The sequence below is a fragment of the Halobellus clavatus genome (genome assembly GCF_900107195.1).
In the GTDB taxonomy this organism is placed as follows: Archaea; Halobacteriota; Halobacteria; order Halobacteriales; family Haloferacaceae; genus Haloquadratum; species Haloquadratum clavatum.
Window position 1 is genome coordinate 279,349 of sequence record NZ_FNPB01000001.1, and the last position, 226,557, is coordinate 505,905.

Annotated in this window: 213 protein-coding genes and 8 tRNA genes (2 of these 221 cut by a window edge); 96 read left to right on the top strand and 125 right to left on the bottom strand. The window is 65.6% G+C overall.

What is annotated here, in order from left to right:
• From BLU74_RS01435 to aspS, 3 genes are all read right to left on the bottom strand, one after another.
• On the bottom strand, nt 1–197 hold the 5' end (the start) of the coding sequence (locus BLU74_RS01435; RefSeq protein WP_089764345.1) for a 4-phosphopantoate--beta-alanine ligase. It extends 565 nt beyond the left edge of the window; the window shows 197 of its 762 coding nt (coding positions 1–197); its start codon is at nt 195–197; its stop codon lies beyond the left edge, outside the window.
• Between the two features lie 75 nt (nt 198–272).
• A complete protein-coding gene (locus tag BLU74_RS01440; RefSeq protein ID WP_089764347.1) occupies nt 273–1,112 on the bottom strand; it encodes a pantoate kinase in 840 nt (279 codons plus the stop codon).
• A 97-nt stretch (nt 1,113–1,209) separates the two neighbouring features.
• Nucleotides 1,210–2,514: an aspartate--tRNA(Asn) ligase gene (aspS, locus tag BLU74_RS01445; protein WP_089764349.1), complete on the bottom strand. Its 1,305-nt coding sequence runs from the start codon at nt 2,512–2,514 to the stop codon at nt 1,210–1,212.
• Nucleotides 2,515–2,779: 265 nt separating this feature from the next.
• On the opposite strand from aspS, the gene BLU74_RS01450 reads away from it, so the two are divergent.
• Both BLU74_RS01450 and BLU74_RS01455 read left to right on the top strand, forming a co-directional pair.
• Entirely contained in the window at nt 2,780–3,235 is a 456-nt protein-coding gene (locus BLU74_RS01450) for an arsenate reductase/protein-tyrosine-phosphatase family protein (protein WP_089764351.1), read from the top strand.
• A complete protein-coding gene (locus BLU74_RS01455) occupies nt 3,216–4,547 on the top strand; it encodes an MFS transporter (protein WP_089764353.1) in 1,332 nt (443 codons plus the stop codon). The genes BLU74_RS01450 and BLU74_RS01455 overlap by 20 nt, the downstream gene beginning before the upstream one ends.
• Nucleotides 4,548–4,891: 344 nt before the next feature.
• Here BLU74_RS01455 and BLU74_RS01460 read toward each other — a convergent pair whose 3' ends face one another.
• The 5 genes from BLU74_RS01460 to BLU74_RS01480 all read right to left on the bottom strand — a co-directional run bounded on the left by BLU74_RS01460 (nt 4,892) and on the right by BLU74_RS01480 (nt 9,104).
• The gene (locus BLU74_RS01460) at nt 4,892–5,614 is read right to left on the bottom strand and encodes a phosphoglycerol geranylgeranyltransferase (RefSeq protein ID WP_089764355.1); all 723 of its coding nucleotides are present in this window, start codon (nt 5,612–5,614) and stop codon (nt 4,892–4,894) included.
• A gap of 81 nt (nt 5,615–5,695) precedes the next feature.
• Nucleotides 5,696–6,367 (bottom strand): winged helix-turn-helix domain-containing protein, encoded by a 672-nt coding sequence (locus tag BLU74_RS01465; protein WP_089764357.1) that lies wholly within the window; start codon nt 6,365–6,367, stop codon nt 5,696–5,698.
• A 61-nt stretch (nt 6,368–6,428) separates the two neighbouring features.
• Nucleotides 6,429–7,505 (bottom strand): glutamate--cysteine ligase, encoded by a 1,077-nt coding sequence (locus tag BLU74_RS01470; protein WP_089764359.1) that lies wholly within the window; start codon nt 7,503–7,505, stop codon nt 6,429–6,431.
• A gap of 112 nt (nt 7,506–7,617) precedes the next feature.
• Nucleotides 7,618–8,256: a fibrillarin-like rRNA/tRNA 2'-O-methyltransferase gene (locus BLU74_RS01475; RefSeq protein ID WP_089764361.1), complete on the bottom strand. Its 639-nt coding sequence runs from the start codon at nt 8,254–8,256 to the stop codon at nt 7,618–7,620.
• Nucleotides 8,253–9,104: an NOP5/NOP56 family protein gene (locus tag BLU74_RS01480; RefSeq protein ID WP_089764363.1), complete on the bottom strand. Its 852-nt coding sequence runs from the start codon at nt 9,102–9,104 to the stop codon at nt 8,253–8,255. Before BLU74_RS01480 ends, BLU74_RS01475 begins: the two co-directional genes overlap by 4 nt.
• Nucleotides 9,105–9,354: 250 nt before the next feature.
• On the opposite strand from BLU74_RS01480, the gene BLU74_RS01485 reads away from it, so the two are divergent.
• Nucleotides 9,355–9,993: a PH domain-containing protein gene (locus BLU74_RS01485; RefSeq protein WP_089764365.1), complete on the top strand. Its 639-nt coding sequence runs from the start codon at nt 9,355–9,357 to the stop codon at nt 9,991–9,993.
• The gene (locus tag BLU74_RS01490; RefSeq protein ID WP_089764367.1) at nt 9,990–10,520 is read left to right on the top strand and encodes a PH domain-containing protein; all 531 of its coding nucleotides are present in this window, start codon (nt 9,990–9,992) and stop codon (nt 10,518–10,520) included. Before BLU74_RS01485 ends, BLU74_RS01490 begins: the two co-directional genes overlap by 4 nt.
• Before the next feature lie 106 nt (nt 10,521–10,626).
• On the opposite strand, the gene BLU74_RS01495 is transcribed toward BLU74_RS01490, so the two are convergent.
• Complete coding sequence (locus BLU74_RS01495) at nt 10,627–11,313, bottom strand: hypothetical protein (RefSeq protein ID WP_089764369.1); 687 nt, start codon at nt 11,311–11,313, stop codon at nt 10,627–10,629.
• 446 nt (nt 11,314–11,759) lie between these two features.
• Here BLU74_RS01495 and BLU74_RS01500 point away from each other — a divergent pair, with 446 nt between their 5' ends.
• Nucleotides 11,760–12,509, top strand: coding sequence for a CPBP family intramembrane glutamic endopeptidase (locus BLU74_RS01500; protein WP_089764371.1), 750 nt, complete (start codon nt 11,760–11,762; stop codon nt 12,507–12,509).
• 182 nt (nt 12,510–12,691) lie between these two features.
• Here the strand turns inward: BLU74_RS01500 and BLU74_RS01505 are convergent, their stop codons facing one another.
• From BLU74_RS01505 to BLU74_RS01520, 4 genes are all read right to left on the bottom strand, one after another.
• Nucleotides 12,692–13,477 carry a sulfite exporter TauE/SafE family protein gene (locus tag BLU74_RS01505; RefSeq protein WP_089764374.1) on the bottom strand — a complete coding sequence of 262 codons (786 nt, stop codon included), beginning with the start codon at nt 13,475–13,477 and terminating at the stop codon, nt 12,692–12,694.
• Nucleotides 13,474–13,713, bottom strand: a complete 240-nt coding sequence (locus tag BLU74_RS01510) for a hypothetical protein (RefSeq protein ID WP_394327855.1) — start codon at nt 13,711–13,713, stop codon at nt 13,474–13,476. Before BLU74_RS01510 ends, BLU74_RS01505 begins: the two co-directional genes overlap by 4 nt.
• Before the next feature lie 100 nt (nt 13,714–13,813).
• Nucleotides 13,814–14,086, bottom strand: coding sequence for a hypothetical protein (locus tag BLU74_RS01515; protein WP_089764377.1), 273 nt, complete (start codon nt 14,084–14,086; stop codon nt 13,814–13,816).
• A 71-nt stretch (nt 14,087–14,157) separates the two neighbouring features.
• On the bottom strand, nt 14,158–15,864 hold the full coding sequence (locus BLU74_RS01520; protein WP_089764379.1) for a glutamate synthase-related protein: 1,707 nt from the start codon (nt 15,862–15,864) through the stop codon (nt 14,158–14,160).
• A gap of 308 nt (nt 15,865–16,172) precedes the next feature.
• Here BLU74_RS01520 and BLU74_RS01525 point away from each other — a divergent pair, with 308 nt between their 5' ends.
• Both BLU74_RS01525 and BLU74_RS01530 read left to right on the top strand, forming a co-directional pair.
• Nucleotides 16,173–16,577 (top strand): hypothetical protein, encoded by a 405-nt coding sequence (locus BLU74_RS01525; protein ID WP_089764382.1) that lies wholly within the window; start codon nt 16,173–16,175, stop codon nt 16,575–16,577.
• Between the two features lie 46 nt (nt 16,578–16,623).
• Complete coding sequence (locus BLU74_RS01530) at nt 16,624–17,049, top strand: hypothetical protein (RefSeq protein ID WP_089764384.1); 426 nt, start codon at nt 16,624–16,626, stop codon at nt 17,047–17,049.
• 319 nt (nt 17,050–17,368) lie between these two features.
• On the opposite strand, the gene BLU74_RS01535 is transcribed toward BLU74_RS01530, so the two are convergent.
• A complete protein-coding gene (locus tag BLU74_RS01535; protein WP_089764386.1) occupies nt 17,369–18,388 on the bottom strand; it encodes an NAD(P)/FAD-dependent oxidoreductase in 1,020 nt (339 codons plus the stop codon).
• 108 nt (nt 18,389–18,496) lie between these two features.
• Here BLU74_RS01535 and BLU74_RS01540 point away from each other — a divergent pair, with 108 nt between their 5' ends.
• Nucleotides 18,497–18,922 carry a hypothetical protein gene (locus BLU74_RS01540; RefSeq protein WP_175454528.1) on the top strand — a complete coding sequence of 142 codons (426 nt, stop codon included), beginning with the start codon at nt 18,497–18,499 and terminating at the stop codon, nt 18,920–18,922.
• Between the two features lie 368 nt (nt 18,923–19,290).
• On the opposite strand, the gene BLU74_RS01545 is transcribed toward BLU74_RS01540, so the two are convergent.
• Both BLU74_RS01545 and BLU74_RS01550 read right to left on the bottom strand, forming a co-directional pair.
• Nucleotides 19,291–19,887 (bottom strand): helix-turn-helix domain-containing protein, encoded by a 597-nt coding sequence (locus BLU74_RS01545; protein WP_089764388.1) that lies wholly within the window; start codon nt 19,885–19,887, stop codon nt 19,291–19,293.
• 57 nt (nt 19,888–19,944) lie between these two features.
• Nucleotides 19,945–20,217, bottom strand: coding sequence for a hypothetical protein (locus tag BLU74_RS01550; protein ID WP_139175575.1), 273 nt, complete (start codon nt 20,215–20,217; stop codon nt 19,945–19,947).
• Between the two features lie 1,053 nt (nt 20,218–21,270).
• On the opposite strand from BLU74_RS01550, the gene BLU74_RS01555 reads away from it, so the two are divergent.
• Nucleotides 21,271–22,641 carry a sulfatase gene (locus BLU74_RS01555; protein ID WP_089764393.1) on the top strand — a complete coding sequence of 457 codons (1,371 nt, stop codon included), beginning with the start codon at nt 21,271–21,273 and terminating at the stop codon, nt 22,639–22,641.
• Between the two features lie 36 nt (nt 22,642–22,677).
• Here the strand turns inward: BLU74_RS01555 and BLU74_RS01560 are convergent, their stop codons facing one another.
• Nucleotides 22,678–23,178, bottom strand: coding sequence for a dihydrofolate reductase (locus tag BLU74_RS01560; protein WP_089764396.1), 501 nt, complete (start codon nt 23,176–23,178; stop codon nt 22,678–22,680).
• A 156-nt stretch (nt 23,179–23,334) separates the two neighbouring features.
• Here BLU74_RS01560 and BLU74_RS01565 point away from each other — a divergent pair, with 156 nt between their 5' ends.
• The gene (locus BLU74_RS01565; RefSeq protein WP_089764398.1) at nt 23,335–24,351 is read left to right on the top strand and encodes a Gfo/Idh/MocA family protein; all 1,017 of its coding nucleotides are present in this window, start codon (nt 23,335–23,337) and stop codon (nt 24,349–24,351) included.
• An 86-nt stretch (nt 24,352–24,437) separates the two neighbouring features.
• Here BLU74_RS01565 and BLU74_RS01570 read toward each other — a convergent pair whose 3' ends face one another.
• The 5 genes from BLU74_RS01570 to BLU74_RS01590 form a co-directional block, all read right to left on the bottom strand.
• Nucleotides 24,438–26,771: a glycoside hydrolase family 31 protein gene (locus BLU74_RS01570; RefSeq protein WP_089764400.1), complete on the bottom strand. Its 2,334-nt coding sequence runs from the start codon at nt 26,769–26,771 to the stop codon at nt 24,438–24,440.
• Between the two features lie 66 nt (nt 26,772–26,837).
• A complete protein-coding gene (locus BLU74_RS18730) occupies nt 26,838–28,895 on the bottom strand; it encodes a pentapeptide repeat-containing protein (RefSeq protein ID WP_175454529.1) in 2,058 nt (685 codons plus the stop codon).
• Between the two features lie 406 nt (nt 28,896–29,301).
• Nucleotides 29,302–29,376, bottom strand: a tRNA-Met gene (locus tag BLU74_RS01580).
• An 80-nt stretch (nt 29,377–29,456) separates the two neighbouring features.
• Nucleotides 29,457–29,906 (bottom strand): GtrA family protein, encoded by a 450-nt coding sequence (locus tag BLU74_RS01585; protein ID WP_089764405.1) that lies wholly within the window; start codon nt 29,904–29,906, stop codon nt 29,457–29,459.
• A complete protein-coding gene (locus BLU74_RS01590; protein ID WP_089764407.1) occupies nt 29,907–30,713 on the bottom strand; it encodes a glycosyltransferase in 807 nt (268 codons plus the stop codon).
• A 116-nt stretch (nt 30,714–30,829) separates the two neighbouring features.
• On the opposite strand from BLU74_RS01590, the gene BLU74_RS01595 reads away from it, so the two are divergent.
• Nucleotides 30,830–33,235, top strand: coding sequence for a DUF2298 domain-containing protein (locus BLU74_RS01595; protein ID WP_089764409.1), 2,406 nt, complete (start codon nt 30,830–30,832; stop codon nt 33,233–33,235).
• A 39-nt stretch (nt 33,236–33,274) separates the two neighbouring features.
• Here the strand turns inward: BLU74_RS01595 and BLU74_RS01600 are convergent, their stop codons facing one another.
• Entirely contained in the window at nt 33,275–33,532 is a 258-nt protein-coding gene (locus BLU74_RS01600) for an HAH_0734 family protein (protein WP_089764411.1), read from the bottom strand.
• A 138-nt stretch (nt 33,533–33,670) separates the two neighbouring features.
• Between BLU74_RS01600 and BLU74_RS01605 the strand changes: the two genes are divergently transcribed.
• Nucleotides 33,671–34,732 carry a zinc-dependent alcohol dehydrogenase gene (locus BLU74_RS01605; RefSeq protein WP_217635322.1) on the top strand — a complete coding sequence of 354 codons (1,062 nt, stop codon included), beginning with the start codon at nt 33,671–33,673 and terminating at the stop codon, nt 34,730–34,732.
• 14 nt (nt 34,733–34,746) lie between these two features.
• Here BLU74_RS01605 and BLU74_RS01610 read toward each other — a convergent pair whose 3' ends face one another.
• Nucleotides 34,747–35,454 (bottom strand): DUF8071 domain-containing protein, encoded by a 708-nt coding sequence (locus BLU74_RS01610; RefSeq protein ID WP_089764414.1) that lies wholly within the window; start codon nt 35,452–35,454, stop codon nt 34,747–34,749.
• A 161-nt stretch (nt 35,455–35,615) separates the two neighbouring features.
• Between BLU74_RS01610 and BLU74_RS01615 the strand changes: the two genes are divergently transcribed.
• The 5 genes from BLU74_RS01615 to BLU74_RS01635 are packed head-to-tail and all read left to right on the top strand — an operon-like array spanning nt 35,616 to nt 37,873.
• On the top strand, nt 35,616–35,897 hold the full coding sequence (locus BLU74_RS01615) for a 50S ribosomal protein L44e (RefSeq protein WP_089764417.1): 282 nt from the start codon (nt 35,616–35,618) through the stop codon (nt 35,895–35,897).
• A gap of 2 nt (nt 35,898–35,899) precedes the next feature.
• Complete coding sequence (locus tag BLU74_RS01620; protein ID WP_089764419.1) at nt 35,900–36,085, top strand: 30S ribosomal protein S27e; 186 nt, start codon at nt 35,900–35,902, stop codon at nt 36,083–36,085.
• Nucleotides 36,086–36,109: 24 nt separating this feature from the next.
• Complete coding sequence (locus BLU74_RS01625; protein WP_089764421.1) at nt 36,110–36,907, top strand: translation initiation factor IF-2 subunit alpha; 798 nt, start codon at nt 36,110–36,112, stop codon at nt 36,905–36,907.
• 20 nt (nt 36,908–36,927) lie between these two features.
• The gene (locus tag BLU74_RS01630; RefSeq protein ID WP_089764424.1) at nt 36,928–37,110 is read left to right on the top strand and encodes an RNA-protein complex protein Nop10; all 183 of its coding nucleotides are present in this window, start codon (nt 36,928–36,930) and stop codon (nt 37,108–37,110) included.
• A 4-nt stretch (nt 37,111–37,114) separates the two neighbouring features.
• Complete coding sequence (locus tag BLU74_RS01635) at nt 37,115–37,873, top strand: proteasome assembly chaperone family protein (RefSeq protein WP_089764426.1); 759 nt, start codon at nt 37,115–37,117, stop codon at nt 37,871–37,873.
• 9 nt (nt 37,874–37,882) lie between these two features.
• On the opposite strand, the gene BLU74_RS01640 is transcribed toward BLU74_RS01635, so the two are convergent.
• Complete coding sequence (locus tag BLU74_RS01640) at nt 37,883–38,782, bottom strand: PhzF family phenazine biosynthesis protein (RefSeq protein WP_089764428.1); 900 nt, start codon at nt 38,780–38,782, stop codon at nt 37,883–37,885.
• A gap of 113 nt (nt 38,783–38,895) precedes the next feature.
• Here BLU74_RS01640 and BLU74_RS01645 point away from each other — a divergent pair, with 113 nt between their 5' ends.
• The 3 genes from BLU74_RS01645 (at nt 38,896) to mtnP (ending at nt 41,752) form a co-directional block, all read left to right on the top strand.
• Nucleotides 38,896–39,600, top strand: coding sequence for a phosphoribosyltransferase (locus BLU74_RS01645; protein ID WP_089764430.1), 705 nt, complete (start codon nt 38,896–38,898; stop codon nt 39,598–39,600).
• Nucleotides 39,601–39,683: 83 nt separating this feature from the next.
• Nucleotides 39,684–40,640, top strand: coding sequence for an AEC family transporter (locus tag BLU74_RS01650; RefSeq protein WP_089764433.1), 957 nt, complete (start codon nt 39,684–39,686; stop codon nt 40,638–40,640).
• A gap of 251 nt (nt 40,641–40,891) precedes the next feature.
• The gene (gene mtnP, locus BLU74_RS01655) at nt 40,892–41,752 is read left to right on the top strand and encodes an S-methyl-5'-thioadenosine phosphorylase (RefSeq protein WP_089764435.1); all 861 of its coding nucleotides are present in this window, start codon (nt 40,892–40,894) and stop codon (nt 41,750–41,752) included.
• An 87-nt stretch (nt 41,753–41,839) separates the two neighbouring features.
• On the opposite strand, the gene BLU74_RS01660 is transcribed toward mtnP, so the two are convergent.
• The 4 genes from BLU74_RS01660 to BLU74_RS01675 all read right to left on the bottom strand — a co-directional run bounded on the left by BLU74_RS01660 (nt 41,840) and on the right by BLU74_RS01675 (nt 48,006).
• On the bottom strand, nt 41,840–42,835 hold the full coding sequence (locus BLU74_RS01660; RefSeq protein WP_089764437.1) for a segregation/condensation protein A: 996 nt from the start codon (nt 42,833–42,835) through the stop codon (nt 41,840–41,842).
• Entirely contained in the window at nt 42,828–46,427 is a 3,600-nt protein-coding gene (smc, locus tag BLU74_RS01665) for a chromosome segregation protein SMC (RefSeq protein ID WP_089764440.1), read from the bottom strand. Before smc ends, BLU74_RS01660 begins: the two co-directional genes overlap by 8 nt.
• Nucleotides 46,428–46,456: 29 nt before the next feature.
• On the bottom strand, nt 46,457–46,930 hold the full coding sequence (locus BLU74_RS01670) for a DUF7518 family protein (RefSeq protein WP_089764443.1): 474 nt from the start codon (nt 46,928–46,930) through the stop codon (nt 46,457–46,459).
• A gap of 116 nt (nt 46,931–47,046) precedes the next feature.
• A complete protein-coding gene (locus BLU74_RS01675; protein ID WP_089764445.1) occupies nt 47,047–48,006 on the bottom strand; it encodes an alpha/beta hydrolase in 960 nt (319 codons plus the stop codon).
• Nucleotides 48,007–48,138: 132 nt separating this feature from the next.
• Between BLU74_RS01675 and BLU74_RS01680 the strand changes: the two genes are divergently transcribed.
• From BLU74_RS01680 to BLU74_RS01705, 6 genes are all read left to right on the top strand, one after another.
• A complete protein-coding gene (locus BLU74_RS01680) occupies nt 48,139–48,909 on the top strand; it encodes a DUF7847 domain-containing protein (protein ID WP_089764448.1) in 771 nt (256 codons plus the stop codon).
• Between the two features lie 54 nt (nt 48,910–48,963).
• Nucleotides 48,964–50,454, top strand: coding sequence for an Asp-tRNA(Asn)/Glu-tRNA(Gln) amidotransferase subunit GatB (gene gatB, locus BLU74_RS01685; RefSeq protein WP_089764451.1), 1,491 nt, complete (start codon nt 48,964–48,966; stop codon nt 50,452–50,454).
• 126 nt (nt 50,455–50,580) lie between these two features.
• A complete protein-coding gene (locus BLU74_RS01690; RefSeq protein ID WP_089764453.1) occupies nt 50,581–50,823 on the top strand; it encodes a sulfurtransferase TusA family protein in 243 nt (80 codons plus the stop codon).
• 6 nt (nt 50,824–50,829) lie between these two features.
• Entirely contained in the window at nt 50,830–51,972 is a 1,143-nt protein-coding gene (locus BLU74_RS01695) for an NAD(P)/FAD-dependent oxidoreductase (protein WP_089764455.1), read from the top strand.
• Nucleotides 51,973–52,632: a helical membrane plugin domain-containing protein gene (locus BLU74_RS01700; protein ID WP_089764457.1), complete on the top strand. Its 660-nt coding sequence runs from the start codon at nt 51,973–51,975 to the stop codon at nt 52,630–52,632.
• A 108-nt stretch (nt 52,633–52,740) separates the two neighbouring features.
• Nucleotides 52,741–55,263, top strand: coding sequence for a DNA topoisomerase I (locus tag BLU74_RS01705; RefSeq protein WP_089764460.1), 2,523 nt, complete (start codon nt 52,741–52,743; stop codon nt 55,261–55,263).
• 43 nt (nt 55,264–55,306) lie between these two features.
• On the opposite strand, the gene BLU74_RS01710 is transcribed toward BLU74_RS01705, so the two are convergent.
• Nucleotides 55,307–56,350 (bottom strand): PAS domain-containing sensor histidine kinase, encoded by a 1,044-nt coding sequence (locus BLU74_RS01710; RefSeq protein ID WP_089764463.1) that lies wholly within the window; start codon nt 56,348–56,350, stop codon nt 55,307–55,309.
• Nucleotides 56,351–56,571: 221 nt separating this feature from the next.
• Here BLU74_RS01710 and BLU74_RS01715 point away from each other — a divergent pair, with 221 nt between their 5' ends.
• The gene (locus tag BLU74_RS01715; protein WP_089765227.1) at nt 56,572–57,867 is read left to right on the top strand and encodes an MFS transporter; all 1,296 of its coding nucleotides are present in this window, start codon (nt 56,572–56,574) and stop codon (nt 57,865–57,867) included.
• A gap of 6 nt (nt 57,868–57,873) precedes the next feature.
• Here BLU74_RS01715 and BLU74_RS01720 read toward each other — a convergent pair whose 3' ends face one another.
• The gene (locus tag BLU74_RS01720; protein WP_089764465.1) at nt 57,874–58,782 is read right to left on the bottom strand and encodes a phosphoribosyltransferase HisG-related protein; all 909 of its coding nucleotides are present in this window, start codon (nt 58,780–58,782) and stop codon (nt 57,874–57,876) included.
• A gap of 79 nt (nt 58,783–58,861) precedes the next feature.
• On the bottom strand, nt 58,862–60,925 hold the full coding sequence (locus BLU74_RS01725; protein WP_089764467.1) for a hypothetical protein: 2,064 nt from the start codon (nt 60,923–60,925) through the stop codon (nt 58,862–58,864).
• A gap of 102 nt (nt 60,926–61,027) precedes the next feature.
• Here BLU74_RS01725 and BLU74_RS19180 point away from each other — a divergent pair, with 102 nt between their 5' ends.
• The 7 genes from BLU74_RS19180 to BLU74_RS01760 are packed head-to-tail and all read left to right on the top strand — an operon-like array spanning nt 61,028 to nt 71,029.
• Nucleotides 61,028–64,888, top strand: a complete 3,861-nt coding sequence (locus tag BLU74_RS19180) for an ATPase, T2SS/T4P/T4SS family (protein ID WP_245705699.1) — start codon at nt 61,028–61,030, stop codon at nt 64,886–64,888.
• Complete coding sequence (locus tag BLU74_RS01735; RefSeq protein WP_089764469.1) at nt 64,888–66,933, top strand: type II secretion system F family protein; 2,046 nt, start codon at nt 64,888–64,890, stop codon at nt 66,931–66,933. The genes BLU74_RS19180 and BLU74_RS01735 overlap by 1 nt, the downstream gene beginning before the upstream one ends.
• A 5-nt stretch (nt 66,934–66,938) precedes the next feature.
• Nucleotides 66,939–67,457 carry a DUF7287 family protein gene (locus tag BLU74_RS01740; protein ID WP_089765230.1) on the top strand — a complete coding sequence of 173 codons (519 nt, stop codon included), beginning with the start codon at nt 66,939–66,941 and terminating at the stop codon, nt 67,455–67,457.
• Nucleotides 67,457–68,041 (top strand): DUF7288 family protein, encoded by a 585-nt coding sequence (locus BLU74_RS01745; RefSeq protein WP_089764471.1) that lies wholly within the window; start codon nt 67,457–67,459, stop codon nt 68,039–68,041. The genes BLU74_RS01740 and BLU74_RS01745 overlap by 1 nt, the downstream gene beginning before the upstream one ends.
• Nucleotides 68,029–68,979, top strand: a complete 951-nt coding sequence (locus tag BLU74_RS01750; protein ID WP_089764474.1) for a DUF7261 family protein — start codon at nt 68,029–68,031, stop codon at nt 68,977–68,979. Before BLU74_RS01745 ends, BLU74_RS01750 begins: the two co-directional genes overlap by 13 nt.
• A complete protein-coding gene (locus BLU74_RS01755; protein WP_089764477.1) occupies nt 68,976–69,509 on the top strand; it encodes a DUF7266 family protein in 534 nt (177 codons plus the stop codon). The genes BLU74_RS01750 and BLU74_RS01755 overlap by 4 nt, the downstream gene beginning before the upstream one ends.
• Complete coding sequence (locus BLU74_RS01760) at nt 69,506–71,029, top strand: DUF7289 family protein (protein WP_089764479.1); 1,524 nt, start codon at nt 69,506–69,508, stop codon at nt 71,027–71,029. The genes BLU74_RS01755 and BLU74_RS01760 overlap by 4 nt, the downstream gene beginning before the upstream one ends.
• A 34-nt stretch (nt 71,030–71,063) precedes the next feature.
• On the opposite strand, the gene BLU74_RS01765 is transcribed toward BLU74_RS01760, so the two are convergent.
• From BLU74_RS01765 to BLU74_RS18735, 14 genes are all read right to left on the bottom strand, one after another.
• Nucleotides 71,064–71,456 (bottom strand): Ig-like domain-containing protein, encoded by a 393-nt coding sequence (locus BLU74_RS01765; RefSeq protein WP_089764481.1) that lies wholly within the window; start codon nt 71,454–71,456, stop codon nt 71,064–71,066.
• A gap of 83 nt (nt 71,457–71,539) precedes the next feature.
• Complete coding sequence (locus tag BLU74_RS01770; RefSeq protein ID WP_089764484.1) at nt 71,540–72,307, bottom strand: DUF7289 family protein; 768 nt, start codon at nt 72,305–72,307, stop codon at nt 71,540–71,542.
• A 410-nt stretch (nt 72,308–72,717) separates the two neighbouring features.
• Nucleotides 72,718–77,262: a glutamate synthase large subunit gene (gltB, locus tag BLU74_RS01775; protein WP_089764487.1), complete on the bottom strand. Its 4,545-nt coding sequence runs from the start codon at nt 77,260–77,262 to the stop codon at nt 72,718–72,720.
• Between the two features lie 168 nt (nt 77,263–77,430).
• The gene (locus tag BLU74_RS01780; protein ID WP_139175578.1) at nt 77,431–79,197 is read right to left on the bottom strand and encodes a hybrid sensor histidine kinase/response regulator; all 1,767 of its coding nucleotides are present in this window, start codon (nt 79,195–79,197) and stop codon (nt 77,431–77,433) included.
• Between the two features lie 182 nt (nt 79,198–79,379).
• Nucleotides 79,380–79,450 (bottom strand) — tRNA-Gly (locus BLU74_RS01785).
• Nucleotides 79,451–79,544: 94 nt separating this feature from the next.
• Complete coding sequence (locus BLU74_RS01790; protein WP_089764492.1) at nt 79,545–80,627, bottom strand: NAD(P)/FAD-dependent oxidoreductase; 1,083 nt, start codon at nt 80,625–80,627, stop codon at nt 79,545–79,547.
• Between the two features lie 87 nt (nt 80,628–80,714).
• Nucleotides 80,715–81,491 carry a class I SAM-dependent methyltransferase gene (locus BLU74_RS01795; protein ID WP_089764494.1) on the bottom strand — a complete coding sequence of 259 codons (777 nt, stop codon included), beginning with the start codon at nt 81,489–81,491 and terminating at the stop codon, nt 80,715–80,717.
• Between the two features lie 68 nt (nt 81,492–81,559).
• Nucleotides 81,560–83,776, bottom strand: coding sequence for a type II secretion system F family protein (locus BLU74_RS01800; RefSeq protein WP_089764498.1), 2,217 nt, complete (start codon nt 83,774–83,776; stop codon nt 81,560–81,562).
• Nucleotides 83,763–85,736 carry a type II/IV secretion system ATPase subunit gene (locus tag BLU74_RS01805; RefSeq protein WP_089764500.1) on the bottom strand — a complete coding sequence of 658 codons (1,974 nt, stop codon included), beginning with the start codon at nt 85,734–85,736 and terminating at the stop codon, nt 83,763–83,765. Before BLU74_RS01805 ends, BLU74_RS01800 begins: the two co-directional genes overlap by 14 nt.
• Before the next feature lie 57 nt (nt 85,737–85,793).
• Nucleotides 85,794–86,297, bottom strand: a complete 504-nt coding sequence (locus BLU74_RS01810; protein ID WP_089764503.1) for a DUF7549 family protein — start codon at nt 86,295–86,297, stop codon at nt 85,794–85,796.
• 87 nt (nt 86,298–86,384) lie between these two features.
• Nucleotides 86,385–87,428: an ornithine cyclodeaminase family protein gene (locus BLU74_RS01815; protein ID WP_089764505.1), complete on the bottom strand. Its 1,044-nt coding sequence runs from the start codon at nt 87,426–87,428 to the stop codon at nt 86,385–86,387.
• Nucleotides 87,429–87,942: 514 nt separating this feature from the next.
• Nucleotides 87,943–89,589 (bottom strand): thermosome subunit beta, encoded by a 1,647-nt coding sequence (gene thsB / locus BLU74_RS01820; RefSeq protein ID WP_089765232.1) that lies wholly within the window; start codon nt 89,587–89,589, stop codon nt 87,943–87,945.
• 238 nt (nt 89,590–89,827) lie between these two features.
• On the bottom strand, nt 89,828–90,427 hold the full coding sequence (locus BLU74_RS01825) for a class I SAM-dependent methyltransferase (RefSeq protein WP_175454530.1): 600 nt from the start codon (nt 90,425–90,427) through the stop codon (nt 89,828–89,830).
• Nucleotides 90,428–90,539: 112 nt separating this feature from the next.
• Complete coding sequence (locus BLU74_RS18735) at nt 90,540–90,713, bottom strand: hypothetical protein (protein ID WP_175454531.1); 174 nt, start codon at nt 90,711–90,713, stop codon at nt 90,540–90,542.
• A 245-nt stretch (nt 90,714–90,958) separates the two neighbouring features.
• Between BLU74_RS18735 and BLU74_RS01830 the strand changes: the two genes are divergently transcribed.
• Complete coding sequence (locus tag BLU74_RS01830; RefSeq protein ID WP_089764508.1) at nt 90,959–91,414, top strand: pyridoxamine 5'-phosphate oxidase family protein; 456 nt, start codon at nt 90,959–90,961, stop codon at nt 91,412–91,414.
• 92 nt (nt 91,415–91,506) lie between these two features.
• On the opposite strand, the gene BLU74_RS01835 is transcribed toward BLU74_RS01830, so the two are convergent.
• From BLU74_RS01835 to citZ, 4 genes are all read right to left on the bottom strand, one after another.
• Nucleotides 91,507–91,587, bottom strand: a tRNA-Ser gene (locus tag BLU74_RS01835).
• Nucleotides 91,588–91,614: 27 nt separating this feature from the next.
• Complete coding sequence (locus BLU74_RS01840; protein ID WP_089764510.1) at nt 91,615–91,818, bottom strand: DUF7981 family protein; 204 nt, start codon at nt 91,816–91,818, stop codon at nt 91,615–91,617.
• Complete coding sequence (ilvA, locus tag BLU74_RS01845; RefSeq protein WP_089764512.1) at nt 91,815–93,026, bottom strand: threonine ammonia-lyase; 1,212 nt, start codon at nt 93,024–93,026, stop codon at nt 91,815–91,817. The genes BLU74_RS01840 and ilvA overlap by 4 nt, the downstream gene beginning before the upstream one ends.
• 515 nt (nt 93,027–93,541) lie before the next feature.
• Nucleotides 93,542–94,681 (bottom strand): citrate synthase, encoded by a 1,140-nt coding sequence (gene citZ, locus BLU74_RS01850; protein WP_089764515.1) that lies wholly within the window; start codon nt 94,679–94,681, stop codon nt 93,542–93,544.
• 114 nt (nt 94,682–94,795) lie between these two features.
• Between citZ and BLU74_RS01855 the strand changes: the two genes are divergently transcribed.
• Entirely contained in the window at nt 94,796–96,028 is a 1,233-nt protein-coding gene (locus tag BLU74_RS01855) for a potassium channel family protein (protein WP_089764517.1), read from the top strand.
• A 1-nt stretch (nt 96,029) separates the two neighbouring features.
• Here BLU74_RS01855 and BLU74_RS01860 read toward each other — a convergent pair whose 3' ends face one another.
• The gene (locus BLU74_RS01860) at nt 96,030–96,320 is read right to left on the bottom strand and encodes a DUF7536 family protein (protein WP_089764519.1); all 291 of its coding nucleotides are present in this window, start codon (nt 96,318–96,320) and stop codon (nt 96,030–96,032) included.
• Nucleotides 96,321–96,568: 248 nt separating this feature from the next.
• Here BLU74_RS01860 and BLU74_RS01865 point away from each other — a divergent pair, with 248 nt between their 5' ends.
• Both BLU74_RS01865 and BLU74_RS01870 read left to right on the top strand, forming a co-directional pair.
• A complete protein-coding gene (locus BLU74_RS01865) occupies nt 96,569–97,525 on the top strand; it encodes a succinylglutamate desuccinylase/aspartoacylase family protein (protein WP_089764521.1) in 957 nt (318 codons plus the stop codon).
• A 1-nt stretch (nt 97,526) separates the two neighbouring features.
• Complete coding sequence (locus tag BLU74_RS01870; protein WP_089764523.1) at nt 97,527–98,669, top strand: pyridoxal-phosphate dependent enzyme; 1,143 nt, start codon at nt 97,527–97,529, stop codon at nt 98,667–98,669.
• Nucleotides 98,670–98,676: 7 nt separating this feature from the next.
• Here BLU74_RS01870 and BLU74_RS01875 read toward each other — a convergent pair whose 3' ends face one another.
• The 3 genes from BLU74_RS01875 to BLU74_RS01885 all read right to left on the bottom strand — a co-directional run bounded on the left by BLU74_RS01875 (nt 98,677) and on the right by BLU74_RS01885 (nt 100,912).
• On the bottom strand, nt 98,677–99,480 hold the full coding sequence (locus BLU74_RS01875) for a protein-L-isoaspartate O-methyltransferase family protein (RefSeq protein WP_089764525.1): 804 nt from the start codon (nt 99,478–99,480) through the stop codon (nt 98,677–98,679).
• Nucleotides 99,481–99,531: 51 nt separating this feature from the next.
• Entirely contained in the window at nt 99,532–100,170 is a 639-nt protein-coding gene (gene pcm / locus BLU74_RS01880) for a protein-L-isoaspartate O-methyltransferase (RefSeq protein WP_281241800.1), read from the bottom strand.
• Nucleotides 100,171–100,252: 82 nt separating this feature from the next.
• Nucleotides 100,253–100,912 (bottom strand): HVO_0476 family zinc finger protein, encoded by a 660-nt coding sequence (locus BLU74_RS01885; RefSeq protein ID WP_089764530.1) that lies wholly within the window; start codon nt 100,910–100,912, stop codon nt 100,253–100,255.
• A 141-nt stretch (nt 100,913–101,053) separates the two neighbouring features.
• Here BLU74_RS01885 and BLU74_RS01890 point away from each other — a divergent pair, with 141 nt between their 5' ends.
• A complete protein-coding gene (locus BLU74_RS01890; RefSeq protein WP_089764532.1) occupies nt 101,054–101,995 on the top strand; it encodes an oxidoreductase in 942 nt (313 codons plus the stop codon).
• 46 nt (nt 101,996–102,041) lie between these two features.
• Here the strand turns inward: BLU74_RS01890 and BLU74_RS01895 are convergent, their stop codons facing one another.
• Nucleotides 102,042–102,992 carry an aminopeptidase gene (locus BLU74_RS01895; RefSeq protein ID WP_089764534.1) on the bottom strand — a complete coding sequence of 317 codons (951 nt, stop codon included), beginning with the start codon at nt 102,990–102,992 and terminating at the stop codon, nt 102,042–102,044.
• 193 nt (nt 102,993–103,185) lie between these two features.
• Here BLU74_RS01895 and BLU74_RS01900 point away from each other — a divergent pair, with 193 nt between their 5' ends.
• Entirely contained in the window at nt 103,186–104,256 is a 1,071-nt protein-coding gene (locus BLU74_RS01900; protein ID WP_089764536.1) for a type II glyceraldehyde-3-phosphate dehydrogenase, read from the top strand.
• Nucleotides 104,257–104,348: 92 nt separating this feature from the next.
• The gene (locus BLU74_RS01905) at nt 104,349–104,963 is read left to right on the top strand and encodes a DUF2391 family protein (protein ID WP_217635323.1); all 615 of its coding nucleotides are present in this window, start codon (nt 104,349–104,351) and stop codon (nt 104,961–104,963) included.
• Between the two features lie 12 nt (nt 104,964–104,975).
• Here the strand turns inward: BLU74_RS01905 and BLU74_RS01910 are convergent, their stop codons facing one another.
• The 3 genes from BLU74_RS01910 to gap form a co-directional block, all read right to left on the bottom strand.
• Entirely contained in the window at nt 104,976–105,470 is a 495-nt protein-coding gene (locus BLU74_RS01910) for a metallophosphoesterase (RefSeq protein ID WP_089764538.1), read from the bottom strand.
• A 67-nt stretch (nt 105,471–105,537) separates the two neighbouring features.
• Nucleotides 105,538–106,761: a phosphoglycerate kinase gene (locus BLU74_RS01915; RefSeq protein WP_089764540.1), complete on the bottom strand. Its 1,224-nt coding sequence runs from the start codon at nt 106,759–106,761 to the stop codon at nt 105,538–105,540.
• Between the two features lie 175 nt (nt 106,762–106,936).
• Nucleotides 106,937–107,983: a type I glyceraldehyde-3-phosphate dehydrogenase gene (gene gap / locus BLU74_RS01920; RefSeq protein WP_089764543.1), complete on the bottom strand. Its 1,047-nt coding sequence runs from the start codon at nt 107,981–107,983 to the stop codon at nt 106,937–106,939.
• A gap of 431 nt (nt 107,984–108,414) precedes the next feature.
• On the opposite strand from gap, the gene BLU74_RS01925 reads away from it, so the two are divergent.
• Nucleotides 108,415–108,780 carry an Hsp20/alpha crystallin family protein gene (locus tag BLU74_RS01925; protein ID WP_089764545.1) on the top strand — a complete coding sequence of 122 codons (366 nt, stop codon included), beginning with the start codon at nt 108,415–108,417 and terminating at the stop codon, nt 108,778–108,780.
• Nucleotides 108,781–108,870: 90 nt separating this feature from the next.
• On the opposite strand, the gene BLU74_RS01930 is transcribed toward BLU74_RS01925, so the two are convergent.
• From BLU74_RS01930 to BLU74_RS01955, 6 genes are all read right to left on the bottom strand, one after another.
• Nucleotides 108,871–109,737 (bottom strand): ATP-grasp domain-containing protein, encoded by an 867-nt coding sequence (locus BLU74_RS01930; RefSeq protein ID WP_089764547.1) that lies wholly within the window; start codon nt 109,735–109,737, stop codon nt 108,871–108,873.
• Nucleotides 109,738–109,802: 65 nt separating this feature from the next.
• Nucleotides 109,803–110,333 (bottom strand): 50S ribosomal protein L16, encoded by a 531-nt coding sequence (locus BLU74_RS01935; RefSeq protein ID WP_089764549.1) that lies wholly within the window; start codon nt 110,331–110,333, stop codon nt 109,803–109,805.
• A gap of 59 nt (nt 110,334–110,392) precedes the next feature.
• A complete protein-coding gene (gene nucS / locus BLU74_RS01940; RefSeq protein ID WP_089764551.1) occupies nt 110,393–111,166 on the bottom strand; it encodes an endonuclease NucS in 774 nt (257 codons plus the stop codon).
• Between the two features lie 55 nt (nt 111,167–111,221).
• Nucleotides 111,222–111,644, bottom strand: a complete 423-nt coding sequence (locus tag BLU74_RS01945) for a VanZ family protein (RefSeq protein WP_089764553.1) — start codon at nt 111,642–111,644, stop codon at nt 111,222–111,224.
• A 10-nt stretch (nt 111,645–111,654) separates the two neighbouring features.
• Nucleotides 111,655–112,482 carry an aldo/keto reductase gene (locus tag BLU74_RS01950; RefSeq protein WP_089765238.1) on the bottom strand — a complete coding sequence of 276 codons (828 nt, stop codon included), beginning with the start codon at nt 112,480–112,482 and terminating at the stop codon, nt 111,655–111,657.
• Between the two features lie 93 nt (nt 112,483–112,575).
• A complete protein-coding gene (locus BLU74_RS01955; protein ID WP_089764556.1) occupies nt 112,576–114,063 on the bottom strand; it encodes a carboxypeptidase M32 in 1,488 nt (495 codons plus the stop codon).
• A 281-nt stretch (nt 114,064–114,344) separates the two neighbouring features.
• Here BLU74_RS01955 and BLU74_RS01960 point away from each other — a divergent pair, with 281 nt between their 5' ends.
• Nucleotides 114,345–115,271 (top strand): hypothetical protein, encoded by a 927-nt coding sequence (locus BLU74_RS01960; protein ID WP_089764558.1) that lies wholly within the window; start codon nt 114,345–114,347, stop codon nt 115,269–115,271.
• Nucleotides 115,272–115,307: 36 nt separating this feature from the next.
• Here the strand turns inward: BLU74_RS01960 and BLU74_RS01965 are convergent, their stop codons facing one another.
• Nucleotides 115,308–116,096 carry a class I SAM-dependent methyltransferase gene (locus BLU74_RS01965; protein WP_089764560.1) on the bottom strand — a complete coding sequence of 263 codons (789 nt, stop codon included), beginning with the start codon at nt 116,094–116,096 and terminating at the stop codon, nt 115,308–115,310.
• Between the two features lie 28 nt (nt 116,097–116,124).
• Nucleotides 116,125–116,949, bottom strand: a complete 825-nt coding sequence (locus tag BLU74_RS01970) for an SAM-dependent methyltransferase (RefSeq protein WP_175454532.1) — start codon at nt 116,947–116,949, stop codon at nt 116,125–116,127.
• A gap of 241 nt (nt 116,950–117,190) precedes the next feature.
• Between BLU74_RS01970 and BLU74_RS18740 the strand changes: the two genes are divergently transcribed.
• Both BLU74_RS18740 and BLU74_RS01980 read left to right on the top strand, forming a co-directional pair.
• On the top strand, nt 117,191–117,544 hold the full coding sequence (locus BLU74_RS18740) for a hypothetical protein (protein ID WP_175454533.1): 354 nt from the start codon (nt 117,191–117,193) through the stop codon (nt 117,542–117,544).
• A 129-nt stretch (nt 117,545–117,673) separates the two neighbouring features.
• Nucleotides 117,674–118,834 (top strand): M24 family metallopeptidase, encoded by a 1,161-nt coding sequence (locus tag BLU74_RS01980; protein ID WP_089764566.1) that lies wholly within the window; start codon nt 117,674–117,676, stop codon nt 118,832–118,834.
• A gap of 184 nt (nt 118,835–119,018) precedes the next feature.
• Here BLU74_RS01980 and BLU74_RS01985 read toward each other — a convergent pair whose 3' ends face one another.
• The 4 genes from BLU74_RS01985 to BLU74_RS19560 form a co-directional block, all read right to left on the bottom strand.
• Nucleotides 119,019–120,389 (bottom strand): cryptochrome/photolyase family protein, encoded by a 1,371-nt coding sequence (locus BLU74_RS01985; protein WP_089764568.1) that lies wholly within the window; start codon nt 120,387–120,389, stop codon nt 119,019–119,021.
• Nucleotides 120,390–120,736: 347 nt separating this feature from the next.
• Entirely contained in the window at nt 120,737–121,255 is a 519-nt protein-coding gene (locus tag BLU74_RS01990) for a hypothetical protein (protein WP_139175581.1), read from the bottom strand.
• A gap of 325 nt (nt 121,256–121,580) precedes the next feature.
• A tRNA-Phe gene (locus tag BLU74_RS01995) sits at nt 121,581–121,654 on the bottom strand.
• Between the two features lie 85 nt (nt 121,655–121,739).
• On the bottom strand, nt 121,740–122,036 hold the full coding sequence (locus BLU74_RS19560) for a glycine zipper domain-containing protein (RefSeq protein WP_394327856.1): 297 nt from the start codon (nt 122,034–122,036) through the stop codon (nt 121,740–121,742).
• Between the two features lie 31 nt (nt 122,037–122,067).
• On the opposite strand from BLU74_RS19560, the gene BLU74_RS02000 reads away from it, so the two are divergent.
• On the top strand, nt 122,068–123,888 hold the full coding sequence (locus BLU74_RS02000; RefSeq protein ID WP_089765240.1) for a formate/nitrite transporter family protein: 1,821 nt from the start codon (nt 122,068–122,070) through the stop codon (nt 123,886–123,888).
• Between the two features lie 87 nt (nt 123,889–123,975).
• Here the strand turns inward: BLU74_RS02000 and BLU74_RS18750 are convergent, their stop codons facing one another.
• The gene (locus BLU74_RS18750) at nt 123,976–124,152 is read right to left on the bottom strand and encodes a hypothetical protein (RefSeq protein ID WP_175454535.1); all 177 of its coding nucleotides are present in this window, start codon (nt 124,150–124,152) and stop codon (nt 123,976–123,978) included.
• A gap of 227 nt (nt 124,153–124,379) precedes the next feature.
• A tRNA-Val gene (locus BLU74_RS02005) sits at nt 124,380–124,452 on the bottom strand.
• 87 nt (nt 124,453–124,539) lie between these two features.
• Here BLU74_RS02005 and BLU74_RS02010 point away from each other — a divergent pair.
• From BLU74_RS02010 to BLU74_RS02025, 4 genes are all read left to right on the top strand, one after another.
• Nucleotides 124,540–125,061: a DUF192 domain-containing protein gene (locus tag BLU74_RS02010; RefSeq protein WP_089764572.1), complete on the top strand. Its 522-nt coding sequence runs from the start codon at nt 124,540–124,542 to the stop codon at nt 125,059–125,061.
• Between the two features lie 69 nt (nt 125,062–125,130).
• Complete coding sequence (locus BLU74_RS02015; protein ID WP_089764574.1) at nt 125,131–125,406, top strand: DUF7538 family protein; 276 nt, start codon at nt 125,131–125,133, stop codon at nt 125,404–125,406.
• Nucleotides 125,407–125,506: 100 nt separating this feature from the next.
• Nucleotides 125,507–127,447, top strand: coding sequence for an ABC transporter ATP-binding protein (locus BLU74_RS02020; protein WP_089764577.1), 1,941 nt, complete (start codon nt 125,507–125,509; stop codon nt 127,445–127,447).
• Nucleotides 127,448–127,532: 85 nt separating this feature from the next.
• On the top strand, nt 127,533–128,021 hold the full coding sequence (locus BLU74_RS02025; protein ID WP_089764579.1) for a type IV pilin domain-containing protein: 489 nt from the start codon (nt 127,533–127,535) through the stop codon (nt 128,019–128,021).
• 10 nt (nt 128,022–128,031) lie between these two features.
• Here BLU74_RS02025 and BLU74_RS02030 read toward each other — a convergent pair whose 3' ends face one another.
• Complete coding sequence (locus tag BLU74_RS02030; protein WP_089764582.1) at nt 128,032–128,838, bottom strand: shikimate dehydrogenase; 807 nt, start codon at nt 128,836–128,838, stop codon at nt 128,032–128,034.
• 210 nt (nt 128,839–129,048) lie between these two features.
• Here BLU74_RS02030 and BLU74_RS02035 point away from each other — a divergent pair, with 210 nt between their 5' ends.
• From BLU74_RS02035 to BLU74_RS02055, 5 genes are all read left to right on the top strand, one after another.
• Nucleotides 129,049–130,371 (top strand): sodium:calcium antiporter, encoded by a 1,323-nt coding sequence (locus BLU74_RS02035; protein ID WP_089764584.1) that lies wholly within the window; start codon nt 129,049–129,051, stop codon nt 130,369–130,371.
• A 75-nt stretch (nt 130,372–130,446) separates the two neighbouring features.
• The gene (locus BLU74_RS02040; protein ID WP_089764587.1) at nt 130,447–131,877 is read left to right on the top strand and encodes a D-aminoacyl-tRNA deacylase; all 1,431 of its coding nucleotides are present in this window, start codon (nt 130,447–130,449) and stop codon (nt 131,875–131,877) included.
• Between the two features lie 99 nt (nt 131,878–131,976).
• Nucleotides 131,977–133,152, top strand: coding sequence for a cell division protein FtsZ (gene ftsZ, locus BLU74_RS02045; protein WP_089764589.1), 1,176 nt, complete (start codon nt 131,977–131,979; stop codon nt 133,150–133,152).
• A gap of 77 nt (nt 133,153–133,229) precedes the next feature.
• Nucleotides 133,230–133,403 (top strand): protein translocase SEC61 complex subunit gamma, encoded by a 174-nt coding sequence (locus tag BLU74_RS02050; protein WP_089764591.1) that lies wholly within the window; start codon nt 133,230–133,232, stop codon nt 133,401–133,403.
• Nucleotide 133,404: 1 nt separating this feature from the next.
• Complete coding sequence (locus BLU74_RS02055; protein WP_089764594.1) at nt 133,405–133,857, top strand: transcription elongation factor Spt5; 453 nt, start codon at nt 133,405–133,407, stop codon at nt 133,855–133,857.
• 124 nt (nt 133,858–133,981) lie between these two features.
• Here the strand turns inward: BLU74_RS02055 and BLU74_RS02060 are convergent, their stop codons facing one another.
• Nucleotides 133,982–134,284, bottom strand: a complete 303-nt coding sequence (locus BLU74_RS02060; protein WP_089764597.1) for a DUF7565 family protein — start codon at nt 134,282–134,284, stop codon at nt 133,982–133,984.
• A 200-nt stretch (nt 134,285–134,484) separates the two neighbouring features.
• On the opposite strand from BLU74_RS02060, the gene BLU74_RS02065 reads away from it, so the two are divergent.
• Nucleotides 134,485–135,213 carry a PHP-associated domain-containing protein gene (locus BLU74_RS02065; RefSeq protein ID WP_245705716.1) on the top strand — a complete coding sequence of 243 codons (729 nt, stop codon included), beginning with the start codon at nt 134,485–134,487 and terminating at the stop codon, nt 135,211–135,213.
• A 132-nt stretch (nt 135,214–135,345) separates the two neighbouring features.
• On the opposite strand, the gene BLU74_RS02070 is transcribed toward BLU74_RS02065, so the two are convergent.
• A complete protein-coding gene (locus BLU74_RS02070; protein WP_089764601.1) occupies nt 135,346–135,909 on the bottom strand; it encodes a metal-dependent hydrolase in 564 nt (187 codons plus the stop codon).
• A gap of 61 nt (nt 135,910–135,970) precedes the next feature.
• Nucleotides 135,971–136,534, bottom strand: a complete 564-nt coding sequence (locus tag BLU74_RS02075; protein ID WP_089764603.1) for a CinA family protein — start codon at nt 136,532–136,534, stop codon at nt 135,971–135,973.
• Nucleotides 136,535–136,670: 136 nt separating this feature from the next.
• Between BLU74_RS02075 and BLU74_RS02080 the strand changes: the two genes are divergently transcribed.
• Both BLU74_RS02080 and BLU74_RS02085 read left to right on the top strand, forming a co-directional pair.
• A complete protein-coding gene (locus BLU74_RS02080) occupies nt 136,671–137,792 on the top strand; it encodes a pyridoxal phosphate-dependent aminotransferase (RefSeq protein ID WP_089764606.1) in 1,122 nt (373 codons plus the stop codon).
• A 287-nt stretch (nt 137,793–138,079) separates the two neighbouring features.
• Nucleotides 138,080–139,324 (top strand): ArsA family ATPase, encoded by a 1,245-nt coding sequence (locus BLU74_RS02085; protein ID WP_089764609.1) that lies wholly within the window; start codon nt 138,080–138,082, stop codon nt 139,322–139,324.
• A 33-nt stretch (nt 139,325–139,357) separates the two neighbouring features.
• Here BLU74_RS02085 and BLU74_RS02090 read toward each other — a convergent pair whose 3' ends face one another.
• Nucleotides 139,358–140,221, bottom strand: coding sequence for an SDR family oxidoreductase (locus BLU74_RS02090; protein WP_089764611.1), 864 nt, complete (start codon nt 140,219–140,221; stop codon nt 139,358–139,360).
• 109 nt (nt 140,222–140,330) lie between these two features.
• Here BLU74_RS02090 and malQ point away from each other — a divergent pair, with 109 nt between their 5' ends.
• The 4 genes from malQ to BLU74_RS02110 all read left to right on the top strand — a co-directional run bounded on the left by malQ (nt 140,331) and on the right by BLU74_RS02110 (nt 144,050).
• Complete coding sequence (gene malQ, locus BLU74_RS02095) at nt 140,331–141,821, top strand: 4-alpha-glucanotransferase (RefSeq protein ID WP_089764613.1); 1,491 nt, start codon at nt 140,331–140,333, stop codon at nt 141,819–141,821.
• 245 nt (nt 141,822–142,066) lie between these two features.
• A complete protein-coding gene (locus tag BLU74_RS02100) occupies nt 142,067–143,002 on the top strand; it encodes a DNA-3-methyladenine glycosylase family protein (protein ID WP_089764615.1) in 936 nt (311 codons plus the stop codon).
• Nucleotides 143,003–143,061: 59 nt separating this feature from the next.
• Nucleotides 143,062–143,529 (top strand): DUF555 domain-containing protein, encoded by a 468-nt coding sequence (locus BLU74_RS02105; protein ID WP_089764617.1) that lies wholly within the window; start codon nt 143,062–143,064, stop codon nt 143,527–143,529.
• A gap of 146 nt (nt 143,530–143,675) precedes the next feature.
• The gene (locus BLU74_RS02110) at nt 143,676–144,050 is read left to right on the top strand and encodes a group I truncated hemoglobin (RefSeq protein ID WP_089764619.1); all 375 of its coding nucleotides are present in this window, start codon (nt 143,676–143,678) and stop codon (nt 144,048–144,050) included.
• A 122-nt stretch (nt 144,051–144,172) separates the two neighbouring features.
• Here the strand turns inward: BLU74_RS02110 and BLU74_RS02115 are convergent, their stop codons facing one another.
• The gene (locus tag BLU74_RS02115; protein ID WP_089764622.1) at nt 144,173–144,409 is read right to left on the bottom strand and encodes a UPF0058 family protein; all 237 of its coding nucleotides are present in this window, start codon (nt 144,407–144,409) and stop codon (nt 144,173–144,175) included.
• 204 nt (nt 144,410–144,613) lie between these two features.
• Between BLU74_RS02115 and BLU74_RS02120 the strand changes: the two genes are divergently transcribed.
• Nucleotides 144,614–145,021: a translation initiation factor IF-2 subunit beta gene (locus BLU74_RS02120; protein WP_089764624.1), complete on the top strand. Its 408-nt coding sequence runs from the start codon at nt 144,614–144,616 to the stop codon at nt 145,019–145,021.
• Nucleotides 145,022–145,096: 75 nt separating this feature from the next.
• Here BLU74_RS02120 and BLU74_RS02125 read toward each other — a convergent pair whose 3' ends face one another.
• The 16 genes from BLU74_RS02125 to BLU74_RS02195 all read right to left on the bottom strand — a co-directional run bounded on the left by BLU74_RS02125 (nt 145,097) and on the right by BLU74_RS02195 (nt 158,093).
• Complete coding sequence (locus BLU74_RS02125) at nt 145,097–145,276, bottom strand: DUF7836 family putative zinc-binding protein (RefSeq protein WP_089764627.1); 180 nt, start codon at nt 145,274–145,276, stop codon at nt 145,097–145,099.
• An 81-nt stretch (nt 145,277–145,357) separates the two neighbouring features.
• Nucleotides 145,358–146,368: a transcription initiation factor IIB gene (locus tag BLU74_RS02130; RefSeq protein WP_089764630.1), complete on the bottom strand. Its 1,011-nt coding sequence runs from the start codon at nt 146,366–146,368 to the stop codon at nt 145,358–145,360.
• A 263-nt stretch (nt 146,369–146,631) separates the two neighbouring features.
• Nucleotides 146,632–147,366, bottom strand: a complete 735-nt coding sequence (locus BLU74_RS02135; protein ID WP_089764632.1) for a glycerophosphodiester phosphodiesterase — start codon at nt 147,364–147,366, stop codon at nt 146,632–146,634.
• Nucleotides 147,367–147,370: 4 nt separating this feature from the next.
• Nucleotides 147,371–148,570, bottom strand: a complete 1,200-nt coding sequence (locus tag BLU74_RS02140) for an ABC transporter ATP-binding protein (protein WP_089764634.1) — start codon at nt 148,568–148,570, stop codon at nt 147,371–147,373.
• Nucleotides 148,571–148,574: 4 nt separating this feature from the next.
• Nucleotides 148,575–149,450 carry a carbohydrate ABC transporter permease gene (locus tag BLU74_RS02145; protein ID WP_089764637.1) on the bottom strand — a complete coding sequence of 292 codons (876 nt, stop codon included), beginning with the start codon at nt 149,448–149,450 and terminating at the stop codon, nt 148,575–148,577.
• 1 nt (nt 149,451) lies between these two features.
• The gene (locus tag BLU74_RS02150; protein ID WP_089764640.1) at nt 149,452–150,345 is read right to left on the bottom strand and encodes a carbohydrate ABC transporter permease; all 894 of its coding nucleotides are present in this window, start codon (nt 150,343–150,345) and stop codon (nt 149,452–149,454) included.
• Between the two features lie 23 nt (nt 150,346–150,368).
• The gene (locus BLU74_RS02155) at nt 150,369–151,808 is read right to left on the bottom strand and encodes an ABC transporter substrate-binding protein (RefSeq protein WP_175454536.1); all 1,440 of its coding nucleotides are present in this window, start codon (nt 151,806–151,808) and stop codon (nt 150,369–150,371) included.
• 186 nt (nt 151,809–151,994) lie between these two features.
• The gene (gene corA / locus BLU74_RS02160) at nt 151,995–152,993 is read right to left on the bottom strand and encodes a magnesium/cobalt transporter CorA (RefSeq protein ID WP_089764643.1); all 999 of its coding nucleotides are present in this window, start codon (nt 152,991–152,993) and stop codon (nt 151,995–151,997) included.
• Nucleotides 152,990–153,154 carry a hypothetical protein gene (locus BLU74_RS18755; protein WP_175454537.1) on the bottom strand — a complete coding sequence of 55 codons (165 nt, stop codon included), beginning with the start codon at nt 153,152–153,154 and terminating at the stop codon, nt 152,990–152,992. The genes corA and BLU74_RS18755 overlap by 4 nt, the downstream gene beginning before the upstream one ends.
• A gap of 84 nt (nt 153,155–153,238) precedes the next feature.
• Nucleotides 153,239–153,901: a DUF6517 family protein gene (locus BLU74_RS02165; protein WP_089764645.1), complete on the bottom strand. Its 663-nt coding sequence runs from the start codon at nt 153,899–153,901 to the stop codon at nt 153,239–153,241.
• Nucleotides 153,902–153,955: 54 nt separating this feature from the next.
• Nucleotides 153,956–154,474, bottom strand: a complete 519-nt coding sequence (locus BLU74_RS02170; protein WP_245705700.1) for a DUF8009 family protein — start codon at nt 154,472–154,474, stop codon at nt 153,956–153,958.
• A gap of 394 nt (nt 154,475–154,868) precedes the next feature.
• The gene (locus BLU74_RS02175; RefSeq protein ID WP_089764647.1) at nt 154,869–155,279 is read right to left on the bottom strand and encodes a Rieske (2Fe-2S) protein; all 411 of its coding nucleotides are present in this window, start codon (nt 155,277–155,279) and stop codon (nt 154,869–154,871) included.
• An 82-nt stretch (nt 155,280–155,361) separates the two neighbouring features.
• The gene (locus BLU74_RS02180) at nt 155,362–156,294 is read right to left on the bottom strand and encodes an aminotransferase class IV (RefSeq protein WP_089764650.1); all 933 of its coding nucleotides are present in this window, start codon (nt 156,292–156,294) and stop codon (nt 155,362–155,364) included.
• Nucleotides 156,295–156,312: 18 nt separating this feature from the next.
• Nucleotides 156,313–157,077, bottom strand: coding sequence for a helix-hairpin-helix domain-containing protein (locus BLU74_RS02185; RefSeq protein ID WP_089764652.1), 765 nt, complete (start codon nt 157,075–157,077; stop codon nt 156,313–156,315).
• A 137-nt stretch (nt 157,078–157,214) separates the two neighbouring features.
• Complete coding sequence (locus BLU74_RS02190; protein ID WP_089764654.1) at nt 157,215–157,667, bottom strand: DUF5790 family protein; 453 nt, start codon at nt 157,665–157,667, stop codon at nt 157,215–157,217.
• Between the two features lie 81 nt (nt 157,668–157,748).
• On the bottom strand, nt 157,749–158,093 hold the full coding sequence (locus tag BLU74_RS02195; RefSeq protein WP_089764657.1) for a dihydroneopterin aldolase family protein: 345 nt from the start codon (nt 158,091–158,093) through the stop codon (nt 157,749–157,751).
• A 134-nt stretch (nt 158,094–158,227) separates the two neighbouring features.
• On the opposite strand from BLU74_RS02195, the gene azf reads away from it, so the two are divergent.
• Nucleotides 158,228–159,016: an NAD-dependent glucose-6-phosphate dehydrogenase Azf gene (gene azf, locus BLU74_RS02200; RefSeq protein ID WP_089764659.1), complete on the top strand. Its 789-nt coding sequence runs from the start codon at nt 158,228–158,230 to the stop codon at nt 159,014–159,016.
• 54 nt (nt 159,017–159,070) lie between these two features.
• On the opposite strand, the gene BLU74_RS02205 is transcribed toward azf, so the two are convergent.
• From BLU74_RS02205 to BLU74_RS02215, 3 genes are read right to left on the bottom strand one after another with little or no spacing between them, the layout of a single operon-like run.
• On the bottom strand, nt 159,071–159,367 hold the full coding sequence (locus tag BLU74_RS02205; protein WP_089764662.1) for a hypothetical protein: 297 nt from the start codon (nt 159,365–159,367) through the stop codon (nt 159,071–159,073).
• Entirely contained in the window at nt 159,364–159,648 is a 285-nt protein-coding gene (locus BLU74_RS02210; protein ID WP_089764664.1) for a hypothetical protein, read from the bottom strand. Before BLU74_RS02210 ends, BLU74_RS02205 begins: the two co-directional genes overlap by 4 nt.
• Before the next feature lie 52 nt (nt 159,649–159,700).
• Nucleotides 159,701–160,345, bottom strand: coding sequence for a DUF309 domain-containing protein (locus tag BLU74_RS02215; RefSeq protein ID WP_089764666.1), 645 nt, complete (start codon nt 160,343–160,345; stop codon nt 159,701–159,703).
• Nucleotides 160,346–160,481: 136 nt separating this feature from the next.
• Between BLU74_RS02215 and BLU74_RS02220 the strand changes: the two genes are divergently transcribed.
• Entirely contained in the window at nt 160,482–160,709 is a 228-nt protein-coding gene (locus BLU74_RS02220; protein ID WP_089764668.1) for a DUF7564 family protein, read from the top strand.
• A gap of 144 nt (nt 160,710–160,853) precedes the next feature.
• On the opposite strand, the gene BLU74_RS02225 is transcribed toward BLU74_RS02220, so the two are convergent.
• Together BLU74_RS02225 and BLU74_RS02230 are read right to left on the bottom strand one after the other, a co-directional pair.
• Nucleotides 160,854–161,300 carry a pentapeptide repeat-containing protein gene (locus BLU74_RS02225; protein ID WP_217635325.1) on the bottom strand — a complete coding sequence of 149 codons (447 nt, stop codon included), beginning with the start codon at nt 161,298–161,300 and terminating at the stop codon, nt 160,854–160,856.
• Between the two features lie 325 nt (nt 161,301–161,625).
• Nucleotides 161,626–161,698, bottom strand: a tRNA-Arg gene (locus BLU74_RS02230).
• Nucleotides 161,699–161,837: 139 nt separating this feature from the next.
• Here BLU74_RS02230 and BLU74_RS02235 point away from each other — a divergent pair.
• The 4 genes from BLU74_RS02235 (at nt 161,838) to BLU74_RS02250 (ending at nt 165,624) form a co-directional block, all read left to right on the top strand.
• On the top strand, nt 161,838–162,326 hold the full coding sequence (locus BLU74_RS02235) for a hypothetical protein (RefSeq protein WP_089764672.1): 489 nt from the start codon (nt 161,838–161,840) through the stop codon (nt 162,324–162,326).
• A gap of 239 nt (nt 162,327–162,565) precedes the next feature.
• The gene (locus BLU74_RS02240; RefSeq protein WP_089764674.1) at nt 162,566–164,062 is read left to right on the top strand and encodes a single-stranded DNA binding protein; all 1,497 of its coding nucleotides are present in this window, start codon (nt 162,566–162,568) and stop codon (nt 164,060–164,062) included.
• Nucleotides 164,063–164,173: 111 nt separating this feature from the next.
• Nucleotides 164,174–164,605 carry a histone family protein gene (locus BLU74_RS19440; RefSeq protein ID WP_089764677.1) on the top strand — a complete coding sequence of 144 codons (432 nt, stop codon included), beginning with the start codon at nt 164,174–164,176 and terminating at the stop codon, nt 164,603–164,605.
• Nucleotides 164,606–164,607: 2 nt separating this feature from the next.
• Complete coding sequence (locus tag BLU74_RS02250; protein ID WP_089764679.1) at nt 164,608–165,624, top strand: histone deacetylase family protein; 1,017 nt, start codon at nt 164,608–164,610, stop codon at nt 165,622–165,624.
• A 75-nt stretch (nt 165,625–165,699) separates the two neighbouring features.
• Here the strand turns inward: BLU74_RS02250 and BLU74_RS02255 are convergent, their stop codons facing one another.
• From BLU74_RS02255 to cca, 4 genes are all read right to left on the bottom strand, one after another.
• Entirely contained in the window at nt 165,700–166,431 is a 732-nt protein-coding gene (locus BLU74_RS02255) for a universal stress protein (RefSeq protein WP_089764682.1), read from the bottom strand.
• Nucleotides 166,428–167,147, bottom strand: coding sequence for a universal stress protein UspA (locus BLU74_RS02260; protein ID WP_089764684.1), 720 nt, complete (start codon nt 167,145–167,147; stop codon nt 166,428–166,430). Before BLU74_RS02260 ends, BLU74_RS02255 begins: the two co-directional genes overlap by 4 nt.
• 66 nt (nt 167,148–167,213) lie before the next feature.
• Complete coding sequence (locus BLU74_RS02265) at nt 167,214–168,710, bottom strand: APC family permease (protein WP_089764686.1); 1,497 nt, start codon at nt 168,708–168,710, stop codon at nt 167,214–167,216.
• Between the two features lie 47 nt (nt 168,711–168,757).
• A complete protein-coding gene (gene cca, locus BLU74_RS02270) occupies nt 168,758–170,134 on the bottom strand; it encodes a CCA tRNA nucleotidyltransferase (RefSeq protein WP_089764688.1) in 1,377 nt (458 codons plus the stop codon).
• Nucleotides 170,135–170,278: 144 nt separating this feature from the next.
• Between cca and BLU74_RS02275 the strand changes: the two genes are divergently transcribed.
• The 3 genes from BLU74_RS02275 (at nt 170,279) to BLU74_RS02285 (ending at nt 172,392) form a co-directional block, all read left to right on the top strand.
• Nucleotides 170,279–170,351 (top strand) — tRNA-Asn (locus tag BLU74_RS02275).
• Nucleotides 170,352–170,440: 89 nt separating this feature from the next.
• A complete protein-coding gene (locus BLU74_RS02280; protein WP_139175584.1) occupies nt 170,441–171,508 on the top strand; it encodes an ABC transporter ATP-binding protein in 1,068 nt (355 codons plus the stop codon).
• Nucleotides 171,505–172,392 (top strand): ABC transporter permease, encoded by an 888-nt coding sequence (locus BLU74_RS02285; RefSeq protein ID WP_089764693.1) that lies wholly within the window; start codon nt 171,505–171,507, stop codon nt 172,390–172,392. The genes BLU74_RS02280 and BLU74_RS02285 overlap by 4 nt, the downstream gene beginning before the upstream one ends.
• A 189-nt stretch (nt 172,393–172,581) precedes the next feature.
• On the opposite strand, the gene BLU74_RS02290 is transcribed toward BLU74_RS02285, so the two are convergent.
• The gene (locus tag BLU74_RS02290; protein WP_089764695.1) at nt 172,582–173,913 is read right to left on the bottom strand and encodes a nickel pincer cofactor-dependent isomerase, group 22; all 1,332 of its coding nucleotides are present in this window, start codon (nt 173,911–173,913) and stop codon (nt 172,582–172,584) included.
• A gap of 154 nt (nt 173,914–174,067) precedes the next feature.
• On the opposite strand from BLU74_RS02290, the gene BLU74_RS02295 reads away from it, so the two are divergent.
• Complete coding sequence (locus BLU74_RS02295) at nt 174,068–175,453, top strand: glycerate kinase type-2 family protein (protein WP_089764698.1); 1,386 nt, start codon at nt 174,068–174,070, stop codon at nt 175,451–175,453.
• Nucleotides 175,454–175,465: 12 nt separating this feature from the next.
• On the opposite strand, the gene BLU74_RS02300 is transcribed toward BLU74_RS02295, so the two are convergent.
• From BLU74_RS02300 to BLU74_RS02315, 4 genes are all read right to left on the bottom strand, one after another.
• A complete protein-coding gene (locus tag BLU74_RS02300) occupies nt 175,466–177,016 on the bottom strand; it encodes a class I adenylate-forming enzyme family protein (protein ID WP_175454538.1) in 1,551 nt (516 codons plus the stop codon).
• 1 nt (nt 177,017) lies between these two features.
• Complete coding sequence (locus tag BLU74_RS02305) at nt 177,018–178,112, bottom strand: amidohydrolase family protein (protein ID WP_089764702.1); 1,095 nt, start codon at nt 178,110–178,112, stop codon at nt 177,018–177,020.
• Nucleotides 178,113–178,252: 140 nt separating this feature from the next.
• Complete coding sequence (locus BLU74_RS02310) at nt 178,253–179,062, bottom strand: winged helix-turn-helix domain-containing protein (RefSeq protein ID WP_089764703.1); 810 nt, start codon at nt 179,060–179,062, stop codon at nt 178,253–178,255.
• Nucleotides 179,063–179,160: 98 nt separating this feature from the next.
• A complete protein-coding gene (locus tag BLU74_RS02315; protein ID WP_089764705.1) occupies nt 179,161–179,805 on the bottom strand; it encodes a helix-turn-helix domain-containing protein in 645 nt (214 codons plus the stop codon).
• Nucleotides 179,806–180,334: 529 nt separating this feature from the next.
• On the opposite strand from BLU74_RS02315, the gene BLU74_RS02320 reads away from it, so the two are divergent.
• The 4 genes from BLU74_RS02320 to BLU74_RS02335 all read left to right on the top strand — a co-directional run bounded on the left by BLU74_RS02320 (nt 180,335) and on the right by BLU74_RS02335 (nt 184,708).
• Nucleotides 180,335–181,858, top strand: a complete 1,524-nt coding sequence (locus BLU74_RS02320; RefSeq protein WP_089764706.1) for a GMC family oxidoreductase — start codon at nt 180,335–180,337, stop codon at nt 181,856–181,858.
• Between the two features lie 82 nt (nt 181,859–181,940).
• On the top strand, nt 181,941–182,126 hold the full coding sequence (locus tag BLU74_RS02325) for a hypothetical protein (RefSeq protein WP_175454539.1): 186 nt from the start codon (nt 181,941–181,943) through the stop codon (nt 182,124–182,126).
• 105 nt (nt 182,127–182,231) lie between these two features.
• Nucleotides 182,232–182,999 carry an SDR family NAD(P)-dependent oxidoreductase gene (locus BLU74_RS02330; RefSeq protein ID WP_089764710.1) on the top strand — a complete coding sequence of 256 codons (768 nt, stop codon included), beginning with the start codon at nt 182,232–182,234 and terminating at the stop codon, nt 182,997–182,999.
• A gap of 566 nt (nt 183,000–183,565) precedes the next feature.
• A complete protein-coding gene (locus BLU74_RS02335; RefSeq protein WP_089764712.1) occupies nt 183,566–184,708 on the top strand; it encodes a pyridoxal-phosphate-dependent aminotransferase family protein in 1,143 nt (380 codons plus the stop codon).
• A gap of 81 nt (nt 184,709–184,789) precedes the next feature.
• Here the strand turns inward: BLU74_RS02335 and BLU74_RS02340 are convergent, their stop codons facing one another.
• Nucleotides 184,790–187,816, bottom strand: coding sequence for an FAD-binding and (Fe-S)-binding domain-containing protein (locus BLU74_RS02340; RefSeq protein ID WP_089764714.1), 3,027 nt, complete (start codon nt 187,814–187,816; stop codon nt 184,790–184,792).
• A 116-nt stretch (nt 187,817–187,932) separates the two neighbouring features.
• On the opposite strand from BLU74_RS02340, the gene BLU74_RS02345 reads away from it, so the two are divergent.
• The 3 genes from BLU74_RS02345 to BLU74_RS02350 all read left to right on the top strand — a co-directional run bounded on the left by BLU74_RS02345 (nt 187,933) and on the right by BLU74_RS02350 (nt 191,582).
• Nucleotides 187,933–189,525 (top strand): GMC family oxidoreductase, encoded by a 1,593-nt coding sequence (locus tag BLU74_RS02345; protein ID WP_089764716.1) that lies wholly within the window; start codon nt 187,933–187,935, stop codon nt 189,523–189,525.
• 321 nt (nt 189,526–189,846) lie between these two features.
• Nucleotides 189,847–190,017, top strand: coding sequence for a hypothetical protein (locus tag BLU74_RS18760; protein ID WP_175454540.1), 171 nt, complete (start codon nt 189,847–189,849; stop codon nt 190,015–190,017).
• On the top strand, nt 190,017–191,582 hold the full coding sequence (locus BLU74_RS02350; protein ID WP_089764718.1) for a class I adenylate-forming enzyme family protein: 1,566 nt from the start codon (nt 190,017–190,019) through the stop codon (nt 191,580–191,582). The genes BLU74_RS18760 and BLU74_RS02350 overlap by 1 nt, the downstream gene beginning before the upstream one ends.
• Before the next feature lie 360 nt (nt 191,583–191,942).
• Here BLU74_RS02350 and BLU74_RS02355 read toward each other — a convergent pair whose 3' ends face one another.
• Nucleotides 191,943–192,707, bottom strand: coding sequence for an IclR family transcriptional regulator (locus BLU74_RS02355; RefSeq protein ID WP_089765248.1), 765 nt, complete (start codon nt 192,705–192,707; stop codon nt 191,943–191,945).
• A 264-nt stretch (nt 192,708–192,971) separates the two neighbouring features.
• Between BLU74_RS02355 and aceB the strand changes: the two genes are divergently transcribed.
• Complete coding sequence (gene aceB / locus BLU74_RS02360) at nt 192,972–194,288, top strand: malate synthase AceB (protein WP_089764720.1); 1,317 nt, start codon at nt 192,972–192,974, stop codon at nt 194,286–194,288.
• A 98-nt stretch (nt 194,289–194,386) separates the two neighbouring features.
• Here aceB and BLU74_RS02365 read toward each other — a convergent pair whose 3' ends face one another.
• Nucleotides 194,387–195,109 (bottom strand): fumarylacetoacetate hydrolase family protein, encoded by a 723-nt coding sequence (locus tag BLU74_RS02365; RefSeq protein ID WP_089764722.1) that lies wholly within the window; start codon nt 195,107–195,109, stop codon nt 194,387–194,389.
• 171 nt (nt 195,110–195,280) lie between these two features.
• Here BLU74_RS02365 and BLU74_RS02370 point away from each other — a divergent pair, with 171 nt between their 5' ends.
• The gene (locus tag BLU74_RS02370; protein WP_089764724.1) at nt 195,281–196,744 is read left to right on the top strand and encodes an ABC transporter substrate-binding protein; all 1,464 of its coding nucleotides are present in this window, start codon (nt 195,281–195,283) and stop codon (nt 196,742–196,744) included.
• A 159-nt stretch (nt 196,745–196,903) separates the two neighbouring features.
• Here BLU74_RS02370 and BLU74_RS02375 read toward each other — a convergent pair whose 3' ends face one another.
• The 3 genes from BLU74_RS02375 to BLU74_RS02385 all read right to left on the bottom strand — a co-directional run bounded on the left by BLU74_RS02375 (nt 196,904) and on the right by BLU74_RS02385 (nt 200,046).
• Nucleotides 196,904–197,776: a carbohydrate ABC transporter permease gene (locus tag BLU74_RS02375; RefSeq protein WP_089764727.1), complete on the bottom strand. Its 873-nt coding sequence runs from the start codon at nt 197,774–197,776 to the stop codon at nt 196,904–196,906.
• Nucleotides 197,773–198,720, bottom strand: coding sequence for a carbohydrate ABC transporter permease (locus tag BLU74_RS02380; protein ID WP_245705701.1), 948 nt, complete (start codon nt 198,718–198,720; stop codon nt 197,773–197,775). The genes BLU74_RS02375 and BLU74_RS02380 overlap by 4 nt, the downstream gene beginning before the upstream one ends.
• A 192-nt stretch (nt 198,721–198,912) precedes the next feature.
• The gene (locus BLU74_RS02385) at nt 198,913–200,046 is read right to left on the bottom strand and encodes an ABC transporter ATP-binding protein (RefSeq protein WP_089764730.1); all 1,134 of its coding nucleotides are present in this window, start codon (nt 200,044–200,046) and stop codon (nt 198,913–198,915) included.
• Nucleotides 200,047–200,181: 135 nt separating this feature from the next.
• Here BLU74_RS02385 and BLU74_RS02390 point away from each other — a divergent pair, with 135 nt between their 5' ends.
• The 3 genes from BLU74_RS02390 (at nt 200,182) to BLU74_RS02400 (ending at nt 204,042) form a co-directional block, all read left to right on the top strand.
• Nucleotides 200,182–201,258: an amidohydrolase family protein gene (locus BLU74_RS02390; protein ID WP_089764733.1), complete on the top strand. Its 1,077-nt coding sequence runs from the start codon at nt 200,182–200,184 to the stop codon at nt 201,256–201,258.
• 109 nt (nt 201,259–201,367) lie between these two features.
• Entirely contained in the window at nt 201,368–202,471 is a 1,104-nt protein-coding gene (locus BLU74_RS02395) for an amidohydrolase family protein (RefSeq protein ID WP_089764739.1), read from the top strand.
• A gap of 2 nt (nt 202,472–202,473) precedes the next feature.
• Complete coding sequence (locus tag BLU74_RS02400) at nt 202,474–204,042, top strand: class I adenylate-forming enzyme family protein (RefSeq protein WP_089764742.1); 1,569 nt, start codon at nt 202,474–202,476, stop codon at nt 204,040–204,042.
• Nucleotides 204,043–204,099: 57 nt separating this feature from the next.
• Here BLU74_RS02400 and BLU74_RS02405 read toward each other — a convergent pair whose 3' ends face one another.
• Nucleotides 204,100–205,008 carry an EamA family transporter gene (locus BLU74_RS02405; RefSeq protein WP_175454541.1) on the bottom strand — a complete coding sequence of 303 codons (909 nt, stop codon included), beginning with the start codon at nt 205,006–205,008 and terminating at the stop codon, nt 204,100–204,102.
• Between the two features lie 108 nt (nt 205,009–205,116).
• Between BLU74_RS02405 and BLU74_RS02410 the strand changes: the two genes are divergently transcribed.
• The 5 genes from BLU74_RS02410 (at nt 205,117) to BLU74_RS02425 (ending at nt 211,267) form a co-directional block, all read left to right on the top strand.
• On the top strand, nt 205,117–206,199 hold the full coding sequence (locus BLU74_RS02410) for an amidohydrolase family protein (RefSeq protein WP_089764747.1): 1,083 nt from the start codon (nt 205,117–205,119) through the stop codon (nt 206,197–206,199).
• A gap of 18 nt (nt 206,200–206,217) precedes the next feature.
• Nucleotides 206,218–207,777: a class I adenylate-forming enzyme family protein gene (locus BLU74_RS02415; protein ID WP_089764750.1), complete on the top strand. Its 1,560-nt coding sequence runs from the start codon at nt 206,218–206,220 to the stop codon at nt 207,775–207,777.
• Nucleotides 207,778–208,038: 261 nt separating this feature from the next.
• Nucleotides 208,039–208,113, top strand: a tRNA-Ile gene (locus BLU74_RS02420).
• Nucleotides 208,114–208,313: 200 nt separating this feature from the next.
• Nucleotides 208,314–208,649, top strand: a complete 336-nt coding sequence (locus BLU74_RS18355) for a hypothetical protein (protein ID WP_139175587.1) — start codon at nt 208,314–208,316, stop codon at nt 208,647–208,649.
• Between the two features lie 578 nt (nt 208,650–209,227).
• Complete coding sequence (locus BLU74_RS02425; protein ID WP_089764752.1) at nt 209,228–211,267, top strand: DUF8148 domain-containing protein; 2,040 nt, start codon at nt 209,228–209,230, stop codon at nt 211,265–211,267.
• A 35-nt stretch (nt 211,268–211,302) separates the two neighbouring features.
• Here BLU74_RS02425 and BLU74_RS02430 read toward each other — a convergent pair whose 3' ends face one another.
• Together BLU74_RS02430 and BLU74_RS02435 are read right to left on the bottom strand one after the other, a co-directional pair.
• Nucleotides 211,303–213,816: an AAA family ATPase gene (locus tag BLU74_RS02430; protein WP_089764754.1), complete on the bottom strand. Its 2,514-nt coding sequence runs from the start codon at nt 213,814–213,816 to the stop codon at nt 211,303–211,305.
• Between the two features lie 65 nt (nt 213,817–213,881).
• Nucleotides 213,882–214,115, bottom strand: a complete 234-nt coding sequence (locus BLU74_RS02435) for a winged helix-turn-helix domain-containing protein (RefSeq protein WP_089764756.1) — start codon at nt 214,113–214,115, stop codon at nt 213,882–213,884.
• A 681-nt stretch (nt 214,116–214,796) separates the two neighbouring features.
• Between BLU74_RS02435 and BLU74_RS02440 the strand changes: the two genes are divergently transcribed.
• Nucleotides 214,797–215,834: a tyrosine-type recombinase/integrase gene (locus tag BLU74_RS02440; RefSeq protein ID WP_217635326.1), complete on the top strand. Its 1,038-nt coding sequence runs from the start codon at nt 214,797–214,799 to the stop codon at nt 215,832–215,834.
• 135 nt (nt 215,835–215,969) lie between these two features.
• On the opposite strand, the gene BLU74_RS02445 is transcribed toward BLU74_RS02440, so the two are convergent.
• The gene (locus tag BLU74_RS02445) at nt 215,970–216,500 is read right to left on the bottom strand and encodes a hypothetical protein (protein ID WP_089764759.1); all 531 of its coding nucleotides are present in this window, start codon (nt 216,498–216,500) and stop codon (nt 215,970–215,972) included.
• Between the two features lie 131 nt (nt 216,501–216,631).
• On the opposite strand from BLU74_RS02445, the gene BLU74_RS02450 reads away from it, so the two are divergent.
• From BLU74_RS02450 to BLU74_RS02460, 3 genes are all read left to right on the top strand, one after another.
• Entirely contained in the window at nt 216,632–216,931 is a 300-nt protein-coding gene (locus BLU74_RS02450; RefSeq protein WP_089764761.1) for a hypothetical protein, read from the top strand.
• A gap of 268 nt (nt 216,932–217,199) precedes the next feature.
• Nucleotides 217,200–217,859: a hypothetical protein gene (locus BLU74_RS02455; RefSeq protein ID WP_139175589.1), complete on the top strand. Its 660-nt coding sequence runs from the start codon at nt 217,200–217,202 to the stop codon at nt 217,857–217,859.
• Between the two features lie 253 nt (nt 217,860–218,112).
• A complete protein-coding gene (locus BLU74_RS02460) occupies nt 218,113–218,436 on the top strand; it encodes an ASCH domain-containing protein (protein ID WP_089764765.1) in 324 nt (107 codons plus the stop codon).
• A 56-nt stretch (nt 218,437–218,492) separates the two neighbouring features.
• Here BLU74_RS02460 and BLU74_RS18765 read toward each other — a convergent pair whose 3' ends face one another.
• Together BLU74_RS18765 and BLU74_RS02465 are read right to left on the bottom strand one after the other, a co-directional pair.
• Complete coding sequence (locus BLU74_RS18765; protein ID WP_175454542.1) at nt 218,493–218,651, bottom strand: hypothetical protein; 159 nt, start codon at nt 218,649–218,651, stop codon at nt 218,493–218,495.
• 82 nt (nt 218,652–218,733) lie between these two features.
• Entirely contained in the window at nt 218,734–219,558 is an 825-nt protein-coding gene (locus BLU74_RS02465; protein WP_089764768.1) for a ZIP family metal transporter, read from the bottom strand.
• A 221-nt stretch (nt 219,559–219,779) separates the two neighbouring features.
• Here BLU74_RS02465 and BLU74_RS02470 point away from each other — a divergent pair, with 221 nt between their 5' ends.
• Entirely contained in the window at nt 219,780–220,274 is a 495-nt protein-coding gene (locus BLU74_RS02470) for a DUF7575 domain-containing protein (RefSeq protein ID WP_089764770.1), read from the top strand.
• Between the two features lie 85 nt (nt 220,275–220,359).
• Here the strand turns inward: BLU74_RS02470 and BLU74_RS02475 are convergent, their stop codons facing one another.
• The 5 genes from BLU74_RS02475 to BLU74_RS02495 form a co-directional block, all read right to left on the bottom strand.
• Nucleotides 220,360–220,788, bottom strand: coding sequence for a CopG family ribbon-helix-helix protein (locus tag BLU74_RS02475; protein ID WP_089764772.1), 429 nt, complete (start codon nt 220,786–220,788; stop codon nt 220,360–220,362).
• Nucleotides 220,789–220,848: 60 nt separating this feature from the next.
• A complete protein-coding gene (locus BLU74_RS02480; RefSeq protein ID WP_089764774.1) occupies nt 220,849–221,760 on the bottom strand; it encodes a hypothetical protein in 912 nt (303 codons plus the stop codon).
• A 288-nt stretch (nt 221,761–222,048) separates the two neighbouring features.
• Nucleotides 222,049–222,702, bottom strand: a complete 654-nt coding sequence (locus BLU74_RS02485) for a DUF6663 family protein (RefSeq protein ID WP_089764777.1) — start codon at nt 222,700–222,702, stop codon at nt 222,049–222,051.
• 6 nt (nt 222,703–222,708) lie between these two features.
• Nucleotides 222,709–223,674, bottom strand: a complete 966-nt coding sequence (gene kdgK1 / locus BLU74_RS02490; RefSeq protein WP_089765255.1) for a bifunctional 2-dehydro-3-deoxygluconokinase/2-dehydro-3-deoxygalactonokinase — start codon at nt 223,672–223,674, stop codon at nt 222,709–222,711.
• Between the two features lie 63 nt (nt 223,675–223,737).
• Nucleotides 223,738–226,074 (bottom strand): tubulin-like doman-containing protein, encoded by a 2,337-nt coding sequence (locus BLU74_RS02495; RefSeq protein ID WP_089764779.1) that lies wholly within the window; start codon nt 226,072–226,074, stop codon nt 223,738–223,740.
• Nucleotides 226,075–226,238: 164 nt separating this feature from the next.
• Here BLU74_RS02495 and BLU74_RS02500 point away from each other — a divergent pair, with 164 nt between their 5' ends.
• On the top strand, nt 226,239–226,557 hold the start of the coding sequence (locus BLU74_RS02500) for a haloacid dehalogenase-like hydrolase (protein ID WP_089764781.1). 359 nt of this gene lie beyond the right edge of the window; 319 of the gene's 678 nt are visible here — the first part of the coding sequence; it begins with the start codon at nt 226,239–226,241; its stop codon lies beyond the right edge, outside the window.

The following is a 226,557-nucleotide window of genomic DNA, read 5'->3' on the forward strand; positions in this document are numbered from 1 at the left end:
GCGGCGGCGGCGCGAGCGGCCTCGTCGGCGGACGGGAGCGTCTCCTCGCCGAGGAGGTAATCGAACGCCTCGCCGCGACCCTCGGCGATGAGGCCCTGACGGCTGGTGATTCCCTTGTCGACTCCTTCCTCGATCCGGTGTCGCGTGAGCAGCGACTGGTACCGCGGGTGGCTCTCCGGCACGTCGATCTCGCTCATACGACAGGGATCGGGCGGCCGAGAGAAAAGCGGGCCGATTCCGGGAGCGTCAGTCGACGGGAGCGCCTCGGGAACTCACTCCGCCGATCGGAGCGTCGCGCCCGCGGCGTGGACCGAGCAGACCGCGGGATCGTAGCCGGCCGCGGAGAGACTGTCACCGAACGCGAAGACGGTATCGCCGAGCATCGCCATCGCGGCATCGCCGCCGGCGTCTCGGACGTCGGTGATGGCGTCGCCGACGCGCTCGGTGAGGAGATCGGCCTCGCGAGCGAATCGCCGCGAGAGGGCGAGGAATCGCGACGGCGTCGGCTCCGCCCGGAGGTCCGAGAGCGCTCGCTCGCCAGCGGCGGTCAGCGCGCGCGTGTCGCCCGAGAGAATCTGCTCCGTCGAAACCGAGCCGAACGTAACGTACTCGACGCGGGGGCTGGCGGGGATACCATCGAGGCGGCCGTGAGCCGGGCCGCCGGGGTCCAGGCGGATCGGAAGGCCGCCACGGGCCTGCGCCACGACGTCGCCGAGGCCCGTTCCCGCGTCGACTTCCGCGCGGTGTGCGATCCCGACGAGGTCGTTCTCGGTCCGCCGGGTGTCGGCGATCGCGTTGATGGCGTAGGCCGTCCCGAGCGCGAGCGCCCCGGAGACGCCGAAGCCGGCCCCGAGCGGGAGTGGCGTCTCCGCGGTCACGACGACGTCGCCCGCGTCCAGGGCCTCGAGCACGGCGTCGACGGCATCGACGTCGATCGGATCGCCGTTGAGTCTGAGCGAGGGGCCGCTCTCGCGGTGGACGCGGACGTCGACGCCGTGCGACAGCGTGATCCCGGCACCCCGAGAACCCGCCGCCGACGGGTCGTCGTCGGGGTGGGCGCTGAAGAAGCCCGTGATGTGGCCGGGGACGAACGCCGTCGCCTCGTCTGTCATCGCGTGTCGGTTGCAGGGGCCGCGTTAAATCGGACGCGGTTTGGTGAGGCGCTGCGCTTGGTCCGGCGGGCTCAGGTGCTCGCAGTCGCGTCGTCGCCTACGGCGACAGACGCTGGCGGTCGCGCGGGAACAACACGGCCTCCCGAATGTTCTCCAGTCCGAGCATCGTCATCACGAGGCGCTCGCCGCCGAGTCCCCAGCCGGCGTGTGGCGGCATCCCGTATTTGAACATCTTCGTGTAGTACTCGAACTGGTCGGGGTCGAGTCCCTGCTGCTCGAAGCCGGCCACGAGGTGCTCATAGCGGTGTTCACGCTGGCCGCCGGAGACGAGTTCCATCCGCGGGTGCATCATATCGAAGCCCGTCGAGAGTTGCTCGTCGTCGTCGTGGTCCTTGATGTAGAACGGCTTGATCTCCGAGGGCCAGTCGGTGATGAAGTAGTGCGAGCCGACGTCGTCGCCGAGCGCGCGCTCGCCCTCGGTGGGGAGGTCGTCGCCCCAGACGAGTTGCTCGTCGAGTTCGCCCGTCGCGTTGATCCGCTCGATGGCCTCCTCGTAGGTGAGACGCGGGAGCTCGCCGTCGGGAACCTCGAACTCCTCGGTGAGACCCAGCGTCTCCAGTGCGGACTCGCAGTTCGCCGCGACGCCCTCGTAGGCGCTCTTGACGACGTGCTCGCAGGCGTCCATCGCCTCGGTGTGGTCGACGAAGGCCGACTCGAAGTCGATCGACGTCGCCTCGTTGAGGTGCCGCGGCGTGTTGTGCTCCTCAGCGCGGAAGATCGGACCGATCTCGAAGACGCGTTCGAGGCCGGAGCCGACCATCAGCTGCTTGAACAGCTGCGGCGATTGGTTCATAAACGCCTCCTCGCCGAAGTACGTGATCGGGAACAGCTCGGTGCCGCCCTCGGTCCCGGTGGCGACGATCTTCGGGGTGTTGATCTCCGTGCAGCCGAGGTCGCGGAAGGCCGCGCGGACGGAGCGGAGGATCTCCGAGCGGATCTCGAAGACCGCCTTCACCTCCCCCTTTCGGAGGTCGAGCGTCCGGTTGTCGAGCCGCGTCGACAGTTCGGCGTCGACTTTCCCGGAGGGATCGAGCGGGAGTTCGGTGTCGGACTCGGCCAGCACCTCGATCGATTCGGGGAGGATCTCGACGTCGGTCGGCGCACGCGGCTCCTCTTTCACCGAGCCGCTGACGCTGATGACGCTCTCGCGGGCCACGTCGAGGCCGGTCTCGACGAGTTCGTCGTCCATCGAATCCTCCTCGAGTTTGATCTGAATCTTCCCCGATTTGTCCCGAACAATGAGGAAAGCGATCCCGCCGAGGTCACGGACCTCGTGGACCCAGCCGGCGACGGTAACCTCGTCGCCGGGCGCGGCGTCAGCCGTGAAAGTTCTGTTCTGCATAGTCGGATGTACCGGCCCGCCGGTCTTAAAAACGGGCGATTCACATCCACCTTTTTCCACGGAGGGGTCCTGTAGACCGTGGACCCCTCCGCGCAAAAACCTGGAGGGAAAAATGCCGCCGGACTCGCGGCCTGCGCCCGCTCGTCGGCGTGAACCGCTCGCTTCGCTCGCGGATGCTCAGTACGGGATATATATCTCTCGGTAGGGGTCATAGTAATCACTTTCTGCGCACGAATGAGATCATCGGCCAGAGCGTGAAACTCGGATTCGTTTTTGTCCAAACGCGGGGAGAAGCCAAACGTCCGCCGAGTTCGCCCGGCAAGAGCGGAAGCGGCGGGGACTTGGAAACTGGGGGTGGAATTCTCACAGGAGGACCAATCCCGCAGACGAAATCTACCCTGAGGTTGTCGAGGTAATGCGGGAGATCGGTGTTGAGCGTTCTGAACAAGAGTTCCAAGAAGTCTCGACGGCGGAGTTGGACGAATGCGGTGTTGTGGCCACAGTGGGCTGCTCAACGTTTGAATCAGAGGCCGACGTAGAAATCCGTGGTTGGGTCTTGAAAGACCCCCATACACAGGAGAGCAAGAAGGTCTGTGAGATCCGTGACGAACGTGAGCAACTCGTTACAAATCCCTTCGACGAGTATATCGGCAAGAGGCGAGCGGAAGATTCGCAGGCAATGCGACCGGCTGGTTCAGAGGATGGAACGTCAACAGGCTGAGGCGGCAGGACCGCTTGACGCATTCCGGCAGTTCTTCGCTTTGCAGCGGGACGTACTGGTGCTCTCGCTGGCGATGTTCGCATTCAGCCTTGGCTTCCAGATGACTAGCCGGTACCTGCCCGAGTATATTGTCGCACTCGGTGCATCCGGCTTCGTTGTCGGACTATTCGGGACAGTTGGAAACATCATTTCAGCGGTCTACCCGTACCCTGGCGGCGCGGTGTCCGACCGTCTCGGCTCGCGCTACGCGCTCACTGTCTTCGGCTTGCTCTCGACTGTGGGCTTCGGGGTCTGGCTGGTCGCACCCGCTATCGGGACAGTAGAACTCGCAAGTGTTGCTATTCAGCCCTGGATCTGGATCTTCGTTGGATTGTTTCTGGCACAGGCGTGGAAGTCATTCGGCCTGGGTGCGACGTTCGCGGTCGTCAAACAAGCGACCGACCCCTCGCGGCTGGCGGCGGGCTTCGCCAGCACTGAAACGTTCCGCCGGACCGCGTTCCTGATCGGTCCGGTGCTGGCGGCTGTTCTCATCGGCTTTCACCCTGAGTTCACCGTCAGTTTCCAGTACGTTCTTGCGACCGCGGTCGTCTTTGGGGCCGTCGGCACCATCGTCCAGCACTTCCGCTACGACGCCAGTTCGGATACCATTGGGGACTCCTTCGAGGGGCTTGAGCAAGTCCGACGGGATTTCCGGGATATGCCCGAAGAACTCCGGCCGTTGCTGGTCGGCGACACGCTCGTCCGCTTCGCCAACGGTATGGTCTACGTGTTCTTTGTCCTCGTTGTCACGCGTTTCCTCAGCGTTGGTCTAGAAACGACGATCGCTGCTGGCGGGTTTTCGTATGCCCTTGACCTGTCGCCGGAGGCCTTCTTCGGATATCTGCTCGGGGTCGAGATGCTGATCGCACTGCTCGTAATGGCCCCCGCTGCCAAGGCCGCCGAGCACGTCGGACTCAAACCTGTCGTTGCACTCGGGTTCGCCGTCTATGCCACGTTTCCGATCGTGCTCATCAACACTCCAGAGAGTACACTTGCGTTGATCCTCGTGTTCGCGTTCTCGGGGCTGCGTTTCGCGGGCCTGCCTTCCCATAAGGCACTGATTGTCGGGCCTGCCGAGCAGGACACTGGTGGCCGCGTCACGGGCACGTACTACCTGCTCCGGAACACGGTGGTCATCCCGAGCGCGGCGGTCGGCGGCTACCTATGGGACTCCGTCAGTCCCGAGATCGCCTTCACAGTCGCCTCTGTCGTCGGTCTCGTCGGTACTGGTTACTTCCTGCTCTTTGGCAGGGAATTCGACGCGTACCGCTGACCCATTCTGAACCGGGGTGCAAGATACGCAGTCAGGACCTGAGCGCTGATTCGTCCGAATCGACCTGAATTATAGTAGCGTTTGCAAGTCTTCACTCACACGATCGCACGATGGCGTGCGATCGGCTGAGCAATCAGTTGCAAACGCTACTATAGATACCGCACACGCTGTCCGATTTCGATCGGAGAGGGAACCGGACTGGACCGAACGCGACTGGACTGGATCGAACGCGACTGGACTGAACCGAACGCGACTGGACTGAACCGAACGTGACTGGACCGAACGCGACTGGACTGAACCGAACGCGACTGGACTGGACCGAACGCGACCGATCGGATCGTGTGCTACTCGAGGACCGCTTCGGCGTGGGCGTCGGTCACGCCTTCAACAGTCTCGCGGATGGCGTCGACACCCTCGTCGTGCAGCAGGTCACCGACGACGATCGTGTCGGCGTGCTGTCCCATCTCGTAGGCGCTGTCGTAATCGCCGATCCCGCCGCCGTAGAACAGCGTCGACTCCTCGAGAGCGTCGCGAGCGGCGGCGACCTTCTCGGGGTCGCCGAACGTGCCCGAGTACTCGATGTAGACGATCTCCTGTCCGAACATCTTCTCTGCGACGGCCGCGAAGGACGCGACGTCGGCGGCGGTCTGGTCGGTGTCGGCGTCGGTAAGTTCGGCGACCGAGGCGTCGGGGTTGAGAACGATGTACGCCTCCGTCGTCGTACGGTCCCAATCGAGCGGGCCGTCGATGCGGACCCACTCTTTGTGCGCGCCGGTCACCCAGAACGAGGAGTCGGCGTTGAATACGGTCGGGACGAGATACCCGTCGAGAGCGTCGGATTCGATGACGACGCCCGGATTCGAGGGCTCCTGATAGAGCGGCACGTCGTAGCGCGCGCAGGCGTCGACAACGTTCTGCATCTTCTCGGTCGTGATGTCGAGTGTCCCCCCGATCTCGATGGCGTCGGTGCCGGTCCGGCAGACGTCCTCGAACGTCTCTCCGTCCACGAGGTCTTTATCCGGGTCCACTTTCAGCACGTGGTCCCAGTCGGTCCAAGGCCCGGTCATTGGCGGTACGTCGCCGTGAGGCGTTAAAAATGACGCGAAAACACCGGTCGGACGAAACGGTCTGGGCGCTCGGCGGCCGCGTCAGGCCGACTCGTCGGAGTCGGTCGGGTCGGTGTCCGTCGACGTGTGGTCGTCGTCCTCGTCGCTCGGGTCCTCGTCGACGGTGATGCTGACGGGACCGCCGTCGCTCTCTTCGGTCGCTCCCCCGAGCCGGCTGTCGAGGTTGAAGACGGTGTTCAGTTCGGATTGGACCTGTTCGGCGACCCCCCGGACCAGATCGCTCGGGGCGATCGCGGTGTACTCGTAGGGATTGTTCCCCGCCCCCGCGTTCTCGCGCTTGCGGCGCGAGACGGTCTCTTCCTCGTGGAGGTCCGCGAGCGCCTCCCGGACGGTACTGGGGTAGAGGCCGGTTCCGTCCGCGACTTCCTCGCTGGTGGAGTGGGGGTTCTTTCGGAGGTAGACGTAGATGCGAGCGCGCGTCTCCGTGTCGAGGAGCCACGCGAGCAGGTCGACGATCCCCTCGTCGAACTCCGAGACCGCGCGATCGGCTTCGGCTTCGAGGCGAGCGCGGGCACTCGCGCCTCCTTCGTCCTCCTCGTAGGTGTCGTCCGCGGCCGCTTCGACCGTGCCGTCTGCGTCCGCGACGTCGATTTCGATCCCGTCCTGCTCGTGGGTGTCGTCTCCACCCGCTGGTGATTCATCGCTCCCCGCTTCGTGCTCGTCGTGCTCGTCGTGTGGATCCTCGGAGGACATCGTGTTCTATCAAGAAGGTCAGATCTCGCCGGCTAAAAGCTTTTCTCGCCGCGGGCGTCCCTCAATCGAGGCAGATCGCCTCGCACAGCGCGTCCATTCCCGCCTCGTCGCGGAGGCGACGCTGCCACGCCGCCCCGCTCTCGGTGTCGAAGCGCCGGCGGAGCGCGTCCGTCGGCAGTCGGTCGGATTCGGCGGCGACGAACTCCGCGAGCGTCACAGTGTCTTCGGCATCGCGAGTGATGAACTCGGCGTCGTAGCCGTACCGCATCGCGTGCCACTTGTTCGCGTCGAGGAGTTCGCGGCGGATCTCGTGCCCTGACTCGCCGGCCTCATAGCGGTCCGCGAGGTCGCGGACCAGCGCGTAGACGTACTCCACGAAGTCGACCGTCGCGGCCGGGTTGCTCTGGGCGTCCGGCGTGCGTACTTCGACGGTGCCGTGACCGGTGTGCGGGCGGACGTCGTACCAGAGTTCGCCGCGGTCCTCGATCGAGCCGAGTTCGACCATCCGCCGCTCGAACTCGAGATACGACTCGAAGTCCTCGAACCGGGTCGGCATCCCCGTGTTCGGCAGCGCCTCGAAGATCTTCGCGCGGGCCGACGAGAGTCCCGTATCCAGTCCGCACCAGAACGGTGAGTTGACCGACAGCGCGAGTACCGGCGGCAGATACCACCGGAGTTCGTTCGCGATCCAGGTAGCCTTCTCGGCGTCGTCGACGCCGACGTGGATGTGCAGTCCCGCAGTGGTGTTGCGATGCTGTGGATACTGGATGCGGTCGAGTTGGGACTGATACCGCGGCTTCGTCGCGTGATCGAGTTCGCGCCAGTCCGCGGCCGGGTGGAGCCCCGCGGCCGCGATGCGGTAGCCGTGATCCGCCGCGTGCTCGATGAGCGCCTCGCGGACTTCGCGGACGACCGAGCCGACCGAGTCGATGTCCTCGATCAGCGGCGTCTGCGTTTCGATCGTGAACTGGAACAACTCGTGATCGATGCGGTCTTCGAGAATCCCCGTCGGGGGGTGGTCGTAGACGAGATCAGAGATACCTGACGTCGGACGGCCGCGCTCGTCGACGATGTAGAACTCCTCTTCGACGCCGAGCGTGCCCATCCGGTCGAAGGCGTCAGCCGACCCTAGGTCCATCAGCACGTGGTTTGCGGGGCCTGATTAAATAGGTCGCGGGCCGCGGCGAAGCCTTCGCCAAACCGTGCTCCCCGGGGCGGTCCCCGTACGTCTCGCGCAGCGGGCGGGTCGCTCACTTCGGCGTGGCGACCACCGCGAGGTGGTCGTCGTGATACCGATCGAGCCGCTGCGTGTCGAGGATCTCGTACTCGGTTCGAAGATCCGCGAGGACGTCCGGGAAGACGTCCGCTGGATCCGAGAGCACGTCTTCGCTCCGCGCTTTGATCGCCGCCAACAGCCGGCCGTCGGGGGCCAGGAATCGGTTGTTCCGCAGCGCGACGGTCCCCTGCCCGCGCGTCGCGACGTCCTGCACGATGCAGTCGAGGCCGGATTCGACGACGTGCGCGTACGTTTCGGGCTTGCGGGCGTCCTTCAGGAGCGGGAAGAGGTTCTCGCGGGACGCGGCGACGTCGAGGAGGTCCCGGGCGGGGCGCGGGGCGAACTCGACGGCGTAGGTCGGGCCGGCGAAGTCGGCGACGTGGGAGACGGTCGTCCCCGCGGCCGCACCGAGATAGAGGACGCGCTCGCCGCCGTCGAGACCGAGGTCCAGACCGAGTTCGAGCATCGCGCCGAGTTTCGAGCGGCCGGCGTCCCACGGCCGCCAGCCGTCGTCGTCCTGCGGTTCGCCGTACACCGGCTCCCCTCGCGTCGCGAGTCGCTCGCGGCCGTCGAACGACCGTCGCTCGACGCCGTCCGGCAGCGAGGGGCTCACTCGCCCGCCTCCCGCGACCGAATGGTCGCCATCCGGTCGTCGAGGTCGTCGTGGACCGACTGCTTGTACGCGCCAGAGTAGTGATCGATCCGGGCCGCGATCGCGAGTTTCCCTGCGAAGGCTCGTGCGGCCGACCCGCGGTTTTCGGTGGGCGTCCCGCGGACGTACTCGTGCGTGAAGATGACGCCGTGTTTCGGCGACGAGGCGTGCCCACGGAGGTGTGCGAAGAGCGCGTCCTCCGCGCCCAACACCTGTACCGTCCCCGCGGGTTTCTTCGCCAGCGACTCCAGCCCGCCGGCGAGGGCGATCAGCCGCGCCGCGAGCACGGGGCCAGCCATCGCCGCGAGGTTCGGCGCCACTTCGGGGGCGTGTGACTCCACGAACGAGCGGAGGTCGGCCCGTTCGGCATCGAGGTCGACGACACGTTCTGCCAGCGAGACGACGCGCTCCTGCACGGGCGTCTCCGGCGACCACGACGCCACCGCGCGGGCCCCCTCGATCCCCGTCGGAACGTCGCGTTCGAGCGAACCCGCCCACTCCGCGAGGCGTTCTGCGAGTTCGTTCGCGGTGCGCTCGGCGTCGTCCATCGCGCTAACTGCGTGTGTCAACTGCTGGTCGTCGGCGCGCTCGCGCTCGGTGACGGCCTCGCGGGTCGCACGGCGCGTTGCCTCGTGAAGCACGCTGTAGTACTCGTCCTCGTCGCCGGCGAACCCCGACTGGACGGCTTGCTCCGGCCAGTTTTGCGGCTCGCCGGTTTCCCCTTCGGAGATTGCAGTCGCTGCTGCTTCGACATCCCCCGGATCGAGGCCTGTGAACCATCCCGCGTGCTCGGGATTTGAACCGCTCATAGGCTACGTTGAATGTGGACTCGTATATGTATTCGCGAAGTCGGGCTGTGAGGTCCAGAACCCATCTCCGGTTCGCTCGGCGCAGACGAGTATGGTCCGAGCGGAGTTGCATCTCGCCGTCGGTCCATCTGGCGGAGTGCCGAACTGTCGTTTCCATCGGTGACGTGGACGGCAACTTCGATACAGATGTCGCGTCGATCGTCACTTACCAGTCGCTACGGTTTTGTGACTCGGTCGTGTTGGCGAACGTATGTCCGATACGGCCCTCCAGGACACGCCGTCGAGTGGTTCGGCTGATTCGACCGACCTCGACCTCGGGTGGCTCACACTCGAGGACGACGAGTCGGTGCTGTGGGCGAGTACGCCCCACAAGTACAGCATCGTCCCCGCGTTCGTCGTTGGGATCCCGCTCTCGTTGGTCCTCGTCGGGATTCCCATCGTCGTCGGTTCGTACCTCCAGTACACGAACACGAACTACGTCGTCACGGACCGCGGACTCTACAGCAAGCGCGGGATCCTCTCGCGGGACGTCCAGCAGATCGGATTCGACAAGGTGCAGAACATCTCCTACTCGCAGTCGGCCCTCGGTTCGTCGTTCGGATATGGCTCCGTCGAGGTCAGTACGGCCGGCGGATCCGGCGTCGAACTCGAGTTCCGGAGCATCCCGGATCCGGCGTCGGTGCAGGAACTGATTGCGAAGGAGGTCGACGACCGGCAACAGAACACGTCGGAGGCGGGAGCCGACGCCGACGACGTGCTGGAGGAAATCCTCACCGAACTGCGGGAAATCCGCCACGCAGTGACTGATGACGAGGCCGACGACCACGCTGGCGGGGCGCACCACACCGACAACACGGCAGCCGAGCAGCCCTCGGTCGACGAGCGATGAGCGACGGCTGGTGGTTCCAACAGGGCGACGAGCGCGTCGTCTGGCAGGGGCGACCGCGGCTTTCGGCGGCCCTGGGGAGCGTCAGTATCGGGGTCGTGATCTGTGGTCTTGCGGTCGCCGCGGCGGCGATCGTCGACCCGAGACTGGTCGCGGGGAGCGTCCTCGGCGTCGGGATCGCAGCCTGGGCCGTCCTCCGGGTTCGACGGACTGAGTACCTGCTCACGACGCGGGCGCTCTGGCTCAAACGCGGCGTGGCCGGACGGACGGTCCGACGGGTCGGCCTCCAGAAGGTACAGAACACGGCTTACAATCAGTCGATCACCGGTTCGGCGTTCGGGTACGGAACGGTCACCATCGAAGTCGCGGGCGGTCGCGACCTGCGGTTTCGGCGGATCGACGACCCCGAAACCGTCCAGACGGCGATCGTCGACCGTGTCGGCAGCGGCGACGAGGAGATCCCGGGATCGACGGCCCAGTGGCGGTCAGTGCTCCGGCTGGTCCGTGAGATCCGGACCGCAGTCGAGTAGCGGTCTCGGGCAAGAGCAGCAAGAGTATCTGGAGCGTCTCAGGTGTGGAATGGACTCCCCGTCCGCGTGTACATCGCCGCTCGACGGGTGACACGGTCCGCCGGGTTCAAACCCGGTTCCACAGTCGACGGATCGTTCCGACGGGGTCGGTCCCGAATGCACGCATCCCGGGGACGATGTCGTCTCTGATGCTCCTGAGCAGGAGAATGCCTAACCCAAAGGCCAGCAGCGGTCCCGCGAAAAACAGCGCGACGAACGTGAGCGCTCCATCGATGCCGAGGGGGATGGCTCCGTACGGGATCGGAATCAGCGACACCCCGGGGAGAGCCAACAGGGCCCCGGCTTTGAGCGCCAGTTCCGACCGACGCTTCCAGTCGTCCGGCTCGTACTCGGCTTCGAGTTCGGCGGTGACCGCTCGCCGGATTTCGTCCTCCGTCCGAAACGCGAGTTCGGAGACGGAGCGATCGCGACACTCCGCCGTCTGCGCACGGGTTCGGGCCCGGCGCAGTACCTCGTCGTGCTCGACGCCGTGCAACAGGCGGATTCGCTCGGAAGCGACTCGCATATCGGCGAGCGCTCGCACGAGGTGTTCGTCGTCGGAGGACTCGAACGCGGCTTCGAGCTGTTCGTCCGGGTACTCGACCAAGTGGGCGAAATCGTCGACGCCAGCGGCGACTCGTCTGCGGATCCGCTGCTGGTCGCGACGGCGCTTGGCACCGTCGACCGACTGGAAATCGTTGTCCACCCGGTCCCGCTGCGTCTTCGTGAGCAGCGCTGCCGGCTTGTCGGACATATGTGGAATACGTGACAACACGCAATTAAACGTATCACACAGTCGATCGTCGTGCGGAGCCGTGACTCCCCCGTGACTGGCGGTCCGCAGCAGCGTGGGCCTTCTCAACTGTTTGTCCGCAGCAGCGTGGGCCTCCGCAACTGTTTGTCCGCAGCAGCGTGGGACCGGTGGGTGGCCTCGGGGTCGTGCCACGTGTACGGGCGTACACAACTCTCGAATCGTTCGTGTACGGGCGTATCAGGCCCTAAAACCGATCAAAACGTCACAGCGATTCAAGATGACACGGGCCGATCGATCGGGTGAATGGTTTCGAACACGCCCCGCTACGCGCCCTCGCTTTCGGCGAGTCGCGCGAGCCCTGATCGGTGTATCGAGACACGACAACAGCTCCCGCGTGATACCGTTCGTGCGGACGCTCGTTCCGGAGAGGGCGGTGTTGGATCCGTATGAGCGTCTTCGCCGAGCGCAGCCCGGTCGTTCCGGGGATGGCGACGTCGAGAGCGGTGGCAACGGCGCTCGCACTGGCGGTCGGCGGTGGGCTGGTATCGTTCGCAGGCGTCATACTCTTTCGACTAGCCGGCGGCGCACTGGGGATTGCAGACACCGACGCATACGCGGTGGCTGACATCGGCGTCCAGCTCGGGTTCGCCGTGGTCGCCGTGGGCTATCTGCTCACCGCAGACGACCGGTCGCGGTACGTGAAATTCAGCCGGCCGACCGTCGAGGACGTCGCCTGGATCGTCGCGCTGCCGGGGGTTGCTGTTGCGATGACGCCCGTTCTCACGACGATCCTCCCGGTACTCGGGGTCGCGGTCCCGAGCCACAGCCACAGCAGCGTCGGAACCGCCGAGTTACTGCTCCAGCAGCCAGTGCTCTGGGCGGTCGCCGTCCCCGCGCTGTACGTGTTTGCGGCACCGGCCGAGGAACTGCTGTACCGTGGCATCGTCCAGGGGCGGCTCCGGCCCCATCTCGGGACCGCGGGAATCGTCCTCGTGAGTGGCGTCGCGTTCGGGCTGATGCACGCCCTGACGTACCTGTTCGCGTCCGGTCCCCTCGTCTACACGGCGATTTCGACAGGGGCGTTCGGCCTCGTCTGGGCGTTCGTCTACGAGCGGACCGAGAACCTGGCGGTGACCGCGGTCAGTCACGCGTTGTTCTGGACCGTGCCGTTCTCGACGCTCCTTCCGATTCACTGATCCGCTCACGGCCGCCCGACAGCACCCGCGGCGACTCGGCCGAGCGAGCCGAGGAATCCGGCATCGATCGCCACTCGACTCCAAGAGACGGGGACCGGTACTTCCCGAATTCCGTCAATCGAGGCGAAACAGCGGTGTGTTCACGTGAATTGGCCGGTGGGAACCGTCCTGCAGCTCCCTCGTCAAACGATGCCGAGTCCGCCACCCACCAGACGAAATCCGACGGCAGTGAGGAGCGAGAGGACGACAAGTCTGCGGGAACGCTCGCTGGCGGCGGCCCGAAGGCGCTTCCCGACGGCGACCCCGACGATTGCCGGAAGCGCAGCACCGACGGACGCCAGCAGGAGTATGCGGGTCGGATACAGTCCGAGTAGCCCCGCCACGGCGACGCGGATGCCGTTGAGCCCCAGGAACACGAGAGCGACGACGCCGACGAACAATCCGTGAGAGAGGTCGAAGCTCCGGAGATACGCGATGAGCTGTACCCCGACGTTCGTCCCGCCGAACAACAGTCCCGAGATGCCGCCGACACCGAGCATCCCGATTCGCGTCTGACTGGCCGCCCCGGCCCGACCCGCAGACCAGTCCGGGAGAGGAATCCGTTCCTGAGCGGTCGCGACGAAGCCGAGAGTCAACAGTCCGAGTCCGACACGCAGGGGCGCAGTCGGGAGACTGCTGAGGACGGCCATCCCGACGACCGTTCCGATCAGGGCTGCACCGATGAGCGGTCCGAACCGCCGACTGCAGGTCCGAAGCTCGTCGAGCGAAAGGTCGCGTACCAGCGAGAGGTTCACCGCGAGAATCGGGACGATCATAAAGACGACCGCCGTTGCCGGATCGATCACCGTGGCGAGCGCCATCGTTCCGACGAGCGCGAACCCGAAGCCGGCAAGTCCGTTCGTCGTTCCAGCGAGCAGGATGACGAGCGTCAGCAGTGCGACTGTCGTCCACCCAATTGCCGAGATCATCCCGCAGCGCTCGTGGGTTGTGCGTAGAGGCCCGGGAGCGCTCCGTAGCTGATGGCGTTCCGAATCAGGGCCTCGGTCGTGGTGTACTCGTCAGTGCCGCGTGCCGTCTGGGTGCCGAAGCCGAACTCGACTGGGGGGATTCCGTCGTGTCGAAGGACCTTGGCGTCGCCGCCACCGGCCGCACTCCGCCGGTAGACCGGGTCGTCGACGACGTGGGGAAGGGTGTCGGTGTTCATACTCGGCCCGGGTTCACTGCCTCCACAGCCACGCTTCGAGCGTGAACCGGCCGTCCGCCGCGGCGCTTACCAGTTCGACCATCGCCCGTCCACGTGGTCGCTACTCACAGTCCAGTTCACAGTTGTACGTCCGGCTGTAGATCCAGTAGCCATCCGCGGTGGGTGGCATCGGTGCGGCGTGATCAAGCGACAGTTTGGGGTCGTTGTCGCGGTCCAGCGTCTCGACGAAGTACCAGGCTCCCTCGGGTTCGGAGACGTTGACACGGTACTGCCACACGTGGACCCGCGCGTCGGTCACGTACACCGCGTACGACTCCGGGATGACGCCGGTCCGGTCGGGAGTCTGCTCGGGGTGACTGGTGTCGGTCGCCATATGAGGAGATTGCCACCCACGACATAGATCCTATCGCTGATCGCGGGTGGCTACGCACGCCGGCGGAAGTTTTATGTCCGACTTCCGTCGCCGACACCCGCGTACGCGACGCCGGTCAGTTCGGCGACGTCCTTCTTCCAGGTCGTCAGATCGCGACGCTCGAATTCCGAGAGGCTGTCGTGGCCGCACGCCCGGGCCATCACTTTCATCAGTTTCACCGTCGCCGCGAAGTAGTTCTGCAGCCCGTCGGCGGCGGCGTCGACGACGATCCGGCTCCGGAGATCCTCGCGCTGCGTCGCGATCCCCACGGGGCAGTTGTTGGAATCGCAGGCCCGCATTCCCAGACACCCGATGGCCTGCATCGCGGCGTTCGCGACCGCGACGCCGTCGGCCCCGAGCGCCAGCGCCTTGATGAAATCCGACTCCGTCCGGAGCCCGCCGGTCGCGATGAGGGTCACGTCCGACCGCCCACGGGCGTCGAGGTGGCGGCGGGCACGGGCGAGCGCCGCCATCGTGGGCACGGAAATGTTGTCCTTGAATACGTCGGGCGCGGCGCCCGTCCCGCCGCCGCGACCGTCGAGGATGACGTAGTCCGCGCCGGCTTCGAGCGCGAAGTCGATGTCGTCCTCAACGTGCTGGGCTGAGAGTTTGAATCCGACGGGGATGCCGCCGCCGACCTCACGGACCCGGTCGGCGAGAGCGGCGAAGTCCTCGGGACGCTCCAGGTCCTCGAACCGGGCGGGACTTACCGCGTCGGTTCCGGGTTCGAGGTCGCGGACCTCCGCGATCCGGCCCTGGACCTTCTCGCCGGGGAGGTGGCCACCGGTCCCGGTTTTCGCACCCTGACCGGCCTTGAAGTGAAACGCCTGGACTTGTCGGACCTTCTCGATGTCCCATCCGAACTTCCCGGTGGCGTACTCGTAGAAGTACCGGGAGTTCGCTTCCTGCTCTTCGGGGAGCATCCCACCCTCGCCGGAGCAGATCCCCGTGCCGGCCAGCTCTGCCCCCTTCGAGATCGCGACCTTCGCCTCCTCGCTCAGAGCGCCGAAGCTCATATCGCTCACGAAGATCGGGATGTCGAGGGTGAGCGGGTTCTCGGCACTGGGGCCGATCACGAGTTCGGTGTCCACCGGCGCCTCGTCGTCGAGTGGGCGACGGGCGAGCTGTGCGGTCAGGATCTGGAGGTCGTCCCAGCTCGGAAGTTCGGAGCGTGGGACGCCCATCGCCGACACGCTCCCGTGCTCGCCGATCCCCGCTGGTCCCTGCTGGGCGAGGTGCTGGATGTAGTCGGAGTGTGGCTCCGCTTCGTCGTCGTACTCGCCGTAGAACTCGGGGGAGACCGCGCCGCCCTCGACGCCATCGGTGGCGGCCTGCATCGCCCCGTCGGTTGCCCCGGCGTCGTCGGGGTCCGCGTAGAGCTGGGGGTTGTCCGCGGCCCACGCTTTCACCTCCGCGGCGTCGACGTAGACGGCGTCGTCGGCCTCCTCGACCCACGCGGTGAACGTCTCGAGGACTTCGGAGTTGTCGTACTCGCTGATCCCGGTGTCGACCTGGTAGTCCCACCCGTGGACGCCGCAGATGAGGTTGTGGCCGTCGACGTGGCCGTCACCCAGAAGCACGCCGCGGTGGAGACACCGCCCGTACAGCACTGACACCTCGCCGTCGTATCTGACGACCACCAGGTCGACGCCCTCGATCCGGGTGTGCTGCGGCTCGCGGTCCGGGAGGTCGCTCCAGGTCGCGACCCGTTCGGGAGCCTCGGCGTCAGTCCGACTCATCGATACCTCCACGCGTGTGTGCGATCTGAGCCCGGATGCTGCGCTCGGTTCGTCAGTCGCGTCCGATACCGCCGTCCGCAGATCGTGTCGTCGTGCATAGATACTCGTCGCATTGTTTGGGTCGGGGCGTAGCCGGTCTGTTCACCGGACTGAGGTGTCGCCAGGAGTCGAACGAGGGTCCCCGCGTGCCCCTCGACGCCCGTCTGTACGGACATCCAGCACCTGGGGATATAGAACGACCACGCGACCGTGTAATCCGCTCCCACGCCCGGTGTGGTACCTTATATCAGCCTCCCGTCAGTAGAGGTATGGCAACGGAATACCCGAGTCGTCTGCCCCTCGAGGAGATCGAGTCGACCGTCGGATCGATCAAGAAGATGCTGATGGTGGGTGCGATCTTCGCCGCCGTCGGCTACCTGTTGATCGGTGCGGCGCTCGTTTTCGAACTCACCCAGTTCCACCCGCTGTTGGAGAACTACTTCACGCAGTTCCCCGACACCAGTCTGGCCGGCGGAAGCGGCGGGACGCGTGGTGCGGCGGTCAACGGCGCCCTGGCAGCGATCCACCAGTGGCCCTCGACGCTGCTGTGGCTCAAGCTCGGTGGCGTCGGCCACATCTTGGTGGGGATCTTCTTCGCGCTGGCGGGGATCGTCCGTGCGCTGAGCATTATGCCCCACCGGCTGGGCTACGAGATGGAGCGAGCACAGGAGTAATCAGGCACCGACGGACCGAGCGAGAGCGATCCGCGATACTTCCCAGGTGTTGTTCGAACACACGACGGAAATCGATCGTCGTGACGCCAGCGGCGCCGCGCTCGTCGGCGGCTTCCCGGTCGTGATCGGCGCGCTATACGCGCCGAACCCAACAGTGGCGGTCGACGCCGCCACTGCAGGGCCCAGAGCGGCAGCCTCCCTCGTCGTCCTTCCGGTACTGGGCGTGGCTACCGGGATCTACGCGGCCGCCAGCGGCCCCTACAGCGGCGTGCCCGTGTTCTGCCTCGGGAGCTACCTCGGGGTGTTCGGGATCAGCCTGGCGTTCGGGGCGCTGGCGGCCGGGGCGGTGCCGCCCGCGCTGCTGGCCGCCGGGGTCGTGCTCGTCGGCCTCGCAGTGGTCGCAATCACGTCGAGCCTCCTCCGGCTCGTCGAGTCGGCGACGGTCTACCTCCCCGAGCGCCCCCGGGGGTGACACCGCCAGCGGCGACCCGCCGACCCTCACGGAGACTCAGACTATGGGTGGTCCGCCCGTAATCGCTCCCGGTAAACGGCGCGGCGGACGCGGCGAGGCGGCTGACGGTGGTGACCGGGGACGCGCCGCTGCGAGGCGGCGGGCGACGGGTGGAGGTATCTCCGGCCCGATGTCGGCGATCACGAGAAGGGCGTTTCCCACCGCCGCCGCGACGTCGACCCCCCGAACTCTTACCAGCGTGCTGCTCTGATCACCGGCCGTTACGGCTCGCCCCGCGGGGAGCCGACGTGGGTGCCCACGAGGAGAGTCTCGTGGCGAGTCACTCCCCGTAAGTGTGGAAGTCGACCGCCTGTTCGAGGAGCGCGTCGGGGATGCCGGGAACCGCCGCCGAACGCACCGGGCCCTGCTCCTCGATCGCGTCGAGGTCTCGCGGGAAGTCCCGGAGCTGGAAGTGGACGTCGATGCCGGCCTTCGCTCCCTGGCCGAGCGCAACCGGAACCTGGTTGTGACCGGGCGTACAGTCGCCGACTGCGTAGACGTCGTCGACTGAAGTCCGGCCGTGATCGTCGACGTCGATCGACCCGTCCTCGTTGATGTCGCAGCCGAGTTCGCGGGCGAGCCCGTTGTTGTACGCCGCACCGTACATCGCGAAGCCGCCTTTGTACTCTCTGACTGTGTCGTCCTCGAACTCCAAGGCCTTGAGCCACCCGTCCTCGCCGTTCTGGACGCCAGTGACGTCCTCGCTGATCACGTCGATAGGATGATTCTCGAGCATCCGGTCGGTTTCCTCGCTCCACTCGGGGTCGGCCCCACGGGTGAGCAGGTCGACCTCGTCGGTGAAGTTCAGCATCAGCGCCGCGACGTGCGCGGCGCTCTCGGCGTGACCCATCACGTACACCGACTCGTCGACGAACATATACGCGTCACAGTGGAGGCAGTAGTGAAGTCCCCGACCCGTGCGGGGCAGCGGCGGGTCTGGGCGGATGTCGTTGAACCCCGTCGCCAGCACGGCCCGCTCGGCGGCGTACCTCCCGGAGTTGCCCGAGAGGTGGATCCGATCGTCAGCCCGCGAGCAGGTGGTGACCATATCACGGTGGATGTCACACCCGTACGCTTCGAGCTGTTCCTTGCCGAATTTGAGAAACTCTCCGCCGCTGGTCTCCTCACTCACCCCCAGGAGGTTGTGTACCTCCTGCATCATCGCTGCCCGGCCGCCGCCGCGGTTGACGACCGCGGTGTCGTGGCCGAGTCGGGTGCTGTACAGCGCCGCAGTCATCCCGGCGGGACCCCCGCCGACGACGACAACTTCGTACTCGTGACGCTCCGCGTCGTCGCTCATACTCCCAGCCGACGGCGCGCGATGATAAATCCGTTTGCCGGCTGTGCAGTTCGATTCACCGGCCGCGCCGTCGCTTACTACTGCTCTCCCGTCGCTTCGAACGGAACAATGGCAGCAGTTACCGCCGGTCTGGCAGGAGGGCTCGTGGCGACGATCGTGATGACGGCTGTGATGATGGTGATGGGCGACGGCGGCCCGCCCCCGACGGCGGGGCTCGTCGCGAAATTCGCCGGCGGCGACCCCGCGAACCACGCGATCCCCGGAATGGTGCTCCACCTCCTCTATGGCGTGGGGGCGGGTGCGGTCTTCGCGGTCGGCGTCCCGCTCCTGGGCCTCTCACTCGGCTCTTTCGGGGTCGCGATCGGGCTCGGCTTCGTGTACGGGATCGTGCTGATGATCGGCGGGATGGCCTTCTGGATGCGGGTCGTCATCGGGATGGAGCCCGACAGAGAGATGATGGTGACGTTCGGGACGGTCCACCTCGTCTACGGCGTCGTGTTAGGAGCGTTCCTCGGCGCGGGGCTGCTTGCCTGAGCACGCGTGAACGGAGTCGGTCTCGCCGTCTCAATAGCGGCGGTCCCGGGGACGATCGCCGCCGTATCCGGCGTGTTGCAGTCGCTCCCGCTGTCCGCGGGGGTGCCTGTCCGGAGTTCCTCGCCCACTGGTGGGTGTTCCCCGCGTCGGTCCTCTGCTCGCTGGTGGCATTGGCTGCCCGAACAGGTTCTCCAGAGAACGTAGCGAGGGGCGCGCGACGACGGCCGCGGCGTCGACCGCTCGCGTCCGTCCGACATCACAGCCCCGTGGCAGTAGTCGCTATTGGGAGGGAGAGACGAGCGGATGGTATCGGTCCGGCCGCAGTCGCAGAGACCGGGTGGAAGGCGAGAGCGGAAGCCGACGCGCGATCAGTCGTCGTCCGGGAACGAGTCCCAGAATATCTCCGGGAGTTCCCGGTCGGGATTCTCGTCGAGATACTCCTGTTTGGTGATGTTGGCCTCCTCGATGAGCGAGGCGGCTTCGCCGGCCCAGACGTAGAAACCGACCAGCGTCTCCCGGCGCATCCGTTCGAGGTCGACCGAGTGATAGACGTTGACGACGCCGCCGCCCTCCCGGTTGAGTTCCGACTGGCGGAGGAGGCCGAGATCGACCAGGGTGTTGAGGTACCGAGTGACCGTACTCCGGTCGTATCCGAGGGCGTCCGCCACCTCGTTTGCCGACAGCGGACCCTCGCCGATGACACACAGACAGATGTCCAATCCCGCCTTCGGGAGTCCAAACGCTTCGAGGAGTACCTGCTTGACGTCCGGCGGATTGACCGACATCTCGACGTCTCGGACCCGCTGCATCGGCTGATCGTGACAGGACATCGGGGGGTCATCACTGCCGACCGCGAGCACGACGTTGTTACAGTCCGGACACTCGAAGACGGCATACCGGCCCGAGTCGGGATCGTACTGTACCTCATCGGGCGCTTCGGACGTCGCATTACTTGCGTCGACCACCAGCGTTCCCTCCCATATGACACGCACTCACGCTGACAGGATATAAATCCGATCCGGTCAAGCGTCCGCATCGCCATCACGGCCCGTGAGATCGACGATTACCACCTCGCCGGCTTCAAGCGCGAGGAGTTCCTCCGCAGTGATGGTGGCTCTAACGCTGCCGTCAGCTTCGACGTGCGCGAGTTCACACGCCACCAGTGCGTCGATGTGATCCTCCAGCGACCGCTCGTCAACCCCGAGCGTCGATGCGAGCGCGTCGACGGTCGTCGTCTCCCGGCGCTCGGCGTCGGTTGCTTCGGCGAGCTGCCGCAGGACGGTTCGTCTCGTCACGCACATCGTCGGTGTGTTGGTGGGTATCGACGGGATGGAGGCCCGTGTTCAGAATTTCGGTGCGACGGTGGCGACAGACGTGTCTCTGCGTCGATCGCTGGTGGTCCGATGGCCCTCGGTGCCGTGGGGTCTGTGGCAGGGGCCGCCGGTGTCCGGGACCGCTCCGTGTCAATCCGGCCGATGTCGAGCGTGTTCGGTTCGGTCACTCCCCGTCCCGCATCACAGCGCAGAACTGGGTGTGGTGCCCCCGACCGATCGGGCCTGCTGTCGGTGCCGGCGCACGGAGTTACCCGCTCCGCCGTGTTATTGTGTCGGCGCGAGAGAGCGACGTGGCGGAGCGGCTCCGCTTGGCCCGGATCGACAGCCGGGGATCCGTCCCGTCTGGCAGCGTCGGTACGGGGACGCGGGGGGACGGTGGAAATCATTGCGCTACCCGTACTCGACACCATCAGGTATTACCAGTTCGGCGGCCGTGCAAGACGGTTACACCTTTCTGGAGCGGTTTGGTGCGATCCCGAACGGAGAGGCGGAGAAGCCGATGAGAGTGAAGCATACACCTTCGACGGTGTCGCTCTTCGAGGTGGGTTGATTCTGTACGGGACGACATATGATGCAAACTGAACGAGACTGAGCGGTAGTTGGCAGAGTCTTAGTGGACTCGTTGGTAATCAGCAGATACGAATGGCCAATCAGCAGGATACCTCTCTTCGCATTATGATTCTCGGGACGAATATCGCTCTACTGGGCCTTGGGCTCGCGCAGTTCGGTACGTTTGAATTTGGAGCTGCGACGCTGTTGCTTGGGTTTCTCATTACGGTGGCTGGATTCGTTCGGTGAAGTGACGAGACTACACGATCCCCGTAGCCTGCGATGTCTCCGCCGACATCCACTCCGACAGAATGCGAACTTCGTAGACATGCTTTCTCGTACATCGCTCTGACCGTCAGTTCCAGTCGCTGCGTCTGGACGCCAGCGGCCGGACAGTACCACCGACTCGACCGCGAGAGGCGGACAATCAGAGGCGTTTTGGTACTCCGAGCAGTACAGACTGGCGTGTCAGACGCCAACGTTCTACTCGTGGTGTTGGACTGTGTTCGGGCCCGCAACACCTCACTCCACGGGTATCGTCGCAAGACGACGCCGGTGCTCGAGGAGTTCGCCGAGAGCGCGACGACGTACACCCAGGCACGCTCGCCGGCCGGTTGGTCGCTGCCGTCCCACGCGAGTATCCTGACCGGCGTCTCGCCGGCGGAGCACCAGATGCAGATCACCGACCGGCTGGAGGCCGGGCACACCGTCTTCGAGGACCTGTCCGAGCAGGGGTACGAGACGGCGGTCTTCTCGGAGAACCCCTACCTGACCGTCCACGAGAGCAACCTCAGGACGGCGTTCGACGAGGTCGTGACCGAGACCGACAACGAGACACGGGGGGCGGACGGGGACGACGAATCCGTCACCGTGGACGGGTTCTGGTACGCCGACCGGTTCGCGGAGTGGCTCGGCGACCGGGAGGACTCCTGGGCGGCCTGTATCAACCTGATGGACGCCCACACGCCCTACGAGACGCGTGCGGAGTACGACGACTGGCGCGACGAGTTCGCCACGGCCATCCACGAACAGCTTCCGTTCAAGTGGCGCTGGGGCGTGTACGGTGGCTCGGTGCCTCCGACGGTGGTGTACCCGCTGCGCCGACTCTACGACGGCGCCGTCAAGCAGGCGGACGCGGCGTTCGGCCGCGTTCTGGAGGCGCTGGAGGCGGACGGCGCGCTCGACGAGACGCTCGTCGTGGTGACGGCGGACCACGGCGACGGCTTCGCCGAACCGACAGCAGTCGAGGGGGATCCGATCCCGCTGATGCACGGGATGGGGACGCACGAGGTGGTGTACCACGTGCCGCTCCTCGTCAAGGCACCGGGACAGACTGAGTCGATCAGGATCACGTCGCTCTCCGATCTGTCGAGGTTCCCGGCCGTCGTGGAGACCGCACAGTCGAGCGACGAGTCGGCCGATCCGGGCTGGTTCACCGCGGAGGACGGGCGCGTCGTCACCTACCAGGCCCCGCCGAACGCACAGGAGGCCGAGAAGGCACGGCGGTTCACCGACGACCCCGACCGGTTCTTACAGGAGATGAGCATCGTCTACACCGACGGCCCAGGCAACAGCGTCTACAAGCACGCGTCGTGGGGCGGCGCATCGTACGCCGCACAGGTGTCCGGGACCACAGCCGAGGCGGTCAGTCCCGACGCCGACGGCGTCTGCAGCACGCCGCCCCTCGAGGTGGCGCGGGGGGTCGCTGCGGCGGGAACCGCACAGATATCTGTCCCGCTGGAAGAAGGCGAAGACGAACTGGACAAATACGACAACGACGACGAGCTCGAAGACATCGACGTCACCCAGCGGCTCGAGGACCTCGGGTACCTGTGACGCCCTCGGTAGCCGGTCACTGAGAGGGCCGGGCGATCAGTGCGAGTCCGCAGACTCCCAGAAGTCGATCCTGAACCCGTCGTAGGAGTCGTCCACTGACACCTTGCGCCACGCAGCATCGTCCCACTCCGGGAAGCGGACGAGCCGGCGACACGATTCGTGGTCGATCGGATATTCGACGACGCTGATCACCATCCGGTCGTACTCGGGCAGGAAGGCCTCGTAGATCTCCCCGCCACCGAGCACGTACACCGTCTCGGCATCCATCTCCGCGGCCGTCGCCAGCGCGTCAGCAGGTGACCTGGCGATCGTCGCGGTCTCCGAATCGACGCTCTCGAACGAGCGGCTCAGAACGATGTGTCTGCGGCCCGGTGGCTCGGGCAGCATCGACTCGTAGGTCGTCCGTCCGAGAATGACGGGGTGCTCGGCGACTCGATTCTTGTACTGCGCGACATCGGCCGGATAGTCCCACGGAACGTCATCTTCGGTCGCGATGATCCGATCTTCTGTCATAGCGACAACCGCTACCAGTTCCATCGAACCACGATACGTCCCGGAGACAGATAGCCTCGTCTGTGTGTCAACGCGGCACGAACGGGGTCGACGCGTCGGGGACGGTCGAGCCCGCTGTGCGAGCGGTGCGCCGACCGACCGCGGCAGACCTAAAGCCGCGGGGACACCCAGTATGGACGAATGAACGAGCCGATCGAACCGCGGCCGTGGGAACGGCCGGTGACTGGGGGGCCGCTCAGGCTAGCGATCGTCGGCGTGGGAGCGTTCGCCAGAGAATACGTGCTCCCGGCGATCGACGCGTCGAATCACTGTGAGACGACGGTCCTCGTCTCCCCGGAGGTCGAATCGATCGAGACCGCGACGGGCGTCGAGCGACTCACCCCCGAGTCGTTTCACGATGGGGCCGCCGCAGCGGCGTACGACGCCGTCTACGTCGCCACCCCGAACCACCTCCACAGGCGGGTCGTCCAGACCGCGGCGTCGATGGGAAAGCCCATCCTCTGTGAGAAGCCGATCGCTCCGACGGCGGCCGGCGCGCGAGCGATTCGTGACATAGTCGAGGAAGCCGGAGTGCCGTGTCTGGTCGGCTACCGGGTGCAGTTCAAGCCCGTGATGCGATCACTCCGGACGGCGATTCGATCGGGGCTGATCGGAATCCCCGTGTCCGCACACTCCGACGTGGCATTCCGCGTCGACACGCAGGAGACCGGCGGGTGGCGACTCAATCCCGACCGGGGCGGTGGCGCGCTCCGGGACATCGGCATCTATCCGATAAACACGCTTCAGTTCCTGCTCGACCGGCCGCTCGAGGTGTCGTGGGGCGACCTCCGCCGGGAGCCCACCCTGGGAGACGTCGACGCACACGCTGCGTTCGCGCTCGCTGGTGAGGACGACTTCCGCGCGCTGTGTTCGGCGAGTTTCGCCGCGGAACCGACGAGTCACCTCCGCATCAACGGAACCGAGGGGCTGGTGCGGGTCGACGAGCCGTATCACCCGTCCGCACAGCCGACGGTGACGGTCGTCGAGCACGGAACCCAGCGGACGATCGCTCCCGACCCGTTCGACGAGTACGCCGCCCAGGTCGATTACTTCGCGCAGTGCGTGCTCCGTGACGAACCGCCGACGCCCGGGGCGGCGGAAGGGGTGAGAGACCTCGAACGCATCGAAGCGATCGAGGAAGCGAGCGCGGACCAGTAACGGGACGAGTCGGACAGAAGCGGTGGCTGGACGCGTGGTAGCGAGGGCTGGCTCCTCGGCTGATCAGACGGACACCGGTGCGAGACTCAGCGCTCGATCTCGAACCGGAGGGTCCCCGCGTCAGCGCCGTACTCTACGCCGGAGTCCTCGAGGACTGTCCCGTCGACGGTGACACGATCCGGCGGTGCGGGGACGTGCTCGACGATGACCGTACCGTCCGGGAGGGGGCCGGCCGTCGTGACCGCCACCGTGTCCCACGAGTCGTCGATCGTCACCTCGATTCGACCAGCGTCCGGGACCTGGGGGTGTCGAACGGTGAACTGCGCGTCGGTCGCCGTCTCGTGGGTCGGATACACCCGGTACCGGAGTTCCGATGGGACCTCCTCCGGCGGGGACGGCGACGGGCGCTCGGGGATGACGCTTCCCGCCCGGACGAACAGAGGGAGTTCGTCGATGTCGGCGGTGATCGTGCGGCGCGCCGGTCCGGTGTGATACTCGCCGCTCCAGTAGTCGATCCACTCGCCGGGCGGGAGGGTGACGGTCACCGTCCCGTCGTCGGACAGGACCGGGGCGACGAGGAACTCCTCGCCCACCATATGCTGGGTCGCAGCCGTCGACGTCGGGTGCGCTTCGAATTCGAGCAGCATCGGACGCGTCACTGGCACGCCGGTGGCGGCCGCCTCGCAGCCGTAACTGAGGTAGTACGGGAGCAAGCGGTAGCGGAGGCGAGCGAACGCACCGACGACCGCTGCGGCCCTGTCGCCGAACGCCCACGGCTCGCGGGGCGATTTGCCGTGGAACCGCGGGTGCGACAGCGCGAGCAGTCCCCACTGGGCCCACCGGATGTAGAGCGTCTCCGAGGGGGTGGGCTTGTACCCACCGAGGTCGCAGCTCCAGAACTGGAAGCCCGAGGCGAGCAGGCTCAGACCGCCGCGGACGCTCGCCCGGAATCCGTCGAACGTCGACTTCGTGTCGCCGCCCCAGTGGACCGGGTACTGCTGCGCGCCGGCCCACGCCGAGCGTGACCAGAGTACGGGCGGTTTGTCGGTGCCCGCGAACGCGCCCGCGACGGCGCGCTGGTACTCGAGCGGGTACGCGTTCTTCGCGGCCCGCCCGGTCCGCCGGTCGGCAGTCGTGGTCTGCGGGGGCAGGTACTCGCCGAAGTCGGTTTTGAACACGTCGGCACCGACGTCGATGAGGTCCCGGTGGATCTCCTGCCACCACTCGACCGCCTCGGGGTTCGAGAAGTCGACGATGCCGGCGCGGGCGGTGGGGTAACTGGGCCGTCTGAAGATGTACGTCCGGCCCTCGTGGTCGTGCACCAGATAGCCGTTTGCTGCGGCCGTTCGGAACAGGTCCGTCCCCGTTTGGACGTAGGGGTACTCCCACAGCGAGAGTTTGAATCCGTCTTCGTCGAGACGCGAAGCCATCGCTTCGGGGTCCGGGAACGAATCGGCGTCGAAGACCATCTCGGGGGCCTCCATCTCCATCCACTGCGGGTCGACGTGGATGACGTCACACGGCATCGAGCGGTCCCGGATCTCGTCGGCGACGTCGAGCACTTCCTCCTGGGATTCGTACGAGTTTCGGGACATCCAGACGCCGTAGGTCCACGCGGGAAGTTCGGGTGCGCGGCCCGTCAGGCCGGTGTACGCGGAGATGACCTCCTTCAGTGAGTCGCCGGCGAAGACGACGACCGAGAGGACCGGCGCGTCCACGTCGATCGCAGTCACGTCCGGCGTCTCGTGGCCGAAGTCGAACGTGACGTCCGCCGTCGTTTCGACGAGGACGCCGTATCCCCGGTCGGACAGGAAGAACGGCACCGGGGCGTAGGTGTCACTGGTGTTCGTGCCGTGGGCCTGGGCGACCGAGGTTTCCACGCGCTGGCCGCTCTTCTCGAACGTGGTGAACTGTTCACCCAGGCCGAAGATGGACTCGGACGGGTCCGACCGAGTCGAGAATCCCGTCCGGGTCACCTCAAGCGGATAGTTGTCGACGACGGTCTCCTCGTATCCCATCGGGGGGACGCCCACCTCGCCCCGGTTGTTCGCGACGTCGACGCCGGTGTCGAGCAGTCGGTCGCCGTCGTGGGAGACGGTGAACGCGGCCGTGTCGCGGTCGATCTCGAAGGAGAGGCTGTCAGTCGCGAGTGCGACAGTGTCGGGGCCCGAATCGACGTCGACGGACGGGTCCGCTGCGTACTCGTCGTATGGGAGATCGAGCGGAGAGCAGTCCGTCGAAGATGCTTCCGGGTTCGGACGGAAGAGCAGTCTGACCGCCCCGTCGGTGAGAAACTGGACAGTGAGCGGGAATCCGCGGTCGGGAGCCGGATGCGCCGCAGAGACGGGCGAGACGCCACAGTCGAAGGTGAACGTCTCGTCGAAATCCGTCGCCAGGACCTCCGAGAGTGCCAGCCACATTACCAGCACACACTCGCATAGCGAGTAAATATGTACTGGTGTCCACGAACGCCCTCGTGGGAGGCGTCACCGGTGGACCTGGCGGGTCAGGACGAACACGAACAACCCGACGATGAACGCCCCGACGAACCCCTCGAACGCGCTCAGCAGCCGGATGATCAGGGCGTCTGTCCCGGACGGTGAGCCCACGACGAAGGCGATGAAACTCTGGAAACTGAACAGGAAGTACGCGAGAATCGAGGGGTTCTCGACGCCCGCTAACGACTCGCCGCTACCGGCGTACGCGAGCGTGAAGAGGAGCACCATTCCGATCGAGAAGCCGAACACCCGGAGCGGTCGTTCACCGTATCCGGCACTCACCGCGAACAGCCAGTTTCTGACCCACTGAGTCCCTCGATAGAACTTCGCCGTCAGCGACTCGGCCCGGATCATATTGTCCCAGTGGCGTTTCCGGCGAAACGTCCGCTCCTTCTCGAAGAACCGTCCTGCGGTCACGCTGTCGCCGACGTTCGAGGCCCCGTTCTTGGCCCTGAGGTACGTGGTTTCCAGCGCGCTCAGGTTCGTCGGCAGTGCCGTCTCGTCTCCACCTGCGGAATCGACTTGCGCTTCAGCACGCTCCAGCGCCCGCTGTCGAGTGTGCCGTTCGATCCCGCGTTCCTCGATAAACGCGAAATCGACGGTGTTGTACTTGCCGCTCGAACCGAGCGGGTCGGCGTCGCCGAATACCGGATGCAGGTCCAGGGCGATGTCGTTCAACCGGGTGGCGAGTTGAATGTCCCGCGTGTATTCGTCCATCACCGTGTGGATGGTGTACTTCAGATCGTCGAAACTGACCTCGGCCAGTTTGCCGAATTTGAACCCGTCGAACTCCGTCCGGTAGAATCTGATGTAGGTGAGGAGGCTCTCCTCGAAGTCGCCGTGCAGGTCGACGTCGCCGACGACAGCGTCGGTGAAGTCGTAGATCACGTCTCCCTCCTGCGGCTGGATGTACTCGCCCGACGCGATCGTCGCGTCCCGATGCGACAGGTATCCGACACCGACGTCGTCGGCGGGTTCGACGACCGCCTCCTCCCGAACGACCGTGTCGGCCAGATCGACGATGTAGTGGAACGAGACGTCGCGCAACACGAACGAGCCGAATTCCGCACCCACGAAGGAGGCGATGCCGAGATCCGACTCCGAGACGTGCAGCGTGTCGATCTCGGCCTCGTCGAAGACGCTCCAGTCGAACGCCGCGCCCTCGGAGTCACGCTTGATCGTGAGTTTGTCGACGGTCACTCCCTCGAACGTCGCCGCGTCGGCGGAGACGCCCGCGAAGTGTGCGACCCGACCGTCGACGCCCCTGAATGCCAGATACGAGAAGGAGGCGTCGTTGAAGTAGCCGCCTTCGATGTCCGCGTTGATGAACGTGGCGACGTGGAACTCGGAGTTGAAGAATCCGGACTCGCCCAACTGCGCGTACAGGAAATTCGCCCACTTGATATCACATCGATGGTAGTTGACGTAGTCGATGTCGGTCCAATAGAATCGAATGCGTCTGATCTCGGTGTCCTGGAAGTACGCACGCTGAAGGTTCGCCTGGTCGAATTCGACCAGGTCCGCGGTGAGTTCTTGGGCGTAGAGTTGGTGCCAGTCCGATTCAGTCGCATTGAGACGGGTGATGTTGCTCCCTCTGATGTCGACGGGGTTCGTGAACTCGACTGATTCGAGGTGCAGCGCCGCCGCATCACAGCACCGGAGGTCGAGTATCAGATTGTCCGACGTGTTCAGATGCTCGAAGTTCAGGTCCATCTCGCCGAACTCCGCGCCGATGAACTGCTTTAGTTTCCGCCGCCGGTCGCGATCGGCCCCGGAGAGGTCCATCGTGACCAGCGAGGCGAAGTACTCACCGAGGTCGAGATCCGCAGGCCGCTCGTCGGGGTCGGTGTGGAAGACGCAGGTGTCGTGGTCGGCGTACTGGGCGTGTGGGCAGTGCCAGTATTCCTCCTCGTCGGGGACGATCCCGCCGACCTGTTCGGACATCGTCTCTTCACGCTGGCCGGTCGGAATCTCCGCCACGTGCTTGGTGTACGTACACCCGGGCCCTCGTTCGAAGTACGCCGCGACGTCCTCCGGGGGTCGCATACAGACCTCATACGACGAGACCACTATAGTAATTGTCCAACAGACAGGTTTCGCGAGGTCGACCACGACGCGCCGGACGGCGGCCTCACTCCCGAGGAACCGCAGCGGTACCCGCGCGATACGGAACGGTCGGGAGGACAGTGACGAAGCGGAGTGTGAGCGCTGCGGCCTTCGCTGTCGCTCTCTGGCTCAAATCGTCCTCATCACTACGGTGCCGAACTCACGGAGTACTCGGCGATAGAACGCCTCGAAGTGTGAGTTCGGCAAAACAGTAGCGGGAGATAGATTTGAACTACACGAACCGCGCTCCCGCTCGGTTCTCTCGTTCAAATCTACTGTGGCTATGAAACCGAACTCACGGAGTACTCGGCGATAGAACGCCTCGAAGTGTGAGTTCGGAAAATCATAGCGGGAGGTAGATTTGAACTACCGATCTCCGGGTTATGAGCCCGGCGGAATCTCCTGGCTATCCCATCCCGCTACTGGAACGAAGCCGTGGGCTACGGTTAAGGGTTGTGTTTCGCCCGCAGTGTGGCAATTTCCCTCGCAGTCACACGCCCCTCACGCACTGGTCACACGCCACGTGAGCAGGCTTTCGGCGACGTAGTTCAGGAGCACCGAAGCCCCGATCGCGATGGGGATCGGGATCAACTGCCAGAGGTCGACGCCGAACAGCGGCAGGGCGAGGTCGATCTGTCTGAACGCCCGGACGATCAGGAACTGCACGGCGAGGCCACCGCTCCGGACGACGTTCGAGCGGACGAACCGGCCCAGGGTCGGCACCGCGCCCGAATCGCCGAGTTCCGAGAAGGTCCAGCGCTCGTTGATCGCGAACATCACGATGATGGCGACTTCCGCACCGACGAGTTTGGCGTACTCGCCGAGGATACCGAAGCCGACGATGAGCGCCGTCGTCGTGGTGACGTCGAAGACCGCGCCGACCGCGCCGACGGAGACGAACTTCCCGAAGCGAACGCCCGACAGGAGGGCGTCGACGGACTCCCGGAGCATTCAGTCGGCCTCGACGGCCTCTGTGTCGGCCGCCGCGAGCCGATCGAGCAGCGACCGTTCGTTGCGGCCGGCGGCGAGCAGTTCGTGGAGACGGTCCTCGCGCAACAGTCGCGCCCGGTGTCGGGCGGTCACGAGCGCCCGACCCAGGCGGAGCGTCGTGCCGACCGTCTCGACGGTCGAGCCGGGCTGGTCCTCCCAGCGGACGGGAACCTCGACGATCCGGTGATCCAGTGCGCCCGTGACAGCGACGAGTTCGATGTCCCAGGCGAACCCCGGTTCGTAGAGGTGTTCGCGGACGTCGCGCCACGCCTCGGCAGTGAGGGCTTTTGCGCCGCACTGGTAGTCGTAGAGGCTCTCGTCGAGCATCCGCCGCGCGAGCCACGCGAATCCGTCGCCGAGCCGCCGCCGGGCCAGGGTCTGATGCGTTGCCACGTCGGCGTCGGGATGGCGCCGAGAGCCGACCGCGAGGTCGGCATCGCCGTCGGTGACCGTCGTGACGACGGTGGCGAAGGAGTCCGACGGTGTACTGCCGTCGGCGTCAGCGAACGCCACCACGTCGACGTCGTCGACGAGCGCTTCGAATCCCGCGGTGATCGCTGTGCCCTTTCCACGCCGACGGTCGGCGGTCGCGAGCTGGACGCAGTCGGGGAGAGACCCGAGTCGGTCACGGATGTCGGGACGGGGGGCGTCGAGTTCGACCCGGAGGACCGTCGGGTCGAGCCGAGCCGCGAGCGCGTCGAGATACGCGCTGAGACGCTCGGGATCCGGGCAGTAGGCGGGGACCACGATCCCGACGGAGCGAGTCATTACTCGCCGATACCGGCTTCTGCGTGAAAAGCGAACCGCTACGCGTCGCAGGGTGGTATTCACGAGCGCCATCACAAAGCGTATGTTCCGCCGTCTCGCTCCCTGAGACACGAAGAATGGAGTACGCGCTCGTCCTCCTGTGGGTCGCCCTCTACGCGGTGCTCTTCGCACTCGGCCTGCCGCTCGCTGCCAGGTTGCTCCCGGGCGCACAGGGCCGCGGCGCGGGGTTCGCCGTTCCCATCGCGCTCGTCGTCCTCAGCGTCCCCGCCTACTGGCTCGGCCACGTGTCGTGGGGCCCGCTCGCGCTCGCTGGCGGCGTCCTCGCCCTCCTCGTCGCGAGCGCGCTCGCAGGCCTCGATATCGACGGCCTCCGGAGCGGGACGCTCAGGCTCGCGGTCGACATCGATCGCGACGCCGCGACCGACGCGGCCGCCGTCTTCCTCCTCGGGTTCGCGCTCGTCGTCGCGATCCGGGCCCTCGATCCGGCGGTTCACCCCGGCGGAGGCGAGAAGTTCCTCGACTTCGGGCTCCTGAAGACGCTCGCCCAGTCGCCGACGCTCCCTCCCGAGGACTTCTGGTTCGCCAACGAGCCGGTCCAGTACTACTACGGCGGCCACCTGACGGCGACGCTGCTGTCGTGGCTCACCGGCACCCCGCCGCGGTTCGCGTACAACCTCGCCCTCGCGGGGTTCTACGCGGCGCTCGCGAGCGCCGCCTTCGAACTGGCGGGGGCGATCGGCGCCGACCGACTGCCCGGCGTCCCGGACTCGCTGTCGCCCCGGCGCGCGCGACGGCTGGCGGGAGGCATTGCCGTCTTCTTCGTCGGCATCGCGAGCAATCTCGTCACTGCCGGCCGGTTCGCGCTCCTCGCGCTCCCGGAACCGGTGCAGCGGCCCGTGGTGGCAGCCGTCGCGGCACAGAGCCGATACGCCGTCGAGGACATCCTCGCGGGCGCGGACTCGTTCAGTTACTGGAGCGCCTCTCGGGTCATTCCGGGCACGATCAACGAGTTCCCGCTGTTCGCGTGGGTGAACGGCGACCTCCACGCGCATATGATCGGAACACCGACGCTGCTGCTCGCCGCGGCCGTCGGGTACGCCTCTTACCGGACCCCCCAGTCGAACCGTCGCCGGAGGCGGGCGCTCGTCTTCGGCGTCCTGCCGGTCCTCGCGGCCTGGCAGGCGGTGCAGAACACCTGGAGCTTCCCCAGCGTGCTCGCGCTCGGGTGGTTGGCGGCGACGTTCGCGCCGGCCGACCCGGCGACGCTGCTCCCGGGCCCCATCGCAGTGCGGCTCCGCTCGGCCGTCAGGGGAGACGGCGCAGCGGCGTCGACGCCGTCACGGCTTCTCGACGAGTGCCGACGCCTCGGTGGAGCGACGCTCGCGGTGTCGATGGCCGCGGCGGTCGCCGTCCTCCTGGCGCTCCCGTTTCTGCTCGGGGCGGCGACGGGGGGCGGGGGCCGGTCGGTCGAGTTCGTAGAGCGGTCGATGCGGAGCGGCGTCGGCGGCCTGCTCTTGGTCCACGGAGCGTTCGTCGTCGGGTTCGCGGCGTATCTCCTCTCGCGAGTCCACCTCGAACGCCGCTGGGCGCTCGTCCTCGCAGTGCTGTGGGCCGGATACGTCGGCCAGCAGATCGGGTTCGCGGCGCTCGGCGTGTCGGTGCCGCTGCTCGTGCTCGCGTGGGTCGGGCTCCGGACCTCGCGATCGCTCGGCTACGAGACGGTCCTGATCGTCGCAGGCGCGGGCCTCGTCACGCTCGTCGAACTCCTCTACGTGAACGAGCAGGCGGGCCCCGGGCGGATGAACACCGTGTTCAAGACGTATATGCAGGTGTGGGTGTTCTGGGGGACCGCGATGGGCGTCGCAGTGCCCGGATTCGTCCTCGCGGTCGTAGAGCGTGACGCGACCGGGGCGGCGCGGCGCTCCATCGGCGGTCTCCCGTGGCGACGCGTCGGGGCCGTCGCGCTCGCCGTCGTCCTCGTCGTCTCGACGGGCGTCTACGGGGTGCTCGCGCTCGGGTCGCACGCGCAGTCGTCGCCGGCCGGTGGGCCGACGCTGGACGCGACGCAGTTCGTCGAGACGCAGCACCCGGGCTACGACCGGGCGATCGCGTGGGTCGACGAGCTGGGGGGGCAGCCGACAGTGCTGGAAGCGCCCGGGACGGGGTGGTACTCCGGCGGCACCGATGACCGTGGACGGGTGATGTACACGTGGCAGGCGAACCCGGTCTCGAGTCTGACCGGAGTGCCGACCGTCGCCGGGTGGCAACACGAGGTGGGCTATCGCGGCCAGGACTCGTATCGCGAGCGCGTCCGCGACGTGGACGCAATCTACACCGGGAGCGCGTCGGTCAGGGCAGACCAACTCGACGCGTACGGCGTCGAGTACGTCGTCGTGGGGCCGAACGAGCGGGCGCGCTACGGGTCGATTGCGTTCGAAGACGAGGCGTTCAGCGTCGTCCACCGATCGGGCGACGTTCGGATCTACGCCGTCGATCACGACGCGCTGCCGACGCGGTCCTGAGACGGCGACGCGCTGGTGAGAAGGGAGCCGGCGCCGGCGTTACGCGCCGCGCTCGACGATCACGTCGATCGCCTCGGCGTCGACGGCGACGACGTCGAGGAAGTGCGGGACGAACTCTCGTTTCTCGAAGGTCTCGCGTTCGTCTTCGCTGCCGACCGTGCACCACAGTTGCGGTCGGTCCGCGCCGTGGTAGTCGCTCTGTCGATCGATCGAGAAGCAGACGACCTCCTCGCCGTCGAGTTCGATGGTCGCGCCGCGACCGATGCCGGGATCCCCGCGGATGATGACCTTCTTCATACGACGACGTTGGCTCAGTCGGGGCTTAATCGCTTCGGAGACGGCTCGCCGGTGACACCCGGTCGAAACGGCGGTGGAGACAGCGAGCGCTGACGCACCCGAAACGGTAAGCCCAACTCGGGTGAATCGGGGGCCACGATGACAGCCGAGAACCGGATGACCGTGCTGGAGAAGCGCGACGCGGCCGAAGGAATGACGCTCTCGGACCGGCCGGTACCGACGCCGGGCGAGAAGGAGGTCCGAATCGCCGTCAAATCCGTCGGTATCGACGGCGGCGTCGAAGGGCCGCTGTACCGCTGGGAGGAGTCCTATCACCGCTACGAACCGCATCTCCCGCAGGTGTTCGGCCACGAGTTCGCGGGCGTGGTCGATGCCGTCGGGTCGCGCGTCGACGGGTGGAGGGGCGGCGAGCGCGTCGCCGTCGAGCCCCGGATCTCCTGCGGTCGGTGTCGGAACTGCCGCGACGGGCGATCGAACCTCTGCACCGAAGAGACCGGCTTCTCGCCCCACGGGCGAAAGTCGATCGGGATCGACACCGAGGTGCCAGGTGCGCTCGCGGAGTACGTCACCGTCCCCGCGCGGAACCTCTATGCGCTCCCCGAGGACGTCACGTTCGACGAGGGCGTGTTCCTCGAACTGCTCGCTATCGGCGTCCACGGCGTCGACGTCTCGTCCTTCGGAATCGGCGACCGCGTCGCGATCACGGGCCCGGGCTCGGCGGGGATGAGCGCGCTCCTCGCGGCGCGGGAGGCCAGCGCGAGCGAAATCGTGATGATCGGCGCCGACGCCGACGAGGCGACGCGGCTCCCGACCGCCCGCGAGATGGGGGCGACGTCGACGCGGACCGTCGGCGAGGGGCCGCTCGACGACCCGGTCGACGTCTTCCTCGAAGCGTCCGGTCACCAGTCCGCGCTCGAACTCGCGGAGGCGAGCATCCGTCCGGGCGGCGAACTCGTCCAGATCGGCGTCTACCACGGTGCGAATCGCGTGCCGGTCGATCTCAACGAGTTCGTGAACGAGGAGATCTCGGTCCGACCGATCAACGCCCGCCGTGAGTCCGACTGGCGGCGAACGCTGGCGATCGCGTCCTCGATCGACCTCTCGCCGGTCGTTGGGCCGGCCTTCGAGATGAGCGACTACGAGTCGGCGTTTGCCGCCGAGGCCGACCGAGCGGGGGTGAAGGTAGTGTTACGTCCCTGAGTGACGCCGCCGCCTCACGCGTTCTCCACGGTCGAAGACGGCCCAGTGCGCCCGCCGAGGGTGCGCGCAACGCGGCGGAGCCCGCATCCGAGGACGAACCCGGCGACGGCGATCGGCACGCCGAACGCGAACGCGAAGAGAACCGCCGTCCCGACCGCGTCGGGGAGCGAGACGACCCGCTGTCCCCAAGAGTACGTGACGGTCGTGGCGTACCGCGTCACCGCAGCGCCGAAGACCGGCGCACTCACGAGCAGTCCGGTGGGGAGTAGCCCCGAGTTGATGCCGGCGCTGATCGCACCGAGCGCGAGCAACCCGGCGACGGCGAGAAAGAGGGCTACTGCGGGATCGGTGCCGTACCAGGTCCCGCGGACCCAGGCGGTCAGCGTCTGGTATCCGACCTGTGAACCGACCCACGAGGCGGTGCCGAGCGCCAGCACCGGCGACACGAGGACCACGAGCACCGACACGTCCCGGCGCATACCGAAGAGGCCGACGCGAAGCGGCCCGTAGACGAACGCCGTCACGGGTCCGGAGAACACGTCGCCTGCCCGTCGGACGGCGGCTGCTCCCAGTGACCGGAGGGGGCTGAGAAGTCGGCGGAGTGCGTGCCACGCGAGCCGAGTCAGCGAGCGCGTCGCGCCGGCTGTTCGTCGGACGAGACGCGCCACGAACGCGACGGCGACGCTGGCCGCTGAGTGGAGGGAGGACCAATTCGGGCGCATACTTCATCGTACCGACGGATCGGACTTAATGATTCGGTGTGTGCCGCCGGCGGCCGTCCGTCAGGGAGAGTTAACGGCCGGAGCGTCCCCCGAACAGACCGTCGCTCCGAACCAAACGGGTTTTAACCGACGGTGTCGAAACGACGGCAAGGTCGATATCTATGGAGATGCCACGCCGATTCAATACGTACTGCCCGAACTGTGACGGGCACCACGAGCACGAGGTCGAGAAGGTCCGAACGGGCCGCTCGACCGGGATGAAGTGGAATGCACGACAGACTCGCCGCGGCAAGGCGGTCATCGGGAACGCCGGGAAGTTCTCGAAGGTGCCCGGTGGGGACAAGCCGACGAAGAAGACCCACCTGAAGTACATCTGCGCGGACTGCGGCAAGGCCCATATGCGTGAGGGCTGGCGCGCCGGGCGACTCACCTTCCAGGAGTAACGATGGCCGGGAACTTCTACCGCGTCCGGTGCCCGGACTGCGACAACGAACAGGTCACCTTCGGCAAAGCGTCGACCGCCGTCAACTGCGCCGTCTGCGGAACGACGCTCGCGACGCCGACCGGCGGCGACGCGGCGCTTCACGGCGAAGTCGTCGAGACAGTCGAACGCCGCGCCACCGAGGCGTAACGCTCCCTTCAGAGGTTTCAATATATGCAGTACAGCGGCTGGCCCGACGCAGGTGAACTCGTCGTCGGTGACGTCGACGAGATCACGGACTTCGGGGTCTTCGTCGACCTCGACGAGTACGAGAACAAGCGCGGCCTCTGCCACATCAGCGAGGTCGCGAGCGGCTGGATCAAGAACGTTCGCGACCACGTCGGTGAGGGACAGACGGTCGTCGCGAAAGTGCTGGAGGTCGACGAGGGGTCCCAACAGATCGATCTCTCGATCAAGGACGTCAACGAACACCAGCGCAAAGAGAAGATCCAGGAGTGGAAGAACCAGCAGAAGGCCGACAACTGGATGGAGATCGCCTTCGGCGACGACATCGACGACGAGCGCTACAGCGCCGTCGCGAACGCGATCCTCGCGGAGTTCGAGTCACTCTACGACGGCTTCGAGTCCGCGGCAATCCACGGCACCGACGCCCTCGAGGACGTCGAGCTCGACGACGAGGAGATCGAGGCGATCGTCGACACCGCCCGAAAGAACGTCTCCGTTCCCTACGTGAACGTCACGGGCTACGTCGACCTTCGGTGCCCCGTCGGCGACGGCGTCGACCGGATCAAAGAGGCGCTGCAGGCCGCCGAGGGCGACGACGTCCCCGAGGAGATCGACCTCGAAGTCACCTACGTGGGCGCCCCCGAATACCGGATCCGGGTCCAGGCACCCGATTACAAGACCGCCGAAAACGCGCTCGAGTCCGCTGCCGACCGCGCCAGCGAGTCGATCGTCGCCGACGGCGGCACGGCCGAGTACCACCGCGAGCGGAACGAGGACGAAGAGTAGCGATCCGCCGTTTTCGATAGATGAAATCCGACATTCGGGTCTGTTCGGTCTGGCGCGACGCCCACGACCGCCCGGTGTACACGCTTTCAGATACCTGTCCCGAGTGCGGAGCCGACGCCGAGAACTCCACGCCTGCCCCGTTCGATCCCGAAGACGCCTACGGGGAGTACCGACGCGCTCTTAAACGCCGCGGCCGCGAATGAGGGTATGGACGATATCGAGGTCGAGACGCTCGAAGAGCCCACGCTCCGGGATCCGGTCCTGATCGAGGGACTGCCGGGAGTCGGGCACGTCGGGAAGTTGGCCGCAGAGCATCTGCTGGAGGAGTTCGAATCCGAGACCGTCGCCCGGGTCTACTCGGACGAGTTCCCGCCACAGGTGGGCGTCGACGACGACGGCGTCACGTCGCTCGCCTGCGCGGAGTTCCACGCCGTCGAAACCGACGAGCGCGACCTTCTCGTTCTCACGGGCGACCACCAGGCGCAGTCGCACTCGGGTCACTACCACCTCACTGACGCGTTCCTCGATCTCGCGGCGTCGTTCGACGTCGGCGGCATCTACGCGCTCGGCGGCGTCCCGACGGGCGAACTCGTCGAGGAGCCCGACGTGCTGGGCGCGGTCAACGACGCCGACACGGTCGAGGAACTGACCGACGCCGGCGTGGAGTTCCGCGAGGGCGAACCGGCCGGCGGGATCGTCGGCGTCAGCGGTCTCCTCTTGGGACTCGGCGAACGGCGAGACCTCTCGGGCGCGTGTCTGATGGGCGAGACCAGCGGCTACCTCGTCGACCCCACGAGTGCACAGGCGGTGCTCGAAGTCCTGGAGACGGTGCTCGGCTTCGAGGTCGGCTACGACTCCCTCGAAGAGCGCGCCGAGGAGATGAAAGAGGTCGCCGAGAAGATCCAGGAGATGCAGAATCAACAGCAGGGGATGCCGACCGACGACGATCTGCGGTACATCGGCTGACTGCGTTCTTCAGGCCTCCAGAATGTCGTCGTCCTCGTCGTCAGGGACGGTGAGCGTGCCGTCGAAGGAGGTCACGCCGTGGCCCCCGACGCGGACCTCGGTCGTCGCTTCGACGCGGATCCGGCCCGGTCGATCCAGGAAGTGTCCCTGTTCGAAGCGCATCTCCGCCGGGAAGTCGTCGAACGCGCCGACCTCACGGAGGTACGCGCCGCAGGCGCCCGCGGCGGTCCCCGTGACCGGATCCTCAGTGATCCCGAGCGCCGGCGCGAACGCGCGGGCGTGGAGCGTGGCGTCGCCGCCGAGCGTGTCGAAGGTGAACGCGTAGACGCCCGCAGCGCCGTGCTCGTCGGCGAGGTCCTCGATCGCGCCGGCGTCCGGTGACGCCTGACTCAGGTTTTCGAGGAAGTTCACGGGGACGAGCACGAAGGGGAGTCCGGTCGAGGCGACCGCGATGGGGGCGTCGGCGCCGACGTCCCGGAGCGCCGCCGGGTCGATCCCCAACGCCGCGCCGAGGCGGTCGTAGTCGGGAGCGATGCGCTCGACGGTCGGGCGGTCCTGGTTCATCCAGACGGTGCCGTCGGCCTCGATTTCGACGTCGAGAACACCCACGTTCGTCTCGACGGTCCCCTCACCGGCGTCGATCGCCCCCGACTCGTGGAGAAACGCGTGCGCTGCGATCGTCGCGTGACCGCAGAGGTCCACCTCCTGAGTCGGCGAAAAGTATCGCAATCGCCGGTCGGCGGTCGCCGACGAGCGGACGAACGCAGTCTCGCTGACGGCCAGTTCGCGGGCGATCGCCTGCATCTGTGCGTCCGAGAGATCGTCCGCGTCGGGCACGACGCCCGCGGCGTTCCCGGCCAGCGGTTCGGCGGCGAAGGCGTCGACGAGCAGCGCACGGCGGGTGTCCATATCCGTTCGAGGCGGTGTCGGGTGAAAAATCCTGCCGGGTCACCCGGTGGGACCCCCGAGACGAACAGATTAAGTCGTCGGCCGGCCCGTTACCCGAACGGTGACAGAACGCTATGGGCGACCTGCCCGATCAGTTCAATTGCACGATCACTAACTGGGAGTACATCTACGGGCTCTGCCGCGACGTCAGCGACCAGGTCAAGACGGCCGACTTCGAACCGGACGTCGTCGTCGCTCTGGCCCGTGGTGGCTGGTTCGCGGGGCGGTGCATCTGTGACTTCCTCGGCCTCGACGACCTCACGAGTCTGAAGATGGAGCACTACGTCGGCACCGCCGAGAAGGCCGACGAACCGGAGGTTCGCTACCCGATGCCCGAAGGCAGCGTCAAAGACAAAGACGTCCTCATCATCGACGACATCGCCGACACCGGCGGGTCGATCGAGCGGGCCTACGAGTACGTGACCGACCGCGACGCGGGCGAGGTCCGAACGGCGACGCTCCAGTTGCTCCAGACGAGTGCGTTCGAGCCGGATTTCGTCGGTGAACGGCTGAGTGAGTGGACCTGGGTCGTCTACCCTTGGAACTTCATCGAGGATATGATCGACCTGATCTCCGGCGTGATGATGAAGGCCGACGAGGAGACCTTCACGATCGAGGGCATCCGGAACCTCCTCTCGGCGTTCCACTCGGTGGACCGGATGGAAATGGAGATCGCACAACCCGGCCGGATGGACGAGGTGATGGCCGAGATGGAGCGCCGCGGCGTCGCCGAGGCGGTCGGCGAGGAGCAGTGGCGACTCGCTGACGGCGAGGCGTAGCGGGGACCACCGCGACGCATCGCTGGACGGATCGGCCACGAGTGGATCGAAGCGTTTGAGTAGCGACTGGCGGTTGCTCCGCTGTGGTCTCTCTCGTCTCCGTCTTCGCGACAGCCATTCTCCCGATCGTCGTCGTCGGCGGTGTCGGCTACCTACTCGGCCGATTTCGAACCGTAGACACGGATGCGATCAACACGCTCTTGATCTACGTGCTCGTCCCGGCACTGATCTTCCACAGCCTCACGACCACGACGCTCGCGCAGTCGACACTCGCGCGGATCACGGTCGCGATTCTGCTCTTTCACGTGCTCGCGATCGCCGTCGCGGAGGCCGCCGGACGCCTCTTCGGCGCGTCGAAGACGGCGCTCGCGGCCGTCGTCCTGGTCACGGCGTTCCCGAACACGGGCAACTACGGCGTCCCCGTCTCGAACTTCGCGTTCGGGGCGACGGGGCGAGCGACGGCCGTCGTCTACCTCTCGGTACAGGCCGTTCTCATCTGGACCGTCGGCGTCTACATCGCCTCCCGCGGGAGCGCCGAGAGCCGCCTGGACGGACTCAAGCGCGTCTTCAGCGTCCCGCTCGTGTACGCCGTTGTGGCGGCACTCCTCGCTCGCGGCCTCGGCGTGGTGCCGCCGACCGGGTCGACCGCGATGTCGACGGTGCAACTCGTCGGTGACGCGTCGATCCCGGTGATGTTGCTCCTGCTGGGGATTCAACTCGCTCGGACGGACGTCGGGTCGACGCTCTCAGCCGTCGGCGGCGTCGTGGCCCTGAAGATGCTCATCGCGCCGCTGCTCGGGATCGGCGTCGCGCTCGTCGTCGGATTCACCGAGCCGGCGGTCGCGCGGACGTTCGTACTCGAATCCGCGATGCCCTCGGCGGTGACGACCGTGATTCTCGCTGCGGAGTTCTCGGAGGGAGAGGTGGCCGGCGTCCCCGTCACGGAGTTCGTCTCGACGGCTATCTTCGCGACCACGCTCGTCTCCGTGGTCACGCTGACGGCGCTCATCGCGCTCTTGCAGAGCGGCGTCGTCGTGTGAGAGCGTCACCGATCCCTCCCTGACCGGCAGTCGGCTGCGCGACGACAGCGGGCGCTGGAACTGGCGGACAGTCGGCACGATCAGATCGCGATCCGCACACCCGCGTCGCTGTGCCGAACAACCGCGTTCGACGCGGGGCCGTTGTCAACGCATAGCGCCTCTGGCCGCGTGATCGCTGATAAACGTTCGTCCGGACGTTCGTCACGGGCCAGGACCCACGGATTTTAGCGCCCGCGGCCGAACCGTCGCCTATGGCCATCGGATTCATCGGCGGGAGCGGGATCTACGACGCGCTCCCCCTGCAGGACACGCGCGAAGTCGACGTCGACACCCCGTTCGGGAACCCCTCGGCCCCGCTCACAGTCGGAGAGTTCGGCGATACCGGCCGCGAAGTCGCGTTCGTCCCCCGGCACGGCACCGACCACGAGTACTCGCCCACGACGCTGCCCTACCGGGCGAACGTATTCGCGCTGAAGGAACTCGGCGTCACGCACATCATCGCCTCGAACGCCGTCGGGAGCCTCCGAGAGGACCTCCCGCCCCAGACCCTCGTACTCCCCGATCAGATCTACGATCGGACCAAGCACCGGGACCTGACGTTCTTCGACAGGGACGTCGTCGTCCACCAGCAGTTCGCCGAACCGTACTGCGCCGAACTCAACGGGATCCTCGCCGACGCCGCCGAAGCAGCGAGCGACGCCGACGTCGTCCGCGGCGGCACCTACGTCTGCATCGAGGGGCCGCAGTTCTCGACGCGCGCCGAGAGCGAGTTCTACCGCTCACAGGGCTGGGACGTCATCGGGATGACGACGATTCCGGAAGCGAAACTCGCCCGTGAGGCCGAGATGGCCTACGCGACGATCACGGGCGTCACCGACTACGACGTCTGGAAGGAAGACAGCGAAGTCTCCTTAGAAGAGGTGCTCGAGAACGCCGCCGCGAACGAGACCGCGATCAAAGAGACCGTCGAGGCCGCCATCGAGTCGATCCCCGAAGACCACGAGTGCGACTGTCACACGGCGCTCGCGGGGACGATCAACACGCCCGACGAGGCGATCCCCGAGTCGACGAAAGCCGACCTGGAGCCGCTGCTCGGCACGTACGTCGAGTAGATCGACCGGTGACAGCGATCTGACACGCAGGCCGCGGTCATCGAGTCAGACGGTGACGATCGAGGGTGGGGGCTGCAACCGCCGGAGTCAGTCGTCGTCGGCGGCCGGAACGGGGGCCTCTGTGTTCGCCGCCGCGTCATCGTCTGCCACGGCTGCTTCGACGGTGTCGGGATCACGGATCCAGAGGTCGCCGAAGAGGTCGTCCTGCTGCAGGTGGAGTTCGCCGCGGTGCGAGAGAAAGAGCAGGGCGAGATACGTCGTCACCGGCGTCGCCGCGGCATCATCGATCTCCGCGAAGAGGACTTCCTCGCGGCCGTTGTCGTAGTGAACGGTGACTGCCGCACGGACCGATTCGATCGACGTTTCGATGTCTTCGCTGTGGGCCGTCTCGGTCACGTCGGCGGCCGTCGGTTCGTCCGCGCCCCGGAACTCGTCGGCCGAGCGGTAGTCCAGCGTCTGCGTTCCGCCGCGGTCGCTGCGCGACGTACTGGAGGTGTCGTACTCGCGGCGGCGCTTCCACCACGACTCCCGCTCGGCCTCGCGGAGTTCGCGGACCAGTTCGTCCAGCGTCTCCGGCGAACCGCGCGCCTGCTTCCGTTCGAGGCGACGGTCCATCTCGGCTTCGAGCGCGTCGACGGGGTCGAATCCCGGCCCGGCAGCCCCGTCGTCGCCGCCGGCGATGGGGGCGCTCCCGCCGCGTTCGAGCGCCTCTTCCCACGGTTCGAGTTCGTCGTCCTCCTCGTCGTCGGATTCGAGCAGGGCGTCGCTCTTCATCCGCAGGAGGACCGCGGCGTAGAACAGCGCCCGCCCCGACGTGCGGAGATCGGTCTCGTCGAGTCGGTCGAGGAACGCGTCGGTCGCCTCGACGAGGTCGACGTCCCAGGGGTCGATCTCGCCCTCTTCGGCCAACTGGACGAGCAGTTCGACGGGCTCGACCTCGTCGTCGTCGACGTCGCCGTTCCCGCCGGGGGGATCGCCCGGTCCGCCCGAGAAGCCGTCGGGGTCGGAGTCGCCACTGAGTCCGCGAGCCAGTCCGTTCGTTCCGGGCGGCGCGGAGCCGGTCGAGCCGGCGGAGTCAGTCATCGGCGGGCACCTCCGGCTCCTCGCGTTCGCCCAGTTGGATCCCGGTGACGGCGCTGACGTTGTCGCCCTGCATCGTCACGCCGATGGCGCGCTCGGAGCGCTCTAAGAGCGCCGACCGGTGCGAGACGACGACGAACTGCGCGTCGGCCGAGAGATCGTCGACCATCTGGCCGACGCGCTCGGCGTTGGCGGCGTCGAGGAAGGCGTCGACCTCGTCGAGCGCGTAGAACGGCGCGGGGTTGTGCCGCTGGATGGCGAAGATGAACGCCAGAGCAGTGAGGGACTTCTCGCCGCCCGACATCGCGTTCAGCCGCTGAATCGGCTTGTCGCCGGGCTGGGCCTTCATCGTCAGTCCGCCCTCGAAGGGGTCCTCCGGGTCTTCGAGGTGCAGTTCGCCCGTCCCATCCGAGAGGCGCTCGAAGATGTCCGTGAAGTTCTCGTTGATCGCGTCGAAGGCGGTCATAAACGTCTGCTTCTTCTGCGCCTCGAAGCGGTCGATCCGGTCCTCGATCGCCTCCCGCTCTTCGACGAGGACGTCGCGGCGCTCCTGGAGGTCGTCTAAGTCCGCTTTCACGTCGTCGTACTCGTCGATCGCGAGCATATTCACCGGTTCGAGCGCCTCCATCTCCTCGGTCAGCCGCTCGATCTCGGCTTCGACCTCGTCGTGGTCGGGGATCTTCGCGGGGTCGTACTCGCCGACCTCGGCTTCGAGTTCGTCGATCTCCCAGGCGAGGCGCTCGGCGGTGTCCTCGAGCGAATCGAGTGTCGACTCGATGCGGTCGACCGTGTCGCGCTTCTCGTCGCGGTCGGTCTTGGCTTCACGCAGCGTCGCCTGCAGGTCCGAGCGCTCGGCTTTGAGATCTTCGAGCTCGGCCTCGAGTTCTTCGACGGCCTCGCGTTTGGCCTCGAGGTCCGCCTCGTGGTCTTCGATCTCGGCTTCCTTCTCCCGGATGGCGTCGCGGGCGTCGGCCTTCCGCTCCTGTGCGGTCTCGATCGTCTCCTCGAGGTCCTCGATCGCGTCCTCGGCGTACTCCTTCTCTAGGCCGAGTTCGTTGAGTCGCCCGTCGAGGTCATCCATCCGATCCTCCTTCGCCTCGATCTCCGCGCGGATCTCGTCGGCGCGGCTCGTGAGTTCGGGGATCTTCGAATCGGCGAGTTCGCCCTCCAGGTCGTCGATGTCGGCCTCGACCGAAGCGATTTCGGCTTCGTAGTCGTCGATTTCGGCGTCGACCTCGCGCATCTCCGCGTCGACGTCGGCGCGCTCCTCGCGGAGGTCTTCGATCTCCGTGCCCAGTTCGTCGATCCGCCGCTCCGCGTCCGCGACGGCCGCCTCGGCGTCTTCGATTTGGGCTTCGACCTCGCGGACGCGTTCGCGGGCGTCGGCGGCGCGCCCCCGGGCGTCCTCGATGTCCTCGTCGAGTTCTCGGATCTCCGCCTGGAGCCCCCGTCGCTCGTCTTCGAGGTCTTCGATCTCCTCGGCGAGGCGTTCGAGTCGACCGTTGCCGGACTTCGAGAACGAGTAGCGCGACCCGCCGCCGGAGCCGCCCGTCATCGCGCCCGAGCGCTCGACGAGGTCGCCGTCGAGCGTCACCATTCGGTAGTCGCCCATCAGGTCCCGCGCGGTCTGCATATCCTCGACGACGAGCGTCGAGCCGAGGACGTACGAGAAGACCGAGTCGTACTCGCTGTCGTAGTCGACGAGGTTTCGCGCGAAGTCGACGACGCCGGGGTGTGACGGCAGCGAGGGGAGCCCGCGATCGTCCATCTTCGTGATCGGCAGGAACGTGGCTCGACCGGCGTTCCGTGATTTGAGATAGTCGATGCAGTCCGATCCGACGCCGTCGTCGTCGACGACGACGTGTGCGAGTCGCCCGCCGGCGGCCGTCTCACAGGCGGTCGCGTACTCGCCGTCGACCGCGCCCAACTGGCCGACCGTGCCGTGGACGCCGCCTTTGCCGGCGTTGAGGGTCGTCGTCACCGCCCGCGGCCAGGAGTTGTCGCCGTCGTCGCTCGCACGGGCCTCCAGCGTCGCGTACTCGGACTGCTTGGATTGGATCTCCTCGACGACCGCGTCGAGGTCGGACTTCAGTTCAGCCTTCTCGTCTTGAAGCTCGTCGACGACCCCCTCGATCTTCGATTCGTTCTTCTCGGCTTTGTCCAGTTCGGAGTGGAGGTCCGACACCTCAGCCTGCAGGTCCGGAAGCCGCTCGCGGAGGTCGTCGATCTCCGATTCGAGGTCGTCGATCTCGCTGGCGCGGCGGCGCGTCTCGTCGAGGAGCCGATCTTTCTTCCGCTGGCTCTCGTTTCGCTCGGTCTTCAACTCCTCGAGCCGTTCTTTCTTCGACTCCAGTTCGGACTTCAGTTCGTCGTACTCGGTGTCGACGTTCTCGATCTCGGCTTTCACCTCCGCGAGGTCGGTCTCCAGCGATCCGATGTCGGATTTGACCGACGCCTTTTCGACTTTGACCGAGCGGATCTCCTCGTCGAGTTCCTCGATCGTCTCTTGCTTGCGGTCGAGTTGGACGAACGCCTCCCGGCGGTCGCTCTCGACGTCGTCGATCCGCTCCTCGGCGGCCTCGATCTCGTTTTCGACCCGGTTGATCTCGCCTTTGATCTCCTCGATCTCGGCTTTGATCCGGAGTTGCTCGTCTTCGCCCTTCCGTTCGATCTCTTTGGTCAGTTCGTCGAGTTCGTCTTCCAGGCGGGTGACGCGGCCCTCGCGGCGGTCCAGTTCCGCGCGCTCCTCGGCGAGGTCCGCCTCCGTCGACTCGATCTTCGATTCGGTCTCCGCGAGGTCGTCGCGTTTGTCTTCGAGTTCGGCCGCTTTCTTGTAGCTCTCGTACGCCTCACGGTCCTGACGGAGCGACTGGTATTCGAGGGCGGTCTCGCGCTCGTCCGCCAACTGATCGAGTCGCGTCTCCTTCTCTTCGATCCGAAGGTCCGCCTCCTCGATCCGGTCTTCGACCGCCTCCAGTTCCTCGAAGGCGTCCTCCTTCTTGGCGTCGAACTCCGCGACGCCGGCGATCTCGTCGATGATCCCCCGGCGCTGGTACGGCGTCATATTGATGATCTCGGTCACGTCGCCCTGCATCACGACGTTGTAGCCCTCGGGGGTGATGCCGGCCTGCGCGAGAAGGTCCTGGATGTCGGAGAGGTTGCAGGCGCGGCCGTTGAGGTAGTAATAGGAGTAGTAGTTGTCTTCGGTCTCCTTGACGCGTCGCCTGACGCTGATCTCGGAGACGTCGCCGACGTCTTCGCTGCCGGCCGCGTTGACGACCTGCGATCGGTCCAACGTGCGGTCCTCGTTGTCGAGGACGACGGTGACAGTGGCCTCTCTGGGGCCGGACTGCGGGCCGGCACCGCCGCCGTCGCTGCCGTCGGCGTGGCCGGGGTTGTAGATCAGATCAGTGAGTTTCTCCGCGCGGATGCCGCGCGTCCGCGCGAGGCCCAGCGCGAAGAGCACCCCGTCGATGATGTTCGACTTCCCGGAGCCATTCGGCCCGGTGACGACCGTGAAGTCCTCGTAGAACGGAATCTCGGTGGTCCGCCCGAAGCTCTTGAAACCGTCGAGGACGAGCTTTTTGATGTGCATAGATTGCTCGTAGCGGGCGGAGGGCCCGATTACGCGACGATGATGTCGTCGTCTTCGGTCGCCGCCTCGTCTTCCTCGTCGGCGTCGTCCGCCTTATCACCGTCGCCGCTGGGTTCGGCGGTTCCCTCCGCTTCGCTCGGGATCGGGTCGGCGGCGTCGGCGTCGATGAAGTCGGCGTCGTCGGCCGTCTGCGCAGAGGTCTCGCGGCGGGACTTCTTCTGGGCCTCCGATTCGCTGAGCGGCCCAGTCGCCGTCGACTCCGGTTCGCTCGCTTCTGTGGGCTGGCTGGACGAGGTGGATTCCTCACTCGTCGCGGCCGACGCGGTGGCGTCGTCCGCCGGCTCGTGGCCGACCGGACGGTTCCCAGTGGCGAGGTCGACCTCGACTTCCTCTTCGAGGAGGCGGACTCGCTCCTTCGTCTCGACGAGCTCTTCTGTCAGACCGTTGACTGCAGCCTGCAACTCGGCGACTTTGGACTCGAGTTCCTCCACGCGGTTGCTCATAGGGTAGATAGCCTGTCTCCGCCCACATAAACGTACGTCAGACACCTACCCGAAAAATGATATCTCTCGTGAATGTGTGAATCCGCCTCACGGATAGAGGACGCTCCCGGCGGGGGCTACCGGAGGTGTCGGTCGAGGAACCCGCTCGTCCACTGAAGCACGAACGCCCGCTGCGTCACGTGCACGTCGTGGCCGGCGTCCGCGGCGACGACACACTCCGCCGGAACGTCGTGAGCCTCCAGCAGATCGTAGAAGAGTTCCGAGGCCATCGGCGGGACGACGGCGTCGTCTCCGCCGTGAAGCAGGAGGATCGGGGGACGGTCGTCGCCCGGGTCAGCGCTCTGGCCCCCGTCGGCGTCTGTATCGCCGGTCGTGTCGCCGGACTGGGCGCGGTCGCCGTCGTCACCCGGGGCGGTCGGCGGTCCACCAGAACCGAGATACGTCGACGGCGACGCTCGGGTCCACGCGTCGGGTTCGGCCTCGCGGTCGCCGCCGAGCAGGCTGACGAGCGCGTCGGTCTCGGGCTGCTGTTCCAGCGCGTAGGTGCCCGCGACGCCCACGACGGCGGTGAGTGCGTCGCTCGCGGTCGCGGGGTCCGACGGTGTGTCAACCCCCCCAAAGGCGGTCGGGGCGGGCGCGAGCGACGCGTCGTCGGGTGTCAGCGCCGCCAAGACGGCCAGGTGTGCCCCCGCAGCGTGGCCGAACACGCCGATCCGTGCGGGATCGACGCCGAGCTCGGCCGCGGACGCCCGCAGCCACCGGATCGACGCCTTCAGATCGCGGATCTGCGCGGGAAACGCGGCCGTGTCGCTGCCGCGGTACTCGGGAACGACGCAGACGTACCCTCGTTCCGCCAGGTCGAGCGCGTACCGAGCCAGGTCGTCGCGGTCTGGAGCCTGCCAGTCGCGGCCCGAGGCGAGCACGACCGCAGCGCGGCGGGCGGTCGACGGGGTCGCCTGCGTCGGCTCCCGGGTTCCCGGCCGGTAGAGATCCAGGCGGAGCGATCGTTCGCCCGGCGTGGCGAAAGGGACTCCGCGGTCGACGTCGATCGCGGTGGCATCGCCGAACCCGATCATCGCTCGCTTCGTTGCTGCGGGCCGCAGAATAGGTTTCGCTTCGGCCGTGCGAGGCCGCGTCGGCACGGGAATCGACCGAGAGATCGGGACATACGTAGGAAATTTTATATGATCTGTCTTAGTTTTCGCACTATGTCGATCGACATCGGCGCGATCGTTCGGACCGGTTACGAGCGCACCGTGACGCGAAACGGACTGCTGTTCGCCGCGATGCTGTTCGGGATCTCGGTACTCGACGCGATGTTCTCGGTGGGCGTGGCAGAGCGCACGATGTCGTTCGGCGAGATGGGGCCGGGGGGGACAGCGCCCGTGTCGGACCTCGCCGGGGGCGCACCACCGATCTCGCTGGGGCTGTCGGCGGTCATCGCGACCCCGGTATCGCTGCTCCTCGGACTGGTCTCGATCGTGATCACGATCGCCGCGATTCGGACGTTCGTGACCGACGAGACCGAGGCGCTTCCGCGGGAGTATTTCACTGAAGACCTCCTGTGGCCGGTGATAAACCTGATCGTCGGGGGCATCGTGTTCGGGATCGCTGTCGCCATCGGATTCTCGCTACTGGTCATCCCGGGGCTGTTCCTCCTCGTGAGCCTCTTTTTGTGGGGGGTGTTCGTCGCCGTCGAGGGCGACAGTTTCATCGAGGGGTTCAGACGCAGTTGGGGCCTGACCGGGGGCCGACGACTGCGGTTGTTCGCGCTCGGGATCGTCGTCATCTTCGTCGCCCTGGTGGTGAGCGTCGCGTTCGCGGTCCCCGCCGCCGTGCTGCCGGGTATCGTCGGATTCCTACTCGAACAGGTCGGTTCGGCGCTCATCGGCGTCTTCACCTTGGCCGCCGTCGCGGAGACGTACACCCGGCTCCGGGCGGCGAGCGCGCCGGGAGAACCGGACACAGTCGTCGAGTAGTCCGTCCCGGTCGTCCCGTTAGCCTTTAGCCGCGCTACGTCGAACCACGCGGTAATGACCGCGAAGGCGCTCTCGAAGGGCGATCTCGCCACCGTCATCGGGCTGGAGGTCCACGTCCAACTCGAGACGGACACGAAGATCTTCTGTGGGTGTTCGACCGAACCGGCCGACGACGAGGACCCGAACAGCCGGACCTGTCCGGTCTGTCTGGGATTACCGGGCGCGTTGCCGGTCCTGAACGAGGGGGCCGTCGAGGCCGCCGTGAAGGTGGGCAAAGCGCTCGACGCCGACGTGGCCGAGCACACCCGGTTCCACCGGAAGAACTACTACTACCCCGACCTCCCCAAGAACTTCCAGATCACGCAGTACGACGCCCCGATCTGTGCGGACGGCAGTCTCGAAGTCGCCGTCGAGGGCGAGCGCCGCGAGATCGGCATCGAGCGCGCACACCTCGAGGAGGACCCCGGCAGCCTCCAGCACAAGGGGGGGAGCATCGACACCGCCGACTACACGCTCGTCGACTACAACCGCGCTGGGACGCCGCTGATGGAGATCGTCACGAAACCGGACTTCCGCAGCCCGCAAGAGACCCGCGCCTTCCTGGCGAAACTGGAGGAAGTGCTGGAGTACCTGGGCGTCTTCGATTCGACGCGCGACGGCTCGCTCCGCGTCGACGCCAACATCTCGCTCGTTCCCGAAGAAGCGGTCGAAGACGACGGTTCGATCGCCGTCGAGTCGCTCGAAGCGGCCAACCGGACCGAAGTGAAGAATATCTCCAGTCACAAGGGCGCAGAGCAGGCGCTCGCCTACGAGGTGACGCGACAGAAGAACGCGGTCCAGCGCGGCCGCGCCGTCGAACAGGAGACGCGCCACTGGGACGAGGCGCGAGGGATCACGGTCTCGATGCGCTCTAAAGAGGAAGAGAAGGATTACCGCTACTTCAGCGAGGCCGACCTGCCGCCGCTGGAAGTGTCCGACTGGAAAGCGAAGATCGACATCCCGGAACTTCCCGACGCCCGTCGAGAGCGCTTCCGCGAGGAGTACGGTCTCGACGCCGAGTCGGCGGCGAAACTCACCTCGACGAAGGAGGTCGCGGACTTCTTCGAGGACGTCGCCGAGGCGTTCGACCCCGACCTGGCAGCGACGTGGGTCGCCGACAATCTGCTGGGCGAACTGAACTACCGCGATATGGCGATCACCGACGTCGATCACCGCCTCGACGAGTTCACCCGCCTGGTCGAACTCGTCGACGCCGGCGAGATCACGACGAAGAACGCCGAGGAAGTCGTGCTCAGGCGGATGCTCGACGACAACACCGACCCCGACGCGGTCATCGAGGCCGAGGGACTCGGAACGGCCGACGACGACGAGGTCGCCGTCGCCGTCACGGAAGCGATCGAGGAGAACCCCGACGCCGTCGAGGACTACCACGCCGGCGAGGGTGGCGCGATCAACTTCCTCGTCGGCCAGGTGATGCAGAAGACCGGCGGGAGCGCCGACCCGGGCGACGTGAATCAGTTGCTCCGCGACGAACTCGACGGGTAGGCGTTCGGCCCGCCGTTTTTTTTTATCCGCGCACTGCCACGACGTGGCCCCCTCGCGTTCAGCCTGTTCCTACTATATTGGAATCACTACACAATACTAATAGGTGGCGCGCGAATAGTCACGTGTATGAGCGACACTGCACTCGAAGCTGACGAGACAGTCGACGCACGAGGCGCGACCTGTCCCGGTCCGCTGATGGACCTCATCGGCGCCGTCCGCGGAGCGGAGACAGGGACCGTGATCCGGCTGTTGAGCGACAACGACCAGTCGCTCACCGACGTCCCGGCCTGGGCGGACGAGTCCGGAAACGACGTGCTCACGACCGAAGAGACCGACGACTACTACGAGATCTACGTGGAGACGGCGTGATGCACGATGACTGAACACATCGCCATCGTCGGGGGCGGGACCGGCGGGACCGTACTCGCCAACGACCTCGCCGACCGCCTCGGCACCGAGCTCGACGCGGGTGACGTGCGCGTCACCCTCATCAACGACGATCCGGATCACGTCTACAAACCGGTGTGGCTGTACGTCCCGTTTGGACAGCGCGAGCTCGCCGACGGACGGCGGCCCCTCGCGGAGTTGGTCGACGACGCCGTCGACCTCCGGATCGACCGCGTGACCGATATCGACACCGACGCACAGGAACTCCAGTACCGCGAGGGCGAGAGCGAGGCCTACGACCACCTCGTCCTCGCGACGGGATCGACGCTCGCGCCCGATGAGATCCCCGGGCTCAACGACGCTGGTCACGACTACTACAGCGAGTCGGGCGCGACGGCGCTCCGGGAGGAACTGCTCTCGTTCACCGAGGGGCGGATCGTCCTGAGCGTCATCGGGACGCCGCATATGTGCCCGGCCGCGCCGCTGGAGTTCGTGTTTATGCTCGACGACTGGTTCCGCGAGCGGGGCCTCCGCGAGGACGTCGACATCACGTACACCTACCCGATCCAGCGGGTCCACGGCAACCCGCACATCGCGGAGTGGGCGCGGCCGCTGATGGACGAGCGCGGCATCGAGGTGGAGACGTTCTTCAACGCCGACGCGGTCGATCCCGACGCACAGACCCTCTCGTCGATGGAGGGGACCGACCTCGAGTACGACCTCCTCGTGTCGATCCCGCCGCACCGCGGCGTCGATCTGATCGCGGAGGCCGGCCTCGGCGACAAGGGATGGGTCGACGTCGACAGGCACACGCTCGAAGCCACGGGCGCACAGAACGTCTACGCGCTCGGCGACACCGCCGACACGGGCGTCCCCAACGCGGGGAGCGTCGCGCACTACCAGGCCGGCGTCGTCGGCCAGCGACTCGCCAGCGAGGTCCACGGTCGCCCCGCGACGGCGACGTACGACGGCAAGACGCTCTGCTTCATCGAGACGGGGATGGACAGCGCCTCGTTCGTGGAGTTCGACTACGAGAACCCGCCGTCGCCGGCCCCGCCGTCCCAGAAACTCCACTGGTCGAAACTCGGCTACAACGAAGCCTACTGGCTCACCGCACGGGGGTTGTTGTAGATGGCGGACGCCGAATCCGACGACACCGGCGGGGCCGCCCTCGGACTCGACCACGACGACCTCGAAGCCGCAATCGAGGAGAATCCCGAGGCGGTCGCCGCGTTCGTCCGCCGACTCGACGCGGTCAACGAACTGCTGGACGTCCTCGCGCTCGGCGAGAGCGCGCTCTCCGACGAGATGGCGCGCGAACTCGCCTCGACGGGGGCGACGCTGGCGGAGTCGGCCGACGGCCTCGCGACCGACGAGACCGTCGCCCTGGCCGAGACCGTGGGGAAGAACGGCGAGGAACTCGGCGACGCGCTGGAGACGGTGCTCGAACTGCAACGGGGCGGGACGCTCGACGACCTGGCCGAACTCGCGTCCGTCCTCTCGCTGCTGTCGAGCGCCCTCGACGACGAGATGGTCCGCTCGCTGGCCGGGACGGGATCGGCCCTCGGTGAGGTCGCGCAGACGGCGAGCGACGACGACGTGCGGAACGGACTCGAAACCGTGCTGGGCAGCGTCGCGGCGGCCGAGCGACAGCCGACAGACCAGGTCGGCGCGGTCGGCCTCCTGAAGGCGACGCGCGATCCCGACGTGCAGCACGGGCTGGGCTACGTCCTCGCGCTGGCCGGAGCCATCGGCCGGGCGCAGTCCGACGACGCGTCCGGATCGCGGTGAGCGGTTCGCGCACGTGACGGCCGTTTCGTGCGCACGAGCACGCTGTCCTGCGGTTTTCTCGTTCGCGCCGCGAAAGGTTTAGGCCTACCCCTCGCATATCGCTGCCCAATGAGCCAGGGGCCGGAACTGATCATCACCGAGAAGGACAACGCCGCTCGGCGGATCGCCGACATCTTGAGCGGCGGGTCCGCCGAGGCCGACCGTCAGAACGGCGTGAACGTCTACAAGTGGGGCGGCAAGCGCTGTATCGGCCTCTCGGGCCACGTCGTCGGTGTCGACTTCCCGCCGGAGTACAACGACTGGCGCGACGTCGAGCCAGTCGAACTGATCGAGGCACCGATCGACAAGCACCCGACCCAGGAGAACATCGTCTCGACGCTCCGACTGCTCGCCCGGAAGGCGGGGCGCGTCGTCATCGCGACGGACTACGACCGCGAGGGCGAACTCATCGGCAAAGAGGCCTACGAACTGGTCAGAGAAGTCAACGAGGCGGTTCCCGTCGATCGGGTCCGCTTCTCGTCGATCACCGAGAACGAGGTCACAGACGCGTTCGCCAACCCCGACGAACTCGATTTCGACCTCGCGGCCGCCGGTGAAGCGCGCCAGATCGTCGACCTCGTGTGGGGGGCGGCGCTGACGCGGTTTCTCTCCCTGTCGGCCCGCCAACTGGGCGACGACTTCATCTCGGTCGGGCGGGTCCAGGGCCCGACGCTGAAGCTCATCGTCGACCGAGAGCGCGAGATCGAAGCGTTCGATCCCGAGGCGTACTGGGAACTGTTCGCCGACCTCGAAAAGCACGACGGCGACGCCGAGGGCTCGTTCGAGGCGCAGTACTTCTACCTCGACGACGACGGCAACGAAGCCGAGCGCGTCTGGGACGAAGACGCCGCCGAGACCGCCTTCGAGGCGCTGGCGGCGTCGTCGTCGGCGACCGTCGATGCCGTCCGCCGTCGGACCCGGACCGACGACCCACCCGCGCCGTTCAATACGACCCAGTTCATCCGTGCGGCGGGTTCGCTCGGCTACTCCGCGCAGCGGGCGATGAGCATCGCCGAGGACCTCTACACCGCCGGCTACCTCACGTATCCCCGAACCGACAACACCGTCTACCCGGACGACCTCGACCCCCGGGAACTGCTGGACTCGTTCACCGGGACCCGCACGTTCGGCGACGACGCACAGTCACTCCTCGATCAGGAGTCGATCGAACCCACGGCGGGCGACGAGGAGACCACCGACCACCCGCCGATTCACCCCACTGGGGAACTGCCGAGCCGCGCTGACCTCACCGAAGACGAGTGGGAGGTCTACGAACTCGTCGTGCGGCGCTTCTTCGCGACGGTGGCCGAACCGGCAACGTGGGAGCACCTGCGCGTGGTCGCGATCGTCGCGGACGACCGCTCGCTGAAGGCGAACGGCAAGCGCCTGCTGGAACCGGGCTATCACGCGGTCTACCCGTACTCAAACGCCAGCGAGTCGTTCGTGCCGGACGTCGTCGAGGGCGAAGAACTCGCCGTCACCGACACCAGTTTCGAGGCGAAGGAGACCCAGCCGCCGCGGCGCTACGGCCAGTCGCGGCTCATCGAGACGATGGAGGAGATGGGCATCGGCACCAAGGCAACCCGCCACGACGTCATTCAGAAGCTCTACGACCGCGGGTACATCGAGAGCGATCCGCCGCGGCCGACCCGACTGGCCCGCGCCGTCGTCGAGGCGTCCGAGGAGTTCGCCGATCGGATCGTGAGCGAGGAGATGACCGCGCAACTGGAAGCAGATATGCAGGCCATCTCCCGCGGCGAGTCCTCTCTGGCGGAAGTCACCGAAGAGTCCCGCGAGATCCTGGAGTCGGTCTTCGAGGGGCTGATGGAGTCCGGCGACGAGGTCGGCGAACACCTCCAGAAGTCGCTGAAGGCCGACAAGACGGTCGGAGAGTGCCCCGACTGCGGCGGCGACCTGGTGATCAGAAAGAGCCGGCAGGGGTCGTACTTCATCGGCTGTGACTCCTACCCCGACTGCGAGCACACGCTCCCGCTGCCGTCGACCGGCAAGCCCCTGCTCTTAGAGGAGACCTGCGAGGAGCACGGCCTCCACCACATCAAGATGCTGGCAGGGCGCAAGACCTTCGTGCACGGCTGTCCGCTCTGCAAGGCCGAGGCGGCCGACGAGCAGGAGGACGAGGTGATCGGCCCGTGTCCGGACTGCCACGAGGAGCACGGGGGCGAACTCGCGATCAAGCGCCTCCGGTCGGGATCCCGGCTGGTCGGCTGTACGCGGTATCCCGACTGCGACTACTCGCTGCCGCTGCCCCGCCGCGGCGACATCGAGGTGACAGACGAGACCTGTGAGGATCACGACCTCCCGGAGGTCCGGATCACCTACGAGGACGGCGACGAGCCCTGGGACCTCGGCTGTCCCATCTGCAACTACCGCGAGTACCAGGCTGAGCAGAGCGAGAGCGGTACCGACCTCGAGAGCGTCAGCGGCATCGGTGCGAAGACGGCGGAGAAACTGAAAGACGCCGGCGTCGAAGACGTCGACTCACTGAAATCCGCCGAACCCGACTCGCTGGCCGAGCAGGTCGACGGTGTTGGCCCCGACACCGTGCGGAAGTGGCAGACCGAGGCCGACTGACGCGCGTCGAATCGACGAGCGCACGTGGAAAGGGGGACCGGCCTCAGTCGGCGCGGGGAATCCTGACGACGAATACGCTTCCCCTGGGCTCGTTGTCTTCGATGGCGACCGTGCCGTCGTACTGATCGACGAGTCGCTGCACGAGGTGCAACCCGAGTCCCTCGCCCCCGCTCTTGATCCCCTTTTTGCCACGCTGGAAGATCAGTTCCTGTTCGTCTTCGGGGATTCCGGGACCGTTGTCCGCGATTCGAACAACCGCGTCGTCGCCGTCGAGTTCACAACTGACCGTCACGACCGGGTCGTCTGTGTCGTTGTGCTGGACGCCGTTGTTCAGGATGTTTTTGAACACCGACCCCAGCATCTCGTTCGCCCGGACGTCGGCGTCGGGGATCGATCCCTCCACGACGAACCTCGCCTCCGGGAAGGCGTCTCGCCGGGTCTCGAGCTCGGTTTCGAGCAGTTCTCGGAGGGAGACGGGGACGACGTCCACCGCTCTTCCTCCCGCAATCGCTTCGGCGTAGTCCCGGGCGATCTCGGTGAGTTCGACGATGTGCTCGCCGGAGCGGGAGATCTTCTGGAGTTGTTCGCGACCGTCGTCGTCGACGTGAGATTCGAGCAGTTCGGCCCAGCCGAGGACGATGCTGATGTCGTTGCGGATGTCGTGTCGGATGATCCGGTTCAGGACTTCGAGTTCCTGCTCGCGGGTCTTGAGTTCGGTGACGTCAACCGAGATGCCGACGACGTCGTACCCGCCGTCCTCGCGCTGGATCGGAAACTGTCGATTCTGTGTCCACCGGACAGTCCCGTCGGGGCGGACGACCCGACTCTCGTACGTCGTCTCGATGGGCCCCTCGTCGGTCTGTTCGACGAGCGACCGGACGCGCTCGCGGTCCTCCGGGTGGATCGTCTCGTAGAGTCGCGAGACGTCGGATTTGACTTCTTCTGCGGGGATCCCCCAGATGTCTTCGAACCCGTCGCTGATGTACTCGAACGTCTCGGGCCCGGAAGCGATCCAGATCGCGACGCCGTCAAGATTATCTATCAGGGTCCGAAAGTCGGAGCGCTCGCTGAGCGAGGGTTCTGGCACGTTTCCCCTTGCAGTAGTCGATCGATAAAACTTCGGTGGCAGTGCCCCAGAGGACACACGAATCAGGGTGCCGGTACGCCGTCCGTACGAAGCCCCCGGGTCGCGGCTGCCGCTTTTGAAACGCACTTCCGTCCGGAAGGCGATGCAACGCGTATGTGGATACCGTGGCGATCGACGGAAACTGTCGCCAGTGACACACGGTGCGGGAGTGGGTCGAGCGAATGATCCGTGACACCGACAGCCGTGTTATCGCGCTCGGGCTCGCCCGGATGGCTGATGCGCTCGGCAACTCCTTTCTCATCATCGTCCTCCCGCTGTACATCGCCAGCGGACAGGTGTCGATCGACGCCCTCGTCGGCGGGGAGGTCCTCGGATTCGTCGTCGGCCAGGAGTTCCTGATCGGCCTCGTCCTCTCGCTGTTCGGGTTTCTCAACAGTTTCGGACAACCGTTCACCGGCCGGCTCTCGGACCGACTGGGTCGGCGCAAGGCGTTCGTCCTCTTCGGCCTAGTGCTGTTCGCGATCGGAAGCGTCGCGTACCCCTTCCTGAGCGACTACTGGTCGATCGTCGTCGCCCGGGGGTTCCAGGGCATTGGGGCCGCGTTCAGCGTCCCGGCGACGGTGGCGCTCGTCAACGACTACGCGCGCTCGGACAGCGAGCGCGGCGGCAACTTCGGCGTGTTCAACACCTTCCGGCTGATCGGCTTCGGCTTCGGGCCGATCGTCGCCGGGATCGTCATCCGATTCGGGCCGTATGCCACCCCGCTCGGCACGCTCTCGGGCTTCAACGCCGCGTTCGGCATCGCCGTACTCGGCGCGCTCGTGAGCTTCGCGCTCGTCTACGCGCTGGTGAACGATCCCCCGGCGATCGACGCCGAAGCGGGCGACGATCTCTCGGTCCGGATCCTCGGAGGCGCAGGCCCGGGCGCACTCGATTCAGTGTTCGTCCTCGGGCTCGGGACGTTCTTTATGGCGACGACGATCGCGCTGTTCGCGCCGCTGGAGGCCCCCATCCGCGCCCGCCTGGGCGAGGGGACGTTCCTGTTCAGCGTCCAGTTCGCTGCGGTCGTCATCGCGAACGTCCTGTTGCAGATCCCGATCGGAAACGCCAGCGACACCTACGGCCGCCGCCCGTTCCTCCTGGCGGGGTTCGTCATCCTGATCCCGTCGGTGCTCGCACAGGGGTACGTCTCGACGCCGTTCACGATGCTGGCGGCGCGGTTGCTCCAGGGCGTCGCGGTCGCGCTCGTGTTCGCTCCCTCGCTGGCGCTCGCGGGCGATCTCGCGCGCAAGGGGCGATCGGGGACCACACTCTCTATCTTGACGATGGCGTTCGGCCTCGGCGTCGCGGTCGGGCCGCTCGCGGCCGGCTTCCTGTACAACGTCGGCAGTCTGGCGACGCCGTTCACCGTCGGAGCGGCCGCGGCAGTCGTCGCGCTGTTGCTCGTGTACACGCAGGTCCGCGAGTCACTGTCGGACGAGCCGGGCGGTCCCGCGATGCCGACGGCCGAAGACTGACCGCGATCAGACGGCGATCTCAGTCTCGTGGCCGTCGGCTGCCAGGGCCTCGCGAACGCGATCGGCGGCGTCGAGCAGACGCGCCTCGGTGACGTTCTCCATCAGCACGGTCTCGGAGGGAAAGAGGTGTTCGCCCAGAATCAGGCCGTGGTCCCGCGCAGTCGACCCGGTCATCGTCAGGTAGACGCCGAGTCCGACGTCGGCGATGGCGGCTTCCTCCTCGCGGTCGTCGTCGGGGTACGCGAAGGTGATGTTCTCGAGGGGTCGCGTCCCGAGCACGGCCTCGACGAGCCGTTCGTATCGGGGCGAGATACAGAGCCGTCCCTCGTAATCGGCGACGAACTCCCGGTCGAGCGCCGCCCCCGGCGGCAGGATTTCCGGACGAGCCATCAGCGTGTGATACACCGTGTCACCGAGTCCCGAGACGACGCGGACGTCGGTGTTCATCGGATCGATCCGGGCGTTGACGTCGCTGATCGACTCCACGCCCTCGGGTTCGAGTTCGACGACCTCCTCTAAGACGAGATCGGCGCTGTCGAATCCGAGTGCGAACTCGTGCGTCCGGAGCGCGCGGAACGGCTCCTCGCGGCCGACGAACTGCACCGGGATCCCGGCGATGTCGACGGTGAGGCTGTCGAAGACGATCCGTCGGGGCATCCCTTCGCGCTGATCGCGGAGGAGCGTGTACTCCGGGGCGTAGTCGTCGTCAAGATCGGAGTACGTCGCGAGCCGCTGATAGACGTCCGCCGCGGGCGCTGTCTGCCCCTTCGTGATCGCCTTCTCGTGGCGCAGCGTCGAGATGATCTCGTCGGCTTGCGCCGAGCGGTCGCTGACGTCTGCGACGCGCTCGAGGACGGCTTCGAGGGGGCGGCCCTTGCGGGGGACGGCGACGCGAATCGCCTCCGTCTGGCTCATTATCGGAGCCACGCGACGGCGCGCTAAACCGATTGCGCTTCGGCGGAGCGGGCGCGCGGTGCGCCGACCGCCGACGAGATCACTCGCCGTCGCCCGGACCGGGACCGAAGGCGCTGTTGAGGCGTTCGCGGAACTCCATCAGCACCTCGATGTCGGATTCGATGGACTCGATGCGGTCGAGTTCCGCCGAGAGCGAATCGATCTCCGCGCGGAGATCCGCGACGTCGGCGTCGATCGACTCCCGGGTGTCGACGATGTCAGCGTCGAGGGCGGCGATGTCTTCGCGCACGTCGCCGATCTCCTCGTCGAGTGTGGCGACCCGGTCGTCCGTCCCCGCGAGGTCGCCGGCAACCTGGTCGACGTCGTCCGCGACGACATCGACGTCGGCAGACACGTCGTCGACGTCGTTCGCGAGCGCGTCGACTTCCGCGGCGACGTCGTCAACGTCCCGGTCCACGTCGTCGAGGCGGTCGACGGTCTCGTCGAGGCGATCCTCGATCGCGTCGGCCTGCTCCTGGAGGTTGGCGACGCCGGCGGCGGCCGCAGCGGCGGTCTCGTCGACGTCGGCGAGTTCCGATTCGGTCTCGTCGACGCGGTGCCCGACGTCGTCGACAGCGCCGCGGACCCCCTCGACGTCGTCGCGGATCGACGCCCGGTCCGCCTGGGCCGCGCGGATCTCTGCGCGGAGTTCGTCGAGTTCGTCCGCCACTTCTGAGAGTTCGGTGTCGACGCGTTCGACGAGCTCCGCGCCGGTGCCCTCCTCGTCGATGAACTCCGCGATCGCGTCGGCGTAGGCGTTGAGGTCCTCCATCTGCGCCTGGACGCGGCGGATGCGCACGTCCGCACTCCGCGGGAGCCCCACGTCGAGTTCGCCGCGGAGGGTCTCGAGGTCGTCCTCGTCGACGTCGCCGGCTCTGATCTCCGCGGCGAGGGTCGCCGCGAGTCCGGCCTCGGACGTCGCGGCGTCGGCTCCGGTTCCGGACGCCACAGCGGTTCCGGAGGGGCCCTTGTCAGCGGTCGCTGCGGCCGCGTCCGCCTGAACGTCGGTTTCGGCTTCGATGTCGACGTACTCGTCTTCGGCCGGCCCCTCGTCAGTGTCGGCCGCAGCCGCCGCGTCGTCGTCCGCTGGCTCGGCCGCCTCTACGTCGTCCGCTGGCTCGGCCGCCTCCACGCCGTCCGCTGGCTCGGCCGCCTCCACGCCGTCCGCTGGCTCGGCCGCTTCCGTGTCGTCCACCGACTCGGATTCGGCGTCTCCCGGAGCGTCGGTCTCGGCTACTGTGTCGGCGGCGGTGACCGGTCGGACCGTCGGTTCGTCCGTCGGATGAACCGCAGGCGTCACATCGGAGGTGACAGACCGGGGCGCTGCGGCCGGTTCGTCGCCGGGGTCGGCGTCGGGGGCCGGTTCGACCTCGTCGGTCCCGGTGTCGGGGTCGACGCTCGGCGCGTCGTCCGCCGCGTCTTCGGGGTCGGCGGCCGGCGCGTCGTCCACAGTGTCGACGGCGGACGCGTCGTCATCGGTGGCGACACTCGCCTCGGGTGTGTGGTCGTCGAGTTCGACGTCGGGTGCCGGTGCGTCTTCGACGACCGGGTCGGCGGCGGCGTCCACGTCGACAGCGGGATCGTCCGCTGCCGCGGGCTGGCCGGGCTCCTCACCTGCCGGGTCCGCGTCGCCGGCGAGACGGCCGCGACCCTGGAGGGCGTCGCGGACGAGTTGGCTCCGGTCCGAGCCGAGGATGTCCTCGACGTTCGACCCGCGATCTTCGGGCGTCTCGTCCCGACGCGGGGGCCGTTCGAGGATCGGCTCTCCGAGGAACCGCTCGACGTCGCTCGAATCCTCGAGGCGGATCCCGTACACCGTGGTCACGCTCTCGGTGGGTTCGAGCGTCCGCTCGTACTCGACGCGGTGATCCTTGTAGGCAGTCCAGTTCTCGCTCTCGTAGTCGGGGTGGAAACCGACCCCCTCCATCGGGAAGTCTTCGGGGATGGCGTCGACGATGCGGATGTGGACGGGGTCCTCGCTCTCGGACACCAGTTGGAACTTGATCGCCGGGACGGGAAATTCCTCGCCGGCGAACGTCTTCTCGACGCGCACCTCCTCGTCGGAGACGGAGACCGTCTGGTCGGCGTCGGGGTCGTGGCTCATACGGCTTCGTACCCGAACAGTTCACATAAAACAACCGGGGAAAATACCGTGTTTGAGAACTCGGAGCAAGTCTTTTTCCGTAGGCGACTCCTCCGACGAACGATGGCAACCGACGACGACGCGTCGGGCGCCGACCCCGAGGGGGACGGCACAGACGCGTCGGGGGGGGACGGCGAGGATTCGCCGTCGACCCTTCAGGGGGACGCCGTCGATCGGGGCACCGACGACGAGGGGGCAGGGGACCTCCCGGCAACCGACGACGAGCGCCGCACGGCCAACTCGGCCGAGCAGCCGCCGGCTCGTCCCGACGAGACGGCCGACACCGAGGACGACGCCCACGCGGCTGGCGGAGACACGGACGCCGCGGAAGCGACCGACGAGTCGAGTTCCGGCCCGGGAGTCGTCCGCGACGAGTACACCTGGGCTGACTTCCTCGACGAGTACGGCGTCGACGGCGACGTTAAAACGCTCTACCGCGGGATCGACCCGCGAGAGATCGACGACGAGGAGGACGAAGGGAGCGAGCGTTGGGACGACGGCGAGCCGGTAGAGGTGCCGACGCCGACGCGCGAGGACTGGGATGCGGTGAGCCTCGATCCCGAGTCGTATCTCGGCTTTCACCCCGTCGAGGTCGACGACGAGGTCGACTCGGCCCTCGAGGAAGCGGTTCGGATCCAGCGCGAGTTCGAGTCGTTCTGCGATCCGGCGACCACGCCAGTCGTCAAGGATGTCTGGCTCTGGGAACACTACAAGCGCGAGTACTACTACGAGGAGGACGGCTCCCGGCCGCGCGACGAGGACGGCGAGATCGAACGGTTCGACTCGACCGCGGCGCTCGGATTCGATCCCGACGACATCGAGAGCGTCCTCGATCACGGCAATCAGCGAGCGAGCGAACTGCAGGAGATCGTCGACAAGCGGACCGTGGACGTCGATCCCGAGTTCGACGAGGACGCGTTCTTCACCGACGAGCGGGGCGCGACGACGGTCGTCAACCGCTACGACCTCGAGAAGGCCGTCCCGATGGAGAAGAAGGGACACTTCCGCGAGGTCGAGCGCTACTGGGTCAACGAACCCCACTCGTTCGTGATCATCTTCCACTCCCGAAAGGAGAACGAGAAGAAGTACTACGTGATCGAACCCCACCAGAACCGGATCGAGGCGGATCTCACGGAGTTCCTCACCGGCAAACTGCGCACGGCGATCAAGTACGACGACGGGAGTGTGGCCGACGACACGCCGAGCAGTCGGCGGCGGGTGATCGAGCAGCAGGCGCTCGAACTCCTCGAACGGTACAATCTGTACAAGACGCCGGATCGACCGCGTCAGGCGGGGCTGTCGATCCTCGCAACGGGGCCGACCGGCGACACCGACGAGGACGACGGCCTGCTGTCGGGCCTCGACGTGGACCTCGGTCTAGGTGCCGAAGACGCGGCTGAGGACGCGAGCGGCAGGACCCAGCGGGAGCGACGGCTCGCGTCGTTCGCGCGAACGCTCGGCCTCCGCGAAGGATCGCTCGGCGGACGATTCGACGACCTGTTCGAGTCGTCGCCGTCGACCGGCGAGAGCGACTCCTCGCTCGAAGGGATCGCGGCCCGACCCGAACCGGCCGTGCTGGCGGAGGATTCGACCGACCTGACGGACTACCAGGTCGAGAAGTTGCTGTACGCGCTCCGCCGGGACTTCATCGGCTACGAGCGGATCGACGGCATCAAACACGACGTGAACGTCGAGGACATCTCCTGCGACGGCTACAACTCGCCGGTGTTCGTCTATCACTCCGACTACGAGCAGATCATCACCAACGTCTATCACGGCGAGGAGGAACTCGACGACTTCGTGGTCAAACTCGCCCAGCGTTCGGGGAAGGGGATCTCGAAGCGCCGCCCGCAGGTCGACGCGACGCTCCCGGACGGGTCGCGGGCGCAACTGACGCTCGGGCGTGAGGTCTCCGACCACGGGACGAACTACACGATCCGGCAGTTCAAGGACGTCCCGTACACGCCGATCGACCTGGTGAACTGGAAGACGTTCTCCCTAGAGGAGATGGCGTTCCTCTGGCTCTGCATCGAGAACGACAAGAGCCTGATCTTCGCCGGCGGGACCGCGTCGGGGAAGACGACGTCGCTGAACGCGGTCTCGCTCTTCATCCCCTCGAACTCGAAGATCGTCTCCATCGAGGACACCCGCGAGGTCGAACTGCCCCAGCGGAACTGGGTCGCCTCCGTCACCCGGCCGTCGTTCAGCGACGACGACCGCGGCGACGTCGACGAGTTCGACCTCCTCGAAGCGGCACTGCGGCAGCGCCCAGACTACATCGTGATGGGCGAGATCCGCGGCGAGGAGGGGCGGACCCTCTTTCAGGTGATGTCGACGGGGCACACCACCTACACCACGTTCCACGCCGACAGCGTCGGCGAGGTGCTCAAGCGGTTCACCACGGACCCGATCAACGTCTCGAAGACGATGTTCACCGCGCTGGATCTCGTGTCGGTACAGACCTCGACCCGGGTGCAGGGCGACAAGGTCCGGCGGAACAAGGCGCTGACCGAGATCAACCACTACGACGCCGAGAACGACGAGATCAACGTTCAGGACGTCTACCAGTGGCAGGCCGAGGGCGACGAGTTCCTGAAGATGGGTTCTTCGAACACCTTAGAGGACATCCGGTTCGACCGCGGGTGGACCCGTGAAACCCTCGACGACGAACTGTTCAAACGCCACGTCGTCATCGCGTACCTGATCGATCGCGGTCTCAACACCTACACCGAGGTCGCGGCGACGCTGCAGGCGTTCATCAACGACCAGGAGACGATCCTCGCGCTGATGGCGCGGGACGAACTCGAGCGGAGCCTCGAAGACCTCCGCGAGATGGAGTCGGTGCAGATCGACGTCGATCCCGAGAAGGAGGAGATGGTTCCCCGACCGAGTCCCAGCGACGACGTCCGAGAGCGCTGTCAGGAGATCCTCGAACGCGCTGAATCGGAGGTGTGGCCCGAGTATCGCGACCTCGAGGACGTCGACGTCGCAGACGCACTGCTCGACATCGATACCGCACCCGACGTCACGGCCGCGATGGGGGACCATCCGGAACTCGACGCACTCGAAGAGCGGACCGAAACGCCGGAACTCGACGCGGACCCGGACGGCGAGGGGGAGCCCGACGCCCTCGAGTCCGACAACGAGGGACCGCCGGCACTCGACGCGGCGGGGCCCGACGACGGGTCGGTTGGTGACGACGGTGGAGCGCAAGATGATGGACCGACCGGGGACGGTGAGGCAGACCGGGACGGCGACGTCGCGGCCGGCGACGACGTCGCAGCCGCATCCGGCGGCGTTGCAGCGGCCGACCCCAACGACGACGCGTCGGGTGACCCGACCGACGAGGTGACAGAAGCGTCCGGTGAGCAACTCGGCGAGGCGATCGACGCGTCCGGTGAGGAACCGGCCGATGCGGCCGACGATGCGTCCGGCGACGACCCCGGCGACGACCCCGACGACGCGGCGGGAAGTGACGGCCCGTTGGACGGCGCGCTCGCCGACGAACCGGCACCGGACGACGAGAGCCCGGCACGGCCGACCAGCGGTGGGTCCGACGAGGAGCTCTCCTTCGAAGAGCTGTTGTCTGAGGGCGATTCAGCAGACGAGTCAGACAGCGTATCGAGCGGCGGTGCCGACGACGAGGGGGCCTGGGACTTCGGCGACGTGGAGCGTCCCGACTCGGAGACGGACGCCCGCGACGACGAGACGAGCGCGGACGGCGGCCGCCTCGATCGGCGCGACGACGGTATCGGAAGCGAATCCGACGGACACATCGAGGGTGATGCGCTCGACGGGAGCGGGACCGGCCGCGACGACGGGGATGAGTCGGTCGAGAGCGAATCCGCCGAAGACGAGTCGACCGAAGACGAACCGACCGAACCGGGATCCGTCGACATCGACGATACGGAGGACGAGCCGTAATGAGTCTCGACGTCGACGACGGCGAGGAGTACGACCGGAGCACCGATCCGCTCGGAGACGCCTTTTACCCGGTCTTTCAGTTCCTCTTCGACGAGGACGGCGACTTCGTCGCGGACGTGGGAACGAAACTCGAACAGGCCCGGATGGCCGCGACCGTCGAACTGTATCTGTCGCGCGCACTCGCAGTCGGAATTCTGGTCGGCGGGGCGCTCTGGGTGGTCGGGTCGCTCGTGAGTTGGGGGCTCTTCGAGTTCGGACTGGTCGACCCCGACGTGTTCAGCATCGGTCTCCCGACTGGAGACGCGGCGACCGCCGAGGCGCTCAACGCGCTCACGGCCCCGGCGGTCACGATCGTCTCGGGGATCGTCTTCGGCGCGATCGGATTCGGAATCGGGTTCGGGACGCTCGTCGCGATCCCGTACTCGAACGCCTCGACCCGACAGCGGGAGATCAATATGCTGCTTCCGGACGCGATTTCGTTTATGTACGCGCTGTCGGTCGGCGGCCTGAACCAACTCGAGATTCTGGAGGCGATGGCGCGCGCCGACGACACCTACGGCGAGGTCGCGAAGGAGTTCCAGAGCATCGTCCGCGAGACGGAGTACTTCGGGACCGACTACCGGAACGCCATCCGCGATCAGGCGATGACGACCCCCTCCGAGGAGCTCTCACAGTTCCTGACTGATATGCTGTCGATCGTCAACTCGGGCGGCAATATGGAGCAGTTCCTCGACGACAAGAAGGAAAAGCACCTCCGCACAGCAAAGCAGGAACAGGAGACGATCCTCGAGACGCTGGAACTCTTCGGCGAGATGTATATGACGCTGTCGCTGTTTCCGCTGCTGCTCATCATCATCCTCGTGATTATGAGTATGCTCGGGAACGCTCAAGAGCGGCTGCTGTACGCGACGGTCTACGCGCTGATCCCGCTCACGGGCGTGGGGTTTCTCGTACTCGTCTCGACGGTGAAGCAGGACGAGCCCGGCGACGGCTACCTCCAGCCCGCGAACAGTTCAGACCGGCTCGAACAGGTGAACCGCGAGGGACTCATCCATATGGGGCTGATCGAGAGCTTCGTCGGCGAGTTCCGGCTGTTCGATCGGATCCGGAGCCGGGAGGGAACGTACAAGACCCGCGAGCTGTTGCGTCGTCCGCACATCTTCTTCCGGGATCACCCGATGTACACGCTCGTGGTGACCGTGCCCGCAGCGCTGTCGCTGCTCGCGGTGGCGGTCCGCAACGGGGCGGCACCGCTCACCTGGCAGCAGATGCTGAACAGCCCCATCTGGGGGACCTTCATCTGGTGGTACGTCCCGACGTACATCATCGGAATACCGCTGGCGATCTTTCACACCTGGAACGTCCGCTCGCGGAAGGCGATCACCGGAAAGCTCTCCGACGATCTCAGAAAACTGTCGAGTGCGAACGATACCGGGCAGACGCTCCTGGAGTCGGTCGAGACTGTCGCCGACACCTCGTCGGGGAAACTCGCCGACGAGTTCGAGGTGATGCACGCGAAGGTGAACTACGGGATGAGCCTCCGCAGCGCACTGGTGGAGTTCAATAACAAGTACCACATCCCGCGGCTGGCCCGGACAGTCAAGCTCATCTCGAAGGCGCAGGAGGCCTCCAGTCAGATCACCGAGGTCCTGACGACCGCGGCGCAGGCCTCAGAGACCCAAGACGACATCGAGCGCGAGCGGAAGTCGCGGACCAGGATGCAGGTCGCGATCATCCTGATGACGTATCTCACGCTGCTCGGCGTGATGGCGATCCTCAAGACGCAGTTCCTCGACGTGATGACCGGCTTGACGTCGCAGGCGTCCTCAGCGGGTGGAAGCGAGCTCTCTGGGCAGGGCCTGAGTTTCGGCGACGGGGTCGACACCGCCGTCCTGTCGGTGCTCTTCTTCCACGCCGTCACGCTCCAAGCAGGACTGTCGGGGTTCATCAGCGGGTACATCCGCGACGCCGACATCGTGAGCGGTGTGAAGTTCCTCGTCGTCCTCCAGACGATTGCGCTCGCCGTGTGGATGGTGGTGGGGTGAGTGCGATGCGTCGGCGTGCAGACCGCGAGCAGCGCACGGAGTCCGAGCGCGCACAGACGACGATCGACTTCGCGATCGGCATCGGGCTGTTTCTGGTCGTCGTCGCCGCCGTCCTCGCGTTCGTCCCGACCATCTTCGCCCCGTTCGAGAGCACCGACGGCCCGCAGACTGCCGATCGGATCGCCACGTCGCTGTCGACGGACCGGCTCGGTGATCCGGCGAAACCGTACACGGTGAACGAGACCTGCACGAACGCGTTCTTCGTCCAGTTGGACAACGGGACGAACGCGCCGGCGACGTGTCAGTTCGACGTAACGGCGGAGACGACGTCCGAACTGTTCGCGCTCTCGGGGACGCGTGCGGTGAACGTCTCGATCCGGACACTCGACGGCGCGGCCGCCACCCGCCCGGGCGGCGAGTACGTCGCCGGGCCGCCAGTCTCGGACGTGGGCTCCGTGAACGCCGCACAACGAATCATCAGTCTCGACGGCGAGACCTATCGGCTGCTCGTGAGGGTGTGGTGATGGACCGCGGCCAGGCCCACACGCTGGAGGCGATCACCGCCGCGATGATTCTCGTCTCGAGTCTCGTCTTCGCGCTGCAGGTGACCGCAGTGACACCCCTCACCGGGAGTACGTCGAGCCAACACATCGAGAACCAGCAGGCCGCCGTCGCCGAGGGGCTACTCGCGACTGCGGAGGAGAACGGCACGTTGACGCCGACGCTCCTGCACTGGAACGACTCGGCCGGGACGTGGCACAACGCGACACAGGACGGATACGTCCAAGGGGCGCCACCGACAGCGTTCGGTGCGACGCTCGCGGACGCTCTGAGCGACCGTGGCGTAGCCTTCGATCTGACGATGCACTACGTCGACGCGGCCGGCAACCGCAGGAGTCGGGCGATCGTCGATCTGGGCGAACCGAGTGACCACGCCACTTCGGCGACGCGGCTGGTCACGCTCGAAGACGACGATCGACTCCGAACACAGGGCGGATCGGTCTCGGGCACGACGCTCAAAAACGCCTCGTACGTCGTCGACGACACCGTCGCAGAACAGAATCTGTACGCGGTCGTGGAGGTGGAGTTAGTCGTATGGCGGATCTGAACGGCGTCCGTCGGGGCGGTTCCGATGCCGACCGCGGCCAACTGCTGCTCGTGGGCGCACTCTCGCTCGCGGTGCTCTTCGTCGCGCTCGCACTGCTCTTGAACACCGCCATCTACACGGGGAACCTGGCGACGCGCGAGGCCGGTGTCGAGGGGACCGAAGCCATCGAGTACACGTCGGCGTCCCGGGAAGGCGCGGTCGCCGCGATCGAGTCAGTGAACCGCCGCAACGACAGTTCGCACGCGACGCTGTCCAGCGCACTCCGGGAGACGATGGCGGCCTGGGACGACACCGCCGCACACCACCGGGCGGTGAACGGCGACGCGGCCAACGCCGCGGTCGTCGGCACCACGAACGGGACGCGAATCCGACAGCGCGAGGCGAACCGGAACTTCTCCAGCGTCGGCGGCGCGCCGGACTGGACGGTCGTCGACGGCGCGACGGGGATCCGGTCGATCCGGTTCGAGGTCAACGCCACACGGCTCAAAAACGGGCCGACCGACAGTTTCCGGATGAACGTCTCCTCGGCCGAGGGGACGCGGAGCCTCTCGCTGTACAACAACTCCACGGACGATCCGCGGGCCCTGATCGACGGACCCGAGGGGACGTCGGTCTGCCCGGCCGGATCGGTGACGGGCGGGACGTTCGCCGTGGACGTCGCGAACGGATCCATCGGCGGCGCGTCTTGCTCAGCGCTGACCCGACTGGACGACACCAGCGGGACCGTCACCGTCGAATACGACGATGGTGACGTCGGGGGCGGAGCGTACTCGATGGTCGTCAACGGGACGAGTTCGTCGCTCTCGCTGCCGGGACTCGCGTCGCCCGGAACGGACGACCCCGACTGGACGGACGCGCTCTACGGCGCGTCGATCCGGATCTCCTACCGGACTCCGCAGTTGGAGTACACGACGACGGTGGCGGTGGTGCCCGCGTGACGCGAGATCGCGCGGTCTCGATCACCGTCAACTACGTGATCGCGCTGGCGATCACCGCGGTGCTCATTTCGGGACTTCTCATCGGCGCTGGCGGCTACGTCGAGGACCAGCGTGAGGCAGTCGTCCGGGAGGAACTGCGCGTCGTCGGCGAGCAACTCGTCGCCGGAATCGACGACGCAGATCGGCTGTCTCGAGTCGGTGACCCCGGCGCGGTCCGCGTCGGCATCGATCTCCCAGAACGGGTCGCCGGCGAGACGTACCTGATCGAGGTGACCGAGGTGCGACCATCCGGGTCGAATCCGTCGCGTCACGACCTGACGCTCCGCTCCTCGCGGACAGACGTGAGCATCACCCTTACCATCTCGACTCTCGTAGATCTCGAAGAGACCTCGGTCACCGGGGGATGGACCGCGGTCAGACTCGATACCGGGGGGGCAGCTCACGCGCTCGTGCTCGCAGAGGGCAACGCGTCGTCGACGCTGGCGCTGACAGCGCCCGAGGCGGACCTGGGGAGGGAGACACTGGGATGACATCGCGCGCGCAGTCGTCGAACATCGGACTCGTGCTGCTGTTGGCACTGACGATCACGAGCGCCGGCGTCGTCGTCGCCATCGGCGGCACGGCACTCACAGACGTCCAGCAGGAGGCCTCGAACGATCGTGCCACCCACGCGATGACACTGTTCGACGCCCGGGCGGCCGTCGTCGGACTGGGAGAGGGGTCAGTCCAGACAGTGCGACTGGGCCGGTCGAACGACGGTCAGTACACGGCCGAGTCCGAGAGCGGGTGGCTCAGGATCAGACACACGAACTACACGGGGACGTCGACTGAGGAGGTCTACAACGCCTCGCTGGGGTCCGTATCGTACCGGAGCGGCGACACGACGATCGCCTACCAGGGCGGTGGCGTCTGGCGACACCGCAACGGGGGGACGACGATGGTGTCGCCGCCGGAGTTCCACTACCGGGGGACTACCCTGACGCTCCCGGTGCTCCGCATCCGCTCGGACGATGCCGCGAGCGGCGGGACCACAGCGACGATCCGGCGCACCGAGGAGACGGTCCGGGTCTTCCCGAACGAGACCGCAGCGACCGACACCGGCGAGGGTGCGCCCTACGACGTCGATAACCCGGACGGGTCCACGCGGCAGTATCGGAACCCCGTCCGCAACGGGACCGTCTCGGTGACGGTCCACAGCCAGTTCTACCAGGGATGGGCCGACTACTTCCGAACGCGGACGACCGGCAACGTCTCCGTCGACGACGACAATCGGACCGCGACGGTGGTGCTCAAAACGACTCGCGGCGTCGGGCAGTTCGATCTCCCGGCGAAGGGCGAGAGCGTCTCGGTCCGTGGAATCGCAGCGGGCCACGCCGTCACCGACTTCCAGATCGGCGTGAAGAAGGACAGCGGGACGTTCAACAACCTCGACTTCTCGCTGTACATTCAGGACGGCACGAAGTCCTGGGAGACGATGGTCAGCGTCCCGAACGGGATCGGGAACAGCTACTGTCCGAGCGAGTCGCCCGCCGTCCAGTTCCCGGTGCGGATCTATTACTACGATTCGTCGACGCCGGAAGGCGTGCACCTGTGGGAAAACGAGACGGTCAATTCGAGTACTGGGCCGGTGCAACTCGGCTGCGACGGCAACGATATGATCATCGAGGTCGATCTCACCGGAGCGGGGCAGACGTTCACGTACAAGGACGGAGATTTCAACGAGGACACCGCACTCGACTGGGAGGCGTACAACGACTCCGCATCACAGGCACCGAGTCCGACCTCGTTCAACCACACTGGCGACGACGGCGAGAACACGACGTACCGGTTCGGCGATACGCAGAACCTCCGGATCCTCACCCGGCACTACTTCGCCTTGTTCGATTCCGACTTCGAACTCACCGTCTCTCACGGGCCCGGGAACCGCGGAACCACGCAGATCGACACCAGCGCGTCGAGCGGGACGCTCCGCTACAACGCCACCAGCGGGGGCTCGTACATCACGTACCTGCACGTGACCGAGAACAACGTGAGCGTCGCGCTCGACTAACACAGCGCGGGCGGCAGTGGCGGTGCGTCGCTCGTTACCGTGGGAACCCCTCGGTGAGGCTGACGACGCCGTTGCCGACCTCGATCACGGCCGTCTCGTCGGGCGCGTCGCCGATACGACACCGGGTGCGGGCGGTGCGCGCTTCGCCGAGCGTCGCTCGGATCTCATAGACGCCCGGCAGGAGCGTGTTGATCTCGCTCTTCACCGAACCCGGTTCGAGCCGGTATCGCGTCTCGAAGACTGCCTCGCCGTCAGGCGCGTACACGCCCACCTCGAGATCGCGTGCCGCCTGGTGTTCGTAGCTCCGGACGTGGAGGTCCTCGCTGTTCAGCGTCAGTGGGTCGACCGCGGCGCCGTCGTCCGGGGTGGTGGTCGCGTTCGCGTCGGTCCGCTTGGAGGAGGATCGCACCGTCTGTTGGGGGGCCATATTCGATACTTGGGGGGCTACCCACAAATACTCACCTGAGGCTCAAACCGTCTTTTGAGTATCAACTCGGGGGTCCTGCCCCGCTACTCGAACGACGTCGTAATCCGGGTCCACACGATCGTGACGCGCTGGATCCCAGCGATCGTACACGAGGTCGTCCCGGGCGTCCCGGCGGTCGGAGCGCTCACCTCGGTGCACGAGAAGCCCAGTGACTCGTAGTGGCGGGCCCACGCGTCCGTGTAGGGGCTCGTTACGTTCACTCGCACGGAGTGGTTGTCCGGATTCGCCTCGTCGTAGAACACCCGCGGCCCGCTGGTCGCCATCCGGATCCGGACCGTCCCGGAGCCGCCGACGGCGCCCGAGCCGACGTGTTCCTGTTTGACGAGGCGCAACAGGAGTTGGTCGTCGTCGACGACGATGGGCGTCCCGCGGACGACCGACGCGCTGCCACGTGCGCTGTCGCGGAGCACCGCACCGTTACTGAGCCGGATCTGGCCGCCGGCCTCAACGTCGTATACGATCGGCGAGAGTCGGTATTCCCACGACTGCGGGGTCCCGCCGCCACCGGGATCAACAGTCACGTTCATCTCGGCGTCGTCCGCGGACCTGACCGTCGCGCCGGCGATCTTGACCTCGGTCCCGCGGCTCGGGGCCCCCTCGAACAGGTCTAAGACGTTGTCCGCCAGGACGTCGAAGGCTCGCTGAGCGTTCTCGACCCGCTCGGCGTCACGGGTCGATTCGAGTTCGGAGACGCCGATGGCGTAGACCGTCCCGACGCTGGCGATGACGAGCGAGAAGATGAGGACGAAACTGACTGTCTCGCTCACCCCACGGTCGCCATCGCTGCGCATACCTGCAGTTTCGCGCTGACGAGGATAAGTGTGCTGTCGTCCCGGCCTGTACCGGTCTCTTATATGCGATGACGCGACCACACCCGCAGTGACGTAGCGTTCGCCTCACGACGTGTCGCGGGTGTTCGGCACAGCGTCGTGAGGGCGTCGGCAGCGGGGCGGCCGGCGAGCGGGTGCCGACTGTTCGCCAACGCGGTCCGACAGCGACTGGACTCTCGAAGCGCGCTGGTCGATAGGGGTGCCAGCCGCCGACAGCGATGCCAAGCGAACTCCGGCGGCTCAGTCGACTCGTCGGACGATAGCAGGGGTTCAATCAGGGATCTGCGGTCGGCCGGGAACGTCGATCAGGGGTTCGTCGATCAGGGGTTCGAAACCGGTGAGAGGACGAGGGGAGGGCGCTCGATCGGTCGTCAGTCGTCGCTGGTCTGTGCGGCGGTCGGACTGTCGTCACCGGCGACGGCGGTCGCCGCGGGCGGGAGTTCCTTCCGGACGTCGTCGCGAGCGCGCTCTTCGATGACTTCGGCGTAGGCGTCGGGCATCACCTTCACGAAGTCGTCGACGACCTCGCTCCAGTCGTCGAGCATCCACTGCGCACGGGTGCTGTCGGTGTAGCCCGCGTGGTTCTCGATCAGCCGACGGAGCATCTGGAGGTCCGAGTCGTCCAGTTCCGTCGAGAGCGAGACCATTCCGGTGTTGGTCTTCGATTCGAACTCGTCGTCGGGGTCGTAGACGTACGCGATGCCGCCTGACATCCCGGCCGCGAAGTTGCGGCCGGTGTCACCGAGCACCGCGACGACGCCACCGGTCATATACTCGCACCCGTGGTCGCCGACGCCCTCGACGACTGCCTTCACGCCGGAGTTGCGGACGGCGAAGCGTTCGCCAGCGACGCCGTTGACGTAGAGTTCGCCCTGGGTCGCACCGTAGAGGGCGACGTTGCCGATGAGGACGTTCTCGTCGGCCTCGTAGGCCGCGTTCTCCGGGGTTTCGACGACGATTCGGCCGCCGGAGAGCCCCTTCCCGAGGTAGTCGTTGGCCGCGCCCGTGAGATCCATCGTCACGCCGCTCGCGAGAAACGCACCGAACGACTGTCCGGCGATGCCGTCGAAGGTACAGTGGATCGTATCGTCCGGGAGCCCCTCGTTGCCGTGGGCCTTGGAGATCCGGTTCGAGAGCATCGCCCCGACCGCGCGGTCGACGTTCGAGATGTCCGAGTCGATCGCGACGGGCTCGCCCGACTCCAGCGCGGATTCGGCGCGCTCGATGAGTTCGTGATCGAGTTGCGCCTCGACACCGGCGTGAATCTGCTCTTCGGTCTTCCGCCGCGAGTCGCCGGCGGGTTCGGCGATGACGTCCGAGAGATCGAGGTGTCGCGCCTTTTCGTGGTCGGTCTCGCGCTGCGTGAGCAGCGACGGTCGGCCGATCATCTCATCGAGCGACGTGAAGCCGAGATCGGCCATAATCTCGCGCAGTTCCTGCGCGATGAACGTCATATAGTTGATGACGTGATCCGGCTGTCCGGGGAAGCGGTTCCGGAGGTTCTCACGCTGCGTGGCGACGCCGACGGGGCAGGTGTTCTCGTGGCACTGTCGAGCCATAACACAGCCCGAGGTGACGAGTGAGGCCGTCCCGAAGACGTACTCCTCGGCCCCGAGCAGTGCGCCGACGGCGACGTCGCGGCCGGTCTTCATCCCGCCGTCGACGGTGACGCGGATCCGAGACCTGAGGTCCGTCGCGCGCAGCATCTGGTTGGCCTCCGCGAGTCCGAGTTCCCACGGCAGGCCCGCGTTCTTGATCGACGTCTTCGGCGACGCCCCGGTCCCGCCGTCGTGGCCCGAGATGTGGACGACGTCGGCGTTAGCCTTCGCGACGCCGGCAGCGATCGTGCCGATGCCGGCCTCGGAGACCAGTTTCACGTTGATGTCGGCGTCGGGGTTCGCCGCCTTGAGATCGTGGATGAGCTGCTTGAGATCCTCGATCGAGTAAATGTCGTGCAGCGGCGGCGGCGAAATCAGGCCCACACCCGGCGTCGCGAAGCGGACGTGCGCGATCATCTCGTTGACCTTCTTGCCGGGGAGATGGCCGCCCTCGCCGGGCTTCGATCCCTGGGCCATCTTGATCTGGATCTCCTCGGCGTTGGTGAGGTACTCGGAGGTGACGCCGAAGCGGCCGGAGGCGACCTGCTTGACGTTGCACTCTTTCTCCGTGCCGAACCGCTCTGGCGGTTCGCCACCCTCGCCGGTGTTTGACTTCCCGCCGAGCCGGTTCATCGCGATGGAGTTGTTCTCGTGGGCCTCCGGTGAGAGGCTCCCGAGCGACATCGCCGCCGTGGAGAACCGTTCGACGATGTCCGCGACCGGTTCGACCTCCTCGACAGGGACGGACTCCCGATCGGAGTCGAACTCGAGCAGACCGCGGAGAGTCTGCAGCTCCTCGCTCTGGTCGTTGATGAGTTCGGCGAACTCCTGGTACTTCTCGTAGTCGCCCGACCGAACCGCCTGCTGGAGCGTACCGACCGTCTGGGGGTTCCACTGGTGGTGTATCCCGTCGGAGCGGTGCTCGTACTCTCCCTGTCGGTCGAGTTGGGGGTCGTCGCCGTAGGCGACGGTGTGACGGGTCAGGACGTCCTCCTCGATCACGTCGATGCCGATCCCTTCGGTCCGGATCTCCGTGCCCTCGAAGTACTCGGCGACGAAATCAGAGTCGAGGCCGACGGCCTCGAAGATCTGCGCACCCTGGTAGGACTCGACCGTCGAGATGCCCATCTTGGCCATCGTCTTCAGCAGGCCGTCCTCCAGCGCTTTCTTGTAGGCCGCGATGGCCTCACTCTCGTCTGCGCCGTCGGGGCCGGCGACGACGTCTGCGATCGTCTGGTAGGCCAGGTAGGGATTCACCGCGTCCGCGCCGTATCCGACGAGTGTGGCGAGGTGGTGTACCTCGCGGGGGTCACCCGATTCGAGTACGAGTCCGGCGTGGTTGCGGTAGCCGTTCCGGACGAGGCTGTGGTGGACCGCGCCCGTCACCAGAAGGCTCGGAATGGCGACCCGGTCGGGACCGGCGTTGCGGTCCGACAGCACGATGACGTTCGCGCCGTCTTCGATGGCGGCCGCGGCGTCGTCACGGACCCGTTCGACCGCGGCTTCGAGATCGGTCCCGCGCTCGTAGGAGATGTCGACGATCGTCGACTTCATCTGATCGCTGTCTCGGTCGCCCAGCGATTTGATGCCAGCCGTCTGTGCGTCCGTCAGAACGGGTGAGTCGAGGACGAGCTGTCGAGCGTGTTCGGGTGACTCATCGAGGAGGTTCTGCTGCGCCCCGAGCCGTGATTCGAGCGACGTGACCAACTCCTCGCGGATGTAGTCCAGCGGCGGGTTGGTGACCTGCGCGAACAGTTGCTTGAAGTACGTGAACAGGGGTCGGTTGAAGTCCGACAGTACCGACAGCGGCGTGTCGTCACCCATCGAGCCGACGGGGTCTTTCCCGTCTTCGGCCATCGGTTCGATCAGGTGGCTCAGTTGGTCGTGAGTGTACCCGAACGCGGCCTGCGCCGCGCGGAGGTGTTCGATCTCGTCGCGGGGCGCGTACTCGTCGCTATCGGCCAGTTCGTCGAGTTGGCGCTGTTCCGTCTCGACCCACTCGCCGTACTTCTCGTCGGTCAGCGACTCGAAGACTTCCTCGTCGGGAATGACCCGGCCCTCGTCGGGGTCGGCGACGAATAGTTGGCCGGGCTGGAGTCGTCCGCGGGTCTCGATCTCACTCGGGTCCGTGTCCAGCGCGCCTACCTCGCTGGCCATCACGAGCGTGTTGTCCGTGGTCACGTCGTAGCGGCAGGGCCGCAGCCCGTTTCGGTCCAGGACGGCCGCGACGCGGTCACCGTCGGTGGCGGCGACGAGTGCGGGGCCGTCCCACGGTTCGAGCAGCGAGGCGTGGTAGTCGTACCAGTCGCGGCGGTCCTCGTCCATCCGGTCGTCGCCGCGGTAGGCCTCGGGGATCAGCATCCGGAGGACGTGCGGCAGGTCGCGACCGCCCTGCAGGAGCAGTTCGACGGCGTTGTCGACGGAGGCGGTGTCGGACTGGTCGGGGTCGTTGATCACCGGCTTCAGCGTCTCGAGGTCCTCGCCGAAGTCGGGGTGTTCGAGATCCGTCTCCCGGCTCCGCATCCAGTTGATGTTGCCCTGGATAGTGTTGATCTCGCCGTTGTGGATGATGTGTCGGTACGGGTGGGCGAGGTGCCACGCGCCGAGGGTGTTCGTCGAGAATCGCGCGTGGACGAGCGTGAGGGTCGTCTCGAGCCGTTCGTCGGCGAGATCGAGGTAGTACTCGGCGAGCTGATCGCCTTTCAGGAGACCCTTGTAGACGAGCGTCTTCCGCGAGAGCGAGCAGATGTAGAACCGTGCCGCCCCCGCCGAGTCGAGTTCCTCGACTTCGTTCTCGACCGCGCGGCGCGCGACGTACAGCGCTCTGTCGAACTCGTCGTCGGAGAGATCGCCGTTCGGGACGACAAACGCCTGCCAGACGTCGGGTTCGGATTCGAGCGCGGTGGCGCCCAGATCGGAGTTGTCGGTCGGGACGTCGCGCCAGTGGCGGACGTTCAGCCCGTGCTCCGAGAGGATGCGCTCGAAGATAGCGATGAGTCCCTCGCGGGCGGCGTCGTCCTGCGGCATAAAGATCGAGCCGACGGCGTACTGGTCGGGAAGCTCGGTATCGACGACAGCATCGAAGAACTCGTCGGGGCGTTGTACCATAATTCCGGCCCCGTCGCCGGTGTTCTGTTCGGCACCGGTGGTACCGCGGTGTTCGAGGTTCTCTAAGAGTTCTAGGCCGTCCGCGACGGTCTCGTGCGATCGGCCACCGTCGAGATCGATGACGGCGCCAACGCCGCAGTTCGACCGCTCGTCCGTCGGGTCCGCGAGCCCGACGGACTCGCCAGTCGTGTGTTTGTGTGGCTTGGTCATAGGCTCTCTAGTGACTGCCCCGTAAAGCATCTTCTCCTGTAAGCATAAGGGTTCACTAACCACATATAAGGTTATATGGGCCATATATATTCTGCTGGCGTCGGAACGACAGTTGACGAATCGTCGGTGGCGCTCGGGGGCCGTCCAGGACAGCCGTGTGCGGCCCCGCTACGGTGAGGACGCCGCCGACGGGGCCTCGACGACGCCAGTGAACTCGAAGCGCGCACCGCCGTCCGTGCTGTCGGTGATACAGACGTCCCACCCGTGCGCGTCAGCGATCTCCCGCACGACCGCGAGCCCGATCCCGGTCCCGTCCTCGCTCGTCGAGTATCCGCGATCGAACACCCGGTCTCGGTTCGTCTCGGCCACGCCCGGTCCGTCGTCGGCGATGGCGAAGCCGTCCGACAGCGCGACGACCCGAACGGTCGTCCCGCCGTGTTCGATCGCGTTCGAGAGGAGGTTCTCGAGGAGCTGACGGAACCGATCGGCGTCGGCCTCGATCGACCCCAGACCGTCGTCGATTTCGAGCACCATCGATCGTTCCGCGCCGCCGACGATCTCCCACGCGTCGTCGATAGCCGCTTCGAGTTCGATCTGTTCGAGGCTGCCGATTTCGCGCCCCTCGCGAGCCAGCCAGAGGACGTCGCCGACGATCCGCTCCATCCGTTCGAGACTCCGCTCGATCCGATCGAGGTGCTCGGGGGTGTCGCTTTCGCGCGCGAGTTCGACGTAGCCCTGCGCCGTCGCGAGGGGAGTCTTGAGATCGTGACTGACGGTGCTCGCGAACGCTTCGAGGCGTTCGTTCTGTCGCTTGATCTCACGCTTCTGCGCCTTGTGTTCGCTGACGTCCCGGGTGATCACGAGGAACCGATCGCGGCCCTGGAGGTCGAGCCGGCGGACGTGGACCTCGGCGGGGAACGTCGAACCGTCGAGTCTCCGAAAGGTGGTGTCGACGTGGAACATCTCAGTGATATCGGTCCCGGAGAGGAGGTCCATCAGTCCGTCCCGATCGAGGTTCACGTCGATCTCCCAGACGTTCTTGCCGACGAGTTCGTCCTCGGTCGCGCCCATCGATTCGCAGAACCGCTGGTTCACCTCGAGAATCGTCCCCTCGGCGTCGTGGATGTTGATCATATCCGGGGACTGCTCGAAGAGTACCTCCAGCCGAGCGGTTTTACGTTCGAGTTGCCGCTCGCGCTCTTTGCGATCGGTGACGTCGCGGATGGTGCACACGATGTCTCCCTGCTCGGTCTTCGACAGCGTGTGTGCCTCGGTAAAGGTGCTTCCGTCGGCTCGGAGTCCGATGGTCTCACCCTGCCAGGATCCCTCCTCGTACACCGTCGGGAGCACCTCTGATTCGATCCAGTCGATGTCCCCGTTGCGGTAGAGCAGCGACCAGTGTTCGCCCTCCAGCTCGGCCGGGTCGTAACCGTAGATGTCGGCGTACGCCTCGTTCACGTAGACGAACCGTTCGTCCTCGCTGAGGATACTGATGCCCTCCCTGGCGGTCTCGATGGCGTTGAGGTGCCGTTGCTGCTCTCGCTTGGCGCGGGTCCGTTCGACGTTGTTCCGGATCCGGTTCGCCAGCAGTTCGTACTGCTCGGTCCCCGGATTCTTCTGGAGGTAATCAGAGACCCCGGCGGAGATCGCTTCGCTCGCGACCTCCTCGGACCCTTTTCCGGTGAACAGGATGAACGGCAGTTCCGCGTCGCGTTCGCGGACCTGCTTGAGAAATTCGATCCCGTCTATGACCGGCATATCGTAGTCGCTGACGACGCAATCGATGTCGATCTCCGAGAGGCGGTCGAGTCCCTCCTCGGCCGACGTCGCGGTCTCGACCTGAAACCGCGAGTCGATCCGTTCGAGGAAATCCGCGGTCAGGTCGCCGATGCTCGGGTCGTCATCGACGTGGAGCACGCGGATGGGATGGCTCATCGAGTACCCCGACTGATCGAGCAATTATAACAGTTGGGTCTCGAAAGATGTGAACTGAGCTATATATCGACGATGGTCAGGCTGGCTGGGTCGGCCGCTCGGCAGAAAGTGCGCCGGCCGGGAGTCCCGCGAGCGAACACCGTGGGCGAGGGGGACGTCGGCCGGGAGCCGATCGGAGGGAGTGCGCCGGCCGGGATTTGAACCCGGGCCATGAGCTTGGAAGGCTCAGGTCCTACCACTAGACCACCGGCGCTCACGTGTGGGCAGGCCTCACGGCGCGACCCGACACGCGTTCATTTCCGGTCCCCGGATAAGGGTGTTACTCTTTGGGACCGACGTCGGGCGGACTAGTCGTCGTCAGCCAGTTCGGGTTCGGGCGACTCGATCGGTGGCGCGCGCGCCTCCGGGAACGCCTCGGCGGCCCCACGGATCTGGCTGCTGATGTCCGGCGTCGCTGCCGGATCGACCGGTCCGTTCTCGCGGATGTCCTCAAGGTCACGGGGGAACTCCCGCAGGCCGTAGTGGATGTCGATGCCGGCCTGGGCCCCCTTGCCCATCGCGACCGGGATCTGGTTGTGACCGGCCGTGATGTCACCGACGGCGTAGACCCCGTCGACCGTCGTCTCCATACTCTCGTCGACGGCGACCGTGCCGTCGTCGGTCAGTTCACAGCCCAGCTGTTCTGGGAGCGCGGTGTTGTAGTTCGACCCGTACATCGGGAAGCCGCCGCGGTACTCCCGGACGGAGCCGTCGTCGAACTCGTACGCTTCGAGCCACCCGTCGTCGCTCTTGCGCATCCCGGTGATCTCCGCCTCGACGATGTCGATGGGGTGAGCGCGCAGTTGCTCGTCGGTCTCCGCGCTCCACTCGGGCGTCTCCCCGCGGAGCAGAACGTCCACGTCGTCGGTGAAGTTGAGCATAATCATCGCGACGTGGGCGGCCGCCTCCCCGGTCCCCATCACGTAGACCGGGCGGTCGATGAACATATACGCGTCACAGTGGAGGCAGTAGTGGAGGCCTTTGCCGGTCCGCGGGACCGGCGGATCCGGTCGTTCGTCGTTGAAGCCGACGCCGAGGACCACCCGGTCGGCGAGGAACTCGGCGTCGTTCCCGTGCAGGCGGAAGCGCCCGTCCTCGGTCCGCTCAGCCTCGACGATGAAGTCACGGACTACGTCGCCGCCGTAGGACTGCACCTGTTCTTGAGCGGTCTGCAGGAATTCGTTCCCCGACGTCTCCTCGGGCACGCCGATGACGTTGTGCGTATCGAGCATCATCGCCGCTCGGCCGCCACCGCGGTCGACGACCGCCGTGTCGTGGCCCAGTCGCGTCGTGTACAGCGCCGCCTGCAGTCCCGCAGGACCGCCGCCGACGACGACGACTTCGTAGTCGCGCACCGCCTGCGTCTCGCTGTCGGCCTCGTTGTCGTTCATTCACTCCCAGATAGGGGTTGCGGCGACTTAAACGCAGAGTTCGCGTGCGTCCCGATCGACCAGCCGTGGCCCGGCCGGTCCGATCGGCTACGCGGCGTCGGTCCCAGCGTCGGCCTCGACGACTGCGTAGCAGTTCCCGCTCGACACGGTGCGTTCGACCGTCCGGAGGTCGCTCGCGTCGAGATCGGCGGCGAACTCCGGGGGGTCGTAGATGTGGTAGTACCGCGGCACCGATTCCCCACCGGGGAGCGTCCAGGCGACGGTCGTATCGAAGCCGGCGTCGGCCTCGAAGCGGTCGTGAGCGGTCGACCAGACGCCCACGAGCGCCCGGCCACCGGGTGCCAGCACCCGCGCGAGTTCCGACAGGCTCGCGATCCGGCGGTCTCGCGAGCGAAGGTGGTGCAGCGTCGCCACGTAGACCGCGACGTCGACTCGGTCGTCGGCCAGTGGCACCGACCCGGCGTCCCCTCGGAGGAGCGCCAGTGAATCGGCGAAGCCCCGGTCGAGCGCACGCTCGCTCGCGGTCGCTAGGAGCCCCGCGCTGACGTCGATGCCGACGACACGCCCCGTGACGTCGGCCAACACTTCCGCGTGCCGACCGTTCCCACAGCCGAGATCGAGCCCGAGGGCCGCCCGGTCGGTGCGTTCGTCGGTCTCCGCGGCCGCGTCGAGCGCCGGGATGGCGCTGCCGTCGAGCGCGTGCAGGGCGTCGTCGTCGAGTCGGTCCGCTGCGTCGCGGCCGAGGAACGCCGCCACCTCCGGCCAGGGGTACTCCCGCGTCGACGCGAAGTGCTCAGCGATCCGGTCGTACGTCGCAGCGATCGGCGCGGGTCCGGGGACGTCCCCGTCGCCGTCGTCGTTCATACGCGAGGGTGTCGCCGGCGGTACAAAGCCGCGACGGTCACCGGTCGCGCCGCCGTGTCGGGCCCCGCTTACAACAGCGCGAAGACGAGATACGTGATCGTCAGCAGCACGGTCGCGTGTTTGACCCCGTCGATCACGTTCCCCTCGCCCAGTTGTCCAGCGACGAGCCCCGAACAGACGCCCTGGATCGAGGAGACGTGGAAGAACAGCAGTTTGTACGCGTCGGTTTGGACGGTCTGGAGGCCGCCCAGGACGCCCGTGTTGACGCCGCCGACTTCGCCGGCCGTGCCGCTGGCCGACTGACCCGCCGCCTCGACTGCCGGGATGAACGAGATCGTCAGCGCACCGACGATCCCCAGGAAGACGAAGAAGGAGACGTAGATGACGATGAGGTACGTCAGCATCTCCTGTCGGCGCTCTCTACGGAGCCGTCGGATCTCCTGGGCTTCGTCCGCCGCGATGTGGAGCACCGGGCTGATGTCGCCGCTGGCGGACATCGCGTTTCGAATGAGCGTGACCGCCCGTGAGACTGCCGGTGCGCGGGCCCGCCGCTCCAGCCCCACGAGCGCGTCACCGACACGAGAGCCCCAGCGGATGTCGCGCCACACGCGGGAGATCTCGTCGCCCAGCCGACCGAGTTCGGCGTCCGCGAGCCGGCCGAAACAACCCACGATCGTGACGCCCGCCTCGTTGATGCTCGCCATCCGATCGAGGAAGTCGGGAGTGTCGGCCTCGATGGCGCGGACGCGCCGCTTGTTCACTTCGTGCGCCACCGCGATTCCCGCCAACAGTACGATCGTCGCCTGCACGATCGGCCCGTCGATCGCCTCGACGAGCAGTAACAGCGCTGTCGTCGCCGGCACCGACCCCGAAGTCAGCGCGGCGATCGCCTCGCGGGTCGGTCCGCCGATCGACAGCACGATGATGAGCAGTCCGATCGGGAACGTCACGACGAGCGAGTACGCCGGCTGTCTTAGCACTGTCCCGATGGGATCCGAGAGACGCTGTCTGACCGTTCCGACCCGGTCGTAGACTGCGAGCCGTTCCCAGTTCGTCGCAGCCGTCACCGAGGCGGACGATCGGACCGTGGCCGATCCCTCTTGGGCGGTGTCGACGCCGCCGTCGCTGCGTTGTGGCGGTTCGTCACCGGCCGTCGTCGTGGGGTCGCCTTGGCGACCAACGTCTAACTTCGGTGCGGATCGGCCGTCAGTGCTGCCGCGGGTATCGATCGTGATGCTCTCGGTGATGCTGTCGACGTAGACGACGAACCCGAACGTCAACAGTGGAATCGCGAGGTAGCTCACGATCCGGAGGAGCGTGAGCGTATCCTGAATGACCAGTCCGATCACCACGAGGACTGTGATGAAAAACAGGGGGCCGGCGACGAGGACGGTGACGTACACCTCTGCAAACGTCGAGAGCAGTTCGAGGTACTGTCGCTGTTGGGCCTCGGCCTCCTCTTGGAACCGCTCGTACTGGTCGTGGAGGAAGTCGGAGATGCTCTGTCCCGAGGAGAGCACGCTCGCGAGGTTGCCGGCGAATTCCTCTAAGTTCTCGCTCGGCGTTCGCTCGGCAGTGTCCTGCAGCGCCGTCAAGATGTCCGTGCCGAACGCGTCGATGTCGCGGACCGTGACGCTGAGTTCTCGCGCGGCCTCGCCGTAGACGTCTTGGTTCCGCGCGAGGGTCCGAAGCACACCCTGAAAGGGCATTCCCGAACGCGAGAGCGCGTAGACGAACGCGACCGTCCCCGGCAGCGACGCGTCGATCTCGATCCTACGGGCCCGAGCGCGCTGATCGAGGTACTGCCACCGCCCCCAGTACGCCCCGAGCGAGAGCGCCGAACCGACGGTTGCCCCCGCGACGAGGAGCAGCGCGAACAGTTGCAACAGCGAGAGGTTCGGCACTTGAACGATGGCCGCGAGGAAGCCCAGGGTATCCGGTAATGCCGTCCGGATGGCCTCCTGTTCGATCGAGAGTGAGCGGAGGATGACCGCCCCGAGATAGACGCCGTAGACGCTGCCCGCGATGCCCGCCACCGCAGCGATGAAGAGCGTCTGTGAGGCGAAGACGCGGTGACTCTCGCCGACGAACGCGGCCCGCATTCGCTCGATCTGGTGGCGGCGGCGCGGGTTCGACTGCGTCACGTATCGGCCGAAGATCGGGAGCGATAGCCGCGTGACGAGCAGCCGCGCGCTTCGGTTTACGGGGACGAGCGCGACCGGCAGCGCCAGGAGTGTCACCACCACCAACGGCGCGTATCCGACGAGGAACTCAGTCGTCACCATCGGCCTCGAGCCCCCCGATTCCGACGTCCCCGTCGGGGTCGACCGTGGCGTCGTCGACGCCCGTCGCGTTCTCCTCAGCACGTTCGAGTCGCTCCATCACCCGCTCGGGGTCGACGTAGTACTCGTTGACGAGCGCGGTGAACTCCCGGTAGCCGGTCGTGCCGAGATCGACGAGCAATCTGAGGAAGCGCTTCCGACGGTTCATCTCCCGCTTCCGCTCCGTCCGGTTCCATCCCCGGTCCGACTGGATCTCCTCGATGAGGTTCGAGTCCGACTCCACGAACGAGTCGTTGTCGGCATCCCAGGTAAACGCGCGCGAGTAGTCGAGTTCGCCGGTCCGCTGGTCGATCTCGCCGATCTCGCCGATCGCTTTCGACCGCCGGACCCGCTCGCCGTCGACCCGCGTGAGCGTCTGGACGCAGAGCAGATCCAGCGACTGCACCATCGCCCGCGGGACGTTGATCGGCTCGTTCTCCAGGCGGTTGATGACCGTCTCGATGCTGTCGGCGTGCATCGTCGAGAACGTGGTGTGACCGGTGTTCATCGCCTGGAACAGCGTCACGGCCTCGTCACCGCGAACCTCGCCCACGATGATGAACTCCGGGCGGTGCCGCAGGGCCGAGCGCAGCAAGTCGTACATATCGATGTCCGAGCCCTCGTGGAGGCGCTCTCTGGTGACCGAGGCGAGCCAGTTGTCGTGATACAGCGACAGTTCTCGAGTGTCCTCGATTGTCAGTACCTTCGCGCGCGGCGGGATGAACATCGAGACGGCGTTCATCGACGTCGTCTTCCCCGAGGCCGTGCCGCCGGCGAAGATCAGACTCTTGTTGTGTTCGATACAGAGCCAGAGGTACGCCATCTGTTCGACCGAGAACGTCCCCGTGTCGATCAGGTCGATCGGCGTGAACGGTTCGTCGGCGTACTTCCGGATGGTGAAGGCGGACCCCCGGGGCGTGACTTCCTCGCCGAGGGCGAGTTCGACGCGCGAGCCGTCCGGGAGCGTCGTGCCCACGACGGGGTCGCCGACGCTGATGTGTCGCCCCGACTCCTGTGCGAGTCGGATCACGAAGTCGTCGAGCGCCTCGGCATCGAAGGCGACGTTCGTCTCGATGTCGGTGTAGTCGTCGTGATAGACGAAGATCGGGAGGTCATAGCCGTCGCAGGAGATGTCCTCGATGTGCGGATCGTTCATCAGCGGGTCGATCCGGCCGAACCCCCGGAAGTCCCGCGAGAGGTAGTACAGCAGCGTGTGGAAGGTCCGCATCGAGACGTCGACGCCGTACTGTTCGAGGAGGGTCTGCAGTTCGGTTCGGAGCGTCTCCTCGGCGGTCGGTTCCTCGTCCGTCCGATAGAGCAGCGGATCGCGGATGTCGACGCGGGCCCGCGACAGCAACTCGGCTTCGATGTCGTCGAGGTCGGGTTCGACGGCGTAGTAGTAGTGCTCGCTCGCCTCGTCGTCGTAGGTGATGACGACGTACGCGTACGGCGCGTTCACCCAGTATCGGTCGATGATGGTCTCGCCGTCGGGCAGGTCGAACGACGCGAAGCGTCCGTCGTCGGGGCGGTAGGGCCGGACCTCGATCGACGAGCCGCGAAGGACCTCGAAGAGTCGGTCGATCCGCCGCTGGAGGTCGTCGGTCGTCGCTTCGAGTCGGCCGAGGAGCGATCCGTCCGCAGGGTTCTCAGCCGCCGTCGACGGTGGCGAACGGCCGTCGGAGGGCTGATCCGCCGATGACGCCGTCGTGTCGTCTGATGGCGACGTCGTTTCGTTTGATGGCGATGTCGTCTCGTCTGATGACGGCGTCGCCTCGTCCCCTGCTGGCGGTGTTGCCGCCCCCGCTGCTAGCGATGAGCCGTCAGTGGGACCGGATTCCGGTGACGGTGCCGATGACTCTCCGGTAGCATCGTCTTCCCCGTCCGTAGCCGGCCCCCCTCCGGCGTCTGACTCGCGTTCGTCCATAGTGGACGCGTTGCGTACGCTTTCACTCGCAGTGACTTATACTGTCGGCTACCACTATCACTCCTGATCGACAGTCAGCAGCAGGCCGCCGAAGATCAAGAGGAAGACGACGCCGACCGGCACCGGCACGCCGGGGAACCCCCGGGTGAACAGGAGGGACGTCGCCACGGCGAGCACGACGCCCGAAAGCCCAAGGATGCCGCCGAGCACCCGAACCGGGTCTGCCGGACCGGCCTCCAGTCGCTCCTCGTCCCGGTAGTACAGCGTCGCGACGACGACACCGACCGCCAGGACTGCGGCCCCGACTGCCCAGGCCTGATACGCCACCTGGATCGTCTGTCCCTGCTGGAATGCGATGGCCGAGAGGGGATCGGTGAGCGCGATCCGACGCGCCGGCGTCGCTCCGAACGCGTAGCGGACCTGAAAGAAGGGAAAGCGCACGAACAGCACCGAACCGCCGGAGATCCCGCTGGAGTACGTGACGTTCCACGGAATGAGCGCGGCCAACCACGTCACCACGACGGCCAGTTCGCCCGCGTACTCCGACCGGACCCACACCATATCCCGAACCCCGTCGCCGGGTCGGTAAAAGCTACCGGAGCAGGCGGTCCCCGGCCGAGTGAAAATCGGCCCGTCGTCCGACGGATATCAGTCTGCGAGCCCCAGCAGGTCGAAGGCGTAGCCGTTGCCGTTCGCCGTCGCGTGTTCGTAGGCGACGTGAGCGGCGGCGACGTCCTGAATCGCTAACCCGGTCGAGTCGAAGACAGTGATGCCGTCCCCGTCGGTCCGTCCCGATTTCTCCCCCGTGACGATCTCCCCGAGCGCGCCGTAGAGATCGCCGTCGTCGAGGACGCCCTCGCTCCAGGGGACGTTGATCTCGCCGGAGTGCGTCGTCTGTTCGTAGTCGTCGATCACAAGTGTCGCGTCGAGTAGGATCTCGTCGGCGAGTTCGTGCTTCCCGGCGGCGTCGGCTCCCATCGCGTTGATGTGTGTGCGGTCGCCGACGGCGTCGCGCGGGACGATCGGCGACTCGACGGGGGTGACCGTCGAGAGCACGTCGCAGTGAGCGGCCTCGGCGATCGTGCCCCCGCGGACGTCGAAGTCGTCTTCGAACGCCGCGATGAAGGCTGCGACGCGCTCCTCGTCGAGATCGGAGACGACGACGGTCTCGATGTCACGGACCTCGCTGATGGCGCGGAGTTGCATATACGACTGCGCTCCCGCGCCGACGATGCCGAGCGATGAGGCGTCCGGAACCGAGAGGTGCTTGGTCGCGACGGCCGCGGCCGCGCCGGTCCGGAGCATCGTCAGCGTCCGGCCGTCGAGGATCGCCAGCGGAACCGCCGTCTCGGGGTCGGTGTAGATCATCGTCCCCATCACCGTCGGGAGGTCGTACTGGTCGGGGTTGTCGGGGTGTGCGTTCACCCACTTCACACCAGCGGCGTCCCACCCGCCATCAGCGCCAGCGCGCTCTGCGCCCCCCTGGCTCGCGGCGTCGTCACCGCGAACGTCGAGGTACGCCGGCATCGACCGGAAATCGCCGTTGTACTGGGGGAGATCGATGTAGGACTTCGGCGGCATCTGCGCGTCGCCGCGTTCGTACGCCACGAACGCGTCCGCGACAGCAGGCACGAGCTCTGCCATCGTCACGTTCTCGCGGACGTCCTCGTCGTTCAGTAGGAGCGTCTCCATACCGAGTAGTCACACATCATCCACCTAATAAGCACCGTTGTCGGATAACAATCCATATTTTTGCTCAAATCGGTAGATTTGTTTAACTCTTACCCGCACCCACCGGACTGTTCTGTGATGTCGGCGGATCGGTCGAGCGGCAACGGCTCGGTCGAGCGGCGACGGGGCCCGAGCAGTGATGCAGGGTCGGAACCGGTCGGTGGCCGAGACGAGCGGAACACATATCGCGCGACGGACGCGGGGAGGGCTGGTCGGTGTCGGAGCGGGGGACAGCGGTGGCTCGCGAGGGAAAAACGGGAATAAGAGAGTGCGTGACGAGGCCGATCAGCCGGCCGGGGGAGCGTATCCGGGGCCGGTCAGGCCGGGTGTCGGATCAGTCTGTGCCAGATAGAGAAGCACAGGGCCGAACGCTCACCCGAGACGCCTCGTCGAAGGCGGCGATTCGTTCGGAGCGATTCGTCGGGGTGGTCGGTCAGGCAGAGCCCGACGGGCTATGTGAGGCAGTTTCCGGCGTTCACATCGCGCCGCCCATACCGCCCATGCCGCCCATACCGCCCATACCGCCGCCACCGGGCGCGCCACCCTCGTCGCCGTCGCCGCTGGTGCTCAGTTCGTCGGCGGCGATGATGTCGTCAATCTTGAGGACCAGGTTCGCGGCCTCGGTGGCCGAGGAGAGCGCCTGCTCCTTGGCGTGTGCGGGCTCGACGACGCCGGCGTCGAAGGTGTTCTCTACCTTGCTCGTGAAGACGTTGAGCCCAGCGTGGGTCTCGTCGTCTTCGTGGGCTTCGCGGATCTCGACCAGCGTGTCGATGGAGTCGAGTCCAGCGTTCTCGGCGAGGACGCGCGGAACGAGTTCCAGCGCGTCGGCGAACGCTTCGACTGCGAGCTGCTCGCGGCCGCCGACGGAGCCGGCGTAGCTGCGGAGGCGACGCGCGACTTCGACTTCGATCGCTCCGCCGCCCGAAACGACGCGGCCGTCGGAGACGGTCGTCGAGACGACATCGAGCGCGTCCTGGACGCCGCGCTCGATCTCGTCGACGACGTGGTCGGTGGAGCCGCGCAGCAGCAGCGTCACGCCGTGCGATTCGTCGTCGAGGCCTTCGACGTAGAACAGTTCGTCGTCATCGTCGCGGCCAATCGAGGCGGTGCCGAGGTCCGCGGCAGTGACGGTGTCGAGGTCGGAGACGACGCCAGCGCCGACGACGTCGCGCAGGAAGGCCAGGTCGGACTTCTTCGTCCGTCGGACGGCCAGGATGCCCTCTTTGGCGAGGTAGTGCTGGGCCATATCGTCGATGCCCTTCTGACAGAAGACCACGTCGGCGCCACTGTCGACGATCTTCTGAACCTTCTCGCGGAGCTGTTTCTCCTCTTGATCGAGGAACTGCTGGAGCTGGTCCGGGGACTCGACGTTGACCTGCGTGTCGACGTCGGTCTCCTCGATCTCGATGGGTTCGTCGAGCAGCAGCACGTCGGCCGCGTCGAACGCGGTCGGCATATCGTCCTGCACGGGGTCCTTGTCGATGACCGCGCCCTCGAGGAGTTCGGACTCGCTGGTCGAGCGGCCCGTCTGCGTCTCGATGTTGACGTTTGCTAAGTCGACGACGTAGGAGCCGTCGTCGGCTTCGACCGTGACGGCCTCGACGGTGTCGACGACCAGTCGGGCCAGCAGCTCCTTGTTGAGCTCGGAGCTCTTGCCGGTCATCGAGGTTTCGGCGACCTTCTGGAGCACTTCGCTGTCACTGGGCTCGACGCTCTCGGCGACCTCGTTAACGGCCGAGCGGGCCTCCTGGCTCGCGAGGTGGAAGCCCTTGATGATCGCCGTCGGGTGGATGTCCTGCTCGAGGAGATCCTCGGCGTTCTTGAGCAGTTCACCCGCGATGGCGACAGCCGTCGTCGTGCCGTCGCCGGCCTCGTCTTCCTGCGTCTCGGCAACCTCGACGATCATCTCGGCCGTCGGGTTGTCGATGTCCATCTCCTGAAGGATGGTGACGCCGTCGTTCGTGATGGTGACGTCTCCCATCGAGTCGACGAGCATCTTGTCCATCCCTTTCGGGCCGAGTGTCGACCGTACGGCTTCGGAGACGGCTCGGGCCGCCTGAATGTTGTACTCTTGCGCGTCCTTGTCCTTGACACGCTGGGCGTCCTCGCCCATAATGATCATCGGCTGACCCTGTTGCATTCGCTGACTCATAGACATTGTTCGATTGTTTGTGATTCTATATAAATTCTTTGCTACGGGGCGGCCACCGTCTGTGAATTACGGGATCCGAGGAACGGGGGAATTGGTACGTACACCGCTCGATTCGCTTGTATCCGCGGCCTACACTATGACAATTTGTACCACGACATCGAGTCACAATCGGCGTCGCGATGTGGGATTTATATACGGTTCGGGTAGCTCATCGGCGTGCAGGATACGCCTGGGTGCCGCCGTGGCTGTTGCGTCCGACGAGTTCGACGGTCGCCGAGCGTTTTCCATCCACGAGTTCGCTCGATTCCTCGTAGTACAGCACAGTGAGATCCAGGCACGCGTGGAGGAGTTCGTTCGAGCAGAACCGGTATCGGTCGGTACTCGGACCGACCGCTGCCGGCGGATCCGAACGGAGGTGGTGCTGGTAGAACAACAGGCCGTCCGGCCGGAGTGCCCGTTTGATGTCGCTCAAGCGATCGAGCGTTCGGAAGAAACTGATCGTCACGACGTCGTATCGGTTCGCAGGATACCCGAACTGGGTCGCGTCCGCCTGTATCAGATTGAGTCGGTCTTCGACGTCCCGCGCTGTGGCGTTGGCCCTCGTGAGACGGAGGCCCTCGATCGACCGGTCCAGCGCGTCGACCTCGTAGCCCCGTTCGGCGAGGAAGACCGCGTTGCGTCCCGTGCCACAGGCGACGTCGAGCGCTCGGCCGGGAGACGTCTCCTCGAGGTAATCGCGCAGGACCGGCGAGGGGTCCGGATCGGACGGATACTCCCCGGAGCGGAACCGCTCGTCCCAGGTGCCCATACCGTCACGACAGCCCCCACCCTTGTCACTGTATCTTTCGGGGCCAACCGAACGGGACGATCGCGACCGGCGGCCTGCGGGGTCGCGGTCGTCGAAGAAGACGGATCCGAATTCACTCCTCGTCCGGGAGTTCCTCTGCGACGAACGGCTTGTCACCGGAGGGCTCGAACGGCGGCAGTTCCTCGTCGGCCTCGACCGCTTCGATCTCTTCCTCGTAAAGTTCCTCCTGAAGCTGGCTGCGCTTGTTGCGGCCTTTCCGCTCCCGACCGTTTTTCGTGTCAGGCATTGTCATCCGTGTGGATGCTTGCCACAGTTATGAACCTTGTGCCGACTGGGCGCTGAATCGGACCGAGCACAGTATCCGGCCGCCTGTGGCCGACCGCCGAGTCGTCTGCTGCGTCGCATCACTGACACTCGTGTTTTGTCGGGTGGTTCGGTCATTTTTATCGCTCTCGTGGACTTATCGTGTTACTTTCTCTGTGATTGGGAATCGAATCAAGGAATATACGGATACTCATTTGATTCGATTGTATGTCCACACCGCACGAAACGCTGCAGGGCAAGCAGCTGACGGAGACCGAGATCGACCAGTTCCTCGAGAGTCAAGGGTTCGGCGTGCTCTCGCTCGCAGCCGAAGGCGTCCCCTACGCCCTCCCGATGTCGTTCGGGTACGACGGCAGCGACCGGCTGTACTTCGTGTTCGTGGGATACTCCGAAGAGTGGAAGAAGGTGACGTACGCCGACTCGACGACCGTTGCGGGCTTTCTGACGTTCGACGTCGAATCTGCGGAGACCTGGCGGAGCGTGATCGCAGCGGGCCCATTCGAGCGTATCGACTACGAAGAGTGGGACGCCGCGCGGGAAGCGATGGCCGACAACGCGTTTCGCCCTGACCTCCTGGTCGGCGACGTCGACATCCAGGAGAACCCGCAGGTCTGGGTCCTCGACGCCGAGGAGAAATCGGGGCGGGCGATCGGGACGGAGTAGCGAGCGCTGCTGCGGGCGAGCGTCACGCCGGCCGCTACTCGGGGAACCGCCGCTCGGCGATGAAAGGCCTCGCAGGATGATGTGCAGAGAAACGCCGGGACAGGGATTTGAACCCTGGATCCCAGAGGGAACACGCTTTCCAGGCGTGCGCCTTACCACTCGGCCATCCCGGCTCGGTCGAAACTACCCTACTGATTCGTTTAAGTCCTTCCTTTCGACGCGAGACGGGGCTCGGCGAGGTACGACGCGACGGCGACGACCGCGCCGATCAGGACGGCGAGTCCGAAACTGGTGAACACGTCTACTCCGAGCGTCCCGACAGCCAGGCGATACCCCTGGACGAGGACCAGAAACGCCAGGGCACCGACGAGGCCCCACAGGATCGCCGATCGGCTTCGGCTCACGCCAGCACCTCCACGTCGTAGCCCGCGGCGCGCAGTGCCGCGAGCAGTTCGTCGATGTGGTCGTGCCCGCGGGTCTCGATGTCGATCTCGACGTCGGCCTCGTTCATCGCGACGTCCCGGGAGGTGCGGTCGTGCTGGATCGCGTAGATGTTGGCTCTCTGATCCGAGATGATCTCGACGAGGTCCTCGAGCGCCCCGGGTCGGTCACGGAGGACCGTCCGGATCTTGAGATACCGGCCGGTCTCGACGAGGCCGCGGACCAGGACCGTCGTGAGCTGATTCGTGTCGATGTTACCGCCGCAGAGCGCCGGGACGATCGTCTCGTCCTCGTCGTAGTCGAACCGCTCGAACAACAGCGCCGCCATCGGTACCGCGCCCGCCCCCTCGACGAGCGTCTTCGAGCGCTCCAGGAGGTACGTCAGCGCCACCGCGATCTCCTCGTCGGGAACGGTCACAACCTCGTCGACGCGCTCGCGGATCACCGCGAACGGCGTCTCACCGACCTTCCGGGTGGCGATCCCGTCGGCGATCGTATTCACCGAGTCGAGTTCCTGTATCTCGCCGGCGGTGAGCGACTGCGGCAGCGACGCCGCGCCCTCGGCCTGGACGCCGATCACACGGACGTCCGGGTTCCGCGCTTTCACCGCCGTCGCGATCCCGCTGATGAGCCCACCGCCCCCGACGGGGACCACGACCGTCTCGACGTCCGGGCAGTCCTCGACGATCTCGAGTCCGATGGTCCCTTGGCCGGCCATCACCCGCTCGTCGTCGAACGCGTGAACGTAGGTCCGTCCCTCCGCCCGTTCGATCTCGTGCGCCTTCGCCTGCGCGTCGTCGTAATCCGCCCCGTGCAGCACCGTCTGGCCGCCGTACCGCGCCGTGGCCTCGACCTTCGAGATCGGCGCGTGTTCGGGCATAACGATCTTCGAGTCCACGCCCGCCCGGGTGGCCGCGAGCGCGACGCCTTGAGCGTGGTTGCCCGCACTCGCCGTGACGACGCCCGCGTCGCGCTCCGCATCGGAGAGCGTTGCGATCCGGTTCGTCGCCCCGCGAAGTTTGAACGCGCCGGTCCGCTGGAACGTCTCGAGTTTCAGATGGACGTCCGCGTCGGTCATCTCCGAGAACGCATACGAGTACTCCAGCGGCGTGTGACGGACGACGTCGGCGATCCGATCGCGCGCCGCCTCGACGTCGGCGAGAGAGAGCATCTCACCTATCGATTCCCGCCACCGGATCTAATACTGTCGGATAGTCGTCGGCGGGAGCGGAGACGACCGCTCGATCGGGTCCCGTCGGCCCGTTCGCTGCGGCGATCGAAGCAACGGTTCAGGAAGTGACGTCACTCAGGGATGGAAAGGGAAAGGGGGGGAATGCACGCGTGTGACGTGCACTTGGGTATGTGCCCGGCAGGTACATAAACATCCCCCACGCGAGGTGAAAGTAAAATCGCTCGACAGCGCCGGGGGAGTCGACGCCGTCTGACGGTTGTCGGGCAGACGTCTGCCGTCTGTCAGCGCGAGCGCGATCGCTGTGGGTCTCAGTTCGGTCGTTCGCCCACGATCGCGGTCCCGGCTGGCAGACCAAACGCGAGCGAGACGGCTACGGGTCTGTCCGTGCCGAGCGCATCGTCGTTACAGGGCGAAAAAGACCGAAAACACGCGAGACGCGCGATCGGACTACCACCGGGGGCGGACCGACCCGCCGAACGCGGAGATCCCGACGGTTACCGCTGTTCGAGCGGCGGGAACTCCAGATCTTTGGGGCCGACGTAGCGGGCCCGAGGCCGGATCAGGCGGTTGTCCTCGTACTGTTCGAGGACGTGCGCGATCCACCCCGCAGCGCGGGACATCGCGAAGATCGGAGTGTAGATGTCGACGGGAATGCCCATCTGGTAGTAGGTCGACGCGGAGTAGAAGTCGACGTTCGGGGCCAGGCCCTTCTCCTCGGCGATGTACTCCTCGATCGCGACCGAGTAGTCGTACCACTTCGTTTCCCCTGCGGTCTCTGCGAGGGCCTTCGACTTCTCGCCGAGGATCTTCGCACGGGGGTCTTTGACGTTGTAGACGCGGTGACCGAAGCCGGGGACGCGTCGGCCCTCATCGAGGGCGGTCTCGACCCATGCCGTCGGGTCGAGGTCGCTCTCGTCGACCTCCTTCAGCATCCGCATCACGTTGGCGTTTGCACCGCCGTGGAGCGATCCCGCGAGTGTCCCGATCGCGGCGGTGACGGCGCTGTGGAGGTCCGAGAGGGTCGAGGCGGTCACCATCGCTGAGAACGTCGAGGCGTTGAGCCCGTGGTCGGCGTGGAGGACGAGTGCCATATCGAACGTTTCCGCCAGGACGTCGTCGGGTTCCTCGTCGTTCAGCATATAGAGGAAGTTGGCGGCGTGACTCAGATCCTCTCGGGGTTCGACCGGCTCTTTGCCCTGACGGAGGCGCTCGAACGCCGCGAGCGCCGTCGGCATCTTGGCAGTGATCCGGCAGGCCATCCGGAGGTTCGACTCGAGGTCGTCGACGTCCTCGTGGTCGGCGTCCTCGTCGTACGCCGACAGCGAGGAGACGATGGTCCGGAGGGCTGCCATCGGCACCTCGTCGGCGTCGGCGAGCTTCCGGACCTGAGCGAGGACCTCGTCGTCGATGTCCCGGCGCTCGGCCATCCAGGATTCGAAGTCCGCAAGCTCCGCAGCGTCGGGGAGCTCGTCGTGCCACAGGAGGTAGACGACTTCCTCGTAAGACGCCTCGCGGGCCAGGTCCTCGATCGGGTAGCCGCGGTAGACCAGTTTCCCGGCGTCGCCGTCGATGTGGCTCAGCTCCGACTCGGCGACGAGGACGCCTTCCAACCCGCGTTTCAGGTCGTCTGACATACCTACCCGATTCCCGTCCACGTGAAAAAAGCGTTACCGTTTACGGGTGTTGGATGTCACCCGGCCAGACGGTGACCACCAAGCGTTTTTGTCACCCGCCGCGAACGGCGAGGTATGGACCCACAGGACGTCGAGTACGAACCGGTCAGCGTCAAGGAGGTGCTCGCGGAGATGAAAGACACCGCCGAGCTCCTCATCGACCTCTCGTACTCGGCCGTCCTCAACGGCAGCGACGACATCGCCCGAGAGGTGCTCGAACTCGAGGGGCGAATGGACATCCTCCAGCTCCAGGGCCGGATGAGCCTCCTGATGGCGTCCCGCAGTCCCGAGGACGCCGAACAGCTCGCGCCGGTGCTCGGCGTGATGGGTGCGGCCGAGAAGATCTCCAACGCTGCGGGCGACATTGCGAAGATCGTGATCGAGGACATCGGGATGCCCGACGCGATCCGGACCGCGCTCCCGGAGGCCGTAGAGGCACTGGTCCGCGCGACGGTCGACGAGGGATCTGCGTACGCCAATCGGACGCTGCTGGACATCAACATGGAAACCGAGACCGGGGTCCGCGTGATCGCCATCCGCCGTGAGTCTGCGACCGGGAAGCGTCGCTGGCTGACGAACCCGGGTCCGGACAACGAACTCCAGGCGGGCGACTCGCTGCTCCTCCGCGGCCCCCGAGACGGGGTTGCGACGGTCTACGAGGCGGCGACCGGCGACGCGTACGAGCCGACGGTGGCCGTCGATCCGCCGATCGAGGACCTAGAGCGCGCCGTCGACTCCATCACGCTGATGAAGGATATGAGCGAACTCGCCGTCGACCTCGCCTACGGCGCCGTCCTGTTCGACAGCGAGGGCGTCGCCGAGGAGGTGAAACAACTCGAAGCCGAGGTCGACGCGCTGAAGTCGCGCTTCGAGGCGTGGACGCTCCGCGCCGCGAGTCGCGTCGAGGATCCCGTGCAGCTCCGCGGGCTCGTCCACCTCGCGTCGGCGACGGAGGTCATCTCCGATGCGGCCTTGGAGATCAGCGAGGGCGTCTATCGCGGAATCGACGCTCACCCCGTCGTCGCCGCCGCCGTCGAGGAGTCCGACGAGGTGATCGTCCGGCTCTCGGTCGCAGCAAACGCACCGCTGGCGGGCACGACGCTGGGTGAGGAGATGGTCAAGACACAGACCGGGATGCGGGTGATCGCGGTCCGTCGCGGGCGCGACGAAGACGGCGACGAGTGGGTCGTCCAGCCCGGCCCGGAGACGGAACTCCGCGGCGGCGACGTCATCATCGCGAAGGGGACGCGGGCCGGGTCCGAGCGGCTCAGCGAACTCGTCGGCGACACGCGGGAGTTCGAGGCGTAACTCACAGTTCGCGTGCTCGCCTGACCGTCTCGACGACCGTCAGAATCGACGTGACCAACAGCGCCGTCGACGTCGCGAGCACGAACGCCAGGACGAGGAACCACGCCTCTGGACCCAAGACCGGATACTCGCGCGTTCCCGCGAACGGCCCCAGGAGTTCGAGGACCCGCGCGAGATACGCCACGGCCGCGAGGGCGACCCCGACGCCGATGCCGATTGCGGCGTTTCGCGGCACTCGCAACGCCTGCACCAGCCCCGATTGCGGCGGCCGGTCCGGTACCTCGTCGCTCACAGGGGGAGATAGCCACTCTGTGGGCAAAGCGTCGTCGGTTTCCACGCCGACGCTATGGCCCGTACGGGGCGAACAGTCGGCACAGAGCCCGCACAGCCGAATCCCACGCCGACGTGCCGAACGACCGCGACCCGGCGTGGGGCGTCACACAGCGCACGGGAGTGCTGGCCGCGCGATCCGATAAAAACGCTCGTCCGTGGAGCGGCCATACCGAACCCCTAAAGTCCGGTGCCTCCGACTGTCGGGTAATGACGACACTCGGTACGGCGAGTGCAGGCCCGGGCGAGATGGACACGGGCCGGCTCGAGGTAGGCGAGACCCGCGACGGGACGACCGTGGGCCTCCCCTGTGCAGTCATCGAAGGGGCATCTGACGGCGAAACCCTCTATCTGCAGGCGGCGTCAGACGGCGACGAACTGAACGGCGTCGGCGTCGTCAGTCGGGTCGTTCCCCGGCTCGACCCCGCGGAGCTCTCCGGGACAGTCCTCGTCGTCGGCATCGTCAACTACCACGCCTTCCAGGTCGCAGAGCACCGCAATCCGATCGACGACACGAAGATGAACCGCGCGTACCCCGGCGACGACGGCGGGACCTCTTCGGAACGGATTGCCGCTACCACGTTCGACGCCGCCACCCGCGCGGATCTGATCTTGGACCTCCACCAGGGGTCGACCTCCCAGATGATCGACGAGGTGCGCGTCCGCTGCGGTCGCCGACACCGACTGCACGACGAGTGTCTCGAACTGGCCAAGACATTTGGCTGCGGGTACGTCCTCGACCAGAAGGGGCCCGAGGGGCAACTCGCCCGCGCCGGCCCCGACGAGGGCATCCCGACGATCGACCCCGAACTCGGCGGCTGTGTCGGCTGGGACGACGACAGCATCGAGGCCGGCGTGACGGGCGTGTTCAACGTCCTCCGCGGTTACGGCTTTCTGCCCGGATCCCCCGGTCAGGAACCACAGACCCGCGCGAAGGGCTTCGATCAGTACGGCTCACCCGCGGGTGGCCTCGTCCGGTTCGAGGCCGACCTCGGCGACCGGGTGAGCGCCGGCGACCGCCTCTTCGAGGTGACGACGCCCTTCGGCGAACGCAAGGCTCGCGTCACCGCGAACAACGACGGCGTCTTCTGGCGCACTCGCCGACTCCCGCAGGTCGCGACCGGCGAGTACGTCTGTTCGGTCGGCACCAACGTCGACGCATACTGAGATGACCGCAGACCCCACGTCGCTGCCGCCGTCGCTCGCGCTCGCCTGCAGTGCGTGCGATCGCACCTACGAGCAGTGGACGTGGCGCTGTGACTGCGGTGCGCCGCTGGATTTCGCGGCCGGGCCGACCGAGCGGCCCGAGGAGTCGCTCCCGGCGGAGCCGCCGACTTCGTGGGGGGACGCCCGTGGCGGCCTGTGGGCGTTCGAACGGCTCCTCCCCGTCGACCGCCGCGTCTCGCTCGGTGAGGGCCGCACGCCGCTCGTCGACGCCGACGACTGGGACGCCGAGTTCAAACTCGAGTACGTCTTTCCGACGGGGTCGTTCAAGGACCGCGGCGCGACGGTGACGCTCTCGGTCGCCGACGCGCTCGGCGTCGACCGGGTCGTCGAGGACTCCTCGGGGAACGCGGGCGCGGCCATCGCCACCTACGCCGCCCGCGGCGGCATCGACGCCGAGATCTATGTTCCGGCCTCGGTCAAGCCAGCCAAACGGGACGCCATCGAGCGCGTCGGGGCGACGCCGGTGCCGGTCGAGGGGAGTCGTGAGGCCGTCACGGACGCCTGTCTCGAGGCCGTCGAAACAGCATCGGAAGATGGGGCGGCCGACACGTGGTACGCCTCCCACGCCTGGAACCCGGCGTTCTTCGCCGGGACGGCGACGTTCGCCTACGAGGTGTGCGCCCAGCGCGAGTGGGTCGCTCCCGACGCCGTCGTGACCCCACTGGGCCACGGCACGCTCTTTCTGGGGGCGTACCGCGGCTTCCGGGCGCTCGCGGACGCGGGGTGGATCGACGACGTCCCGCGGATGCTGGGTGCACAGGCCGCCGGATATGCGCCCGTCGCCGACGCTCTCCACGGCGAGTCAGACGCTCACAACGACGTCGCCGACGGGATCCAGATCCGGGACCCGGTCCGCGAGACACAGATCCACGACGCCATCGACGACACCGACGGCGACGCTATCGCGATGTCGGCGGCGGCCGTCGAGCGCGAACTCGACGCGCTCCGGTCGCGGGGGTTCGACACCGAGCCGACCTGCGCGGTCGCGCCCGCCGCACTCGGCCGGTATCGCGAGCGTGGTGTCGTCGCGCCCGATGACGACGTCGTCGTCCCGCTCACCGGGAGCGGGCTGAAAATTCAGTGACGGAGGGCTACCGCCGTCGCAACTGCTCGTCCCAGTCGATCCACTCCTGTTCCCAGCCGGTTTTCGCGAAGTAACCCGGTTCTTCCTGCCGTTCGGTGTCCTCTCTGACCGTCCGGTTCCGCGCCGGCCGGCCGCGCTGCTCGCCGTCGACGAGCAGCGGCTTGAACGCCACCGGTCCGTGCCGATCGATCACGTCGCCGTCGTCGTCGACGGCCGTGAGCGTCTGCTCGGGGCCGCCGAGGGGGAGCACCAGACGGCCGCCGGGGGACAGTTGCTCGATCAGCGCGCGGGGGGGACTGATCGCTGCGGCCTCGACGAGGATTCGGTCGAACGGTGCGTATTCGGGGAGTCCACTCGCGCCGTCGCGGGCATCGACGAGAACGCCTCCGTAGCCCGCCGAATCGAGGTTCGATCGCGCCGCGTAGACGAGTCGTCGGTCGATGTCGACGGCGTGCACGTGCCGTTCGCCGAGGAGTTCCGCGAGCAGCGCGGCGGTGTAGCCGACGCCCGCGCCGACGACGAGGATGTCGCCGGTATCGTCGGCGGTCGTGGCATCGTCCCGTGGGTCGCCGTCGCGGTCCGTCGGCCCGCCGTCCGGGGAGTCGACGTCGAGGGCCGTCAGGAGGCGAGCGACCGTCTCGGGCGCGAGGACCGTCGTTCCCGCGGCCTCCTCGGCGCGGTTGCTGTACGGGGCATCGTCGACAAACTCCTGGCGGGGTACCGACCGCATCGCGAGCGCGACCGCTTCGTCGATCGACAGCTGTTCCTCGAGGCTGTCGACCATCTCGCCGCGCAGATCCCCAGGGTCCATACTACGCTCTCGGACGTGGGGCGTAATCAACTGCACGCTCTGTGGGGCGGCTCACCCGCGGATCCGGACGAACCGCACGCCCCCGTGCTCCGAGCGCTCGACCGTCTCCGCGTCGTGCTTCTCCAGCCGGACCAGTTCCTGGTGGGTCTCGCCGACGGGAGCGACGATCCGCCCCCCGACGGCGACCTGGTTCAGGACGGCATCCGGGACAGAGGGCACGGCGCACGTCAGGTACGCGCCGTCGAAGGGCGCGTGCGCGTCCCAGCCCTCCCGCCCGTCGCCGACGCGGACGGAGACGCGGTCGCCGTACCCGAGCCGAGCCAGTCGCGCTTGCGCCTCGGCCGCGAGGTCGTCGTCGTACTCGACGGAGTAGACGTGCCCCTCGGGGACAGTCTCGGCTGTCACGGCCGCGTGGTAGCCGCACCCGGTCCCGACCTCCAGCACGCGGTCGTCGAGCGCGGGGTCGAGGAGTTCGGTCATCATACCGACCATATGCGGTGCGCTCACGGTCTGGTCGCTGCCGATCGACAGCGGTCGGTCGGCGTACGCGTTCGAGCGCTGGCCCTCGGGAACGAACTCGTGGCGTGGGACGGATCGGAGGGCCTCGGCCACCCGATCGTCGTCGACGTACCCGCGGCGGCGGAGGCGTTCGACCATCGCCTCGCGGGCTTCGATGTGGGTAGTGTTCACATACGTCTCTTCACACTCCGAGGAATCGAATCTTTCCCCGCCGACAGCGGACGTCGATCCGAGAATCAGTGCTCGCGCGTCCTCACCACGCCGACCAGGCAGAGGTCGTCTGGTCGGTGCCGTAGAGCCGCTTGACGTCTTTCGCGTAGACCATATCGCCCTCGTGGTCGAGTTTGCCGTGCCGGTACTCCGGGGCGTCCTCGCGCACCTGGATCGCTTTGATCTCGAACTCCTCGTCGCCGAAGGCGGCGACGTCGCCGACGACGAACTCGTGGTCGCCGGGGAGTTTGAGGTCGAAGCTCCGGGTCGCTTCGCGGTCACCCGTCCCTTCCTTGGGGTTGACGGTCACTTTCACCGTCACGTTGTCCACCGCGCGGGTCCAGATGGTGTCGATGTCCTCGACTCGGGCTTCCTCGGTGCGCTGTTCGGGACCGATCTCGATCCCCGTAACCCTGACCAGCATGATGGCCGCCTCGCTGTCGACGATGAACTCGTCGCCGGTGGCGATCGTCTCTGTCGGCGGCGCGTCGACGGTAGTCGCGAACGACTCGTCGTCCTGAGAGACGACGACGTCGCGTTCGATCTCCGTCTCGGATTCGACCTGGACCTTGTGAACGTGGCTACACTCCGTACAGCGGACGGTGCGGTGACCGCCGCCGTCTTTCAGTACCTCGTGGACCGTCGATTCAGCGGGCGAACAGGAGGGACATTCGGCCGCGACGCGGTCCTGTGGCGTGCTCATACGGCGTCGTAGCCCGTCGGGCCGTAAAAGTCCGCCCTTCCGGCCGTCGCGTGCGGGACGCTGGCTCACGTCGCGGCGCGGATCGATCGCCGAGGGGGCCCCAACGGAAGGTTCCTATGTGCTGTCGGCGTACAGTTACCGATGGCATCATCGTGGACTGTCGATCGAATGCCGGACTGTACGGACACAACTGTTCTCGTTACGGGGGCCAACAGCGGTCTGGGGTTCGAGGCGACGAACGCCTTCGCAGCCAACGGGGCGACGGTGATTATGGCCTGCCGGAGCACCGATCGGGGGCAACAGGCGGCCGCGGAAATCCGTGACAGCGTCGGCGACACCGGAGCCACCCTGAACGTTCGGCAGTGTGACCTCGCGTCGCTCGACTCGATCGAGTCCTTCGCGAGCGGGGTCGAACAGGACTACGACACCGTCGACGTGCTCTGTAACAACGCCGGTGTGATGGCGATCCCCCGACAGGAGACAGAAGACGGGTTCGAGAAACAACTCGGGGTGAACCACCTCGGTCACTTCGCGCTCACCGGTCACGTGCTGGATCTGCTCCTCGCGAGCAATGGAGAGAGCCGAATCGTCACGCACTCCAGTGGCGCACACGAGTCCGGCGAGATCGACTTCGACGACCTGCACCACGAGCAGTCCTACGGGAAGTGGGAGGCCTACGGTCAGAGTAAACTGGCAAACCTCCTGTTCGCCTACGAACTGCAGCGTCGGCTGACGAAAGCCGAGGTCACCGACACGATCAGCGTCGCCTGCCACCCGGGGTACGCCGCGACGAATCTCCAGTACCGCGGGCCGAAGCAAGCGGGGTCGAAACTGCGGCTGGGACTGATGAAAGCCGCCAACGCGGTCGTGGGCCAGTCGGCGCAGAAGGGCGCGTTACCGCTGCTGTACGCGTCAGTCGCGCCCGACGTGGAGGGCGGGGACTACTACGGTCCGGGCGGGTTGCTGAATATGCGTGGCGCACCCGAGAGGCAATCGTCCAGTGAGGCGTCCTACGACGAAGACGACGCGGCGCGCCTCTGGGCGAAGAGCGAGGAGTTGACCGGAGTCTCATACGAGTGGTGAAGCCGGCGGGCTATGGTGTCCCGGGCAGCCGTTCACCGTTCACCGTTCACTGCGGCAGGTCCACTTCATCCCCGTCGGCGAAGACGGTGGGTTCCCGGACGATTCCGTCGAGGTGCAGCGGTGCGTCGGTCTCGCCACCGATGCCGGCGTCGTCGCCGATCGCGATGTGGACGGTCCCGGCGGCCTTCTCGTCGAGGAGGACGGAGCCGACGAGTTCGGTCACACCGACGTTGGTTCCGATTCCCAGTTCCGCGAGGTTGTAGGCGTCGCGCCCCACTTCCTCGGCACCGGTCTCGATCTGTTCGCGGATCTCGTCGTCGGAAATCTCGGTCACGTAGCCGTCTTCCACCTCGAAGCGGAGCTGTTGCCCCTCCTCGAGCAGTCCGTGCGGGCGCATCGTCCCGTCGACGACGTAGGTCCCGTTCGCGTCCGTCGGCGAGACGAACACCTCACCCGCGGGGAGGTTCGAGAAGTCGCCCGGTTCGTGGACGATGCCGGTGTCGGCGTGCCACTCGCGGCCGCCGGGTTCGAAGGTGATGTCGGTTCCGGCCGGGGCCGTCACCCGTATCTCGTCGGCGTCTTCGACCTGCGCGAGGACGTCGCGACAGTGCGCGGCGATGGCGTCGTAGTCGGCGTCGAGCCCCGTGGTGAACACGTCCTCGGTGATTCCGGGCAGCGTCGCGCCGCGCGTGCCGGCGTCACAGGCGTCCCCTCGGGCGCGGGTGTGACTCACGCTCTTTGTCGTCGGTGCGAGGAACACGTCCGCATCGGCCATCGCGGCCGGGACGGGCCTGGGCGGCTCCTCGCCGTGTTGGGTCCCTGGCGGGTACTGAAGCAGCACCGCGTCGTCGGTGATGCGGCTCGCCACGTCGTAGAGCGCCTCGCCGATCGGGCGTCGTTCGTCGTCGGTGACCACGACGCAGGACTCCGTCTCGTCGAGAGCCATACACTGCTCGACCGCCGTCGTCGCAGCGGCTGCGAGTCCGTCGTTCGACATACGCCAGTGTCGGGACTCCGCGGAGTTAGGGGTTCGCATCCCGACGACCGCCGTGTGTGCTGGGGCTTTCCGCAAGTATTCCGTGGTGAGGTACTCGTCTCTGCGAAAATGCCCCGCGTTACTCGTGTAGGAGTTAATTGTTGCTGCTCCGGCTCCGAAATAACTATGCGTGTGGTCGTCCGACTCTCCGGTAATGATACGAGTGGGTGTCAACGGCTACGGGACGATCGGCAAACGCGTAGCCGACGCCGTCGAGGCCCAGCCCGATATGGAAGTCGCCGGCGTCGCCAAGACGCAGCCGAACTTCGAGGCCCACACCGCTGTCGAGCGCGGTTACCCGGTGTACGCGGCGATCCCGGAGCGCGCTCCGCTCTTCTCGGAGGCCGGGATCGAGACCGCCGGTGTCGTCGACGAACTGGTCGCCGACGCCGACGTGATGGTCGACGCCACGCCGTCAGGTATCGGCGCGGAGAACAAGTCGCTGTACGCCTCGTATAATACGCCCGCGATCTTCCAGGGCGGCGAGGACGCCAGTGTCGCCGAGACGAGCTTCAACGCCCGCTCGAACTACGACGACGCCTGCGGTGCCGACTCCGTTCGAGTCGTCTCCTGTAACACGACCGGACTGTCGCGCGTCGTGGCTCCCCTAGAGGAGGAGTACGGCGTCGAGAAGGTCCGAGCGACGCTGGTACGCCGCGGCGGCGACCCGAGTCAGAATACGCGCGGTCCGATCAACGATATCCTCCCGAATCCGATCGAGATCCCGTCTCATCACGGCCCCGACGTCCAGACGATTTTCCCCGACCTGTCGATCGATACGATGGGGCTGAAAGTACCGGCGACGCTGATGCACGTCCACGCACTCAACGTCACACTGGAGACCGACGTGACGGCCGCGCACGTCCGGCAACTCCTCGACGACCAGTCTCGAATCTACGTGATTCCGGAGGGGATCGGTCTCGACGGGGCCGGCAAGCTCAAAGACTTCGCGCTGGACGCCGGGCGGCCGCGCGGCGACCTCTGGGAGAACTGCCTGTGGGGTGAGTCGGTCGCCACCGAGGGCCGCGACCTCTATCTCTTTCAGGCGATCCACCAGGAGTCCGACGTGGTCCCCGAGAACGTCGACGCGATCCGCGCAGTGACCGAGAGCGCTGACGCCGCCGAGAGCATCCGGCGCACGAACGAGACGCTGGGCGTCGGCCTCTCCGGCGACCCCTCCGGCTTCGGCGCCGATCAGGTCGAGGCCGGCACGGCCGACGACTGACCCGTCGACGACGCAGCCGACACCGGTCGCCGGACGCGCTCGACGGCCGCGGCCGACCGACGTTTATCACTACCCCAGTCGTGGTCGGGAGTATGACCGACGATCGCTCGGCCGCCGCGGACGATTCTGAGGTGCGCATCGGGCCGGACGGGAGTGAGGGATCGACCGACGAGATGGAGCGACTGCTCGCGGAGTTCGACGCGCTCGCCGAAACCGTCGACTCCCCCGACGAACGCGAGCGCGTTCGCTCCGCCCGTCGCGCGGCCGTCGCAGCCGCCAACGAGACCGCCGTGTTCGGCCGCATCATCCACGGGTACGACCGCGGCGACCTCGCGGAGGCGTTCCTCGGGTCGGTGCTGTTCGGGGTTCCGATGTTCGTCGAGGGCGGCACGAACGAAGTCGGGCACTTTCTCGCCGCACATCCGGTCTCGCTCGTGGGGACGGTCATCGCCGCGATCGGCCTCGTGGTCGGCATCCTCTACGTCGCCGACATTCAGGACGTCCGCGTCCACGAACCGCTCTTCGGCGTCCTCCCGCGACGGCTCGTGGGCGTCCTCGGCGTCGCGTTTCTCACCGCGGCCGTGGTGATGACCGCGTGGGGCCGTGTCGACTGGGCGACGCCCGTCTTGGCGTTCGCGGACGTCGTCGTCGCGTTCGTGCCGATGAGCGTCGGCGGCGCGCTCGGCGACATCCTCCCGGGGTCGTGAATCGCCGCGCCGTTAGCCCGAGAGATCGACGAATTCGACGGTCTCGGCGTCCGTATCGAGGATCGCGACGTGGTACGCGTCGTCCGCCCCGGGGAAGGGGAGGCCACCGGGGTTGAGGTGGACGGTCCCGTCGCGCTCCTCGTGGGTCCGCTCGTGAGTGTGGCCGCGGACGACGTAGTCGTACGCGCCCGACGCGAGGAGGGCGTCGACGAGCTGTTCGCTCGTCCCGTGGTAGACCCCGACGTCGACGCCGTCGAACGTCAGGTGTGCACTCTCGCCGTGATGCGTACCGAACGCCTCGATGGTCTCCGCTAGCGCCCACTCACCGTCGTTGTTCCCGCGGACGGCGTGGAATGCGAAGTCGGCGTCGAAGACCGAGGCGGTGAACGGCGCGACCACGTCGCCGCAGTGGATCACCGCGTCGACGCCCCGGTCTTCGAAGGTCTCGACCGCGGATCGTGCCAGATCGAGGTTGTCGTGGGTGTCAGAACAGCAACCGACGAGCATAGCGTCGAATTCGGCGGGCGGCCGCTTCAGGTCTTCGACAGAGCAGCCGACGTGACTGATCGGCGACTCAGGAGCGCTTCAACGCCTCGACGCCGGCGAGCGGCTGACCGGTCAGCGCCCTGATGTACGCGCCGCCGGCGATCGAGACGTGATCGAAGTCGGCTTCGTCCATCCCGTACATCTCGATGGCGCGCGAGGTGTCGCCGCCGCCGACGACCGAGAAGCAGTCCGTCTCGGCGATGGCTTCCAGCACGCGGACGGTCCCGACCGAGAACGGTTCCTCCTCGAAGACACCGAGTGCGCCCTTCACGAAGACGGCCTCGGAGTCGCGAACGACCTCGGCGTAGGACTCGGCGGTATCGGTGCCGACGTCGAGGTAGGAGACGGTCTTCTCGTCGATGTCGGCGACAGATTCCTCGGCGCGCTCGCCGTCGTCGTCGGACGCCAGGTCGGTCGCCAGCGTGATCTGCTCGCGACGCTCGTCGAGCATCTCCTCGATGAGTTCGTGGTTGGCCTCCCACTGAGAGTCATAGAGATCCTGTTCGGGGTCGAGATCGAAGCCGACCGGCGCGCCGTCAGCCCGGAGGAACAGTTCGCCGGCGATGCCGCCGAGGAGGAAGTCGTCGACCGTCTCTCCGAGGGTGTTCATCACGTCGATCACGTCGGTCGCCTTGGTGCCGCCGACGACCATCGTCACCCGGCCGTCGAACGACTTGTTCGCGATGGCGGTGTTGGCCTCGTACTCGGTCTCCATCACGCGGCCGGCGTACGCGGGGACGACGAGCGGGAACCCGACGAGCGAGGCGTGCGAGCGGTGTGCGGCCGAGTACGCGTCGTTCACGTAGGCGTCGAAGTGCGGCGCGAGCGACTGGACGAACTCGGTTTCGGCCTTGGTTTCGGGCGCTTCCTCGGGCAGTTCGTCGTCGCACATCCGCGTGTTCTCTAAGAGGAGCACCTCGCCCGCGTCGAGCGCTTCGATGGCGTCGGTGGCCGTCTCGCCATAGATATCCTCGACGAAGACGACGTCGTGATCCAGGTAAGAAGCGAGGATTTCCGCGTGGCCGGCGAGTGAGGTGAAGTCCTCCCGTCCGGGGCGTCCCTGGTGTGCGAGGAGGGCGATTCGGTGGCCGGCGTCGGCGAGTTCGCGAACGGTCTGGGCGTGTCGCTCGAAGCGGCGGTTGTCCTGCGGTTCGCCGTCCTCGATCGGAGAGTTCAGATCGAGGCGGACGAGGACGCGCTGGCCGTCGTCGAGGTCGTCGAGCGTGTCGAACGTGGCTGTTGACGTGGACATTGGGGTTCGTGTGGAGAGTCGTGTGGGCGTCACTTAGTGGTGGTCGAGTCGGGTCGGAGCGGGTAAAGTCGAACTGGGGCGGGGCGGATCGGATCGAACGGGGCAAACCGGCTCGGGCCGCGGTCAGACCGGACCGGGTCGGGGCCCCATGGGATCCGGTCGAATCCCACGTGGCTCAGCCGTACGTGAGGAAGTGGGCGACGTCGAGCATCCGATTCGAGAAGCCGTACTCGTTGTCGTACCACGTCAGGATCTTGTAGAGACCGCCGTCGTTGACCTGGTTCGTGGAGTTGAGATCGACCATCGAGGAGAACGGCAGCCCAAGGATGTCAGAGGAGACGACTTCGTCGTCGGTGTAGCCGAGGACGCCCGCGAGCGGGCCCGAGTCGGCGGCGTCGCGGAAGGCGGCGTTGAGCTGCTCGACCGAGGGCGCCGCCTCGAGGTCGACGACCAGTTCGGTGATCGATCCGTTCGGGACCGGGACGCGGATGGCCATCCCGTCGAGTTTACCCGCCAGTTGGGGGAGGATCTGGGTGGTCGCCTTCGCCGCGCCGGTGGAGGTCGGCACGATGTTCTCGGCAGCGCCGCGACCCCGGCGCGTCTTCGCCATCGGGCCGTCGACGAGGTTCTGACTGCCGGTGTAGGCGTGGACCGTGGTGAGGAGGCCGCTCTCGATGCCGAACTCCTCGTCGAGGACCTTCGCGACGGGGCTCACCGAGTTCGTGGTACAGGAGGCGTTCGAGACGACGTCCTCGCCGTCGTACTCGTCGTGATTGACGCCGTAGACCAGTTGCTTCACCGGCTTGTCGCCTTTCGGTGGGGCGGAGATGACGACCTTCTCCGCGCCCGCTTCGAGATGAGCGGCGGCGTCGTCGTACGTGCGGAAGATACCGGTACACTCGAGCGTGACGTCGACGTCGAGGTCGTCCCAGGGGAGTTCAGTGGGGTTCTGGACGTTGAACAGCGGCACAGAACTGTCGCCGACGAGCAGCGTGTCGCCGTCGCGGCCGATGCCGTCCAGGCGGCCCATCACCGTGTCGTACTTCGCGAGATACGCCATATCCTCGAAGTCCATCACGTCGTTGATACCCACCAGTTCGACCCGGGGGTCCTCGCGGACGGCACGGAGGACGTTGCGCCCGATCCGCCCGAACCCGTTCAGGGCCACGCGTACCGGCGCGTCCACCGCCGCCCCGGCGTTCGTCTCGGATTTTTCACTCATATCCGAGTTCACTCGCTCCTGCTACTTCAAACCCTATGTCCCGCTGTGGGCCGTGAATCGGCCGAAGTGTGGATAAAGAAGTCCTGAGACACCCGACTCTCCGAAGTCGAGAGCGGGAGCGTTCGCGGGGCGATCGATCAGCTTCGATCACTCCGGACCATCGACGCACACTGGGACGCGACACACACTGGGACGCAATACAGACCGGGACGCGGCACATACTGGGACGCGGCACATACTGGGACGCGGCACATACTGGGACGCGGCACATACTGGGACGCGACGCACACCGAAGCGGGACGGCCCGAGACGCGACACAGACCGGGACGCGGCACACACCGAGACGGGCGGTCCCCCACTCGCGTACAGCCGTCGGCCGGCCGATCCCGCCGCGGGGAGAAGGCTTTTCATCGGAACCGCCCAACTAGCGTGTGATGAGAGACGACCGTGACGACCCGTTTGACGACTTTTTCGACGGGATCGAACGGATGATGGACGAAATGACCGGTAGCGATGCCAGCGGCTTCGCCTCCGAGACCCACGTCGACATCTACGACGAGGGCGATGAACTCCGACTGGTCGCCGATCTCCCGGGCGTCTCGAAAGACGCCGTCGAACTCCAGTGCGACGGCGAAGTACTTACGATCTCTGCCGGCGGCCCGCGCCGCGAGTACGACGAGCGGATCCGCCTCCCGACCCGCGTCGACGAACACAGCGCCAGCGCCTCGTTCAACAACGGGATCCTGCAGGTCACCCTCGAGAAACTCGACGAGTCGGCGTCGATCGACCTGGACTGATATCGATTACTCTCGTCTCGTACCACCGAGCGCCGTCAACAGGGGTGGCTCTCGGCGGTAAAAAGTGAGAGTAATCGATATGACTCGTCGTCACGCGGTTTCCTCGCTCGTTCGTCTGATCAGGTCCGCCAGTCGGTCCCAGAAGTCGGCGTCGTACTTTCCGTCGTCGACAGTGGGGCGCGCGTTGGTCTCTGAGACGACTGCACGCCCGTCAGCGACGAGCACGTCGACGCCGAGATACGCGATGTCGAGCACGTTTGCAGCCTCGACGGCCACCGTCCGGAGCTCCGCCGGTACGTCGACACCCACCGCCTCCGCTCCCCGGTGGACGTTGTGTTTCCAGCGTCCCGCTTCGCGTGCGTCGTCCGGGAGGCGGCGCTCGACAGCGCCGACGACGGCGCCGTCGAGGACCATTATCCGGTAGTCGCTGGCGGCGGGGAGGTACTCCTGCAGCAGGTACGACTTGTCGCCGGTCGCGCGGTAGTCGTGGACGAGGTTCAGGTAGTCGACGATCCCGAGGAGCGAGTCGAGATCGGTAGCCTTCGCGACGCCGATGCCCCGGGTCGTCGAGTTCGGTTTGACCACGAGCGGGAAGCCGATGTCGTCCGCCGCCGCGGCGACGGCGTCGTCGTCGACCGGATTCGAGACGACGTGTGTGTCGGGAACGGGGACACCCGCACGAGCGAGCGCAGCGATGACGCCGGCCTTGTTTCGAGAGGTCGCGACGGCGGCGCGGCCGTTGACCCACGGGATCCCGTGCCGGCCGTCGACGACGCCGCCCGCCATCAGCCGGCTCGGATAGACGAACCCGACGTCGAAGCGGCGCGCGGGCGGTTCGGTGAGGTCGAGGGCGCGTTCGTCCGCTTGCAGGTGTTCGACGGCGATGTCGCGGGCCGCGAGCGGATCGCGGAGCCGCTCGAACGTCTCCGCGGCCGTCGTCACGGCGAGTCTGAGCATCGGCTACGGGAAGGGACCGGCGGCGCAAAAAGCGTGGGTGTTGGGCCGTCGCGACGGCCAGGCGCTTACGAGATGAGGAGCTTCTCGCCCTTCTCGACTTCGACGCGGCACGGCGGCGACATCTTGTTGTACGCACGGCGCAGTGCGTCCTTCGCGACGTCGGCGTCTTCGGGGTCGCAGTAGATGGTGAACACGCGCTCGTTCGCCTGGACCCGCGCGGCGGTGCCGACCGGTTTGCCGAACGCCTGGCGCATCCCGTCGGAGACACGGTCCGCGCCCGCCCCGGTCGCCTGCTTGTTCTCGCGCAGGACCTGGTGGGGGAACTTCCGGAGGACCATCTTGTAGTTCTCCTGCCCGACCTCTTTGAGCATCACGCGGTTCGCCGACAGCCGCGCGGACTCCAGCGAACCGTGCCGGACCTGACACTCTTCTTCGAGGCGGAGGCTGATCTGGACCGGGTAGTCCTGGGGACCGGTCTGGAGGTTACCCATATTGTGCTGTGCGATCTTCGAACCGGGGATTCCCGTGATGTACTCCCGTCGCGTGTAGGACGGTTTCGACAGTTCCCGGTACATTGAGGCGGGTTTGTCGGACATAGTTACTTGTGAAACAGAACGCCCATACGACCTAAAAGCGCTTCGAACTGTCCGCCGACTTACTCCGGTTCGGCGTCGTCACCGGAGCCCACATCGGAATCGCCCTCCGACACCCCGTCGCCGACTGGGTCGAGCGCGACGAATTCGAGACCCCGTTCGTCCAGCATCGCCGCCGTCCGGTCGGTCACGGACGGCGCGACGAGGATGCCGCGAACCCCCTCCTCGGGGAACTCTTCGTCGACGGCAGCGACGTACCGGGTGAGTTGGCTCGCCGCCGACGGCCCGACGCGGCGACGCTTCAATTCGACGACGACCGGCCGGTCCGCGGCGTCGGAGCCGAACAGATCCACCGGGCCGGCGGCGGTCTCGCGCTCTGTCGCCGTCGGCTCGAACCCGGCTTCCACCAGACTCGGGTCCTCGAGGATTCGCTGTCTAAGGTCCTCCTCGCTCCCGGTCAGGGTCAGATCGCTCCGGTCTGTTACCTCGTACGCCGACACCTGCTCGAGCCGCTCGAAGGCGACGTCGAGCCGTTCGTCCGGGGACGTGCGCTCGCTTCGGATCCGGAGCCGACCGTCGCGGACGCTCGCCTGATGGGTACACCCGGGCGGCTGCCAGTTCACCGGCTTGCGATTCTCGTCGGTGTGGACCAGGATCGTTCCGTCGGGCTTGCAGACGACGAGGCGGTCGCCGGGGCCGAGGCTCGACGACGCACGCCCGTCGTACTCGACGCGACACCGACCGAACACCGTCACCATCCGGCCGTCGCCGAACGCGGATTCCAGCAGGCCGAGCGCGTCACGGTGCGCCGGCCGGTGGAGCGTCGTCACCGACATCTCTCGTCGCTTCCCGTTCGGCGGGTAAAAACTGCGCGTCCGGCAGGCGGGTCGCTCATCGCTTGCGGGGTCGCCTGCGGCGGAACGAATCGGTAGCGCGTCGCCACGCGGCACCGAGACCGGCACCGACCGCGTTCACGACGGCGTCGCCGACGCTGGCGGTCCGCGCCGGGATCGTGGCCTGCATCGCCTCGACCGTGAGTCCGACGACCGAGGCGACGGCGACGGCGAGTCCGAGCGTCCACACGTCGTCGGCGTCGGTGGCGGTCGCGACGAGCCACGCGAGGACGGCGTACGCGCCCAGATGGAGCCACACGGTGACGTGGAGGCCGAGCGGTGGCCCGCCGCCGAGGACGGGCACCGCTCCGGCGGTGTCGGCGGCGCCCGAAGGATCGACGGCGGACGCGACGACGACGGCGACTGTCCAGCCAGCGACGAGAAGCCACGCAGCGTCGACGCGCTCGGTCAGTAGGACCATTCCGCGGCCGTCAGGATCGGAGTTCGCTCACCATTCCGTCGAGCATCGCCGCCCCCGATTTGAGCAGCGACGGCTTGGTGAGGGCATCGACTTCGGCGCTGGTGAGCTTGAAATCGAAGATCTCGAGGTTCTGTTCGAGGTGCGTCGGATCGGCAGATTTGGGGATGACCACGACGTTGCGATGCTGGGTCGCCCAGCGCAGGGCCACCTGTGCCGGCGTCCGGTCGTACGACTCGGCGATCCGCTGGACATCGGCGTCGTCGAAGACGGTCCCGCGGGCCAGGGGACTGTAGCCGGTGAGGAGCATCCCCTCCTCCTGACAGTGGCCGAGCATCCCACGCTGTGGCTTGTACGGGTGAAACTGAACCTGATTCGTCAGCACGTCCGCGTCGGCGGCGTCGCGCGCTCGTTCGAGGAGGATCTGCGGGAAGTTGCTGACGCCGATGTTCGCGACGCGGCCGTCCTCGACGAGGCGGTCCATCGCGTCCATCGTATCCCCGATCGACACCAGCGGGTTCGGCCAGTGGAGGAGCAGGAGATCGACGTAGTCGGTCCCGAGTCGATCGAGGCTCGCCTCGGTGGAATCGAGGACGTCGTCGTAGCGGGCGTTCCCCGGCTTCAGTTTGGTCGTCACGAACAACTCCTCGCGGTCCACGTCGGCGTCCGCGACGGCGCGGCCGACCTCGGCCTCGTTCTCGTACAACTGGGCGGTGTCGATGTGGCGATATCCCAACTCCAGTGCGGTCGAGACCGCCTCGTAACACGCCTCGCCGGTGAGTTGCCACGTGCCGAGTCCGATCTTCGGCACGCGGGTCCCATACGCCTCGGCGTACTCCATTTCGGCCATATCCGCTTTTGCGTCGCCGCCGACGAGAATATGTCGGCAGGGAGGCCGGTTCTGACGCCGCCGCCCGGCGGTCGCACCCGGCCGCTACAGTTCGTAGAGGTCGCCGAACTTCGTCTCGACGTAGTCGACGAAGTAGTCCGCCGTGAACGCCTCGCCCGTCGCTTTGCGGATCAGTTCCGGAGTCGTGTACCGCTGGCCGTGCTGGTAGACCTGCTCGGTGAGCCAATCGTGCAGCGGGTCGAAGTCGCCCTCGCGGATCTGTCCCTCGAGGCCGTCGAGTGCCGATTCGGCAGTGGCGTAGAGCTGGGCTGCGAGAACGCTCCCCAGCGAGTACGTCGGGAAGTACCCGAAGTAGCCGTGGCTCCAGTGGATGTCCTGCAGACAGCCTTCCGCGTCGTTCTCGGGGCGCACGCCGAGATACGACTCCATCTTGTCGTTCCAGACCTCGGGCACGTCCTCGACGTCGAGATCGCCGCGGATGAGGTCGCGCTCGATCTCGAACCGGAGGATGATGTGCATATGGTAGGTCAGCTCGTCGGCCTCGACGCGGATGCGGTTGTCCGGGTAGATCTGGTTTGCGGCCTCGAAGCCGGCCCGAGCGTCGCCGTCGACGCCGAGGTGCTCTTGGACGTGCGGCCAGATCAGGTCCCAGAACGCCTGCGATCGACCGACGTGGTTCTCCCACAGCCGGGATTGTGACTCGTGGACTGCCAGATCGCGATCCTGGCCGAGCGGCGTCCCGTAGTCTTCCTTGGGCAACCCGAGGTTGTACGTCGCGTGACCGAACTCGTGGATCGTCGAACTCAACGCGTCCAGCGGATCAGACTCGTCGAACCGGGTCGTGATCCGGCAGTCGAACTGCGTGCCGAGCGTGAAGGGGTGCGAGGACGTGTCGAGCCGCCCGCGGTCCCAGTCGTAGCCGAGCGAGTCGAGCACCGCCCGGTTCAGTTCCTCCTGCGCCGTCTCCTCGTAGGTCCCGTCGAAGGGCTGTGCGAGATCGACGTCGCTGGCTTCGATCTCCTCGATCAGCGGGACCAGTTCGTCGCGGAGTCGTTCGAGGATCTGCTCGGTGGTGTCGATGCCGAGATACGGCTCGTACTCCTCGAAGAGCACCTCGTAGGGGTCGCGGTCGGGGTCGATCTGGCGGGCGTACTCCCGCTTGAGTTCCACCAGCCGTTCGAGCGTCGGCGCGAAAGCGTCGAAGTCGCTCTCGGCCTTGGCGTCCTCCCACGTGGCCAGGGCGTTCGACGTCGTCTCCGAGATGTCCTCGACGAGGTCGTTCGAGACCCGCACGGCGCGCCGCTGCTTGCGCCTGATCTCGCGGACGACGGCTTCCTGTTCGGGGTCGAGGTCGTCCCCCTCGGCGTCGTCGAGGTACGCCGCGAGCGCGTCGTCGGTGAGCAGTTCGTGTTCGAGCGACGACAGCGTCGACTGCTGCTTCGAGCGGGCCGGCTGCCCGCCGGCCGGCATCATCACCTGCTGGTCCCACGACAGCATCTCCTCGACGTTCCCGACGTTCGTCAGCCGGCGGACGTGGCCGAGGAAGTCGTCGTAGGTGTCGATCGTACTCATACGTCGTCCGGTTGGACCTCGAACTACTATACCGTTCGTATTCGCTCAGTGACCGTCGACGGGAGAGGGGGCCCGTCTCGCGATTCGACCGGTCACACCGTTTATATCGATGGGCCAAGAACGGCTCGACAGCCGACGCCGAGGCCAGCAGCCCGAACGCCGTCGACGACGCGGCTCGCTGCGATCGGGCACGGCGCGGAGTTCACAGATATGAGAGGACGCCACGGGGCACCGGGGAGCGGGATGTGGCGGGCGGCCCGTTCGGCGGGAGGGGTGTCGCGATGAAAGACGAACTGGACCACAGCATCGACCCGACCGACCGAGTAGGGATGAGCGACGACGACCCCTGGGCCATCTCGCTCGAGGATTCGACCGTTCAGGAGTCGCTCACCGAGACCCGCCGAATCATCAATCGCCAACTCGACATCGCGGAGAACATCAACGACGAGTCGTTCAAGATGATTCGGTTGAATCTCGTCTTTCTCGGCGGGATTGCGACGGTCATCTTCTCCGCACGGGAGCTGTTCGTCAGCGCGATTCTGTTCGTCTCCATCGGGATGGGGTTCATTTCGGTCTCGCTACTCCTGTCGTCGTACACCTACGGCAGTATGGCGCTCTACGGCGGGTTCGGGGACTCCCCCGCGCTCGACTTCGAGAAGCTCTCGGGCGTCAATATGATGAGTAGTTACGAGACGGTCCTCGGAGAGTACGATCAGATCCGCCGGGAACTCCCGTCCTCGGACGAGTTCCGCGCCATCCTCCTCTCGGATCACGAGAAGGGCGTCCTCCACAACAACGTCGAGATCAAGTCGTGTTGGTCGATCCTCCGTCACGGCTCGGTCCTGCTCTACATCGGCATCATCGCCATCGCGATCGGCGTCGGGACCGAGTTCATTGACCCATCGAGAGCCTGGCGGTCCGTCCTGCGCGGTGTCGGGGGGCTCATCATCGTCATCGGGGTCACGTCGACGCTCAAGTCGATCTCCGTCGTCAGTGCACACATGAACCGCCTGCGGGACGAAGAGCGGTTCGACTACGACTACTACGGTCACGACTTCTTCCAGGACGCGCCGCTGTTCCTCGCGAAGTACTACCTCGTCCTGTACAACTGGCTGTTCTCCAGGAGCGACGACGAGGACGGAGACGACGGAGACGAGGGCGACGACGAGGCGGACCCAGACGGGCGAGGAAACGGAGATCGAGCGTAACCGCGGCGCAGGCGACTGGCGATCCCGGAACGAGCGTCACTCCGGACGCGCGATCAGACAGATACTCCGGGTGTCGAGATCGTACTCCGAGCCGCGCAGGTCCCCGTAGAGGTGCGCGATCTGCAGGCCGTTGCGTTCTAACACGGCGCTGATCTCGGTGACGTTGTAGAGGCGGAGGAAGTACTGGAAGTCCACCCGCTCGCCGTCGCGCCAGAGGAACCGGTCGGTGATCTGTCGGCCGGTTTCCGGCTCGAACGTCAGTTCGTCGGCGACGACGAGGTCCTCGTCCGCGTACACGCGACTCCCGGAGAGGTTCCGGACGACGAAGTCGCGGTCGACGATTTCCATCAGCACCCGTCCGTCGTCCTTCACGGCGCGAGCGATCTCCGAGAGCACCTGCTCGTTCTCCTCGTCGCTGAAGTAGCCGAAGCTGTTGAAGATGTTGTACACGGCGTCGAACCGGTCGGCTTCGTACGGTAGCCGTCGCATATCGCCCTGGACGTATGCGGGTCCTTCGGGAGTGGTCGCCTCCTCGCGGGCGACGTCCAGGAGGCCGCGGGACGCGTCCAGCCCGTGGACGTCGTAGCCCGCCTCGTCTAAGATGTTCGCGACGCGACCGTGTCCGCACGCGAGGTCGAGGATGCGGTCGTCCCCCGAGAGGTCGAGGAGTTCGGCGATATGCTCGGCGTCGGCTCTGGAGTTACTCAGCGTTCCCGCCGCGGAGGCGGTCAGTTCGTAGACGCCGTCTTCGTACAGCGGGAGGTAGTTGTCGGGGTCGAACGTTCGCTCGAAATCGAACGCCGGCGTCTCGTCGTCAGCAGTCATCCGTGGTGAGACGAATCCAATCCATCACTCAGTTCCCCTCGTCGGTGATCCGGTCTAAGTGGTCTTCGGCGGTGGCCGCCGCCAGCAGCGTCTCGTTCGCGGGCGGTTTCGCCCCGATCGGCGGAACGTACAGCGAGTCCAGCGTGGTGACGGTGTCGGCGACCGATTCGATCGCGCCCAGTTCGATGCGCCGGAGGTTCGGTTCGCCGAAGGGCTGCGTCGCCGAGCGGACGAACACGACCTCGTGGTCCGAGCCGTAGGAGTCTTGGAGATACGTTCGCAGCCGTTCGAACCGCTTCGGGTCGCTGTCCTTGGAGGTCTGTAGTCGCGTCTCGACGACGCCGACCTGATAGAGCAACAGCGGGACGTGTTCGTCGATCTCGTACTCGTGGATGAGGAGGTTCGTGGCCTCGTGGAGCTGGAGCCCGTCGAGCGGGTCGATGCCGAGATCGACAAAGAGCGTCCCCAGCGACGAGACGCCGGGGATGGTCTCGACGGTCATCTCGCGCTCGGCCGCTTTCTGCGTCAGCAGTGACCCGGCGCTCGAACCGACCGAGGGGTGGCCGTAGACCGCCAGCGCGACGGGAGCGTCGCTCGAGGCCGCCCTGTCGAGTACCGTGTCGGCGATCCGGTCGTAGATCTCGATTCGCTCTTCGCCCTCGCGGTACAGCGTTTCCACGGAGTGCACGTCGCCGTCGAGTTGCTCCCGAAAGTACTCGATGACCAGTTCGTTCGGGTTCTGGACGTACACGGCCGCAGCGCGTTCGAGCGCCGTCCACGCCTCCCGGGTGAGTTGTTGCGTCCCGACCATTCCGGTCCCGATCCGATACACGTCGGCGGCGTCTACGCCCATCTCCCACACTCCTTCGGCCAAGGCATCGGTGATGCGTTCCGGAGGGCGAGTAATAAATCTCGCGTCGAAGCGGATGAGTACCGTTCCGGCACGGACCGGCCACCGACCGACAGCGGGGGACGCGCCCACCGAAGCAAGCGGGGGTCCACGGACCAGCGACGGGGCGACCCCGCCGAGGAGTCGTGTACATTCGCCCGGTTCGCCGAAAACGCTTAAGTGGTGTGACCCGCCACCACTTGGTATGTCTGGACTGACAGAACTGATGCGCCAGGTCGTCCGCGACGACGAACTGCGTGTCGAACTGGAAGCTAATCCCGAATCCGTGTTCGACGAGTACGAACTGAACGACGCGGAGCGGGAGGCCGTTCGCCGCGGGGACGACGAGCGAATCAGTTCTCTCGTCGACGCTAACGCCGACGACAACATCGGTTACACCGGCGACTCCGACGACAACATCGGTTATACTGGCGACTCCGACGATAACATCGGCTACACCGGCGACTCAGACGACAACATCGGCTACACTGGCGACTCCGACGACAACATCGGCTACACCGGCGACTCAGACGACAACATCGGCTACACCGGCGACTAAACGTCGCTGTCGTCGACCCGATCGATACGCAGATACAGTGGAGCCAGCCTCCCTGACTATTTCTTAGCGTTCCAGTGAGTAGGGAGGCGAACCAGTCGATTTATTGTGAATTGCCCCTCTGGATTCACCGTGACAACGAAGGTCCCCGAACGGGAGTTTGCGCTACGGATCCAGCAGGTCAGGGACTACCTCGCTGAGCAAGAGGCCGACGCCGCCGTCTGGTTCGACGCGACCAGTATCGAGTACGTAAGCGGCTTCCACCACGTCCAGACTGAACGCCCGGTCGTCCTCGCGCTGACCGACGAGCGGATCGAGATCACCGTTCCGCGACTGGAGGTCGAGCGAGTCGAGGAGAACACCCGAATCGACGCGGTGCACAGCTACTTTGATTACCCCGGCGGAGCGCCGATCTCGACGGCCGCCGAGATGCTGGACGGCCTCGGCGTCGAGTCCGTGCTGGCGGATGCCGACGGCGCACCGGGCGTGATGGGCTACGAGGGTCCGCCGCTCAGCGACTTCGTCGACGTCGACGACCAGGACTGGGTCGGCGAGATGCGAGAGGCCAAGAGCGACGTCGAGATCGACCTGATTCGCGAGTCTGCGAAGTGGTCGAACCTCGCTCACCGGTATCTCGCCGACTACACGGAGCCGGGTGCACATCCGATTACGGTGAGCCAGCGGGCGTCGACCGACGCCTCCCGGGCGATGCTGGATGCGCTGGGCTCGGAGTACGCGGTGCGGATGCGCGGTGAGGGACCCGTCCACGCCGGGTACATCAGCGCCGAGGAGACGGCACTTCCGCACGGGCACTCCCCCAACGCCCGCCTGGAACGGGGCGACGTCCTGATTACGGGTGCGACCGCGAACCTCGACGGCTACTACTCCGAGTTGGAACGGACGATGTTCGTGAGCGAGGTCAGCGACGAACAGGAGCACTACTTCGAGATTATGCTCGAATCCCAGGAGGTCGCCTTCGACGCGATGGGGCCGGGAGTCCCGCTCAGCCACGTCGATCAGGCCGTCTGGGACTACTTCGAAGAGCAGGGCGTCACCGACCTCGCGCGCCACCACGTCGGCCACAACATCGGCCTCGGGGGGCACGAGCCGCCGTACATCGACCGGGGCGCTGATGGCGAGATGAAGCCCGGCCACGTGTACACGATCGAGCCCGGGATCTACACCGAGACCGAGGGCTATCGGCACTCCGACACGGTCGCGATCACCGAAGACGGTCTCGACTTCCTCACCTTCTATCCGCGGGACTTAGAATCGAACGTCATCCGGGAGTAGCGGGGACGTCACCGACGCGGCCCACGTTGCCGCTGCTGTGTGTCGGAGTGAGTCGGGTACGAATTCCGCTCCGCCGGGATGTCGACTCGGCGGCCCATTCGTCCGCCACGGAGCCCGCACGATCCGCGGCTGCCGCTACTACCACACGAATATTGCACGGTCCGCGGCTGCCGCTACTACCACACTACCGTTTCCCGAGCGCACGCTCGAAGGCCTGCTGTGCCCGTTCGTACCCCTCGTTACGGTCCACGATGGGGTGCGCATACTCGGGCGCCAGCCGCTCCCGTTCCGCCTCGGAGAGCGTCGGCCAGTCGACGATTTTATGCGCCGGCACGTCGCGCAGCTCGGGGACGTACTCCGTGACGTAGGTCGCGTCGTCGTCGTACTTCGACATCTGGGAGACGGGGTCGAAGATCCGAACGTCGACGCTGTCGGTGCCGGTCGAAGCGATCCACTGCCAGTTGCCGTAGTTGTTCGCCGGATCGTGGTCGATGAGCTGTCGATGGAAGTAGCGCGCTCCCTTCCGCCAGTCGAGTAACAGGTGTTTGGTCAGGAACGAGGCGACGACCTGACGCGGTCGGTTGTGGACGTAACCCTCTTGATTCAGTTGTCGCATCCCCGCGTCGACGAAGGGATAGCCGGTCTCGCCGCGCGTCCAGGCCGCGAACGCCTCGTCGTCGGTCCGCCAGGGAATCTCGTTGGGGAACGACTTGTAGTTCTTCGTGAGCAGCGTCGGATTGTGGTACAGCAGGTGGTAGTTCTGTTCCCGCCAGGAGAGTTCGTACCGGAATTTGTCGATATGCGTCCGTGCGCTGCCGCGGGCAGCGTCCCACCGCTCGCTCGCGTCGGCCCAGACCTCGCGGATCCCGAGCATTCCCCCTGCGAGATACGGCGAGAGTCGCGACACGGCACCGACCGGTCGTTCGACGCCCCGGCGCATATCGTCGCGAGTGTCGTTGTAGGTCTCGATACCGGCGGTCAGGAACTGATCGTACCGATCCCGCGCTGCCGGGTAGCCCGCCGGTGGTAGCTCGATATCGGCCGAGACAGCCGGCGGGTCGGCGTCGTCGTCGAGTGCGACCAGTTGCTCCGAATCGGGGGCGTCGAACGGCGTCAGCTTGTGCTCGTCCTGCCAGTCGTCGTAGAACTGACCGTGACTTGAGTATCGATCGTCCAGCCGCTCCGGATCGACCAACACCAGATCGGTGACGGCGTCCGTCGGGACCGCGTCGTCGACCGCCCGCTGGCGGTTCCGGCGCGCCGGACGGTAGTGGCGGTTGTAGTACACCCGATCGGCGTCGTACGCCGAGACCAGCGTTTCGAGCACCTCGGCCGGCGTTCCGGCACGGACGAGGAGATCCGATCCGAGTTCGCGGTACCGCCGTTTCAGGCTCCGAACGCCGTCCAGCAGAAAGGCGCGTTGTCGCGTGCCGATCTGCGTCAACAGGTCGGTGTCGACGACGTAGACTGGCAGCGTCGGGCCGTGCTTCGCCGCGAGGGCGAGTCCCCTGTTGTCCGGGATTCGCAGGTCGCGCTGGTGCCAGAAGAAATGCATATCGACCCTTGGGCTGGACTGGAATGAGTCTGTCCGTCTGTTCGACGGAGACGCGAACAAGGGGACCCGCTGCGTCTCGATCACCCGGTACACGTCCCCCGCCGCGGGGAGAACCGGCGTCGCCGCCGGAGAGACCCCGTCGCTCGAACGGTGGAGCACAGTCCTCCAGTACCGTGAGATACTGCGTAGCAAGTAGCTCCCGAAAGCCGCCACCGGGCACCGCGCACCGACTGGCGTACCGGACCGGCCGGTGTGTGGGGACGGTCGCCGAGTGACTGCGGCGATGGAGTCGTCTGCCGCGGGTCCTATCCGCGCGACACCACGGGCGTCAGCACACGCGGCTTCAGTCACTCGGTTCGAAGGCCAATTCCACACGACGGACAGTAGCGTTCGGTTCCGCGTAACACCCGATCACAGTCGGGACACCACGCCCTGTCGACGTCCATCTGGCCGGCGGCGAACGCCGACTCGTCCCATTTGCCGTGGTCTCCGTCGACGAGCGGGATGACGCTGATGTCGACCGATTGCGGCTCGACAAACGATCCGACCAACTGGTCGATCGTGGCCTCGATGGCGTCAGCGGCACGCTCTCGTGGGGCGTCAGCACAGACGAATATCCCGCGATCGAAGACGAACACGGTCCCGTCGACACCCGTCGGTTGGTATCGTATCGCCGGGAACTCGTCCCACTCGTACCGGGTGCGTGCGTCCTCGAGGGACCAGCTCGCTCGCCGGAGATCGAACCGCTCCTCGACCTGCGCATAAACGAACGCGTCGCCGTACTCGAGCTCGGGCACTGACTCCGATTGCCCTCGAATTTGGAGGCGTTCAAGACATTCGACGACCCGCTCCCGAGTTCGGTTCATACAGGACGCTCGACACGACTCCCTGTAAAATCACCTCTCAGGGGCGAACTGTCGATCTGCGCTGTCACTGCTCTATCGCTTGGAGGCGGGAGACGTATCGCAGAACACTGGTCGTGATGGGGTCCCCCGGTGACCGGTTGAATTTGCACGATGAACACGGGGACTGCAGGACGACGTCGACATTCTCGAATCTCTCCGACCGGCGGGAGGGTGCCGCCTCTCGGAAGGTGAACTCCGTCCAGAGATGTTCGCTTCGCTCGTCTTTCTGGCCTCGGTCAAATCGTACTCGGGAGCATTTCCACTGCTCACTTCGGTCGCAGGAAAATGCCGCCTCCCGGATTTGAACCGGGGACAGCTCGATCTTCAGTCGAGTGCTCTCCCAGTCTGAGCTAAGGCGGCGCGCAGTTCGTCCGAAGCCCAGTATATAAAAAAGGGTTTCGGATCGCTCGCCTCCCGGCGCCGTCCGGCAACACTGCCGTCCTGTTCAGGGGGGCAGATCGTCGCGGACTCGACCCGCCAAGTATCCCGTCGCGCCGCCGAACCCGGCCCCGATTCCCGCGCCGAACGGGCCGAGCGGGCTGCCGAGTGCTGCACCGACCGCAGCGCCGGTTGTTGCTCCGCGCTCCGCGTGCGACTTCTTCTTGCCACAGCAAACCATACCAAGATAACCTACGGCTACACGGACAAAAACTAACTGCCGGGTGACGGTGGGATCCGTCGGCAGCGACACCGACACGTGGACCCGTGCGAGACAGGCCCGAGCCGCGATCAAGAGCGGCATCCTTTTTTATTTCCGTTCGGTCATTCCGCCGATGAGTAACCCGGATCGGGGATCGGCCGAGAGCCACGGAGACCGTTCCGAGAGCGGCGTCCCGACGTCCGGGGAGGTCGTGCCCGACCGGTTCTCCTCCGACGAGGTGTTCCAGCGGATCGTCGCCGACGCGGACCACGAGATCACCTCCGACGCCCGCGAGCTCTTCTTCAGCGCGCTGGCCGGTGGACTCGCGATCACGATCACGTTCCTGCTGTACGCCTCGATGTCCGCACAGACGGACAGCAGCGTCGTCGCATCGCTGCTGTACCCGCTGGGGTTCGTGTACATCATCATCGGCGGCTATCAGCTCTACACCGAGAACACGCTCCCGCCGGTGGCGCTCACGCTGGAACGGCTGGCGTCGATTCCGGCGCTGCTCCGCCACTGGCTGATCGTGCTGGCTGGCAACTTCGCCGGCGGCGGGATCGGAGCCATCGTTCTCGCGTTCGGCGGCGTTCTCGACCCCGACGCGATGGTAGTGGCCGTCGACATCGCCGAGAAGGGAGTTGCGACGCCGCCCGCGGCGCTCTTTTTCAAGGCCGTCTTTGCTGGGCTGATCGTCGCCGGCGTCGTCTGGATGAACTTCGCCGCGCGGGATACGATCTCGCGGCTCGTCATCGTCTACCTCGCGTTTCTCGCGATCCCGCTCGGCAACCTCTATCACTCGGTCGTCTCGTTCACGGAGGTCGTCTTTCTGCTGCTCGTCGGCGACGTGAGCCTCGCGGCTGGCCTCGGCGGCTTCGTCGTCCCAGTACTCGTGGGTAACACCGTCGGCGGCGTGGTGCTCGTCACGATCGTCAACTACTACCAGACGAGCGAGCGCCGCCTGGAGATCGATCGGTTCGAACAGATGCGTCGGCTCTCCTCGCGGGAATGGATCCTCGGGTCGCTGGCGGGCCGTTCGTACGTTCCGATCGCCGACACCGTCGAAGACATCGTCCGAGATCCGGACTCCTATCGGGTCCTCGTTCCGATCGCGAACCCCCGAACGGAGTCGCAGTTGATCGATCTGGGGTGCAGGCTCGCGGCCGGAGAGGAGCAGGGGGTCGTCCACGCCGTCCACATCGTCCAGACGCCCGACGGGCTCACCGATAGCCAGCGCGTCCGCCAGATCAACCGCGAGTCCGAACGGCTCCTCGCGGACCTCGATCACGTCGCCGAGGGCTACGACGTCGCGTTCGAGAGTTCGACCATCGTCTCCTCGCGATCGTTCGAGGAGGTCTTCGACCGGGCGCGGCGGACGCGCCCGGACCTCGTCGTGATGGGCTGGGGCGAGGATCGGTTCTGGAAGTCCGCCCGCGCCGAGCGTCCGCTCGACGAACTGACCAACAAGCTTCCGTGCGACTTCCTCGTGGTCAAGGACCGCGGCCTCGACTGCTCGAAGATCCTCCTCCCGGTCGCACGGGGGGCCGATTCCGAACTCGGCGGGGAAGTGGCGAGGACGCTGCAGGCCGTCGCAGGTGCGGAGGTGGAACTGCTCCACGTCGTCGACGACGAGGCCGAGCGCGACATCGGCGAGTCGTTCCTCGACGCGTGGGCCGACGAGCAAGGTTTCGGCGCGGACGTGAGACGCACGCTCGACACCTCCGGCGACGTCGAAGCGGCCATCGAAGAGCGCGCGACGGAGAGCACGATGCTCATTCTCGGCGCGACGGACCGCGGGCTGCTCTTCCGCCTGGTGACCGACTCGCTCCACTTCTCGGTGGCCCATCACGTCGACGCGTCGGTGCTCCTCGCGGAGCGCCCGTCCGACCGGTCGCTCCGCGATCGGCTGTTCAGCCGGGGGCGGAGATCCGAAGGCGAAACCGAGGCCGACTGACGCTTCGGGCCTCAGTTGGTGGGTCGCTGTCGACCGCGCTCCCACGGCGAGTCGCGGGCCGATCTACGGGGTCGGTAGGCACGCGGTTCAGTCGGAGGCGTGGCGCTCGGCGAGCCGCGTCAACAGTTCCTCTTCGAGGGCTCGTTTCAACGCGATCTCTTTCGGGCTGACCTGACCGTTGTGCGATTCGACGGCTCGAAACCAGACGACGGACTCGTACTCCTCGAGCAACGCCTCGTCGGACATCGCCGCGATGTCGGTCATACCGCGTCTTCGACCGGAGGCATTGTGGATATTCGGTCTGGAGTGCTCTGTCGGTAGGGCGGTGCGCTCTGAGATCGGATCCGTCGCCCTCTCGTCAACTATCCCCGTTCACTGTCGCTCGTGATGCTCGTCGTCAGTTCGAACCACGGTCGCTCACTCCGTTCGCTCTCTGATTCGAATCCGCTCTCGGAAAACCGAACACGACTCGCTTCGCTCGTCGGGTCGAGTGGGCTCGGGCGGATTCGAACCACCGGTCTCTTCCTTGTAAGGGAAGCGTCATAACCACTAGACCACGAGCCCGCAGCCGAAACGAATCCGCACACGTGTATAACCGTTTCCAATCCCGTGCGGCCGAACGCTTACGGCCGTACGCCCGAATCGCCGAATATGCCTGCTCGGCGGACGATCGTCACGCTCGCGCTCGCTGGTGCCGTCCTCCTCGCGGCCGGCATCGTCGTGGTCGCGAGCAGTCCGGGCCTCCTTCCGACCGGCGAGTACGAGCGCACGACTGTCACCGTCACCGACGAGGCGACCGGCGAGACGCTCGCAGCGGTGAACGCCCGGATCGCCGACACGCCACCGAAGCGCTATACCGGCCTCAGCGACACCGACTCGCTCGGTTCGGACGAGGGGATGCTCTTCGTCCACGACACCGAGGAGCGGCAGGCGTACGTGATGCGGGAGATGGCGTTCCCCCTGGACATCGTCTTCGTCGGCGCGGACGGGACGATCACGCGGATCCATCACGCCGAGCGGCCGCCAGAAGGGACCGCGAACACGGAGTTGACCCGCTACACCGGCCGGGCGCAGTACGTGCTGGAGGTGCCGTACAACTACACCGTGGACCACGGGATCGACGCTGGCGACCGCGTCGCGGTGGCGGGACGCTGGGGGCCGGAGGATGCGTGAATAGACCCGGCGCTCCGGCGGCGAACAGCAAAGCGAAAGGCCGAGGCTTCGAGAGTCCGTAGTCGTAGTATGAGCGACGACGAGCAGATCGACGCACTCGGCGACCTCGACGGCTGGCAGACCGAAGGATACGCCGCGCGAGTCCACTACCGCGGGGAGGACGACCGCTACAGCGTCGAGTTCTACGCACCCTCGGCGTGCGTCCTGTACTGGAAGGTCAAGGGCGACGGCGAGACGGCCGTGCCGGTCGGTCGCAGCACCGTTCCGGAGCCGCTCCGCGAGCGCATCCGCGGCGATCTCGAGACGGCGGGAATCGACGCCGCGCTCGAGAGGCGGTCGCTGTAAGATCGGCAGCCCCCTGAGGCGGCTGTGACGGGAGCCGTGAGCGCCGGGGAATTCGGCTCCATTCAAACCCTTTAGTACCGCTGAACCCTGAGAAACGACGATGGCCGCCTCCCTCGACGACGACGATCCCTTCGAGCGTCAGCGCGAGCGGACGGAGAACCCGATGCGACGGCTCTTCGCCGAGTACGGCCGTGACAACCTCGGCGCGTTCGTCGTGGGGTTCGTCTCGAGTATCATCGCTCGGGTGCTCGATCTGCTGCCGCCGATCCTCCTGGCAGTCGCCGTCGACTCCATCTTCGCCGACACGCGCCCGTTTTCGCTGTGGCTCGTTCCCGACGGGTGGCTCCCGACGACCCAGACCGGACAGCTCTATCTCTCTATCGTGCTCATCGCCGGTTCGTTCCTCGGCGCCGCGGGGTTCCACTGGACCCGAAACTGGGGCTGGAACTCCTTCGCCCAGCACATCCAGCACGCGGTCCGGACCGACACCTACGACAAGATGCAGCGGCTGAACATGGACTTCTTCGCCGACAAGCAGACCGGCGAGATGATGTCGATCCTCTCGAACGACGTCAACCGGCTGGAGCGCTTCCTCAACGACGGGATGAACTCCGCGTTCCGCATCGGCGTGATGGTGCTGGGCATCGCGGGGATCCTGCTCTACTGGAACTGGCAACTGGCGCTGATCACGCTCACGGTCGTGCCGCTGATCGGTTACTTCACCTACCGGTTCGTCAATACGATCCAGCCGAAGTACGCGGAGGTCCGCTCGTCGGTCGGCCAACTGAACTCCCGCCTGGAGAACAACCTCGGCGGGATCCAGGTGATCAAGTCCTCGAACACCGAGGGGTTCGAGTCCGACCGCGTCGACGACGTCTCCCAGGAGTACTTCGACGCCAACTGGGACGCCATCGGAACCCGCATCAAGTTCTTCCCCAGCCTGCGGGTCCTCTCGGGGATCGGCTTCGTCCTCACGTTCCTCCTGGGCGGGATCTGGGTGCTCACCTACCAGCGGACCGGCAGCGCCCCGTTCATCTTCACCGGATCGCTCACCCCCGGGGAGTTCGTCGGGTTCATCCTCTTCACCCAGCGGTTCATCTGGCCGATGGCCCAGTTCGGACAGATCATCAATATGTACCAGCGCGCCTACGCCTCCGCCGCGCGCATCTTCGGGCTGATGGACGAACCCGCCCGGATCGACGAGGCCCCCGGCGCCGAGCGTCTAGAGGTCGAAGACGGACGCGTCGTCTACGACGACGTCTCCTTCGGATACGACACCGAGGAGACCATCATCGAGGACATCTCCTTCGAGGTCGGCGGCGGGGAGACGCTCGCGCTCGTCGGGCCGACCGGCGCCGGGAAATCCACGGTACTGAAACTCCTTCTCCGGATGTACGACGTCGACGAGGGCGCAGTCGAGATCGACGGGACCGACCTCCGCGACGTGACGATCCAGAGCCTCCGTCGATCGATCGGGTACGTCAGCCAGGACACGTTCATGTTCTACGGAACCGTCGCAGAGAACATCCGCTATGGGACCTTCGGCGCGACCCACGACGAGGTCGTCGAGGCGGCGAAGGCCGCCGAGGCCCACGAGTTCATCCAGAACCTCCCGGACGGCTACGACACCGAGATCGGCGAGCGCGGCGTGAAGCTCTCCGGCGGACAGCGACAGCGGCTCTCGATCGCGCGGGCGGTGCTTCGCGACCCCGAGATCCTCGTCCTCGACGAGGCGACCTCCGACGTCGATACCGAGACCGAGATGCTGATCCAGCGGTCGCTCGATCGACTCACCGCGGACCGGACGACCTTCAGCATCGCACACCGCCTCTCGACGATCAAGGACGCCGATACCATCGTGGTTCTTGACGACGGACAGATCGTCGAGCGCGGGAGCCACGAGGAGTTGTTGGCCAACGACGGCCTCTACGCGCACCTCTGGGGCGTGCAGGCGGGCGAGATCGACGAACTGCCCGAGGAGTTCATCGAGCGAGCGACGCGTCGAGCCTCGCGGACGATCGAGCCGGACGCCGACGACTGAGTCGCACGTCGAAGAGAGCCGTTGTTTTCGAAGTCGAAATTCGGGCCCGAACGTTGATGACGCGGCGGTCGCGTCTGTCAGTACGATGCCCTCCATCCGGCCCGCTGACCGTGCTGTCTCGCCAGTCATCGGGGTCGCCCTGATGCTCGTGATCGTCGTCGCCACCGCGGCGGTCGTTGGCGGATTGCTGCTCGGCATCGAGCTGCCCAACGATCCCGCGCCCCAGTACCGCTACCAGACGGACTACGTCGCCGACGGCGCGGGGAACACGAACGACCGGCCGTACGTGAACATCACGCTGACCGGTGGGCGGATCGAACCCGGCGAGGACTTCTACGTCGTCGACAGCGACGGCAACGCGGTCAGATGGGACGCCGTCTGGACGACCGCCGGTCCGCTCACCGCCGGCGACTACGCCCATATCGACGGATACGGGAGCGACAGCGCACTCAATCACGCCTGCGAGGACGAGGTCTACCGGCTGGTCCATCGGCCGGGGGACGGGGAGTCGGCGACGCTGCTCAGCGTCGAAATATCGACTCCCGCAGTCGGAAACGCCACGAGTCACTGCTGAGGCCGCGCGCTCACCCGAGTTCAGCCCGCAGCGCTTCGTTCATCGCCTCGACCGGCGCGTCACGGCCGGTCCATCGCTCGAACGCCTCGACGCCCTGGAACAACAGCATCCACGCCCCGTCGATCGTCGTCGCACCGGCCTGCGCCGCCTCCCGGCGGAGCCGGGTTTCGATCGGCGCGTACACCGCATCGAGGACGGCGAGGTCGCCGTGCAGGTGATCTGCGGGGACCGGTGTCTGGTCGTCGTCGGGTTCCATCCCGACGCTCGTAGCGTTGACGAGGAGTTCCGCGTCGGCGATCCGATTGAGCGTATCGAGGCCGCCAGCCGTCGCGCCGGGGACGTCCGCCGCCAGCGACTCCGCCCGCTCGACGGTCCGGTTGGCCACGTGGACGCTCGCCCCGGCGTCAGCGAGCGCGAAGGCGACCGCCCGACCGGCACCGCCGGCGCCGACGACCACTGCGTCGCGCCCGTCGATCGGCACGTCGTGGTGGGCGAACGATCGCTCGACGCCGGCGACGTCGGTGTTGTGTCCGGTCGGAGTCCCGCCCGAGAAGTCGATCGTATTCACCGCGCCGACGCGCCGAGCGACGTCGTCGGGCTCGACGGCGTCCAACACGTCCTGTTTGAACGGAATCGTGACGTTCAGGCCCGCGATCCCGAGCGTCGCGGCGCTCTCGACGGCGGTTGCGGCCGCGTCGCGATCTGGCTCGAAGGTCACGTAGCGCGCGTCCAGTCCCAGTTCGTCGTACGCCGCCTCGTGCATCGGGGGCGACAGCGAGTGCTCGACGGGGTTGCCGAGGAGTCCGAAGACCTGCATAGCGAAGCCTGCGCCGGCGAGCGAATTAAATGGTGGCTCGACGGCCAGTCTCGCATCGTTGCGTCGGCAGCCAGTGTAGCATTGTTGCCTCGCGGCCCGTCTGGCATTGTTGCCTCGACGGCCCGTCTCACACTGTTGCGGCGGGAGTCCTGCGGCGCTACGCGTGCAGAACCACAAGAAATAGGCACCGGAGGGGCGGTGTCTGGAGTAATGACCTCGCGCTTGCGCCACCCGCTCACCGCGCTGGGCGGCGCGGTCGTACTGACGCTTCCGTGGGTCCTCTCCTGGGGGATTGGCTTCGCCGAGGGGTTCGCGCCCCTGACGACTGTCGGCGTCAGCGGGCTGGCGGTCCTGGGCGCCTCGTTCCTCCTGGCGTGGGGAGCCGAGACGGCCGAGAAGGACGTCCCGCGGGCGTTCGCACTCGCCGTGCTGGCCGTCCTCGCCGTCGCGCCCGAGTACGCCGTCGACGCGCTGTACGCCTGGCAAGCCGCGACAGACCCCTCGAAGGCCAACCTCGCGGTGGCGAATATGACCGGCGCGAACCGCATCCTCATCGGCCTCGGCTGGTCGGGGATCGCGCTGTTCTCGATCTACAAGGCGACCGCGGGCGGCCGGGGCGACGACAGCGTCGTCAACCGCGAGGGGACGCTTCGCGACGCCGTGAAACTCGATCCCAGCATCTCCACAGAGATTCTCTTTCTCTTCTTAGCGACGGTCTTCGCCTTCTTCGTGCCGCTCAACGGGGGGATCGGCGCAATCGACACGATCGTGCTCGTGGGCCTCTACGTCACTTACATCGGGATCATCGTCCGCGGCGACGTCGACGACCACGACGACCAGATCGGCGTCCCCGCGTACTTCCAGGCGAGACCCCGGGGGGTCCGCATACCGGTCATTCTCACGCTGTTCGTGTACTCCGGCTTCCTGATTCTCACCGCGGTCGAACCGTTCGCTCACGGGCTGGAGGAGCTCGGCCTCCAGTACGGGATCCCCGAGTTCTTTATGATCCAGTGGATCGCGCCGCTGGCGTCTGAGAGTCCCGAACTCATCGTCACCGCCTACCTCGTGAACAAGGCCCGCGCGACCGCGGCGTTCAACGCCTTGATCTCCTCGAAGCTGAATCAGTGGACGCTGCTCATCGGGACGCTCGCAGTGGTGTACAGCCTCTCGCTCGGTGCCATTGGGGTCCTTCCGTTCGACTTCAAGCAGACGGCCGAGATCTGGCTCACCGCCGCCCAGAGCTTCTTCGCGCTGGCGATTCTCGTGAACTTCCGGATCAGCGTCCGCGAGGCCGTGACACTGCTCGTGCTCTTCGTTTCACAGGTGGGTATCGAGTTCGCGATCATCCAGACGTATCCGGAGGCCCTCGCGGAGACGTACTCGATCTACGTGCTGCTCGCGTACACTGTCGTCTACGTCCTGCTCGGGATCGGACTGCTCGCCACTCGACAGGAGGAACTCAGACGGCTCGCCAAGCGGACTGTCGCGAACGTCCGCGGCACGCCGATGCCGGAGCCGGAACACGCGGACTGAGCCGGCGTCGTCGCGGCGCGCGGTGACACTGCCGTCTCCGTGCGTTTTTATACGAGCGGGCGGCCACTCCCGAGCGTGATCGGTCTCGTAGTGAGTCGGGCGGACGACGCGTCGGTCGCGATCGGTGAGGCGCTCCGCTCGCTGGTCGACTGGGAGGAACTGACCGACGATACCCGGAGCGACGCCGACGGTGGCGGGACGTACTACCGCCACGGCGACTTCGAACTCCGGACGTTCGACGCCTGGCACCTCGAACTCGCGGACGTCGCCGACGCGTTTTCCGCCGCCCCCGAGTTCGTCGCGTTCCTCTCGCGACACTCGGGCGACACCGGCCCGCTCCTGACGGCGCACTTCACCGGGAATTTCGGGCCCGCGGAATACGGGGGCGAACCGGGCGAACTCGCGCGGACCTGTCCGAACGTCCAGCGCGAAGCGCTGTCCGCCTTCGACCGTCACGCTCCGGAGGGCTACGAGGTCGGCGTCGAGTGCACTCATCACGGCCCGACCGACGTCGGCGCGCCGTCGCTGTTCGTCGAACTCGGCAGCAGCGAGTCGGAGTGGAGCGACCCCGAGGGCGCGCGGGCCGTCGCGCGCTCGGTGCTCGAACTCTCTGGGGTCGACGCGGACGCGGGCCCCGGCGGCGACGCGCCGGGGGAGAACCGCCAGATCGTCGGCTTCGGCGGCGGGCACTACGCCCCCCAGGTCGAGCGGCTCCTCCGAGAGACCGACTGGCGGGTCGGCCACGTGGCGGCCGACTGGGTCCGGAAGTCGATGGGGGCACCCGCGGCCAACGCGGCCGTGATCGAGCGGGCGTTCGAGCAGTCAGCGGCGACACGTGCCCTCGTCGCCGGCGACGACCCCGACCTCGAAGCCGTCCTCGACGACCTCGGCTATCGCGTCGTCGACGAGACGTGGCTGCAGGTCACGAGCGGCGTGCCGCTCGACCTCGTCGACGCGCTCGAAGGCGCACTCGGGCCCATCGACGACGGGGTCCGACTCGGTGACCCGGCAGCGCGCGCCTCGGAGGCGGCCATCGATCCCGACTTCGCGGTGGTCTCGCTCCCGGACGACCTGCTCGGGGCGGCCTCGGGGATCGACCGCGACGCGACGTTCGACGCCGTGGCGGCGCACGCGCTCGCGTTCGAGACCGTCGAGGGCGGCACGAAGCCGCGTGGTCGCGCGGCCGTGGCTGAGGAGGCGGCCGTCGACGACCTCGTCGACGCGCTCTGTTCGGTCCTCGAATCGAAGTACGACGCCGTCGAGCGATCGGGCGACGACGTCGTCGCGACGCGGGAGACGTTCGACCCCGCGGCAGCTGCGGAGGCGGGCGTCCCGGAGGGGCCGGCGTTCGGGCGGTTGTCCGCCGGCGAGTCGGTCGAGGTTGCGGACCGGACCGTCCGCCCCGAAGACGTCCGAACGACAGAACAGGTGACCCTCGCCGCGGCCGTTCCAGTTATCGACGTTGATCTCGGATCGGAACGGGATTCGAGGGCCGATTCGGCGTAATCGGCGCAAATGCCCGTGTCGGCCCGCGTCAGCGTCAGACGCGCGTCCGACGAAAGGGGGAAAGATAATTAAGCTGTGTTCGGTACGAACGGGCATACTATGGACTCCATCGTCGACGATGCGATAGACGAGGCCGAGGAGACGGGGGATGGGAACGCCGTCGACGCCAGCGCAGACGAACCGCCACAGACAGGAACGATGACCGACGAGGAACTCGAGGAAGTCCTCGTCGACCTCCAGACCGATATCACGGTCGTCGGCTGCGGGGGCGCCGGCGGCAACACCGTCAACCGGATGCACGAGGAGGGTATCGAGGGTGCGACGCTCGTCGCCGCCAACACCGACGTCCAACACCTCGTCGAGATCGAGGCCGACACCAAGATCCTGATGGGCGAACAGAAGACGCAGGGTCGCGGCGCGGGATCGCTCCCGCAGGTCGGCGAAGAAGCGGCGCTGGAGTCCCAAGACGAGATTTACGAGGCGATCGACGGGTCCGATATGGTCTTCGTGACGGCGGGCCTCGGCGGCGGCACCGGCACCGGCTCGGCGCCGGTCGTCGCGAAGGCCGCCCGCGAATCCGGCGCGCTCACGATCGCCATCGTCACGACCCCGTTCACGGCCGAGGGCGAGGTCCGCCGCACCAACGCGGAGGCGGGGCTCGAACGCCTCCGCGACGTTGCGGACACGGTCATCGTCGTCCCCAACGACCGGCTGCTCGACGCCGTCGGCAAGCTCCCGGTCCGGCAGGCCTTCAAGGTGTCCGACGAGGTCCTGATGCGCTCGGTCAAAGGCATCACTGAGCTCATCACGAAGCCGGGGCTCGTCAACCTCGACTTCGCCGACGTGAAGACTGTGATGGAGCGCGGCGGCGTCGCGATGATCGGTCTCGGCGAGTCCGATTCAGAGTCGAAAGCGCAAGATTCCGTCAAGAGCGCGCTCCGCTCGCCGCTGCTCGACGTCGACATCTCGGGTGCGAACTCCGCGCTGGTGAACGTCACCGGCGGGTCGGACATGAGCATCGAGGAGGCAGAGGGCGTCGTCGAAGAGATCTACGACCGGATCGACCCCGACGCCCGCATCATTTGGGGCACGTCCGTCGACGAAGAGATCGACGGCACGATGCGGACGATGATCGTCGTCACCGGCGTCGAGTCGCCGCAGATCTACGGGCGGAGCGAGGAGGAAGACGTCGATCCCCAGCCGTCAGCGCCCCCGAAGGGCCAGCAGGGCGGGACGAGCGGCGAACCGGGCACCGAGATCGACTACGTCGAGTAGCGCGCCCCCTCGCCGGCCCGTCGCCGCCCCGACGCATCAATAGATAGAAAAAGCCTGACGCGTTACGACGTAGTAAGATGGACGTCAAGTACGACCTGACCAGCTACGTACGGGTGCTGAAGCTGGCCAGCACTCCGTCGTGGGAGGAGTTCTCACAGATCGGCCTCATAGCCGGTGCCGGCATCGTTCTCGTCGGGTTTATGGGCTTTCTCATTTACGCGGTGATGACCTTCCTCCCGGGGGGTGTGTGACGTGCCGATCTACTCGGTCAAGACCACCGCCAGCCAGGAGCGCACCGTCGCCGATATGATCGCCAACCGCGAAGCCGACGAGATCCACGCCGTGCTGGCACCCGACTCGCTGACGAGTTACGTGATGGTCGAAGCCGACGACGACGGGATCATCACGCGGGTCCTAGAAGAGATCCCCCACGCCCGCGGGCTCGTCAAGAGCGGCGGCGAAGCCGGCCGGTCGTCGATGGCCGAGGTCGAACACTTCCTCTCGCCGACGCCCGACGTCGAGGGCATCGCCGAGGGCGACATCGTCGAACTGATCGCCGGCCCGTTCAAGGGCGAGAAGGCCCGCGTGCAGCGGATCGACGAGACCAAAGATCAGGTGACCGTCGAACTCTACGAGGCGACGGTGCCGATCCCGGTCACCGTCCGCGGCGACCAGATCCGCGTCCTCGACAGCGACGAGCGCTGAGCGTCGCTCCGGTCTGTTATTCATCTCGCAGTATCGTCGACGTCACTGACCGCAACCGACGGGAGCGCGTGGAGGGCTCTCGGGGCCCGTCGGCTGGCGTCGATGGCGTTCGCTCTCCCGGCGGCTACAGTGCGTCCCGACGCTTGAGTTCCTCGACGACCCCACGGAGGTCGGCCTCGTCTTCGATGTCTGCTTTGACGTCTTCACGGATGCGAACGGCCGTCGAGTCGGCGTCGTACGCACGGACGTACTCCGCGCGGGAGTGTTCCTCGAAGGCGTGCCGGATCGCGAAGTAGCCGTCGGGGACGACGCTGCCGCAGACCGCACACTTGTGGCGGTCGTGTTCCACCGTCTGGTGGATAATGGCGGACTCGGCGTCCTCGAAGCGCTCCGGGCAGCCGCCGATGCCGCACTTCCACAGGGACATACCGGAACGCACGGCGAGGGGCGACAAAATCGTTCCGCAGTCGGCGGGGAATAGAAATCCATAACCCGAACCCGATCGGATCGACAGACGTGACCGACACGGCCGCTTCCGACGGGGAGCCCTCGGCCCGCGAGCGAACGGACGCGACGGCGTCCGGTAACGCGGGCGTCGACGCAGCGACGGCCCGCGTCGACCCCCACGTGAAGGTGTTAGACGAGGACGTCGTCGCCCGCGCGAAGGCCCGCGGCCTCGACGTCGTCGTGTACGCCCCACACTTCACGCGGCTCCCCGAGATCCGCGAGCGGGCCGCGCGCTTCTCCGACGACGACCTCCTCGTCGTGCCCGGGCGGGAGGTGTTCACCGGCAACTGGCGGCACCGTCGACACATCCTCGCGATCGGCCTCACCGACCCGGTCCCGGACTTCATCACCCTCGACGGGGCGCTCGCGGCCTTCGCAGCGCAGGAGGCGGCGGTGCTCGTTCCGCACCCCGAGTTTCTCAACGTCAGCCTCACCGCCGAGGAGATCGCCGCCAACCGCGACCGGATTCACGCCGTCGAGACGCACAATTTCAAAGCGTTACCGCGACAGAACCGCCGAGCGCGATCGGTCGTCGTCGACTCCGACCTTCCGGCGTTCGGCTCCTCGTATGCGCATCTCCGCGGGAGCGTCGGCGAGGTCTGGACGACGTTCGACCGGCGGATCGAGAGCGAGTCCGACCTGGTGGACGCCCTGCGCGATGGGGCACCGCGTCGCGTCTATCACCGTGGCGGTGCCGCCCATCGCACTCGCGGCCTCGCGGAGTTCGCCCACCTGGGGTACGAGAACTCGTGGAAGAAGATCGATCGGCTGTTCCTCTCGGGAACTGAACCGACACATCCCGACCACGTGGCGTACGGCGGCGAGTTCGACGCCGTCAGCGAGTACTGAGACGGTCGGACAGAAGTTCGTGAATCAGTTTGGCACCCACGAGGTGCCGATAATTTTCACATAGTTCTGTCCGGCAGTATGAGTCACCGAGTCGAGATCGGTGACAGCGGGCCCCCACCCGCGGCCTCCGTCTCAGACTCCGAGCGTCGCGCCGATGAGGTTCGCCGCCTCGACCAGCGAGGTGTCGAGCGCGAACACGTAGTTGTGGACGAGCGCGAGGACCACGAGTTCGACGGCCGTCACGGCGACCGTCACGCGGGTCGCCCACGCGCTCGACGTCGCGACGCCGGTCGGAAAGCCGTACTCCGCGCTCTCGAACGGGTAGAAGAGCGCGATCCCGCGTTTCGAGCCGAGGACGTCGAGTACGTAGTGGGTCGCGACGCCGATCCAGACGAACTGGAGGTTCCCGAACAGATAGGGGAACGCGAGAAATATCGCGAGGATCGGTAGATTGTGCAGCGTCTTCCGGTGCCGACCGAAGGCGGTGTCGACGTCGGGGAAGAGCGCGCCGAGCGTGATCGGCAGCGACAGTTCGAGAATCTTCACGACGGCGTCGCCGAGTGCCGACGCGAGTGCGGCGGGGGTCACCCCGGCTTCGCCACCGACGAGCGGTCCGGCCGTCGGATCGAGCGTGATGATGAATCCCAAGCCGATCGCCAGAAGTGCCCCGTTCAGCACGTGTCCCTCTTTGTTCATCGGCTGTGTCTGTGTTGGCGGCCCCTACAAACGTTGCGTCTCCCGCCCCGTCGTGGACTTTTCACGCGCGTCGCTGGTCGTCCCCCTCGGGGCCCGGGTCGTCGGCATCGCTGTCCGCAGTAACCGTCTCGTGGAGCAGCGAGAGCGCCCGCCTGGCAATCTGCTCTTTGATCTGCGTCCGGGAGCCGTCGAACTCGAACCGCGCGACGCGGGTGTATGAGTCACCGGTTCCCCACTCGCCGCGGGAGGCGAGGCCGATGTAGACCGTCCCGACGGGTTTCTCGGGCGTACCGCCGTCGGGACCGGCGATTCCCGTGGTCGCGAGTCCCCAGTCGGTGCCGGAGCCGTCCCGGACGCCCGCGGCCATCTCGGCAGCGACGGGCTCTGAGACCGCCCCCTGGTCGTCGAGTGACTCGCGAGTGACCCCGAGTTCGGTCAGTTTCGCGTCGTAGGAGTACGTCACGAGCGAGCGATCGAAGTAGTCCGAGGAACCGGGGACGTCGGTGAGGAGCGATCCGATCAGTCCGCCGGTACACGACTCGGCGACGGCGACGGTCGCGCCCGCCTCGCGCAGGGCGTCGCCGACGCGCGCTTCGATCGGCGGATCGGAAGCGAACTCGCGCATATCGATCCCGACGGCGCGGATCGGTATAGTACGTATGGGGCGCGGTCGGTCAGTGCGGGGGGATCGGCCCAGTGTGAGTTCGCCTGCGATCCGGGCGACGAAAGACACACTTGCTCGGCCGTCGTGGCCCGAGACGATGACAGAGACGGACGAGGCGTACGACGAACCGCTCTTTTTCCGCGTCATCCAGTACGCCGAGAACGCCGACCGCGACGTCGTCGATATGGTCTCGGGCAACCCCGACTGGGAACCGCCGGCCGCGCTCCGTGACGGATTGAGGGACTACGCCGGGGCCGATCCGCCCGAGTTCCAGTACCAGGCGAGCGAGGGACTCGGCGAACTCCGCGAGGAGATCGCCGCGCGGCGGAACGTCGATAGCTCGCGCCTCGTCGCCACCAACGGGGCGGGCGAGGCCAACTACCTCGCGATGGCGGCGGCCATGGAACGCGGAGCGGGAACGGAGTTTCTGCTCACCGACCCCGTGTACCCGTATTACCCGGGCAAGGCGACGATGCTCGGCGGGAGCGTCACGCGCGTTCCCGTTCACGAAGACGGCCACGTCGACGTCGCGGGGATGCGAGCGGCCGCATCCGAGGACACTGGAGCGATCGTCCTCAATACGCCGAACAACCCCACGGGAGCCGTGTACGACATCGACGCGGTCGCGGCGCTCGCGGACGTCGCTGCCGAGGTGGACGCCTTGCTCGTCGTCGACGAGGTGTACGACCACTTCGACTTCACCGGGCGATTCGAGAGCGCGCTCACGCTCGATCGCGACCACGTCGTCGTCACCTCGTCGTTCTCGAAGTCGATGGGAATCACCGGATTTCGGGTCGGCTATGCTGTCTTCCCGGACGACCTGGTCGACGCGGCGCGCACCCGACATATGCTCGTCAACGTGACCGGAAGCCGTCCGGCGCAGACCGCCGTCGCGCACGCGCTGCGGGAGACGCCCCCGTCGTACTACGAGTCGATTCGCGACACGATCCGCGAGCGGATCGACGCGCTCACGGCGGCACTCGATGCCATCGGAGCGGACTACACCACCCCCGAGGGAGCCTTCTACGTGCTCGCGCGCTTCGCGGACTTCCCCGGGACGATGGCGAACGCCGAGCGACTGATCGACGAGGCGGGTGTCGCAGGGATGCCCGGTGAGACCTTCGGCGACGCGTACGACGACTGGATCCGGTTCTCGCTCTGTACCGACCGCGTCGACGAGGCGGCCGCCCGGCTGACGGCGTACTTCGAGGGGTCCTAAGGCCGTCGACGCGGCGAACACGGGCGTGCGAACTGTTCTCGACTAGCGCGGAGTTTATGTGTGTCAGCGGTCAAACGGAGTGTGGGTACCGATACCGTACCCATCCGGTCACACTGGACGCTGACCACGTCCGACACCGCCGGATCCTGACCACGGTCGGGGGCGGCGTGTTGTCTCCAGACCACTCGCGGTGAAGGCTCGTCCCCGACCGACCGCAACGACCCCAGAGCGACTGCGCTCTCCTGCCGACCGGGAAGTACACAAGTCCCCGACGCGTCGTGCCGCGTATGTCGAGTATCGACGTCGACGCGGTCGACGAAGCCGAGAGTGACGACGAGTCCGATGGCAGCAGCGAGAGCCACGATCACACCGTCGACGTCGAGGCGGTCGATCGGGTCGAGACGGACGACGTCGCGGGACTGCCCGACGAGATCGACGCCCCCGAGTACATCCTCTACGGCGGGAAGGGTGGCGTTGGGAAGACGACGATGGCGGCCGCGACGGGGCTGGCGTCCGCGGCGGCCGGGACCGCAACGCTCGTCGTGTCCACCGACCCGGCGCACTCGCTGTCGGATACCCTCGACGTGGACGTGCCTGCCGAACCGACGCGCATCCGCGAAGACGTCCCCCTGTACGCGGCCGAGATCGATCCGGACTCGGTCGTCGCCGGCCCGTTCGGGGGTGACAGCCCCGCCGCCGGCTCCGCGGGTGGCGGGGACCCCGGGGCGAGCGGCTTCGAGGAGGATGCAGCCGTCGAGGACAACCCCTTCACCGGGGACGACGCGGTGGGGGCCGCGGGCCCGGGCGCGGCGGGCGAGTCGCCGTTCGGCGACCTCGGCGGGATGGAGGACCTCCTCGGCGGTGCGATGGGTCCCGGTTCGATGCCCGGGGCTGACGAGGCCGCGGCGATGCAGCAACTGCTCGAATATCTCGACGACCCGCGCTTCGACCGGGTCGTCGTCGACACGGCCCCGACGGGACACACGCTCAGGCTGTTGGAACTCCCCGAGATGATGGACTCGATGCTCGGGCGCATCGCGAAGATGCGACAGCAGTTCTCGGGGATGATGGAGGGCGTCAAGGGGATGTTCGGGATGGGATCGGACGATCCGACGCCGGATATCGACCTCGACGAACTCCGCGAACGGATCGAGCGCCTGCGGGCGGTGCTCAGAGACCCCACGAAGACCGACTTCCGCGTCGTGATGATCCCCGAGGAGATGAGCGTCGTCGAGACGGAACGGCTCGTCGACCGTCTCGACGGCTACGGGATTCCGGTCCAGACGCTCGTCGTCAACCGCGTGATGCAGGACCTCGCCGACGTGACGAGCGCCGACGTCGACGAACGCTGGGTCGTCGCCCCCGATTTAGAGCACTGTGAGTTCTGCCAGCGCCGCTGGCAGGTCCAGCAGGACGCGATCCAGCGCGCGACCGACCTCTTCCGGGGACGGTCGGTAAAGCGCGTGCCGCTGCTCGCCGAGGAGGTCCGCGGGGAGCAGGCGCTCCGCGTCGTTGCCAACTGTCTGGGGTAGGCGTCCCGACCGCCGGAAGGAACTCGGCCTCGCTCAGAGTTTCCGAAGGTACCGGTAGGCCGTGTCGAACCACCGGGCCGGGAGGTGCCGTGCCAGTGTCGCGATCCGCGCGGCCGTCCCGGGCTGGTAACGCGCCCGCGGCTTCGTCGAGGAGGCGGCGTCGACGATGTCCTCGGCGACGCGCTCGGGCGGGATCGCTCCGAGGCCGTCGCCGCCGATCAGTTGGGTGTCGTCGAACAGTTCGTAGAACGACTCGTACGCGCCGGAACGCTCGACGCCGGTGAACTGAGAGCCGTCTCCGTCGTCGCCGCCCTCGTCGCCGTGGACCTCGCGGTCGACGCGATCGGAGAAGTTCGTCTCGACGGGGCCGGGCTCGATCACGGCGACGTCGATGCCGTACTCGTCGACCTCGTTGCGGAGCGCGTCGCTCATCGCCTCGAGCGCGAACTTCGAGCCGGCGTAGACGCCGCCGCCGGGGAAGGAGATCCGCCCGGCCGCACTGGAGACGTTCACGATGGTCCCGTCCTCCTGCTCACGTATGTGTGGCAGGACGGCGCGGATCAGCCGGTGCGGGCCGTAGACGTTCACGTCGAACTGCCGGTGGACCTTGTCGGTCGGCACGTCTTCGAGCGGGCCCATCTGTCCGAACCCGGCGTTGTTGACCAGACAGGAGATGTGCCCCTCCTCGTCGATGATTCGGTCGACCACGCGGTCGACGTCGTCCTGATCGGTGACGTCGAGCGTCGCGATGCGACAGCCCTTCTCGCCGAGCGTCTCGATGTCTGCGGGGTTGCGCGCCGTCGCGTACACGGACCAATCTTCCTCGAGGAACTCGAGTGCCGCGGCGCGACCGATCCCGGACGAACAGCCGGTGATGAGGACCGTCTTCGGATGCACGCCCGGAGTGACGACCCACGCGGAGGTAAATCCCCGGTTCGTCGCCGCCGTGGGGAGAACTGTTCCCCTGCGGCCACACGCTTAACTTTCTGCCCGGGTAGGTCGGAGTATGCAGTTCGACCGACGTGCCGGTGTTTTTCTCCACGTGACGTCGCTTCCCGGCCCGCACGGGATCGGCGATCTGGGGCAGAACGCGCGGCGCTTTCTCGACTGGCTCGCCGACGCGGAGCAGTCGTACTGGCAGTTCTGCCCACTCGGGCCGACGGCCCCGGTTCACGGCGATTCACCGTATCAGGCCTACTCCGCGTTCGCGGGAAACCCGCTGCTGGTGAATCTCGAGCGACTCGTCGATGCCGGGTATCTCGACCGCGAGGACCTCGAACCGATTCCCGACTTCTCCGACCACGACGTCGAGTACGATCGGGTCCGCGAGTACAAGACCGAGCGCCTCCGGACGGCGGCCGAGCGGTTCCACGCCGACGCCGACACGGCCGAGCGGGACGCGTTCGAGGCCTTCCGTGAACGCGAGTCGACGTGGCTCGACGACTACGCGCTGTTTATGGCGCTGCGGACGCGCTACGACGGCGCCTGGACCGACTGGCCCGAACCGGTTCGGACACGCGACCCCGACGCCATCGCGGAGCACCGCGAGTCCCTCGCTGACGAGATTGCCTACCGGACGTTCGTCCAGTTCGTCTTCGATCGGCAGTGGCGCGCCGTCCGCGAGTACGCCCACGAGCGCGGGATCGACCTCGTCGGCGACCTCCCGATCTACGTCGCGCTCGACAGCGCCGACGTGTGGGCGAACCCCGAGGCGTTCGACCTGACCGACGACGGACGGCCCGCGACCGTCGCCGGCGTTCCACCGAACCCGGGTGACGACGGCCAGCGCTGGGGGAACCCGGTCTACGACTGGGAGTCACTCCGCGCCGACGACTACGGCTGGTGGGTCGCGCGGCTGGAGCGGCTGTTCGACCTCGCCGACGTCACGCGGATCGACCACTTCAAAGGCTTCGACGAGTTCTGGGCAATCCCCACCGACGCGGACGCGCCGGCCGAGGGCGAGTGGCGCGACGCGCCCGGTCACGACTTCTTCGAGACGCTGGCGGGCCGGTTCGGCGACCTCCCCTTCATCGTCGAAGACCTCGGCTTCGTGGACCAGGGGCTCGTCGACCTCCGTGATCGGTTCGGCTTCCCATCGATGCGTGTGCCCCACTACGCCGATTGGTGTCAGCAGGGGGATATGTACCAGCCGATGCACTACCCCGACAACAGCGTCGGCTACACCGCCACCCACGATACGGACACGGTCGTCGGGTACTACGAGTCGCTCTCGGCCGAGCAGCGGAGTTGTCTGGAGTACAACATCGGCGCGGACGGCTCGGAGATCAACTGGTCGCTGATCGAGGCGGTCTGGCGCTCTGACGCCGTCCTCGCGTTCACGACGCTGCAGGACGTCCTGGGGCTCGATAGTCACGCCCGATTCAACGAGCCCGGGACCACCCACGGCAACTGGACGTGGCGCGCCACCGCCGCGGCGTTCGACGACGACCTCGCCGACCGACTCGCCCGAGTCACCGACGAACACATCCGGAACTGACGGCGATCGATCGCTGGCGGACAGTCGGCACTCTCGACCTGCGACCGCTTCCCGCGTCGACGTGCCGAACAACCGCGGACGACGCGGGGGCAACGCTCAGCGCATACCGCGGCTGGCCGCGGCATCTGTGATAAACCTTCGTCAGTCGGTACGGTTCTACCGCCTTGATCTTGGTCCGACGTTGCTCCGATAGCCGCCGGGCCAGCATCGAAACCCCGATACGCACCGCTTCCCTTCCTCCGTCGATGACCGATCCGTCGACGACGTTCGAGTCCGGTGCGCTTCCGCTCTCGGAGATCCCCGGGCCGTTCGATCTGCAGGCGACGCTGGAGAGCGGACAGTCGTACCTCTGGGACCGTGCCGACGACCGGATGTACGAGTCGATGGACGTCCACGGCGGCGACGCGTGGTACGAGACGGTCGTGCCGCCGATCGAGGGCGTCACCGACGAGGACGTCGTCGTCCGCGTCCGCCAGCGCGACGGCGCCATCGAGTGGGAGGCGACGACCGATCCGGTCCCGCTCCTGACGCATCTGCTCCGACTGGACGACGACCTCGACGCGATCTACGAAGCGACGCCCGACGACGACCTCATCGAGCGGGCCTACGACGCCTACCGCGGAATGCGACTGGTCCGCGACCCGCCGTTCCCGTGTCTCGTCTCGTTCATCTGCTCGGCGCAGATGCGCGTCTCCCGCATCCACGGGATGCAACTCGCACTCGCGCGGGAGTTCGGCACGGCCTACACCGTCGGCGGCGAGACGTTCCGGGCGTTTCCCCGCCCGGACCAACTGGCCGCCCGGACCGAGGGCGAGCTCCGAGAGCTCAAACTCGGGTACCGGGCGCCGTACGTCCAGCGGACCGCCGAGATGGTCGCCGACGGCGAAGCCCACCCGCGCGAGGCAGTCGGCCTGCCGTACGAGGAGGCCCGCGAGTCGCTGACGCGGTTCGTCGGCGTCGGCGACAAGGTGGCGGACTGCGTCCTCCTGTTCTCGCTCGGCTACCTCCAGGCGGTGCCGCTCGACACCTGGATCCGGAGTGCGATCGCCGAGCACTACCCCGAGTGCGATCGCGGCAACTACGCGAAGACGTCCCGGGCACTCCGCGAGCGACTCGGCGGCGAGTACGCCGGCTACGCTCAGACGTACCTTTTCTATTACCTCCGAGCACGCGGCGAATAGCGCCGAGTGCCCCTCACAGCGGCGAACCTTTGATGCCGCCGGCGATGCTACTGTCTAGTATGGACTGCAGAGTCGTCGTCGAGGCCGCCATCCCGGTGTACGACGTGACGACGCCCGACGAGGCGATCCGCATCGCCATCTCGAAGACGGGCGAGATGCTGAACCCCGATCTGAGTTACGTCGAGATTTCGATGGGGTCGCGGACGTCGCCCGCCGGTGAAGAACTCCCACCGGCGTTCATCGCCGCCGACGAGGCGCTCGTCGCCCTCGAACTGGAGATGACGGTCTTCAACGTGGAGCAACAGGAGCACGCCACTCGCATCGCTCGCAAAGAGATCGGCCAGCGCCTCGAGAACGTCCCGCTGAAGGTCCTGACCGTCGAGGAGATCGACGAAGACGACGACACCGAGTCGGACGCCGAGGACGACACGTCGACCCAGGCCGAGGACGACACGGACGCCGACGCGGACGACAGGTCAGACGACGACCTCATCCCGGAGTTCGACGACCTTGTCGAAGACGGATAGACGGGACGCGACTGCGCTCGCGGCCCTCACGCTCACGGGCGGCCAGTGGACAGACATTTTCTTTTGTGCACTTATCCGCACGATCCGGATCTAAAATCGCGAAGTGAACCGATACAATGGTGTATCAGGAGCCGACAGGTGTCGGTATGTCCCAATCGACGCTGTACGAGCGGCTTGGTGGACACGACGGGATCCGTGCGGTTGTCGACGACTTCTACGACCGACTGCTCGAAGACGACTTGGTGGGTCCGCTGTTCGAGGACGCCGACCTCGAGCGCCTCAGAAAGACGCAGACGGACTTCCTGTGCGAGGCGGCCGGTGGGCCCGAAACCTACGATGCGGCCCCCGTCGAAGAGGCACACAGCCACGTCCCGTTCACCGAAGCGCACATCGAGCGCGCGGTCGAGCACCTGCAGGACAGTCTCGACGCGTACGACGTCCCCGAGTCGGACGCGCAGGCTGTCGTCGGGGCCGTCGCGTCGTATCGCGCGGAGTTACTCGCGAACGGAGACGACGACTGACCGGCGGCGCGCCGGGAGAGACACGATCAGCGCCGGGCGGCGAGGGCGCGGCCGCACGGGGTGTCGACGGCGCTGTCGCTCGGACGAGAGAGAGTGATAGAGAAGTGGCGAAGCCGTCGGAATCAGTCGGCAGCGGCAGCGACGCGGTCCTGTTCGACTTCGTCCATCGAGGACGTGATTCCTTTGACCAGTTTAAAAACCGCAGCCTTGTGATCTGTCTTCGACTTGTGAATCGATGTCGGTCGGACGCCGAGTTCGTTGTATGCTTCGAGCGAGACTTCTTCGTCTTCCCACGATTCGACCTGGGTATGTACCTCTGCAAGCAGGCCGTGAAGGTGGATGAGCTCCTGCTTCTTCATGAGCAACCAAGGCTTGAGACCGGAAGGATATATTATTATCCTGAGTCTCGTTAACATACTACTGTGCGATTCGGGGCCGAAAGGGCCGCATTCGGCCGATTTACTGTTTTCAATGATGAAGGATGTACGCCGTCCGCGATGTTTACCCACGGGGCGCTCGCGAGTATATGAACGCTTTACATCACGCATCCCCTTGCCTCGAATATGGACTACCAGGACCAACTCGATCGAGCACTCGAGCAGTCCCCGGACATCGCGGAGGGTGGCGAACGGTTCGAGGTCCCGGATCCCGACGTCCGGCCCGAGGGTAACGTCACCGTCTGGGAGAACTTCGAGGCGACCTACGACCGACTCGCGCGTGACCCGGATCATCTGGTCCGATTTATGCAGTCTGAACTCGGCACGAGCGCGCAGATCGACGACCGCGGCCGCGCGCGATTCACTGGCGATTTCAAACAGCGGCGCGTCGAAAGCGCGCTCGAGACCTACGTCGACGACTTCGTCACCTGCAGCGAGTGCGCTTCGCCGGACACGCGGCTCGTCGAGGAGCGGGGAACGACCGTTCTGAAGTGCGACGCCTGCGGCGCGCTCTCGTCGGTCCCGGATCTCTGAGACCGTTTCGGCTCTCCGAACTGTCCGCTCGAATCAGTGAGAGAGGCATCCGCACGAGAAACAACGGCGGTGTCGCTACTCGAACTGCTTGACTGCGTCGAGGTCGCGTTCAGTCCGCATAAATTCCGCGAGCCGGCGGGTCGCCCCACAGGCGGAGCACGTGAAGTTCTCGCGGTGGCCGGGCAGCGCAGTCGGTTGCGCCTCCCAGTCTTTGCCACATTCAGGACACAGTAGCCGCACAAACGCTTCGACCATAGCCGAGCAGACTCTCGGTACGTCAATAAAGGTTGGTGAGTGGACGACGGCACCCGCTCGGTCCCCTCCCAGAAAACCGAGTTACGCGACCGCGCCGGCCTCGTCAGGATCTTCGACTTCGAGCAGTTCCTTGTATCGGTTCCGGATGGTGACTTCCGAGACGTCGGCCACCTCGCTCACCTCGCTCTGGGTCACCTTCTCGTTGGTGAGCAGCGCCGCCGCGTAGACCGCGGCCGCGGCGAGGCCGACCGGCGACTTCCCGGAGTGGATGGCCGCGCGCTTGGCCTTCCGGAGCAGTTCGCGAGCCGTCCGCTCGGCCTCGTCGGAGAGGTCGAGATCGGACGCAAACCGCGGCACGTACTGCTCGGGGTCCGCGGGCTCGACCTCCAGTTTGAGTTCGCGAACGACGTAGCGGTACGTCCGGGTCAGTTCCATCTTGTCGACGCGGGAGACGCGCTCGATCTCGTCGAGCGAGCGCGGGGTCCCCGCCTGGCGTGCGGCCGCGTACAGCGACGCGGTCGCGACGCCCTCGATAGAGCGGCCGGGGAGCAGGTCCTCGTCGAGCGCGCGGCGGTAGATGACCGAGGCGGTCTCGCGGACGTTCTCCGGGAGGCCGAGGGCCGAGGCCATCCGGTCGATCTCCCCGAGCGCCTGCTTGAGGTTTCGCTCCTTCGAGTCGCGGGTGCGGAAGCGCTCGTTCCAGGTCCGCAGCCGCTGCATCTGCTCTCGCTGCCGCGACGAGAGGGAGTTGCCGTAGGCGTCTTTGTTCTGCCAACCGATGTTGGTCGACAGCCCCTTGTCGTGCATCAGGTTCGTCGTCGGCGCGCCGACGCGGGATTTGCGGTCCCGCTCGGCGCTGTCGAAGGCGCGCCACTCGGGGCCACGGTCGATCGAGTCCTCGTCGACGACCAGCCCACAGTCCGCACAGACCGTCTCGCCGCGGGCCTCGTCGCTGATGAGCGGGCCGCTGCACTCGGGACAGACCTGTTGCTCGTCCTCAGTTTGCTCGGAGGCTCGCTCGTCCGTCTGTTGGTTCTCCGGTTGGGATTCGGTGCGTTCTGCTACGTGGTCTCGGGTGCGTGTGTCACTCATAACTGGGAGGGGTTCGTCCGTAACCGGGAGCAGAAAGAGAGAGCCCGGCCCGAACTGACCTTACTACGTGTAAGGACCTCGCATATTTAAACGTTTTGTTCGGCTAAAGTGCCGTCATACACGATCTTTACCGCTATATGCGGCTGTATCGCGCTATCGCTGTCGGGTGTCGAGCGAGTTTCGTACGTATATATACGTTCCGTACAGAATCGGCCGTGCAAACGAGCCACGAGGTCGCGAATCGGCCCCCGTCTCCGAGCGGCCTATTCCTCGGTGTCGAACAGGTCCCACCGGTCGACGATCAGGCCGTCGACGCCGGCCGCGACGAGGTCTGTCGCGACGCCTGCGTCGGCGATGGTCCAGACGTTGACTTCGAGGCCAGCGGCGTGCGCCGCATCGACGATGTCGGTACTGAAGACCAGACGGGCCGCCGGATGAACCGCCCCACAGCCCAGATTCGTCGCGATCGACACTGCGAGGTCGGGTTCGTCGAAGAAGAGGTATCCCAGTTCCGCCGTCGGAATCGGGGCTCGGAGTTCGCGAAGCGCGTCGACGTCGAACGACGAGAACAGCAGGTCGTTTTCGACCCTCTCGACCGTCGAGGCGAGTTCGGCGGCCATCCCGTCGTGCTTGAGTTCGACGTTGACCGCGGTGTCGTCGGGAACGGCGTCCAGGAACGGCCCGAGTTGCGGGATCGGCTCCCCGGAGTCGCCGACTGTCAGCGTCCGCAGCGTCGCCCAGTCCGTCTCGGTGACCGGGCCGGAGGCGTCCGTCAGCCGGTTGAGGTCGTCGTCGTGAAAGACGACGAGTTCCCCCGACCCGCACCGCTGGACGTCGATCTCGATCATCTCGACGTGCGGTGCGGCGCGGGTCGCCGACAGCACCGTGTTCTCGGGATACTGCGCGGCACAGCCGCGGTGGGCGATCAGCGTGACATCGCCGGCGGCAGGGTCGTCCGTCACCGCGTCCTCGGTCGGCGATCCGTCGGTCGTGCCCATCTGTTCACCCCGTTGGCTCGGCTTCGGGAGCGAGCCCTTCGGAACTGGCGGGCTCGTGCGACTGTTCCGCCCGACCGTTCGGGTCGGCCTTCGGCCGTGCCGAGTGATACAGCGTCTCGCCAGTATCGGCAGCGAACAGGTGGAGCCGCTCCCGATCGAATCCGAGCGTCACCGACTCACCGACGGCGACCTGGCTTCGGGGTTCGACTTTCACCTGGATCTCTGCGCTGCCGACGCGGCAGTGCAGCAACAACTGTTCGCCGAGTGGTTCGGTCACGGTCACTTCGGCCGTGAACGTCGCTGCACCGTCGGGGAGCGACGACGCGAGCGCGATGTCTTCCGGACGGACCCCGAAAGAGACCGTCCGATCGTCGGCTCCGAGCGCCGCTCTATCGGTCGTCCCAGGGAGTTCGACGGTGAACCCTTCGTGGGCGGCGGTGAGCCCGTGGCCGGTCGCGCGCAGTTCCACCGGGAGGACGTTCATCGCCGGTTCGCCGATGAACTCGGCGACGAAGCGGTTTTCCGGGAAGTCATACAGTTCCTGCGGCGAGGCGACCTGCTGGAGTTGTCCGTCGTTCAGTACCGCGACGCGGTCGCCGAGCGTCATCGCCTCCGTCTGGTCGTGGGTCACGTAGACCGTCGTGGTCTCGAGTTGCCGGTGCAGTTTGAGCAGTTCCGCGCGCATCTGTACCCGGAGTTTCGCGTCGAGGTTCGACAGCGGTTCGTCTAACAGGAACACCTGCGGTTCGCGGACGAGTGCTCGACCGATGGCGACGCGCTGGCGCTCGCCGCCGGAGAGTTCTTTTGGCTTCCGTTCGAGCAACTCCTCGATACCGAGCGTCTCGGCGGCGTCGGCGACGCGCCGTTCGATCTCCTCGGCCGAGAAGTCGCTCACCGAACGCATCCCGAACGACATATTCTCCGCGGCGGTCATATGCGGGTAGAGCGCGTAGTTCTGGAACACCATCGCGATCTCCCGGTTCTTCGGAGAGACGTCGTTCACGACGCTGTCACCGATCTCGATCGTCCCGTCGGTGGCGTCTTCGAGGCCGGCGATCGTCCGGAGCGTCGTCGACTTCCCGCAGCCGGATGGACCGACTAAGACGAGGAACTCGCCGTCGTGAATCCGGAGATCGATCCCGTCCACCGCGAGAACGTCGTCGGTGTATCGCTTCGTCAGGTCTCGGAGCTGTATGTCGGCCATAGTGTCACTTCTGTTGGATCGCGAACGTCTTCAGCAGGGGACGGTGCAACGCAACGAGGACGAGAAGCGGCGGCAGCAATGCGATGATCGCGGCCGCCATAATCAGGCCCCAGCGGGTCAGCCCCGCCTGTGCGGAGCCCTGGATGTAGCGGATCCCGACCTGGACCACCTGGCTGCTCTTGTCGGTGACAGCCACGAGCGGCCAGAGGAACTGGTTCCACGCGTAGATGTACGTGATCACGCAGACGCCGGCGATCATCCCGCGCGACATCGGGATCAGCACGCGGAACAGGAATCGGAGCGGCCCGACCCCATCGAGCCGTGCAGTCTCGACGAGCGACGCCGGGATCGACATAAAGTGCTGTCGGAGGAGGAACACGGCCGTCGCACTGGCGATGTACGGCCCCGTGAGCGCGAGTAGCGTGTTCGTCCACCCGAGGTCGGCCAGCAACTGAAACAGCGGCACGATCCGAACGGGGACCGGTAGCAGGAGCGTGAGGAGAATGAACATAAAGATTCCCCGTTCGTAGGGCAGTTCGTAGTAGACGAGTGCCAGCGCCGCGAGCAGCGACAGCGACACTTTCCCGACGACGATCACGAGGCTCATCGCCGCCGAGTTGAACAGGTAGGTGGCAAAGTTGTACTCCGTCAGCGCGGTCCAGTAGTTCGCGAGGCCCTGACTCCCGATGCCGAGATTCGTCACCTCGTAGACCTCCGAGGTCGTCTGCGTGCTCATAATCATCGCCAGGAGGAGCGGCATCGCCATCAGGAAGATCGACCCGACGAGCGCGGCGTGGACCCAGAGGTCTTCGGGGAGCCACCGGGTGGGGCGAAGCGTTTCGGTCGTGGTCGTCGTCGAGGTGTCTGTTTGCGTGGCCATCTTAGGCTCCGTACTGAGCGTATCCGTCGGTGACCCTGATCTGGACGTACATCAGCACCGCGACGAGCACGAACAGGACGACCGACTGCGCCGAGGCCGACCCGAGGTTGCTGAACTCGAACGCGTCGCGGTACAGTTTGAAGATCAGGAGGTTCGTCCACCCGCTGGGACCGCCGCTGGTCAGCAGGTCGACGAGCGGGAACGTCGAGAAGAACGCGTAGATCGTGTTCATCACGACTAAGAACAGGAGCGTCGGCGAGATCAGCGGCACGTACACTCGCCAGAGCATCCGGAGTCGCCCGACGCCGTCGAGTCGCGCGTTCTCGGTCAGCGTCTGCGGGATGTTGTTCAGCGCCGCGACGACGAAGATGATGTTGTACCCGAGTTGCTTCCAGACCGCGATGATGGCGAGCACTGCGAGCGCCTGGGGGCCGTCGTTGAACCAATCCAGCGTCCAGGGCGTCACCAGTTCGAGGTAGTGGGTGACGATGCCGAGGTTGGGGTGTAAGAGGAAACTCAGGAGGATCGCCGCCACCGCCGGCGGCAGGGCGTACGGCCAGATGGCCGCGACCAGATACAGCGAAGAGCGCGTCCCGACGTCGAAGAGGAGGTAGCCGATCAGCAACGAGACGAGCAGCGTCCCGAGAACGACGACGGCCGCGAAGACGACCGAGAGCACGAAGCTGTTGCGGTACGCCGGCGACGTCGCGAGCGCGACGAAGTTCCCGAGCCCGTTCCAGGCAGTCTGCTGGCCGAGGAACAGCGTCTCATAGAGGCTGAGCCGGAACGTCGCCAGTCCCGGATAGTACAGGAACGCCGTGAGAACGACGAACGTCGGCAACAGCAGTAGGGCGGCCTGCAGACGGGAGTCGTAGAGTTTGCGTTGGGATGCCATAGGCACGCAGAGGGTCGGGGCGATCAGGATTCGCTGTTGCCGCTGTAGTTCCCGCTGTAACTGTCGAGTGCGTCGCCGACTTGCGAGTCCATCCGTGAGAGTCCCTCCTCGATACCGACGTTGCCGTTGATGATGCTGACCGAGACCTCCTCGTTGATCGAGCGGGCCTCGGGGAAGACGCCCATCACGGCGCCGCGGGTCGCGGGCGTGTCCTCGGTATCCTGCAACTGCTCGAAGGCCGTGCTGAAGTTGGGATTCTCCTCGAACCAGCCGTCGGATTGGAGCTGGTCGATCGCGCTCTGTCTGACCGGGAAGTAGCCGCTGTTGCGGTGCCACCGCGTCTGTTGTTCGGTCTGGGTGAGGTACGCGAGGAACCGGCCCGCTGCATCCTTCTTTTCGTCCGATAGCGCCGACGGGACCCACAGCGACCCCCCGCCGATGACGACGCCAGTGTTGTCGCCGTCGGGCGTCGGCAGGTACGCCGAGCCGAGTTCGAAGCCGTTCTCCTGTGCGCCGGCCTGCATCGAGACGATGTTCGACGTCGAGTCCCACAGCATCGGGACCTTCTGGGTGAGGAACGCCTGTCGCGCCTCACTCCAGGCCTCGATGCCCGGATTCAGGTAGAGTCCCTCTTCGGCCATCTGCTGCCACCAGGTGTAGATGTTGCGCCCCGCTTCGCTGTTGAAGAACGTCGAGTCGGGTCGGCCTGCACGGCCGTTCTCGTTGTTGACGAGCACCTGGTCCTGCTTGGCGAACTGCTGTTCGATCTGCATCCAGGTGTGGTTCGGCCAGGTGATGCCCTGCTCCATATCGGTCTCGTCGACGATCGTCTGGGCGGCGTCGCGGACGCCCGAGAGGCTTCGCGGCGGGCTCTCGGGATCGAGTCCCGCCTCCTCGAACGCCGTCTTGTTGTAGAGCATAATCGTGTTCGAGGAGTTGAACGGCATCGAGTTCAGCTCGCCGTCGATCCGGTAGTAGTTGAGCACCGACGGGAGGAAGTCGTCGAGGTTCATTTCCGCTTCGGGGAGGATCTGTGTGACCGGGGTGAACGCTCCGCTGTCGAGTGCGAGTCGCGTCCCGATCTCGAAGATCTGTGCGATTCCCGGCGGGTCGCCGGCGCGGGAGGCCTGCAGGGACTGATTGAGGTTCTGCCGATAGCCGCCGTTGTTGACCGCCGACACCGACACGCCGTCGGTCTGCTCTGAGAACTCCGTGGCGAACTGCTCCAGCGTCGAGCCGAGTTCGCCACCGAAGATGTGCCAGAACTCGATCGACACCGTGTTGCTCCCGGTACTGCCGACAGTCGTTCCGGTATCGGAGTCGCCGCCGTCGCCGTCGATTTCGTTGTTTCCGCTGCCACCGGAACTGCACCCGGCGAGCGCTGTGACGCCGGCCGCACCCGACGAGACGATGAGTTTCCGACGCGATACACGAGTGGGTTCTGTGTCCGATCGTCCGGCCATCACCCGAAGTGGGAGTCGGTGAACCCATAAATCATAATATTTTTTATATTTATAGCTCCGTTCGAGACGTACCGCTCGAAGGCGGAACGTACCGGACAGAGGACTATATAGCGGTCGGACGGGGACCGAGCGTCGGCGGTCGTGACGCGGCGGGACGGCGGCCGCGGACGGGGCCGGCCGTCGGTATCAGATCCACCCTTCGGTCCTGAAGTAGACGAGCAGGATGCCGGTGACGAGCGCCATCCCGACGACGACGGCGGGGTAGGCGTAGGGCCACGTCAGTTCCGGAAGATTGGTCGCGTGGTCCCCGAAGTTCATCCCGTAGACGCCGACGACGAAGGTCAGCGGGATGAAGATCGTCGCGACGACTGTGAGGCGTTTCATCACCTCGTTTGTCGACTGAGAGACCACGTTGAGGTAGATGTCTCGCGTCCCCCGCGTGAGGTCGCGGTAGGTCTCAGTGAGGTCGACGATCTCGACCAGATGGTCGTAGACGTCGCGGTAGTACTTCTCAGTCGTCTCGCGCACGCCCTCGGCGTCCCCGCGGGCGAGCGTCCCGACCGCTTCCCGCATCGGCCAGACGACCTTCCGGAAGGAGAGCAGATCTCGGCGGACGGCGTTGAGGTCCTCAATGAGCGTCTCGTCGGGCGTCGAGAGGATCAGTTCCTCGATCTCTTCGATGGTGTCGCCGACGGTGTCCAAGAGAGCGAAATACTCCGAGACGACACGGTCGATCACGCGGTACGCCGCGAAGTCGGGCCCCTGTTTCAGCGTCCGGCCCTCCTGGTTCTCGACGGACTGCCAGACGTCCGAGACCGCTGGGATTCGCTCGTCTTCGATTGAGACCGTCACGAGCCAGTCATCACCGACGAAGAGCCCAACGGGCTGGGTCCGTACCTCCTCCTCGAAGGTCGTCTCGCCGCGCTCTAACGCGACGGTCTTCACGAGGACGAACGTGTGTCCGTCGAACTCCTCGGTCTTCGGTCGGACGTCGTCGCGGATGTCCTCCAGTTCGAGCGGGTGGAGTCCGAACGCGTCGGCGATCTGTCGCTGTTCGTCGAGCGTGGGCGCACTCACCCGGACCCAGGTCGTGCCGGGGGCCTCCCGGGCCGCGGTGAGATCGGCCTCGCTGTCGATCGTGAAGTGCTCGACGTGACCAACGTCGTAGACGATCGCAGAGATCACGTCGACTCACCCCCGCCGTACCCGATCGCATACAGCGTCACGCCGACCATCACGCCGACGATCGTACTCGATCGGCCAGGATACGGGGCGGCGATGCCGATCGCGTAGCCGACGACGGCGAGGGCGGTCAGCGCGACCCCGACGAGCCGGGTTCGTGGCATACCGCACACTCACCGAGTGAACACAAAAGCGTTGTTCGCACTGCGGGCCCCGGGCCAGCGAAGCGAGCCGTGCCTCGCGGGCGTTCAGACGGACTCCGCCTCGACGGGGTGCTCGATCGCGCGCAGCATCGCGAGGACGTGCTCCTCCTCACCGTCGAGTCGCTGCGGGTACACGCCCACACCGAGGATGTAGTCGTCGCCGTTGCGGTACTTCGTCACGTGGACGTACACGTCGATCTCCTGACCCTGGATCGTCGCCGTGCCGCTGAACTTCGTCACACGCGTCTCGGTCCCCTGCACGGTGATGTTCTGTGCGCTGACGCGCTCGAGGTCGTTCAGATCGGAGTACTGCTGCTGGACGAACTGGACCAGCCGCTCGTTGGAGAACTGTCCGATCGGGTTGAGCGTCTGTCCGGCGACGTCGGCCGCGGGCGTCGAGACGACGGTGAAGAGGCCGACGTCGGTCTCACCGAGCGCTCCGACCTCCATACTCTTCGTGTACGGCGTGACGTAGTTCGTCGCTTCGACGCGACGCTCCTGGCCGGCGACCTCGACGGTGCGGTTGAACGCGAGTGGCTGCGTTCCGTTCGTGGTGTACCCCGCGTCCTGTGCGGTCGAGTCGGCGACGGCGGCCGGTTCGGCGGTGAGCGTGAGCGGTTCGTCGCCGGTGACGAAACCCAGGCAACCGCTCATCAGCAACAGGAGTGCGAGCGCGACGGTGGCCAGCGTGCGACGGTCAGAGAACATAGTCGGACGGTCTTTTCTCCAGGGCCGCTTAAAGCCCGGGGCCGGGGCGGCTCGCTAGGAGAGGTACGATACCGTGATCGTGTGCGGCCCCGTCTCGGTCGGGATCGTGACCGAATCGACCAGCCGTTCGCGGACCGCCTCGCGCCACGCTTCGACGGCTTCGCGGTGCCGGTTCTGGTGTCGCTCACGGGTGTACGTCGTCGCCGACGCTCGCAGTTCGTCTTCCGTCTCGTCGACAGTCGGGTACGCCGGCGGCGCGTCGACGAATCGCTCCGGCGGGAGAGAGAGGGGACTCGCAGCCGAATGGCCGGCGTCGTGGTCGGCGCCCGCTTCGGTATCGGCTTCGTCGACGACGCCCGCATCGTGGATTCTGGCTCGCATCCGCCCGGAGAACGGCGGCGTCACCCGAAGGACGATCCGTCGCTGTCGGCGGACTCGCGCTTCCAGGGCGTCCACGACGTCAGTGGTCGTCACTGCCAGCGACCTGATGCGAGTCGGACTCGTCGCGTCCGCGTCGGGGCGCTCGTCCTTCTCGGGCGTCGAATCCGCGCCCCCGTTGTCGCCCGCGACCATCTCACTCGGCGTATTCGGTGGCTGTCGTGACGGGGCCGAGTTCGCCGTCGCACTCGGGACACCTCGCACGGAAAGATCCGGGAGACACACGGGAACCGCACTCCTGACAGACGAAGGACCGTCGACTGCTCATCACGTCTCTCGTATGTGGTGAAGTGTGTTAACTTTTATCGTGGATGCGGGGCCAGCGTGCACAGTTGCGGCGCCAGCTCGGATCGAATCCGACGGTCGTCGATCCCACCGCCGGCATCGGGTTTCAGTAGTTCAGGTGGCGGACGGGCAGTCGCGGAACGCGCCACGGCGCTGAGAGGCGTCGCCGTCCGAACCGGTGCCTCCGTCGCGACGAGGCCGCGTTCAGGCCGGTCCAGCCTCGGAACCCGCCCCCTGCCGCCGGTCAGAAGTCGATCCGGCTACCCGAGGAGAGGTCGCGCTCCGCCGAGAGGCCCGGCTCGGCGCTGTCCCAGTCGTCGTCGGTGAGGTACACCGCCCCGTCTTCGACGGTCACCTCGAAGGTATCGAGGACGGCCCCTTCGCAAGGCCCGAAGTTGCAGCGGCCGCCGGTCTTCTCGAACGTCGCACCGTGTTTCCCGCAGACGAGTTCGCCGTTTCTGACGAGCGCACCCGACCCTTTGTCGAAGCGGACGTCCCGCCAGTGTGGGCAGTAGTTCGTGTACGCGACGACCGCGCCGTCGTCGTCTCGCGTGAGAATCCCTTCGGTGGTCTCGAACCCCCGCTCGGCGGTGAACACGAACGTCTCGTCGGCGGCGACTGCATCGGCGGCGGCGATACGTCGATCCTCGTCCATATCGGCGCTGAGGACCAGTGCGGTTCAAGCGTAACGGTTCGAGCCGGACGCCACGGGCAGGTCTCGGTCCCTCGTTCCCGATTCAGGCGGTGTCGTCCTCGTCCGCGGCTCCGGCCCGCTCGCCGTCGTCGGAGAGCCGTTCGCCGTCGTAGAACTCGCGTTCGACACGTGCGTCGTAGACGCGCTGAAACAGCGTCGTGAGCGGACCGCCCCCGACGTCGATCCCGTCGACGCTTTCCACGGGACGGACCTCCCAGGTCGTGTTCGTGACGAACGCCTCTTCTGCGCCCCGGAGGTCGTCCAGCGTGAACGAGCCCTCGTTGACCGGAATCCCCTCCTCGCCGGCGATGTCGATGACCTCCTCGCGAGTGATTCCCGGAAGGACGGGGCCGTCGAGACTCGGGGTACAGAGTGCCTCGCCGTCGACGAAGAAGAGGTTGCTCGTCGCGCCCTCGGCGAGGTGCCCGTCGCCGTCGAGCATCACTGCCTCGTCGGCGTCGGAGACCCGGAGTTCGAGACGGGCGAGGATCCCGTTGAGGTAGTTGTGCGTCTTCGCGCGAGACGGGAGCGCGGCGTCGGGAATCCGGCGCGTCTTCACCGTCTGGAGCGTCGCCGGGGCGTCCCAGATCGGGTCGGCCGCGACGCCGCCGCGCGGAAGCGGTTTCACCTGGATCACGACAGTCGGATCGACGTCGGTCCCCGGCGTGAGTTTGCCCGGCTGGACGCCGCGCGTGATCGAGAGTTTCACGTAGGCGTCCCGGAGGTCGTTCGCGCGGAGCGTCTCCGCGATCCGCCGCTGTAACTCGTCGTGCGTGAGCCCGTGATCGAGCGAAATCGCCGCTGCGGAGTTGGCGAGGCGCTCGGCGTGGGCCGCCCAGCGGAATACCTCGCCGCCGTACGCCCGGAGCGTCTCGAAGACCGCGTCGCCGTACATAAATCCCCGATCACGGACGCTCACGGTCGCCTCGTCGACGGGGACGAGGTCGCCGTCGACGTGGTACTGACGGTCGGACATATGGTGGAAACCGTGGCCTCAGGACTGCTCGTTCGCGCGCTCGATCCAGGTCCCGACGCGCGACTCTGAGACGTTGATTCCCTCGGAGACGTCGGCGGCGTCGGCGGCCGCCAGGTCGGCGACCGTCTCGATGCCGATGCCCGCGAGGCGTTCGCCGTAGGCCGGACCGATTCCCTTGACCGTCTCGACGGACTCGGAGCCGGGGCCCTCAGCGGATTCGTCGGACTCGTCGGCGGCTTCGTCTGTTTCGGGAGCCTCCGGTTGCGCGACGGTCTCGCCGGGCTCTTTCCCGGTTTCCTCGTCGACGAGCGTCTCCGTCGATGCCGACGCGTCGCTTCCGGCGGCGACCGCGTCGTCTCTCGTCTCGGCGTCGTCGGCATCGTCGGCGTCGGGGATGTCGTCGACGCTCTCGTCGCCCTCGTCGGCGGTCTCGACGACCTCAGCCGGCTCTTTCCCGGCTTCCTCGTCGACGAGCGTCTCCGAGGAGGCCGACGCGTCGCTCCCGGCGGCGGCCGCGTCGTCGGACGCCGCGGAATCGGCTGACACTGCGGCGTCGTCCGATGCCGTCGTCTCGGAATCGCCGACAGCAGCGTCGTCGGTGCCTTTGACGGCCGCCTCGGTCGAGGCGTCGGCCGCCGAGCGGTCCGTGTCGACGTCCGATTCACGCTCGACGGATACGGTTCCCGTCGACTGGGAGCCGGCCGCAGCGGAGGATTCCGACTGGTCGGTCCCGCCGCCAATCAGCGATCGCAACGACGACAGAATCGTGTCGAGGATACTCATCGATTTGCGCGTACGGTCGTCGAATAGTTAAAAGCCCCTGCGTCGTCGGGTGAACGCACGCGCGATTCGAGGGTGCGACTGGTGCCGGAGGTGGCGTCGTGCCCCGCTCCGAGCGTGAACAGCGGGTCTGGGATCGCTTACGACTCCGCGTCGGCTTCCGCGGCGTCCGCGTCGGTCGGCGAATCGTCGTCCGCCGCGTCGGCGGCGTCCTGGAGTTGGCTCCGGAGTTGGGGCATCGTCCCGGTGAGGTCGCCGACGAGGTCGCCGGCCTCCTCGATCGAACCGAGCAGCGCCTCGACCGATTCGAGTCGGGCTTCCAGCGACTCCGGATCGTCGAACGCCTCGGCACGCTGGCCGACGATGAACGTCTTTTTCGCCTGGCGGAGGTGTTCGGCCGCGTCGCCGACGTCGAGGGTCGATTTGAGCGCGTTGAGGACGCCGAGGACGTTGTCCGCGTCGGCGTCCCACACGTCGTCGGGATCTGGGAGCGCGGCTTCGGCGTCCTCGAGGTGGGCCTCCACCTCTTCGCGCATCTCCGCGGCGGCCTCGCCGAACAGGTCGTCGTCCGCGAGCGTGCTCTGACTGCTCATACAACTTGATTCGGAGGCAGAGGGGTTAAAAACACGCCCGAAAGTGAAAGTGAAATTCCCGCGAGACCGACGGGTCGGTCCTCACTCCTCGACGGTGAGGAGTTTCATCAACGGGTAGTCGTCCTCCATCTCCATCGCCGTCCGGACGGTCACGCCCGCGTACTGGATGCGCATCTCGACGTCCAGGAACCGACCCGTGAGTTCGGTGTAGTCCGCCGACTGTGCGGCGAGTTCGTCGGCGATCCGATCGGTCCGCACGTCGACCGTGACGTCGACGCAGTGGGGTTGGTTCTCGATCGCTTCCTCCATCGCCTGCCCCAGGCTCTCGGCGCTGTCGGGGCTGACGGGCGTCCCCGCGAACTGGTGATAGAGCGATCCGAACTTGATTCCGGCCTCGAAGCACGCGCGCTCGGCGTCAGTCGGCATACTCGTCTCTCGTCCGCAGTGCCAAAGGACGTTTCTGTCGAGGGATGCGCGGAGCGGCTCCGACTGCGTCGTGTTGTCGTACTGCAGGGACGAATCGGACGTTTCTTGGCCTCCCTGTGCGGAGAGTGGGCTGAATGGACGAACCGGTTCTCCTGACGGGGGCGGTCGGACGGGTCGGGCAGGCCATCCTCCGGCACATCGGGACGGACTACGAGTGGCGGTTGCTGGACCGCGCGCCGATGTCGTCGTCGAAGCGCCCGGAGGGTATCGACGCGGACGACATCTACATCGGGGACGTCACCGACGCGGACGACGTCCGGGAGGCGATCGACGGCTGTCGGGCCGTGGTCCATCTGGCGGGCGACCCGCGTCCGGAAGCGCCCTGGGACAGCGTCCTCCAGAACAACATCGACGGGACGCAGACGATGTTCGAGGCCGCCGTCGAGGCGGGCGTCGAGAAGTTCGCGTTCGCCTCCTCGAACCACGCCGTCGGCGCGTACGAGACGGAGTCGCGGACCCCGGACCTGTACCGCCCCGACGACGATTACCGGCTCGACGGGACGGAGCCGCCGCGACCGACCAACCTCTACGGCGTGAGCAAGGCCACGGGCGAGGTACTCGGGCGATACTACCACGATCACCACGGCCTCTCGGTCGTGAACGTCCGGATCGGGAACCTCACCGAGGGTCACCCGCCGATCGACTACGAGCGCGGGCAGGCGATGTGGCTCTCGTATCGCGACTGCGCGCACCTCTTCGAGCGGTGTCTCCTGGCCGACTACGACTACGAGACGATCTACGGCATCTCCGACAACGACCGGAAGTACTACTCGATCGAGGGTGCGAGAGAGGCGCTCGGCTACGATCCCCAGGACAACTCCGCCGAGTGGGACGGCGACGACCACGTCGACGGCGAGCGGTGAGGCGTCTGACGTGCGAGTGAGACTCGCCTGCGCCACGAGGCGGCCGGAGTCAGGTCAGTACGTGGGGTCGTAGTCCGCGCACACCTCGGCGAGGAACGCCTCGTGGACCGTCGCCACGTGTTTGCTCGCGGTGCTCTCGGTTCGGCGCGTCTCGTAGATCCGCCGGACCTCTTCGATGTGCCCCAGGAGTCGGGCCTCCGAGACGGGGTAGGTGTTCAACAGGTGATCGAGCGCAGCGATGAGATAGCGGTCGTCCGGCGTCGCCGGCTCGTCACCATCGCTGCGGGCCGATTCGATGACCGCGCGCTCGAGGTCGACGAGGTCGTCTTCGAACGCCTCCGAGTAGTTCACGCGTCCCAGGCGTCGTGTCCTCGAATTTCCTCCCGTATGGCCTCGCAGTCGTCTTCCGACCGGAGTTCGAGCGCGTCGACGACCTGCGAGCGCGTCTGTCGATCGGCGACGCTCGTTCCGTCGGGCGTCTCGATGCGGAACGTGGGTGTCGAGGATCCGAGGAGATCCGAGCCGGACGATTCCGCCACGACGGTCGGAAGGGCCCGGTTCGTGGCGAGAACACGAACGAGTTCACTCCGACCCTCGTCGAGCGCGTCTTTGATGTCGTCTTGGATCACCATAGCCGACTGGACGTACGCAGCGGAATTCGTATCAGTGTTTTGTCCGCTGTGCTCACTCGAACAGGCCGTCGACGTCGCGCTCACGACTCCGCCGGCGCTCGACGTGCCTCGAGAGCCGATCGTAGACGACTGCCCGCCCGTCGCGGGTGTCGGCGAAGTCGAACAGCATCCCGACGAACCCGCGCGAGCGAGTCGCGGTTACCTCCGGTGGCGAGTCGTCGTCGCCGAGTTCGCCACGCGCGTACCGGATCGCGTCGTCGACGACCGTCGCATCGAAGGCCTCGTACTCCTCAGCGAGGAGTGTCGCGACCGATGCGAGCTGCTCGAACGACAGATCTGCCGGGGTGAGGGCGGCTCCGTCGTGCTGGAGCGAGAGCGGCCGGCGGCGCTCGGCGAATTCGGGGTCGGCCGCGAGACGGCGGAGGTGCGTCCGGACAGCGGCGACGTTCATCTCCCGATATCCGTCGTCGAGGGCCGAAAGGTACGCCGCGGCACTCGCGGCGAGTCGTCGTGCGCCGCTCCAGTTGCGCAGTCGGGCGTGATGCGTCGCGGCGGCGTACTGGATGAGGCCGTGGAGCAGGCGCTCGTCAGCCGTTCCGGATTCGAGCGCGAGCCACGGCTCCTCCCAGGCCTCGTGCGCGGCGCGGTGGTCGCCGGCGTTGAACGCGGCGGTGCCGATTCGGAGGGCGCCCTGCACGGACGCTCGTCGGCGACGCGGAAGTAAATACCCGGCGTCCCGTCGGTGTGAGCGGTGACGGACTTATCCGCGTGCAGGCCCTCTATGCGGATGAACAGCCAATGACTGACCGTGCCCCCACCCCGCCCCAGAGACGATGACCCGCTCGCACGTGACCTGCCTCGACTGCGGTACGGAGTTCGTCCGCCCGACCGGCTACCAGGGGAACTACTGCCCCGAGTGCCACGAGGCGTGGGCCGCCGAGGCCGACGGCCGAGAGGACGCCGGACCGCGACGGCTCGGCGGCCGGACGAAACCGTCGGTTCGGCACCGCGACGACGCGGAGGCCGACGCTCCCCCGCGGTACGATGAGCGCGACGAGTGACGGTCTGGACGGCGAACTCACACACTGCTTTTTTTTTGATGCTGAGCCGGTGCTGTGTCGAGCGTTGGGCTGCTCGGTGACTCGGTCGAGAGATCCCTTCCAGTCAGGATAGTGTTCGGGGCGACTGAGCGAACTGAGAGGCGATCAGTCCTCAGACAGTCGTGCACGGGCGATAGCGGCTTCAGATACACGTGTCTCCGAGAGGACAGCCTCTCGTAGGTCCGCCCCGCTGAGATCAGCCCCGCGGAGATCCGCCCGCGAAAGGTCCGCACCGTACAGGTCTGCGTCCGAGAGGTCAGCACCACGAAGATCAGCCCCCGAGAGGTCAGTCCGACGCAGATTGAGCCCTGCTACGGTAATCCCAAAGAGGGTCGCTGCAGCGAGGTCGGCGTCCCGCAAGTCCGCCCGCGAGAGCTGAGCCTCGCGGAGGTCCGCTCCGGAGAGATCGGCGCGTTTCAGGTCCGCGTCCGAGAGCGTCGCACGGAACAGGTCGGCCTCGGAGAGGTCGGCGTCGCGGAGGTCAGCGTTGGGCCGGATAGCGTCGGCTGTAACCGCATCGTCGTTGGGGATACGGTACGGGCCATCGCTCATACCCGGCATTACGGTGGAACGAAGTAAGTATGCTCTCCCGCTTGTCGCCGCCGGAGACTCGGATCGTGGGTGGCTGGAGAGCCGTGATCGAGTCCTGACGGAGTCCACGCGAGCAGCGCGAGCGTGGGCCCGTCGAGACGTGAACGGAATGTGTGGACTGACTCGTCAGCAACGGCTGGCGAGTCAGTTCTCGAATGAAGTGAGCGTCCTGACGGAGATTTGAACTCACTCGCTCCTGCCAGTCGCTCGCTGCTCAAATCTCCTCTTTGGCGTTCTGCGAGACGTAGACTCCTCGCTGCGCTCGTCGTGTAGCGTCTCGCAGAAACGTCCTGACGGAGATTTGAACTCCGGTCCCTGGCTCCGCAAGCCAAGAGGATAGTCCACTACCCTATCAGGACTCACTCTCCCGTACTGCGGGTTCACTTATCAGGGTTACGATGCGGACAGGCCGCGACACCGACACGCACGGGACCCGAAGCACAAGGGGGTGTTTGAGCCTCCGGTAGCGCTTTTTGTACGAGCGTCGTCGGCATACATATGCGCCGCCGAGCGGTCCTCACGGGCGTCGCCGTCGGACTCACCTCGATACTGGCCGGGTGTACCGGGAGTTCCGGCAGCGGGGCAGACGCGACAGACGCCCCGACGACGACCGATACGACCGACGAGACGGACGAGACCGCGGGTCTCGTGAGCGGGAGCCTCATCCCGCGCGAGGAGTGCCCGAATCCCGGTGAGGCGACAGTCGATCTCGGAACCGGATCGGCCACGGTCCGTGGCTGTGTCGTCGGCAAGAACGGGTGCACGGTCCCGCGGTTGCGGGACGTGACCCTCGATGCCGAAACCGACGTGGCGACCGTCACCGTGGCCAGCATCGAAGAGCGCGAGGATGACGAGGCCTGCACCGAGGCGCTCGTGAACCTCGGTTACCAGGCCCGAGTCGACACCGGGGGCGCGACACTGACTGGACTCGAAGTCGTCCACGACGACGTGGAGGGGCGACGCGTCGTCGTAGACGTGACGCGGTGACTGGAAGCCGGAGGTTCATATCCGAGGACGGGACCACAGCCGTCGTGTCTCGACGACGAACTGAGGGCCGAACCGCCGGACAGCGGGGTGAGACCGCCCGTATCGTAGACAGCGCGACCAGCGACAAGACAACGCTTAAGCGGCGGCCTGCCTTGGCTGTGGATATGCCTGTGGCCGTATTCGCTCGACCCGCCGGGTTCTCATTCGCACCCGCGGGTCACCGGGGGGGTGTCGCGTAGATGGGCGCCATCGAGGAGGTGTACGAGGACCTCGAGACCGACGTGGACTTCGAGGAGTTCGAGGCCGCCGTCGAGGACAAAGTCGAACAGATGGGGGGCCTCGCCGACGAGGAGACCGCCGCGATGCTCATCGCCCACGAACTCCGCGACGAGGAAGTCGAGGGAATCGCCGACATCGCGCCGGGGATGGACGACGTGAAGTTCCTCGCGAAGGTGATGCAGATCGGGGAACTGCGGACGTTCGACCGCGACGGCGAGGACGACGACGGACGGGTCGTGAACGTCGAGGTCGCCGACGAGTCGGGGCGCATCCGGATCGCGATGTGGGACGATATGGCCGAAGACGCTGTCGAGCGCCTGGAGGCCGGACAAGTGCTCCGGGTCGCCGGCCGCCCGAAAGACGGCTACAACGGCGTCGAGGTCGACGTCGACAAGGTCGAACCCGCGCCGGACGCCGAGGTCGACGTGGACACCCAAGACACCTACCGGGTCGAGGATCTCGCGCTCGGACTCTCGGACGTGAACCTCGTCGGGCGCGTCCTCAGCACCGACAGCGTGCGGACGTTCGACCGCGACGACGGCTCCGAGGGCCGCGTGTCGAACCTGACGCTCGGCGATCCGACCGGCCGGATCCGGGTGACGCTGTGGGACGAGAAGGCCGATCTCGCGACCGAGTTCGAGTCCGGCGAGTCCGTCGAGGTCGTCGACGGCTACGTCCGCGAGCGAGACGGGACCCTCGAACTCCACGTCGGGAACCGAGGCGCGGTCGACGCGGTGGACGAAGACGTCGAGTACGTTCCCGAGACGACCGACATCGGAGCGCTCGAACTGGGCGAGACCGCCGACATCGCCGGCGGCGTCATCGAGACCGACCCCAAGCGGACGTTCGACCGCGACGACGGCTCCGAGGGACAGGTCAGAAACGTCAGGATCAAAGACGAGACGGGGGACATCCGGGTCGCGCTGTGGGGCGACAAGGCCGATCTCGACGTCGACCTCGCGGACTACGTCGTCGTCACCGACGCCGAGATCCAAGACGGCTGGCAGGACGACCTCGAGGCCTCCGCCGGGTGGCAATCGGCGGTCAGCGTGATGGACGACGCGCCCGCCGGCGGGCCGGACGCTGGCGGCGAAGCGAGCACCGGCGACGCCCAGTCGACCGGACTGGGTGCGTTCGCGGACGGGGACGACCCCGAAGACGCCGGAGCGAAATCGAGCGCCGAGGGGTCGGGCGCGGACGGGAGTGCCAGATCCGGCGGGAGCGCGGCCGCAGCGGTGACAGAGCGCGCAGAGCACGAGGGCACCGACGGGGAACCGGCCACGGAGACGTTCACGGGCACCGTCGTTCAGGCGGGCAGTCCGGTCGTCCTCGACGACGGGACCGAGACCCGGAGCGTCGAGACCGACGAGTCGCTGCGGCTGGGCGAGGAAGTGACCGTCAGCGGGCCTGTCGACGACGGAACCATCAGCGCCACCGACGTCGAGCGGGCGAACTGAGCGGCGCCGATCGCCTCGGCTGAACGGGTGCCTGGGCGTTCGCGGAGGCAGCGGGCCTCACAGTAGCGCTACGGAAAGGATTATACGCCGGTCGAACAGGATATAGTGGTAATGAGTGTCGAGTTGCCGTTCGCCCCCGTGGACGATATCATCCGACGGAGAGCCGGCGACCTCCGGGTCAGCTCTGGGGCTGCAGAGGAGCTCGCTCGCCGCGTTCAAGAACACGGGGCGACGCTCGCCGTCGACGCCGCCGAACGAGCGGCTGCCGACGGTCGCAAGACGCTGATGGCCGAGGACTTCGACGTCCAACAGGTCGTGAGCCGACGCGACCTCGAACTGCCGATCGCACCGATCGACCGTATCGCCCGCCTGAAGATCGACGACCGCTTCCGCGTCTCGATGGACGCCAGAATCGCACTGGCGGATATCCTCGAGGACTACGCCGATAACGTCGCGAGCGCGGCCGCGACGCTCGCCCGACACGCGGACCGGCGGACGGTCCAGGCCGAAGACATCGAGACGTACTTCGCGCTCTTCGAGTAGCGATGCAGTTCGGCTACAGCGAGACCTGTCTCGCACACGACACCGGTGAGCGCCACCCCGAGACGGCCGATCGACTCCGGGCGATCAAGCGCGCGCTCGCGAAGCGTCACGGCGTCGAGTACGTCGAGGCCGACGCTGCGACCGACGAGTCGGTCGCGTCCGTCCACGAAGACGACTACGTCGCGGAGATCCGCGAGTTCTGCGAGGACGGCGGCGGCAACTGGGATCCCGACACCGTCGCCTCCGGAGACACCTGGGACGCCGCACTCACCTCTGCGGGTCTCGCGCAGTGGGCCGCCGAGGCGGCAGTCTCGGGAGCCGACGGTCGGGACACGCCGTTTTCGATCGGCCGGCCGCCAGGGCATCACGCCGTCGCGGACGACGCGATGGGGTTCTGTTTCATCAACAACGCGGCCGTCGCCGCCCAGACGCTCCTCGACGACCCCGAGGCCGACGTCGACCGGGCGGTCATCTTCGACTGGGACGTCCACCACGGCAACGGCACACAGGACATCTTCTACGAGCAGGGCGACGTCCTCTACGCGTCGCTCCACGAGGAGGGGCTCTACCCCGGAACCGGCGAGGTCGACGAGACCGGCCTCGGCGACGGCGAGGGCTCGACGCTGAACGTGCCCCTCGCAGCCGGGGCCGGCGACGCGGACTATCTGCTGGTCGTCGAGGAACTCCTCCGACCGGTGGTCGAGCGCTACGATCCTGATCTCTTCATCGTCAGCGCCGGGTTCGACGCGCACCGCCACGATCCCATTTCGCGGATGCGCGTCTCGACGGAGGGGTACGCGCTCCTGACCGACCGCGTTCGCTCGCTCGCCGACGACGTCGACGCGGGCCTCGCGTTCGTGCTCGAAGGCGGCTACGGACTCGACACGCTCTCTGAGGGCGTCGCGATCGTCCACGAGACGTTCGACGGGCGGGAGGCGATGGAGCCAGACGACGATCCAGAAGCGCAAACCGAACGACTCGTCGAGGACGTCCGCGAGGCGCACGACATCGACGGGTGAGTTGACGAGGGGATCCGTCCCGGCAGCGTACGCACCCCGCGATCGATACACGTCCTGAGCCGTCGCGGAACCGCGTCACTCCGAATCGCTGGAGTCGGTGTTGCGAACGACCAGCACCGGGCGATCGACGTTCTGGACCACCCGCGTCGGCACGTCGCCGAGGATGTGCTCGATCAGCGACGGCTCGGTCTCGCCGATGACGAGGACGTCGTGGTTCGCCGCGGCGTCGATGATGTCGTCTGCGGGCGACTCGCTCTCGACGACCGCGGTATCGACGCGGTCGGCGGCGACACCCGCGTCGACCAGATGATCGACCGCGCCGTCGAGCAGCGTGCGCCCGACCGAGACGTCTTCGTCGCCGGACGGGACGGCGTGAAACAGCGTCACCGTCGCCTCGCTCTCTTCTAAGAGCGTCCCGACGACAGCGAGGATGCGGTCGATGTTCGCGTCGCCGCGGATGGGCACCAGCACCCGTTCGACGGGGCGCACGTCCCGGGGAACGACGACGACCGCCGCGTGGTAGTCGTCGGCGACGCGGTCGATGGTCGTCGAGCGGTCGGGCGTGAACACCACGAGCGTCTCGACGTCGGTCTCAGCGGGGAAGTCTGCGGCGACGTCCTCGATGCGCTCGACCGCGTCGGACTCGTACTCGTCTCGCATCTGCTCCGGGGTGACCTGATCGGGAACGGGGTACCAACCGACCAGGACGATCCTCGCCGGCCGGAGCAAGTCCAGGAGGTCCGGGTCCGGGCGCTCCTCCGACGAGACGTCGACCGGAACCAGCACCGTGAGGGCAGTGTCACTCATACGGATCGCTCCTTGCGGACGACGACCACCGGACGTCCGGTACGGTCGTGGATGCGGTCCGGAACCGTGCCGACGACGCGCTCGCGAATATCGGGTTCGTACTCGCCCGTCACGACGAGGTCGTGCGATTCAGCCAGGTCGAGCAGCGCGCTCTCCTGAGTCTCGGCGGTCGGTTCCTCCCAGGAGATGGCCTCGCGGTCGAGGCCCCGTTCGGTCAGCCAGTCGGTCGCCCCGCGGAGGTACAGTTCCGACTTGGCACTCCCCTTTTCGATACTCTCGGCGTGGTAGAGCGTCACTTCGAGATCGTTGGACGCCATCAGGGACTCGACGACGCCCAGAACGCGGAACATATTCTGTTCGTCTTTCAGCGAGACCAGGACGCGCGCGATCTCGCCGGTGACTCCGGAGACGAGTACCGAATCGCAGTCGTACTCGTTGGCGACGCGGTCGATCGACTGCGCGCTGTCGCGAGTGAACACGAGCACCGATTGGACGTCGGCGTCGCTGCCGGCGAACTGCTGAACGATAGTCTCCAGGTCGTCTTTCGCTTCCTGTTCGTACTCGTCGCGGATCTGCTGCGGGGCCGTCTGGTCCGGGACGGGGTAGTACCCGAGGACGACGACCCGGAGCGGCCGTAGCACCTCGATGAGATCCAGCGACGGATCCTCTTGCGCCGATACGTCTACCGGGACGAGCAGTGTCGGATTTTCGATCATACGTCGGATCCTCCGTCGGTCGCAGTCGTCAGCCTGTGCGAGATCGAAGGTGCCGCCGCCGCGGAATCAGTCATTAGCACCACCCCCGTGGCCGGCCGTCGTGCTGTCGTCCGCCGGGATGTCCTCCGCCGGGATGTCGTCCGGGCCGACGTCGAAATCGACCGCGACCTCAACCTCGACGGCTGGCGGTGAGCGGTATTGCGCCAGCGCACTGGTGTCTTCGACGCGCTTGCGGACGTAGACGAAGTACCAGACGATCCCGGCAACGACGAGCGTGCCCGCGAGCAGGATCTGTTGCAGATCCATGAATCCGATGAGGGCGAACGACAGCAGCGCGCCGAGCGCCGGGACGACCGGGTAGCCGGGCAACTCGAACTCCGGATCGTAGCCCATCGCCTCGGTCTCGCGCATCACGATGAGCGAGACGTTCAACAGCCCGTAGACGAGCAGGTGGAGCACGCTCCCGGCCTTCGCCAGCGCGTTGACCTGCCCGGCGACGATGAAGAGCAGAATGAGCCCCCCGGTCAGCGCGATCGAGCGGTACGGCGTGTTGAATCGGTCGTGGATCTTCGAGAGTCGCTTGTCCATCAGGCCGTCTCGACCCATTGCGTAGTTGATCCGAGAGGCCGACAGGACCGACGCGTTAGCCGACGACGCTGTCGCCAGCAGCCCACCGAACGTCAGCAGCCCGACGCCGATGAGTCCGATCCCGAAGCCGCCGAAGATCGCCTCCGCGCCGATCGCGATCGCCGTCCCCTCGCCTGCGACCTGATCGAGCGGGACGACGCCGAGCAGGATGAGGATCGACGCCGCGTAGATGAGCGTCACCAGCAGGACGCCGCCGACCATCGCCCGCGGGAGGTTCTTGCCGGGGGCTTTGATTTCACCGGCGACCGTGGCCACCTGAGCGAACCCCAGATACGAGACGAACACCAGCGCGGTCGTCGGGAGAATCGAACCCGGACCGGACCCCTGCGGGAAGAACGGCAGTAGTTCCGCCGGCCGGGCCTGCGTCGCCCCCAGCGCGATGAACGCCCCCAGAATGACGAGCAGGACGATGACGATGACGTTCTGGAGATCCCCGGTCCCGTCCGTGCTGAGGTAGTTGACCACGATGAACGCGGCGGCGGCGGCGAGGCCGCCGATCTGTGGCCCCGAGAGAGGGACCGCAGCGACGATGCCGAGGTTCAACTCCAGGCTCGCCATCAGCGGATCGACGTAGTTCCCGAAGCCGACGGCGTAGAACGCCGTGGCGAACGCCAGCCCGAGCCAGTTACCGAGGCCGGCGATCGATCCGAAGAGGGGGCCGAGCCCCTTGTTGATGAAGTGATAGGGCCCGCCGGAAGCCGGCATCGCCGTCGCCAGTTCGCTGGCCGACAGTGCGGTCAGCATCGCGATCCCGCCCGCGAGGACGAACGCGATGGCCGATGCGGGACCAGATAGCGCCGCCGCCGCGCCCGGGAGGACGAAGATGCCGGCGCCGACCATCGTCCCGATACCGATCATCAATGCCTCTGTCAGGCCGAGCGTCCGCTCGAGTTGCGTCTCGGTCTCCGATCCCATCGCATCCTCCAATGCAGGCGACGGCTAAATAACTGCGTCTCGTCCGTTCAGGGTCGAGGGTCGAAATACGTCGCGAGCGAGGAGCCGAACGCCGGCGCAAGCTCGGCAACCTCCTCGCCGACCAAGACCGCATAGTCGTCTTCCAGTGCGGTCTCGATCTGTGCGCCGAGACCGACCCCGAACAGTTCCTCGGACTCCAGAAAGTCGACCGCGTCGGTGAAGTCGCGCTGGCGCTCGACGACGTACCGGTCGCCTGCGAGGAACGGCCCGTACGGTGCCGTTTCCGCATCGTCGGCCTGCCCGGCGTAGGCCTCGAAGAAGCCTTCGGCGTGCTGCCGGACGTGGACAGGCGGGCCGTCGTGGCGCTCGATCGCCGGCAGCGAACGGTGGGCCAGTTCGACGAACAGGACGGCCCGGTCGTCGGCGAACGTCGTCGCGCGGATCGGTCCGAAGCCGCGTCGGTCGAGCGCATCGCGGACGCCCGACAGCGACTTCTCGAGTTGGGGATAGAGCTGGTCGTCGACGAGGTCGGGAGCGTCGAACACGATCGCGACGGGGACCGTACCGCGGCGCTCGATGTGCGCCCGCACGGCGTCGGCGTCCAGCGGTTCTGGCGATCGCGGCTCGAACAACCCCTCACTCGGCGCGTCGAGGAACGCCCGTGCGTAGTGCTGGAGGCGAGCAACGTTCTCGGCCGCGCAGACCGCGGCGACGTTCCGGTCCGCGTCGGTGGGATCGACCACCACAAGCGGGTCGTCGTGGTCGGTGCTCCCGTGGGCTTCGGGATCGAACGCGACGGGCGGGTGCCAGTCGGCGGCCGATTCGAGGAGGGCCTCGAACCCGCCGGCTTCGAGGACGAGCAGTTCGGCGAGGTAGCCCGAGAACCCCCGCGTTCTGAGGTCGCTGCCGTAGGCGCCGATCCCCTTGAGAAACTGCTTGAACACGCGGACCTCGCTTGCGAGGTCGTCGTCGATCCGCTCCCGGAGGTAGGCGTTGTGGTGCGGCGTCCGGTCGACCGCCGACTGGAGCGACGCCCCGTCGTCGACGTCGTAACAGGGCACGAGGTCGACGTCGAAGCCCTCGAACTCGCCAGTGACGTAGGGGTGCTCGGCGTACTCCTCGTGGCCGTCCGGCAGGACGGCGTTCCCGATCTCGAGGCCGTAGCGCTCCAAGGTGTCGCGTTCGATCGAGGGCGGGAAGCGGACGAACAGATCGATGTCGCGGTCGCCCGCGAGCCACGTGCCCCGGGCGGTCGAGCCGACCTGGACGATGTCGGCGTCCACGGACAGCGAGTCGAGTTCGGCCTCGACCCGCGCGGTGAGCGCCGCCACCGCGTCCCGCATCGCCGCGCGCTCGGCGGCGTCGGGCGTGACGCGATCGCGAACGGTCTCGATCACCCGGCGGCGGTCCTCGGCGTCGGCCATCGTTGTCGCGGCTTCGCGGGGCGGCGGCGAAAGGGTGTCGGTCCGGCGGCCGAGGGGGGGAGAGGCCGGTGTGGCCCGTCACCGTGCGGTGAAAACGAAATCCTTATCATAGTACCTCGGTCTACGAACGTGTGCACGCAGTGAGCCGTCGTAGCTCAGTTGGTAGAGCACCTCGCTGTTAACGAGGTGGTCCCAGGTTCGAGCCCTGGCGACGGCGTGGCCCCTTCTCTCTCGCGATGTGTCGCACCCGTGGATACCCACCCCCGAGGTCGTACACATATACCGCCGCCGCCGCTACGGGTGAACGTGTCACGACACTCGGAGACGCCGGCCAGCGACCCGTCGGCAGCGGCAGCCGATGCAGACGAGACGCAGCGGACGACGACAGCTCAGCGGGACGCTCCGCGTGCGATCGACGTCGACGGATTGGAACTGACGTACGGCGACGGAACCGAGGCGGTCAGCGGCGTCGAGATGTCGATTCCCCGCGGGGAGTTCTTCGGCTTCTTGGGGCCGAACGGCGCGGGCAAGACGACGACGATCAAGGTGCTCGCGACGTTGCTGTCGCCGACGGCGGGCGAGGTCCGGGTCAACGGCTTCGACGCCCGCACCGAGGGGCGAAAGGTGCGGTCGTCGATCGGCTATATGCCCCAGGAGACGAGCATCGATCCGGAACTCACCGCTCGCGAGAACGTCCGCTTCGCCTGTGAGGCCTACGGCGTTCCGCGGGGCGAACGGGCCGACCGAACCGACGAGTTGCTCGATCTGGTCGACCTCGTCGACGTCGCCGACAAGGAGGCAGAGGAGTTCTCCGGCGGGATGAAAAAGCGACTGGACGCCGCGACGGCACTCGTCCACGAGCCGCCGCTGGTCTTCCTCGACGAGCCCACGACCGGCCTCGATCCGAAGGCGCGCAACCGCCTGTGGGAGTACTTCCGTCGGATCAACGACGAGGGGACGACGATCTTCCTGACGACGCAGTACCTCGAAGAGGCCGACCAGCTCTGTGACCGTCTGGCGGTCATCCTCGACGGGGAGATCGTCATCGAGGGGACGCCCGCCGAACTGAAACGGGAGGTCGGCGGCGAGGTGCTGGATATCGACGTCGCCGGCGACGCCCACGCCGAGACCGCGGCAATCGCGCGCGACTTCGAGCCCTTCGCCGATGCGACCGTCGAGACGACCGACGAGGGCATCAGCGTGACCGCGCGGTCGGCCCGCCAGCACGGCACTGACTTGCTCGTCGCCCTCAGGGACGCGGGCGTCACGGTCACCGGGTTCAACGTCCGGGAACCGACGCTCGACGACGTCTTCCTCGCGATCACCGGCGAGCCACTCGACGAGGAGACGCCCGACGAGGAGGGCGGGTCGTGAGCGCGCGCGAGGATCGAGCGGTCGGCGGCGGTGTCGGCCCGTCCGTCGAGCGCTCTACGAACACGTTCCTCGGGGACGTCTGGGTCAACTTCAAGCGCTGGAACCGCAAGGCCGTCCGCAACCCGTTCGTTCTGGTCATCTCGCTCGTCCAACCGATCATCTTCCTGTTTCTCTTCACCGAGGTGTTCGGCACCGTCGCGGGCGACGCCGTCAACCGCGGGATTCCGGGGATTTCCTACGAGACGTATCTCGTTCCGGCGATCGCGATCCAGGTGGCGCTGGCCGCCGCGGTCACCTCCGGCGTCGGCCTCGTGAACGACATCGAGAACGGGATGTTCGAGAAGGTGCTCGTCTCGCCGATGAACCGGGCGGCCGTGTTCGCGGGGAAGACCGCCGCCGAGGTGTTCCGGATCGCCGTCCAGGTATCGATCATCCTCGGACTCGGCGTCCTCCTCGGGGCCGAAATCGCGACCGGAGTCGTCGGTGCCGCCGGGATCGTCGCGGTCGGGGTGCTGTTCTCGCTGTGGTTCGTGGCCTTCTCGAACGTGCTGGCGGTCGTCACGCGCGATCAGGAATCGACGATCATCGGCGCGAACCTGCTGCAGTTCCCCCTCCTATTCCTCTCCAGCGCGTTCCTTCCGCTGTCGGTGTTGCCGCCCTGGATCCAGACCTTCGCCGCACTGAACCCCGTCACGTACGGCGTGGATGCGGCGCGAGCGCTGATGCTCGACCGCGACGTGATGACCGTCGTGGAGACGTCGGTGTTCGAGGGCACGTTGAACGCCGTGGTCCCGGGCGTCGCCGTCCTCACAGCACTGGCGATCGGCCTGGGAGCCGTCGCGGTGACGCTCCTCTCGCGGGCGACCAGTTCGGACGTGCAGTGAGCCGAGAAGAAGAAATATCTTATTTCTGTAACAGTATGCTATAGATAAGTTATCTTATGTAATATGTACTTTTAGAGTTGTTTCTACGAACCCCGACATCCGCTGTAAATCTGTTTCGCTCAGAAGATAGCGATATTGTACTATCTCGATAATTGATTGCTTTCAGATAGTTCGACGCCGAGAGAGGATTCAGGACTCGTGGGGAGTCGGTGCCACGAACTGCCCGTCTTCGAACTCGATAGGGGTGGCCTCGGCTGCGACCCGGAGGTCGTCGCGTTCGCGGGCTTCCGCGAGGAGAGCGGGCGAGGCGTACATCCGATCGAGGCGCATCGTGTCCGTCACCCGCAGGACGCGGGCGTCCTCGGGGCTGACGACGCCGCCGGTCGAGAGCGCGACGAGCAGGCCGGCCCGGTCGGTCTCGACGACCGGCGGGAGCCGCACCCCGCGGACGGTGCTGGCCGTGATGGCGTTGATCAGCGTCTTGTCGGGTTCGAGTCCCGTGAGGACGTCCTCGTGGACGACGTCGGCGGAGCCCATCCCCATCGCGTTGCCGTGAGTCGTCTCGGTGAGGCCGCGGGTGAAGATCCGCTTGATGTCGGGCGTCTCCGGGGCGGGTTCGTTGATCGCGAACGGCCGGCGGCCGATCACGTTCGTGTCCATCCCCTGCCCGCTGACGTCCTTGCCCATCCGGTCGATGACGACGGCGTCGAGTTCGTCGAACGGCAGCGTGGGCATCAGTTCGTAGGCCGTCTCGAGAAGTTCGGCTTCGCGGTCAAGGAACCCCTCGGGTCTGATCCCCTCGATTATCCCCGTGTCGTCGTGCTGGTCCTCGACGATCGCGACGCCGCCGACGACCGGGAGCTCGGCGAGGAGTCGCTCGGTGATCTCGGGGATCATCTCCCGGAGGCTCCAGTCGACGGCCCAGTCGTGGGCGATCTTCGCGCCGCGCTGCTTGCCCATTCCGATCACGAGCATCTTCGAGAGCCCGCTCTCGACTCGTCCGTCGAAGTCGGTGTGCGGCTTGACGCGGTTGACCGGGAGGATCGCGTCCGCACCCGCGGCGTTCGCGTCGGCCACGACGGCGACGTCGCGCTCGTCGGTGCGTCCGATCTCGACGACGTCCATACTCGACCGGATCTCACAGCCGACGCTCGACTCGGTGACACCCAGCGCTGCGAGTTTCGCTCGCTGGCCCTCACCCGTCGCGCCGCCGTGGCTCCCCATCGCGGGAAAGACGAACGGCTCGTAGCCCAGGTCCCGCACAGCGGCGACGACGCCGGCGACGATCGTCGAGAGGTTGGCGATGCCGCGACTCCCCGCGCCGACGGCGACCTCGCCGCCGTCGGGGACGCCGGACCAGTCGAGCGACTCGACCGCCTCGCGCGTCGCCGCGTCGAGGTCGGCCGGGTCGATCGGATCGGTCTCCCACACCTGCTCGAGGACGCCCATCTCGGGCAGCGCCTGGTCGCCGGTCGCGTCGCGAACGACCGTCTCGGGCACCGACAGCGAATCGCGTTCCATACCCACAGTGGTTCCGGTGCGGGTATAAACGTACGTTCCGGCCGGGCGTCCCGAACGTACGTTCCGGCCGGAGTGGCCGTTCCGTCCGAAACGGCCGTTCCGAACCCACACCGCGCCGTGGGAGTTTATATCCGCCGGGGCGACGTACGGACCGATGATACGGAATCGCGAGTCGCTCGCGACGACGGACGCCGAGGAACTCGCGCTCGAATGCGTCGAAGCCGGGATCGACGCCGCGACGCCGCGCCGCGTCGTCGATGCCGCAGTGGAGTCGTCGGGCGAGTGGCTCCGGATCGCCGACGACGAGTACGACCTGAGCCGATACGAGCGCGTGTTGGTCGTCGGTGGCGGGAACGCCGCGGGGCACGCGGCCGCAGCGATCGAAGACGTGCTGGGTGATCGGATCGACGACGGCCTCGTCGTGACCGACAACCCCGTCGACACCGACGTCGTGAGGACCGCGCCCGGGGGTCACCCGGTCCCGACTGCGGAGGGAGTCGAGAGCACCCGCAGGCTGCTGGAGTTGGCCGCGGAGGCCGGTGCCGAGGATCTCGTGCTCGCCCCGATCACCGGCGGCGGGAGCGCGCTACTGGCGGTACCCGCTGATCCGGTCGGGCTCGAGGACCTCCAGCAACTCACCGAGTCACTGCTCGATGCCGGCGCGACGATCCACGAGATCAACGCGGTCCGGAAGCACCTCTCGGCGATCAAGGGCGGCCGACTCGCCGAGCGCTTCGGTGACGCGACCGTGGCCGGACTGCTCTTCAGCGACGTCGCCGGCGACGATCGCAGCGTGATTGCCAGCGGGCCGCTCGTCGCCGACGGGACCACCTACGCGGACGCGGTGGCCGTCCTCGAGGAGTACGGCATCGACGCGCCGGACCGCGTCGAGCGCCGGCTCCGTGGTGGGGTCGACGGCGACTACCCGGAGACGCCCGGCCCATCCGATCCGGCGTTCGAGACCGTCCGCACGTCCGTCATCGCCAGCAACGATACGGCGCTGTCGGCGGCCGCCGAGACGGCACAGTACCGCGGGTTCGAACCGCTGCGGCTCGGGTCGCGGATCCGCGGCGAGGCCAGGGAAGCGGCGAAAGCCCTCGTGGGGATCGCGGAGTCGGCCGCGGCGACCGGGACGCCGATCGAACCGCCGGCGGTACTCCTCTCGGGCGGCGAGACGACCGTGACGATCCGCGGCGACGGAACGGGCGGACCGAACCAGGAGTTCGCTCTGAGCGCGGCGCTCGAATTGGCACGGTCCGGGGAGGTTCGGAGTGGTGACGAAGGCGGAGAGACGGCGCAGGACGACGAGCGCGCGCGGGTGACAGTCGTCAGCATGGACACCGACGGCATCGACGGCAACGCCTCGGCGGCCGGTGCGCTCGTCTCCTCGCGGACGGTCGCCGACGAGCGTCGGGCGCGGGCGGCGCTCGCCGACAACGACGCGACGGCGTACCTCGACGCCCGAGACGCCCTCGTCGAGACGGGCGCGACGACCACGAACGTCAACGACCTGCGAGTGATCGTCGTCGAGGCCCCCTGACGCCGAGGCGAGTCAGTCCAGCCCCAGCCGGTCTTTCGTGCTCTGTCGGTCGAGCTTTCCGCTCGGTGTCCGATCGATGGCGTCGACGAACTCGTACGTCCGCGGCCGCTCGTGGTCGGCGACGCGGTCGCTCTCGAGCATCCACGCGTCGAGGTCCTCCGCCGACAGCGCGTCAGACGCCCGCTCGACGATGGCGGTGACCTTCTGCCCGTACTCGGGGTCCTCGACGCCGACCACGGCCGCGTTGACCACTTCGTCGTGGTTCTCGAGCGCCTCCTCGATGCTCTCGGGGGTGATCTTCACGCCGCGCGATTTGATCTGGAAGTCGATGCGGCCCTCGATGTAGAGGAAGCCCTCCTCGTCGAGCCGTCCCCGGTCGCCCGAACGCCACCAGCCGTCCTCGAAGGCGGCGGCCGCGCGCTCGTCGTCGCCCCACATCCACGGCGGCGACTGGTAGCTCTTGACCGCGATCTCGCCGTACTCGTTCGGCGGGCGTTCGTCGTCGATCGAGCCGTTGGGGTCGACGATCCGGACTTGGGTGCCCGCCTGAGGCTTGCCGACGCTCTCGATCCGCTCCTCGGTGAGTTCGTTGTTGTAGAGGATCGTCGAGTGGATCTCCGTCGACCCGTAGGACTGGGTGACGTTCCCGCAGATCTCCGAGCGGAGCCGGCGCAGGGTTTCGGGGTTCAGTTTCTCGCCCGTCGAGGCGATACTCGACAGCGAACTGAGGTCGTAGGCGTCGGGATCGCTGTCGAGCACTTCCTTCCACATCGTCGGGACGAGCACCGCGCGGGTGATCCCGCGCTCCTCGACGACGTCGAGCCAGCGCTCGGGGTCCCAGTCGGCCATATAGTACGTCGCCTCACAGCCGAGCAGCGACCGCGTCAGGAAGCTCGTCCAGATGAGAAACGAGGGCCGATTGACCACGAGCTGCTTGTCGTTCCGGGAGTAGCCGGACCGCGTGGCCAGCTCTCGTCCCTTCAGGAACATCGTGCGGTTCGTGTGACACCACCCCTTCGGACGGCCCGTGCTGCCCGACGTCCACGCGACGGTCACGATGTCGTCTTCCTCGGCGAGCACGTCTGGCTCTGTCGGCGTCGCATCCGCGAGGGCCGGAGCCAGCGGCCGCTCGTAGGCGCGTTCTGCGTCTCCCGTCGTGAACACGGTCGAAACGGGGGCGAGCACGTCTTCGCTCACGCTCGCCGCAAACGAATCGGCGATGTCGCCGTCGACGACGATGACCTTCGGCTTCGTCTGGTCGATGGCGTACCGGAACGCCTCGGGAGCGATACGTCGATGCAGGTTCGTCGTCACGGCACCCGCCTTCAGCGCCCCGTTGAACAGCACCGCGTGCTGGACGGACGGTTTGCTGTAGAAGGCGATCCGGTCGCCCTTGCTGACGTAGTCGCTGAACAGGTCCGCGACGCGCTTACTCCGCTCGTCGAACTCGCCCCACGTCACCGATTCGGTGGCGTCCTCGAAGGCGATTGCGTTCGCGCTCTTTTTCGCGTTGTGCGCCGAGAGATCCTTCAGCGCCGGCAGTTCGTTGTGGATTCGCTGCATCCTACTGCTCGAGGAACTGGGGGAACAGGCGCTTGTGCGGCGGCTCGATGTCGTACACCTCACAGAAGTTCCCGCCGAGGATCTTGTTGAGTTCGTCCTGCGGGACGCCGTGGTCCATCGCATACTTGTTGAGCATCCGGAGCGACGTGCCCCAGTAGTCGGGCTGGTGCGCCGGGAGGCCCTTGCTGCTGTACTGCTCCCAGCGGATCGACGGGAAGTCGTTCGGGCTCTGTGGATCGTGGGAGTTCGCGACCATCGACGCGCCCCAGTCGGTGCCCCACATCAGTTGATCGGGGCCGATGTCGGGGTCGTTCATCGGTCGGTTGAGGATGTCGTCCCACCACAGACCGACTTCCAGATAGACGTTGTCGTGCTGTTCGGCCACCAGACAGGCCCGCTCGACGTTGTACTTCCAGTGGCCCTGGATGCCGCCGTGCTCGAAGACGAGGTCGACGTCGGGGTACTCCGCGAGGATGTCGGTCGCGTTGAGCGGATCCCGCCAGTCGGGGAGTTTGTCCTGTTCGCGGAGTCCGCCGGCCTGGTAGCCCGAAGCCGCGCCGGGATGCCACCGGATCGGGACGTCGTGCTTGGCGGCGACGTCGAAGTACTGGCGGATCTCCTTCTTGCGCTCGCGCCAGGTCATCCGCTCTTCGAGCGTCGGGTCCGACGGCATGAACTCGCCGATACCGACCATCCCGTCGTGTTCGAGCACCTCGTCGAGTTCGGCAGCGGCGCGCTCGGTCGACCACTCTTCCTCTCCGCGCAGCGCGGCCTTCTTCGTCTGGACGGGGTATGCACAGGAGACGAACCGGTCGGGATGCTCGTCCATAATTTTCATATTGATCTCGTTGGTCATCCCGAAGGCGGGGAGGAGGAGACACATATCGACCCCGTAGCTGTCCATATCGTAGACGAGCCGCTCGGAGTTGTCGTAGACGACGACCGGATCGTCGTCGGTCGCCTCGTCGGCCGGGGTGGCGGTGTGCATCAGTTCCCCGAGCCGGGCGTACTCTGCGTCCTCGTCGTTCTCGTCGAACTGGACGGCGTGGCGCTGTGGGTGAACGTGCGTGTCGACGACGAATCGTCCTAACTTCATACAGCCACCGACGGCGAGGTAGCGATAATAAGCTTTCCGTGCTTTATCCGTGTGCGAGCGCGCCGAAACGGCGTTACGGATATGAAACAGCGCGGGACACCACCGTCGCGGGCCCACTCGCGCGGAACGGCGCTGCCGATTCAGCAGCGATCGACGAACGCGCCGATGACCGCGAGTTCCTCGTCGTCGCTGATGCGGTCAGATTCGAGACAGGCGTGAATCACCTTCCGGACGAGTTCGGGGTCGTCGAGCGGCGGGTCGGATCGGCACGTGTCGTCGGACGCTCCAGTCCCGTCGCTCTCGGTGGATGGTCCGTTCTCATCGATGTCGGTCGCTGCGCCGTCCGATGCCGGGAGGTCGCGGTCAGCGAAGAGCGACTCGACGAAGGACTGGCGGTCCGCCCAACAGAGCCCCTCGACGGCGCTGACGCGGCGGTTCACGGTCGCACAACTCACCCCGAGGACGTCCGCCAGCTCGCGCTGGGTGGCCTGAGGGTGCTCGGCGACGGCCGTCAGCGTCTCCAGTTCCGTCTCGGTGAGGGCTGCCACGTCGGGTACCTCGTGCTGCGCGTCCGTGACCGATTCCGGTTCGGGTTCGGCCGATGGCACCGGATCCGCCGGTGTCGTGTCGGCGTCGTCGGACGGCGCTGTGGAGTCCGACGCGTCGGTGTCGGGCGACGCGGACCGGTCCTCGGCATCCGAGTCCGTCGGTTCCGCGTCGGCGTCTCGGTCCGGTGTTTCGCCGACGTGTCGCTCCGCCGGGTCGCCGTAGTTCTCCAGAACGCGCTCGACGAGTTCCACGGAGGCACCCGACACGACGTTCGAGATCTCCGTCAGCGACGCACCCGGATCGTTCCGCGCGGCGTCGAGAATCTTCTTGTGGATCATCGCCGTCGGGAGACCGGGACGAGGGCCGCTCTCGACGTTGTCGGCCTGCGGTGAGTTGCTCATCGTCGGTCGAAGTCGAGTGGGGGTTGCCGGTTGTACACGATCATTGTTTATCGATTGAGACTCAGGTGCATCAGCATACCCATTGATAATGCAAGTCTTTAATCACCCGCCACGGTGTTGCCGAGGAGCTTCTCCAACCCGCGACGGAGCCGGTCGGCGAACGCCTGTCGGGAGATGTCGAGTTCGGCCGCGAGTTCAGCCAGTGAGACCTCGCGGTCGGGGCCGTAGTATCCCCGTTCGTGCGCCAACACGAGCGCCTCTCGCTGTCGATCGGTCAGTCCGTACTGATCGGCGGCGTCGTCGCCCTCCTGGTAGATCCGATCGAGACTGAACGACAGCCCCTTGGCCTCGCAAGTGCGCCGGAACTCCGAGAGGGCGTCGCGAGTCGGGACCTGCGTGCGGAAGTGGACGCCTTCCGTCGTCGAGGTCGCCCCGAGGAAGACGATGTCGAACCGGGAGGCCTCCGGGTAGGTCATCATCTCCTTGGCCTCCTGGGTGAAGTTGAGTCGGTAGAGGCGTCGCTGACCGACCGTCGTGAGATGCGAGAAGCTGATGACGTAGGGGTCTTCCCCCAGTACCGTTTCGAGACGGTCGAAATCCCCGCCCGTCGCCCAGAACACGTACTTCGGCTGGGTGCCCTCGAGCAACTGGAGGTCCTCCATCTCGAAGCGCATCTCCGGGACGGCCTCGTGGGTATCTTTCAACATCGGAGAGTCGATCGTGTACTCCGCGATGAAGCTCATACGGGCCCCTGCACCTACAGCGAATTAACGCCCGCGACTGCACCCGGGGGTCGCGAAACCGCAGTGAGACGACGGTCGGCCGGCGGCCGTCCGGACTGCTGCGGGTGCAGCCGTAGTCGGTCGAAGCTCAGACTTGATTAGTCAAATTTGAATATATTATAGATAAATTACCTTATTGTGACGTTATATTTATCTAAGGCTATTCTGCCCCTAAAGAGACAGATCTCACTGATAATCTATTCGATTACTCTGGTACTTTTTGTTTCCTCCATAGGAGTGTATGTTTTCTATTGACTTGTTTGCGTAGTAATCAAGCGTTTGGACTGACACCAGCGGATCGACGTCCAGTCGCTCCTCACAGCCGTCAGGAGTCGGATGAGGAGCGCAAACAGTTTGCCGGGCGTGGGAGCTACGACATCGAGGGGTCGCTGCCGCGCCAGGACCGCCGACCTCGCCCGGTGGGGCGTTCCATCACTCAAATAACACTGACAAAATTCATTATGTATGGTATGCTGCGTTACGGTGTCTTATGACGAGCACCTACGACTACGTGATCGTCGGCGCGGGATCGGCGGGTTGTGTCCTCGCGAATCGGCTGTCAGAAGCCGAGGACAACGACGTGCTGCTTCTCGAGGCCGGCAAGCCGGACGAGAGACCGGAGATTCACAACCCGACGGCGTTCCCCCAACTGATGCGGTCGGAAGTCGACTGGGACTACTGGACGGTCCCGCAGGAAGGGCTCAACGGTCGCGAGGAGTACTACGCCCGCGGCAAGACCCTCGGTGGCTCCTCGGCGATCAACGCGATGATGTACGTCCGCGGGAATCCGCGGGACTTCGACGAGTGGGCGGACCTCGGCAACGACGGCTGGGGCTACGAGGAGATGCTGAAGTACTTCAAGCGGATGGAGGATTTCGAGGGCGGTGAGACCGAGTACCACGGGGCTGGCGGTCCCCTGCGGGTCGAGCGGGAGGACCCGTACGGCGAAGTCACCGAGGCGCTGATCGACGCCGCCGTCGAGGTGGGCTTCGACCGCAACGAGGACGTCAACGCCGGTAAACAGGAGGGGATGGGGCCCATCCACCTCACCGTCGAAGACGGGACGCGGCAGAGTACGGCCGTCTCGTACCTCCATCCGGTCCTCGACCGGGAGAACCTGACCGCACAGACCGGCGCGCAGGTCACCCAGATCAAGTTCGACGGCGACACGGCCACGGGCGTCACGTACCTGCAGGAGGGATCCGCACACAGCGTCGAGGCCGCCGAAGAAGTCGTCCTCTCGGCCGGCGCAGTCGACACGGTGAAACTGCTCCTGCTGTCGGGCATCGGCCCGGCCGACGAACTCGCAGCGCACGGGATCGAGGTCAAACACGACCTCCCCGGCGTCGGAAAGAACCTCCAGGATCACCTTGTCGCGTCCGCCTCCTACGAGTTGGAGGCCGATCCCGAGATCCAGGACGGCGAAGTCCTCTGTCAGGTCACGGGATTCGAACGGATCAGTCCCGACCTCGCCAGGCCCGACATGCAGTACTTCCTCGCCCGAGTGTACTTCATGCGGCACGGCTTCGACAACCCCGACGGCCGGGGGATGACGCCCAGCGCGGTGCTGCTTCACCCGGAGAGCACCGGCGAGATCACGCTCGCCTCGGATGATCCCTTCGACGATCCGCGCATCGACCCGAATTTCCTGGCGGAAGAAGAAGATCTCGACACGCTCGTCGAGGGGCTCAAGCGAGCCCGCGAGATCGGCCACGCGAGCGCTCTCGACGAGTACCGCGGTGAGGAAGTCTGGCCCGAGGCTCCGGTCGAGCACGACGAAGACCTCCGGGAGCACATCCGTGAAACGGCGCAGACGAACTACCACCCCGTCGGGACGTGCAAGATGGGCGACGACGAGATGGCCGTCGTCGACGACGAACTCCGCGTCCACGGCCTCAACGACCTCCGCGTCGTGGACGCGTCGATTATGCCCGAGATCACGAGCGGGAACACTAACGCACCGACGATCGCGGTCGCGGAGAAGGGCGCCGATCTGATCCGCGGACGGGACTGATCGGGGCAGCGCGTCGAACCCGAACAGTTCACCGACCGAACGGGACACGACGCCGTCGACGGTCACCTCGCCGGTGTGCTACTTGCCGACAGGCACGGAGCAGTGGTACATCCGCGACCCCTCGGAGAACCCGATCGAAATCAACGATCCGGAGGTCGACGACATCGACGAGTCGCTCGTCCGCATCATCGTCGAACGGGAGGACGTAGAACCGGGTGGCGGGGGCGACAACTACGGCGAGTGCGAGTGCCACTCAGCGGAGGACTGACCAGGCGACCGCCACGCCGCGCGGCCGACGGCCGCCAAATCGAAGCACTGGTCGGCCGAGCACGTCGACCGTACTTTTAACCGGTGACTGACAGAGTACTCGAATATGATTCCGATCGATATGGACGGCGAGACCGCTATCGTCACCGGCGCCGCACAGGGGATCGGTCGCGGGATCGCGTCGCGCTTGGGCGAGGCCGGAGCGAACGTGGTACTCGCGGACATCCAGTCGGACGAAGTCGCCACCGCCGCCGACGAACTCGCGGCCGACGGCGCCACCACCGAGGCAGTGACCTGTGACGTCACCGACCCGGACGACGTGGAGGCGATGGTCGCGGCGACCGAGGAGTCCTTCGGCTCGGTCGAGATCCTCGTCAACAACGCCGGCGGGGCGGGCGGCCAGGCGCTACAGGACCTCGAACGCGACGCGTGGGAGGACGCGATCGACCTGAACCTCACGGGGACGTACAACTGTACGCAGGCGGTGATGCCCGGGATGCGAGAACGCGGCGAGGGCCGGATCGTGAACATCTCCTCGATGGCCGGCCGGAACGTCAGCGTCAACGGCGGGATCCACTACACCGCCGCCAAGTGGGGCGTCATCGGGTTCACCAAGCACGCCGCACGGGACCTCGCGCCCGACGTCCGCGTCAACGCCGTTTGCCCGGGCGGCACGCTCACACCGATGCTGGAGGAGGACATCGACGAGGCGTGGCACGAGGAGTACACCTCCCGCATCCCGCTCGGGCGGCTGGGGCACGTCGAGGACCAGGCCAACGGCGTCCTCTTTCTCGCCTCGGAGCTATCCGCGTATATGACGGGGACGGTGCTCGAGATCGACGGGGGCGGACAGCTCGCGGCAGGCCGGGACTGAGCGACCCGGTGACGCGTCGTCCACCAGCCCGTGACTGGCGATAAGCGAAACGGACTGCAGGCCAGTTTTGTGCCGATATTATTGTGAATCTACTACAATATACTACGCCGGCGTACACTGCTCGTCACCGGTCTTTTCGACCGGAAACGTCCCGATCGACGTCGGAAATCCTCGGCTTGATGATAAGATATTTGATCTATATTTTCGTAGATCGTTCGTCGAACGAGCCGCTATTTCGACGTATCTACCCCGATTAGAATCACGGGACTATTTCGACTCCGTCGATCGGGCCCCGCAAATCGCGATGGGAGACGCACAGAACGAGGGTCGATCTCCGCCCGGACTCCGGGTCGTAGCGCTGTTCGACCGCAGTTGATATTGTGATATTTTTGTATTTCTATAGCCGTCGATGACTGCCGGGACCTAGCCTATTGAGGACGAACTGAGGCGTTCGTTCAGGCGGTTCGGGTTCGAGCGAACCGTGGTTCGTGGCCGTGGGGATCGCTGCCACACCCGAGCGTTCCGGATCCTACGGTTTTATTTTGCCGTGCTCATTGCGCGAATGTATGCTGACACCACCGGAGACGGAACCGCTGACTCCCGAGGATCGAACGCTGATGGGCCCCGGCCCGAGCGAAGTCCATCCGCGCGTGCTCCGCGTGATGAGTGCCCCGCTCGTCGGGCACCTCGACGACTCGTTCATCGAGATTATGAACGAGGTACAGGACCTTCTGCGGTACGTCTTCCAGACCGAGAATCAGTGGGCCATTCCCGTGAGCGGGACAGGTTCGGCCGCGATGGAGGCCGCGTTCGCGAACGTCGTCGAACCGGGCGACACCGTCCTCGTGCCGACGAACGGCTACTTCGGTGGGCGGATGGCCTCGATGGCCGAGCGCGCCGGTGGGGAGGTCGCGTACGTCGACGCGCCGTGGGGGGAACCGCTCAAGCCCGCTGTCGTCGAGGACGCGTTCCACCAGCACGACCCCGACATCTTCGGGTTCGTCCACGCCGAAACGAGCACGGGGGCGCTCCAGCCGAACGTCCCGGAACTGACCGATATCGCACACGAGCACGGCGCGTACGTCATCGCCGACTCGGTCACGTCGCTGGGCGGCGTCGAGTTCCGCGTCGACGAGTGGGACATCGACGTCGCCTACTCCGGTGCACAGAAGTGCCTCTCGTGTCCCCCGGGCGCGAGTCCGCTCACGCTCAACGATCGGACGATGGAGAAGGTCCTGAACCGCGACACCGAAGTCCGGTCGTGGTACCTCGATCTCTCCCTGCTGGAAGGCTACTGGGGCGACGACCGCTCGTATCACCACACGGCCCCGATCACGAACATCTACGCGCTCCGTGAGGCGCTCCAGTTGGTCGCCGAGGAAGGCCTCGAAGCGCGCTGGGAGCGCCACGAGGCGATGGCGACCCAACTCAAGCAGGGCCTCGAAGCGCTCGGCCTCGAATTGAACCCCGAGGACGAGTACTGGCTCCCGTCGCTGAACGCGGTGCGCATCCCCGACGGGATCGACGAGTCAGCGCTGCTCAGCGATATGCAGGCCGATCACAACCTCGAAGTCGCGAGCGGCCTGGGCGACCTCGAAGGCGAGATCATTCGGATCGGCTGTATGGGGTACTCCGCGCGCACCAGCAACATCGAACTGGTCCTGTACGCACTCGAAGACGCGCTGCGGAACCAGGGCTACGAGCCGTAAGTCGAGCGGGAACCGCCCGCGTCGGTCGTCCGTGCTGATTTCTCGAACCGTTGTCGACGACCTCACCGCCGCGCTCGCCGGTCAGTCGTCGAGCGCCTCGGCGACCTTCTCGATCGGATGCGGTGGCTGTGACTCTCCGGGGCGGTCACCGAGTTGGGAGCGACACGACGCCCCCGGGGCGGTGACGACCTCGCCGTCGCTCTGTTCGACCTGTCTGAACAGGATCCGACCGATGGCCTGCGAGATGTCGTAGTGCTCGGCCTCGTAGCCGAAACTGCCGGCCATCCCGCAGCATCCCGAGTCGAGCGGGTCGACGTCGTACCCCGATCGCCGGAGGACGCCGACCGCGTGGTGGTCCTTGTTGGTCGCCTTCTGGTTGCAGTGACCGTGGTAGGTCAGCGATTCCGCCGGGGCGTCGACGTCGAGGCGGTCGTCGGCCCGCGTCAGGTCGAGGTACTCCATCACCCCGTAGGCGGCGGCCGCCACGGCCTCGACGTCCGGGCCGTCGAGGAGGTCCAGGTACTCGTCTTGGAACATCACGGCGTCAGAGGGCTCGATGAACGCGACGTGCCAGCCGTCGTCGACGAACGGACGCAGCGCCTCGACGTTGTGGCGGGCCCGCGACGTGGCCTCGTCCAGCAGGCCGGTTGAGAAGGCGGCGCGCCCGCTCGGTTCGAGGTCGTCTGGCACCCGAACGTGGACGTTCGCGGCCTCCAACACGTCGACCGCGGCCTTGCCGGCCTCCGGGTACGTGTAGTTGGTGTAGGTGTCGGGGAACAACAGCACCTTCCCGTCTGCCTCGTCGGCGGGGACGGCCGCGCCGCCGCGGCGGTCGAACCACGCCTCGAACGACTCGCTGCGGAACGTCGGCAGTTCGCGCTCGGGAGCGATCCCGAAGACGCGCTCCAGCAGGCGGCGACTGCCGGGGACGCTCGACGCGAGATTGGAGAGCGGGGCGAGTCGGCTGCCGAGCGCCGAGAGCGCATCGATGTTTCCGAACAGTCGCGAACGGAGGCTAGCGCCCTTCTCCTCGTGGTACTGGTGCTTTGCTTCCGCCTTCAGTTTCGCCAGGTCGACGCCGGTGGGGCAGTCGCTCTTGCAGCCTTTACAGCCGACACAGAGGTCCAGCACCTCGCGCTGGAACCGCTCGGAGTGGATTTCGTCCTCGCCGAGTTCGCCCGAGATGGCGGCTCGGAGCATATTCGCCCGACCGCGGGTCGTCTGGAGTTCCTCCTTCGAGGCGCGGTACGTCGGACACATCACGTCGGAGTCGGTCTGGCGGCACGTCCCGCACCCATTGCACAGTTCGACGAGTTCGGAGAACCCGCCCTCGTCTTCGAAATCGAGTTCGGACTGCGGTTCGATCGACTGGTACTCCGGACCGTACCGGAGGTTGTCGCGCATATCCGCGCCGACGCCGCGGTCGGCCTCCGGCCCGGGGTCGCTCGAATCCGATCGATAGACCACGTTCCCGGGGTTCAACAGCCACTCGGGGTCGAACGCCGTCTTCAGTTGCTTGAACGCCCCCCAGAGGTCCTCACCGTACATCTTGGGGTTGAACTCCGTCCGGGCCATCCCGTCGCCGTGCTCCCCGGAGAACGCGCCGTGGTGCTCGACGACGAGGTCTGTCACGTCGTCGGCGATGGAGTGCATCTTCTCGATGCCCTCGTTCGCTTTGAGGTTGAGGATCGGTCTGATGTGCAGCGTGCCGACGCCGGCGTGCGCGAAGTACGCCGCCGAGGTACCGTGCGCGTCGAGGACGTCCTCGAACTTCCCGACGTACTCGGCGAGCTCTTCGGGCGGCACCGTCGCGTCCTCGATGAACGGGTATGGCTTGGGGTCGCCATCCAGACTCATCAGGAGTGGAATCGCCGCCTTGCGGAGCTTCCACAGCCGATCTTGGTCCGACTCCGAGTACGCTTCGAGGACGTCGAACGCGGCACCCGACTCGACGAAGTGCGCGTTCGTGTCGTCGATGGCAGCCGAAAAGTCGGCGACGAGTTCGTCGTCCCACTCGAGCATCAGCGCCGCCGTCGTGCCGTCGGGGATCGGTTCGGCGTACTCGGCGTACCCCTCTGATTCGCGGGCCAGTCGGAACACTTCGTCGTCCATCAACTCCACCGCGCTGACCGGGAACTCGAGGGCCTCGGGGACCGCCTCCATCGCGTCGACGAGGTCGTCGAAGCAGTAGAGCGCCAGCGCGGTCTCCTCGGGCTTGGTCACGAGCGAGACGGTCGCCTCGACGATCACGCCCAGCGTGCCCTCGCTCCCGACGAACAGCTTCGAGAGATTGATCACCGTCTCGCCCGCGTCGTTCTCGTAGATGACCTTCTGGAGGTTGTAGCCCGACACCGAGCGCTTGAGGTTGGGGTAGCGCGCCTCGATTTCGTCCTTGTGAGTCTCGACGAGGTCGCGGACAGTCTGATAGATTCGCGCCTCCGCGTCGTCCTTCGCGACGATGGCGTCGTACTCGTCGCTGTCGAGGACGACCTCGCGGGTGTGGATCAGCGAGCCGTCCGCGAGGACGACCCGTAGTTCCTCGGTGTAGGCGTCAGTGATCCCGTAGCGGACCGAATGCGCGCCGGTGGAGTTGTTGCCGATGCCGCCGCCGATGGTCGCGCGGTTCGAGGAGGCGGGGTCGGGCGCGAACTGCAGTCCGTCGCGGGCGAGCCGGTCGTCGAGGTGGTCCTGAACGACCCCCGGCTGGACCGTCGCCCGCTTCGCGTCGGCGTCGACCTCGACGATGTCGTCCAGATACTTCGTGAAGTCGATGACGACGCAGCCGTTGCCGACCGTCTGCCCCGCCAGCGAGGAGCCGGTGCCGCGCGGGAGGATCGGGACATCGTACGATCGGGCGATCTCGACGGTCGCTTGGACGTCCTCGATCCGCGTCGGCAGTACCACGCCCGCGGGCCGGGCCTGGTAGATGCTGCCGTCCGTCGCGTAGAGGACCTGTGCGTACTCGTCGAACTGGACGTCACCGGCCACTCGGTCCCGGAGGTCCGCCGCCAGGGCCGCGTAGCGCTCGTCGTCTGGGCGGTCTGTCGACAGTGCCGCTGCCGACGTCTCCAACCCGGGCGGATCGTAGAACTCGTCTTCGACTGCCATTGTCGATGATAGTCGATGTAGAAATTAAAGCCTCGGGTGAAACGACGCGGTCGTCGCGGGGGCGTGTCCGCCGCCGACCGAAAGATATAGTGCGAGTTGCTAATCAGTGTCAATCTATGACGGAGCCAAGCGAGTCCTACGATTACGTAGTCGTCGGTGCGGGGACGGCAGGCTGTGCAGTCGCCACGCGGTTGTCCGCAGCCCCAGACAGGAGCGTGTTGGTGCTCGAAGCGGGCAAGCCGGATCACGAGCGCTCGATCCACGTGCCCAGCGAGGTCGGACAGCTGTTCAAGACCGACGTCGACTGGGAGTACTACACCGAGCCCCAGGAGGAACTGCACGGCCGGGAACTCTTCTGGCCACGCGGGAAGGTCCTCGGGGGATCCAGTTCGATCAACGCGATGATCCACATCCGGGGGCATCCCGCGGACTTCGACGGGTGGGCGGCGATGGGCAACGAAGGGTGGAGCTACGACGACCTCCTCCCGTACTTCAAGCGGAGCGAGAACAATCAGCACCGGCGAAACGAGTACCACGGGGTCGGCGGTCCGTTGAACGTCACCGACCTCGAGTCGCCGTACGACCTCTCGCGGGTCTTCGTGGACGCCGCCGCCGAAGTCGGCCACCAGCGCAACCACGACTTCAACGGCGAGCGGCAGGAAGGCGTTGGCCTCTTCCAGGTGACCCAAAAGGACGGCCAGCGCCACAGCGCGGCGGCGGCCTACCTCAAACCCGCGCTCGTCGAGCGGTCGAATCTCGACGCGCGGACGGGGGCACAGGTGACCGGTCTCCGGTTCGATGGCGACACTGTCGTCGGGGTCGAGTACGAGACCGACGGCGAGCGGCGGGCGGTGGCGGCCGCCGAGGAGGTCGTGCTCTCGGCGGGCACGATCAACTCCGCACAACTGCTGATGCTCTCGGGGATCGGCCCCACCGACCACCTCAAGGCGCACGGGATCGACGTCCGCGCGGACCGTCCGGGCGTCGGCCGCAACCTCCAGGATCACCTGTTCATCACCACGCACTACGAGGCCACGGGCGCGGAGACGCGTGACGACGTGGGGACGCTCGACGACGTCGTCGAGTTCCACACCCAGCGGTCGGGTCGCCTGACGTCCAACGGCGGCGAGGCCGGGCTGTTCTTCCGAACTGACCCGGACCTCGACCGCCCCGACGTGCAGTTCCACTTCGGGCCGGGATTCTTCATGCGGCACGGGTACGAGAACCCCGACGAGGGACGGGGGTTCTACATCGGCGCGACGCAACTCCGGCCCGACAGCCGTGGGCGGATCACGCTTCGCTCGGCGGACCCCTTCGACGATCCGGCGATCGATCCGCGGTATCTGACGGCTCCGGGCGACGTGGAGACGCTCGTGGAGGGCGTTCGCGAGGCGCGGCGGGTGGCACAGGCTGAGCCATTCGACGAGTACCGTGGCGAGGAACTCTGGCCCGGCGAGGACGCGCAGACCGACGAGGAGCTTGCCGAACACGTCCGGGAGAAGGCTCAGACGATCTATCACCCCGTCGGGACGTGCAAGATGGGCGACGGCGAGATGGCCGTCGTCGACGACAGGCTCCGCGTCCACGGCGTCTCGGGGCTGCGCGTCGCCGACGCCTCGGTGATGCCACAGATCGTCAGCGGCAACACGAACGCGGCGACGCTCGCGATCGGCGAGAAGGCTGCGGATCTCATCGCGGCGGACGAGTGACGGACGGCTCGCACGGACCGGCCTCGCCGGGGGGAGTGTGGTCGCCGCGGGAGTCGGCGCGGCCGTCGCGCTGCTCGTTGGGGCGGCGAGCGGGTGGGCCAGCGGGCTGTCCGTCGCCTTCCTGCCGCTCGCGTTCGCCGGGAGGACCCGCGCCGTCGTGCTCACCCATCTCCTCGCGGACCCGCTCGGGGCGAGTCGGCGCCCAGCCTCGCGGCGGGGTCGGCGACGACTGCCCCCGGCGCAGCGTTTCGGCGGACCGCGTCCTGGTCTCTGTGTTCGTACCGCAAAGAGCTTAAGAGCCTCCGTGGAGTGGCGGAGCGTATGAAACCCGGCCGGTTCATCGTCGAGCGTCTGCGGGCCCCCGAGCGGTACACCGACGAGAGCGAGTTGCGCCAGGACGGCCTGCCCCCGATCCTCGGCGGCGACGTCGTCCGGCTGTTCGACCACGAGGCGCCGCACGCGCGACTGTTCTCGCAGGTCGTCCAGGCATAATGCACACTCACGCTACCCACGACGTTGCGACGCTCAAAGAGATCTCGACGATCGCCGCCGAGAACAACCCGAACCGGGTCGCGTTCGCGGACGCGGCAGGGGGTCGGGAGTTGACGTGGTCGGAGTACGACGAGCGAAGCCGTCGGGCGGCGAACGCACTCTTCGAACACCTCCGACAGGGCGACCGCGTCGCGTTCCTGTGTGAGGCGTCGGTCGATCACGTCACGCTGTGGAACGGCGCGCTGAAGGCCGGGGCGATCGTGACGAACCTCCACACCAAGTCCTCGGCGGAGATGATGCGGTACTGCATCGACGAGGTTCGACCCGCGGTGCTGGTCCTCGACGAGGAGTACGCGGCGTTCTTCGAAGAGCGTGTCGCAGACGAGATCGACACGGATCTGGAGGCGATCGTCACCACAGGCGAACCGCAGGCCGAGTACGAACAGTCGATCGCGACGTTCCTCGACGGTCGCGACGCCACCGAGCCAGACGTTCGCGTCGAGGCCGACGACGTGGCCGCGATCCTCTGGACCTCGGGGACCACCGGACGACCGAAGGGCTGGTGTCACACCAACCGGGGGTTGCTCCTGAAAGGAATGAAAGAGCTGGCCCCGCTCCGGATCACGCGGGTCGTTCGGATGTTGATGGTGTTCTCGCCGTCGTTCGGCGCGTGGTACTCCTCGACGGTCCCCGCGATGCTCACGAACGCGAGTACGTACTTTATGCGCCACTGGGATCCCCGGGCCTGTCTCGAACTGATCGACCGGGCGTCGCTGACGAACGCCACCGCCGTCACGACGATGTGGCGGGAGGTGCTCCGAGTCGACGGCATCGAGGAGTACGACCTGGATTCGCTGCGTACCGTCGGCGTGACCGGCGAACCCGTCGACGAGGCGACGCTGTCGGCGATCCGCGAGCAGATCTGCGACTACCTGATCAACGGCTACGCCGCCACCGAAGTGGTCGCGACGTCGATCCACGATCCCGAGATGCGCGGGCAGCGACGCAAAAGCGTCGGCAAACCGGTCGCCGGAACGCAGGTCAAGGTGATCGAGGATGGCGGCGGTCTCGACGACGAACTCCCGCCGGGCGAGACCGGCGAGATCGTGATCAAGGGCGAGGACTGCGCCGTCTGGGCCTGGGGAGACACCGAGAAGACCGAATCCGCGTTCGAGGACGGGTGGTGGTTCTCGGGTGACCTCGGCTACAAGGACGAGGACGGCTACCTCTTCTTGGAGGGCCGGTCCGACTTTATGATCAAATCGAAGGGAGTGAAGGTGTTCCCCAGTCCGATCGAGGAGCGGCTCACGGAGCACCCGAGCGTCTCCGAAGCGGCCGTCGTCGGCGTCGACGACGAGGAGTACGGACAAATGGTGACTGCGATCGTCGCCCGGGGAGACGACGGCGTCACGAGCGAAGATTTAGACGAGTGGTGTCTCGAGAGCGACGAGATCGCGCGGTTCGAGCGGCCCCGCGAATACTACTTCGTCGATGGATCGCTCCCACGGACGGCGAGCGGGAAACTCGACCGGATGGACGCCGAGGCGATGATCGACGACGAGTGAGGGGCCATCGCAAGTGATCGGCGATCCGATCCACGTCGAGATCGTGCGTTCCGACGTTTCGTCCCGGCGTTTCGCCGGTGTTCGATGCGTTCCGTCTGTTACACGCGCGGGGTTTCGTCTCGGCACAGAGACGGGTGCCCGTCCGCCGACTGCGACGACCGAAAGAGCGTCTCGGTCGACGACGAAAACGACCCGAAGACAGACCACGAGAGCGCGCGCTCAGAGATATTTTATGATACAAAATCCGGATCCGACGCTCGCAGCTCGACCGGAGTCGGTCAGGGCAGACGAGCAGCGATAGTAACACGTGTACGTTTGGTATAGTTATTCCAGTAGCCGGCCGGTACCGGCGGACAGCCCTCAGGAGTACGTGAGTCTGAGTTCGATCAGATTCGCGACGTTCTTGATCTGACTGACGTACTCCTCGCGGTCCTCGTCGCTGTCGATGCGGTTTTTCGGGACCGAGAGGCTGATCGCACCCGCAACCGCGCCCGCTTCGGTGAGGATCGGAGCGCCGATGCACCGCAGGCCCCGCCAGTTCTCCTCGTCGTCGAAGGCGTGCCCACGCTCTTCGATCTGGTCGAGTTCGGCGGACAGTTCGGCCCTGTCGGTGATCGTATTCTCCGTGATTGCGGGGAGTCCGCGATGATCGATGATCGCCTCGATTCGCTCGTCTGGGAGGTGCGCCAGAATCGCCTTCCCGAGCGCCGAGTTGTGCAGCGTGACCTGACTTCCGACGTGAGTGTCGATGTCGACGGCGCTTTCGCCCTTAGCTCGATGGAGGACGACTGCCAAGCCCCGTTCGTGCGTCGCGAGCGTCGCCAACTCCCCGGTGTCGGCCGCCAGTTGGTCGACGTTCGGCTTCGCCGCCTCGTACAACGGCTCGTCGTTCCTGAGAACCCCACCGACGTTGAGGAACTTGAGACTCAGCCGGTACGTGTCGCCCTCCTTCACCACGTACTCGTGTTCTCGGAGCGTACTCAGGTGGTTGTGCACCGTGCTGTTGTGCAGTTCGACGTCCGCCGCCAGCGTCTGGAGGGTGGCCGAGCGGAGTCGCTTCAGCGACTCGACGATGGCCACCGTCTTCTCCAGAGATTTGATCGGGTGATTTGCTTTCTCGGTCATACCACAGCCCACCGCGGGCGGACACATTAGTTTTTACATTAGAAAATCTGAACGTTCCGGGTTCGAAACAGTAGTCTGTCCGGAGGAAAGCCTTCATATCGGCCATAGTGTACCGAAATCAGCCACGGATCACGACGCTATTGGGCGGACAAATTTGGTGTCACTAAATTTCGCCACACCCGACGCGCAAACGGCGAGCCGCCGGGAGACTGCCGGTCGGCGCAGTACTTTTAATAAGATTCGTGGAGTGGTTCGAGGTGGATTATGAGTCTCGACACCACTGACAGGCACTACGAGCGCGAGTTCGTACGGACGTTCTTCACGTCGCCGACGGCCGTGGAAGGTGAAGACGACTCGGCGAAGATGCTCCGGAGCGCGGCGCAGCTTCGGGGGATGCAAGCGCCCGACGTCTGGGTCCCGGACAACGAGGACGCCACTGCCCCGTCGATGCGCGCGGAGGGGATCGGAAACATCATCGACGTCGTCGCCGAGCACGGTGCGGATTTCCCTGGTGAGATCCACCCGCGGGTCGTCTGGCACCGCGAGGATCCGGCGCTCCGCTATCAGGGGTTCCAGCAAATGCTGCGGATTGCCACGGACGACAGCGACGCGATCGAGCACCTCGACGGGTTCGTCATCCCGGAAGTTGGCGACATCGACGACTGGAAGAAGGCCGACGAGTTCCTCACTATCGTCGAACACGAGGCCGGCCTCGAGACGGGCTCGCTCTCGATGTCCGTGATCGTCGAGTCCGGCGAGGCCGAGTTGGCGCTCGGAGACCTCCGCGCGGAGATGGGGAAACCCGCGAACAACCTCGAACGGCTGTTCCTGCTCGTCGACGGCGAAGTCGACTACACCAAGGATATGCGTGCGATGACGCGCACCGGCGGACTGCCGCCGTGGCCGGAACTCCGGCACAACACCTCCCGCGGGGCCAGCGCGGCCGGACTGATCGCCGTCGACGGCCCCTACGACGACATCCGTGACGAGGCGGGCTACCTCGCCCGGATGCGTGAGAACCGCGAGAAGGGGATGACGGGGATCTGGTCGCTGACGCCCGGCCAGGTCGTCGCGGCGAACACCGCGCCGCTCCCGCCCGAGGACGGCAGTTGGCTGTTGGAAGTCGACGGCGAGGAGATCGACCTCACGGAGGCGGACGGGAACCACGTCTACGACGGCGACGCGGTCGCCATCGAAAAGGCCGGCGAGGACGACTACGTGCTGTCGACCGGGAGCGACACACGCGAACTCGACGCGGACGAACTCCGCGAGGAAGTCGTGAATATGGCGGCGTACGTCCCCGGGATGGACGACATTGTCGACTCGATGGAGGAGTTCGAGGCCGCCAAGGAGGCCGGTCGCGGCGCGATCGCGATGACGCAGTCGGCGACGCTCGTGATCGACGGCGTGGAGATCGAGATCAGCAGGGACCGGATGTGGGACGAGGCGACCTACCAGGCCGCACAGACCCCGATCACGCTCTTCCAGGACGTCTACGAGCACCGGCCCGACCAGCACGAGGCACTCGAGGAGATGTACGGCGAGGACGTCGTCGAGCGCGCGACGGCCGTCGGCTCCTGAGCGCGGCGGCGAAACGCGGCGTTCCGTCGCGTTCCGGGGCGGAACGGTGTTCCGGTCGCGGCGGGAGCGTGGCGGTTTCAGCCCGGTCGCGATCGGGGTTACGCGTCGCCGGCGACGACCTCGTTTCGGAGGGTGCCAACGCCCTCGTAGGTGATCTCGACCTCGTCGCCCGGTTCGATCAGGCCCGGGTTCGCCGGACTGCCGAAGGCGACGACGTCGCCGGGGTGGAAGGTGAACCGCTGTGAGAGGAACGACACGATCTCGCTGGGACCAAACAGCATCAGTTCGGTGTTCGCATCCTGCCGGACCTCGCCGTTGATCGTCGTCTCTATGTCGATGGCCGACGGATCGAGATCGGTCTCGATCCACGGGCCCAGCGGCCCCGATCCGTCGAAGGCCTTCCGGGCGGTCCGACCGCCCTGATCGAGGGCGTCGACGTCGTTCATCATCGTGTACCCGCGGACGACCTGGGGGACCTCGTCGACGGCGACATCGCGGCACCGCTCGTCGATCACGGCCGCGAGTTCGCCAGCGTAGGTGAGTTCGTCCGTCCAGTCGGGATACCGGATCGGCGCACCGGGCCCTGCGAGCGAGGTTCGAGGTTTGATGAAGAAGTCCGGTTCGTCTGGCCGCTCGTAGTCCATCTGGTCCAGCGTCTCTGCGTAGTTCCGTCCGACGCAGTACATCGCCGACGGCGCGCAAGGGGCGACGAGCGAGCCGTCCCGTCCCACGACGTACTCGCCGTCGTCGGCGACGAGGACGCCATCGCTGTAGCGGCCGCGAACGATTCCGTCTGGCGTCTGCATCCGCGCGAGTCGCATATCGGACGGTCACGGAGCCGAAATAAATGTCTACTGTCCTGCGTCGACCGGTCGCGGTATCGATTCGTTCGGGCCGAGCATCGACCGTCGGTGATCGATCCAGTGGCAGACTCGCGATAAGTGTAAAAAATTATAATAAATCTTTTAATATGCGTGTCTTGTTCATCAACGATGAAGATGGTTCGATACCTAGATACTGTCTCCCGACGTGACGCACTCAAGGCCGTCGGTGGCGCGTCGACCGTCGGGATCGGCGCGTTAGCGGGGTGCTCAGGAAACGGGGGCGATGATACCGAGACCAGCGGGGGTGGCGACAGTACCACGAGTAGTGGGACATCCGCCTCGACCGATAACGGGATGCCCGACCTCTCGGGTGAGGACATTCACTTCATCACCGTCGCACAGGTCGACAACATTCAGGAACTGTGGCGGAGCATCGCCTCGGACTTCGAGGACGCTACCGGGGCGAATATGGAGGTCGAGTTCGTGACGACCGGGGTCAGCAGCCTCGATCGGATCATCCAGTTGATCCAGGCGGGCGACCCGCCGGAGGTCAGTATCCAGTCGTTCGGGGAGGCGATGATCCTCCGGAACCGTGGCGTGCTCACGCCCCTCAGCGGCACCTACGACCGGGTGGCCGAGTCCCTCGGGGACGCGACCGACGTCGTCCAGAACATCATCGAGGTCGAGGGCGAGCGGTGGATGCTGCCGTTCCTCCACAACATCTCGACGTTCAGCTACCGGAGCGACCTCAGCGACACCGTCCCCGACACGTGGGAGAAGGCCACGCAGTACGCCCGCGAGGTCGATCAGATGGACAGCGACATCCGCGGCACGTACGTGCCGATTATGACCGGCAGCGCCTCGACGGTCCGGTTCCTCGCGTGGTTCTGGATGAACGGCGGCTCGATCACCGAGTGGGAGGACGACCGCGTCAGGATCAATATGGGCGACGACCCCTACCGCGGACGGGTGATCGAGATGCTGAACTTCTTCGCCGACCGCCAGCAGTACTCGCCGCCGGGCGAGGGCTCGGGGTGGGCGACCACGCAGAACATTCTCCAGTCCGAGCAGGCCGCGAGTACGTGGTACGCCGGCGTCCGAACGAAGAACGCGGCGATCCGGAACGATCGGCCGTTCGCAGAGGACATCGAGCTCGTGCCGGGGATGCCTGCCAAGCGGCGCGACGACGCCGCCGAGGGCAGTGCGGAGGGCTTCGTCGCCTACGAGAACGCCAACACCGAGGCGGCGAAGGCGTTCATCAGGTACGCGACGAACCAGGAGTTCGTGACTAACCTCCTCCTGGAACTGTCGCCGGTGCAGAACATTCCGTCGTGGCCCACGGTCAAGCAGAGCGACCGGTACCGCGAGGGCATCTTCTCGACGGACCTGTTCCAGCAGGGGTGGACCGAAGAGCAGTTCAACTCCTACCAGGACGAGGCCTTCTCGAAGCTCACGCACAAGACGGTGGAGGCCGGGACGACCGAGCCGCCGAACCCCTACACCTCGGTGTACTACTCCGAGCCGATCTGGAACCTCCAAAACGACGTGTTGCTCAACGACGAGAACCCAGCGGACGTCATCGACGGGCGGATCGAAGAGCTCCGGCAGGTCGCCGAAGACGCACAGGGCTGAGCCGCTCCGCGTTGGGGATCCTTCTCAATCACCCGAATTCGTGTTTGCCGTCTCTCGAACCGCGGTAGCGACGTGATCGCCACTCGGAGGGCATCGCGAAGCGAGTTGCATCCCGAGAGTGCTGGAGCGCCGCGAAAACAGCCGGCCGTGAGCGCCCGTTCAGATGCGCGTGGCGCGGAACCCGCGCAGGATGTACTTCTGCAGGTAGTAGACGAAGGCGAAGGTCGGCAACACCAGCATCGTCGACGCCGCCATAATCTGCCCCCAGAGGACGGACTCCTGCTGGGTGAAGCTGTACAGCCCGAGCGTGAGCACCCACTTCGAGTTGCTCGTGAGCAGGACCGTCGGAATCGTGTACGCGCCCCAGGCGATGGCGAACGAGAAGATGGCCACAGCGATCATTCCCGGCTTCGCCAGCGGGAGGGCGATCTCGTAGAATGCCTGGAACCGCGAGCAGCCGATGATCCGGGCGGATTCCTCATAGGAGTACGGCACCGTCTGGAAGAACTGCCACATCAGCCACAGCGAGAAGGGAAGCGTCGTCGCAGTCTGGGCAATGATGACGCCAGGCAGGCTGTTGATGATCCCGATCTGCCGCCAGAAGATGAACATCGGGATCGAGAGCAGGATCGGCGGGAACATATACCCGAAGAGGATGACCCGCGCGAACGTCTTCTTGAACGGGATGTCGAGCCGCGCGAGGCCGTAGCCGCCAAGCGTCGCCGCGACGGTGGTCAGGCCCACGACGCCCGCGGCGAGGAAGATCGTGTTACGGTACCACAGCAGCACGTCGGTTTCCAGCACCGACCGATACGTTTCGAGCGTGACGTCAGTCGGTACCAGCGGATTCGGGAGCGAAAACAACCCCTCCGGGGACATCAGCGAGGTCGCGACCATCCAGTAGATGGGGAACAGGATCAACACGAGGCCGATCGACAGCACCAGATTCAGCGCCCAGTTGTAGTACTTCTCCCGCTGACTGTACGGGAGCCGATACCAGAACTCCATCGGCGTCGCGGCGTCGCTGCTCATTCGACACGCACCTCCTGGGACGGCTCAAAGAAGTAGAAGTACACGATCGCTGCCCCGACCAGAAGGACGAACAGCAGCGTCGAGACGGCCGCCGCCTCACCGAGGTTGAAGTCGGAGAACGCGGTCCGGTAGGCGTAGATCGACGCGGTCGTGGTGGTGTTTATCGGGCCCCCGTTCGTCAGAATGAAGATGATGTCGAATTTGTTGAACATCCAGACGCCACGCAGCAGCACCACGATGAAGAGCACGCCTTTGAGATTCGGGAGCGTGATGTCTTTGAAGCGGTCCCACCGCGAGGCACCCGAAACCGTCGCGGCCTCGTAGATGCTCGCCGGGATGCTCTGGAGTCGTGCCAGGACGATGATCGTCACGAAGATGGTGAACTTCCAGCTACTGGTGACGATCACCGACAGCATCGCCAAGTCGGTCGTCCCGTACCACGCGATGAATTCGGAGATCAGCCCGACCTCGACGAGCAGCTGATTGATGATTCCGTACCGGGCGTTACCCATCCACAGCGCGACGAAGCTCAAGACGGCCGTCGGGACGATGTAGGGAACGAGCGCGATCGCGCGGATCACGCGCTTGAAACTGAATTTCCGATCGAGGAGGATCGCCAGTGCGGTCCCCGTGGTGACCTGGAGCACGACGGAGCCGGCCGCGAAGATCACCGACCGACGGATACTGGCCCAGAAATCGCTGTTTGCGAGGACTGTCTCGAAATTCTCGATGCCGGCCCAGGTCCAGGACGGCTGAAACGCCCCGACCTCGAAGAACGAGGCCGCCAGCGCCCACAGCATCGGGAACATATTCACGAACCCGAACACGGCGAGCGCGGGGACCACGGTCAGAGCGACGAACACCCATCGTTTAGACAGCATCCCGAACAGATCCTGGCGATATCCGTGTAATTGGCCCGATGCCAGGGACTCTCGAAGAGACATACCGCTCTATGTGCGCAGCCTGCACTTAATTTTAATGTACAATGCTTCGGGATATGACGGCCGAAACAGAGGCTGAGAAGCGCGTTCCACGTAGACAGGGGCTGGTGACTCGGGTCGAAAACGGCGTTCGAAGCGTCGTCGCTGCCGTCAATCTCGAATGCGGTCGCTCCGACCGGCCGGTGACTGTGCCCCTCACACCGACTCGGTCGGTTCGTTGCGCTGGACGTCCGCGATCGGGTGGGCGAGCGCTTCGCCCGACTCGCCGTCGAAGAGGTGGACGTCGGCCCAGTCGAAGGCGACCGACACGGTGCTCCCCTCGGCGAGGGTGTCCGTGCTGAGGTTCAGTGCGCGGATCTCGCCGTCGTCGATGTCGACGGTCGCGAGCCGCCGGTCGCCGATCCGCTCGATCAGTTCGAGCGTCCCGGTGAGTTTGCCCGCGTCGGGATCCGGGAGGACGTCGACGCGCTCGGGGCGGATACCGACCTCGACGTCGGTACCCACCGGCCGGCCCTCGGTGAGTTCGCGTTCCGTCGCCTCCCCGCCGAGATCGACAGTGACCCGGTCACCGCCCCCGTCGCCGAGTGTCGCCGGCACGAGATTTATCGACGGATTGCCGATGAACGCCGCGACGAAGGTGTTCTCGGGCGATTCGTAGAGTTCGTCCGGGGACCCGATTCCCATCACGTGCCCGTCGTTCATCACCGCGATCCGGTCGCTCATCGAGAGGGCTTCGCTCTGGTCGTGCGTGACGTAGATTGTCGGCACGCCGGCCCGCTCGTGGATCCGCTGGATCTCCTTGCGGATCTCGACCTTCAGTTGTGCGTCGAGGTCCGAGAGCGGCTCGTCCATCAGGAGCGCGCTCGGATTGTACACGATTGTCCGAGCGATGGCCGTCCGCTGCCGCTGGCCGCCGCTCAGTTCGCCCGGATACTTGTTGAGCAGTTCGGGGATCTGCATCAACTCTGCGACCTCGCGGGCGCGTTCCTGACGCTCCGTCTTGTCGACACCGCGGACCTTCAGGGGGTACGCGATGTTCTCGACGACGTTCATATGCGGGTACAGCGCGATGTCCTGGAACATCATCGCCAGCCCGCGGTTGTTCGGGGCCGTCTGCGTGACGTCCTCGCCGTCGACCAGGATCTGCCCGCTGGTGGGCGTTTCGAGCCCGGCGATACAACGCAGCGTGGTCGACTTCCCGCAGCCCGAGGGCCCGACGAGCGTGAAGAACTCGTTGGCGCCGATCTCGAAGTCGATGCTGTCGACGGCGAGTTCTTCGCTCGAGCCGACCTGATATATTTTGGTTAGCGATTTCACTTCGACAGTCATTGACTTTCGTGGGGATTCCGCGGTATCGGATAATAATCTTGCGGAGGGCGCGATGGCGAGCAGCCGTGATCCGGCGAGCGAGGCGCTGTTCCGGGCACCACAATCATTATAGGCGGCGGTAGCCACCATCGGGCTATGAAACCTGGGCGATTCATCGTCGAGACCCACTGTCACGCACAGCGTCACGCGGTGAACATACAAAAAGAGGGAGATTCGAGTTATGGGAACCTCGCGGACAAGATGAAACTCGCCGTTCCGGCCGACGAGGCCGACGGCGACGAGGACGTCGTCATTTACGACAACTCCGATCGGGTGCTCCGCGATATGGACACCTATGGCGTCGATATGGCGGTGCTCCTCTCGGGATTCGGGATGACCAACGAGATCAACAAACAGATCATCGACGAGAACCCAGACACGTTCATCGCGGCCGCAGCACCCGCGCAGACGAAGAAGAAGGCCCTCCGCGGCGAAGAGGAGTGGACCTGGGAGGCCGCGGCCGCCGAACTCGACGAGTGGCTCTCGAAGGACGGCTTCCGGATGACCGGCGAGGGGATCCGCGGGGACCCCACGCGGACCGAGCCGATCGAGTGGTCCCAGCGGAAGAAGGACATGCGTCACGTCTTCGACGTCGCCGCGAAACACGACGTTCCGGTCCGCTGGCACACCGGCTACGCCTCCGGCTACGGGGGAAATCACCTGTTCAACCTCTATCCAGACTGGTCGGATCCGACGCTCGCCTCGCAGTTGAAGGCCGAGTACCCCGAGGTCCCGATCATCTTCGATCACGGCGGCATGCAGGCCGGCTGGCAAGAGGACTACGTCGACAAGTGCTGTCAGGTGGCCGCGACCTTCGACGACGTGTATATCGAGATCGGCCTCTACTGGAAGGACCTGATGAAGAAGCCGCTGAACGATCCGAACATCAGCATCGAGCAGATCCTGTGGGGCAACGACTGGGGCGCATCGATGGTCCAGCACAGCCAGCCGAACGAGGACCCGCCGGTCTTCTGGGAACAGATCGAGTCGCGTGGGCTCCCCGCCCATCAGCCCGATTACTGGGGTGCTGGACTCCGGCAACTCCAGAAGTTCGCGATGGAAGAGGACCTGCCGCAGGAGGAACTCAATCTCATCCTCGGCGGCAACGCGGTCCGGCTCTTCGACATCAAGGTCGAGGACGATCGGATGTTCCGAAACTACATCGACATCTGACCAGTCGAGCGGTTTTTTCCGGGACTGGCGGAACACCGTTTCGGGGCGAGTGCCGAACTGCGGGGTGACAGTACATTAATATACGGCCGTGACAATCTCGGGGTAAGCTATGAGAATGGGTCGATTCGTCATCGATACGCACGTGCACGGACAGCGGGTCGCGGTCAACTTCCAAGACCGCGAAGAGCGGCCGGACTACGCCACGCTGAGCAAGCTGATGTGGAACGCGGAGGACGCCGATCAGGCGGACGACGACGCCGAGATCGTCACCTATCGCAACACCGACCGGCTCCTGTACGACATGGACCTCTACGACATCGATATGGTCTGTCTCCAGCCCGGCTTCGGATTCAGCGACCGCCTCCACGGGAAGATGGTCGAAGAGCACCCCGACAAGTTCGTCGCGTTCGCGCACCCGTACGAAACGAACCGGAAAGCGGTCGCGGGCGAAGAAGAGTGGGACATCGACCGCGCCTGTGAGGAACTCGACGAGCGACTGAGCCAGGACGGGTTCGTCGGCATCGGAGAGATGCTCCCGTTCGATCCGACGATCGTCGACCGCGCCGAGCGCGTCCCGTGGGAGGAGCGACACGATCAGCTCCGGAAGATCTACGACGTCGCCGCGAAGCACGACGTGCCGGTCCGGTGGCACCCCGGATCGGTCAACGGCGGCTACGAACGCGACCCGAGTACCCTGCTGCCGGATCGCCGCAGCATCAAGTACGCCGTCGATCTCCACCTCGAATATCCCGACGTCCCGATCATCATCGATCACGGCGGCGTCCAGGGCAACTGGCGGAAGAACGTCGAGGAGTCCTGTAACGTCGCAGCCACCTACGACAACGTCTATCTCGAGATCGGGAACTACTGGTCGGATCTGATCAAACGGCCGATGAACGATCCGAACATCGGCGCGGATCAGCTGATCTACGGCACCGACTGGGGCGCCTCGTGGATCGCCGAGAACAACCCGGCGAACCGCTCGACCGGCGAGTACGACTACCCGCCGCAGCGGTGGACGCAGATCAAAGAGCGCGGGCTGCAGGCGCATCAGGCCGACGCGTGGGGGAGCTCCCAGCGGCAGATCGACAAGTACGCCCGTGAGATGGACCTCCCGGCCGACGACCTCAATCTCATCATGGGTGGAAACGTCTGCCGACTGCTCGACATCGATCCGCCACACAAGCGGCTGTTCCCGAAATACATCGACTGACGATGGAGTCGTCCGCAACCTCGGAGATGCCGACCATCCGGGAACTGTCCAGCATCGCCGTCGAGAACAACCCCAACAAGGTCGCCTACGCCGAGGGGATCGACGGGCGAGAGATCACCTGGGCGACGTTCGACGAGCGGAGCAAGCGGGCCGCGAACGGGCTTCGCGAGCACGTCGGTCAGGGCGATCGCGTCGCGTACCTGTGTGAGGGGAGCGTTTCGCACGTTACGCTGTGGAACGGCGCGCTGAAGGCTGGCTGTATCGTTTCGAACCTCCACGTTCGCGAATCGCCGGAGACGACGCGGTCCTGTATCGACTCGCTCCGCCCGCGAGTGCTCGTCGTCGACGAGGCGCGCTCGGCGTTCGTCGAAGCGCACGTCTACGACCGGATCTCGACGGACCTCGCGGCCGTCGTGACGACGGGCGAACCCCAGACGGACTACGAGGTCTCGATGGACGATCTGCTGGCGGACCAGCCGGCCGAAGAACCCGACGTCAACGTCGGTGCGGACGATCCCGCCGCGGTGATCTGGACGTCCGGGACGACCGGGGAGCCGAAGGGCTGGACGCACACCAACCGAGCCCTGATGCATCGGGGATCGAAACTCGCCCACAAGAAGGGAATGACCCGTCGGACCCGAGTGCCGAACGTGTTTTCACCGTCGTTCGCGGCGTGGTACTCGACGACGCTGCCAGCGCTGCTCTCGAACGCCTCCTCGTACTTCCTGCCCGACTGGGAGCCCGAGCGGTACGTGCAGTGCCTCGAAGAACGGTCGATCACGACCGCGAACCTCGTGCCCACGATGTGGCGTGAGATCCTCCGGTTGGAGAACCTAGACGAGTACGACCTGAGCAGCCTCCGGGAGATCGAGGCGGCGGGGGAGACGCTCGATGCGACGACGCTGACGAACCTCCGTGAGCACATCTGCGAGACCGTCTCGCAGTCGTACGCCGCGACAGAGACCTGTGGGACGAACATCGCGAACGACGAGATCGGCGACGATCGGCTCGAGAGCGTCGGCAAACCGCTCTTGGGCATCCAGATCCGAGTGGTTCAGGAGGGCGGCGATCCCGACGACGTGCTGGAACCCGGGAAGATCGGCGAAGTGATCGTCAAGAGTAGCGACTCGGCCGCGTGGGTGTGGGGAGATACGGCGAAAACCGACGACGCCTTCCAGGACGGCTGGTGGTACTCGGGCGATCTCGGGTACAAAGACGAGGACGGCTACCTCTACATCGAGGGTCGCGACGACAATATGATCCTCTCGAAGGGGCTCAAGGTGTTCCCGACGCCTATCGAAGAGCGGCTCAACACCCATCCGGACGTCGTCGAGACCGGCGTCGTCGGCGTCGATGACGAGGAGTACGGCGAGAAGGTGACCGCCGTCGTCACCCGGAGCGATCCGGAGCTGACAGCCGAAGAACTCGACGAGTGGTGTCTCGAGAGTGACAAGCTGTCACGCTTCGAGCGACCGCGGACGTATCACTTCCGCGACGAGACGCTCCCACGGACCTCCAGCGACAAACTCGATCGGCAGACGATCAGAGAGCAACTGGAAGCCGAGCGCTGAGGCGAGCGTCACTTCGCGGTCCGTGCGCTATCGACGGGACCGAACAATCGTTTGTGCTCACCCCGAGACAGTGATGAGTGCGACGCCCGCGACGACGACGGCCGACGCCGCGAGGAGTTGCCAGGAGACGCGCTCTAAGCGCTCGGGCATAAACAGCGCCGAGAGGACCACGACGAACAGCGTGTTCGTCACGATCAGCGGACTCACCACGTTCACCGGCGCGATCGTGAGCGCGACGTAGTACCCGAGCAGGAAGAGCGTGTTCGTGACGCCGGCGAAGACGAACCACTGGGCGTTCTGCCCGCGGAGCGTCGTCGCTGCGGGCAGCGCACCGCGCCACCACAGGTAGCCGGCGATCCCCGTGACCGCGGCGATCGACTTGAGCAAGAGGCCGACCAGCGCCGGCGTCCCCTCGTCGAAGCCGACGTTCGCGAAGATGGGCTCCCAGCCGACTGCGACGGCAGCCAGAAACGGAATCGAGAGGCCGATCAGGAGTTCGCGCCGCGAGAGGGCTGCGGCGTTGTCGTTGCTGGTCCGCCAGGCGATGACGGCGATGCCCGAGACGACGAGCACCACCCCGACGCCGTGGGTGAGAGAGAGCGTCTCGTCGAGGAAGATGACGCCGAGTCCAGTCGAGATCAGCGCCCACGAGGCGATGATGGGCGCGGTTCGGCTCGCGCCGATCCGGTCGATGCTCGTGAACATCAGCGCGCGGCCGATCAGCGTCCCCAACACCCCCGCAACGACGAACGACAGCAGGGAGGTTCGCGTCAGGCCGTAGTCCGGATAGTAGACGACGGCGACGATCGGCAGCAGGATCGCGACGTTGCAGACGGCGACGAGGAGAATCGCATCGGAGGTGCGACCGCCCTCGGTTCCTTTCCGTACCGAGAGGTTCGAGACCGCAGAACAGACCGCCGCCCCGATCGCGAGTCCAATCCCTGCGAGGTGAGCGCCCACGACCATCGTCGACCCATTGCGCCAGGGGCGATATAGTTGTTGAGGTGTGGCGTGGGGTGTACTGCACCATTTCACCCGAACGTTTATGAACGATCCCCGAACACTCAGGGCCATATGAAATTAGGACGATTCATCGTCGAAACGCACTGCCACGCGCAGCGCCACGCCGTCCGGATCCAGGACCACGGCGACGACTCGGCGTACGAGACCCTGCCGGACAAGATGAAGATGGCCGTCCCCGCCGAGGAGTCCGACGGCGAAGACGACGTCATCGTCTACGACAACTCCGATCGGGTGCTCCGCGATATGGACACCTACGGCGTCGATATGGCCGTCCTGCTCCCGAGTTTTGGGATGACCAACGAGATCAACAAACAGATCATCGACGAGAACCCAGACACGTTCATCGCGGCTGCTGCGCCCGTCCAGACGAAGAAGAAGGCCCTCCGCGGCGAGGAGGAGTGGTCCTGGGAGGCCGCAGCCGCCGAACTCGACGAGTGGCTCTCGAAGGACGGCTTCCGGATGACCGGCGAGGGAATCCGCGGGGACCCCACCCGGACCGAGCCGGTCGAGTGGTCCCAGCGGAAGAAGGACATACGTCACGTCTTCGACGTGGCAGCCGATCACGAGGTTCCGGTCCGCTGGCACACGGGCTACGTGTCCGGCTACGGCGGCGCGCACGGCCTGTTCAACATCTTCCCCGACTGGTCGGACCCGACACTCGCCTCACAGATGAAAGCGGAGTATCCCGAGGTGCCGATCATCTTCGATCACGGTGGGATGCAGGCCGGCTGGCAGGAACACCACGTCGAGAAGTGTTGTCAGGTGGCCGCGACGTTCGACGACGTGTACCTGGAGATCGGTCTGTACTGGCCGGAACTGATGAAGAAGCCGCTGAACGATCCGAACATCAGCATCGAGCAGATCCTGTGGGGGACCGACTGGGGCGCCTCGATGGTCGAACACAGCCAGCCGAACGAGGACCCGCCCTACTACTGGGAGCAGATCAACGAGCGGGGACTGCCCGCGCACCAGTCAGACTACTGGGGGCCGAGTCTGCGCCAACTCCAGAAGTTCGCGATGGAACAGGATCTGCCGCAGGAGGAACTCAATCTCATCCTCGGCGGCAACGCGGTCCGGCTCTTCGACATCGAGGTCGAGGACGACCGGATGTTCCGGAACTACATCGACGTCTGAGCCGGAGGCACCAAGTCGATGCACACCACCGCCAGGGTCGATCTTCCGTCGCTCAGGGAGCTATCGAGTCTCGCCGCCGAGAGCAATCCGAGCGGGGAAGCGTTCGCCGACGGTGTCGACGGACGGTCGATCACGTGGGACGCATTCGACGAGCGGAGCGCCCGCGCGGCCAACGCGCTTCGCGAGCACGTCGGTCAGGGCGATCGCGTCGCGTTCGTCTGTGAGGGGTCAGTCGATCACGTCACGCTGTGGAACGGCGGACTGAAGGCCGGCTGTCTGGTCTCGAACCTCCACGTCCGCTCGTCGCCGGAGACGATGCGCGACTGCATCGATCGGCTCCGCCCGCGCGTGGTGGTCTTAGACGAGGAGTTCTCCGAGTTCTTCGAAGAGCGCGTCTACGGCGACATCACCACGGACCTCGACGCGGTAATCACCACGGGCGACCCACGCGCCGACTACGAGACGTCGATCGAATCGGCGCTGGCGGGACAGCCGGCGACCGAGCCGGACGTCCGCTCGCGCGAGGAGGACCTCGTCAGCGTCGTGTGGACGTCGGGCACGACTGGGCAGCCGAAGGGGTGGTGTCTCTCGAACCGCGCGGCGGTGTTACGCGGGGTGAAACTGATGGGGGCGTTGAACATCAGTCGGACGACGCGACGGGTCCAGGTCCTCTCGCCGTCGTTCGCGGCGTGGTTCACCGGGACCGTGCCCGCGATGCTGACGGCATCGGCGACGTGCTTCCTCCGCACGTGGGACCCGGAGACGTATCTGCGCGTCATCGACGAGCGCGAGCAGACGATGGCGACGCTAGTGCCGACGATGTGGCGCGAGGTGCTCGATTTGGACGCGTTCGGGGCGTACGACCTCGGATCGCTGGAGCGGATCACCGCCGCCGGTGAGCAACTCGATGCGACGACGCTCGAACGCCTGCGGGACCACGTCTGCGAACGCGTCTACAACGCCTACGCTGCCACGGAGATGATGGTGACGTCGATCTCCGAGCGGGAGATGGACGACGAGCGGATCGGGAGCGTCGGAAAGCCCGCCGTGGGCACGCAGGTCAGAATCGTTCCGGAGGGCGGCCCGCCGGACGCCGAACAGCCGCCCGGCGAGGTCGGCGAAGTCATCGTCAAGGGACCGGACTGCCCGCTGTGGGCGTGGGGTGACACCGAAACGACCGAGGCGGCGTTCGAGGACGGCTGGTGGTACTCCGGCGACCTCGGCTACAAGGACGACGAGGGGTATCTCTTCTTGGAGGGGCGGAGCGATTTCGTGATCCTCTCGAAGGGGATCAAGATCTCGCCGGTGCCGATCGAGGAGCGACTCGACGCGCATCCCGACGTCGAAGCGTCGGCGGTCGTCGGGGTGGACGACGAGGAGTACGGCGAGAAGGTGACCGCCGTCGTCCACCGTGGAGATCCGGAACTGACCGCCGCGGAACTCGACGAGTGGTGCCTCGAGAGCGACGAACTCGCGCGGTACGAGCGACCGCGGGCGTATCACTTCCGCGACGAACCGCTCCCGCGGACGGCCACGAACAAACTGGACCGACAGGGAGCCCGCTCGACGATCGAGTGAAGCAGTAGAACCATCATTCAAATATATAGAACAGATTTTTTATCTAAATAATATTTGACTATTCAGTGTAGATCTCTGTCGATTCAGTGATTTTCTTAGATATTTAGCTGTATTAAAAATAAATTATATGAATCGAGAACTACTAGTTCGAGTAGGATTCACAGCAGTCAGTTGGGTACTGAGATGACTGTCGGTGCCGTCACATCGTCGGGCGGTCCCAACGGTAACGTCTAAGAGGGAGACAGCGGAACCGTAGTTCACGGGCCCTTAGCTCAGTCTGGTTAGAGCGCTCGGCTCATAACCGAGTGGTCGATGGTTCGAATCCGTCAGGGCCCATCCAGAGAACCCGCGTTTTCGAGCCGTTCAATAAATCGGTTTTACAAGGCTTGTAGACACCAATCTCGGCGTTTCAACTACCATCAGATAACCCCCTCTGAGACGAATGTCAACTGTTCGCCTGTTGGGGGCCTCCGCCGTGGAGCAAACTCGCGAGCCGATTCGCCGTCTGTCGCGCGCCGGTCGGGAGGTGATCCGACGTGAGCTCCACTCTCGGAGAATACACTGTTGGAGAACCGAACAGTGGTCACCTTCAGCTCGCCGTCTCTGCGGCACCCTTCGAGTACCTTGAACTGGAACACAAGGATGGAATCAAAGCACTGGACTTCCAAGGAGATGTTCTAGTTGTTCCTGCATCTCACCAGTCGTCAGCTACGATTCTTGCTGAATACAGTGTCTATGATTCCGGTGGTATCCTCCAAACGAAGCTCTTTACTCCCGCTTTAGAGCCTCTAAACGTAAGTCCCGGTGACAAAGTAGAGGCTGTCGAACGCCCGGTCGGGTTCCTTCTCACTACCAAAGGTGATGAGCCGTGAACTCCAACAGCATCGCTCAAAATCTACAAGATCGGGTTGTCAAACCGGGCAACGCGATAGTCCCTAATCTGGATAACTGGGTTCACTACTTCTGTACCCAGTGCTCCCACGGCTGTGCAAATCACAAGGATTCGGCAGCAGCACAGTTCCGACAGTGCTGGTCGTGTCTTGCGATGCCTTCTCTTGACGAGCACATCGGACGCTTTCGGTTTCTGTTCGGCGTCGAACCTGCCTGTCGATCGTGGTATCATCCGATCGAGGAGTTCGATTTCGTCGGCCGATACCGTGAGCGCGGACCTCACCCGATCTGGCTGATGGCTCAACAACTCGAACGCCGCGACACTACCCACCCGTCTCCCGACTCCTCGGATGGTGGTGTGAAATCCACCGCAAGCGGCGGAGGACCCCCTCACATGGGGGTCCGGAGGCGCGCACGCCGCCGACCGGAGGGCGGCGGCAAACGAGATGCGGTGCGGCGCGGTGCCGTTGCTGTCGACGCCTCGGAGTCATCCAGTGACTAATTCGACTGGTCCGGTATCGGATCAGTCGCACGCCCTTCGTGAGTCGCTACTACACTGATGAGTACCGCTGGCTCCATCTCCGACGGATGTAACACATCTTCCCTCAGGGACTACCTTCTCGAAGAGTTGGAGTCAGAGGGCTTGCTCGGCCGTGGCCAACTACTCGACGGATCATACACTGATCGCGACGAGGACCGCGCACGTCTTCTCCAATTGGTTGCAGAACATCCAGAGGGCATCATACGCTCTCGTCTTGTTCACGTCGGCCTATATGGAGTCAGACTCTACGGGACGGATCCCTGGCGAAACACGGTCGGTTTCGCTGATCTCGACTGGTACAACGCGGAAGAGCGTCACGACGCTGCGCTCGATAAGATCTCAGAGAAAACTTCGACCGTCGATCAGCTCGACGGCAGTGATTCGGAGTATCAGTTTACATATAGATTCACGAAAGCCGCTGAAGAGGCCGGTTTCGTACGTCTCGAATCCTCTGGCTCGACAACTACCGTCCACCCGACACTGCGGCTTCTTGACTTGATTTCGTCAGGCATTAGTGAAACAGAGAGCCCGGACGATGGGACCATCTCGGATCGGGCTTTCGTCCGTAGAATGCTGTCTGCCGTGGATTCGCACCTTTCAGACGCTCAGAAGTCGGCCTCCGCCGAGGGACTTCTTCGTTACATTCGGCGCATCGACGATTACCGACTGGCCTTTGATGTTCACGTTCGCTCCCGGAAAGGAACCGAGACGCGCCGGATGACCAAGGAGTACAAAACGCGGTTCAACTCCGAGGATCGGCACGGCCGATCGTTCGCTCGCCTCCAGGATGCGCTGGACGCACGCGCTGAGCCGGGCGCTACGGCGGCCTTCACGACGCTCACAACGGATCCTAAACGGCACGACTCCCTGCTCGATTCGATACAGAACATCAATCCGAACTTCCACCGGCTTCAACAGTACCTCTCGTCGGATCCGTCGACAAAAGACGACACGCGAGAATCGAGCGTTTCTGGCTGGCGTCCGGATTTAGATAGCGAGGTCACCGGTCGACCCCGTGAAACGCTCGACTATCTGAAGGTCCTCGAATTCGCTTCTGGCGGTCTGCCCCACCTGCATACGCTCTATTTCGACCCTCCACGGCGTGAATCCGACAGGATGCCGTGGCTGATCGACAAAGGAGAGCTGTCGAAGAAGTGGTCCGACTACGACCAGGGCTCGGTCGTCGACGTTCGCCCGCTCGTGTTCCGCGACGATCTCCGCCCAGCTGGTGATCCGGACGATCCCGACGACGGTCTCCTGGATCTGGTACCCTTCGTTGGATCCTCGCTCGACGACCTCGGAGCATCGACCTTCGTCCAAGAGTGTACCGAGGATACGATTCTCAACTGGTACCGGCGAGAGCACGATCTCAACGGCGTGCGGTTCAATTCTTCTGAGGGATGGGTCGACTGGTACCGATACGGAGAGAACGATCTCTCCCGCGAAGAGGCCGCCGAACGCGCCGGACAGCACGATCTCGTAGATATGGAAGGCGATGATGAGATTATCTTTCAGAAGACGGCCGGTTCCTATCTCGGAAAGTACTTGAGCGCAACATATGGGGCGCTCTCTAACGTTGCTGAGTCCTTTGAGGACCGGAAGACGCTCACTTCTGGAGAAGACGACTCGAAAGAGGCCGTCTGGAAACTGGCGCTCTACTGGGCGACCGACAAGCAGTTCTGGTCGACCTCTCGAGATATTGAGCGAGCGATTGACCCTGAGGAGGCCGAACTAGAAGGTGGGCCTCGGGAAGCCGCTGAGTGGGCTTCGCAGGATACAATTCTCGAACTCTCTCGTGAATACGCTGAGACGTGGGTTCACGAGCCCGATCTCAACGAACTCACCGAATCTGGTCGGGCGCAGTCAACGCTTCGGGAAGTGCATACAGATTACTGGGTGTCTGTTGACTATCTTGGTGCATATTCATACTGGGATATGCCAGTGAACACTTCGGCTTCCTTTTCTCTTAAGAATATGGAAATCTGTAACAACTCCTCGGAGATTATATCACTTTCTGGAGATTCTGATCGACCACCCCCCACTATGATCAACAATTGATCATCTAGATCAGAACAGCAGCCTGCAAGCCTTCCTTAGTCTATTATTTCCGCAAATTCACTATTATTCTCTAATTCGCTGAATTCGTCAGATTCCCTAATACTTTTCTTGACGTTTTCTTTATTTTCTACTTGTAGCATTTTCCTTATACAATCCAAACACTCCTCCTCATTGCCTGCTTCAAGTTCACAAACCGCCCAATCCTGATAAAGACCACCAAGTCTAGTATGTGAGATATTGCTTCGGTATATTTTCACGGCCCGAACATAATTCTCTCTTACCTTTTCTACTTGTGCAAAGATGTGATGCGCTTGGTTTTCCCATTCATCTATTTCTGGATAATCGACGTCGTTTGAGTCATCTTTTATTGTGCTAATTCTTTCTTTCATTTGATAAGCAACACTACTTGCCTTTTCAGGATTATTTTGTTTGATATGTGCATCTGCGATATGATACATAACGTGTAGATTATCTTCATCAACTTCTTTTCCTTTCATTCCGAATTCAATAGCCTCATCATACATCTCATTGTTTGCAAGCATATGACAGGACGCAGCCCATATATCTGGACTACTCCTGTCAAACGAAGTGGCTTGTCTAAGAGATTCGATAGCATCTTGATGTCTTTCAGTATCAAATAAAATCTGACTTTGTAGCAGATACGCGTCTGTATAATTTGGACGCATTTCGATAACTCTTCGTACAGTTTCTAAACTCTTCTCAACAGAATCCTTATAATACTCAAATTCTGCTTTTAACTCCCACGCTTCTGGAAGATCTTCATTTCGGTTAATTACTTCATCCACGATATCGAGCGCTTCATCGTACTGGTGATTTTGCGCTAATTCAACGGCGTTTGATAATAATGTAGAATCGCCAGGAGTCACCAGATTGTAACCGAATTTGTTGAGATCATTCGATATTTCTTCAACTTTCTCCAATAGTCTGGTCTCTTGTTCATCATTCTGAGAGTGTACAAAAAGTAGGAGACCACTATCTAACCATTCAACGTTACATCTTATATCAGTTATTTTATTATTGTGTGAATGCGATTGGTGTGATATAGAACTCTTTTCATACTGACCACGATGATCTCTGACAGAAACATATAGTTCGCTTAGTACATTGTCCCGTTCATCCCGTGCTGCTTCGCTATTTTCTGTATATGATAAGCTATATGAAGTATATTCAGAAGAGTCTGGGGATAGTGAGTAGATATACTGGTCGTCCGCGAAGGAAGTTAATAATGAGTCAAGCTGATAAGCAATATTTGCTAGCAGCGCTGATTTACTATCTAATGATGTCCCTCCAAGCTGCTCAAGAGTCCCTGTTGAGTATGCGAGATATTTTGTATAGGCCATTTCGTAAATTCCACCGGAAAAAGAAATACTACTATCTTCGTTTTCCTCCAAGATCCCCTTACTAATCAACGAGTCGAGAGTTGCATCCAGTACATCCGAGACATCATCAAAGCTTTTTGATCGGTATTTTTTAAAGTTCGATAGGATATGATAATTAACAAGCCAATCGCGATGGATACTAGGGCACTCAATTGAGGAGATGACTAGCTTCAGTTCACGATCATCCAGACTAGATATTTCATCACATAAACCACCGTAAACTGAACGTCTCCAAGTATCCATTTGTTCGATTACCGTATCGATTACTTCAGGAGTTAACTTTATTTCATCATAGTCGTTACTTCTATACCTTCTATACATATAGTCGGCTATGAGATTAATTTCATAGGGTCGTCCCTCAGTCAATTGATGAATTTCCCTCACTGTCTGGTCTGAGATTAGATCAGATTCTTCTGGAGGAAGCGGCTTAATCAAGCAGGCTTTTGTTTCTTCAAGCGATTCAAACGGTTCCAATTCTACTTTTGTAAACATCCGAGCAACAGGAGAAAAGGCATCAGTAATATTTGAAAATGTATCTTCAGTACCAACAAGTACTAGATTATAACCTTCAATATCTCCAAATATGTTTTTAAGCCTCTGAAGAACTACCTCGTTTGTTGATAGATGTTGAGCGTTATCGACTATAATCGCGATTGAGGATTCTTGTGCTTCCCTAATGAGTTCTTGTAGTGTCCCTCGAACAATACCTTCAGAAACGTTCTGCTCAGCAGAATCATTACTATCTGGACTAAGATATACCCTTACAAAGTTTAAGTCGAGCTCAACTTGATCAGTCTTCCCTGCTAATTTTTGAATATACCCTTCTCTAGTCGATCCACCAATTGCCTTCGTTACCTCGTCAATTAATTCTTTAAATAAGGAAACTTCATCTGAAGCATTCGCTTTATTGAGTCTAACAAAGACCGGAAGAATATTCATATCCTTACATTTCTTCTCTACCATATTCCCTAGACTAGTTTTACCAGATCCTTCTGCCCCCGTGATACCGATATTCCTGAATTGGGGTCGGTCGGTAAGTGCTTGACCTAGTTCATACTCAATCTTTTCAAGTTCATTGTCTCTGCCCACAAAATATTCTGGATTTCGCACAGAATCCTGGTGGTTATAGGGATTTCCCACTCTATTCATATCAAACAGGTGTCTCGATACCCGTAAAAACCCTATTATTGAAAATCTTATATAATTAATAAAAATTATGTGGAAATGGTTTTATTACCATCCTCCGTTATTTTGTACTTTCCTCGATCCACTTTTTTAACTAAACCACCTGCTTGCAGTGAACTCAATCGCTGATTGACTCCCGTTCTAGATCGGTCGATGTTTTCAGCGATTAGACTAGGAGTTAAGACCAAACCCTTAGATAGAACTTCCAAGATATCGCGATCTAATTCGGTTAGCCACTCAGGATCCCCGCTTTCAGATGCCATTAATGTTAAACTATTTCACGTCCGGAAAGACGTTTCTCCCTGATGTGTTCTAATTAGGTCGTTCTAATTAGTACGAAGATTTAACACACTTCGTGCGAAACGTTCTAAGTGGAGCCACAGAGTTGGCTACTGAAGATTTGTCGGGCGGTGTGATGAGGGGTCGCGGTGAGGCGCGACCCTTAGAGGTGGTTCCCAGGAGTGCAAATGCACGGAACCACAGCGGGGCCTTCCAGCCCCAGACGTTCGGACGTATTGCTTAGTGAAAACTCCGACGGGACGTGTTCTTACTGCGGGAGTTACGCAGACGGGATTGATGCGAAACGACAGACTGCAGTCTGTGAGCGATGCGCGCAAATTCTCTCTGGTTGGCGCTTCTGTAAGGAGTGCGGCGAGGTCATCAAACCCATAGCTCCCGAAGAGCTGTCCTTCCAGTCCCGGATGATTCGGGGCTACTTCGCTCATCTCGCTGAGACGCATCCTGATCACGCCGTATGGGATCCGCTGGAGAACCGATGATCCTCAGACAGCCGTCTCGATCTCGGAGAAATCCCAGTCTTAGTGAAAGTGGTCAGCAATTTAGAAAAAAATCGGAACACTGCGTAGGATCGACTACTTTCACCCGGGTTAAGCTGTATTATAGGCGATTTCGCACGTCACCGTTTGATATCGGAGCTGCCTAAGATGACAGACGAACTCCAACCCCTCTCCCCCGCTGAGGGAATCGAGATGTACCTCGAAGCTCGGCGTGACGAGTTGAGCAAGGAAACCCTGAGCGGACAGAAGTACCGTCTTCAATCGTTCCTCCAGTGGTGCGAGGAGGAAAACTTGAACAACCTGAACGATCTCGACGGCCGCGATCTCTACCAGTTCCGCGTCTGGCGTCGAGAAGGTCACGGCGAAGGCCGAGAGCCGATCGAACAGGTGACTCTTCGGGGTCAGCTCTCGACACTCCGTGCGTTCCTTCGCTTCGCCGAGGAGGTCGACGCAGTACGTGAAAGTCTCCGCGAGGACGTTCCGCTCCCGACTGTGAGCGGCGGCCAGAACGTGAGTGATACGACGCTCGACCCAGATCGAGCGGGCGAGATTCTGGAGTATCTGAATCGCTATCACTACGCGAGCCGCACACACGGGATTCTCCTCTTGATGTGGCACACCGGCTCACGAGTCGGTGCGATTCGCTCGCTGGATTTGGCCGATGTTGATCTCAGTAACGATCGACCAGGCATCCAGTTCCGACACCGACCAGAGACCGACACGCCACTGAAGAACAAGGAGAACGGCGAGCGGTGGAATGCAATCAGCCCGAACGTGGCTCGGGTTCTCCAAGACTACATCGACGGTAAGCGTGATGACGTTCGCGACGATCACGGCCGTCATCCGCTGTTTACCACCGAATACGGGAGACCGTCTCTGACGACCTTCCGAGATGCAGTGTATCGAGTAACTCGTCCCTGCTGGCGTGGTGCCGAGTGCCCCCACGACAGGGACGTAAATGCTTGTGAGGCGACCGAGTTGGTACACGCCAGTAAGTGCCCCTCGTCTCGATCTCCGCATGACGTACGGAGCGGACGGGTGACCGCCTACCGGCGCAGCGACGTACCCCGGCGGGTTGTCTCCGACCGACTGAACGCGAGTAGCGACATCCTCGACGAGCACTACGACCGGCGGAGTGCTCGCGAGAAAGCAGAGCAGCGACGCGATTACCTCAGAGACCTATGACCGATCAAACTTCGAACCGTCAGGAGTACAGTAGACAAGTGAGAGGTAGTGGAATCGCAGTACTGCGCTCCCGTCAGGGCCCATCAGAAACCCGCCGGTTTGGAGCGGATATCGACGGTCTGAGTCGCGTTCGCCTCACTCGTCGATTCCGCCGACCCGTCCGACGGCTCGGACCAGCGCGTGGGGATCAACCGAGGTCACGACGAGCGTCCGCCCGCCGTCTCGTTCGATCCGGACGGCTTGCGTCCCCTCGACGATGTAGCCGAGCGGGCCGTCGAATCGAACGCCCCAGCGAGAGACCGTGGGCTGGAGTCGCACGCCCACGCCCCCGAACTCGCCCAGCGGGGAGATCTCCGTGGCAGTGATCGAGGCGATGTCTGCGTAGGGGACCGTCCGCGCACGGAGGTGAAACGGCCACAGGCGCAGTCGCAAGCCGGTATCACGGACTTCGATTCGGAGGTTCGCGCGGGAGAGGACGACGAACGGTCCGACGACGAGTGCGAGGATGATTCCGGTCCACAGCGGGACGTTGGTGCCGGCGTCGGCGTCGGTGACGACGGCCGTGACACCCAGCAGCGCGGCGGGCACGCCCCCGATCACCAGCAGTGCCCACAGCCAGGTCTGCCGAAAGTACTGAGTCTCCTCGTAGTGCGTCGTCGATGCCACACGGGGGATACAGCGGGGAGAAACAAAAACCGGGTCGGTCAGCGACGGCGATCCGCTAGTATCGCCAGCTGCACCGACGGCGACGGTGGCGGTGTCAGATTCCGAGCGAACCAGTTCCTCGTCGCAGTGGGGTGAACACCCGGAACGGGACTGACGGCAGCAGTCGGGATCCATCAGACGACCCCGTCGTCGACGCGAAGAACGACTACTGGGGAGCTCCGGCCGGCCCCGAGGAAGCGGCGTTCAATCAGGATGCCGACGGCGACGAACAAAGCGACGTTGTCGGGACTGTGGACTTCGAACCGTTCCTGCGTAACCCACCGGGTGCCAAGGGCGGCGCCAACGGGAACAGTGGCGGCAGTGAAAATCGGAACGGAAACGCGAATGGAACTAGCAACGGAAACGGGAACAACAGCGGCACGGGCACCTGATCGCGAGCGTCTCGCTGTGACACGCTCGGCTGCGTGCTATCGCGACGGTCGTCTCCCGCTCCGGTTTCCCACCCCGACGACGGCGGCCTCTCCAATACGGAGGCGGAACCCGGGGGCCGATCTCGAGACGCGCGGTGATGTCAGCGTCACGGGGCGCGGCCAGCCGTAGATGACGCAACAGCCTGGCGAGTTGGGAGCCGGTAGCTCGACGGAGCCCGATCCACATATTTATAAAAAATTTGTTCGTACCCCGTGCTTGTCTTGAGTGGTGACGACGATGGATGATCGGCCGTTTCCGGCGCTGTTGAATCAGGTGACTATCGCGATAATTATGTCCGGCTTCGTGTTGCTGCTTGGACTGTGGCCAATCTATCCGGTGGGTTCCCAGATCACGAACTTCCGGATATCTGCTGTCGTGATCTCGCTTCTACTCTCGTTCTTTCTCGGGATAATCGTATACATACTCACCAGAACAGGAGAGGCCGTTCTAGTCCAGCGAGGCGTGATGAAGGGCCACAAGGAGGTCTTCGAAGAGATACTTCGCGATCCGGAGAAATTGAGCGAGGAGAGTACGAAGGTATTCTACTCGATACTGGAGAGTCAGTACGACACCGAGAGAGAAAATGTGAAAGATAATTTGGCCGATTTCTACAATTTAGTACTCAGCACGGTTCTCCAATCTCAGTACGGGCTGTCTCAGACTTTGTTAGGAATCTACATATTGTCCCGAGGAGTGCTACTTGTCTTTCCGGCGCTGATCGTGATCTATGCGATATTCCCGACCCAGTATCCGTCCAGCACGTTGTCTGCGCTGTGTCTCGGATTACTGATCGTCTTTTTCTTTGGCTATCAGCGGTTCCAGAAATACTACGTGCAGCTGCTCATCACCGACTTTGTAGTTACAGGGAATGCGCTAGCCGATCAGTGACTCCCCGTCTCTGGGACTGCGGAAAGATCGAGGACACGGGAGGTGCACCCGAGTCTCCGTCCGGACACAACGTGCAATTCGAGGACGGATTCGAACACGACGGGCCTGGGCAAGACCCGTCATCACGGGAGAGAGCGAGTCCCGTAGAGACCACAGCGGAGGGACGACGAGTCACCCGACGCCTCGCTGCGTTCGAGTCGTGCGACGAGCGAGACGCGACGACGTTTTGGTCACGACTCACATATGCGGGAGTATGTCGGAGATCGACGTCAGCGACCTGCTGCCGAACGAGCGCGTCCAACAGTCCGTCCTCGATGGAACCGTGACACAGTTGACCCGCGGAGCGAGCAACCGCTACGCCGAGGAGGGTGACACCTTCGAGATTGATGGCGAGACGTTCGAGGTGACGAGCGTCGAACACCGGACGCTTGGCGACTTCACCGACGCCGACGCACAGCGGGAAGGGTCCGAATCACTGGCGGCGTACAAACAGCGGATGGAACACGTGCATCCGGGGACCTTCGAGTGGGACGACAGCGACGAGGTACTGACCTACCAGTTCGAGAAGCGCGAGTGAAGTCTCGGGACGGAGCGGCCACGACGGGGCGTGAGCGTCTCCGAGAACCCGAGCGCTCACTCGCCGCCGTCGGTGACGATCTCGACGTCCTCGGCCTCCTCCATCTCGGTGAAGCCGGGGTCCTCTTCCGCTTCGTCTTCAGTCGTATGCTCCGCGAGCAGTTCTTCGAGCGATTCGTGCGTCGGTTCGCGCGGGCGGTCACTGTAGTGGCACATCGCCCAGGCGTTCGAAAGGTGTGCTAACAATTAACGCTTTTTGCCGATTGCGGACGTCGGGGTCGGGTCGAGGGGCTGATCCTCAGCCCAGCGAGATGTCCAGATACAGCATCACGATGACCCCCGCGATGGTCCCGAGAGTTGCGACGCGTTCGTGACCGCCGGTGTGCGTCTCGGGTACGATCTCGTCGCTGATCACGAACAACATCGCGCCGGCGGCAAAGCCCATCGCGTAGGGGAGCAGCGCCGAGACCGTCTGGACCGCGTACGCGCCGAGGACAGCGAGCGGAATCTCGACGAGTCCCGACCGGATGCCAGTGAAGACGGCGTACCTCCGGCGATCGAGACCGGCGTTGACTGCCGCGATCGAGACCGCGAGTCCCTCGGGGATGTTCTGGATGCCGATCGCGAGCATCAGCGGAATCGCGCCGGCGACGTCGCCGCTGCCGAATCCGACGCCGACAGCGAGCCCCTCGGGCATATTGTGGAGCGTGATCGCCAGGACGAACAGGATCACCGGGGCGAGTCGGTCATCAACCGGGAGGGACTCGCTCGGGTCGGCGGCGTCCGCTCGCCGGCGGCCAGTCAAGAGAAAGTGCGCGTGCGGGACGAGCATATCGGAGCGATCCAGAAACAGCGCACCCAAGAGCACGCCGGCGAGGACCGGAATCGGGTCGCCGCCGGCGTAGGTCTCGATCCCCGGGATGATGAGGCTCGTGAAACTGGCGGCGAGCATCACCCCCGCGGCGAAGCCGAGCGCACCGTCGAGCGCCCGTTCGGAGGGGTCCCGCCAGACGAAGATGAGCGACGCACCGACGAGGTTCATCCCGGCGATGACGAGTCCGCCGACGAGGCCGTGGACGACCGGATTCGAGCCGAACCACCGGACGAAGACCGACTCGATCATCGTCGCGGCCCAGTGGGGACTGTTCGCCCCGCGAGCGCGACCCCGGGGACCGTCCAGAGGCCCCAGCGAGGGTCAGTCCCCGGGCGCTGATCCACCGACCACTGATGCATACCGAGCGACGGTTCCAGAGGGACTTATACTGTCGGGAGCGCCCGGATCCCGACCGGACGGTGCTCGCACCGTCCCACAAGACCTAATCGGACGGGTGCGGAAGGGCGAATATGAGCGGGACGCAGGGGAAACGCCCGTGGCTCGCGGCGCTGCTCGGGACGCTCGCGACTGGGCTCGGCCACTTCTACCTCCGTCGGTGGGGACGTGGGCTGGGGTGGTTCGCCCTCGCGGTACTCGTCTCGCTGTTTTTCGTGCCCGCGGACGCCGCACAGACGCTCCTCGACGGCGGCGGTGACCCCGCGACGCTACTGCCAGTGTTCGCCATCGGCGTCGCCAGCGTCGCCGACGCGTACCTGCTCGCGCGTCGCGGTCGGACCCACGCGGAGGGGTCCGCCGGACCGACGGCAGAGTCCGGGCCGCGTCGAGAGCCACAGGAGGGCCAATCGAGCGGAGCCGAACGGTCGGCCGGCCGTGATGAGTCGTCGGCGTCGACCGATCCCGTGGAATCCGCAGGCTCGACCGACGGAGGGACCTGTCCGAGCTGCGGAAAGGAACTGGATCCCGACCTCGACTTCTGTCCGTGGTGCACGGCTCGATTGGAGTGACGTCGGATAGACCGGTGGGGTGAGGACGGCTCGGGGCGACCCACAGCCACCCGACCGACGGTCGGGGCGCACGACCGCCGAGACGTCAGTCCTCTGTCGGATAGCCGCTGAACTCGTCGACCGGCATCACGGAGTAATCGACGCTGAGGGTGTCTTTCGTCGCGCGGATCTTCCCGACGAACGTCGAGATGTCCGCCAGTTCACCCTCGAGGACGAAGAGTTCCATACAGCGGTGTTCGCCGACGTGGCTGTGGAAGTTCGAGGCGACGAGCGATTCGTACTCGTGGCGGAGGCTCATCATTCGCTCTTCGACGTTCGTGGTCTCGTAGTCGAAGACGACGGTCACCACGGCCATCAACTCGCGATCTTCGAGCCGCTTGTCCTCGAACTCTCCGAGCAGGTTCCGCGAGGCCTCGCGGACGACCTCGCTCCGCCCGGTGTAGCCGTGTTCCTCGGCGAACGTATCGATACGTTCGACCAACGCTTCCGGCATCGAGACGCTGACAACGGTCATATATTAACTCGGTCCGAGAGAGATATTAATTTGTGGGGATCGCGGCTCGCGACCCGCGATCTAGGCGTCGATGCCGACAACTCGAAAGGCCGTGTACGGGACGAGGTACCCGAAACTGTATCCGAGAAAGTGCAAGAAGACGTTGAGGATGCTCCCACCGGACGGTGAGGGCTGTGGAAACCCGATCACGACCAAGAGGACGAACAGCAGACCACCGAATCCGACGAGCGGGGAGACCGCATCTGCCAGTCGCCGCTCGTATTCGCGGACGCGTGCGAACGCCACAGACAACAGCACCACGGACGCGGTCCCGCTGAGGAGTCCGGCGGCGACGAACTCGACGCGCTGTGCGGGGACTGCTGGGATCACTCCAGGGGCGAGGCGAAGCACGACGGTCGCGGCACCGGCGAAGAACGCGACCGGGAGGAGATCGTTCCCGACCTCAGGCGAGTCCGGTCGTTCGAGTTCGAATCGAGTCACGATGACGTGCGGCAGGTACCCCACGAACGCGAGGTTGATTCCCGAAAAACCCAGGCCGATCCGAGGACGGGGAAACAGTACGTTCAGCGCCGAGAAGACGAACGGGAAGACAGCGAGGATCGTGAACGCGACCAGATAGAACTCTTGTCGCCGATCGTTCCGAACGCTCACCACGGCGACGAACGGGACAACCAAGAGAAAGACGACGAGGTTCGTCAGCAGGTGAGAGAGATCGAGGTGGACGAAGTGGGCGGTGTAGGCCGTCACAACGGTGGGTTCGAGATACGAGAGCGTGAACGACCGTCTGACCACCTCCGGGAGCAGGAACACCCCGATCAGGACGAGCGGGACCGCAGCGATGAACGCGATGTCGTACGGACGGAGACGTTGCTTGACGACCGGGTCCGTGTCTGTCGACGAGACGTCCTTGGGCGTCTTGTCGTCGACGGGCTGTGTGGAGGAATCGGTGTCTCGATTCTGATAGCGACTCATACTTAGTGTGGTGAGCCTGGCGGTGATCGATCCGACGATACCGCGGTTCTCGGCTCGAATTCTCCGTTAAGGGGACCGAGGCAGTTGGCGGGTATGTAGCTTCTGTCGTGGGTATCATATTAGATAACGAATGGTGGTTCCCCACCCGTGAGTGATGCAGGCTCACCCGACGAATCGACTGCGTCGCCACGGTCGGTGAGGTCGGAACTGTCATCGACGCAGCCGAATCGATCGGCTCGAGACGATCACTGAGCCCGATCGTCGGACGCAGTCACCGCCGTCTGGGAGTCACCCGTACGTCGACCGCATCGTCTCCGCTAAGACACCGTCGCGACGGAACACGACGTAGACGACGAGGAACGGTTCGTCGGCCGGGCGCAGGACGAACACCGCACGCGGCTGTTCGGACTCCGGCGGGACCGACTCGCCCTCGTCGGCGCGCCGGAGCAGCGGCTCTAGCGGTCGCATCCCGTTGCGGAACTCCTCGAAGAGGTCCTGAGCGCCGGACTGTTTCGCGAACACGTACAGTCCGCCGTTGGGCTCGCCGTCGGTGTTCTTCGTCACGCGGCCGTTCATCGGGGCGTTGTCGCCCTCGGCGACCATCCAGGTCTCTTTGGCCGCCTCGAAGAGCCCCGTCACGCCGTCGTAGAACTCGAAGACCGTCTCGGCGACGACGTCGACGGCGGCGAACTGCGGGTCGCCGTCGGTCCACTCGAGCGTGGCGTCGACGAGCATCCCCCGTCGAAGCGCGTCGACGTCGTCTGCGATATCAGCGGTGGCCGTGGCGTCAGCGGCGTCCGTGAGGGAGCCAGTGTCGACGTACGTGGGTTCGAAGGCGTCCAGCGGGTGGTCGCCGTCGTCGTCGACAGAGATCAAGAGCAGTTCGTCCGGGTCACGCGGCCGACCGAGGACACGGTAGCGGCCGTCTGTGGTCATATCCATTGGAGATCACCGAGAGATGCCGCCGGCGTCGTCATCGATCACGGCCGCGACCTCTGCCGGCGTGACGACGGCCACGTCGCCCTCGACAGTGCGCTTCAGGGCGGCCGTCGCGGCCGCATACGCGAGCGCGTCGTCGACCGAGCCGGCGTCGGGGCCGAACCGCTTTGCGAGGTAGCCGCCGACGAACGCGTCGCCGGTGCCGATCGGGTCGTACGTGTCGGCCTCGTAGACCGATTGCTCGAACACCTCGCTGTCGTGGACGGCCACCGAGCCGGCCTCACCGCGCGTGAGGACGACCGTCTCGAAGTCGAAGTCCGAGAGCAGGCCGTTTGCCACCTCGACCGGGTCGCCCTCGCGCCCGAGACAGGCCGTCACGTCGCGCTCGGCAGCGAACAGCACGTCGACGTGGGGAAACAGCGATTCGTAGGCCTCGCCCGCCTCCTCGGGCGTCCACAACTTCGATCGGTAGTTCAGGTCGAACGCGGTCGTCACGCCGGCCTTCGTCGACGCGCCGAGTACCGCCGCTGTCGTTTCCGCGAGCGTCGGCGAGAGCGCCGGCGTGATCCCGCTCGTGTAGAAGACCGAGGCGTCTTCGAGCGCGCTCGTCGGCAGTTCGTCGGGCGTCGCGGTCGTCACCGACGCCCCGGTGCGATCGTAGATCACGTCACTCCCGCGGGGCTCCCCGCCGCGTTCGAGGTAGTAGGTCCCGAGCCGGGCCTCCGGCCGCCGGTCCCACGCGACTGCCACGTCGACGCCGTGGGCGCGGAGTTCGGAGGCGACGCGGCGGCCGAGCGGCGAATCCGGGAGTTTCGAGAGCCACGCGGTGTCACAGCCGAGCCGCGCGGCCGCCACGGCGACGTTGCTCTCCGCACCGCCTGCGTGTGCGTCGAGCTCGCGCGCCCGTTCCAGGCGCTCACCCTGGGGTGGCGAGAGTCGCAGCATCGTCTCGCCGAACGTCACGATGTCGGACATACCCGGCCGTTCGCCCAGGGAGTACATAAGACCGGTTGTCGGGCCCGGCGCCGACCACCCCGCTCAGTCAGGCGTCTCGTCCGCCGCGCCCGCCGCCTCGAAGAGTTCCGGATACGCGACGCTGTCGGCGACGGGGGAGTCGCTCAGATCCGTGCCGAAGAGTTCGCCGACCGATCGGTCGGGAGCTGTGTAGTACTCGTCGAGCGGCCCGAACACGCTGCTGTTCTCGAGGCGGATTCCCTCGAACGTCACGACGGCGTCGATCGAGAGTGCGCCGTGTTCTTCGAGAGTCGAGACGCTCTCGAATCTGTCGAGCGTCGTGGAGAGCGGTGGGACCGCGTCGAGTTGCAACGCTGGATCGTCCAGCCGCTCGAAGGTCGCCTCCGAGATCGAGAGCGCGAGGGTGCTGGACGGCGTCACCGCAGTCTCGTGTGGCGTCCGATCCTGGATCGGTTCTTCGAGCCGATCGAGCATCGCGTGAGCGCCCTCGGCGACCGCGCGCTGGTCGAGGACGCCGGCATCGGTCACATCGCTCACGGTCTCGAGCTGTTCGAGCAGGTCCGGGTCGATCCAGTCGGGGTTCTCGAGTGGGAGCTGTCGGTACGGGCCGTCGGTCCCCGCGGTGAGTTTCTCCCGGAGCGCCTCGCGTCGCTCTTCGAGCTCTTGTCGCTGCGAGCGGCGGTGCTCGAGCGTCTCACGGACCTCGCGTCGGCGCTCGTCGAGTGCCTCCAGCGCGTCACGGAGTGCAGTTTCGGCGTCGCGCCGTTCGTCTGCGGCCTCGTCGTGGACCCGTCGCAACTGCACGTACTCGTCCCGGAGGGTCGCGAGTTCCGACCGCCGCGTGGCGGCCTGCTCGCGCTCGGATTCGAGGGTCCGACGGCGACCCAGGCGGATCGGCAGGAGTTCGTCTGTGGTGCGGGCGAGCAGCGACTCGCGCTGTCGCAAGAGCGGGGCGAGCGTCCGGTCCCACCGGTCGACCGGGTCGGCGTCCTCGCGGAGTGCATCGCCGACGTCGTCGGTGAGTTCGTGGGTCAGTCGATCGATGCGGTCCGGGAACGGGTGTTCCTCGAGCGCCGATTCGAGTCGCGCGTGGACCTCTTGGGCCACGAGAAGGGTCGCGATCGCGTTCGGATCCGGATTCACATCGGCGTCGTGAGCCAGATCGGCGTGCGGAAACTCGCCGAACGCGTCGCGGACCTCGGCCACGGCGGAGTCGAACGTCAGCGATGCGTCGGGGCGCGAGAGCCCTTCGGCCCGGTCGCTGGCGACGTCGAGTGCTCGCCGGGGGACGAACAACTCGTCGACATCGCCGCTCGTGCCGCGGTTGCGCAGGCGATCCACCGCGCGGGAGGCCGCATCGAGCGATGCCGCCGCCGCGTCGTGGGCATCGATCTGTTCGTCGAGCGCGTCGATCTCCGCACGCGTGTCGACGTACGCTGAGATGGCTTCGAGCGGGACCTCGATGCCGTCAGCATCGACCGAGAACAGCGTGGCCCCGACCGCCCCCTTGCGTGCGGGGCCGACGTCGAGGAGGTCCGGCTCCCGCGCCGACCTGACGATGAGCTCGGCCGCGCGCCGGTTCACCGCGGCCCGCGCGTCGGGATCGGCTCTCGCCTCCGGGGGCATCGGCAGGAGGCCGTACGCGTGGACGGGACTCTGTGTGAGAGTGAGGGTGGCCGTACCGAGCGAAGGGGTATCGGTATCCACGGGCAGGTCGATCGGGTAGTGATCGTCCGCAAAGCCGAGCAAAACGCGGAGTTCGCGGAGCGCGGTGTAGGTGTTGTACACGACCCGCTTGTCGGCTGACGGCACGAGGGCCTCACCGAATCCAGTGAGCAGATCGACCGACCCGAGCCCGAACAGCCAGGTGTCCGACGGCGCGTGTTCGTCGAGCAGCGCCAGGATGAGCGGAACGGCACCGGACCCGGTCCCACCGCCGAGTGAGCTCAGCACCCACACGTGATGGGGGGCCGGTCCGTCGGGGGCCTCCGGTCGATCGGTCTCGGGGTCGTCACGGTCGAACACGGCAGACAGCGCGGCGTAGACCGCGCCGAAGTTCGCGTCGCTGTCGAGGTAGTACCGGCCGATCGCACGCTGACGAGCCGCTCCACCGTTCGCGGGGAGCCGGTCGGTGTCGGAGAGGTACCCGCGGGTGTCGATATCCATCTGGAACGTCCGATTCGGCGGGTCCAGTCCGATGGTCTCGGCGCGGTCGGGTGCCAGAGCGTTGAGGTCCTCTGCTCGGGAGTCGATTGCGACGTACTCGAACGCTGGATCCGGATCGGTCCGGTCGACGGCCGCTGTGACAGCGTTCAGCATTCGACACCCCGCTTCGCCAATACCGAGGACGGTCACTGTCGCCGGACGCGGCGGCGACAGTGGGGCTCCACCGTTTGGCATACGTTGTCGTCAGAGAGACGGTAAATAAACGTACGGCTCCGGAACAGCGATGGTTCGGTGAACTCCCCCGAGCGGTGGATTCGAGTGCGGTCAGGTCGGCGGTTGCCGAAATCACGAGAAGGAAACCCACGGTATATATCCGGGTACGGCGTACCGTCCCGGAGATGACCGACACCACCTACGAACTCGTCGTCTTCGACGGGGACGAGACCCTCATCGACGGCGACATCATCAGCGCACTCGCCGGGCACGCCGGCGTCGCTGCGGAGGTCGAAGCCGTGAAAGCGGACGTCTGGGAGAGCGGCGCCGATCCGATGAAAGCGCTCGCAGAGCGCATCTTCCCGCACTTCGAGGGCGTTTCGACGGAGGCGCTGGATCGGCTCGTGCGGTCGCTCCAGTTCGCGCCGGGTGCCGAGACGGTGGCGCGAAACGTCACGTGTCAGACGGCAATCTTCACGGCGCTGTCGCCGCTCGCGAGTCACG

Excerpts from the sequence above, each read along its gene's own strand:
- ftsZ (WP_089764589.1), top strand. The coding sequence starts at position 131,977 with ATGGACTCCATCGTCGACGATGCGATAGACGAGGCCGAGGAGACGGGG.
- BLU74_RS02155 (WP_175454536.1), bottom strand. The coding sequence starts at position 151,808 with ATGGCCGGACGATCGGACACAGAACCCACTCGTGTATCGCGTCGGAAA.
- BLU74_RS02480 (WP_089764774.1), bottom strand. The coding sequence starts at position 221,760 with ATGAGTCGCTATCAGAATCGAGACACCGATTCCTCCACACAGCCCGTC.
- BLU74_RS01590 (WP_089764407.1), bottom strand. The coding sequence starts at position 30,713 with ATGACTCGCTCCGTCGGGATCGTGGTCCCCGCCTACTGCCCGGATCCC.
- BLU74_RS18765 (WP_175454542.1), bottom strand. The coding sequence starts at position 218,651 with ATGTGCCACTACAGTGACCGCCCGCGCGAACCGACGCACGAATCGCTC.
- BLU74_RS02435 (WP_089764756.1), bottom strand. The coding sequence starts at position 214,115 with ATGGCATCTGAAAGCGGGGATCCTGAGTGGCTAACCGAATTAGATCGC.
- BLU74_RS01810 (WP_089764503.1), bottom strand. The coding sequence starts at position 86,297 with ATGGTGTGGGTCCGGTCGGAGTACGCGGGCGAACTGGCCGTCGTGGTG.
- BLU74_RS01615 (WP_089764417.1), top strand. The coding sequence starts at position 35,616 with ATGGAGATGCCACGCCGATTCAATACGTACTGCCCGAACTGTGACGGG.
- BLU74_RS01465 (WP_089764357.1), bottom strand. The coding sequence starts at position 6,367 with ATGTCCTCCGAGGATCCACACGACGAGCACGACGAGCACGAAGCGGGG.
- BLU74_RS02080 (WP_089764606.1), top strand. The coding sequence starts at position 136,671 with ATGACAGAGACGGACGAGGCGTACGACGAACCGCTCTTTTTCCGCGTC.
- BLU74_RS01945 (WP_089764553.1), bottom strand. The coding sequence starts at position 111,644 with ATGGTCCTACTGACCGAGCGCGTCGACGCTGCGTGGCTTCTCGTCGCT.
- BLU74_RS01675 (WP_089764445.1), bottom strand. The coding sequence starts at position 48,006 with ATGATCGGGTTCGGCGATGCCACCGCGATCGACGTCGACCGCGGAGTC.
- BLU74_RS02430 (WP_089764754.1), bottom strand. The coding sequence starts at position 213,816 with ATGAATAGAGTGGGAAATCCCTATAACCACCAGGATTCTGTGCGAAAT.
- BLU74_RS18730 (WP_175454529.1), bottom strand. The coding sequence starts at position 28,895 with ATGCGACCCCCGGAGGACGTCGCGGCGTACTTCGAACGAGGGCCCGGG.
- BLU74_RS01595 (WP_089764409.1), top strand. The coding sequence starts at position 30,830 with ATGGAGTACGCGCTCGTCCTCCTGTGGGTCGCCCTCTACGCGGTGCTC.
- BLU74_RS01495 (WP_089764369.1), bottom strand. The coding sequence starts at position 11,313 with ATGTCCGACAAGCCGGCAGCGCTGCTCACGAAGACGCAGCGGGACCGG.
- BLU74_RS02315 (WP_089764705.1), bottom strand. The coding sequence starts at position 179,805 with ATGAGCTTCATCGCGGAGTACACGATCGACTCTCCGATGTTGAAAGAT.
- BLU74_RS02385 (WP_089764730.1), bottom strand. The coding sequence starts at position 200,046 with ATGACTGTCGAAGTGAAATCGCTAACCAAAATATATCAGGTCGGCTCG.
- BLU74_RS02350 (WP_089764718.1), top strand. The coding sequence starts at position 190,017 with ATGCACACTCACGCTACCCACGACGTTGCGACGCTCAAAGAGATCTCG.
- BLU74_RS01795 (WP_089764494.1), bottom strand. The coding sequence starts at position 81,491 with ATGAACGACGACGGCGACGGGGACGTCCCCGGACCCGCGCCGATCGCT.
- BLU74_RS02150 (WP_089764640.1), bottom strand. The coding sequence starts at position 150,345 with ATGGCATCCCAACGCAAACTCTACGACTCCCGTCTGCAGGCCGCCCTA.
- BLU74_RS02165 (WP_089764645.1), bottom strand. The coding sequence starts at position 153,901 with ATGTTCTCTGACCGTCGCACGCTGGCCACCGTCGCGCTCGCACTCCTG.
- BLU74_RS02185 (WP_089764652.1), bottom strand. The coding sequence starts at position 157,077 with ATGAGTATCCTCGACACGATTCTGTCGTCGTTGCGATCGCTGATTGGC.
- BLU74_RS01440 (WP_089764347.1), bottom strand. The coding sequence starts at position 1,112 with ATGACAGACGAGGCGACGGCGTTCGTCCCCGGCCACATCACGGGCTTC.
- gltB (WP_089764487.1), bottom strand. The coding sequence starts at position 77,262 with ATGACCAAGCCACACAAACACACGACTGGCGAGTCCGTCGGGCTCGCG.
- BLU74_RS01605 (WP_217635322.1), top strand. The coding sequence starts at position 33,671 with ATGACAGCCGAGAACCGGATGACCGTGCTGGAGAAGCGCGACGCGGCC.
- BLU74_RS02015 (WP_089764574.1), top strand. The coding sequence starts at position 125,131 with ATGAGCGACGACGAGCAGATCGACGCACTCGGCGACCTCGACGGCTGG.
- BLU74_RS01485 (WP_089764365.1), top strand. The coding sequence starts at position 9,355 with ATGTCCGATACGGCCCTCCAGGACACGCCGTCGAGTGGTTCGGCTGAT.
- mtnP (WP_089764435.1), top strand. The coding sequence starts at position 40,892 with ATGGCCATCGGATTCATCGGCGGGAGCGGGATCTACGACGCGCTCCCC.
- thsB (WP_089765232.1), bottom strand. The coding sequence starts at position 89,589 with ATGATCATTATGGGCGAGGACGCCCAGCGTGTCAAGGACAAGGACGCG.
- BLU74_RS01505 (WP_089764374.1), bottom strand. The coding sequence starts at position 13,477 with ATGATCTCGGCAATTGGGTGGACGACAGTCGCACTGCTGACGCTCGTC.
- BLU74_RS02300 (WP_175454538.1), bottom strand. The coding sequence starts at position 177,016 with ATGCAGCGAATCCACAACGAACTGCCGGCGCTGAAGGATCTCTCGGCG.
- BLU74_RS01800 (WP_089764498.1), bottom strand. The coding sequence starts at position 83,776 with ATGGTGACGACTGAGTTCCTCGTCGGATACGCGCCGTTGGTGGTGGTG.
- BLU74_RS01520 (WP_089764379.1), bottom strand. The coding sequence starts at position 15,864 with ATGAGTCGGACTGACGCCGAGGCTCCCGAACGGGTCGCGACCTGGAGC.
- BLU74_RS02220 (WP_089764668.1), top strand. The coding sequence starts at position 160,482 with ATGACCCGCTCGCACGTGACCTGCCTCGACTGCGGTACGGAGTTCGTC.
- smc (WP_089764440.1), bottom strand. The coding sequence starts at position 46,427 with ATGCACATCAAAAAGCTCGTCCTCGACGGTTTCAAGAGCTTCGGGCGG.
- BLU74_RS02405 (WP_175454541.1), bottom strand. The coding sequence starts at position 205,008 with ATGGTCGTGGGCGCTCACCTCGCAGGGATTGGACTCGCGATCGGGGCG.
- BLU74_RS01515 (WP_089764377.1), bottom strand. The coding sequence starts at position 14,086 with ATGGCGACCGACACCAGTCACCCCGAGCAGACTCCCGACCGGACCGGC.
- BLU74_RS01700 (WP_089764457.1), top strand. The coding sequence starts at position 51,973 with ATGGCGGACGCCGAATCCGACGACACCGGCGGGGCCGCCCTCGGACTC.
- BLU74_RS01640 (WP_089764428.1), bottom strand. The coding sequence starts at position 38,782 with ATGGACACCCGCCGTGCGCTGCTCGTCGACGCCTTCGCCGCCGAACCG.
- BLU74_RS02400 (WP_089764742.1), top strand. The coding sequence starts at position 202,474 with ATGGAGTCGTCCGCAACCTCGGAGATGCCGACCATCCGGGAACTGTCC.
- BLU74_RS01965 (WP_089764560.1), bottom strand. The coding sequence starts at position 116,096 with ATGACTGCTGACGACGAGACGCCGGCGTTCGATTTCGAGCGAACGTTC.
- BLU74_RS02370 (WP_089764724.1), top strand. The coding sequence starts at position 195,281 with ATGAAGATGGTTCGATACCTAGATACTGTCTCCCGACGTGACGCACTC.
- BLU74_RS02475 (WP_089764772.1), bottom strand. The coding sequence starts at position 220,788 with ATGACCGTTGTCAGCGTCTCGATGCCGGAAGCGTTGGTCGAACGTATC.
- BLU74_RS02035 (WP_089764584.1), top strand. The coding sequence starts at position 129,049 with ATGACCTCGCGCTTGCGCCACCCGCTCACCGCGCTGGGCGGCGCGGTC.
- BLU74_RS18740 (WP_175454533.1), top strand. The coding sequence starts at position 117,191 with ATGTCTGGACTGACAGAACTGATGCGCCAGGTCGTCCGCGACGACGAA.
- BLU74_RS02175 (WP_089764647.1), bottom strand. The coding sequence starts at position 155,279 with ATGGACGAGGATCGACGTATCGCCGCCGCCGATGCAGTCGCCGCCGAC.
- BLU74_RS02140 (WP_089764634.1), bottom strand. The coding sequence starts at position 148,570 with ATGGCCGACATACAGCTCCGAGACCTGACGAAGCGATACACCGACGAC.
- BLU74_RS19560 (WP_394327856.1), bottom strand. The coding sequence starts at position 122,036 with ATGCCGCTCTTGATCGCGGCTCGGGCCTGTCTCGCACGGGTCCACGTG.
- BLU74_RS02365 (WP_089764722.1), bottom strand. The coding sequence starts at position 195,109 with ATGCGACTCGCGCGGATGCAGACGCCAGACGGAATCGTTCGCGGCCGC.
- BLU74_RS01910 (WP_089764538.1), bottom strand. The coding sequence starts at position 105,470 with ATGCTCGTCGGTTGCTGTTCTGACACCCACGACAACCTCGATCTGGCA.
- BLU74_RS01455 (WP_089764353.1), top strand. The coding sequence starts at position 3,216 with ATGGAACGTCAACAGGCTGAGGCGGCAGGACCGCTTGACGCATTCCGG.
- BLU74_RS02010 (WP_089764572.1), top strand. The coding sequence starts at position 124,540 with ATGCCTGCTCGGCGGACGATCGTCACGCTCGCGCTCGCTGGTGCCGTC.
- BLU74_RS02135 (WP_089764632.1), bottom strand. The coding sequence starts at position 147,366 with ATGGGCACGACCGACGGATCGCCGACCGAGGACGCGGTGACGGACGAC.
- BLU74_RS02410 (WP_089764747.1), top strand. The coding sequence starts at position 205,117 with ATGAAATTAGGACGATTCATCGTCGAAACGCACTGCCACGCGCAGCGC.
- BLU74_RS01740 (WP_089765230.1), top strand. The coding sequence starts at position 66,939 with ATGCGTCGGCGTGCAGACCGCGAGCAGCGCACGGAGTCCGAGCGCGCA.
- BLU74_RS01790 (WP_089764492.1), bottom strand. The coding sequence starts at position 80,627 with ATGAACGACAACGAGGCCGACAGCGAGACGCAGGCGGTGCGCGACTAC.
- BLU74_RS02025 (WP_089764579.1), top strand. The coding sequence starts at position 127,533 with ATGCCCTCCATCCGGCCCGCTGACCGTGCTGTCTCGCCAGTCATCGGG.
- BLU74_RS02105 (WP_089764617.1), top strand. The coding sequence starts at position 143,062 with ATGGACTGCAGAGTCGTCGTCGAGGCCGCCATCCCGGTGTACGACGTG.
- BLU74_RS02290 (WP_089764695.1), bottom strand. The coding sequence starts at position 173,913 with ATGGAACGCGATTCGCTGTCGGTGCCCGAGACGGTCGTTCGCGACGCG.
- BLU74_RS01875 (WP_089764525.1), bottom strand. The coding sequence starts at position 99,480 with ATGGACCCTGGGGATCTGCGCGGCGAGATGGTCGACAGCCTCGAGGAA.
- BLU74_RS01765 (WP_089764481.1), bottom strand. The coding sequence starts at position 71,456 with ATGGCCCCCCAACAGACGGTGCGATCCTCCTCCAAGCGGACCGACGCG.
- BLU74_RS01645 (WP_089764430.1), top strand. The coding sequence starts at position 38,896 with ATGGGCGACCTGCCCGATCAGTTCAATTGCACGATCACTAACTGGGAG.
- BLU74_RS02235 (WP_089764672.1), top strand. The coding sequence starts at position 161,838 with ATGCGCCGCCGAGCGGTCCTCACGGGCGTCGCCGTCGGACTCACCTCG.
- BLU74_RS01725 (WP_089764467.1), bottom strand. The coding sequence starts at position 60,925 with ATGAGCCACGACCCCGACGCCGACCAGACGGTCTCCGTCTCCGACGAG.
- BLU74_RS02085 (WP_089764609.1), top strand. The coding sequence starts at position 138,080 with ATGTCGAGTATCGACGTCGACGCGGTCGACGAAGCCGAGAGTGACGAC.
- gatB (WP_089764451.1), top strand. The coding sequence starts at position 48,964 with ATGACCGCGAAGGCGCTCTCGAAGGGCGATCTCGCCACCGTCATCGGG.
- BLU74_RS01630 (WP_089764424.1), top strand. The coding sequence starts at position 36,928 with ATGAAATCCGACATTCGGGTCTGTTCGGTCTGGCGCGACGCCCACGAC.
- BLU74_RS01540 (WP_175454528.1), top strand. The coding sequence starts at position 18,497 with ATGGCAGCAGTTACCGCCGGTCTGGCAGGAGGGCTCGTGGCGACGATC.
- BLU74_RS01600 (WP_089764411.1), bottom strand. The coding sequence starts at position 33,532 with ATGAAGAAGGTCATCATCCGCGGGGATCCCGGCATCGGTCGCGGCGCG.
- BLU74_RS01830 (WP_089764508.1), top strand. The coding sequence starts at position 90,959 with ATGTCCACACCGCACGAAACGCTGCAGGGCAAGCAGCTGACGGAGACC.
- BLU74_RS01825 (WP_175454530.1), bottom strand. The coding sequence starts at position 90,427 with ATGGGCACCTGGGACGAGCGGTTCCGCTCCGGGGAGTATCCGTCCGAT.
- BLU74_RS02355 (WP_089765248.1), bottom strand. The coding sequence starts at position 192,707 with ATGACCGAGAAAGCAAATCACCCGATCAAATCTCTGGAGAAGACGGTG.
- BLU74_RS02250 (WP_089764679.1), top strand. The coding sequence starts at position 164,608 with ATGCAGTTCGGCTACAGCGAGACCTGTCTCGCACACGACACCGGTGAG.
- BLU74_RS02260 (WP_089764684.1), bottom strand. The coding sequence starts at position 167,147 with ATGATCGAAAATCCGACACTGCTCGTCCCGGTAGACGTATCGGCGCAA.
- BLU74_RS01490 (WP_089764367.1), top strand. The coding sequence starts at position 9,990 with ATGAGCGACGGCTGGTGGTTCCAACAGGGCGACGAGCGCGTCGTCTGG.
- BLU74_RS01525 (WP_089764382.1), top strand. The coding sequence starts at position 16,173 with ATGGCAACGGAATACCCGAGTCGTCTGCCCCTCGAGGAGATCGAGTCG.
- BLU74_RS01470 (WP_089764359.1), bottom strand. The coding sequence starts at position 7,505 with ATGGACCTAGGGTCGGCTGACGCCTTCGACCGGATGGGCACGCTCGGC.
- BLU74_RS18760 (WP_175454540.1), top strand. The coding sequence starts at position 189,847 with ATGAAACCCGGCCGGTTCATCGTCGAGCGTCTGCGGGCCCCCGAGCGG.
- BLU74_RS18750 (WP_175454535.1), bottom strand. The coding sequence starts at position 124,152 with ATGACCGACATCGCGGCGATGTCCGACGAGGCGTTGCTCGAGGAGTAC.
- BLU74_RS01870 (WP_089764523.1), top strand. The coding sequence starts at position 97,527 with ATGACCGCAGACCCCACGTCGCTGCCGCCGTCGCTCGCGCTCGCCTGC.
- BLU74_RS19180 (WP_245705699.1), top strand. The coding sequence starts at position 61,028 with ATGGCAACCGACGACGACGCGTCGGGCGCCGACCCCGAGGGGGACGGC.
- BLU74_RS01705 (WP_089764460.1), top strand. The coding sequence starts at position 52,741 with ATGAGCCAGGGGCCGGAACTGATCATCACCGAGAAGGACAACGCCGCT.
- BLU74_RS02225 (WP_217635325.1), bottom strand. The coding sequence starts at position 161,300 with ATGAGCGATGGCCCGTACCGTATCCCCAACGACGATGCGGTTACAGCC.
- BLU74_RS01560 (WP_089764396.1), bottom strand. The coding sequence starts at position 23,178 with ATGGAACTGGTAGCGGTTGTCGCTATGACAGAAGATCGGATCATCGCG.
- BLU74_RS02425 (WP_089764752.1), top strand. The coding sequence starts at position 209,228 with ATGAGTACCGCTGGCTCCATCTCCGACGGATGTAACACATCTTCCCTC.
- BLU74_RS02485 (WP_089764777.1), bottom strand. The coding sequence starts at position 222,702 with ATGGATATGACCACAGACGGCCGCTACCGTGTCCTCGGTCGGCCGCGT.
- nucS (WP_089764551.1), bottom strand. The coding sequence starts at position 111,166 with ATGTCGGTGACGACGCTCCACCGGCCGGCGCACCGTGACGCGCTCGGC.
- BLU74_RS02190 (WP_089764654.1), bottom strand. The coding sequence starts at position 157,667 with ATGAGCAGTCAGAGCACGCTCGCGGACGACGACCTGTTCGGCGAGGCC.
- BLU74_RS02465 (WP_089764768.1), bottom strand. The coding sequence starts at position 219,558 with ATGATCGAGTCGGTCTTCGTCCGGTGGTTCGGCTCGAATCCGGTCGTC.
- BLU74_RS02195 (WP_089764657.1), bottom strand. The coding sequence starts at position 158,093 with ATGCCGACTGACGCCGAGCGCGCGTGCTTCGAGGCCGGAATCAAGTTC.
- BLU74_RS01745 (WP_089764471.1), top strand. The coding sequence starts at position 67,457 with ATGGACCGCGGCCAGGCCCACACGCTGGAGGCGATCACCGCCGCGATG.
- BLU74_RS01935 (WP_089764549.1), bottom strand. The coding sequence starts at position 110,333 with ATGTCCGACAAACCCGCCTCAATGTACCGGGAACTGTCGAAACCGTCC.
- BLU74_RS01735 (WP_089764469.1), top strand. The coding sequence starts at position 64,888 with ATGAGTCTCGACGTCGACGACGGCGAGGAGTACGACCGGAGCACCGAT.
- BLU74_RS02340 (WP_089764714.1), bottom strand. The coding sequence starts at position 187,816 with ATGGCAGTCGAAGACGAGTTCTACGATCCGCCCGGGTTGGAGACGTCG.
- BLU74_RS01985 (WP_089764568.1), bottom strand. The coding sequence starts at position 120,389 with ATGCATTTCTTCTGGCACCAGCGCGACCTGCGAATCCCGGACAACAGG.
- BLU74_RS02320 (WP_089764706.1), top strand. The coding sequence starts at position 180,335 with ATGACGAGCACCTACGACTACGTGATCGTCGGCGCGGGATCGGCGGGT.
- BLU74_RS02110 (WP_089764619.1), top strand. The coding sequence starts at position 143,676 with ATGTCCCAATCGACGCTGTACGAGCGGCTTGGTGGACACGACGGGATC.
- BLU74_RS02100 (WP_089764615.1), top strand. The coding sequence starts at position 142,067 with ATGACCGATCCGTCGACGACGTTCGAGTCCGGTGCGCTTCCGCTCTCG.
- BLU74_RS01565 (WP_089764398.1), top strand. The coding sequence starts at position 23,335 with ATGAACGAGCCGATCGAACCGCGGCCGTGGGAACGGCCGGTGACTGGG.
- BLU74_RS02070 (WP_089764601.1), bottom strand. The coding sequence starts at position 135,909 with ATGAACAAAGAGGGACACGTGCTGAACGGGGCACTTCTGGCGATCGGC.
- BLU74_RS01715 (WP_089765227.1), top strand. The coding sequence starts at position 56,572 with ATGATCCGTGACACCGACAGCCGTGTTATCGCGCTCGGGCTCGCCCGG.
- BLU74_RS01895 (WP_089764534.1), bottom strand. The coding sequence starts at position 102,992 with ATGTCGAACGACGGACTCGCAGCCGCTGCGACGACGGCGGTCGAGCAG.
- BLU74_RS01865 (WP_089764521.1), top strand. The coding sequence starts at position 96,569 with ATGACGACACTCGGTACGGCGAGTGCAGGCCCGGGCGAGATGGACACG.
- BLU74_RS01635 (WP_089764426.1), top strand. The coding sequence starts at position 37,115 with ATGGACGATATCGAGGTCGAGACGCTCGAAGAGCCCACGCTCCGGGAT.
- BLU74_RS02390 (WP_089764733.1), top strand. The coding sequence starts at position 200,182 with ATGAAACCTGGGCGATTCATCGTCGAGACCCACTGTCACGCACAGCGT.
- BLU74_RS01750 (WP_089764474.1), top strand. The coding sequence starts at position 68,029 with ATGGCGGATCTGAACGGCGTCCGTCGGGGCGGTTCCGATGCCGACCGC.
- BLU74_RS01905 (WP_217635323.1), top strand. The coding sequence starts at position 104,349 with ATGACCGACGATCGCTCGGCCGCCGCGGACGATTCTGAGGTGCGCATC.
- BLU74_RS02335 (WP_089764712.1), top strand. The coding sequence starts at position 183,566 with ATGCTGACACCACCGGAGACGGAACCGCTGACTCCCGAGGATCGAACG.
- aspS (WP_089764349.1), bottom strand. The coding sequence starts at position 2,514 with ATGCAGAACAGAACTTTCACGGCTGACGCCGCGCCCGGCGACGAGGTT.
- BLU74_RS02170 (WP_245705700.1), bottom strand. The coding sequence starts at position 154,474 with ATGGTCGCGGGCGACAACGGGGGCGCGGATTCGACGCCCGAGAAGGAC.
- BLU74_RS02375 (WP_089764727.1), bottom strand. The coding sequence starts at position 197,776 with ATGAGCAGCGACGCCGCGACGCCGATGGAGTTCTGGTATCGGCTCCCG.
- BLU74_RS02380 (WP_245705701.1), bottom strand. The coding sequence starts at position 198,720 with ATGTCTCTTCGAGAGTCCCTGGCATCGGGCCAATTACACGGATATCGC.
- BLU74_RS01890 (WP_089764532.1), top strand. The coding sequence starts at position 101,054 with ATGGCATCATCGTGGACTGTCGATCGAATGCCGGACTGTACGGACACA.
- BLU74_RS01900 (WP_089764536.1), top strand. The coding sequence starts at position 103,186 with ATGATACGAGTGGGTGTCAACGGCTACGGGACGATCGGCAAACGCGTA.
- BLU74_RS01780 (WP_139175578.1), bottom strand. The coding sequence starts at position 79,197 with ATGAGCCATCCCATCCGCGTGCTCCACGTCGATGACGACCCGAGCATC.
- BLU74_RS02345 (WP_089764716.1), top strand. The coding sequence starts at position 187,933 with ATGACGGAGCCAAGCGAGTCCTACGATTACGTAGTCGTCGGTGCGGGG.
- BLU74_RS01680 (WP_089764448.1), top strand. The coding sequence starts at position 48,139 with ATGTCGATCGACATCGGCGCGATCGTTCGGACCGGTTACGAGCGCACC.
- BLU74_RS02125 (WP_089764627.1), bottom strand. The coding sequence starts at position 145,276 with ATGGTCGAAGCGTTTGTGCGGCTACTGTGTCCTGAATGTGGCAAAGAC.
- BLU74_RS01720 (WP_089764465.1), bottom strand. The coding sequence starts at position 58,782 with ATGAGCCAGACGGAGGCGATTCGCGTCGCCGTCCCCCGCAAGGGCCGC.
- BLU74_RS02050 (WP_089764591.1), top strand. The coding sequence starts at position 133,230 with ATGGACGTCAAGTACGACCTGACCAGCTACGTACGGGTGCTGAAGCTG.
- BLU74_RS02210 (WP_089764664.1), bottom strand. The coding sequence starts at position 159,648 with ATGGTGATCCAAGACGACATCAAAGACGCGCTCGACGAGGGTCGGAGT.
- BLU74_RS01815 (WP_089764505.1), bottom strand. The coding sequence starts at position 87,428 with ATGGAGACGCTCCTACTGAACGACGAGGACGTCCGCGAGAACGTGACG.
- BLU74_RS01960 (WP_089764558.1), top strand. The coding sequence starts at position 114,345 with ATGAAAGACGAACTGGACCACAGCATCGACCCGACCGACCGAGTAGGG.
- BLU74_RS01955 (WP_089764556.1), bottom strand. The coding sequence starts at position 114,063 with ATGAGTACGATCGACACCTACGACGACTTCCTCGGCCACGTCCGCCGG.
- BLU74_RS01930 (WP_089764547.1), bottom strand. The coding sequence starts at position 109,737 with ATGCTCAGACTCGCCGTGACGACGGCCGCGGAGACGTTCGAGCGGCTC.
- BLU74_RS02240 (WP_089764674.1), top strand. The coding sequence starts at position 162,566 with ATGGGCGCCATCGAGGAGGTGTACGAGGACCTCGAGACCGACGTGGAC.
- azf (WP_089764659.1), top strand. The coding sequence starts at position 158,228 with ATGGACGAACCGGTTCTCCTGACGGGGGCGGTCGGACGGGTCGGGCAG.
- cca (WP_089764688.1), bottom strand. The coding sequence starts at position 170,134 with ATGGCCGACGCCGAGGACCGCCGCCGGGTGATCGAGACCGTTCGCGAT.
- BLU74_RS01610 (WP_089764414.1), bottom strand. The coding sequence starts at position 35,454 with ATGCGCCCGAATTGGTCCTCCCTCCACTCAGCGGCCAGCGTCGCCGTC.
- BLU74_RS01620 (WP_089764419.1), top strand. The coding sequence starts at position 35,900 with ATGGCCGGGAACTTCTACCGCGTCCGGTGCCCGGACTGCGACAACGAA.
- BLU74_RS02415 (WP_089764750.1), top strand. The coding sequence starts at position 206,218 with ATGCACACCACCGCCAGGGTCGATCTTCCGTCGCTCAGGGAGCTATCG.
- BLU74_RS01625 (WP_089764421.1), top strand. The coding sequence starts at position 36,110 with ATGCAGTACAGCGGCTGGCCCGACGCAGGTGAACTCGTCGTCGGTGAC.
- BLU74_RS02030 (WP_089764582.1), bottom strand. The coding sequence starts at position 128,838 with ATGCAGGTCTTCGGACTCCTCGGCAACCCCGTCGAGCACTCGCTGTCG.
- BLU74_RS02255 (WP_089764682.1), bottom strand. The coding sequence starts at position 166,431 with ATGAGTGACACTGCCCTCACGGTGCTGGTTCCGGTCGACGTCTCGTCG.
- BLU74_RS01570 (WP_089764400.1), bottom strand. The coding sequence starts at position 26,771 with ATGTGGCTGGCACTCTCGGAGGTCCTGGCGACGGATTTCGACGAGACG.
- aceB (WP_089764720.1), top strand. The coding sequence starts at position 192,972 with ATGAGTCTCGACACCACTGACAGGCACTACGAGCGCGAGTTCGTACGG.
- BLU74_RS01660 (WP_089764437.1), bottom strand. The coding sequence starts at position 42,835 with ATGACTGACTCCGCCGGCTCGACCGGCTCCGCGCCGCCCGGAACGAAC.
- BLU74_RS01510 (WP_394327855.1), bottom strand. The coding sequence starts at position 13,713 with ATGAACACCGACACCCTTCCCCACGTCGTCGACGACCCGGTCTACCGG.
- BLU74_RS01500 (WP_089764371.1), top strand. The coding sequence starts at position 11,760 with ATGAGCGTCTTCGCCGAGCGCAGCCCGGTCGTTCCGGGGATGGCGACG.
- BLU74_RS02305 (WP_089764702.1), bottom strand. The coding sequence starts at position 178,112 with ATGAAGTTAGGACGATTCGTCGTCGACACGCACGTTCACCCACAGCGC.
- BLU74_RS02020 (WP_089764577.1), top strand. The coding sequence starts at position 125,507 with ATGGCCGCCTCCCTCGACGACGACGATCCCTTCGAGCGTCAGCGCGAG.
- BLU74_RS19440 (WP_089764677.1), top strand. The coding sequence starts at position 164,174 with ATGAGTGTCGAGTTGCCGTTCGCCCCCGTGGACGATATCATCCGACGG.
- BLU74_RS02495 (WP_089764779.1), bottom strand. The coding sequence starts at position 226,074 with ATGCCAAACGGTGGAGCCCCACTGTCGCCGCCGCGTCCGGCGACAGTG.
- BLU74_RS02060 (WP_089764597.1), bottom strand. The coding sequence starts at position 134,284 with ATGTCCCTGTGGAAGTGCGGCATCGGCGGCTGCCCGGAGCGCTTCGAG.
- BLU74_RS02130 (WP_089764630.1), bottom strand. The coding sequence starts at position 146,368 with ATGAGTGACACACGCACCCGAGACCACGTAGCAGAACGCACCGAATCC.
- BLU74_RS18735 (WP_175454531.1), bottom strand. The coding sequence starts at position 90,713 with ATGCCTGACACGAAAAACGGTCGGGAGCGGAAAGGCCGCAACAAGCGC.
- BLU74_RS02075 (WP_089764603.1), bottom strand. The coding sequence starts at position 136,534 with ATGCGCGAGTTCGCTTCCGATCCGCCGATCGAAGCGCGCGTCGGCGAC.
- BLU74_RS02470 (WP_089764770.1), top strand. The coding sequence starts at position 219,780 with ATGAGCGGGACGCAGGGGAAACGCCCGTGGCTCGCGGCGCTGCTCGGG.
- malQ (WP_089764613.1), top strand. The coding sequence starts at position 140,331 with ATGCAGTTCGACCGACGTGCCGGTGTTTTTCTCCACGTGACGTCGCTT.
- BLU74_RS01695 (WP_089764455.1), top strand. The coding sequence starts at position 50,830 with ATGACTGAACACATCGCCATCGTCGGGGGCGGGACCGGCGGGACCGTA.
- BLU74_RS02460 (WP_089764765.1), top strand. The coding sequence starts at position 218,113 with ATGTCGGAGATCGACGTCAGCGACCTGCTGCCGAACGAGCGCGTCCAA.
- gap (WP_089764543.1), bottom strand. The coding sequence starts at position 107,983 with ATGAGTGAAAAATCCGAGACGAACGCCGGGGCGGCGGTGGACGCGCCG.
- kdgK1 (WP_089765255.1), bottom strand. The coding sequence starts at position 223,674 with ATGTCCGACATCGTGACGTTCGGCGAGACGATGCTGCGACTCTCGCCA.
- BLU74_RS02265 (WP_089764686.1), bottom strand. The coding sequence starts at position 168,710 with ATGGGATCGGAGACCGAGACGCAACTCGAGCGGACGCTCGGCCTGACA.
- BLU74_RS01480 (WP_089764363.1), bottom strand. The coding sequence starts at position 9,104 with ATGAGCGGTTCAAATCCCGAGCACGCGGGATGGTTCACAGGCCTCGAT.
- BLU74_RS02330 (WP_089764710.1), top strand. The coding sequence starts at position 182,232 with ATGATTCCGATCGATATGGACGGCGAGACCGCTATCGTCACCGGCGCC.
- BLU74_RS01915 (WP_089764540.1), bottom strand. The coding sequence starts at position 106,761 with ATGTCCACGTCAACAGCCACGTTCGACACGCTCGACGACCTCGACGAC.
- BLU74_RS02120 (WP_089764624.1), top strand. The coding sequence starts at position 144,614 with ATGGACTACCAGGACCAACTCGATCGAGCACTCGAGCAGTCCCCGGAC.
- BLU74_RS01535 (WP_089764386.1), bottom strand. The coding sequence starts at position 18,388 with ATGAGCGACGACGCGGAGCGTCACGAGTACGAAGTTGTCGTCGTCGGC.
- BLU74_RS01460 (WP_089764355.1), bottom strand. The coding sequence starts at position 5,614 with ATGACCGGGCCTTGGACCGACTGGGACCACGTGCTGAAAGTGGACCCG.
- BLU74_RS02145 (WP_089764637.1), bottom strand. The coding sequence starts at position 149,450 with ATGGCCACGCAAACAGACACCTCGACGACGACCACGACCGAAACGCTT.
- BLU74_RS02000 (WP_089765240.1), top strand. The coding sequence starts at position 122,068 with ATGAGTAACCCGGATCGGGGATCGGCCGAGAGCCACGGAGACCGTTCC.
- BLU74_RS18755 (WP_175454537.1), bottom strand. The coding sequence starts at position 153,154 with ATGCCACGAACCCGGCTCGTCGGGGTCGCGCTGACCGCCCTCGCCGTC.
- BLU74_RS01950 (WP_089765238.1), bottom strand. The coding sequence starts at position 112,482 with ATGGAGTACGCCGAGGCGTATGGGACCCGCGTGCCGAAGATCGGACTC.
- citZ (WP_089764515.1), bottom strand. The coding sequence starts at position 94,681 with ATGTCAGACGACCTGAAACGCGGGTTGGAAGGCGTCCTCGTCGCCGAG.
- BLU74_RS01855 (WP_089764517.1), top strand. The coding sequence starts at position 94,796 with ATGGACCCACAGGACGTCGAGTACGAACCGGTCAGCGTCAAGGAGGTG.
- BLU74_RS01585 (WP_089764405.1), bottom strand. The coding sequence starts at position 29,906 with ATGCTCCGGGAGTCCGTCGACGCCCTCCTGTCGGGCGTTCGCTTCGGG.
- BLU74_RS01990 (WP_139175581.1), bottom strand. The coding sequence starts at position 121,255 with ATGAACCGAACTCGGGAGCGGGTCGTCGAATGTCTTGAACGCCTCCAA.
- BLU74_RS02310 (WP_089764703.1), bottom strand. The coding sequence starts at position 179,062 with ATGAGCAACTCACCGCAGGCCGACAACGTCGAGAGCGGCCCTCGTCCC.
- BLU74_RS02395 (WP_089764739.1), top strand. The coding sequence starts at position 201,368 with ATGAGAATGGGTCGATTCGTCATCGATACGCACGTGCACGGACAGCGG.
- BLU74_RS02115 (WP_089764622.1), bottom strand. The coding sequence starts at position 144,409 with ATGAAGAAGCAGGAGCTCATCCACCTTCACGGCCTGCTTGCAGAGGTA.
- BLU74_RS02295 (WP_089764698.1), top strand. The coding sequence starts at position 174,068 with ATGATACGGAATCGCGAGTCGCTCGCGACGACGGACGCCGAGGAACTC.
- BLU74_RS01970 (WP_175454532.1), bottom strand. The coding sequence starts at position 116,949 with ATGGGCGTAGACGCCGCCGACGTGTATCGGATCGGGACCGGAATGGTC.
- BLU74_RS02440 (WP_217635326.1), top strand. The coding sequence starts at position 214,797 with ATGACAGACGAACTCCAACCCCTCTCCCCCGCTGAGGGAATCGAGATG.
- BLU74_RS01805 (WP_089764500.1), bottom strand. The coding sequence starts at position 85,736 with ATGGACGAACGCGAGTCAGACGCCGGAGGGGGGCCGGCTACGGACGGG.
- BLU74_RS01760 (WP_089764479.1), top strand. The coding sequence starts at position 69,506 with ATGACATCGCGCGCGCAGTCGTCGAACATCGGACTCGTGCTGCTGTTG.
- ilvA (WP_089764512.1), bottom strand. The coding sequence starts at position 93,026 with ATGCTCTCTCTCGCCGACGTCGAGGCGGCGCGCGATCGGATCGCCGAC.
- BLU74_RS01770 (WP_089764484.1), bottom strand. The coding sequence starts at position 72,307 with ATGCGCAGCGATGGCGACCGTGGGGTGAGCGAGACAGTCAGTTTCGTC.
- BLU74_RS01885 (WP_089764530.1), bottom strand. The coding sequence starts at position 100,912 with ATGAGCACGCCACAGGACCGCGTCGCGGCCGAATGTCCCTCCTGTTCG.
- BLU74_RS01670 (WP_089764443.1), bottom strand. The coding sequence starts at position 46,930 with ATGAGCAACCGCGTGGAGGAACTCGAGTCCAAAGTCGCCGAGTTGCAG.
- BLU74_RS01690 (WP_089764453.1), top strand. The coding sequence starts at position 50,581 with ATGAGCGACACTGCACTCGAAGCTGACGAGACAGTCGACGCACGAGGC.
- BLU74_RS02180 (WP_089764650.1), bottom strand. The coding sequence starts at position 156,294 with ATGTCCGACCGTCAGTACCACGTCGACGGCGACCTCGTCCCCGTCGAC.